We start from the raw sequence: 230,028 nt of genomic DNA on the forward strand, positions 1-230,028 counted from the left end.
TTCGACGCGCCCACGGGGCCGGGTGTCCGGCTGGACTCCGGTTACGTCTCCGGGCAGACGGTCCCGCAGGAGTTCGACTCCCTGATCGCCAAGCTCATCGTCACCGGCGCCACCCGCCGCCAGGCCGTCGAACGCTCCCGCCGCGCCCTGGCCGAATTCGTCATCGACGGAATGCCCACCGTCCTACCGTTCCACCGCGCCGTCCTGAACGACCCCGCGTTCGTCCCGGCCGACGACTCTCCCTTCACCGTCCACACCCGGTGGATCGAAACCGAGTACGACAACACCATCGAGCCGTTCGCGGGCCCGGCGGCCGAGGGCGCGGCGGCGGGCGAGCGCGAGCGCGTGACGGTCGAAGTCGGCGGCAAGCGCGTCGAGGTGGTCCTCCCGGCGGGCCTCGGCGCGTCGGCGGCGGCCGCCCCCGGCAAGGCCGCGCCCGCGCGGCGCGGCGCGGGGAAGAAGGCGGGCGGCGCGGCGGCGTCCGGCGACTCGCTCGTCAGCCCGATGCAGGGCACGATCGTCAAGCTCGTCGTTGAGGACGGCGCGACCGTCGCGGCCGGCGACACCATCGTCGTCCTCGAAGCGATGAAGATGGAGCAGCCGCTCACCGCCCACAAGGCCGGGACGGTCACCGGCCTGAGCGCCGAGGTCGGGCAGACGGTCTCGTCCGGCGCGGTGATCTGCGACATCAAGGAGTGATCCGGGCGGCGTCCGCCCGGCCGCCGGGCGGACGCCGCGGTGGAGTGCGGACCCGTTCTTGACCCGGGCCGGGAACGGACGGCGCGGCGCGTACGTCGTACTCCACAAGGAGGACCTTCACTCATGAGAATCGACCCTCGGCCCCGTCGCGCGGCCCGGCGCGGCGGGCTTCTCGCGGCCGTCCTCGGCGTCGCCGCCCTGCTGATCCTCGGTGCCGCGGGCCCGGCCGGCGCCGACACGGCGTCGCAGATCGCCCACGGGCTGATCAACGACCGCCTCTACGTCACCACCAACGTCGCGGGCTCGGTGTCGGCCGCCGACCAGGCGCGGATGCGCGCCGCGCTCAAGAAGGCCGACGACGCCGACATCCGCGCCGTCGTCGTGGCGAACACCGTCACGGGCGCGCAGGTCCGGCCGATGCTCGTCCAGGTCGGCAACAGCGTCGGCAAGGGCGAGACGTTCGTGGCCGTCTCGGCGGACGGCTCCGGGCTGTGGGCGGTCTCCAAGAAGCTCAAGGCGAAGGACATCAACCAGCTCCAGGCGCGCGGCACGCCCGGCGCGTCCGCCGCGGACCAGCTCATCGGCTTCACGGACCGGGCCGAGAAGAAGGCCGAGGACCAGTCGCGGTCCAGCGCGATCGGCGGGTTCGTGCTGCTGGGGCTGCTCGTCCTCGTGGTCGCGGGCGGGCTCGGGCTGTTCCTGGTGGCGCGCAGGCGCCGCCGCGAGCGGGAGGCCCGCGAGCTGGCCGAGCTGAAGGAGAGCGTCCAGGAGGACGTGACCCTCCTCGGCGAGGACATCGCCCGTCTCGACCTCAACCTCATCGACCAGCACCTCGACGCCGAGGCCCGTGCCGACTACGAGCGCGCGATGAACTCCTACGACGAGTCCAAGGCCGCGATCGACCGCGCCCAGCGCCCCGCCGACATGGCGCAGGTCGCGACGGCGCTGGAGGACGGCCGGTACTACATGACGGCGACGCGGGCGCGGCTGGCGGGCGAGCCCGTCCCCGAGCGGCGCGCGCCGTGCTTCTTCAACCCGCAGCACGGCCCGTCCGTGCAGGACGTCACGTGGGCCCCGCCCGGCGCGATGGCCCGGTCCGTCCCGGCGTGCGCGGCGGACGCGCAGCGGGTGCTGAGCGGCCAGGCCCCGGACATGCGGATGGTGCCCTACGGCGACGGCCGCCGCCCGTACTGGGAGGCCGGACCGGCGTACGCCCCCTACGCGGGCGGGTACTACGCCTCCTACGGCGGGATGGACCTGGTCAGCGGCATGCTGATCGGCACGATGCTCGGCTCGATGATGTCCGGCGGCTTCGGCGGCGGGTTCGGCGGCGGCGGCGGAGGCGGCGACTTCGGCGGCGGAGGCGACGGCGGCGGAGGCTGGGACTTCGGCGGCGGCGACTTCGGCGGCGGGGGCGACTTCGGCGGCGGCGGGGACTTCGGGGGCTTCTGACCCCGCGCTCGTCCGCGCCGGTCGACTGACGACGGCACCGGTGGTTCCCCTGGCGGGAACCCCGGTGCCGTTTCGTTTCCCGCGGTGTCAGGGACGAGCGGGTGCCGTTGTCGTGTCTTCTACCTGCGGTTCATCCACCTGCGGCGGGGCCGAGCGCTGGAAGCAGTGGCGCGATCCGCGGTCGGTCCGTGCCCGCCCTCGTCCGTGCGCGGCCGCGCGGTGGACGCGGAGCCGGGGCCGCGCGGGCCGTCCCGCGTGGCGGGCGGCCCGACCCTCCGCGGCGGGCGGCCGGTCCGGGGCGGGATCGGGCTGCGGCGGCGTGGGCGCCGACCCGGGGACGAGCGCCGATTCCAGGCGCTGCATGAGCATGAGCCCGGCGAACGCCACGGCGGGGATGAGGAATACGGCGACGATGATCGGTCGTCACCTCCGTCCTGAGAGCGGCCGTCCTGCGTGTCCGCTGCTCTGTACCTCGACCAACCCGAAAGAAACCCCACGAACACCCGAAATGTCCGATCCCCCCACGCACTCCCCAGCCACGCCCCCCACACTCACCGACAAAGAATCCCCGCCGCCCCCACCGACCCAGCGCCCCACCGACCCGCCGCCTCAAAATCCCCCAACGCCGCATCCACCCGGCCAGCTCCAGCTCTCACGCCCCTCCCGCTTAGCCTCGCCCAACCCGGACCCAGCACCACCCCGCTCACCCGGCCGCCTACGGCACCCCACTCCCCGCGTCGAGTTCACCCGACTCACTCCAGAACTCGCGCCCTTCCAGCATCACGCCCGCCCAGCACCGCACCTGCCCGACCGCCTTCGGAACTCGCGCCGTCCGTGCGGTGAATCCGCCCTCACGGGTTTAACGACCCCTCTCCGGGCACTCATCGGTCCACGACGACCGAGAGACGGCACGACATCCGGCCCGACGACGCACCGTCCCCCGGCACCGCGCCGCGACGCGGCGGCACCCGGCGCGCGGACGGACGTCGCCGAGGCCGAGGAGAGGCATCCTGATGACGACCGACCACCCGAACGGCCCCGGCGACGGACGGCCGACCGACCCGCGCCCCGCCGCCCCGCCCACACCCGCGCCCGCACCCGCGCCCGCGCCCGCCGAAGCGAACTCCCCCGAGGAACTGCGCGCCCACATCGAGCGGACGCGCGCCGAGCTCGGCGACACGGTCGAGGCCCTGGCTGCCAAGGCCGACGTGAAGGCTCGCACGAAGCAGAAGGCGGCCCAGACCCGCCAGAACGTCACCGCCCAGGCCCGCAAGCACGCGCAGCAGGCTCGGCACGCGACCGAGGAGATCCGCGAGGACGCCCGCGAAAAGGCCCAGGACCTGACCGAGAAGGCCGAGTCCAAGGCCCGGGATCTGGGTGAGAAGGCCCAGACCAAGGCCCGCGAACTGCGCGACAGTGCGAAGGGCGAGGCCAAGGAGCCGCGCGAGGGCGCGCAGGGAACATCCGCGGACATCCACGAGGACACCCAGGGCAAGGCGCGCGAGCTGCGCGACGGAGCCCAGGACAAGGCAGGCGAGCTCCGGGCGGCCACCCGCGAGAAGGCGGCCGGACTGCGGCAGGACGCCCAGGACAAGACCCGCGACCTGCGCGGCAAGACGAACGAGGCCCGAACCGCCGCCCAGGACAAGGCAGCCGAACTGCGCGAGGACATCCAGGACAAGGCGCGGGACCTCCGTAGCAAGGCGAACGACGTCCGAGCCGCCGCCCCCGGCAAGGTGACCGAACTGCGCGAGGGCGCGCGGGACAGGGCGCGGGACCTGCGCGGCAAGGCGAACGACGTCCGAACTGCCGCCCCGGGCAAGGCGGCCGAACTGCGCGAGGGCGCGCGGGACAGGGCGCGGGACCTGCGCAGCAAGGCGAACGACGTCGGAGCCGCCGCCCAGGACAAGGCGGCTGAACTGCGCGACGACGTGAGCGAGAAGGCGCGGGACCTGCGCGAGGGCGCGCGCGGGAAGGCGCTGGACGCGCGCGCCGCCGCGCGCGACCGTGCCGGGGACGCGCGGGCGCGGGCGCGCGACGTGCGGGACGGGGCCGGCGCGACGGCGCGGCGCGCGCAGGCGCAGGCCGGTGCTGCCGCCCGTCAGGTCGCGGCGGGGACGCGCCGCGTGGCCGGACCGGACGCCGATCCGGCAACCCGCCGCCGGACCGCCGCACTGGCGGGCGGAACCCTGCTCGTCGCCGGGACGGCCGCGGGCTACCTCCTGCGCCGCCGCGCGCGACGGGCACGGCCCTCGACCCCCTGGGAACGCGCCGCCGACACCGCGCGCCGCGGCGCCCGCCACGCCTACGAGCGCGCCGCAGATCTCAGCACGGACCTCCGCACGGGCGTCAGCAACGGCCTCGGCACGAACCTCAGCACGGATCTCAGTACGGGCCTCCGCACGGGCGTCGGCGCAGGCGTCGGCGCAAGCGTGGGCGCGGGCCTCGGCGGAGGCGCGGGCGCGAGCGTGGGCGCGGGCGTCGGCGGGGGCCTCGGCGCGGGTCTCGGCAGGGGCGTCGGCGCGGCGGCGAGCCGCAGCGGTGCGGCCGATCGGGCGCGAACGACGGCGGGCGTCGTGGCTCGGCGCTCCCGCCGCCTCGCCGACCGGGCCGCCGAGGCCCAACGCGGTGACACGGCGGACCGGGTCCGGCGGACGGCGGCGGCCCTGGCCGACGGCTCGCGCCGCGCCGCCGACCGCGCCTCCGATCTCGCCGCCGAGGCGGGCCGCAGCGCGGCCGCCCAGCGGGCACGGGACGGCGCGGTCGTCCTGGCCGAGCGCTCCCGCCGCCTCTCCGACCGGGTCGCCGAGGCCCCGGACACCCGCCCGCGCGCCCAGGGCGCGGCGGCGACCGCCGCGGTGCTGCTCGCGGTCGGCCGGCTGCGGCGCCGCGCCGCCCGCCGCCGCGCGTCGCACGTGGGAGGTCGGCGGTGAAGCTTCTCTACAAACCGCTGTCGCTGCTGTTCAGCGTGCTCGGCGGGCTGCTCGCGGGGATCGCGTTCAAGCAGGTGTGGCGGCTCGCGGCGGGCGAGGACGACGCCCCCGACGCCGACGACCCCGACCGGGGCTGGCGCGAGGTCCTGCTCGCCGCCGCCGTCCAAGGGGCCGTGTTCGCCCTGGTGAAAGCGGCCGTGCAGCGGACGAGCGCGCAAGCCGTCCGCCGGGCCACCGGCCGCTGGCCCGCCGACGACTGAACGCGCACCGCCGCTCACGCGACCGCACGACCTGTCGGCCAACACCCGCTTGAGTGCCTGCGCGCCGCCCCATCAGGCAGCGGCACACACGCGATGCACCGGGTCAACGACCAGCCAGCGGCTGACGGCTCGCCGTACCCGCCCGACCGGCGGACGCACGGGTCATCGACCGGAACGGCACACGCGCGACGCGCAGGATCGGCGGCTTGGCCCGCCGTACCCGCCCGACCGGCGGACAGGCAGACCCACGACGGACGGCGGTACGCGCGCGATGCACCAGGTCAACGACCGGCCGGTGACTGACGGCGCGCGGTGCCCGCTCGACCAGCGGACACGCGGGCCATCAGCGGCTGCAAGCGCGCAGCGCGCAGGGTCTGTGACCGGCCGGCGGCTGACGGTACCCCGTGTCCGCCCGGCAGCGGGCGCGCGGACCGTCGCCCGGGCAGCGGCACGCGCGGCGCACTGGTTCAACGCCCGGCTCCCGGCTGAGGGCGAGCCGCGTCTGTTCGACCGGCGAACGCGCGGGCCTTCAGCCCGGCGGCTGCAGGTGCGCGGAACGCCGCGTCGGCGACCGATCGGCAGCCGACAGCGCGCCGTATCCGCCCGACCGGCGGACGCGGACCGAAGCGACGACACCCGCGCGCCGCGCTGGGTCAACGACCGGCCGATGGTTGACGGCGCGCCGTGCTCGCCCGACCGGCGGACGCCCGCAGGAACCGAACTCGCGGTCCCACACGATCGACCCCACCGAGAGGATCGCCGTGAACATGACGGACATCTCGCAGACGTCGGGGACGATGCGGGTCCTCGGCCGCGGCAGCTACAGGCGCGCGAAGCTTCAGATCAGCGGCTGGTCAGCGGCTGACGGCGCGCCATATCCGCCCGCGCGGCGGACGGGCGGACCCACGACGGGCGGCGGCCCGCGCGCGAAGCGCGAAGTCGGCGACCGGCCGGTGGTTCGCGCGCCGTATCCGGCGGAAGTGCGGCCCATCGGCCGGGACAGCGGCAGCGCCAGAGGTGTGGAGCGCGCCGTGTCCGCGCCACCGGCGGTGTCTTGCGGCCGATCGCCCAGCGGCGGCCCGTCGAGGGGGTTCGATCGCCCGGCGGCGGCCCGCGAACGGGCAGCGCGCCGCCTCGGCTGAAGAACCCAAAGCCTGGAGGAGATCATGAAGCGAAATACCGATACGACCGCCAGAAAACAGCGGCGCGGGCGGTTCCCGCGTTGGCCGAGTCCGCGGCGGGGCCCCGACGCGCCCACCGAGATGCCGCCGCGCTCGTGGTGGGGCGCGTTGAAGCGCGTCGCCGGGGAGTTCCGGAACGACGAGCTGGGCGACCGTGCCGCCGCGCTCACCTACTACGGCGTCCTGTCGATCTTCCCGGCGATGCTGGTGGTGGTGTCGCTGGTGGGGCTCGGCGGCACGTCGCTCTCGCAGGACCTGATCACCAACGTCGGCGCGATGGCGCCGGGTTCGGTGAAGGACGTCCTGGTCGACGCCCTCACCGAGTTGCAGCGCGGGCGCGGCGGCGCGGGGGCCGTCGCGGTCGTGAGCCTGGCCGCCGCGGTGTGGTCGGCGTCGGGCTACGTGGCGGCGTTCATGCGGGCGAGCAACGCCGTCTACGACGTGCCCGAGGGCCGGCCGATCTGGAAGACGCTGCCGATCCGCATCGCGGTCACCGTCATCACGCTGGTGCTGCTGGCGGCGCTCGCCGTCGCGGTGGTCGTCTCCGGGCCGCTCGCGGAACGGGCTGGGGACCTCATCGGCCTGGGTTCGGCCGCCGTCACCGCGTGGAACATCGGCAAGTGGCCGGTGATGCTGGTCGTCGTCGGGTTCCTGTTCGCGCTGCTGTACTGGGCGTCGCCGAACGCCCGGCACGGGTTCCGGTGGGTGACGCCCGGCGGCGGGCTCGCGCTGGTCATGTGGCTCGCCGCGTCGGCCGGGTTCGCGTTCTACGTCGCGAACTTCGCCTCGTACAACAAGACGTACGGCAGCCTCGCCGGGGTCGTCGTGTTCCTGGTCTGGCTCTGGATCAGCAATCTCGCGCTGCTGCTGGGCGCGGAGCTGGACGCCGAGCTGGAGCGGGGCCGGTCGATGGCCGCCGGACGCCCGCGCGACCACGAGCCGTACGTCGAGCCCCGCGACACCCGCGCGATCGACGATCCCGAGCTGCGCGAGGAACTGCGAGCCGAGGAACGCGACGGCGAACGCGCCGCCTCACGGACCGAGCGCCCCTAGATCGGCCGACCCTCCGCGCCCCGCACGTTCGTCCGCCGCGACCGAACCACCAGATCGGCCCCCATGAGGACGAGCGCCACGAGCGACCCCACGAAGAACCCGCCCACGACGTCGGTGGCCCAGTGAACACCGAGGTACACACGGCTCGTCCCCACCAGCGCGACGAGCACCGCCGCGACCGTCCACACCCCCGCGACGGCCGCCGAGGAACGCAGGCGTCCGCACAACAAGTAGGCGACCACGAACAGCAGCGCCGCCGCCATCGTCGTGTGCCGGGACGGGAACGAGTACCCGGTCTCGTGGACGAGCCAGTACGTGCGCGGCGGCCGCACCCGATCGGCGAGGCTCTTGGCGACGCTCGCCGCGGCGACCGACAGCAGCCCAGCCGCGACGACGAGCGCGAGCGGCCGCCAGGACAGCGCCGCCCACGCCAGCAGCAGCGCGACGACGAGCGAGCCGATGATCAGCGGATACTCGGCGGCGGTCGTCACGCCTTTCATCAGCGGCGTGAAAGCGTCGTCCCGCCAGTCGTCGGTGAGCACGGGCCGGTCCAGCCGCCCCGCGCGGTGCGCGCCGATGAGGACCGCGTCGACGGCGAGCCCGACCAGGCAGACCAGCGACGCGACGGCCAGCAGCGGCCGCCAGTGCGCGAGCCGCGGCGGATCGTAGGACCACATGGGCGGGCCGCCTTTCGTGCGCGGGACGAGACTGCAATATCCCCGCGCGACCCGCTCCCGCAAACGCCCCCGATCAGTAGGCGTGCTCGGTCATCAACCGCCGCCCCGCCTCGGTGATGCTCCCCGACATCGACGGATACACCGCGAACGTGTGCGCGACCTGATCGACCGTGAGGTGCTGCTGAACCGCGATGGAGACGCCCAGGATCAGCTCGCTCGCCCGCGGCGCGACGATGACGCCGCCCAGCACGATCCCGGTGGACGGCCGGCAGAACAGCTTGACGAACCCGTCCTCGAACCCCTGCATCTTCGCGCGCGGGTTCGTGAACAGCGGCAGCATGACGGTGCGGGCGTTGACGTCCCCCGCGTCCACCATGTGCTGGGTCACGCCGACCGACGCGACCTCGGGGTCGGTGAAGATGTTCGACGCGACCCACCCGAGCTTCAGCGGCTGCACGGCCTCGCCGAGCGCGTGCCACATCGCGATGCGGCCCTGCATGCCCGCGACGGACGCGAGCATCAGCACGCCCGTGCAGTCCCCGGACGCGTAGATGTGCGGCACGCTCGTCCGGGAAACCTTGTCGACCTCGACGAACCCGTGCGCGCTCAGCTTGATCCCGGCCTTCTCCAGCCCGATCCCGCGCGTGTTCGGCACCATGCCGACCGTCATGAGGCAGTGCGAGCCCTCGACCTTGCGGCCGTCCTCCAGCGAGACGATGACGCCGTCGCCGGACCGCTCCACACCGGCCGCGCGCGACCGCGACATGACCTTCATCCCGCGCCGCAGGAACACCTCCTGCAGCACGGACGCGGCGTCGGCGTCCTCGGTCGGCAGGATGCGGTCGCGGGACGAGACGAGCGTCACCTTCGACCCGAGCGACAGGTACGCCCCGGCCAGCTCCGCGCCCGTCACACCGGACCCGACGACGATCAGTTCCTCGGGCAGTTCCGGCAGGTCGTAGAGCTGCCGCCAGTTCAGGATGCGCTCGCCGTCCGGCTCGGAGCCGGGCAGGACGCGCGGCGTCGCGCCGGTGGAGATCAGGATGATGTCGGCCTGGATGCGCCGGTCCCCGACGCCGACGACGTGCGGCTCGACCAGCCGCCCCTCGCCGCGGACGATCTTGACCTCTTCGTAGGCCAGCCGCTCGGCGATGTCGAAGGACTGGGCGCGGGCGAGGTCGCGGACGCGCTTGTTGACGGTGGCGAGGTCGGCCTCCAGCGCCCCGACGACCCCGTCCGGCCCGCCGTTGAACCGGAGCCCGAGCCGCGCGGACTCGCTCATGACCGCCATGCGGGTGGACGTCGCGATGAGCGTCTTGGACGGCACGCAGTCGGTGAGGACGCACGCCCCGCCGGGCCCGTCGCGCTCCACGACGGTCACGTCGGCGCCCAGTTGCGCCGCCACGAGGGCGGCCTCGTAGCCGCCGGGGCCTCCGCCGATGATCACGATGCGCGTCACCCTTCCATTGTGTCCCCTTCGCGGCAGTGATCCTGACCAGGGGCCGCCGCCGTCGGCCGCTAGGCTGGCGGTGTGGCTCTGTACGCGGCGTACGCCTCCAATCTCGATCCCGCCCAGATGGCGCTGCGAGCGCCGCACTCCCCGATCCGCGGCACCGGCTGGCTCACCGGCTGGCGGCTGACGTTCGGCGGTCAGGACGAGCGCGGCGAGGGCGCGCTGGCGACCGTCGTGGAGGACCCGAAGGACCGCACCGCGCACGTGTTCGTGGTGTTGTACGACGTCCCGTCGTTCGACGAGCAGGAGCTGGACGCCTGGGAGGGCGCGGCGCTCGGCGTCTACCGGAAGATCCGCGTCCGGGTGGACACCCTCGACGGGGACGTCCTGTGCTGGCTGTACGTCCTGGACGACTACGAGGGCGGCCTGCCCTCGGCCCGCTACCTGGGCGTTCTCGCGGACGCGGCGGAGAAGGCGGGCGCGCCCGCCGACTACGTCAAGGAGCTGCGCGAACGCCCGTGCTCCTCGGTCGGCTGACGGCCCGCCGCTAGTCTCTGCGGGGTGGACGACGCCTTCTCCCGAGCCGCCGCTGCGGCCGACGCGCTGCGCGACCGCGCCGGAACCGACGCGTTCGACGTCGCCGTGGTGCTCGGCTCCGGCTGGGTTCCCGCGGCGGACGCGCTCGGCGCCCCGGCCGCCGAGCTCTCCGTCACCGAACTGCCCGGTTTCGCGCCGCCCGCCGTGGCGGGGCACGCGGGCCGGGTCCGCGCCGTGGAGTGCGGCGGGCGGCGGGTCCTGGTGTTCCTCGGCCGGACGCACCTGTACGAGGGGCACGGGACGGACGCCGTCGTCCACGGCGTCCGGACGGCGCTGGCCGCCGGGGTCCGCACGGTCGTCCTGACGAACGCGGCGGGCGGCCTGCGCCCCGAGACGCAGCGCGTCGGCGAACCCGTCCTGATCTCCGACCACCTGAACCTCACCGGCGACCACCCGCTGACGGGCGCGGCGTTCACCGACATGACCGAGGCGTACTCCGCGCGGCTGCGCGCCCTCGCGCGCGCCGCCGAGCCGGCGCTGGCCGAGGGCGTCTACGCGGCGCTGCGCGGCCCGACGTACGAGACGCCCGCCGAGGTCCGGATGCTGCGGACGCTCGGCGCGGACCTCGTCGGCATGTCCACGGCGCTGGAGACGATCGCCGCCCGGCACGGCGTCCCCGACGCCCCGGACGGCGCGGAGGTCCTGGCGTTCTCGCTGGTGACGAACGTCGCGGCGGGCCTCGCGGACGCGCCGCTCGACCACGCGGACGTCCTCGCGGCGGGCCGCGCGGCGGCGGCGCGGATGGGCGCGCTGCTCGGCGAACTGATCCCCGCCCTGTGAGGCCCGACGACCCGCGCGCCTGGCTCGCGCAGGACCCCGACCCCGAGACGCGCGCCGAGCTGCGCGCCCTGCTGGACGCCGCCGACGCCGCCGCGCTCGCGGACCGGTTCGGAGCGCGGCTGGCGTTCGGCACCGCCGGGCTGCGCGGCGAGCTGGGCGCGGGGCCGAACCGGATGAACCGCGTCACGGTGCGGCGCGCGGCGGCGGGCCTGGCGGCGCGGCTCGCCGCCGAGCCGGGCGCGGCCGCGCGCGGCGTGGTGATCGGGTACGACGCGCGGCACAAGTCCGCGCGGTTCGCGCTGGACACCGCCGCCGTGCTGCGCGGCGCGGGGCTGCGCGCGCTGCTGCTGCCCCGGGCGCTGCCGACGCCGGTGCTGGCGTTCGCCGTCCGGTTCCTCGGCGCGGCGGCGGGCGTGATGGTGACGGCGAGCCACAATCCGCCGCGCGACAACGGCTACAAGGTCTACTGGGGCGACGGGGCGCAGATCGTCCCGCCGCTGGACGCGGAGATCGCCGGAGAGATCGACGCGCTGGCCGACGCGGGCAGCCGCGTGGACGAACTGCCGCTCGGGGACGACTGGGAGGTCGTGGGTGAGGACGTCGTCGAGGCTTACCTGGACGCGGTGACCGCCCTGCCGCTCGGGGACGCGCGCGACATCTCGGTCGTCTACACGCCGCTCCACGGCGTCGGCCGGGACACGTTGCTCGCCGCGTTCGCGCGCGCCGGGTTCCCGCCGCCCGCCGTCGTGCCCGCGCAGGCCGACCCGGACCCGGACTTCCCGACGGTCGCGTTCCCCAATCCCGAGGAGCCGGGCGCGCTCGACCTGGCGCTGGAGCTGGCCGACGCGCGCGGCGCGGACCTGGTGATCGCCAACGACCCGGACGCGGACCGCTGCGCCGTCGCCGTCCCCGACCCCGTCTCGGACGGCGGCGGCTGGCGGACGCTGACCGGCGACGAGGTCGGCGCGCTGCTCGCCGAACACGTCCTCGCGCACACGTCCGGCGACGACCGGCTGCTGGTGACGACAATCGTGTCCTCGTCGCTGCCGCGGTCGCTCGCCCGCGAGCACGGCGTGCGGTTCGCCGAGTCCCTCACCGGCTTCAAGTGGATCATGAAGGCGGGCCGGGGACGGCTCGTCCTCGGCTACGAGGAGGCGCTCGGCTACTGCCTCGGCGGCGCGGACGGGCCGCCGGTCCACGACAAGGACGGCATCGGCGCGGCCCTCGCCGTCGCCGCCCTCGCCGCCGAGGCGCGCCGCGCCGGCCGCACCCTGACGGACCTGCTCGACGACCAGGCGCGCCGCCACGGCCTCCACGCCACCGCACCGCTGACCCTCCGCGTCCCCGACCGCGCCCTGATCACCGATGCCCTCACCCGGCTCCGCACCTCCCCGCCCACCCGCCTCGGCACCCACACCGTCACAGCCGTGGACGACCTGTCAGCCCCCGCCGGCGACCTACCGCCCACGGACGGCCTGCGCCTGACCCTGACGGGCGACGCACGCATCGTGATCCGCCCCTCCGGCACCGAACCGAAGCTGAAGTGCTACCTGGAGATAGTCATCCCGGTAGACGACACCCCGCTCCCAACCCTCCGCCGAAACGCGCGAACGACCCTGACCGGCCTCGCCGCAGCCCTGAAAACCGCCCTCGATCTCCCCTGACTCACTCGGAGCACCGCCCGACACCGCAGCGCGGGGCGGGGCGGCGCGGGGCCGGGAGTCAGAGGGCAAGGACGATGATCAGGACAAGGAGCGGGACCGCGATGGACGCGGCCGTGAGCCAGGACCAGGTGACCGTCCCCGTCGTCGGGGCGTCGGCGGCGCGGGCCGTCTGGCCGGCGGCGCGGTCCGGTGCGCCGGAGCGGGCGCGGGGGCGGGCGCGGTCCGCGATCTCGTTGAGCTGCTGCGCGGTGAACGTCGCGGCGGTGCGCCCGCGCAGCCGCGCCGCGGCGATCTTCGCGGTGCCGCGCGCCTCGTCGCGCCGCGCGCGCCGCTCGACCTTCGCCTGCGCTCGCGGCGACGTCTGCTGCACCCAGGCGCGGGTGGCCGTCTCGCCGCCGCCCGGCCCCGCGAACCGCACGGTCACGGCCGTCCCGCCGGTGATCTCGCGCACCGACCGCCAGGGCGCGCGCGTGTCGCGCAGCGGGTTCCGCACGGTGACGCCCGCCTCGTCGGCGAGGATCGCGGGCCGCAGCCCGAGCGCGTACGCGACGCCGCAGCCGGTGAGCAGGACGAGCGCGTAGATCGCGCCGGTCCGGTCGAGCCGCGCCTCACCGGTGATCCCGACCGCGAGGTCGAACAGGTTGAGGACGGTGAACGCCACGAAGGCCCAGCCGATGATGCGGCCTGCGGCCGAGCGGACAGCGAGCTGCGGGGTCATGCCCCGATCATGCCAGGGGCCGCGCGCCGCGCCGCGCGACCTGCGCCGGAGAACTTTCTCCGAAGAATTTCGGCCGGGATGTCGATCGGGGCGGACGCCGGACGACGTGTGGACGAGAACCGAGAACAACGGAAGGAACACCGCCATGACCACCGCCACCGCCGCCCCCGCCGTCCGCAGCACCCGCCGCCGCGCCCTGTGGGTCTTCCAGATCCTCGCCGCCGTGTTCCTGCTCGTCGCGTCGGCCGCGCCGAAGTTCGCCGGGCAGAAGGACGCGGTCGACACGTTCAACGAGATCGGCTGGGGCCAGTGGTTCCGGTACGTGACGGGCGCGGTCGAGGCGGCGGGCGCGATCGGCCTGCTCGTCCCGCGGCTCGCGGGCGCGGCCGCGCTCGGCCTGATCGGGCTGATGGCGGGCGCGGTCGTCACGCAGCTCACCGTCCTGGAGCCGGCCTGGGCGCTGTTCCCCGCCGTGTTGGCGGTCGGGTTCGCGCTGGTCGCCCGCGACCGGCGCGCCGAGATCCGCGACCTGCTGCCGCGCCGCTGAACCCGGCCGGGCGTCAGGCCGGGTCGGCCGTCCCGACGTCCACGTGGTCGGACACGCCGACGAGGAGCACGCGGGCGGCGGCGTCCACCGGGCGCCACCGGTGGGGCACGCCGCCCGAGCAGTACAGGGTGTCGCCGGGGCCGAGCTCGTACTCGCGTCCGTCCGCCTCCGCGACGACGCCGCCGCTCACGACGTACAGGATTTCGTCGTTGCGGTGCGTGAACTCCCGGTCGAAGGGGTGCTCGCCGGTGAACTCCAGGGCGTGGAGCTGGTGGTCGCCGCGGACGAGCGGGCGCACGCCGTCGCGCAGGGCGCTCGGCCCGGCGGCGCGGACGACGTCCACGTGCCGCGCGCCGTCCGCCGCCGCGAGGAGCCGGACCGCGGTGGTGTCGAGGGCGTCGGCGATGCGCTGGAGGGACCGCATGCTGGGGCGCGCGCGGTCGTTCTCGACCTGGCTGAGGAAGGGCGCGGACAGCCCGGAGCGCCGCGCGACCTCGACGAGGGTGAGGTCCAGGGCGCGCCGCCGCCTGCGGATTCCCGCGCCGACGCGCGGCTCGTCCGCCTCGTCCATCGGTCCCGCCCTTCCGTTCGCCGCCACCCTACGGGCCGATTGCACATATTCCCGACTTATCAAGTAGTTTGTGTATGTCAAAAAAAGTTTGATCGAGGATGGTCATGGCCCCCGTCGACCAGAACACCCGGCGCCGCCGGGGAACCGGGCTCATCGCCCTGGACCCCGACCGCGCCTTCCCCGGCTACACGCTCTTCGCCCCGCTGACCGGCGGCGGCGAGGTCTACCTGATCGACCTGCACGGCGCCGTCGTCCACAGGTGGGACCTCGGGTTGCGTCCCGGACGGCACGCGCGCGTCCTCCCCAACGGCAACCTCGCCTACAACGGCACGCTGCCCGGCCAGCCGACGCTGTTCCCGATGTGGGACAAGTACCGCGGCGGCTCGATGGCCGAGTACACGCCGGACGGAACCGTCGTCCGCGAGCACGTCGACCCGCTCCAGCACCACGACGCCCACCACCTCGGCGACGGCGGCGTGATCTACGCCGCGCTGGAGCCGCTGACCGGCGCCGACGCCGCGTCCGTGCGCGGCGGCGTCCCCGGCTCCGAGGCCGGCGGGACGGTCTGGGCCGACACGATCCGGCAGATCGACGCCGCCGGGAACCTCGTCTGGTCCTGGCGCGCCGCCGAGCACCTGGACCGCGCCGAGTACGCGCTGCACCCCGCCTACGCGCGCGAGCACTGGCCGCTGATCAACAGCGTGTCCGTGCTGCGGGACGGGAACGTCCTCGCGAGCCTGCGCAGCGTCTCGGCGGTCGTGGTGATCAGCCGGGCGACGGGCGAAATCCTGTGGCGCACCGAGCCCGGCGCCGTCTCCCAGCAGCACTGCCCCACCGAACTGGACGACGGCGGCCTGCTCGTCTTCGACAACGGCGTGTTCCGGCCGCACTCGGATGTTCCGTACTCGCGCGTCATCGAAATCGACCGGGCCACCGGTGCGATCCGCTGGGAGTACCACGACCCGTCGCGGGAGGCGTTCTTCGCGCCGTTCATGGGCGCCGCGCAGCGGCTGCCGAACGGCAACACTCTCGTCACCGATTCGCCAGGCGGACGCATCTTCGAGGTGACGTCGGACGGGTACCTGTGCTGGGAGTACGTCGTCCCGCACTTCGGCGGCTACCGCGAACCCGAGGTCGGGAAGATCTTCCCCGCCGAAGGGAACGCGCTGTTCCGCGCGTACCGGTACTCGGCGGACGAACTCCCCTGGCTCGGTGCGTGACATGACGACCACGACCGACAGCTCGGACGAGCGCACGGGCGACGGCACGAGCGAGCGGGTCGCCCCGGCGCGGCTCCTCCCGCTGGCCGTCCAGCACGTCCTGGCGATGATCGCGACGCCGATCTCCGCCGCGTTCATGATCAGCGCGGGGCTCGGGCTGTCCACCGCGCGCACCGCGTCGCTGCTCAGCGCCACGCTCGTCCTGTGCGGCGTCGGCGCGCTGCTCCAGTCGTTCACCGTGCTGCGGATCGGCGCGAAACTGCCGTTCCTCATGCTGCCGGGCGGCGCGGCGCTGGCGATCTTCCTGCAGATCGCCAAGGACCACGGCGCGGCGACCGCGTCCGGGTCGGTGCTGCTCGCCGCATTGTTCCTGCTGCTCGTACTGCCCGCCTACCGGTGGATCGCGCCGTTCTTCCCGCCGCTCGTGCTCGGCGTCTCCGTGCTGGTGATCGGCGTGAACATGCTGAAGGTGACGGGCGGCCTCGTCACCGGGCAGTCGACCTCGCCCGACTATGCGAAGCCGTCCGCGACGGCGCTGGCGTGGATCACCGTGGGCTGCACGGCGCTGTTCTTCCTGCTGCTGCGCGGTGTGTGGCGGCAGATGTCGGTGCTGCTGGGCCTCGTCGCTGGGTGCGCCATCGCCGCGCTCACCGGGCTTGGCACGTTCCACAAGGCGGCGGGCGGCACCGTCGTCGCGACCCCGCACCCGTTCCCGTACGGCACGCCGCACCTCGACCTCGTCGCCGCGCTGCCCCTGCTGATCTTCGCGCTCGCGTCCCTCGCGGAGGCCACCGGGCAGACGGTCCTGAACAGCGAGGCCGTGGGCCGCGCGCCCGACCCCGGCCGGGACGTCCCGCGCGTCGCGCGCGCCGACGCCGTGGTCTCCCTCCTCGGCGGCGCGTTCGGGACGACGCTGCTCGTCACCAGCTCGGAGAACATCGGCATCGTCCAGCTCACCGGCGTCCGCAGCCGGTTCGTGACGGCGGCGGCGGGCGTCCTGCTGATCCTCGCCGGCCTGTTCGCGCCCGTCTCGCGGCTGCTCGCGGCGCTGCCCGCGCCCGTCGTCGGCGGCGCGGCCCTGGTCATCTACGCGGTCATCGCGGTGATGGGTGTGCAGATGCTCGGCCGGGTCGACCTCTCCGGCCAGACGAACAAGATCGTCCTGGCGCTCGCGCTGACGGCGGGGCTGCTGCCCGTCGTCACCCCGGACCTCCACCAGGGCCTCCCGCAGTGGGGCCGGACGGTCTTCGGCACGGGCGTCACGGCCGCCGTCATCGCGGCGGTGGTCCTCCACGCGGTCTTCAGCCGCGTCACCGCCCACCGCGACCGCGCGGCACCGACCTGACCCACCGGCGCCGATCCACCGCCCGCCCGCCGAACCACGAGTCCGTCCCACCGCCGAGCGGCCCGCCTCACCGCCGAGGCGGGCCGCGCCGCAACCGCGCACCGCAAGAGCCTCCGCCGCACGACCCGACGCCGCGCGGTCCGCGCACGGACGGTCGCCACCGGGCGGGCGGGGGTCGATGGGGCCGCGCAGGCGAGAATTCCGGTGCCCTGCGAGCGCTCGCGCACGGATAATCGCGCGGTGCTCGTCCCTCCGCCGCGCCGCGCGCTCATCGACCGCTTCTTCTCCGTCCCCCTCGACCACGACCGGCCCGACGGCCCCCGGCTGCGCGTGTACGCGCGCGAGGTGCGGGACGCCGACCACGGCCGGGACCTGCCCTGGCTGCTGTTCCTCGGCGGCGGCCCCGGGTCGCCCGCGCCCCGCCCGTCCGGCGGGGAGGGCTGGCTGGACCGGGCGCTGCGCGACTACCGCGTGCTGCTGCTCGACCAGCGCGGCACCGGCCGGTCCACGCCCGTCGACCGCCGCCTGGCGGCGCGGTTCCGGGACCCGGCCGCACTGGCGGACCACCTGGCGCACTTCCGCGCCGACGCGATCGTGCGGGACGCCGAACTGATCCGCCGGACGCTCCTCGGCGACCGGCCGTGGAGCGTCCTCGGCCAGAGCTTCGGGGGGCTCTGCACGGTGACGTACCTGTCGTTCGCGCCGCACGGGCTGGCCGAGGCGTACATCACCGGCGGCCTGCCCGGCCTCGACGCGGACGCGGACACGGTCTACCGCGCCCTCTATCCCCGCGTCGCCGCCGAGAACGCCGCGCACTACGCCCGTCACCCGGACGACGCCGACCGGGCCACCGAAGTCGCCCGCTTCCTGCGCACCCGCCCGGTGACCCTGCCGAGCGGGCGCCGGTTGACGGTCGAGGCGTTCCAGTCCCTCGGCAACATGCTCGGGGGCTCGGACGGGAGCACGCGCCTGCACTACCTTCTCGAAGACCCGTTCGCGGGCGGCGACGAACCGTCCGACGCCTTCCTGTCCGGCGTGGACCGCGCGCTCTCCGACATCGCCGGCGGACCGCTGTACTCGCTGCTGCACGAGGCGACGTACGCGCAGGGCGAGGGCGCGACCCGCTGGGCGGCGCACCGCGTCCGCACCGAGTTCCCCGCCTTCGGCGTCGCCGAGCCCCTCTTCTTCACCGGTGAGATGATCTACCCCTGGATGTTCGGCGCCGACCCGGCGCTGCGCCCCTTCCGCGAAGCCGCCCACCTCCTCGCCGGACGCCCGTCCTGGCCCGCGCTGTACGACGTCGCGCGGCTGCGCGCCAACACCGTCCCCGCGGCCGCCGCCGTCTACGAGGACGACATGTACCTCGACCGCGACCTGTCCCTCGCCACGGCGCGCACGATCGCGAACCTGGGCGTCTGGCGGACGGCCGAGTACCGGCACGACGGCCTCCGGATGAGCGACGGCGTCGTGCTGGATCGCCTCATGGAACGCGTACGCGGCTGACCTCCCCCGACCGGCTTCGCGGACGCCCCGGACGATCGACGGCACAACCCCGCCGAGTCCGGCGCGGTCCCGCCTCGGCCGGACGTCCGTCCGCTCCCGTACGAGCGGACGGAGCAGTCAGCGCCGCACTCGGACCGGCCCTCCCCGCGTACGCCCGACGCCGGTCTCGCCTCGCCGCCGCTCGGCCCGGCGTACGGCGCCAACGCGCTCACCGCGTCGGCCGCGACCGGCCGCGACCGGCCGTGACGTGCGCGGCGTCGAGTCGGGCACCGTCGTCCGCTTCGGCCGGGCGACGTCAGGTGATCCGGTCGATGACCAGCGGATTCTCCGGCACCGGTTCGTCGCCGATCGTGAAAGCGCCGGCCAGCGCCTCCAGCGCGCGGGGAAAACGGGACGTGTCGTCGGCGTGCAGCGTCAGCAGGGGCGTGCCCTCGCGCACCCGGTCCCCCGGTTTGGCGTGGCACAGGATGCCCGCGCCGAACGACACCGCGTCCTCCCGCCGCGCCCGCCCAGCCCCGAGCCGCCACGCCGCGACGCCCACCGCGTAGGCGTCCAGCCGTGTCAGCACCCCGGAGGACGGCGCGCGCAGCACGTGCTCCTCGCGCGCGACGGGCAGCGGCGCGTCCGGATTGCCGCCCTGCGCGACGATCATCCGCCGCCACACGTCCATCGCCGACCCGTTCGCCAGCGCGTCCGCCGGGTCCTTCCCGGACACGCCCGCCGCCGCCAGCATCTCCCGCGCCAGCGCGACGGTCAGCTCCACGACGTCCGCCGGACCGCCGCCCGCCAGCACTTCCACGGCCTCGGCGACCTCCACCGCGTTCCCGACCGCGTTCCCCAAGGGACGGTCCATCCGCGTCAGCAGCGCCACCGTCCGCACGCCGCGGTCCGCGCCGATCGCGACCATCGTCCCGGCCAGCTCCCGCGCCGCCGCCTCGGACTTCATGAACGCGCCCGAGCCGACCTTGACGTCCAGGACGAGCGCGCCCGTCCCCTCCGCGATCTTCTTCGACATGATCGACGACGCGATGAGCGGGATCGACTCGACCGTCCCCGTCACGTCCCGCAGCGCGTACAGCCGCCGGTCCGCCGGGGCGAGGCCGGAACCGGCCGCGCAGATCACCGCGCCGGTCCGCGCGAGGACGTCCAGCATCTCCGCCTCGCTCAGCGACGCCCGCCAGCCCGGAATCGACTCCAGCTTGTCGAGCGTCCCGCCGGTGTGCCCGAGCCCGCGCCCGGACAACTGCGGGACGGCCGCACCGCACGCCGCGACGAGCGGCGCGAGCGGCAGCGTGACCTTGTCCCCGACGCCGCCCGTCGAGTGCTTGTCCACGGTCGGCCGGTCCAGCGCGGACCAGTCCATCCGCGCCCCGGACCGGATCATCGCGTCCGTCCACCGCGCCACCTCGGCACGGTCCATCCCGTTCAGCAGGATCGCCATCGCCAGGGCCGCCATCTGCTCCTCGGCGACCGCGCCGCGCGTGTACGCGTCGACCACCCAGTCGATCTGCTCGGGGCGCAGCGCGGCCCCGTCCCGCTTGGCGCGGATGACGTCGACGGCGTCCACGGCGGTCCCTCTCAGGCTCGGTCGGTCAGGTCGCCCGCGCCGAACGCGTCCGGCAGCACCTCGGCCATCGACCGGACGCCACGGACGGTCTCCAGCAGCATCCCCGGCCCGCCGTGCTCCCACAAGACCTGGCGGCACCGCCCGCACGGCATCAGCGCCGCGCCGTGCCGGTCCACCACGACGACCGCGACGAGCCGGGGCCGCGCCGCCCGCGCCGCCCCCGCCGCACCGCCGTACAGCGCCGACACCAGCCCGCACTCCGCGCACAGCCCGAGCCCGTACGAGGCGTTCTCGACGTTGCAGCCGGTGACGACCCGCCCGTCGTCGGTGAGCGCCGCCGCCCCGACCGGGAAACCCGAGTACGGGGCGTAGGCGCGTTCCATCGCGGCCCGCGCGGCGGCGCGCAGCGCGGGCCAGTCGATCTGCGTCATGGGCTCAAGCGTGCCGCACCGGGGGGCGCACGCCGGCGGGGAGGGTCAGGCCAGCGCGGTGCCCTCGACGGGCTCGCCGTCGGCGGGCCGCCGCCCGTCCCACAGCGCCGTCAGCGCGGTCGCGGTCAGGACCCGCACGCCGACCGGGATGCAGCTCTCGTCCACGTCGAAGTCGCCGCGGTGCAGGTCGTAGTCCGCGGTGGAGCCCGGCGCGCGGACGCCGAGCCGCGCCAGCGCCCCCGGCACCGACTCCAGGTACCAGCCGAAGTCCTCGCCGCCGAGGCTCTGCGGCGTGGGCACCGCCCCGTCCTCGCCGAGGACGAGCGCCGCCGCGTCGCGGAACATCTGCACGCTCGCCGCCTCGTTGACGGTCGGCGGCACGCCCCGCACGTACTCCAGCGACGCCTCGACGTCGTAGGCCGCGGCGACCGACGCCAGCAGGGACCGCATCATCTCCGGCGCGCGGTGCCACGCCTCGTCGTCCAGGCAGCGGACGGTGCCCTCCGCGACGCCGTCGTCGGGGATCGCGTTCGCCACCGACCCCGCCGACACCCGCCCCCACACCAGCGACAGGCTGGACCGCGGATCGACCCGGCGCGACAGCGCGGCGGGCAGCTCGGTGACGATCTTGGCGAGGGCGTACACCAGGTCGGCGGTCAGGTGCGGGCGCGCGGTGTGCCCGCCCGGCCCCGTCACCCGGACGTACACCTTGTCGCACGCCGCCGTGATCGCCCCGGCGCGCAGCCCCAGCTCGCCCACCTCGATGCGCGGGTCGCAGTGCAGCGCGAACGCCCGGTCCACGCCCGCGACGCCGCCCGCCGCCAGGACGTCCAGCGCCCCGCCCGGCGACTCCTCGGCGGGCTGGAACAGCAGCCGCACCCGGCCGGGCAGCAGCCCCGCCGCCGCCTGCTGCGCCAGGAACAGGCCCGCGCCGAGCACCATCGCGGTGTGGACGTCGTGGCCGCACGCGTGCGCGACGCCCGGCACCGTCGACCGGTACGGGACGTGCGTCTTCTCGTCCTGGAGGGGCAGCGCGTCGATGTCGGCGCGCAGCGCGACGGTCGGCCCGTCCTCCGGCCCGACGTCGCAGATCACGCCCGTGCCCTTCGGCAGGACGCGCGGCGCGAGGCCCGCCGCCGCGAGCCGTTCGGCGATCCGCCGCGTCGTGCGGTGCTCCGCCCACCCCAGCTCGGGGTGCATGTGCAGGTCGCGGCGGAACGCGACCAGCTCGTCGGCGTGCCCGGCGAGGAACGCGTCGAGCTGCTGCTGCAGCGCCCCCGCCGTGCCCCCGGCGGGCGAGGATGCGAGGCCGGGCACCACGCCCGGCGCTGATTGCGTCATGTGCGCCCCCTGTGCGAGGGGCGGGCGCCGCGGCGCCGCGCCCCTGGTCGGTTCGGTGCTCGCTCCGGCCGGCCCGGACCCGGGCTCGGCCCGCGGGACTCCCCGGGCGGGCGCGCGCCCGCCGTCCCGCGACGGGCCGTGCGGCCCTTCACTTCCCGGCATGGACGGCCTCCCCGAAGGTGACGAACCGGTCCTCGGCGAGCTCGGTGACCGCCGCGTCCACCACGTCCTCCAGGGAGCCGCCCGCCGTGCGGACGGCCCGCTGCCGCTCGTAGGACGCCCCGAGGTCCAGGACCTCCCCGGCCACGGCCAGCTCCTCGGCGCAGCCCAGCCGCTCGGCGACGGGCTCCAGCTCGCGGATCAGCTCGTACAGCTCGTCGCGGAGCGGGGCGGTGTTCCCGCTGTCGTCGGTGATGACGACCGCGTCGAGCCCGTAGCGGGTGGCGCGCCACTTGTTGTCGCGCACGACCCACGCGGCCGGACGGGGCAGGGTGTACCCGCGGTCGATCTGCTGTTCGAACAGCGTCACGAGGCTCTGGCACAGCGCGGCCGCCATGCCCACCTCGCGCAGGGTGGGAATGCCGTCGAACATCCGGATCTCGACCGTGCCGAAATCGGGATGCGGGCGGATGTCCCACCATACCTCTTTGATGCTCCGGATGGTCCCCGCGCGCAGCAGGGTGGCCATGTACTCCTCGAACTCCGCCCAGTCCCCGAGGAGGTGGGGGGTGCCCGCCGTCGGGAGCTGCCCGAACACGATGGCGCGGCTGGACGCCAGCCCCGTGTCCGCGCCGCCCCAGTACGGGCTGGACGCCGTCAGCGCGAGGAAGTGCGGGAGGTACCCGGCCAGCGCGTTGACGATCGGGATCGCCTTGTCCGCGTCCGTCACGCCCACGTGGACGTGGACGCCGAACGTCTGGATGCGGCGCGCCAGCCACTGCATCTGCTCCACCAGGTCGGCGTAGCGCTGCATCGGCGCCATGACGGCGTCGCGCCAGTCGCTGATCGGGTGGGTGCCGGTGCAGGCCGGGGCGATCCCGCGCGCCGCCGCCGCGCCGCGCAGCGCGGCGAGCGTCTCGGCGAGGTCGCTCTTGGCCTCGCCGACGGTGTGGCAGATGCCGGTGACGATCTCGACCGTCGACTCCATCATCTCGTGCCGCGCCTTGGCCTGGTCGCCGCCCTCGCTCAGCGACGGCAGGTCGGCCAGCACCTCCCGGGCGTCCTGGCGCAGGTGCCTCGTCTTGGTGTCGACGAGCTGAAGCTCCCACTCCACGCCCAGCGTCGCGCCGCGTGAGGGGTTGAAGTCAATGGCCACGGAGACCTCCGTCCGCAATCCTCGCAGTTCGGCGTGCGGCACGTGGTGCTGTTCCGCCAGCGGGTGATGAAGGCTGCACAAACGCCGGTACAGGCACCTCCTCCGCGACCATTGTGACGCCAGGGGCCGGACGGGCCGCTGAATCCCCGTCGTTCCCCGCCCAATTGGCCCGTACGGAGGGTGACCGGACCAGGGGCGCCCACCGCTTTCGGCCATGCCTTCCCGATTCGTCACCACCCGAACGAACTAGCTCGATGGCCCGGCTTGATCATTGCTCGACCGGGACCGAGGGGATAGATCGGGTTTCCCCTTGATGGGTACGGTTCATTCGACACACCGCTGAAAGCTCGGGGAACGATGAACACACGGGTACTTCCGCGCCGCGCCGCCGCCGTCCCGGCGGCCGCCGCGCTCGTCCTCTGCGCTCTGCCGGGCGTCCCCGGCGCGGCGGCGGCCCCGCCCGAGCCGGTGGGCGGCCCGCGGCTCGCGGAGACCGGCACGATCGTGGACGCGCCCGCCGGGTTCCGCGCCCCGCCGAAGATCAAGGCGGCGTCGTGGGTGATCGCGGACGCCGACAACGGGCAGATCCTCGCCGCGAAGGACCCGCACGGCAAGTACCTCCCGGCGAGCACGCTGAAGACGCTGACCGCGCTGACGCTCATCCCGAAGCTGGACCCGAACCGGCTCGTCCGGCCGTCGCAGAAGGCGTGCGACGTCGAGGGCACCAAGGTCGGGATGACGCCGTCGATGCAGTACAAGGTCCACGACCTGTTCAACGCGCTGCTGATGATGTCGGCGAACGACGCGGCGGTCACGCTCGCGGAGGCCAACGGCGGCATGGCCCGCACCATCGCGGACATGAACGCCGAGGCGCGGCGCATCAACGCCCGCGACACGCTCGCCGCGTCGCCGAACGGGCTGGACGTCGACCTCGGGCTGAACGTCCACACGCAGCACACGTCGTCGTACGACCTCGCGCTGATCCTGCGCGAGGGCATGAAGAACCCGGACTACCGCGCGTACGTCCGGACGCTGACCGCGCACTTCCCCGCGCCGCCCACCAAGAAGCAGCGCAAGAAGGGCAAGAAGGTCGGCGGCTACCCGATCTACACGCACAACCGGATGCTGCCGGGGCAGCCGTACGCCTACCAGGGGATGCTGGGCGGCAAGAACGGCTACACGGTCGCGGCGGAGCAGACGTTCGTGGCCGAGGCGCGGCGGGGGAACCACACGATCCTCATCTCGCTGATGAAGGCCGACGCGCCGCCCTCCGAGTACGCGACGAAGCTCCTGAACTGGGGGTTCGGGGCGGTCGGGAAGGTGCGGCCGGTGGGGACGCTCGTCGCGCCGGGCGACGCGGCGACCAAGGCCGCGGCGGCGGGGCACGGGGCGAACCTGCCCGCGGCGTCCCTCGGCTCGGCGGAGACGGACCGGACGTGGTGGCTCGTCGGCGGCGGCGCGGTGGGCGTCGTCGCGGCGCTCGCGGTGCTGACGGCGGTGCTGCGGCGCCGCCGCCCGCTGCCGTCCCCCGCGCCGGTCGCCGCGGCCGCCCCGCCGGACCCGGACCGCATCCCGGACGAGACGCCGTAACGGGCCGCCGGGCACTGCGGACGCCCGAACCTGCCGGGCATCGGCGGCTCGGCCGGTGCGGCGACCGACGGGACCAGGCGCACGGTCAGCGGGGCCTGACGTCCAGGGCGCGGGCGAGGCCCGCCGTGCCCGCCTCGGTGACGTGGACGACGCGCGGCGACGTGCCCCGGCGCAGCCAGCCGAGGTCGAACAGCCGGTCCAGCAGCGCCGCGCCGAGCGCGCCGGACAGGTGGTGGCGGCGCTCGGTCCAGTCCACGCAGTACCGGACGAGCGGCCGCCGGGCCGGGAGCGCCGCCACGTCCACGCCGAACTCGGCGAACCAGGCGCGGCCCGCGTCGCTCACCCGGTAGTCGATGTCGCGGCCGTACGCGGACGGCCGGTCCAGCACGGCGAGCCCCGGCCGGTGGACGCCGTCGTGCCCGACGAGCAGCCCCCGCTGCAGCAGCGCCTGCATGACGTCCACGCCGAGCAGTCCCGCGAGGTGGTCGTAGCAGGTCCGAGAGCGGCTGAGCGCGCTCGCGCGGCTGCTCTGCTTCAGCGTCCGTCCCGGCACGGGCGGTGCGATGACGGCCAGCGCCTCCAGCGCCGCGCCGACCGCGGGCCCGGCGAGGCGGTGTTCGCGCCGCCGCCCGCGCCGCTCGGTCGTGACGAGTCCGGCGTCGGCGAGCCGCGTCAGATGCTCGCTCGCGGTCGGCAGCCCGATCCCCGCCGCGGCCGCCAGGTCGCTGGTGGACGCGCTGCGCCCGTCGCCGAGCGCGTTGAGCATGCGGGCGCGGGACGGCTCCGCGATCAGCGCGGCGGCCCGCGCGATGTCGGGTTCGGCGGCCCGGGCACCAGAAATAGTCACATTCTCGAAGGTACGACACGGACACTTCGCCCTCGACCGAAGTTTCCGGCGCGAGCCAGGGAGGACTGCTCCCGCCCCGTCGCCGTACCCGCAACGGCGGGTCAGGCCGCCAGACCGAGGGCCCGGAAGGTCACGCGCTGGTCGAACCAGAGCAGCGTCACGGTGGCGGCGGCCATCGCGGCGGCGAGCGCGAGGTGCTCGGCCGGCGTCGTCAGCGCCGCCCCGCACGCGCCGAGCACGACGTGCAGGCCGAGGCGCAGGCCGATCAGACCGAACGTGATCTTGCGGGTGCGGCTGTTCTTCAGCATCGCCCGGACGAGCTTGACCCGGCGGCGCAGCACCGTCAGCCCCACGACCGCGTTCACCGCCGCGAGCGCCGCGAGGACCACCCACGCCCGGTCCCACGCCTTCCACACGTCGAACGCCCCGGCCATCACGCCCTCGAACGCGAAGAACCACACCGGGAGCGGCCGGACGCCCCGCAGCTCCGCCGGGTCGATCTCCCGCGCGCCGCGCAGCCGGGCGATGATGCCGTTCATGTCCGCTCCAGGGGGTCGTGCCGTGCTGACCTCCTCATCCTCGCCGCGCGGCCGGCACCGGCGGCAGAGCCGGTCCTCACCGGTTCTGCTGGGACAAATGTCCCGGCGCGACGGCCTCCGGCGCGGCGTCCGCGCGGCGCACGGCCCGCCGCGTCGCCGTCCACGCCGCTGCGAGCAGCGCCCAGCGCGACGCGAGGTTGATCCAGACCATCAGCCCGACGAGCACCGCGAACGACGCGTAGACCGGGTTGTGCGTCGTCCGCGACAGCAGCGTCGTCGCGGCCTGCTTCAGGACCTCGAACCCGACCGCGCCGAGCAGCGCGCCCCGGCAGATCCGCCGCCACGGCGCGCGCGTCCCCGACAGCCGGGAGAACAGCACCAGGAAGATCAGCGCGTTGGACGCGACCGCGACGGCCAGCGACAGCCCGCGCAGCGCCCCGGCCGCGCCCGGCACGCCCGTCAGGCCGAACCAGCCGAGCGCCGCGTGGGTCGCGGTGCCCGCCAGCGCCGACACCGCCATGCCCGCGAGCAGCGTCGCGCCGAGGAACAGCAGCACCCCGCCGTCCACGGCCTTGCGGACGAAGAAGTTGCCGGGCGCGCTCGGGTCGTTGCCCCAGACGTCCCGCAGCGCCTCGCGCAGCGCGTCCACCCAGCCGAGACCGGTGAACAGCAGCGCGCCGAGCCCGACGAGCCCCACGGTCGCGCGGGACCGCGCGATCTCGTCCACCCGGAGTTCCGCGGACAGGCCCGGCAGGATCGAGTCGACCGCGTCTACGAACGCGCCGCGCGCCGCGTCGCTGACCCCGACCGCGTACCCGAGCAGCGCGTACGCCAGCGCGACGAGCGGGAAGAACGACAGGAACCCGTAGCAGGTGAGCGCGGCGGCGAGCCGGTCGCCGCGGCGGTCCTGGTAGCGCTCCAGCGCGCGCACCAGGTGGTCGACGCCGCCGGAGCGCTCCCGCGCCGCCGCGAGCAGCTCGCCCGCCCGGCGGCGCGGGACGTCGATCACCTTCGGCATGTACCGTGCGTACCCGCTCGCGCGCGGCCGATCACCGGCCGTCCGCGCCGAACACGAAGTCGCGCCGCCGCCGCCACACGCCGTCCGGGTCGTTCTCGTACAGCGCGAAGCCCCACGCCTCGAAGTCGGCGCGGAACCCGGCGAGCTCCTTGAACGCGCGGTCCATCGCGTCGTCGGGCAGGTTGTGGGCGATCGTCACGTGCGGGTGGTACGGGAACGGCGGCTCGCCCGCCAGCGGACCCGACATGACGCGCGCCTGGACGCGCTCGCAGCCGCCGATCCCCTCGGCGAGCGCCACGAACACGACCGGTGAGACGGGCCGGAACGTTCCCGTGCCGCGCAGCCGGATCCAGAACCGCCGCTCGGCCGCCGCGACGTCCCGCAGGTGCGCCACGACGGCCGCCAGGGCGTGCCGCGCCAGCCGGGTCGGCGGCACGAGCGTGATGTGCGTGGGGATCGCGCGGGCGTGGGGATCGCCGAGCGACTCGCGCATCCGCTGCAGCCGCGTCCCGAACGGGTCGGGGATCGGGATCGCGATGCCGATCGTGGCGCCCGGACCGGGAGGCGGCATCCCGGGCACCATCGTCTCGGCCGGGTCAGCGGCCACGTCCCACGAACCCCACCCGGTCGCGGACGGTCTCCATCGTGCGCGCCGCGACGGCCCCGGCGCGCTCGGCGCCGCGCGCGAGCAGCTTGTCCAGCTCGTCCTCGTCGGCGAGCAGCCGTTCGGTGCGCTCGCGGATGGGGGTGAGGGCGTCCACGACGATCGCGGCGAGGTCCTTCTTGAACTGGCCGTAGCCGCTGCCCGCGTACCGGGCCTCGATGTCGGCGAAGGACGTCCCGTCCAGCGCGGCGAAGATCCGCATCAGGTTGGTGACGCCCGCCTTCTCCGCCTCGTCGTAGCGGACCTCCGTGCCGGTGTCGGTGACCGCCCGCATGATCTTCTTGCGGAGCGGGCCGGGCTCCTCCAGCAGGTCGATGATGCCCTGCGGGGACGACGCCGACTTGCTCATCTTCACCGTCGGCTCCTGCAGGTCGGTGATCTTCGCCGACGTCTGCGGGATGTACGCCTCGGGGACCACGAACGTGTCGCCGAACCGGTGGTTGAACCGCTGCGCGAGCGTGCGGGTCAGCTCCAGGTGCTGGCGCTGGTCCTCGCCGACCGGCACCTGCAGCTCGCGGCCCGGCCCCGGCTCGGGCGTGTAGAGCAGGATGTCGGCGGCCATCAGCACCGGGTACGTGAACAGGCCGACCGTCGTCGCCGACGAGCCGTGCTTGGCGGACTTGTCCTTGAACTGCGTCATCCGGCCCGCCTCGCCGAACCCCGTCATGCAGCCCAGGATCCACGCCAGCTCGGCGTGCTCGGGGACGTGGCTCTGCACGAACAGCGTCGAGCGGTCCTGGTCGATGCCCATCGCCAGGAGCTGCGCGGCGGCGACCCGGGAGCGGCGGCGCAGCAGCGCCGGGTCGTGCTCGACGGTGATCGCGTGCAGGTCGACGACGCAGTAGAACGCCTCATGGCTGTCCTGGAGCGCCACCCACTGGCGCAGCGCGCCGAGGTAGTTCCCGAGGTGGAACGAGTCGGCGGTGGGCTGGATGCCGGAGAGCACGCGCGGAGCGGCGGAGACAGGCGCTTCGGACATTTGCACGGATTCGATTCTCTCAGGCCCGGCCGGGGACGGCACCGCCGGCGGCGAGACCGTCCGGTCTCCTGGCGGTGACACCACCACGGGCCGGGGCGGCGGTCGGGCGGGAGCGGACGCCGGACCGGCCGCGGCCGCCCCGGGGCGGATCTCCGGCGGCGCGGTGCCGCGCCCTGCGTCCCGCTCATCATATGTCGCGGCGGCGCGGCGCTCCGGCGCGGTGCTCGTCGGTAGCCTGAACCGCGTCGATCATCGTCGGGGAGGTCTCGCGTGAAGGTACTCGTCACCGGCGGCGCCGGTTACATCGGCGGCGTCGTCGCGGCCCGGCTGCTCGCGGCCGGGCACGAGGTCGTCGTGCTGGACGACCTGTCCACCGGGCACGCCGACGCCGTCCCGGCGGGTGCCTCGCTGGTGCGCGGCACGCTGCGGGACGCGTCCTGCGACGTGCTGTCGGGCGGCGGCTTCGACGCGGTGCTGCACTTCGCCGCCAAGTCGCTCGTCGGGGAGTCCGTCGCGAACCCCGCGCTGTACTGGGACAAGAACCTCGGCGAGACGCTGGCGCTGCTGGACGCGATGCGCCGCGCGGACGTCCGCCGGATCGTGTTCTCCTCCACCGCCGCCACGTACGGCGAGCCGGAGTCGACGCCGATCGAGGAGACGGCGCCGACCCGTCCGACCAACCCCTACGGCGCGTCCAAGCTCGCCATCGACACGACGCTCGCCGAGTACGCGCGGCTGCACGGCCTCGGCGGGGTCTCGCTGCGGTACTTCAACGTCGCGGGCGCGCTGCTCGACGGCGGCCTCGCCCTCGGCGAGCGGCACACCGTCGAGACCCATCTCATCCCCAACGTCCTGAAGATCGCCCTCGGCGACGGGGACGCCGTGCGGATGTTCGGCGACGACTACCCGACGCCCGACGGGACCTGCGTCCGCGACTACGTCCACGTCGTGGACCTCGCCGCCGCGCACCTGCTCGCCCTCGACGCGTGCGAGCCCGGCGTCCACGAGGTCTTCAACCTCGGCAGCGGGTCCGGCTACTCGGTGCGCGAGGTCGTGGACGTCTGCCGCGCCGTGACCGGGCGGCCGATCCCGGCGGAGGTCGACGCGCGGCGGCCCGGCGACCCGGCCGTCCTCATCGCGTCCTCCGACAAGATCCACCGGATGCTCGGCTGGAAGCCCGAGCGGGACCTGACGGCGATGGTCCGGGACGCCTGGACGTTCCTGTCGGCGGCGCGGTGACCGTCCCGCCCGCTCCGTCCGGCCGCTGGCGCGCGCCGGGCCGCGTCGTCCTGCTCGGCGAGGAGCACGACGCGACGGGCCTCGCGCTGGTCTGCGCGATCCCCGCCGGCGTCGAGATCACGGCGACCCGCGCGGCCTCACCGGACGAGATCCGCTTCTCGGACGAGCCACGCGCGACAGTGCGCACGGACGCGCGCGACACATCGGTACGTGCGAATGTGCGGGACAAGGCGGGACGCACGGACGCGCGCGAGAAAGTCGGTTTCTCGGGCGGAACGCCGTCAGCGGGCGGCGGGGCGGGGCGCGGCGGGTTCCGCGCCCGTGTGTTCGCCGCATTCCGCGGCTTCGGGCGGCGGACGCAGGCGCGCGTCGCGGGAACCGCGGACGGGCCGGTGCCAGACCGAACAGCGGCGGACGGGCCAGCCGCGGACGGAGCGGCGACGGACGGGCCGATGGCGGACGGAACCGCGACGGCCCGGCCGTGGACCATTCCGGCCGTGCTGGTCGCGCACCGGCTGCGGGAGCGCGGCGCGGGCGGCGTCGTGGCGACCGTCCGCACGGATCTGCCGCCGGACGCCGGGCTCGGCGCGCCCGCCGCGCTCGCCGCCGCGACCGCGCTCGCCCTGCGCGACCTGTACGGGCTCGGCCTCGACGCGACGGCGCTCGTGCCGTTCGCCGCCGAGCCGGGCCGTCCCGACGCGGCCGCGTCCCTGCTCGGCGTCGCCGGGCGCGCGCTGCTGGTGGACCGGCGCGGCGGCGGTGCCGGCAGCCTCCCGTTCGACCTGGCCTCGGCCGGGCTCACGCTGCTCGCCGTCGACACCCGCTCAGGCGCGGACGCCGCGCGCGCCGCCACCGCGACCCGGCCCGGGGAATGCGCGGCAGCGGCGGAACGACTCGGCGTCGCCGACCTGGGCGAGGTCCGCGACCTGGCCGATGCGCTGAAATCCCTGCGCGACCCGGTACTCCGCCGCCGCGTCCAACACGTAGTCACCGAACGCCACCGGATCGAGGCGGCGGCGGGCCTGCTCCGCGCGGGCGCGTTCGCCGAACTCGGCGCCGTGCTCAACGCCTCCCAGATGTCCCTACGCGACCAGTTCGAAACGTCCTGGCCGCAGGCCGACGCGACCGTGGACGCCGCCCTACGCGCGGGCGCCCGCGGCGCCCGCATCGCAGGCGGCCCCGGCGGCGCGGTGGTGATCCTCACCGCCACCGCCCGCGCACAACAGATCCGCGACGCCATAACCACCGCGTTCACCACGCGCGCCTGGCCCACCCCGACCTTCCACGACGCAACCCCCTCCGACGCCGCAACCCGACTCCTCTGACCGGCACCCGCCGCCAGATCGTGGGGTGGTCAGTCGAGGGATGAGCGGAGGTCGTTGCGGAGTTCGGTCGCCTGGGCGGCGGCCTGGTCCTCGCCCAGTTCGGTGAAGCCCGCGACGGCCGCGTCGGCGGCGGCCAGGGCGTCGGTGGTGCGGCCCAGGCCGGCGAGGACCCGCGCCGTGTCGTAGTCGATCAGTGCCGTCTCCCAGGTGAGGGCCTGGACGTTGTCCTGGGGCAGTTCGCCGAGCGCGGTGCGGGCGCGGGCCATGCCGGACAGCGCGTCGTCGCCCTCGCCGTCCCACCAGTGGCACATCGCGCCGCGCCGCAGCGTGCGCACCGCGCCGTACGGGTCGCCCGCGACGACGTAGGTGTCGGCCGCCGCCGCGAAGCGGCCCGCCGCGTCGCCGTCGCGGTCGAAGGAGGTCAGGACCTCCGCGGACTCCTCCAGGAAGTGCGCGGACGCGCGCGAGTCGCCGTGGGCGCGCGCGAGTTCGGCCAGGTTCGCGAACGCGTCCGCCGCCTCGACCTCGCCCAGTTCCCGGCGCGCGTGCGCGATGATCAGGCGGCAGCGGCGCTCCGCGCCCGCGTCCTCCTGCGCGACGACGTCGGCCAGCGCCTCTTCCGCCGCCTCGGCCGCCTCCAGATGGCGTTCCGCGCCGTAGTACGCGGCCGCCAGGCCGACGCGCGCGTACGTCGCCGACTCCCGCTCGCCCGCCGCCGTGAACCCGGCGACGGCCTCCGCGAGGTCCGGGACGGCGTCCGCCGCGCGGTCCAGTTCGAGCAGCAGGTCCCCGCGCTCGGCGTGCGCGGCGAGCCGCAGCATCGAGTGGTCGAAGTTCGCGACCGCCTCGTCCAGCGCGTCCAGCGCCTCGGCCCACCGCTCCGCGCGGCCGTCCTCGGACTGGTGCCCGAGGTGCCGCAGCAGCGAGCCGAGGTGCAGTCCGGCCTCCGCGCGCACGTCGGCGTCGCCGGCGTCGCGCGCGGCGGCGAGCGACGCCCGGAACGCCGCGACGGCCGCGTGCTCGTCCCCGGCCGCGCCGAACGCCCGGCCGCGCAGCAGTTCGACGCGCGCGGCGTCGTCCGCGTCGTCCGGCTTCGCGCCCGCCAGAACGGTGAGCGCCGCGCCCGGGTCCGCCGCCGCGAGGTGCGCCGCGGCGAGGCGCGCCCGCGCGGCGGTCCGCCGGTGGACGTCGCCGTCGTGCTCGTCGAAGTACGCGACGGCGCCCGCGAGCAGCGGGAACGCCTCGTCCAACCGGTCCGACGCCTGGTAGAGGCCGCCGAGACGGCTTTCGGCGGCGTGCCGGTTGTCCGCGTCGCCCGCCGCCTCGTACAGCTCGACCGCCCGCTGCCAGCACTCGATCGCCGCGGGCAGGTCGCCGGCCTCGATGGCGGCGAGCCCCCGGCCGTCCTCGCGGCGCGCCCGGTCGCGCGCGGACGGCTCGGCGTCCCCGAGCAGCGCGTCGTAGCGTTCCCACGCCGCCAGCGCCGCCGGGACGTTCCGCGCCTTCCACTCCGCGTCCGCGCGGTCCAGCGCCGCGCCGGGCTCGGTCACGTCCGCCAGGTCCGCGACCGGAACCGGCTTCGGTCGCGCCGCCCGCGGCCCGCCGCCGCTCGGCCCGGCGGGCACCGCCAGCAGCGGCAGCCGCTCCACGACGGGTTCCGCCGCGAGGACCCGCCGCACCCGGTCGCCCTGCTCGGACGTCCCATTGCGCTCGTCGAACAGCGCCGCGAGCCGCGTCGCCGTCGCGGCCAGCTCGTCGCGGACCTCCGCGACCGTCCGCTCCTCGCCCGTGCGGCGCGCGACCGTCCGGTCCCCGTGGCCCGCCGCCGCGACGCGGCCGAGCAGCAGCGCGGCCGCCGCCGCGAAGCGCAGCTCGGCGAGCGGGCTCGGCGCGCGGTCCAGCCAGTCCAGGTGCCGTTCGACGATCTCCAGCCCGCGCGCCTCGTTGCCGGTCAGCGCGCAGAACTCGACGTGCGCGCCGATCGGGCCGAGTTCGCTGAGCCGCGTCCGGAGCTGCCGGTACGCGCGCAGGTGCGCGGTGCGCGCCCCGTCCAGCCGCCCCGAGCGCAGGTAGACCGGCAGCAGCCGCGTCAGCGCGGACGCGGGCTGCTCGATGCACGACATGTCCGTTTCGAGGATCGTCCGCGCCTGCTCCAGCGCCTCCCCGTCCCGGCCCCGCCACTCCAGGAACGCCACCCGGTCGCTCAGGTCGCAGCCCTCGCAGTCCGACAGCGCGTCGCGCGGCGTCGAGACCCACGACCGGAACGAGTCGTCGGCCGCCGCGGCGTCCCCGATGTGCCGGAACATCGCCGTCCGCCACATGTGGACGGCCTGGAGGCTGTGCCCGCCCGCGACGTACCGCCGCTCCATGTCCTCCAGCACCGCCCACGCCTGCGCCAGCGGCACCTGCGGGAACAGGGTCATGGAGTACACCATCCCCTTGAACTCCCACAGCAGCTTGTGCTCGGCGCGGTCGCCCAGCGCGCCGGGGTCGCGGTCGAAGTCCGCGAGCGCGCGCGTGAACACGCCGAACGTCTTGATCGGCTCGCCGCCGAGCTGGTACGCCGACATCAGCTCGATCCGGACGCTGAACGCCAGCTCGGCGTCGCCCGTCTCGTCCGCGCGGCGCAGCGCCTCCTCGACCAGCATCGTGCGGGCCTCGCCGTAGGGCAGCGGCGACGCCCGCCGCATCAGGTCATAGACGTGTTCGACGGTCACGCGCCGGCCTCCCCGGAGTGGACGGCCCGCTCCAGCAGGCCGAGGAACGAACGGTTCATCGCGGCTGTGTCGGCCGCGCGCAGCGGATGGTGCCCGAGCAGCAGCGCCTGCCCGTACAGGCCCTGCACGGCCAGCTCGACGAGGCCGTCGTCGGCCGCCGCGGAGTCCGCGCCGACCAGCGCCATGACGCGCCGCGTCAGCGGATTGCGGTGGTTCAGCACGAGTTGCGGGCGGTCGGTGGCGACCGCGCCGCTCAGCGCGCCCAGCACGTCCGCCCACAGGCCGTCCGACGCGGCCCGCGCCTCCTCGAACTCGGCCCGGTGCAGCGCCGCGCGGCTCGACAGGTACAGCGCGGGCAGCGACGCGGGATCGAAGTCGCGGACGACGACCTCGCAGCCCAGCGCCTCCGTCGCCCGGCGCGCCCGCGCGAGGAACGGGCGCAGCGCCAGCTCGACGTCCGGGTCGGGCGCGCCGAGCCGCGCCGTCAGCTCCGCCGCGTCCAGCGGCGCGAGCGCCGCGCCCGGATCGACGCGCGGCAGCCGCTCCACGATCTCGACCTCGTGGACGTAACCGGCGTTGACCAGCCCGACGCCCTGCGCCGACGCCACCGCCGACAGCCGCCGGAACTCCTCCACGCTCGCCGCGTACCGGCCGTCCGGATGCGCGAGCCGGAACTCCGCGAGCGTCATCGGCCCCGCCGACGTCTCGAACTCCAGCCACCGGTCGACGACGCGCAGCATCTCGTCGTCGGAGACGGCCATCGCCTTCACGCCGGTGCGGTGCAGCCGCAGGAACGCGCGCAGCCGCGACGGGTCCGTCTCGGCGAGCCCGACGAGCCAGCCGCGCAGCCGGTCGCCGAGCGCGGTCCGCGCCGTCTCCAGCAGTTCGTCCTCGTACAGCGCCTCCCGCGACGCCGTGGGCCGCAGTTCCCCCGCGTCCACGACGCACCGCACGAAGAACGCCCACTCCGGCAGCAGCCCCTCGACGCTCTCCGCGAGCAGCATCCGCTTGAGGTAGACGCGGTGCGCGCGGCGGACGCCCGGCGAGACCGGCGTCGGCACGACGAACGCGACGCCCGTCAGCCCGGCTTCGGCGACGTCCAGGTCGATGACGTCGAACGGCTCGAACCCGAAGACCTCGCGGCAGTACGCGTCCAGCGCCCGGCGCCGCCGCGCGGGATCGGGGTGGTCGGCACGCCACGGCGGCCCGCCGCCGGTCACCGGCGTGCCGTCCACGGTGACGTCGATCGGCAGCAGCGACCCGTACGTCCGCGCCAGCTCCAGCACGGTCGCCGGGTCCAGCAGTTCCCCGGCCCCCGGCCGCGCGCGCAGCGTCACGGTCGTGCCCGGCTCCGCGCGCTCCGCGGGCTCGACCGCGTAGCTGCCCTCCGCCCGGCCCGTCCAGCGGACCGCCGCGCCGCCGCGCGCGGACCGGCTCACGACCTCGATCTCGTCCGCGACGAGGAACGCCGACAGCAGCCCGATCCCGAACTGGCCGAGGAAGTCGTGCCGGGCGAAGCCCAGTTCGTCGCGTTTGGATGACTTGCCGATGGTCGCGAGGAGCCGGTGGACCTCGTCCTCGGTCAGCCCGACGCCGTCGTCCTCGACCCGCAGCACGCCCGCGCCCGTCGTGATCCGCACGCGGCCGCCGTCCCCGCCGCGCGCGGTGATGGCGTCCACCGCGTTCTGCAGCAGCTCCCGCAGATACACGCGGGGACTGGAGTACAGATGCCGGCTCAGGAGGTCGACCACGCCCCGCAGATCGACCTGGAACGTCCGCTCCCCCACCCCGCTGGCCTCCTGATCAGCCGATTCCATGATCGGTGAGCCTAGCGAGCAGAACGGACGTTCCCGAGCTATTTATGGCATACGCCCAGGAAACACAAGAGCCCCCGGCCGGACGGCCGGGGGCTCCGCGCCACCAGGTCAGATCAGGCCGAGCTTGCGGACGGCGTCGCGCTCCTCCGCCAGCTCCGCGACCGACGCGTCGATGCGGCCGCGCGAGAACTCGTTGACGTCCAGGCCCTGGACGATCTCCCACTTCCCGTCCTTCGTGGTGACCGGGAACGAGGAGATCAGGCCCTCCGGCACGCCGTAGGAGCCGTCCGACACGACCGCCATCGACGTCCAGTCGCCGTCCGCGGTGCCGTTCACCCAGGTGTGGACGTGGTCGATCGCCGCCGACGCCGCCGACGCCGCCGAGGACGCGCCGCGCGCCTCGATGATCGCCGCGCCGCGCTTGGCGACGGTCGGGATGAAGTCGTTCTCCAGCCACTCCCGGTCGTTCACGGTCTCGGCGGCGTTCTTGCCCGCGATCTCCGCGTGGAAGATGTCCGGGTACTGGGTGGCGGAGTGGTTGCCCCAGATCGTCAGCCGCTTGATGTCGGAGACGGTGACGCCCGCCTTCTTCGCGAGCTGCGCGAGCGCGCGGTTGTGGTCGAGGCGGGTCATCGCGGTGAAGCGCTCGGCCGGGACGTCCGGCGCGTGCTGCTGCGCGATGAGCGCGTTGGTGTTGGCCGGGTTGCCGACCACGAGGACCTTGACGTCGTCGGCCGCGCCCGCGTTGATCGCCTCGCCCTGCGGCTTGAAGATGCCGCCGTTGGCCTCCAGCAGGTCGCCGCGCTCCATGCCCTTGGTGCGGGGCCGCGCGCCGACGAGCAGCGCCACGTTCGTCCCGGCGAACGCCTGCGCGGCGTCGTCGAAGATGTCGACGCCGGCGAGCAGCGGGAACGCGCAGTCGTCCAGCTCCATCGCGGTGCCCTCGGCGGCCTTGACGGCCTGCGGGATCTCCAGCAGGCGAAGCTTCACCGGTACGTCCGGGCCCAGCAGCGCGCCGGACGCGATGCGGAACAGCAGCGCGTAGCCGATCTGGCCCGCTGCGCCGGTGACGGTGACGTTGACTGGGGTGCGCGTCATGTCTTCTTCATCTCCTACGGGCGGCCAGGGCGGCCGTGCGGTTGTCGTGACCTTCCGACGGGGATCTCTCGCCGTCAAGATATTCCACCGGCCAGGCTATCGCGCGGCCGGAACGCGCCGCGCGGCAGGTCCGCGGCCCGGGAACGGCGAAGGCCGCCCCGGGATCACCGGGACGGCCTGGTCGCCTCGGACCCGCGCCCGGCTGGCGTGCGCCGGGCGGGGAGGCGGGGAACCCGCTAGCCGACCTTCTTCTGGAGGTTGGTGTCCAGCGCCTCCAGGAACTCCTGGGTGGTGAGCCACGGCTGGTCGCCCGGGACGAGCATGGCCAGGTCCTTGGTCATCTGGCCGCCCTCGACGGTCTCGACGCAGACCTGCTCGAGCTGCCGCGCGAAGCCCACCAGCTCGGGGGTGTTGTCGAGCTTGCCGCGGTGCTCCAGACCCCGCGTCCACGCGAAGATCGACGCGATCGGGTTCGTGGAGGTCGGCTTGCCCTGCTGGTGCTGCCGGTAGTGCCGCGTCACGGTGCCGTGCGCGGCCTCCGCCTCGACGGTCTTCCCGTCCGGCGTCATCAGCACCGACGTCATCAGGCCGAGGGAGCCGAAGCCCTGCGCGAGCGTGTCGGACTGGACGTCGCCGTCGTAGTTCTTGGCGGCCCAGACGAACCCGCCCTCCCACTTGAGCGCCGCGGCGACCATGTCGTCGATGAGCCGGTGCTCGTAGGTCAGGCCCTTGGCCTCGAAGTCCGCCTTGAACTCGGACTCGAAGATCTCCTGGAAGATGTCCTTGAATCGGCCGTCGTAGGCCTTCAGGATCGTGTTCTTCGTGGAGAGGTACAGCGGCATCTCGCGGTCGAGCGCGTACCGCATCGTCGTCCGCGCGAAGTCGCGGATCGAGTCGTCGAAGTTGTACATCCCCATCGCGACGCCGCCGCCGGGGAACTTGGCGACCTCCAGCTCGATCGGCTCGCCCTCGTCGTCGGGCTGGTAGCTGATCGTCACCGTGCCGGGGCCGGGGACCACGAAGTCGGTCGCGCGGTACTGGTCGCCGTGGGCGTGGCGGCCGATGATGATCGGCTTCGTCCAGCCCGGCACCAGCCGCGGGATGTTCGAGGCGATGATCGGCTCGCGGAAGACCACGCCGCCGAGGATGTTACGGATCGTCCCGTTGGGGGAACGCCACATCTTCTTGAGGCCGAACTCCTCCACCCGGGCCTCGTCGGGGGTGATCGTCGCGCACTTGACGCCGACGCCGTACTTCTTGATGGCGTTGGCGGCGTCCACCGTCACCTGGTCGTCCGTGGCGTCACGGTATTCGATCCCGAGGTCGTAGTACTTCAGGTCGACGTCCAGGTAGGGCAGGATCAACTGGTCCTTGATGAATTTCCAGATGATCCGGGTCATCTCGTCGCCGTCGAGTTCGACGACCGGGCCCGCTACCTTGATCTTGGGCATGTGTTGCTGTCCCTTTCCTACACCGGCCAGCAGTCCTTGTAAGACTCTGCTGAAGGCTATCCGGGGGCGGTCAAAGGTCTAGACCTCGGCCCCGGCGGTCTGGCTTTTCGGCTGTTCGGGCTAGGGGTGCGGGACGACCCAGGCGACCACGGCGATCGCGGTGGCGAAGCCCGCCATCGTCGCCACGTCGAGCCACTTCTTGCGCGTCTCCAGCATCCCCACCTGGCTGGGCGGCAGAACGAACCGCGCGAGTGCGCCGAACAGCACCGCGGCGGCCATGAGACCCGAACCCTTGCGGTAGTAGTCGAGCGCGCACAGCACCAGGCCGCCCGCGACGCCGCACAGGACGATCGCGTACGGGAGCTGGCCGAGCCAGTGCGGCGCGGCCCCGCCGCCGCGCGGCGCGCGGCGCCTGCGCCGGTGTACCTCGGTCGTCATGCCAGCGCTCCTCGGTCTCCGCGCGATCGTCCGGTCTAGTCCACCTCCCCACGTTAGTGGGAAACCCGGCCCGCGACGAACGACCGGACCGGACATTCGGGCACGCCGGGGCCGCAAGCAGCATTCGGCGCATGTCCGGACGGGTCGTACGGACGAGCCGGGACGAGGCGGACGAGCCGGGCGTCGACCTCGCGAAAAGCCGTACGCCCCGGGGCCTACTCACCAGTAGGAGGGTGTGGCCCCCACTCCCTCGGGTAACTCGCTGGACAGGGGTCGCTAACTAGCTGGGAGGACTGCCGTGGAGGGGCCGTTCATGCGGATCGAGGACAGCGGCATGGTGGTGCCGTTGCGCCCCGATGTCACGACGGTCGGCCGAGGGCGCGGAGTGGACATCCGCCTCGACGACCCGAGTGTTTCCCGATTGCACGCAGAGATCATTCGGCGCGGCCCGTACGTGTACGTCGTCGACATGGGGCTTTCCCGCAACGGAACCCGTGTCAACGGCCGGCCGATCGCCCGACGCGTCCTGGAGGACGGCGACGTCGTCAGCTTCGGCACGGCGCGCTGCCGGATGGGGGGAATCCCCCGGGAGGACGTCGATCCCGACGTCGAGCTGCGGCGCGCGGTCGCGCCGGAGCTGACGCGCCGCGAGGTGGACGTCCTCACGGCGCTCTGCCGGCCGGCGCTGTCGGACGAGGCGTTCGTGGCCCCGGCCACCGCCCGTCACATCGCCGAGGAACTCGTCGTCACCGAAGCCGCGGTCAAGCAGCACCTGCTGCGGCTGTACCAGAAGTTCCGCATTCCCGAGGGGGCGAACCGGCGCACCAGGCTGGCCAACGAGGTCATCGCGATGGGACTCGTCCGGCCGCTGCCGCCGGTCCACGTCCCGCAGCAGAACCGGCCGGTGGACGGGCAGGGGCCGGGCGGCGTGCGCCGTCCGGGGCCGCCCGGGTCCGCGCCGGGCCGGCCGAGCCACCTCGGCCCGGGGCGCCACACGGCGGGGGTGGGCCGCAGGGCGAGCTGACCCGCTGATCGAGGGGGGCGCGGTCCCTCCTGGGCGGCCGTCCGCGCAGGGCAGCGTGCGGGCGGTCGCCCGAACCCCGCCGTCCCCCACTACGGGTGACGGGACGGCGGACGGACGCCGACCGCGGCCGGGACGGGCCGCGCACCGGCGCTCAGAGAACTCCGCCGGCTGCCGCCGACCGGCGGTCCGCCGACACGACCGGCTCGCCCGCCCGGCGATCGGACACCCCCGCAGACGAGCTCCGGGCGTTACCGGCCAGCCCGCACGCTCGGCTGTCCGACGTCCGCCCGCAGACACGCCTGCCGGGTGCTGCCCCAGTCCAGGGTCAGCGGGCGGCGGCCTCGGCCGCCTCGACGACGTTCGCCAGCAGCATCGCGCGGGTCATCGGGCCGACGCCGCCCGGGTTCGGGGCGACCCAGCCCGCGACGTCGTACACGTCGGCCGCGACGTCGCCGGTGAGCTTGCCGTCCACGCGGGAGACGCCGACGTCCAGCACGGCCGCGCCCGGCTTCACCATGTCGGCCGTGATCAGGCCGGGCACGCCCGCCGCCGCGACCACGATGTCCGCCTTGCGGGTGTGCGCGGCGAGGTCGCGCGTGCCGGTGTGGCACAGCGTGACGGTCGCGTTCTCGTTGCGGCGCGTCAGCAGCAGCCCCAGCGAGCGGCCCACCGTGATGCCGCGCCCCACGACCGCGACCTCCGCGCCGCCGATCGGCACGTCGAAGCGGCGCAGCAGCTCCACGATGCCCTTCGGGGTGCAGGGCAGCGGCCCCGGCTGCATCAGCACGAGGCGGCCGAGGTTCGTCGGGTGCAGGCCGTCGGCGTCCTTGAGCGGGTCGATGCGCTCCAGCACGCGCTGCTCGTCCAGGCCCTTCGGCAGCGGGAGCTGCACGATGTAGCCGGTGCAGGCCGGGTCGGCGTTCAGCTCGTCGACGGCGCGCTCGACGTCCTCCTGCGCGGCGTCGGCGGGCAGGTCGCGGCGGATGCTCTCGATGCCGACCTCGGCGCAGTCGCGGTGCTTCATCGTGACGTAGGCGTGGCTGCCCGGGTCGTCGCCCACCAGGATCGTGCCGAGGCCCACGCCGACGCCGCGCTCGCGCAGCGCCGCGACGCGGGTGGTCAGGTCGGCGCGGATCGCCGCGGCCGTCGCCTTGCCGTCCAGGATCTGTGCGGTCATGTGCCGTCTCCGTGGTGATCTCGCCGGGCGCGCGCCCGTGCGTGGTCCCCGGTCACCCAGGCGCGCGGTGTCCGGACTGCTTCGCTCCCCGGTGGTCGAGCCCACCTTGACCGCGCCAGTCACGTGTTCTCCCATGCTAGCGGCCGGACGTGGTCGCCAGAAATCCGCGCATAGTGGCCCTACTGACCTATCCGGCGCGCTGCCTAACCTTCGAGGCATGACCGACGCATGGTTCGACCGCCCCGTCCTGACCGGCCGGTACGTCCGGCTGGAACCGCTCACGCCCGACCACGCCGAGGGGCTGTTCGAGGCGGGCGAGGAGGCGTCGATCTGGACGTGGCTCAGCATCCGGCCGCCCGCCGACGTCGCGGCGACCCGCGCGGTGATCGAGGCGGCCGTCGCCGACCCGCGCGACCGGCTGGCGTGGGCGCAGATCGACGCGGTGACGGGCGAGGTCGCGGGCACGACGTCCTACTACGAGATCAGCGCCAAGCACCGCGGCCTGTCCATCGGCTACACCTGGCTCGGCGCGCGCTGGCAGCGGACGGGCGTCAACACCGAGTCGAAGTTCCTGCTGCTGGAACGCGCCTTCGAGCGGCTCGGCGCGATGCGCGTCTCCTGGCACACCGACGTCCGCAACGCGCGCTCGCGCGCCGCGATCGAACGGCTGGGCGCGTCGTTCGAGGGAGTCCACCGGCGGCACCGCGTCCGCCCGGACGGGACGGTGCGCGACACCGCCGTCTACGCGCTGCTCGACGAGGAGTGGCCGACGGCCCGCGAAAACCTGCTCGCCCGGCTCCACTGAGCGTTCCTCACTGGACGGCCGCTGCCGGACGACCCGCGCTCAACGGCCGGTGCCGAGCAGCCCGCGCTGAGCAGCCGCGTTGGAGCCCGCGCTGGACGAACCGCGCTGAACGGCCCGCGCTGGACGGACCGCGCTGAGGGGCCTGCGCTAGACGGACCGCACCGAGCGGCCTGCGCTGGACGGTCCCAGGCGAACGATCAGCGCCGATCGGACCGTGCCTAGCAGCCCGCGCTGAACGAACGGCGTTGAACGAACTGCACCGAGCAGGCCGCGCTCAATGGCTCACGCTGAGCGGTCCTCGCCGGGCGGTCAGTCGCGTTCGCCGCGCACGTACGGCCCGGCGACGGTCGCGAGCCACGCGAGGACGAGCACCGCGCCGAGCCCGACGTCGAACCGAACGTCGCGCAGCAGACCGGCCGTCTCCACGCTCATGGCGAGGGCATGGCCGAGCAGCCAGTGCATGCGTTCCTCCGGGAGTCGCGGACGAGGTGGCGAACACCGAGGTTACCCGCGGGTAAACGGTAAAGACGCCCGGCCCCCGAGCGGGGGCCGGGCGTCACGACCGCACGTCAGTGGAAGAAGTGCCGCACGCCCGTGAAGTACAGGGTGATCCCCGCCTTCTCGGCCGCCTCGATCACCTCGGGGTCGTGGATGGACCCGCCCGGCTCGACGATCGCGCGGACGCCCGCCTCGGCGAGCGCCTCCAGCCCGTCGGGGAACGGGAAGAACGCGTCGGACGCGCCGACCGCCGCCGCGGCCCGCTCCGCGCCCGCCCGCTGCACGGCGAGCTTGGCGGAGTCCACCCGGTTGACCTGGCCCATCCCGACGCCGACGGTGGCGCCGTCCGCCGCGAGCAGGATCGCGTTGGACTTCACCGCGCGCACGGCCCGCCACGCGAACGCCAGGTCGCGCAGCGTCGCCTCGTCGGCGGGCGCCCCGACCTTCAGCTCCCAGGTCGCCGGGTCGTCGCCGCCCGCGTCCACGCGGTCCACGGTCTGGACGAGGACGCCGCCGTCGATCCGCCGGAACTCGGTCGCGTTCGACGGCCCGTCCGGGCAGCGCAGCAGCCGCAGGTTCTTCCAGCGGCCCCGCAGGATCTCCAGCGCGTCCGCGTCGAAGTCGGGGGCGACGATCACCTCGGTGAAGATCTCCTTCACCGACTCGGCGAACGCGGCCGTGACCGGCCGGTTCACCGCGATCACGCCGCCGTACGCCGACACCGGGTCGCACTCGTGCGCCTTGCGGTGCGCCTCGGCGACGTCCGCGCCGACCGCGATGCCGCACGGGTTGGCGTGCTTGATGATCGCGACGGCGGGCTCGGCGAAGTCGTAGGCGGCGCGGCGCGCGGCCTCGGCGTCCACGTAGTTGTTGTAGGACATCTCCTTGCCGTGGAGCTGCTCCGCGCCCGCGAGGCCGCCCGCGCGGCCGGTGTCGGTGAACAGCGCGGCCTTCTGGTGCGGGTTCTCGCCGTACCGCAGGACGTCCGACCGCTGCCACGTCGCGCCGAGGAAGTCGGGCCAGCCGGACTCCTCCGCCTGCTCGTCCTTGGCATACGTGTTCGCGAACCACGACGCGACCGCCACGTCGTACGACGCGGTGTGGCTGAACGCCAGCGCGGCCAGGCGGCGCCGCTGCTCCAGCGTGAACCCGCCCTGTTCCACGGCCGCGAGGACGTCCCCGTACGCGGCCGGGTCCACGACAACGGCGACGCTCGCGTGGTTCTTCGCGGCGGCGCGGACCATCGTCGGGCCGCCGATGTCGATCTGCTCGACGCACTCGTCCGGCCCCGCGCCCGAGTCGACCGTGTCGGCGAACGGGTACAGGTTCACGACCGCCAGGTCGAACGGCTCGACGTGCAGGTCGTCGAGCTGCTGGACGTGGTCGTCCTTGCGGCGGTCCGCCAGCAGGCCCGCGTGGACCTTCGGGTGCAGCGTCTTCACCCGCCCGTCGAGGCACTCGGGGAAGCCGGTGAGCTTCTCCACCTTCAGGACGGGCACTCCGGCGGCGGCGATCCGGCCCGCCGTCGAACCCGTGGAGACGATCTCCACCCCGGCGGCGTGCAGGCCGCGGGCCAGCTCCTCCAGCCCCGTCTTGTCGTAAACGCTGATCAGCGCGCGTTTGATCGCGACCCGGCTCACCGGCTCAGCTCCCCTTCTTCGGCGGATTCGTCAGCGGACGTGTTGCAGGTCCGGCACTTCATGGAGACCCGTCTGCCCTTCTCGGTCCAGCCGTCGCGGGCGAGCCGCCCGACGACGTCGACCAGGAGCCGGCGCTCCACCTGCTTGATGCGCTCGTGCAGGGAGTCCTCGTCGTCATGCCAGCCCACGGGCACGGCCTCCTGGGCGATGACGGGTCCGGTGTCCACGCCTTCGTCGACGAAGTGAACGGTACAGCCCGTCAGCTTCACCCCGTAGGCCAGGGCGTCGCGGACGGCGTGCGCGCCGGGGAAGGACGGCAGCAGCGCGGGGTGGGTGTTGACGATCCGGCCGCCGAAGCGTTCCAGGAACCGCGGACCGAGGATCTTCATGAACCCCGCGGACACCACCAGATCGGGGCGGTGCTCGGCGACGGCGTCGGCGAGCGCGGCGTCCCACGCGGCCCGGTCGGGGAAGTCGGGGACGGCGAGCGTGAAGGTGGGCAGCCCCGCGCGGGCGGCGCGGGCGGTGCCCTCGATCCCGGCGCGGTCCGCGCCCACGGCCACGACCTCGGCCCCGTAGTCTGTATCCGCGCACGCGTCGAGCAGTGCCTGGAGGTTGGTCCCCGCTCCGGAGACGAGGACGACGAGCCGGGCGGGCACGATGACTCCCTGCTGGACGTTCGAGGGTGTGGGATGCGGCGGCGCCCGCGCGTCGTCGCGCGGCCTGCCAGCACGCAGCCTATCCGCCCCGCCGCGCGGCCGCGGCGGCGCTCCCGGCCCTTCCCGGGCGCGGACGCCCATGTCTACTTCTGGAGGAATGACGGTGACTCAGCAGGCCGGACCGGACGGCGGCGTCCAGGCTCCCGGGGGCGGGGCGCCCCGCCCCGGCGGCGCGGGCCCGCGCGGGCCGGTGGCCAGGCGCGCGCTGTGGCTCGGGATCGGCTCGCTGGTCGCCGCGTTCCTGTTCCCGCCGTTCGCCCTCGTCCTCGGGATCGCGGCGATCGTCGTCGAGCGCAAGGCCCGGCGCGAGCCCGTACCGCCGGGCACCCCGCCCCGGAGCGGGCTGAGCGCCAGCATCGTCACCGGCGCCATCGCCATCGTGCTGGCCGTCGCGTCGATGAGCCTCGGCGCCTACCTGCGCACCGAGATCGCCGACTTCACCGAGTGCAAGTCCTCGGCCAACACGGTGTCGGACGAGGACGCCTGCACCGAGGCGTTCAACCGCGCCTTCGAGAAGAAGATGGGTTTCTCGCTGCTGCCCTGAGCGCGATGCCGTACGGGCCCGGCCCCCCTGCGCTCCTGAGCGTGGTGGCTGGTCGGGCCCGTCGCTTTGGCTGTGAGCGCATTCGCTGGGGGCCAGCCTGGCTTCTTGGTGCTCCTACCTCGCGGCCTGCTCAAGCTGATCGCGCTTCTGCCACGCGGGCCGGCCCGCCGCGCGGGTGCTTCCGCCGCGCGGGTGACCGGCTTTGCCTCTGACGCTTGCGGGCCCAACGCGCGGGTGACCGGCTTTGCCTCTGACGCTTGCGGGCCCAACGCGCGGGTGACCGGTTTCGCCTCTGATGCTTGCGGGCTCGACATGCGGGCGCTTCCGCCGCGCGGGTGACGGGCCTCGCCGCCCCGACGAGCACAGCCGGCACGGCCTGTTCGGCGGCTCGCCGCGAGTGCTGGCGTGCGCGGCTTACTCGGGCCGGTCGGGTTCGGCTCCGTCCTCGTCGCGCAGGACGTAGATCGCGCCGCCCCGGTTCTCGGTGCGGCCGTCGTCGCGGGGGCGCGGGACGTCCGGGTCGGGTGCTTCGTCGTGGTCGGCGGCGGATCGGCGGCGGCGGGCGGGCAGGACCGGCTCAGCGTCCTCGAACTCCAGCGCCGCGGGTGCCGCCGGGACGGGCTTGGCGCGCCGCGCGGGCGGTTCGGCGTCCGCGGGAACGGGCGCGGACATCGGCACGGGACGCCGCCCGCGCTCCGGCGCGTCGTCCGGCACGACGTCCCGCCCGGAATCGGCCGCGCGCCCAACGCGCTCAGAACCGGCCGAACGACCCGAGTTCTCGGCGTCCGCCGAACGCCGCCCGTCCTCGGACCCGGCCGCACGCCGTTCGCCCTCGGACGCCGCCGCACGCCGTCCGCTGCCAGACCCGGCCCTACGCTCGCCGTCCTCGGAGTCCGCCGCACGCCGCGCATCCTCGGCCGCGCGCCGCGCATCTTCGGCCGCGCGCCGCTTGCCCTCGGACGCCGCTGAACGCCGTCCGCCCTCGAACCCGGCCCCACGCCCGCCGTCCTCGGACGCCGCCGACCGCCGTCCGCCCTCGGGCTCGGCCGTGCGTCGCGTGCGCCCGGAAGCGGCCTTACGCCAGCCGCGCCTGCCTGTGGCGTCCGGCTCTGCCGACGTGTCCGGCCAGTCGGATGAATCGCCCCCGGGAAAAGCCCCGTGCTCAAGATCGAGCCGTCCGCCAGCCCCCGACCCACGCCGCCGACGCGCGGACCTGCCGGGCATGCCTTCTTCGTCGGCCTCGTCCGTGCCGCGCGCCCGCCGTCCGCCCACGAACCACGCGGCGACCGCCGCCGCGATCCCGACTTCCAGCGCGGCGAGCAGCCCCGCCTGCCACGGCGACGGCCCGACCGTCACCAGGCGGCCGCCGCCCATCGGCCCGCCCGAGAGGGCGGCGAGCAGCGCGAGCGCGCCGCCGGTCAGCGCGCCGGTCCCGAAACCCCACAGCGGCGCGGTCTCCGCCGCCGAGCCCGGCAGCGACCGCATCGTCAGGACGCCGCCGACCGCGCCCGCGACGAAGGGCGCGACGAGCGCGACGAACGACACCACCGGCGCCGGCCCCGGATCGGGCAGCGCCGCGAGCGGCGGGAACGCGGGCACGAGGTCCAGGAACACGCCGCTCGGCGACACGCTCGTGCCCGCCCCGACGGCGAAGCCCGCGCCGACCGCGTACGACGACCCCCAGATGATCGCGTTCGGCAGGAACACCAGCTCGACCAGGAGCAGCAGGACGCCGCCGACGATGCCGGGCGCGAGGTCCCGGTACGCGTGGTCGGCGTCGGGCAGGTGCAGCGCCAGCGACGCGCCGACGAGCAGCGCGCCCGCCGCGAGCAGCACGCCGAGCGCCCCGCACACGCCGACCACCAGCGCGCGGGGCCGCGCGGGCAGCAGCCGCAGGAGCGCGCCGAGCCCCGACCGCACACGCGGCCCGCGCGCCGCGACGACCGCCCGCGCCGCGCCGAGCCCGCCCGCGGCGAACGCGACGAGAAGGCACGCCAGCAGCGCCTGCCACGGCGACGGCCGCACGGCCTTCGTCGTCGCGACGAGCGCGAGCAGCCCGGCGAGCACCGCGTACGGGACGGCGAGCGCCACCGCGACGTCGACGACCGCGCGGCGCGGACGGCGCGGCGTCCCCGCGGACCTGATCATCCAGCCGCCGCACCGGTACAGCAGCGCGCCCGGCAGCACGAGGATGCCGATCGGCAGCAGCCCCACCCGCCCGTGCTCCAGCGAGAACCCGGCGTGGTGCGCGACGAGCCAGAACGTCACGGCGGTGCGGAACACGCCGGGCAGCCCGTGGCCGATGGCCGAGCGCGGCGCGGCGATCCACCCGATGAGGGTGACGGTGATGAGGACGGCGAGCCCGATGCCGACGCACCACACCGCGCCGACGATCCCGGTGACGAACAGCGGGCGCTGCGGCCCGCCCGCGCGCCGTACGGGCGGACCGGCGGAACCGGCGGCGGGCGCGGCGCCGTCCGCGCGCTCCTCGGCCGGCCGACGACGGTCCCCTGCCGGTCGATGTCCGTGCGTCGCGTCACTCACCCGCCCATGCTGGCACCGCCCGCCCCCACCCGTCCCCGCCCCGCCCGGCGTGTCGCCTTTGTCATCCCGCACGTCCGCACGCCGCGGCCCACGCCGCCCGGCCGGGTTCCCGGTCCGCTCGGGCACGCAGCGACCGATCCCAGCGTGTCCTCCACGGACATGCTCCGCGCAGGCACACGACGTCCCTGCTTCTGATGTCCATCCGGGCACGCAAGCGCCGAGCCTGTGTACGGCCACGTCCTCCGCAGCCGTACCCCGCCGGGTTCTCAGCTCCGTTCGGGCGCGCAGCGGCCTTTCTCCGCCTGCGGTACCGGACGGCCAATGCCGGTCGCGCCCCGGAACCGCGCGGTCCCCTTCTGCCGCGCAGTATCAAGCCCGGTGTGCGGACGCGTCCTGGACGGCCATGCCCCAGTGCGGCCACGCGCCGCCTGGCCCGCGCGGCCGCACAGTGTCCGGCCTGATGCGCACACCCGTGCGGGCGCGGAGCATCGCCCACCGCAGCCGCGCAAGAACGAAGGACGCCCGTGCCGCCTTCAAGCGGCACGGGCGTCCTTCGTGAACCCGATCGGAGCGCGATCAGAGCTTCTGCATGATCTCCCGCATGAGGACGGCGGTCTCGCTCGGGGTCTTCCCGACGCGGACGCCGACCTTCTCCAGGGCCTCCTTCTTGGCCTGGGCGGTCCCGGCGGAGCCGGACACGATGGCGCCGGCGTGGCCCATCGTCTTGCCCTCGGGGGCGGTGAACCCGGCGACGTAGCCGACGACCGGCTTGGTGACGTGCTCGGCGATGTAGGCCGCGGCCCGCTCCTCGGCGTCGCCGCCGATCTCGCCGATCATCACGATCGCGTCGGTCTCCGGGTCGTCCTGGAACGCCTGGAGCGCGTCGATGTGCGTCGTCCCGATGATCGGGTCGCCGCCGATGCCGACGCAGGTGGAGAAGCCGATGTCGCGCAGCTCGTACATCATCTGGTACGTCAGCGTGCCCGACTTGGAGACCAGGCCGATGCGGCCCGGCGTCGTGATGTCGGCGGGGATGATGCCCGCGTTCGACTTGCCGGGGGACGCGATGCCGGGGCAGTTCGGCCCGATGATGCGCGTCTTGTTGCCCTTGTCGACCGCGTACGCCCAGAAGTAGGCGGTGTCGTGGACCGGGATGCCCTCGGTGATCACGACGCACAGCGGGATCTCGGCCTCGATGGCCTCGACGACGGCGTCCTTGGTGAACTTCGGCGGGACGAAGACGACGGACACGTCCGCGCCCGTCTCGGCCATCGCCTCGGCGACGGTGCCGAACACCGGCAGCGAGGCGCCGTCGAAGTCGACGCTCTGCCCGGCCTTGCGGGCGTTCACGCCGCCGACGACCTGCGCGCCGGACGCCAGCATGCGGCGGGAGTGCTTCATGCCCTCCGAGCCGGTCATGCCCTGGACGATGATCTTGCTGTTCTCGGTGAGCCAGATGGCCATGTTCATGCACCTGCCGCGGCGAGTTCGGCGGCGCGCTCGGCCGCGTCGTCCATCGTGTCCACCTGCTCGACGCCGGGCAGCGCCGCGTCGGTGAGGATCTTGCGGCCCAGCTCGGCGTTGTTGCCGTCGAGCCGGACGGCCAGCGGCCGGTCGACGGTCTCGCCGCGCTCGGCCAGCAGCTTGTAGGCGCTGACGATGCCGTTGGCGACCGCGTCGCAGGCGGTGATGCCGCCGAAGACGTTGACGAACACCGACTTCACGTCCGGGTCCGACAGGACGATCTCCAGGCTGTCGGCCATCACCTCGGCGGACGCGCCGCCGCCGATGTCGAGGAAGTTCGCCGGCTTCTGGTCGCCGTGGCGCTCGCCCGCGTAGGACACGACGTCCAGCGTGGACATGACGAGCCCCGCGCCGTTGCCGATGATGCCGACGGAGCCGTCCAGCTTGACGTAGTTGAGGTCCTTGGCCTTGGCCTTGGCCTCCAGCGGGTCGGCGGACGCCTTGTCCTCCAGCTTGTCGTGCTCCTGCCGGAACGAGGCGTTGTCGTCGAGGGAGACCTTCCCGTCGAGGGCCTTCACCTGGCCGTCGGCGGTGAGGATCATCGGGTTGACCTCGACGAGCGTGGCGTCCTCGTCGGTGAACACGGCCCACAGCCGCTCGATGATCGCGGCGGCGCCGTCCAGCGCCTCCTCGGGCAGCCGGCCCTGCTCGGCGATGGACCGGGCGGCGGCCAGGTCGATGCCGTTCAGCGGGGAGACGGGCACGAGCGCGAGGCGGTCGTGCGGGACCTCCTCGATCTCCACGCCGCCCTCGACCGAGCAGATCGACAGGAAGGTGCGGTTCGCGCGGTCGAGGAGGAAGGAGAAGTAGTACTCCTGCGCGATGGCGCTGCCCTCTTCGACCAGGACCTTGTGGACCGTGTGGCCCTTGATGTCCATGCCGAGGATCTGGTCGGCGAGCGCTTCGGCCTCGTCGGCGCTGTCGGCGAGCTTCACGCCGCCGGCCTTGCCGCGGCCCCCGGTCTTCACCTGGGCCTTGACGACGACCTTCGAGCTACCCGCGGCGAACAGCTCCGCCGCGATGGCTCGGGCCTCCTGAGGTGTGTGGGCGACCTTGCCGGTAGGCACCGGTACCCCGTACTCGGCGAAGAGTTCCTTCGCCTGATGTTCAAACAGGTCCACGAGGCGTCCTTTTACGGATCGACAGCCAATGACCGCTTCGAGTGGGGTTCACGGACGCCCGTCCGGCCCGCCACCCTGCGGTCCGCTCCGTCGATGCAGCCTAGTCCTCTCGTTGTCATGGTCGTGCCGCCGGGTCCGGTCCGCGACGTCCAGAGCAAGTGCGCAGGTAGATCGCAAGGTGTACCCCTTGGGGGGAGTAATACCGGTACCCCGGAATGAGGCGATGTTCGCCGCGGTTTGTTCTACTTGATTACGACCCGTGGTGGACAGTTCAGCAGGAGGGACGTACCGGTGGCCCGTCCTACGGCCCGCGTCGCGGCGCGGCGCCCCGGGTGGCGGCGCGTCCGGCAGGTCGGGGCGCTGCTGCTGGTCGCGGCGTTCGTCGCGACGTGCGGGGCGCGGGTGTCGCCGGACGCGGGCCTGCCGCCGTGGGCCGGGCCGGGCCTGGTCGGCGGGGGCGGCTGGCCGTACGCGGGCGTGCCGCTGCCCGCCGGGGACGCGGAGGACGCGGCGTACGTGCCGGGCAGCTCGGTGGTGCGGCTCGCGGACGGCCGGATGCGGCTGGTCCCGTTCGGCGCGGAATCGGCGGTGACGCTGGAGGCGTCCGATCCGCGGGTGGCCGCGGCGGTGCTGTCGGACCGGGGCTGGCTCTCGTCTGGGACCGTTCCAGGCGTGCGCGTCCCGGCGGACGACATCGTCCGGCTCCGCGGCATGGCGTCCCGCGCGCTGCTGGACCTGCGGCTGCTGACCGGCCCGGACGGCGCCTCGCTCGCGTCCTGGTACGGCCCGTGGCGCTACTCGTGGCCGCGCGACTCGGCGTTCGCCGCCGCCGCGTTCACCGTCACCGGGCACACCGACGAGGCCGGGCGCATCCTGCGGTTCATGGCGCGCGTCCAGTCCGGCACCGGGCTGTGGGCCGCGCGGTACGAGCCGGACGGGACGCCCGTCACCGACGGACGCGCCCCGCAGCTCGACTCGGTCGGCTGGATGCTGTGGGCCGCCTGGCTGTTCCGCGCGGAGCGCCCGGCCGCCGCCGCGCGCGTCCCCGACCTGTGGACGATGGTCCGGCGCGGCGCGGACCACCTCGCCGCGTCCCTCCGCTCGGACGGGCTGCCGCCACCGTCGTCGGACTACTGGGAACGGTCCCCCGGCAGCGAGCAGGCCCCGGACGACCCGACGCTCGGCGTCGCCGGACCCGTGCTCGCGGGCCTGCGGTCGGCCGCCGCGTTCGCGGACGGGACCGGGCGCGCGGCCGAGGCGGCGCGCTGGCGCGCGGCGGCCGGCCGCGTCGAGAGCGCGGTGGCCGAGCGCTTCGCGCCGCTCGGCTACCCCAGGTCCCCGGTGGCGGGCGGCCTGATGGACACCTCGGTGACGTTCGTCTCACCGCCGTTCGCGCCCGCCGATCCCGGAGTCTCCTCGGCCGTCGCGGAGGCGGCCCGGCGGCAGGCGCTTCCGAACGGCGGGGTGCTGCCCGGCGAGAACTGGCAGGGCAACCGCACGGTCGCCTGGACGCCCGAAACGGCGCTCTTCGCGCTGAGCGACGCCGCGTCCGGCCGCACCGACTCCGCGCTGTCCCGGCTGAAGTGGCTCGCCGCCCACCGCACGTCCCTCGGTTCCCTACCGGAGAAGGTCGGCCCCGGCGGCGGCCAGGCCGCCGTCGCCCCGCTCGGCTGGACGGCGTCCCTGGCGGTTCTGACCCTGTCCTCGCTGGACCGGCCCCTGCCGATCCCGCGCTAGCCGAACTGCTCCCAGCCGAGTTTGAGGACGAGCGCCGTCACGACGCACAGCAGGACGCCGCGGACGAAGCCCGCGCCGCGGCTGATGGCCATGCGCGCGCCGAGCTGCGCGCCGACGATGTTGCAGGCGCCCATCCCGAGGCCGAGCGCCCACAGCACATGGCCCTGCGCGGTGAAGACGATCAGCGCGCCCAGGTTCGTCCCGGTGTTGATGATCTTGGCGTTGGCGCTGGCGTTGACGAAGTCGGTCCCAAGCAGCGTCGTGAAGGCCAGGACCAGGAACGTTCCCGTGCCCGGTCCGACGAGCCCGTCGTAGAAAGCGATCACGATGCCGGGGACCGCGATGGCGGCCAGGACGCGGCGGCGCGTCCGCTCGACGTCGCGGACGGTCCGGCCGAGATCGGGCCGCAGCACGACGATCGCGGCGACCGCGAGCAGGACGACCATGATGACGGGTTTCAGGACGTCCGCCTCAAGCGCGGCGGCGCACAGCGCGCCACCCGCCGCGCACCCCACCGCGAGCACGGCGGCGGGCCCGGCCACGCGCACGTCCGGCCGCGCACGCCGCAGATACGCGACGGCGGCGGACGACGTCCCGGCGATCGAACCGAGCTTGTTGGTGGCGAGCGCGGTGACCGGAGCACCGGGCCCGAGCAGCAGCAGGGCCGGGAGCTGAATGAGCCCGCCGCCCCCGACGACCGCGTCCACCCATCCGGCGGCAACGGCCGCGACGAGCAGCAGAACCAGATGCTCGACGGGCACGCGCAACTCCGGAAAAAGGCAGGGGGATCAGCAGAAACTCACCCTAACGCCCCCAAAGCAACCACCCACCGCACCCACACTCCACGAAGCCCGACCAACACCCCCACCACACTCCGCCCGCCCACACGAAACCCGACCGACCCGCTCCAGCGCGGATCAGTACGGCCGTAGGAGCCCCGGCGGCCTCGCAAGGCACTCAGGACCGTCGTCCCGCGCGCTTCCAGGCCACCCACGCGATGGCTAATCGGCACCAGCAGCGCTCACGCCGGGGGTTCGGGCCGCCCACGTAAGCCCGGTTTCTTCGTGTCATGGCGGGTTGGAGGACGTTCGTCGGATACCGCGTGCCCTACCCTTGATCGGGTCCAGCGGGGACGGACGGATGGAGACTCCGGCGATGAAGGCTCGCTCGTGGTGCGGCGACGGCTAGGCCAACTGGAGGCCGAGATCCTCGCCGCCCTCGCCGGCTCGGACGGCCCCCTCTCCCCCGGTGAGATCCGCGACCGGCTCGACGGCGATCCCGCGTACACGACCGTCAACACGGTGTTGTTCCGCCTGCACGACAAGGGCCTCGTCACGCGGGAGCGCGACGGCCGCCACTTCCGGTACCGCATCGTCGTGGACGAGTCGCGTCTCGTCGCGTCGCGGATGCACGACCACCTGCGCTACGCCAGCGATCCGTCGGGCGTCCTCGCGCAGTTCGTCCGTTCGCTGAGCAGCGAGGAGGAGGCGGCGCTGCGCTCCGTGCTCGGCGACGACTCCGCCGAGCAGTGAGCCCGTCCACGTTCGCGCCCGCCGCCGTCATGCTGGTCCTGGCGGTCGTGCTCGGCAGCGTCGTCACGCCGTTGCATCCGCGCTGGTCGGCGCGGCTGCTGGCGATCGTCGCGGCGGCGACCGCCGTCACGGTCCTCGGGACGGCCGTCTTCGCCGCAGTCGAACTCGGGCCGTGGGCGGCGGATCAGCCCGTCTCGGTTGCGGTGAGAAGCCTGGCGTTCGCACCCGCCGTCGCGGGGATCGTCCGCGCCGTCTTCCTCGCGGCCCGCTGGGCGCGGGAAGTCCGCGAGGCGCGCCGCACGGCGCGGCGGCTCGTGGCGACCGACGTCCCGCTGGCCGTCGCGGTGCCCGGCCGCGACGGCGGCGTCCTGGTGTCGAAGGGCCTGCTCGCCCTGCTGCGCCCCGCCGAGCTGCGGATCGTCTTCGAGCACGAGCGCTCCCACCTGCGGCACGGCCACCACCGCTACCTGGCGGCGGGCGCGATGGCCGCGGGGCTGCTGGGCCTGCGCCCGCTGGACCGGCGGCTGCGGTTCGCGGTCGAGCGGTGGGCCGACGAGGACGCGGCCGAGGCGGTCGGCGACCGCCGCCTCGCCGCGAGAACGATCGCGCGCGTCGCGCTGAACCACGCCGCGACCAGGCCGCTCGCCGCGTTCACCGGGTCCGGCGTGCCGGAGCGCGTCGCCGCGCTGCTCGCCGAACCGCCCGCGCAGAACCCGGTGACCGGCCTCGTCACCGTCGTCGGGACGGGCGCGACGACGACCGCCCTGGCGTCCTCGGCGTTCCAGCTCGACCAGGCGCTCGCCCTGCTGCTCGCCTGAACCGCCCCGCTACAGCTTCTCGAGCGGCGCGTAGCGCAGGATGAGGTGCTTGACGCCGTACTCGCCGCCGAAGTCGACGCTGGCGGCGGCCTTGTCGCCCGCGCCGTCCGTCGCGACGACCGTGCCGAGCCCGAACGCGTCGTGGGTGACCTTGTCCCCCGGTGACAGCGCGATGACCGGGCGGTTGCCCGACGACCGGACGCCCGGCCGCGCCGCCGCGACGCTGAGCGCGGACTGCCGCGTCGGCCCCTCCCGCTCCCAGTCGACCAGCCCCGCCGGGATCTCGCCGAGGAACCGCGACGGCGGGTTGACCTGCGGCGCGCCCCACGAGCTGCGCATCGTCGCCCGGCTCACGTACAGGCGCTGCCGCGCCCGGGTGATGCCGACGTAGGCGAGGCGGCGTTCCTCTTCGAGTTCCTTCGGATTGCTCATGGCGCGCAGGTGCGGGAAGACCCCGTCCTCCATGCCGGTGAGGAACACGACGGGGAACTCCAGCCCCTTCGCGGTGTGGAGCGTCATCAGCGTGACGACGCCCTGGTCGGTCTCGGCGGGCTGCTCGCCGGGCGGGACGGGCGCGTTCTTGGCCCCGCCGGGGATGGAGTCGGCGTCGGCGACGAGCGCGACCTGCTCCAGGAAGTCGACCAGGCGCCCGGCGGCGGACTCCCCGTCCAGCCGCTCCTCGTACTCGCGGGCCACCGACTCCAGTTCGCGCAGGTTCTCGATGCGGGTCTCGTCCTGCGGGTCCTTGGAGTTCTGCAACTCCTCCAGGTAGCCGGACCTGGTCAGCACGGCCTCGACGATCTCGCCCGGCGTCCGCTCCGGGACGAGCTCGCGCAGCCCGTCGACCAGCGCGACGAACTCGCGGACGGCGTTGACCGACCGCGTCGCCATGCCCGGCACGTCCTCGGGGACGCGCAGCGCCTGCCAGAACGAGATCCGCTCGCGCGAGGCGTGCGCCTCGACGCACGCCTCGGCGCGGTCGCCGATGCCGCGCTTGGGGACGTTGAGGATGCGGCGCAGGCTGACGGTGTCCTCGGGGTTGGCGAGGACGCGCAGGTAGGCCAGCAGGTCGCGGACCTCCTTGCGCTCGTAGAACCGCACCCCGCCGACGACCTTGTACGGCAGCCCGACCCGGATGAACACCTCTTCGAACACGCGCGACTGCGCGTTGGTGCGGTAGAACACCGCGACGTCGCCGGGCCGCGCGTCGCCCGCGTCGGTGAGCCGGTCGACCTGCTGCGCGACGTGCGCGGCCTCGTCGTGCTCGTTGTCGGCGACATAGCCGACGATCTTGGCGCCCGCGCCCTGGTCGGACCACAGCCGCTTGGGCTTGCGGTCGGCGTTGCGCTCGATGACGGCGTTCGCCGCCGACAGGATCGTCTGCGTGGAGCGGTAGTTCTGCTCCAGCAGGATCGTCTCGGCGTCGGTGTAGTCGCGCTCGAACTCCAGGATGTTGCGGATCGTCGCGCCCCGGAACGCGTAGATCGACTGGTCCGCGTCGCCGACGACGCACAGCTCGGCGGGGCCGATGCCCTCGACGGGCGCGGTCAGCTCGCGGACCAGCTCGTACTGCGCGTGGTTGGTGTCCTGGTACTCGTCGACGAGGACGTGCCGGAACCGCCGCCGGTAGTGCTCGGCCGCCTCGGGGAACACCTGGAGCAGGTTGACCGTCATCATGATCAGGTCGTCGAAGTCCATCGCGCCCGCCTGCTGGAGGCGCGCCTGGTACATCTCGTAGGCCCCGGCGAGCGTCTGCTCCATGTGGGTGGACGCGCGGGCCTTGAACGTCTCGTAGTCGATCAGCTCGTTCTTCAGGTTGGACACCTGCGCGCTGAACGACTTCGGCGGATACCGCTTCGGGTCGAGGTCGAGCTCGCGGCAGACCAGCGCCATGAGCCGCTGCGCGTCGGCCTGGTCGTAGATGGAGAAGCTCGTCGGGAAGCCGAGCCGCGCGGCCTCGCGGCGCAGGATGCGCACGCACGCCGAGTGGAACGTCATCACCCACATCGCGCGCGAGCGCGGGCCGACGAGGGCGTCGACGCGCTCCTTCATCTCGGCCGCGGCCTTGTTGGTGAAGGTGATCGCGAGGATCTGGCCGGGGTGGACGTCGCGCTCGGCGAGCAGGTACGCGATGCGGTGGGTGAGCACGCGCGTCTTGCCCGAGCCCGCGCCCGCGACGATGAGCAGGGGCGAGCCGGCGTGCTCGACGGCCGCGCGCTGCTGCGGGTTGAGGCCGTCCAGCAAGGGGTGAACTTCGGTCGTGGACATCGCAGGCGAGTCTACGGTCCGGGGCCGACGGTTTAGGTCCGGCGGCGGAACCCGGCGGCGTCTTCCGCCGGTTTGTCGGCGCCGCCTTCTACGCTGTCGGACGTGGCGAACGTACTGGACGACTCCGAGATCCGCCGGGTGCTGGTCGTGATGGCGCACCCCGACGACGTCGACTTCGGCTCGGCGGGCACCGTCGCGACCTGGACGGACGGCGGCCTGGAGGTCGTCTACCTGATGGTGACGGACGGCGACGCGGGCGGCTTCGACGACGGCGTGACGCGCGCGCGGATGGCGGCGCTGCGGCGCGCCGAGCAGGAGGCCGCGGCGGCGGTCGTCGGCGTGCGCGACGTCCGCTACCTCGGCTACCCGGACGGCCGGGTCGAGGCGACGCTCGACCTGCGCCGCGACATCGCGCGGGTGATCCGGCAGGTCCGCCCGGACCGCGTGCTCGCGCCGAGCCCCGACCGCGACTACGCGCGGATCTCCCCGAGCCACCCGGACCACCGCGCGGTGGGGTCGGCCGCGCTGGACGCCGTCTACCCGGACGCGCGCAACCCGTACGCGTTCCCCGAGCTGCTGGCCGACGAGGGGCTGGAGGCGTGGACGGTCCGGGAGGTGTGGCTGACGGGCGGCCCGAACGCCGACCACCACGTCGACGTGACCGACGTCTTCGACCGCAAGATCGAGGCGCTGCGCGCGCACGCGAGCCAGACGGCGCACCTGGGCGACGGCCTGCCGGAGATGATCAGCGGTTGGCTGGGGGCCAACGCCGGGCTGGCCGGGTTTCCCCCCGGGCGGCTCGCCGAAGCGTTCCAGGTGGTGCCGACGGCCTGACCCGCGCGCTGCATCCGTGGCTGCGAACCGCCGACCCGCTTGTGGGCGGCGGCGCGCCTGGTTAGCGTCGGCGTGATCCGCACCCCCTGGGAGACCCGATGACGCAGACGTTCGAGACCTCCGCCGTGTCCACCGCGCCCGCCGAAGTGATCTTCAAGCATCTGGCCGTCGCCGAGGCGTGGAACGCCTGGGGCCGGTTCCCGACGAAGGCGCGCCGGGAGCGGCCGGGCGACGGGACGCCGAACGGCGTCGGGGCGGTGCGCAAGATCTGGCCGGCGCGCGAGCGGGTGGTGGACTTCGACCCGCCGTCGCACTACGCGTACGTGGCGCTGGCGGGGCTGCCGCTGAAGAGCTACCGGTCGGACGTGTACCTGGAGCCGCGCGCGGGCAACACGCGGATTCGCTGGGCGGCGGAGTTCGAGCCGAAGGTCCCGGGCAGCGCGCCGGTCGCGCGGTTCCTCGTGGACCGGCTGCTGACGTCGTTCGTGCGGCGGCTCGCGCGGCACGTCGAGCACTGCCCGCAGGACTGCCCGGCCCGCCGCACCGACGCAATCTAGACCGATTAAGTAGGAATAGCCGGGCCGCGCACGGCGTTGGCGCGGCCATGAGCATTGGTGTGGCTTTGTATCCGCCCGTCACCGGCAACGCGGTGGACGGCATCGTCGAGCACGCCCGCGAGGCGGCGGACGCCGGGCTGGCCTCCGTCTGGTGGGGCCAGCGCTTCGACTACGACGCGATCGGGCTGGCCGCGGTGGTCGGCCGCGAGGTCCCGGCCGTCCGCGTGGGGACGTCCGCCGTCCCGATCTTCGAGCGGCACCCGATCCTGGTGAACGCGCAGGCCCAGACGGCGCAGGCCGCGACCGGCGGCCGGTTCCAGCTCGGCCTCGCGCTCGGCGCTCCCGGGCTCGTCGAGCCGGCGTTCGGGGTGAGGTACGAGCGCCCGGCGCTGCGGCTCCGCGAGTTCCTGACCGTCCTGCGCTCGCTGCGGGAGACCGGGGAGGCCGACTTCAAGGGCGAGACCCTGGTCGCCTCGACGCTCCGGCCGACGCGGCTGGCGGGGGCCGACCCGGCGCCGCCGCTGCTCGTCGCGGCGATGGGCCCGCACACGCTGCGCGTCGCCGGGGAACTGGCCGACGGGACGCTGCCGTTCCTCGCCGGGCCGCGCACGCTCGGGGAGCACATCGTCCCCGCGATCACGGCCGCCGCCGAGGCCGCGGGCCGCCCCGCGCCGCGCGTCGTCGCGTTCCTGCCCGGCGCGGTCGTCGCGGACGTCGCCGCGGCCCGCCGCGCCGCCGAGGAGGCGTTCGCGTTCTACGACCGGGTGCCGTCCTACCAGCGGACCGTCGCCCTGGAGGGGCGGGAGCGCGCGGCCGACCTGGTCGTCCTCGGCGACGAGGAGACCCTCGCCGCCGAGATCCGCCGCTACTTCGACGCCGGGGTCACCGAGGTCGTCGTGTCCCAGACCGACATCGCCGGGGACGAGTCGCGGCGGCGGACCTGGCGGCTGCTCGGCGAGCTGGCCGCCGAGCCGGCCACCACCGTCTGACCTCACCGGCGGCGGGTGGACCGGACGAGCAGCGCCCCGCCCAGCGCCACCGCGGCCGCCGTCAGCCCGTGGATTCCCAGGGCGGCGGCGGTCGAGCCGTGGTTGGTGAGGATGGTCAGGGCGTCGCCCGCCGGGATGACGGCCGTCGCGAGGAAGGTCCAGCCGAGCGCGCGGTGCTCGCCGCGGGCGAGCAGCGCGAAGGTGATGAGGCCGCTCGCCAGGTCGCGGACGCCCTTCAGCCGCAGGAACGCCTCGGCCTCGCCGTGCGGCCAGGCGGGCAGCCCGAACGACGGTGCGGTGGAGCCCGGTGCGATCAGGTAGCTGAGGCCGACGTAGCCGATGCCGAGCCCGGCGGCGACCGCGATGGCGGTGCCGACCCGCGACGGCGCGTCGCCGGTGCGGACGCGGCGCATCAGGTTCGCGTAGCGGCGCTGCCCGACCGTCTTCCAGATCAGCCGGACCGGGCCGGGCAGCCCGCCGAGCATCATCGCGCGCTCCTCCGGCGTCGCGTCCTCCAGGATCACGCCGAGGAAGGTGAGCGCCTGCATCTTGGTCGCGGTGGCGACGAAGTGCTCGCCCTGGGCGTCCCACTCGGCGGCGGTGAGGTGGCGTTCGGCGAGCGGGAGCAGGTTGGTCTCCTCGTCGTCGAGGTGCTCGATCAGGACGGTGCGGTGGTGCGCGAGGGCGGCGACGAGCGCGTCCCGGTCCGCGGCGGACGCGGACGCCCGCCACGCGGCGGACCGCTCGGCGACGGCCGCGAGCGACGCCTCGACGCGGGAGTGCTGCTCCTCCATCCGCAGGACGATCTCGGCGTCGAGGTCGACGCGGGCCAGCAGGAGCGGCCAGAGCAGCTCGTCCTCGCCGGTGTGGTGCATGTGGAGGCCGGCGCGGTAGTCGTCCATGAACGCGACGATCGCGCGGGCCCGGCGGACGTCGCCGGGGCGGACGGCGGCGACCAGTTCGCCGAGCAGCCGCGACTCGCGGCGGAACCCCTTGTGGATGATCACCATGCTGCGGGTGTCGGCGTGGTCGGCGCGGAGTTCGGTGGTGGTCATCGGTAATTCCCTTCGGCGGTGCCCGTCCGGTTCTCGTTCGGTGCGGCTTCAGCTTCGCCGGGGGCTCTTGGGGCCGACTTGGAATGCTCTTGGAACCCGGCGCGTTGAACGCGGCGATGATCGAGATCAGCGTTCTCGGCGCGTTCGCCGCAGAGGTCGGGGGCCGCGCCGCGCCGCTCGGCGGCCCGCGCCAGCGCGGCGTGCTGGCGCGGCTCGTCGCGGCGCGAGGCGCCGTCGTCCCGGTGGACCGGCTGATCGAGGACCTGTGGCGCGGCGAGCCGCCCGCGCGGGCGGTGGCGTCGCTGCAGGCGTACGTGTCGAACCTGCGGCGGCTGCTCGAACCGGACCGGCCGCCGCGTGCGCCCGCGACCCTGCTCGTCAGCGCGCCGCCCGGGTATGCGCTGCGGCTGCCCGCCGACGCGGTGGACGCGTGGCGGTTCGAGTCGCTGCTCGCGGCGGCCTCCGCGGAGTCCGACCCGGTGGCGGCGCGGCGGCTGCTGGACGCGGCGCTGGCCCTGTGGCGCGGCCCGGCCTTCGCGGAGGCCGCCGACGAGCCGTGGGCGGCGCCGGAGGTCGCGCGGCTCGCAGAACTGCGGTCGACGGCGCGCGAGCTGCGGGCCGACGCGGCGCTGCGGGCTGGCGCCGTGGCGGACGCGGTGACCGAGGCCGCGCGGCTCACCCGCGACGAGCCGCTGCGCGAGGAGGGCTGGCGGCTGCACGCGCTGGCGCTGTGGGCCGGGCGCCGCCAAGGCGACGCGCTCGCCGTCCTGCGCCGCGCCCGCGAGGTGCTGGCCGACGAACTGGGCCTCGACCCGGGACAGGCACTGACGGACTTGGAACGGGCCATCCTGTCGGCGGACGCGACCGCGCTGCCAACCCTGCGTCCTGAACCGCACCGAACGGGAACCGGCCTACCAGTGCCCTTCCGTACGGAATCTCCATCGACTCCCTCGGAACACGAACCGGTTCAGCCGGACGCGCAAGCCGAAGCGACCGCGTCCCACAACGAACCGCCCCGAACGATGGCGTCCGACCGCGAGCACTCCCGCGAACCCGGCCGGAACGAGCCGTCTCAGACGGCTAGCTCCCGCGCAGCCGAGGAAGATCGGCTTCGCGCGGCCACGTCCGAGCACGGGCCGCCCAGCGCCGGGGAACCGTTCGTCACGACCGGCCCGGATGCGGCTGGAGGGCGGCCGCCCCGGGCGGCTGCGCCCCGCACGTCCGGGCTTCCCGCGATCACTGGCGACGGACGGTCCCGCACCAATGACGCGACCAACCGCTCCCGGACCGAAGCGCATGCATCCAAGGGCGACCAGGTCCGCGCGGCGACGACCAACGCCGCCGTCAACGCGCCGACCCGCGCTACGCTCCCGCGCCGCACAGGCGAACCGGCGGACTCCGGCCTCGTGGGACGCGACGAAGAGCTGGCGGCGTTGCGTTCCGTCGCCGCCGAGGCGGCGAGCGGCGCACTGCGCGTCGCGCTCGTCAGCGGCGAGGCCGGACTCGGCAAGTCCTCCCTGCTCGACGCGCTGGCGACGGAACTGGCGGCCGACGGCTGGCTCGTCGCGTGGGGCCGCTGCCCGGAGGACTCCGGCGCGCCATCGGCGTGGGCGTGGACGGAAGCGCTCCGAACCGTCGCGGCCGACGCCCCGCCGCCCGAGGGCCCGGACGGAACCGCGCTCGGCCCGCTGCTGGCCGAATCCCCCGAGCCCGTCCGAACCGACCCGGCGGCGGGCCGCTTCCGGCTCCACCGCGCGGTGTGGCAGTGGCTGACGGACGCCGCGCGGGAACGTCCGGTCGCCGTGCTGCTGGACGACCTCCACTGGGCGGACGCCGCGACCCTCGCGCTGCTCGACGCGGCCGCGACCGCCCCGGACGCCCCCGTCCTCCTGGTCACGACGTTCCGCGCCGAGGAATCCGAACGCCTCACCGGAACCCTCGCCGCGCTGGCCCGCCGGTCACCGCTCCGGCTCCCGTTGCGCGGCCTTCCGGTGGACTCGGTCGCGCGGCTCGTCGCCGCACTGACCACGGCGGGTGGCGCAGCCCCGGCGGACGAGACGACGATCGCGGCTCTGGCCGACCGAACCGGCGGCAATCCGTTCTACGTGCGCGAAAGCGTCCGGCTGCTGAACTCCGAAGGCGCGCTCGTCGCGGTGTCGGAGGTCCCCGAGGGAGTCCGCGACGTGCTGCGGCGGCGGTTGGCGCGGCTGCCGGACGCGGCGGTGGCGGTGCTGCGGGTCGCGGCCCTGGCGGGCGGCGACGTCCGCGCGGATGTGGTGATCGAGGCCGCCGACGCGGACGAGGACGCGGTCCTCGACGCGCTCGACGCGGGGATCATCGCGGGCCTGCTCACCGAGTCCGGGCCGGGCCGGCTGCGCTTCGCGCACGCGCTCGTCCGGGACACGATGGCGGGCGACCTCGGCCCGCTGCGGCGCGGCCGAACGCACGCGCGCCTCGGCGCGGCGCTGGAACGGCTCGATCCCAACGACGCGCCCGCGCTCGCGCGCCACTTCCTCGCCGCCGGAACGGCCGCGACGGCGGCGAAGGCCGTCCAGTACGCGGTGCGAGCGGCGGAACTGGCGGAAGCCAGATACGCGCACGAGACAGCGGTGGAACTGCTCGACGCAGCGCTGGACGCCCACGCGCTCCGCTCCCCGGCCCCCGACGGAGACCTGGACGCCGACCGCGCCGACCTCCTCGGACGGCTGCTGCGGGCGCGGGTCCGCGCGGGCGACATCACCGGTGCGCGCGCGGCGCGGCAGCTCGCCGTGGACCTGGCCACGGCAGCGGACCGCGACGATCTCCTGATCGCCGCGTTCACCGCATGGACGGAACCGACCCCCTGGCAGACCCGCCCGTACGGAACGGTCGACGACCAGCTCATCAGCAGACTGCAACAGCTCCTGGCCCGCGACGACCTGACCGCTGAGACCCGCTGCCGCCTGCTGAACATGTACGCGGCGGAAGTCGCGGGCGCGCGCGACCCATCGGCCCGCGCCGCCGCGACGGAGGCCAGCGCGCTCGCGGCCGAGCTCGGCGACCCGTTGCTCCAGGCCCTGACGCTCGTAACCCTCTGCCGCGAACTGCACGGCAGCACCGAGATGCCGGACTTGTCGCGGAAGCTGGTCGCGCTCGGAGAAGAACACGACCTTCCGGTACCGCGCTGGATCGGGCTGCTCACCCTCGCGCAGGCGTCCGTGGCGAGCGGCCCGGCGGAACCGACGCGGCTGCTCACCGAGGCCGCGGAACTGGCCGAGCGCTACCGGATGCCGGACGCGGCGGCGACGACCGAATGCGCGCTGGCCGCGATGGACGCGGCGGAAGGCCGATTCGACGCCGCCGGCCACCGCTACGAGCGCGCCGTCGCCGCGATGGCCCGGCAGGGCTCCCTGCACGCCGAAGGCTTCCTGTACTTGGCCAGGGCCTCGCTGCTGGTCGCGCAAGGCCGGACCGCGGCTCTGGCGGACGACGCCGACGCCGTCTTCGCCCAGCTCGGACCGATTTCGGCCGACATCCTGGCCGCCGGGCTCGCCGCCGCCGGACGCGCGGACGACGCCGCGACGATGCTCGCCCACGCACCCCCGATCGCCCCCGATTTCTTCTTCACGCTGTTCACGACTTTCCGCGCGCTGACGGTCGTCGCCTTGGGCGACCGCGCGGCCGCCGCACCGCTCTACGACGCGCTGCTCCCGTACAAGGACGCCGCGCCCGCCGGGTTGGAGAGCCTGTCGATCGCACTGCGGCCGATCCCGCAGACGCTCGGCGAACTCGCGCGTCTGCTCGGCCGCGAGGACGAGGCCGCGCGCCACTTCGCCGCCGCGCGCGAGACCGGAGACCTCTGGGGAGCCGCGCACTGGATCGAGGAGGCCCGGTCAGCCGCCGGTGCGTGACCGGTCAGCGGTCCCGCCGAGAGTTCTCGGCATGGCGAACAACGAATTCCCTTCAATCCTCATCTCCGGCGCGAGCGTCGCCGGCCCGGCGCTCGCGTACTGGCTCGTCCGGTACGGCTTCCCCGTGACGATCGTCGAACGCAACGCCGGCGGGCCGCGCCCCGGCGGCCAGGCCATCGACGTGCGCGGACCGGCGCTGGAGGTCGCGGAGCGCATGGGCGTCCTCGCGGAGATCCGGGAGCGGGCCGTGCGGATGCGCGGCATGAGCATGGTGGACGCGGACGGCCGCGAGGTGTACCGCAGCGAGGAGCAGACCCTGACCGGCGGCGACCTGTCCTCGCCGGACGTGGAGATCCTCCGCGACGACCTCGCCGACACGATCATGCGGGCGGCCGGGAACGGCGTCGAGTACGTCTTCGGCGACTCGATCGCCTCGCTGGACGAGCACGACGGCGGCGTGGACGTCGTCTTCGAGAGCGGCGCGCGCCGCACGTTCGGCGTCGTCGTCGGAGCGGACGGCCTGCACTCCACGACGCGGCGGATCGCGTTCGGCCCCGAGGAGTCGTTCCTGAACCTCCTCGGCACCTACCTGGCGGTGTGGACGGCGCCGAACTTCCTCGGCCTGGACCGCTGGCAGGTCTTCCACCAGGTTCCCGACAGCGACTGGGGCGGCGGCGTGATGAGCGTCCGGGACAACACCGAGAGCCGCGTCTACCTCGGCTTCCAGCGCGAGACCCCGCTGCGGTACGACTTCCGGGACATCGCCGAGCAGAAGAAGATCATGGCCGACGAGTTCGCGGGCAAGGGCTGGGTCATCCCGCAGTTCCTCATGCACATGTGGAACGCCCCGGACTTCCACTTCGACGCGATGGCGCAGGTGCGGCTGGATCACTGGTCGCGCGGCCGCGTCGTCCTGCTCGGGGACGCCGGATACTGCGGGTCGCCGCTGTCGGGGCAGGGCACGAGCATGGCGCTGATCGGCGCGTACGTCCTGGCCGGCGAACTGCACCGCGCGGGCGGCGACCACGTGCGGGCGTTCGCCGAGTACGAGGCGAAGCTGCGCGACTTCGTCAAGGCGAACCAGGACCTCGCGTACATCAACAAGCGCCGGGTGGAAGCCGAGCTGGAAGGCCGCGAGGACCCGGACCTGCCCAACTTCACCGAGGTCGTGAACTCGTACACGGTCGAGGACTACTGACGGGCGTGGGCGACGCGACCGGCCCGCCGCCTACACGAGGCGGCGGGCGGCGGCCCACCGGGAGAGTTCGTGGCGGTTGGAGAGCTGGAGCTTGCGCAGGACGCTGGACACGTGCGTCTCGACGGTCTTCACCGAGATGAACAGCTCCCGTGCGATCTCCTTGTAGGCGTAGCCGCGCGCGATGAGCCGCAGCACCTCCCGCTCCCGCTGCGTGATCTGGTCCAGCTCGGGATCGGCGGGAGGGGCGTCGGTCGCGGCGAACGCGTCCAGGACGAACCCGGCGAGCCGGGGCGAGAAGACGGCGTCGCCGTCCGCGACGCGGGCGATGGCGTCGGTCAGCTCCGGCCCCGAGATCGTCTTGGTGACGTAGCCGCGCGCGCCGCCGCGCACGACGCCGATGACGTCTTCGGCGGCGTCTGACACCGACAGGGCGAGGAACCGGGAAGGGACCGTTCCGTGCAGCCGGCGCAGCACCTCGATACCGCCGCCTCCGGGCAGGTGGACGTCGAGCAGCACGACGTCGGGCGTCTCCGCCTTGATGACGGCGACGGCCTCGTCCACGTCGCCCGCCTCGCCGACGATCTCCACGTCGGAGCCCAGCTCCGCCCGCACGCCCGTGCGGAACATCTGGTGGTCATCGACCAGCACGACCCGATTCATGACTTCCTGATCTCCAACCTGACCTCGGTGCCCTCGCCGGGAGCGGTGCGGACCGAGGCGGTGCCGCCGTTGCGCTCCATACGTCCGATGATGGACCCCCGGACGCCCATCCTGTCGCCGGGGATGGCGTCGAGGTCGAACCCCTTCCCCCGATCGCGGACGAACACGCTGACCGCGTCGCCCTCGACCTCGGCGTACACCGACACGGGCGCGGCCCCGGAGTACTTCGCCGCGTTCACCATCGCCTCGCGCGCCGCCTGCAGCGCCGCCCCGAGCCGGTCGTCGAGCGCGGTGTCCCCGACGACGACGATCTCGATCGGCACGCCGTGCAGGTCCTCGACCTCGCCGGCCGTCTCCCTGATCGCCGCGGCGAACGTGCGGTCGGGGTCGGCCCGCGGCTGGTACAGCCAGCTCCGCAGCGTCCGTTCCTGCGAGCGCGCGAGCCGCTGCACCTCGCGCGGGTCGGACGCGTTCCGTTGAATCAGCGTCAGCGTGTGCAGCACCGAGTCGTGGATGTGGGCGGCGAGCTCGGCGCGCTCCTCGGAGCGGACGCGCTCCTGCCGCTCGGTGTCGAGGTCCTGCCAGAGCCGTACGACCCACGGCGTCGCGATCACGGTGACGCCGGTCAGGATGATCAGCGTCGCGATCACGACGTACCGGGCCTCGCCCGCGTCCACCTGCCGCGCCACGAACCCGGCGATGCCGCCGATCACCAGGAGCAGCCCGATGACGCTGCGCAGCCACATCCGCCGCAGCGGCATCATCCAGCGCTGCCGCTGCTCGCGGTCGGCCTGCTGCCACAGGATCGCCGCGCCGATGCCGCCCGCGAGGAACGGCCAGACCGCCGCCTGCGCGGCGTTCGCGCCCCACGTGAGGCTGGACAGCCCGACGGTGACCGCGCCGTACGCCAGGAGCTGCCCCCAGTCGCGGCCGCCGATACGCGTCGGGGCGTCGGTGTCACGCGGGACGAGCAGCCAGAAGGCGCCGTACGCGGCCAAGCCCAGCCCGCCGCCGACCGTCAGCAGCACGAACGCGACGCGGACGATGGCCACGTCCACGCCGAGGTGTTCGGCGAGACCGCGCGCCGCCCCGGCCAGCAGCCTGCCGTTGGCCCGTCTTCGCAGGCGGCGGCCGGTGACCGCGTCGCTCGTCTCCTCCATGACACCGATCGTCACACGTGCGCGCGGGCGAGCGCATCGGGGGACGCACCCCCGGTTCCCTGAGATCAGCCTCAGGGTCCGGTCAGGGGTGTGCCCGATACCGCCCGGCCGCGTCCGCCCGCCACGATGGACGCATGGCGGACGACCGGCGAACGGACGAGGAGAGGGAGCCCATGAACGCACCCGCGGGCGGGACGGCGGAGGCCGACCCGCAGCCGGCCCCGCGCGAGGGGCGGCTGACGCGCGTTCCGGAGGGGCGAATCCTCGCGGGCGTCTGCACCGGGCTGAGCGCCCGGACCGGCATCGACGCCGTCGTGTACCGGGTGGCGTTCGGGTTGCTGGTCGTCGCGCAGGGCCAGGGCATCCCGCTCTACATCGCGGCCTATCTCCTGATGGCGCCCTCGCCCGCAGAGGCGTCGCACGCCGAGCGGATCTTCAAGCGCCGGTTCGACGCGACCACGGTGCTCGCGCTCCTCGGCGCTTTCTGGTGCGCTGTCGTCGTCGCGGGGCTGGCCGGGTCGGGTTTCTCCGCGAACGCGGTCACGACGCTGACGATCTTCGGGTTGGCACTGCTCGTCGCGCACTCCCGGGGCGTGGACTTCGCGGCGCTGGCCCGGAGCATGCCCGAGCGGCTGCACGGCCAACCGCCGGAGCCCGCGACGGGTTCCCCGGTGTCGCTGGACAAGCAGCCCACGACGACGCGGGTTCCGGACGGGATGATCGACCTGGCCGAATACTCGTCGCGGAACGGATACCCCACCGAGCCGGAAGCGCCGGAAGCCCCGCCCGCGCCGGCGAAGCCGCCGAAGCCGAAGAAGGCGCGCAAGGCGTGGTCGCCGCTCTCCGTCGTCACTCTGTGGATCGCGTTCGCCGTCTGTGCCGCCGTCTACCCTTTCGCCGACGGCCTTCCGGACGAGCGCACGGTGCTCGTCGTCGGCGGGGCCGCGCTCGCCGTGGTCTCCGTGGGGCTGCTGGCGGGCGGCTGGATCAGGACACGGGGCCTCGTGCTGGCCGGGGCCCTGCTCACCCTCGCCCTCCTGACGGACACGGTGGTCATGAAGTCGCCCCACGGAATACGGATCGGTGACGTCGATTGGAGGCCCGCCACCGTGGCGAGCACGCAGCAGGGATACCACCTGACGGTCGGCACCGGCCGACTCGACCTCACGCGCCTGGCCGTCGGCAACGGCGAGCGCGTCCGGATCAAGGCGGACGTGGTCATGGGCGCGCTCAAGTTGACGGTGCCGCGCGGCGCGCGGGTGAACCTCACCGCGCGACTGCTGGTCGGCGACCTGACGGTCGACCGGCACACCCTCAACGGCCCGAAGATCGACCACACGCAGGTGCTCGAACCGGAGAGCCCGGTCGCCGATCCGCCGGTGATCGACCTGAACGTCCGGACCGGGCTCGGGGACGTGGAGGTGCGCCGTGGCTGACCAGAAGCGCCCCGCGCGCCGCTTCGACCCGAGCGCGGTACTGGCCGGACTGCTGTTCGGAGCCGCCGCCGCGTTCTTCCTGGTCCTTGGGACGACGGGCCGGTCCCCACTGGACGTCCGAGTGATCGTCGCCTCGGTGTTCGTCGGTCTCGGCCTGGTGGGAATCGCACGCGCGATCATCCACGTCCGCGACCGCTCACGCCCGTCCGATCAGAAGTCCGCAACCTGTGACCGCTCCCGCTGAGGATCACCCAAGCGGACATCCGCGTCAGTGGCCGCTCGCCCTGAAGACCGCCGGTCAGACACCCGCGTCCGCAGCCGCTCGCGCTGAGGCTCGTCCAAGCGGACATCCACGTCCGTGGCCGCTCGCCCTAAGGGTCGCCGGTCAGACGCCCGCGTCCGTGACCGTTCACGCTGAGGCTCGTCCAAGCGGACATCCGCCTTCCTGGCTACTCGGTCTGAGGGCCGCCGGTCAGACACCCGCGTCCGCAGCCTCTCGCGCTAAGGATCGTCCGGTCGGACGCCCGTATCCGCAACGGTCCCGCTGAGGGTCGCCCGGTCAGACGGCCGCGTAGGTGCCCGCTCGCGCGGACGGCTGGCCGGTCAGAGTGCGGTGGCGTGGAGGGTGACGGCGTAAGCGGGGGCCGGGTTGGCGACGACGCGGGCCGATCCGGCGGCGCGGACGCGGACGCCGCTCGGCCGGAGCGGGCGATCCGCGACGCCGTCGTCGGTGAGGGCCGTCTCGGTCAGCTCGCCCGCGACGAGCACGCAGACCTCCGTCCCGGCCGGTGCCTGCGGGTCGGAGCGGTGGCCGGGCGGGTGAACGGTGATCCAGGTCCGGACGCCGGCACGCTCGTCCAGCGGCACGGTGAGCGCGGCGGCGGGGTCGAAGCGGACGGTCGGCCACCAGGCGGCGGGGTCGGCGGCGAGCTCCAAGAGGCGGGCGGCGAGCACGCCGACCGTCGCGGGCCGGGGCGCGAGGACACGGCCGTGCGGGTCGTCCTGGCCGCGCATGATCAGGTCGGGAACCATCGGGGGTCCTTCGTGTACGGCCGCGCGGATGCGGCCGGAAGCCGGAAGAGAGGGCTGGGTCCGGGCGGCGAACGGCGCGCACCGGACGGGACGCTGCGGGGAATCGTCAGCGGCGACAACACGAAAGACACAGCGCGCTGGCCGCGCGGCGGAGAGCCACGGGGCTGTGGAGGGCGAGGCGCGCTGGCATGGGACCTAGGAGACACGCCGTTACCGAGGGTTGTCAAACCGATCTCCGGACGATGCCCGGTTATGACCGGTAAGTCGTTCGCCGTTCGTTCCCCGGAGGCGTCTGGCGGCGGGCCGGGGGACGGTCGTAGGGTCACGGGGCAAGCCCCCTGACGATAAGGACCGAAACGATGCAGCTCGACCACGAATTCACCGTTCCGATACCGGTGGATCGGGCCTGGTCGGTGCTCAGAGACGTTCCGGCGCTCGTTCCCAGCGTCCCCGGCGCGACGCTCGACTCCATCGACGGCGGCGCGTACGCCGGTCGGCTCCGGGTGAAGGCCGGGCCGATCACCGTCACTTTTCGCGGCACGATCCGCGTGGCGGTCGCCGACCCCGACGCGCGTACGTTCACGGTCGAGGCGGAGGGCCGGGAGGCGCGCGGCCCCGGCGCGGCGGCGGCGACGCTGCACGGCACCCTGGCCGAGGACGACGGCGCGACCCGGGTGAGCGTGCGGACCGACCTGCGTGTCACGGGCCGCCTCACCGAAGCGGGTTCCGACGCGCTCGCGGGTGTCGTCGCGCGCCTCATCGCGCGGTTCGCCAAGAACCTCACCGCCGACCTCGCGTCCCGTCCTGCCGACGACACCGGTGTTGTTCCCGATGCTGAACCCGAAACGGGTTCCGCGTTGGAGACCGGCCCCGCCCACGACGGCGTAACCGCGTCGGCTTCGGAGAGCACGCCGGGAATCCACGCCGTCCCAGAACCCGGCATCGCCGCCGAACCGAAGATCGTCCCGGAACCCGAGGGCACGGAGCCGCCGCCGATCCCCGAGATCCGCGTCCCCGTCGAGGAGATCACGCCGAAACCGATCAGCGACCCGTTCCCCGACCCGGCCGCCGACGTCGGAACGGTCACCCCGCTCATCCCGCGCCAGCGGTCCACCGGGCCGGACGACCTGCCCACCCTGCTGTCCACGGTGGTGCCGCTGCGACCGGCGACCCATCACGACGACGCGGCGTCCCTGCCCCTGCCGGAACCGACCGCGCCGTCGCTCACCCGCCGGGCCGCCCCCGCGCTCGCTGCCCTGCTCGCCCTTCTGGTGACGATCCGCCTGGTCCGACGCCACCGGTCCTGACCTGCCAGACGAATACGGACTGTTCGTCCGAATGTCCTAGGTTTCCAGCCGATCACCGCGCGAGTGGATGCCGGGCCGTTGGACCGACACGCCGCAGTCTGAGCTGCCGTCGGTCACCTGCCCGAACGCCCACGGTTCGGTGGATGTTCTGCGGCCTGACGTGCTGGACGAGCTTCCGGGCGAAGCTTGCGAGAACGGCGAGTCAGCCTCATGTGTGACGGCGAGCGTCGAACACCACGGCCACTGAGCTGCGGACCGGCGGCACCAGGCCGGTTGCATGTCGGTCGGACGACGGTGGCCGACCCTCCGGTCATTTAGGTCGATCTCTCCACGGCTGATGGCGACCCGCCAGCCTCCTGGATCCTGCCCGCGCCAATCGCGGGAAGCCGTGGTCTCGCTCCGGCGAACGACACGCCGACCGCCGATCCGCCGGACGCCATGCGTCGGGCAAGACCGCTCCACGATCCGCTCATGAGCGGCGGCGCAGGTCGCGCGCGGGAGCGGCATCGCGTCCGCTTGTCCCGTGCAGACGATCGACACCCGCGCGCCGGCGGACGGCCACTGGTGGAGCCGGGCGCGGCGGGCCGTTCTGACCCGTGAGCTGCGGCGTCTCGGTGAACCCGCGCACGCCCTGGACATCGGCGCGAGCGACGGCGCGTACTCCCGCGTCCTCATCGCGCAGGGCTGGGACGTCACCGCGGTGGACGCCGACCCGGCGGCCGTCGCGCGCTGCCGCGCCTCGGGCGTGGACGCCTACGAGGCCGACGCCCGCTGGCTGCCGCTGCCGTCCGGCTCGTTCGACCTCGCCGTCGCGTTCGGGACGTTCGCGCACGTGGACGACGACGGCCTCGCCGCGTGGGAGATGGCGCGCGTCCTGCGTCCGGGCGGCGTCGCGCTCGTGTCGGTCCCGTGCGACCTCGCGCTCTGGTCCGCGCACGACCTCACGCTCGGCCGCGTCCGCCGCTACACGCGCGACGCCCTGGCGCTGCTGGTCGCCGACGCCGGGCTCGTCCTCGACTTCGTCGTGAACCTGAACGTCCTGCTGCGCCCACTGGTCCGGCTGCGGCGGCACCGCGTCCACGGTTGGGAGACGCGATCCCGCCGCCCTTCGGTGAACCGCCTCCTGACGCTCACGCTCGCCGCCGAACGACGGCTTCCCCTCGGGACGTTGCCGGGAACGACTCTGGTCGCCCGCGCGCACCGGCCCGACTGACCGGGCCGACGCCAAAGCCGCCCCAAGATCACGTAGCGGCGGCGCGGCACCTGGGCACCGCGTCACGCGAGGTCACCAAAGTGGGCGACATGGACACCATCGAGATCCAGCGGCCCGTCCGCGCCACCGCCGAACACTGGTGGCACCGTGAACGGCGGATGCTGCTCGCCCGCACGGCCGAGCGTTTCGTCGCGCGACGCGCCCTGCACCTCGGCGGGGCCTGCGACGCCCGTGTCCTCGCTGACCGGGGATGGGACGTCGTGGCGATCGACTCATCGGGCACGCGTGTGGATACCGCGCGCTGCGCCGGACTCGACGCCCGCCTCGGCGACCCTTGCGCCCTCCCCCTCGATGACGAGGAGTTCCACTTCGTATCCGCGCTGGACATCCTTCCCACCAAGAACGACCGGGCGGCTATCTCCGAGATCGCGCGCGTCCTGCTCCCCGACGGGATCGCTTTCCTGACGGTCTCCACTCGCCACCACGACCGCCGCTCCATCACAGCACTCGCGCGGAGCGTGGGTCTTCGTGTGGAGCGCGTGCGCTACCGGAACGTTCTGCTGGGCGGTGCGCTCCGCCGTCGTCCCGGTCTCCTGACCAAAGCGCTCCCCACCCACATCAACCGGAGGATCGCGCACCTCAGCGCGCTTGAACGACGTCTCCCGCTCGGAGCCGTTCCCGGCGGCACACTCGTGGCGCTGGTCCGCAAGCCGCTCTGATCGTCCCGTCCGGCAACTCAGCAGAGCCGCCAGCTCCACCGAACGCGCAGGGGTCATCCAACGCACAGGCCGAACCGCCAACAAGCTGCAGAAACACAACCCGGCGTCCACGTCGGGACGGGAGGTTATCCACAGGGTTGACGCGTGGGTGCGGCAGGTCTTCGGGTCTGGGTCTACTCAAGGTCCCAGCCCGACGACCCGGAAGGGAACCACCGCTCATGCGTGGAGACAGCATCGAAGTCCTGGCCATCGGCGACGGCGGCCGCACCGAGCACTTCACCCTGCGAGCCGAGCGCATCGGCCGCCGCGTCGAGACCGTCACCCACGACGGCATCACCGAGATCAGGGAGGTCAACCGCAACGGTCTCGTCCTGCGCAGCGTCGAGTACCCCACCGCCCAGGTCCTCCGTCTGGTCCGCTACTCGCACCGGAACGGAACTCCCACACCCATCGACATCCGGCCCACCAACGCCGAGCCGAACCCCGCAGACCACGCGCCCGCGAAAATGGCCGCCGCCGTACCGATCGCCGCTGGCAGGAGGGCGATGAAGTCCGTGCCGACCGCGCACAGCCCCGCCGACTCGGCACCGACGAGGCCCAGGCTCATGAGTCTCGGTCCGCTCATGGGCACCGGGTGGAGCCCGTACCGCAACACCACCGTGCTCACGATGGACGGCACGAACGTCCCGCTGCCCCGGTCTGACGGCGAGAAGCCGAGCCGGAAACGCGGCGCCTCGAAAAACGGGCCGCAGGCCGACAGCGGTAAGCCGAAGCGGAAGCGCAAATGACGGTGCTTGATCAGCTCACAAATACAGCGGCGCAGGCCGACTGCAACGCCGATGCCGACGGAACATGCAACTACATGTTCGCGCCCGATCAATCAGCAGGAACTCGTGACCGAGACGATGGGACGTCGTGAACGCACGAAGGCCGCGACCCGCCAGGCAATCGCGGATGCGGCCTTCAGGCTCTTCACCGAGCGCGGCTACGACGTGGTTAATGTCCGGGACGAGGCCGACGTATCCGCAACGATGCTCTTCAAGCACTTTTCGAACGGCAAGGAAGCCCCGCTGTTCGACGAAAACGCCGATGTGGAGGCGAAGCTCGTCGGAGCCGTCCGGAATCGTCCCGCCGGACGGTCCGTCCTCAACCCGCTCCGCCTCCACATGCCGGATCCGCGCCGGGACGATCCCGACGCGGCCGCCGCACGGATCGTCACGCCGCTCGAAGACGGCTGGAGCGCGGCGGCCGCCGACCGCACCGGGGACCGCGTCAGGCCGGCAGGTCGAGGCCCACGCGGGTCGGCAGGACGCGCTCGAGGACGCGCGCCGCGGCGTTGCCGTCGTCGGCCGGGCAGAAGCGCGCGCGGAATCCCGCGTACGCCAGCGCGTGCCGGTTCGTGACGTCCTCAACGTCGCCCAGCGCCTCGATGACCTCGTCGCTGGTGCGCAGCAGCGGACCGGGCGCCATCGACTCGAAGTCGAAGTAGAAGCCGCGGACGTGGTCGCGATAACGCTCCAGGTCGTAGGTGAAGAAGAGCATCGGCTTGCCCGTCACCGCGAAATCGAACATCGACGAAGAGTAGTCCGTCACGAAGACATCGGTGATCAGGTACAGCTCCGCGATATCCGGGTAGTCCGACACGTCGATGACGAACGGGTTCTCCCCCGGCTTCGGCTTGTCCGTGACGAGATAATGCGTGCGCAGCAGGAGCACGTAATCGTCGCCGAGCGCCTTCGCGGCGCGCTCCAGATCGAGTTCGAGCTGGAACGCCCGCTTGCCCACCGCGAAGTGGAAGTCGTCCCGCCAGGTCGGCGCGTACATCACGACGCGCTTGCCGCGCGGGATTCCCAGGCGCTCGCGGACGCGCAGCCCGAGCGCGTGCCGCTCCGGCCTGTTGAGCAGGTCGTTGCGTGGATAGCCGGCGTCGAGGACCGGCCCGTCGTAGCGGAAAGCGCTCCGCAGGAACGGCACGACGTACGGGCTCTGCGCGAGCAGCAGATCCCACTGGGGGACGTCCTGGGTCATCCAGTCCGCGCCCTCGGTCCGCTTGTACGGCATTTCCCGCAGGTCGTAGCCGACTTTCTTCAGCGGCGTCCCGTGCCAGCACTGGACGTAGGTCTGGCCCTCACGCTTGTCGAACCATTCGGGCTGCCGCCAGTTGCCGACGATCAGCTTCGCGCGGGCCAGCGCCTCATAGTGCTCGCGGCTGCCGGCGAGAACCGTGCGCGCGCCGTCCGGCTGGGGGAACTGGCCGTCCGCGGTGACCCAGACGCAGTCCATCCCGGTGCCCGTCCGACGCAGTTCGTCGAAGACGCCGCGCGGGTTGTCGGAGCACTGGCGGCCGTTGAACGCGTCGAACACGGCCAGGTCCAGGAGCGGCCGGGTGCGGTAGCGCGGATAGTCGGCGGTGCGCAGCCGCGACTGCGCGTACCCGCCGCGTTCGGCGTGCGGCAGGCCTTGGCGGATGCGGAGCTGCAGCGCGTCGTCCTTGGCGGCGTGCGGTTCGACCTCGTGGAAGCCGACGATCCGGGGCGCGGGCAGGCCCGCCGCGGCGTCGCGCGCGACGGCGACCGGCAGTTCGGTATGCGCGGCCGGGCACACGACGTTCCACTTGCCCCGGCCGAGCGGCATCTCGACCCCGAAACGCGACATCCGCGACGGCGCGAAGACCGCCGTGAACGCATCGCCCTTCCACGAGACGGGAACCGAGTACTGCTGGCCGGAGCGTTCCCTGCGCAGTAAGAACTCGGTCGGCCGCGCCGCTCCGGCGCACGTGCCGGACAGCGTCAGCCGGTCGCTGGAGTCCCAGCGGACGCGGGTGACGACGGGCGCGGACGGCCGGACGACGACGCACAGGTCGCCGGTACGGGTCCGCGTGACGACGGCCTCGGCGCTCTCCCGCCCCGGCACGGGGTGGCAGGCGTCGGCGGCCCCGTCGGACGCGTCCACGTGCAGCGGCGACCCGTCCGCGAGCGCCAGCGTCCACGTCGCGCCGGGCGATCCGGCGGGCAGCACCCGGTCGGGCGCGAGGTCCCGGAGCGGCAGCCGCGCCCAGAACGAGACGCCGCCGCCGGGCAGCGCGCCGACCTCCAAGTTCGCCTTGAGCTTCGCGCCGGGGCCGGACCGGGCGACCAGCACGGCCCCCTCCGCGGGCGCGTGGGCGAGGACGCCCTCGATCTCCAGCGCGTCGGCGACGCGGCGGTGCGCGGTGACGAGCGCGCTCGGCCGCCGCACGCGGAGCCGGAAGCCGCCCGCCCCGATCGCCCAGACGCGTGATCCGTCCGGGAGGGCCGCCGGGACCGGCCAGCGGTGCCGCGCCGAGCGCGGTCCGGCGACGCCGACGCGGCGGCGCACGCCGCGCGCCGACACCTCCGCGACGAGCCGCCAGTCGATCTGGCGGCGCCGGCCGAGGACCTTGAGGTCGACGGGGTCGATCTCGGCGACGAAGCCCGTCCCGTCGCAGGAGACGGCCGACTGGCCGGACGCGGCGGTGACGTCGGGCCTGGTCACGCGGACGGCGTGAACGCGGCGCAGCCCGAGCTTGTCCTCGGCGAGCAGCCACAGCCGCAGCCGCATGTCGTCGGGCGCGGCCGCGCCCACACGCGCGACGTAGGCGTGCCCCTCGACGCGCAGCCGCCCGTCCGTCCACGCGACGGAGTCGACGCGGGCGACGGCCTTCATCTCGTCGGTGACGTCGTAGAGGTCGCACGGCAGGTCGCGGTCGGCGTCGTCGAAGAACGGGTACTCGGCGTACCACCGGGGGCGCAGGCCGCCGCGCCGCACGAAGGCCGCGCGCTTCGGGCCGCCGAGCCGGACGAACGCGAGGACGTCGAGGAGGTCGTCCAGCCGCTGGTGTTCGAGCAGGTGGAGCTGGAGCCGCAGCAGGGCGGGGAGCTTCGCGCGCACGCCCGGCCCGGCGCTGCGGACGGCCTCCGCGCCGAGCTCCATGAGGGCGGCGCGGTCCTCGTCGGCGGTGCGCGGCAGTCCTTCGAGCAGCACGCGGACGTCGACGTCGATCAGCGAGTGCTCGTCGAAGGCGGGCAGCAGCGCGGGCGCGCGCCGCGCGACGCGCTCGCGCAGGGCGAGGGCCACGCCGATGCGCTGCGCGTAGTTGTCCCGGTCGAAGCGGGCCTCGGTGATCGACCCGGTCCGCTTGCGCCACCGGTAGACGACGTCGTCGAGCACGTCCACCGAGGTCGCGGCGAGATGCGCGCCGAGCGCGACCGGGACGTCCTCGTAGAAGCCGTCCGGGAACTCGAAGTCGTGCTCGTTCCAGAACGAGCGGCGGAACATCTTGTTCCAGACGCAGCGGTCGCGGACCAGGAGGGGCCGGTCGGCGATGCGGACGCCCGCCGCGGGACGGCTGAAGACGCCGTCGTGCATCCACGACCGCCACGCGCGGTCGCCGTCGATCCGCTCCACGCCGCCGGTGGCGAGGTCGGAGCCGCTGCGCTCCAGCGAGCCGAGCATGCGGCGGTACGCCTGCGGGGGGACGACGTCGTCGGCGTCGGCGAACGCCAGGTAGCGGCCGGTGGCGCGGCGGACTCCGGCGTTGCGGGCCGGACCGGGGCCGCGGTGCTGCTCGTGGACGACCCGGAACCGGTCGTCGGCGCCGGCGAACGCCCGCGCGACCGCACCTGATCCGTCGGTGGACCCGTCGTCCACCACGATCACTTCGAGGTCGCGCAGGGTCTGGCCCGCGAGCGAGTCCAGGCACGCGGGGAGATGTTCCACGACGTTGTGCGCGGGCACGACGACGCTGAGTTTGGGGGACATGTCGCAACCTCCCGTCAGGCCGCCGTGGCGGGGGAACTCGGCGGCGCCCCCGATGCTAACGCGCGGTGATCTGACGGGTGCTGATTGCGATGAAATCGCGGTCGGCCCTGCGTTCGCCCACGTCCCGCCGCGGGTGTTCGCGCGGCGGGAGCGGACTCAGCGCTCGCCGAGGGCCCGGTCGAGGACGCGGTCGCCCGCGTGGCCGTCGTCGTGGGGGCAGTACTTCTCCCGGAACGCCGCATAGGCGACGGCGTAGCGGGCCGACACGTCCGGCAGTTCCCTCAGCGCCTGCAGGACCTCGTCGCTGGTACGCAGCAGCGGGCCGGGCGATTCCGCCTCGAAGTCGAAGTAGAATCCGCGGACGTGGTCGCGGTACCGGTCGAGGTCGTAGGTGTAGAAGAGCATCGGCTTGCCGGTGACCGCGAAGTCGAACATCGAGGACGAGTAATCCGTGATGAACACATCGGTCGTCAGATACAGCTCCGCGATATCCGGATAGTCCGAGACATCGATCACGAACGGGTTCTCGCCCTGCCGCGGCTTGTCCGTGACGAGGTAGTGCGTGCGCAGGAGCAGAACGTGGTCGTCGCCCAGCTCCGCACCGAGGCGGTCCAGATCGAGCTGCAGCTCGAAGGCCCGGGTACCGACCGCGAAATGGAAGTCGTCGCGCCAGGTCGGCGCGTACATGATGACCTTCTTGCCGGGCGGGATGCCGAGGCGGCGCCGAACGTCGATCTCCAGCGTGTGCCGTTCCGGCTGGTTGAGGAGGTCGTCGCGCGGATATCCCGTCTCGATGATCTCGCCCTCGTACCGGAAAGCGCTACGGAAGAGCGGCGTGGAGAACGCGTTCTGGGCGACGAGGAAGTTCCACTGCGGAACCTCCTTCTCCATCCACTGGACGCCCTCGGTGCGCTTATAGGGCATTTCCTTGAGGTCGTAGCCGATCTTCTTGAGCGGCGTCCCGTGCCAGCACTGGACGTAGATCTGGTCGGGGCGCTTCTCGAACCATTCGGGTTGCCGCCAGTTGCCGACGATCAGCTTCGCGCGGCCCAGCGCCTCATAGTGCTCGCGGCTACCCGACAGTACCGTCCGCGCGCCGTCGAGATGGGGGAACTGGCCGTCCCTCGTCACCCAGACGCATTCCATTTCCGGGTCGCGGCGGCGCAGCGCGTTGAAGACGCCGCGCGGGTTGTCCGACATCTGCCGCCCGTCGAACGCGTCGAACAGCGCGAGGTTCAGCAGGGGCTGCGTCCGGAACCGCGGATACTCGACGGTCTGGAGCATCCGCTGCGCGTAACCCCCGGCGTCCTCGGGACGGTGGGCCGCGCGGACGCGGAGCTGGAGTTCCTCGACGCGCGTCGAGTGGATCTCGATCGAGTGGAAGCCGCTGACGTGCGGCTCCGGGAGCGAACGCATGGCACGGCGCTCGACGAGCACCGGGATTTCGCGTTCGCCCGTACGCATCCGCACATTCCAATTGCCGCGGCCGAGCGCGGTGAGCAGCCCGAACTGCGGCATGCCGCGCGGGGAGAAGGCCGCGGTGAACCGGTCCCCATCCCAGTCGAGATCGACGAGGTGCTCCTGGCTCGACCGGTTCCGGCGCAGGACGATTGTCTGCGGCCGCCGCGCCTCGCCGCCGGCCCAGTCGCCGCCGAGCACGAGCCGGTCGTCGTCCTCCCACACGGCGCTGGTGACCATCGGCAGCGCGGGCCGGGAGTAGCCGGAGATGTGGTCGAATCGCGTGCGGCTGACCGCGAACTCGACGCCCTCACGGCCGGGGATCGTGTAGCGGGCGTCGGCGGCGTCCGGCCCGTCGTGCAGCAGCAGCTTGGTCCCGTCGCTCAGTTCGAGCGTCCAGGAGGCGCCGACGCCCGCCTCCCACGTCGGGAGCTGCGCGTCCACCGCATCGGGCGCGACCGCCTTCTCGCCGCCGAGTTCGGCGAGCGGCACGCGGGTGCGGAAGCGGAGACGTCCGCCGTCCTCCCCGCTGATCTCCAGGGGCGCCTTGATTTTCACGCCGTGACGCGGGAGCGCCGCGACGAACCTGGTCTTCGGGTCGGGCCGCTGCGCGAGCGTGCCGATGAACTCCAGGTCGTCGCCGACGCGGTGGTGCTCCAGGACGACCGCGCCGGGCACGCGGGCGCGCAGCCGCAGCCAGCGCGAGGCGATCACCTGGCAGTAGACGCCGTCGGCCAGCTCGCGCTGCAGCGGCCAGCGCTGCCTTGCCGAACGCGGGATGCCAAGGTTTCGCCGCCGTTTGACGCCCTGCGCGTTGATCTCGACGACGAGCCGCCAGTCGACGTCGCGGCGACGGCCCAGGACTTTCAGCGACGCGGGGTCCACTTCGGTGACGAACCCGGACCATTCACAGGAGACGGATGACTGCTTGGCGTTCGCGGTGACGTCGGGGCGGCGGACGCGCTCCACGGACAGCTTGCGAAAGCCGATCTTGTCGTCGGCGACGAGCCAGAGTCGGAGCTTCAGGTCGCTCTGCTCGGAGGCGTCGACGCCGCCGATGTACGCGTGGCCCTCGATGCGCAGCCGGTCCCCCGCCCACTCGAAGGAGTCCACGTGGGCGACGGCCTCCAGCTCGTCGGTGACGTCGTAGAGGTCGGCCGGGAAACCGGTGGCGGGGTCGTCGAAGTAGGGGTATTCCGCGAACCAGCGGGAGCGAAGGCCGCGCTTGACGTAGCGGACGGACTTCGGCCGCCCGAGCCGAATGAAGGCGAGGACTTCCAGCAGCTCGTCCAGCCGGCCGTGCTCCAGCATGTAGAGCTGGAGCCGCAGCAGCGCGGGCAGTCTGCGCCGGACGTCGGCCGAGGCGGTGCGGACGGCGCGGGCGCCGATCTCCATCAGCGCCGGGCGGTCCTCGTCGGAGGCGCGGGGCAGTCCTTCGAGCAGAACGCGGACGTCGACGTCGATCAGCGAGTGCTCGTCGAACGCGGCGACCACCTCGGGGCCGGCGGCGGCGATGCGCTCGCGCAGCGCGACGGAGACGTCCACGCGCTGGGCGAAGTTCTCGCGGTCGAACCGGGCGTCGGTGATCGAGCCGGAGCGCTTCCGCCAGTAGTAGACGACCTCGTCGATGACGTCGATGGCCGAGGCCGCGAGATGGGCGGCCATCGCGACCGGGACGTCCTCGTACAGGCCGTCGGGGAAGCTGAACCCGTTGGCGTCCCAGAACGACCGGCGGAAGACCTTGTTCCAGACGGTCCGGTCGCGGACCAGCAGCGGACGCTCGGAGATCCGCGTCTTCTTCGTCGTCTTCTTGAAGACGCCTTCGTGGATCCACGACTGCCAGCGGCGGTCCGCGTCGATGCGCTGGGCGTTGCCGCACGCCAGGTCGGACCCGCTGCGCTCGAGCGAGCCAACCAGCACCGCGTAGGCGTCGGGCGGGACGACGTCGTCGCCGTCCGCGAAGGCCAGGTACTCGCCGGTGGCGTATTGGATGCCGTGGTTGCGCGCCGCTCCCGGGCCGAGGTTCTCCTGCTGGACGACGCGGAACCGGGGGTCGCGCTCGGCGAACCGCTTGGCGATGACCGCCGTGCCGTCGAGCGAGCCGTCGTCCACCAGGATGATCTCCAGGTCGCGCAGCGTCTGCGCGGCCAGCGAGCCCAGGCAGTCGCTCAGATAGTCCTCCACGTTGTTCATGGGGACCACGACGCTGAGCTTGGCGGACATCTCAAACCCTCCAGAAGTCCATGACAGGGGGAAACCGGGAGCCTGGAACGTCGGGGAGGACCGCCCCGTGCGCCAGCATGGACACGTCGACGTGCCCTAAGTTCAGACGCGCCGCGATTGGCAGGAGATTACCCGACTTAGTACCAAAACACGCAGTTACCGACTATTGCGGTCGGTGAACCTCTGTCCAAGGCAGCGCATCGCGCGCGCCCGGTTCAGGCGGGGAGGCGGACCGCGGCGATCTCCTCGGCGACGGCCGTGCGGAGGGCCGCGGCGAGGGTCTCGAACTCCGCCGACCGCGGTGACGTCGCGCGGAAGCCGAGGCCGATCCGCCGGTAGGGGGCGGGGTCGGCGAAGCGGTGCGGAGTGAGGCCCGGCGCGGCGCGCGTCTCGACCGGGAGCGCCGTCTCCGGGACGAGCGTCACGCCGAAACCGCCCGAGACGAGCTGCACGAGCGTCGCGAGGCTCGTCGCGTACGTCGCGGCGGTGGCGCGCGCGCCCGCCTCGCGGCAGACGTCGAGCGCTTGGTCGCGCAGGCAGTGGCCCTCGTTGAGCAGGATGACGTCCAGGTCGGCGAGGGCCGTGCGCGGCAGCGCGCCGCCGGGAAGATCCGCGCCGGCGGGCGCGACGAGCACGAAGTCCTCGTCATAGAGCGTCAGTTCCGTCACGCCCGGCGCGTTCACCGGCAGCGCGAGCAGGATGACGTCGAGCCGCCCGGCGAGCAGTTCGGCGGTGATCTGCTCGGTCTGCTCCTCGTGGACCGTCAGTTCGAGGTCGGGGAACTCGGCCGCGAGGCGCGGGAGGACGATCGGCAGCAGGTAGGGCGCGACCGTCGGGATCACGCCGACGCGCAACGGGCCGACCAGCGGCCCGCGCACCGCGTTGACCTCCTCGACCAGCCGGTCCAGCTCGTCCATGATCGACTCGGCGCGGCGCGCGACGCGCTCCCCCGCCGGGGTCAGCAGGACGCGCCGCGTCGTGCGCTCGACCAGGCGCGTGTCGAGCGCCTCCTCCAGCGCCGCGACCGCGCCGGAGAGCGCGGGCTGGCTCATCCGCAGCGCGGCGGCGGCGTCGCGGAAGTGCAGGTGCTCGGCGAGGGCGAGGAACGCGCGGAGCTGCGCGATCGTGGGCCTGCTGATAAGGCGCTCCTATCGCGGTCACGTGGACGAATCGGATCTTCGTTCACGATACCCGCGCGCTCCCGCCCGGACCGGCAGCCGCGGCCGCGGCCCACCGGTCCGCTGGGCCGTCGGGCAGCCGGTCCGCAGGGCAGCCGGGCAGCCGGGTCGCCGGGCAGCCGGGTCACCGGGCCGCCAGCCCGGCGTCAGCGGTCCGCGAAACGCTCCGCCGCCTCGGCGAGGATCGTGGCGCGGTCGTTGAGGTGCGGATACGGCTCGGCGGGGACCGGCAGGCCGAAGAAGTCGCAGAGCGGCTCCCAGCCGTCGCCCGGCCGGTAGACGAGCAGCCGGTCGGCGGGAACCTCGGCGCGGACCTCCTCGCTGTTGCGCAGGTAGACGCCGATGGCGTGCGCCCGGTCCTCGAACCGACCGCCGAAGACGCCGTTCCAGACCGTCGCGTCGACCATCTCCCGGATCGCCCGCATGGCCGGATCGTCCATCGGCGCGCGCTGCCGCGAGAACGCGTAGATCGTGTTCAGCGTGCTCTCGTACCAGGCGTCGGGGTCCCGCTCGGTGAGGATGATCCGCGCGTCCGGGTACCGGGCCGCGAGCGCGCGCCAGTACCGGGCGGACGGCCAGTCGATCGCGGAGCGGTAGCCGCGCAGCAGTTCGCCCCAGTCGACGGGGGCGCCGTGCGCCGCCCGCCCCCACGCGCGGACCTGCTCGGGGACGTCGAGGACCTCCTTCATGTGGTGGCACGGCCCGAGGCCGAGCAGTTCGAGGGCGGCCTTGAGCGAGGAGGTGCCGGTCCTGCCGAACCCGGCCCCGATGGCGGTGAGCATGGTCGTGCCTCCGGTTCCCGGCCTCCCGGCGCGTGGGGGACGCGGCGGGGAGCCCGCGTGCGCTTGCGTCGACCCGCGACACATAACCACTTAATCCACCCATAGAAAAGGTGGCAACGGTTGCCTCGGAGCCACAGTCGATTAGCACATAATTCCTGTATGGAAAGTTCAGAGCGGGAAAAGTGCGCTTCGACTTTGGGCAAAGTCGCAGTTCAGCTGAACTACGGAACAGCGAGACCGTCGCCCCACCACATGCGAAGGGCTACTCCTACCCAGCGCCAGAAGAGAATGAATTGCGCACGCCTTGACCCAATAATCGACCAATTTGTTTCGTGGTGTCGCCATATGCCGCGGCCCGCCGGGGGCACCGCGACGGATCGGCCACCCGCACCGCCGAGAGCCCGCAAGCCACCACGTCTTGTTAAGTAAGGCAAGCCTAAGTTAGGTTCGCCTTACTTCGGTGGACGGCTCAGCGAGACCAGTGGCCCCGGGCCACGGAAGGGGCGGCCGTGAACGTCAGCGAGTTCGACGCGGTGGACAAGAGTTTCGGTGCGGTCCACGCGCTGTGGGGCCTGTCGCTGACCGTGCCGGAACGCGCGCTGGTCGGGCTGCTCGGCCCGAACGGAGCAGGCAAGACCACGGCGATCAACGTGCTGACCACGCTGGTCCGCCTGGACGGCGGGAGCGCGCGCGTCGCCGGGCACAACACGGTCGCCGACGCCGACCTCGTCCGGTCCTCGATCGGGTTGACCGGGCAGTTCGCCGCACTGGACGCCGGGCTCACCGCCCGCGAGAACCTCGTGCCGCTCGGGCGGCTGCTCAAGCTCGGAAAGCGGGCCGCGCGCGCCCGCGCGGACGAGCTGCTGGAGCGGTTCGGGCTGGCCGAGGCCGCCGACCGCACCGCCGGCGGGTTCTGCGGCGGGATGCGGCCGCGGTTGGACCTGGCCGTCTCGATGGTGTCGCGTCCGGTGGTGCTGTTCCTGGACGAGCCGACCACCAGCCTGGACCCCACCAGCCGCGTGCTGCTGTGGGACGTCGTCCGCGAGCTGCGCGCCGAGAGCGTCACGATCCTGCTGACGACCCAGTACCTCCAGGAAGCCGACGAGCTCGCGGACCGCGTCACCGTCATCGACCACGGCCGCGTCATCGCCGAAGGCACCGCCGCCGAACTCAAGGACAAGGTCGGCGGCTCGGTCTGCCGCCTGGCGCTGCCGCCCGGCGACGCCCGCGACCGCGCCGCCGCCGCGCTCGGCGCGCGCTTCGCGGTGACGGCCGTCGAGGGCGGGCTGACCGTGCCCGCGCGGGGCGGCGGCACGCTCGCGGAGATCGTCCGCGTGCTGGACGCCGCCGACGTGGCCGTGGACGACCTCGCGCTGCGCCGCCCGGCCCTCGACGACGTCTTCTTCGCGCTCACCGGCGCGGGCGCGGGCGGCGCGCGGGAGGGCGCATGACCGCCGCGACCGCGCCCCGCCCGTCCCCGGCGGCCGACGGCCTGCTGCTGGCGGGCCGCCAGCTCCGGCTGATGAGCCGCCGCCTGGCCGCGATCATCGGCCCGATCCTGACGCCATTGCTGTTCGCCGCGCTGTTCTTCGGCGTGTTCGGCGAGGTCATGAAGCGTGCGGGCGTCGACTACGCCCAATACCTGCTTCCCGCCGTGATCGTCCAGGCGATGTTCTTCAACGCGATGTCGGCGGCGGTCGGCGCGGCCGAGGACGCGGCGGGCGGCACGCTGGGCCGGCTGCGCGCCGCGCCCGTCGCGCGGTCGGCGCCGCTGCTCGGCTGGCTCGCGGCGGCGGACGGGCCGCTGAACACCCGCGTCCACCTTCCACGCAGACCTGCACGGCGGGATGGACGACCGGCTCCGCACCCTGCCGATGGCGGCGGGCGCGCCGCTGGTCGGGCGGTTGGCGGCCGAGGCGGTCCGGGGCGCGGTCACCGTGGCCGTCGTCGTCGCGGCGGGCCTCGCGCTCGGCTTCCGGTTCGACACCGGGCCGCTGGAGATCGCCGGGTTCCTGGTGCTGCCGGTGGCGTTCGGCGCGGCGCTCGGCTGCGTGATGATCGCCGTCGCGGTGCGGGCGGTGGCGGCCGAGACGTCGGCGTCCGCGCTGAACGCGCTGTTGGTCGCACTGTCGTTCTTCTCCACCGGGTTCGTCCCGCGCGAATCGCTCGCCGACCGGGTGCGGCCCGTCGCGGCCGTCAATCCCCTCTCGTCGGTCATCGAGGCGATGCGCGCCCTCGCGCACGGCGGCGCGCTCGCCGGGCCGCTGACGCGTTCGCTCGCCTGGACGATCGGGCTCGCCACTGTGTTCGGCTACCTCGCCGCGCGCGGCTATCGGCGGCGGAACCTGCGATGACCGGTCCCCTTCCCCAATCCATCACTCAAAGGAGATGACGCGGTGGCACGCCAGAACCTGACCGCACGACGGATCAAGCCCGAACGGTCCGAGTTGCTCACACTCGAAGTCCTGCGGCGCGAGCGGATCTCGCCGCACTTCTCCCGCGTCACGCTCGGCGGCGGCGACATCGACCGCTTCGTCCCACTGGGGTTCGACCAGTGGTTCCGGCTGTTCATCCCCGTGCCCGGCGGCTCGCTGGACCGGATCCCCGCCAAGCTCACCGCGCTCTCGTACATGAAGTACCTGACCATCGACAAGGAGACGCGGCCCGTCCTGCGCAACTACTCGGTGCGCGCGTTCCGGCCGGACGGGCCGCGCGGTCCCGAGCTGGACGTGGACTTCGTCCTGCACGGCTCGGCGGCGGACGGCACCGCCGGGCCCGCCGCCGCCTGGGCCGAGACGTGCGCCGAGGGGGACGCGGCCGCGATCCTGGACGAGGGCGCGGGGTACAACCCGCCGCCGTCGCTCGCGCGGACGATCCTCGTCGCGGACGAGAGCGGCCTGGCGGCGACCGCGGGCGTCCTCGCCTCGCTGCCGCCGGAGACGACGGGCCGCGCGATCATCGAGATCCCGTCCTCCGAGGACGAGCAGCGACTCGACCGCCCCGAGGGCGTCGAGGTCGAGTGGGTCGTGCGCACGGCCGACTCCGCGCCGGGCCAGGCCGCGCTGGCCTGCGCGCAGGCGCTCCCGATCCCGGACGAGCCGTTCTACGGCTGGGTCGTCGGGGAGCAGTCCCTTCCGACGTCGCTGCGCCGGCACTGGGTCAAGGCGGGCGTGCCCAAGGAGAACATCGCCTTCTGCGGCTACTGGCGCGCGGGCAAGGCGCACTGACCGGCCGGGTACGCGGGCGGCCCCACGCGAACGAGCCGGCGGCCCGGTGCTCGGATGGCCTCACGCGCACGTGTCAGCAGTCGGACGAGCGCGCCGTCAGGCGGAGTCCGGAACCAGCAGTGCCCGGCACAGCCGCCGGATCTCGCGGACCACGCGGTCGGGCGCGGTCCGCTCCCCCGAGTGGATGAGGTGATCGGCGGCGCCGTGGACGGCCGAGTACAGCACGATCGCGGTCGCGGCGGGATCGGGCAGCGCGAACGCGCCCGCCGCGACGCCCTCGTCGAGCAGCCGCGCGACGGCCGCGACGGGCAGGTGCTCCCCCGCGTCCTCGACGGGCGGCCGGTGCTGGAACACCACGTCGTGGAGCCGGTGGTCCTCGACGTAGTCGACGAGCGCCGAGGTCACCCACTCCTGGACACGCGCGAGGTGGTCGCCGGGCGCGGCGCGCGCGACGGCGGCGTCCTGCCGGACGAGGAACCCGGCGACGTAGCGGTCCCGCAGCCCCTCCAGCACCTCGTCCTTGGACTTGAAGTACAGGTAGAACGTGCCCTTGGACACGCCCGCGCGCGCCGTGACCTGGTCGACGGTGAGCGCGTCGACGCCGCGTTCGACCGCGATGGCCTCCGCCGCGTCCAGCAGGTCCGCCCGGCGTTCCTCGGTGGGCTTGGTTCGTGGCCGCACGCTCCCGGTCGCCCCCTTCCGCTCGGTGTGATCGTAGCGACCCCTTCCGCGCGGACGGCGGGTCGTGGTAGGCATCCTATTAATGACTGACGGTCAGTCATTAACTGAGGAGGCCTCATGCTGCTGTTCAACCGGAGCCTGCTCCGGCTCGCGGCGACCGCGCCCTGGCCGCTCGCCGCCGTCACCCTGCTCCGGCTGCTCATCACCGCGTCGCGCGTCGTCCAGGCGGTCGCGCTCGCCCACGTCGTCGCCGCGGCGGCGCGCGAGCGGGACCCCACCGAGGCGTTCGTCTGGCTCGGCGGCGCGCTGGCCGTCCGGGCGGCGTGCCTCTGGCTCGCGGAGGTCGCGGCGGCGCGGACGGCCGCCGCGGTCAAGGAACGCCTGCGCGTCCGGCTGTACGAGCGGCTGCTCGCGCTCGGCGTCGGCCACCTGCTGGTGGCGCGCGGCGGCGCGGTGCGCGCGGCGCTCGTGGAGGGGGTCGAGGCGATGGAGTCCTACTTCGGCCGGTACCTGCCCGCGCTCGTCAACGCGCTCGCCGGGCCGCTCGCCGTCCTCGCGCTGCTGCTGACGCTCGACCCGTGGCTCGCCGCGATCGTGCTGGCGGGCGCGCTCGTCGCCGTCGGCGGGAGCGGGCTCTGGCAGGCCGCGTTCGCCGAGAGCAGCGACGCGGTCTGGCGGACGATCGGCGAGACCGACGCCGAGTTCGTCGACACCGTCCAGGGCCTGCCGACGCTCAAGGCGTTCGACGCCGCCGCGCACCGCCGCGCCGCCGTCGCCGAACGCGCCGAGCGACTGCGCGGCACGGTCATGGCGCAGCTCCGCTACAGCCTCATGCAGCTCGGCGTGCAGAAGATCGGCACGCTCGGCGCGGGCGCGGCGGCGATCGTCTACGCGGCGGCGGCGTTCCCCGCCGGCGGCACGTCCGTCACGGCGCTGCTGACCGTCGTGTTCCTGGTGCCGGAGATGTTCCGTCCGCTGGACGACCTCGGCCGCCACGCGCACGACGGCATCGCGGCGGTCAGCGCCGCGCGCGGCGTCGAGGACCTGCTCGCCGCGCCCGTGCCCGTCCCGCCGCCGCCCGCCGGGTCGGCCGCGCGGCCCGCCGGGCCGTCCGTCGCGTTCGAGGACGTGACGTTCACCTACCCCGGCCAGGAGAGCCCCGCGCTCGACGGCGTCTCGCTCGCCGTGGCGCCCGGCGAGACCGTCGCGGTCGTGGGCGCGTCCGGCGCGGGCAAGAGCACGCTCGCCGCGCTGCTGCTCCGCTTCCTCGACCCTGACCAGGGCGCGGTGCGCGTCGGCGGCGCGGATCTCCGCCTCGTCCCGCCGGACGTCCTGCGCGAAACGGTCACGCTCGTCCCGCAGGACACGTACCTGTTCCACGGGACGATCGCGGAGAACATCGCGTTCGGCCGGCCCGACGCGACCCCGGCGCGGATCAGCGCGGCCGCCGCCGCGGCCGGGCTGGACGGCGTCGCGCTCGACGCGGAGGCCGGCGAGCGCGGCCTGCGGCTGTCGGGCGGGCAGCGGCAGCGCGTGGCCATCGCCCGCGCGCTGCTGCGGGACGCGCCCGTCCTCGTCCTGGACGAGGCGACCTCGGCCGTGGACGCCGCGACCGAGGCCGTCATCCAGCGGACGCTGCGCACCGGCGCGCGCGACCGCGCCACGGTGGTGATCGCCCACCGGCTGTCCACCGTCCGCGACGCCGACCGGATCGTCGTGCTCGACGGCGGCCGGATCGCCGAGACCGGCACGCACGAGGACCTGTCCCGCCGCGGCGGCGCGTACGCGCGCCTGCTCGCGGCCCAGGCCGAACTGACGGGAGCGAACCTGTGACGACCGAACCGGCCGCGGACCGCCCGCTGCGCGGCCTGCTGCCCTACCTGCTGGAGAGCCCGCGCGCGTTCGCGCTGGTCGTCGCGTCGGGCATCGCGTTCCCCGCACTCGCGATCACCACCGCGACGCTCGGCGCGTGGCTCGTCGGCTCCGCGCTCGCCGGGGACTCGGCGGGCGACCTCGCGCCGGGCGCGGTCGCGCTGTGCGCGGCCGCCGCGCTCACCGGCGTCGCCGCGTGGTGGCAGGCGTACATCAGCCACGACTGGGCGTTCCGCGTCCTCGCCGGACTGCGCGTCCGCCTGTACGACGGGCTGGAGCGGGCCGCGCCCGGCCGGATTCTCGGGCGGCGCACCGGTGACCTCACGGCGTCCGCGATGGCCGACGTCGAGAAGACCGAGATGTTCTTCGCCCACACGGCGGGCGACTACGTCGGCGCGGTGCTGGTGTCGCTGGCCTCGCTCGCGGTGATCGCGGTCCTGGACGTCCCGACGGCGCTGGTCGTCCTCGCGCTGATGGCGCTCGTCGCCGTCGTCCCGTTCGTCCTCGCGGGACGCGCGGGTGAGCAGGGCCGCGCGCTGCGCGCCGAACTGGGCGGCCTGAACGCCGAGGCGCTGGACGGCGTCCAGGGCCTGCGCGAACTGACCGTCTTCGGGCGCGGCGGCTGGTACCTCGACCGGTTGACGGCCCGCACCCGCCGCACGCACCGGCACGCCGCCGCCCACGCGCGCCGCGCCGGGGCCGAGCAGGCGGTCACCGACCTGCTGCTGTCGCTCGGCGTCGTCCTCCTGCCGCTGACGGCGGCGCGCGGCGGGCTGGACGTCCGCTGGCTCCCGCCGCTCATCGTGCTCGGCCTCGCCTCGCTCGGCCCGATCGCCGCCGTCTCCGCCACGGCGCGGACGCTCGGCGAGGTCCGCGCCGCCGCCGCGCGCGTCCTGGCGATCATCGGCTTCCCCGCGCACGTCGCCGACACCGGTACGCGGGCGCTCGACGGCACCGACGCCGAGGTGCGGTTCGAGGACGTCCGGTTCCGCTACGACCCGGCCGGGCCGGACGTCCTGGCCGGCGCGTCCTTCACCGTCCGGCCCGGTGAGACCGTCGCGCTCGTCGGCCGCTCCGGCGCGGGCAAGACGACCTGCGTCAACCTGCTGATGCGGTTCTGGGACGCCGAAGGCGGACGCGTCCTGGTCGGCGGCCGCGACGTGCGGACCGTGCCGGTCGCCGCGCTGCGCTCGGCGGTCACGCTCGTCCCCCAGGACGTGTACCTGTTCAACCTGTCGGTCCGGGAGAACATCCGCCTGGCCCGCCCGGACGCCACCGACGAGCAGGTCGAGGCGGCGGCGCGCCGCGCGGCCGCGCACGACTTCGTCGCCGCGCTCCCCGAGGGCTACGACACGCCGTGCGGGGAGCGCGGCGCGCGGCTGTCGGGCGGGCAGCGGCAGCGGATCGCCATCGCCCGCGCGCTGCTGCGCGAGACGCCGGTGATCGTCCTGGACGAGGCCGTCTCCAACCTCGACGCCGCGAACGAGCGCGCCGTGCAGCGCGCGGTCGACGAGGTCCGCGCCCACCACACGGTGATCACGATCGCGCACCGGCTCTCCACGATCCGCGCCGCCGACCGGGTGGTCGTCCTGGACGGCGGCCGGGTCGCGGCCACCGGCACGCACGACGAACTGCTCGCGCGCGACGCCGCGTACCGGGAGCTCGTCGCGGCGCAGGAAGGCCCGTGAGATACGTCCCCGATGATGTGTTCTGCGGTGGTTTGCGGCTACACTCCGGGGTCGCCGCATCCACCCGCCGCCAGCGTGACATCGGTCATACTCTGCGCCCGTCCGGGGTAGGTCCCCGGACAGGAGGCCCAGCGGGCAGGGACTCCGCCACCTTGATAGGGAAACCCTATCGGGATCATGTGGCGGATTGATTTCTCTTTTCAAAGCCCGTGCGGCACTCTTGCCACATCGGCCGCCACGGAGGTCCCGCCGGACCCGGCGGCCGCATCCGCCCCGCGTGTCCCGCGCGCCGCGGGGACCGCCACACTCGCAATCAAAGGAGCCTGCGTGCTTACTGTCGGTGACCAGTTCCCCGAGTACGAGCTGACGGCCTGCGTCTCCCTGGACCCGGACAACGCGTTCGAGACCATCAACCACAAGTCGCACCAGGGCAAGTGGCGCGTCGTCTTCTTCTGACCAAAGACTAGTTTGTAACACTCTTTTTGCTAGAGTCGGGGACATGTCCCCTCGCGACGCAGCGACCAGCGCGAACCCGCCTGTCGTCGGGCTTTACCTCCGCGTTTCGGAGGACAAGAGCCTCAAGGCCGGAGCCGCCTCGTGGCGCGAAGTCGGCGAGGAGGTCGCAGCCCAGCAGGACGAGCTGGAGGGGATGGCCGCCGGCCTCGGCTGGACGGTCGGCGCGATCTACAACGACAACAACACCCCGGCGACCGACCCGTTCATCGTCCGCAAAGACTTCGAGCAGAGCTTGCTCGACCTGGAGACCGGGACGATCCAAGGCCTTCTCTTCTACCACTCCGACCGCCTGGCCCGGCTGGAGTACGACGCCGCCCGCATCAACCGGCTGTACCAGATGAACGCCAAGCTGGTCGGGCTCTCGTTCAGCGGCGGAGTCGACCTCTCCCAGCCCGAAGGCCGCGCCATGTTCATGATGCAGGCGACGATGGGCGGGATGGAGGTCGCCAGCACCAAGCGGCGCACCACCCGCAAGAACAAGCGTCTCGCCGAGAAGGGCGTCATGCACGGCGCTCCGCGTCCGTTCGGATGGGCCGACGATCGGGAGACCATCCACCCGGTCGAGTCGAAAGATCTCGCGGACGCGACCCGCGCAGTCCCCGGCGGCAAGAAGATCGGGACCATTCGGAAAGAGTGGTTCGAGAAGGGCTACCAGAAGAAGCAGACGAAGAAGGGGTTGGAGAGGTACGGCGAGCGGGCCATGCCCCTGGACCACTCCACCGTGGAGGCGATCCTCGTCAACCCTCGCAACTGCGGCTACATGACCTACCTGCCCCAGTCCGAGCGGCGGGACAGTAAGAAGAAGCCGTGGATGCCGGACTACGTCGTCTACAAGGACGGCAAGCCCGTCATCGGCCCGTGGCAGCCGATCGTGACGCCCGACGAGTGGGCCGCCTGCGTCGAGGCGATCAAGACGCGCAAGGAAAGACGGAAGAAGGGCCTCAACAAGCCGCACGAGACGTCGGACAAGTACCTGCTGTCCGGCGTCGCCCGATGCGGGAAGTGCATGTTCCCGCTGACGGCGAACTGGTACAGCAAGCAGTCCCCCTCGTACGAGCGATACGGGTACCGGTATGCCTGCCTGAGCACGCTTGGGGGCTGCGGTGGCGTCACGCGCGTGGGACCGCCGATCGAGGAGCTTGTAGAGGCGGCGTTCCTTGAGGAGGTCCGCCGTTCCCTCGGCTCGGTCGCGAAGGACGACGAGGTCGATGAGACCGTCCATGACGAGCGGATCGCCGAGATCGAGCAGGAGATCGATGAGGTCAATGAGCGCCGCAAGTCTAAGCGCATCACCCTCACTCGGGCGCTCGATCTGATGGAGGAATTGGAGACGGAGCGAGCCGAACTGAGAGACGAACGCCAAAGGCTCATGGCATCGAAGCTCCAGCAAAAGACCGAGTACCCGACTCTTCTCAGAGAGTGGGAGAAATACTCGATCGCGGAAAAGAAGTACCGCCTGAAGCAGGACATCCGCGCCGTGATCGTTCATCCACAAGGCCGTGGTCGACGGCCATTTAATCCTGAACTCATCGAAATCGAGTGGTCCACATAGGCAATAACCAGAAAAGGCCGCTACTTCGAAGTAGCGGCCTTTTATCGTTCACGCGTTACGCAGCCCCCACAGCTTGAGTGTGCGCTTACGCCATTCTTCGTCTCGGACAGGAGCTTTTCCCAACTCACGTTCGAGCCACTCATCCCGGCTCATGACGACAGCCGGAACCTTCCGGACCCGTCTGCTTCCACGCCGCATACCGGTTGAAGCTTCGCCGTCCAAACATCACCTGCCTCCCTGTTTCTTTTGCCTAGGCGCCGCAGCGCCAGCTACTCCCACGCTCACAACTCCGATGATCCACACCCGGCTCCCGGCCCGCTCCGAAGGCCGGGCTACCGCCATGCCAACAGTACATATACATGAGCATACTTCATACATATCAGTATATGTCAACAGAAGGGGGCGAGAACGACCGGCCCCGCTTGGTCGACCATGCATGGACCCCGCGACAACATCCGAACCCGCAGCGGGACCGGCCAGATCGCCCGCGCACCCAGGCAGTCGCGCGACCCAGCGCGGCAGTCCGCCCATGGCCACGGACGACAGGCCCCAACAATGAAACAGCGAAGTCGCCCCGACCTCAGCCCCGCCAGGCCGGCTCGAACGTGCGCATAGTAGATCGCGACACCCGCCAGCAGTCCGGCTTCAACGATCACTCACCGGCCTCGCAATCCGTCCAGCGTGTTGGCGAGACTCGTGCCCAATACGTCGCGCTCAGCCGAGACGCCCGTACCAGCACGACCAGCAGACTCACGACCCCGCCCGCCGGTACATGCAGCGCCGCCCCATCGTTCACTGGCTTGGCCACGCGAGCAGGACACGTTCACCTCACTCGTTCGATCCGGTTCACCCATTGACCAGTCGTATACATGAGTATAAATTTGCGGCACATGTTCACACTGACGTATTCACGCCTCGGCGATGTCGCCGCAGGCGGGGCATGGCAGACGAACGCCTGCCTCGCGGCGGAGTCCGCAGCATCCGGGGCCGGGCGTCTAGGCGAAGGGAGCGGTTCTGATGGGTTCGCATGAGTCGCGGGGGTCTCGGATGGGTGGTCGCCAGCGGTCGTTGACGCACAAGGTGCTGGTCGGCGAGCGGGTGGTCGTGCATGAGGGGGCGCGGCGGTCGTTTCGGGTGGCGTGGCTGGTGGCCGGGCGGCGGCGGGGGCGTAGTTTCTCGTCGCTGGAGCAGGCGGTGGAGTTCCGCGAGTCGCTGCATGCGGCGGTCGCGGGCGGTGTTCCATTCGATGTCCGGAGCGGTCTGCCCGTCGTGGCGGCGCCGCACGGCGGGGCTCGGCGGCGGGGCCGGTCACGGGCGCGGGCTGGTGATGCGGATGAGTGATCCGGTGTTCGAAGCGATCCGGGACCGGCTCATGGAGTGCAGCGACGGCGAGGCGCTTCTGGCGGACGGCTTCGAGGCGGCGTTGATCGGGACGGCCGTGGGCTGGTTCGGCCGCAGTCACCGGACCGTGGCGCTGTACGACCTGGCCTTGTGCCTGCACGTCCTTGTCGAGCACGGGATGGACGAGGAGGAGGCCGATGAGTGGATCGGGTTCAACCTCACCGGCGCGTATGCGGGTCCGGGTACTCCGGTGTTCGCGATCGTGAAGCGGCAGCCGGTGATCGTCGAGGACTGAGGTCTGGTGTTCCAGGAGCCCGGTGCGCGTTCTGTGTGCCGGGCTCTCGGCGTTCTAGGGCCTCCGTTCGGGTGCCGGGTCTGGAGGGCGCTGGTCCCTGCCCGGCCGCGTTGAGGCTGCGGCTCGCTGGCCGTGCCCGACAACCGGCTCTCGCTTGCGCTCGCCCGACGGCGGCCAAGATCTTTTCCTCCTTCGTCGGAAAACAGTCTTGGCCGCCGCCGGGACCGCCGGTTGCGTTCCCGGCGGCGCGCGCCGCGGTCGCCTCGCTGCCGGGCAGGGACCATCCGCGTCCCCCGGTCGCCGCGACGCGGTGGCCGAGCCCGTCCGGCGTTCCGACCGCCTGGAGGGCACCTTGAGCGAGACCGACATCGACCCCGACGCTCCCGCCGACATCGACATCGACATCTGCACCAGCGCCGACGGCATCCTCGAAGACCAAGGCGGCATCGAGCCCGAGACCGATCACGAACCCGTCGCCGGTGAGTCCTGCAGCGCCGGTTCGACCGATGGGTCGCAGGGCGGGCCGGCGCTGTCGCCCGAGGAGCTGGCGCGCTTCACCGAGCGGCCGATGATTCCGGTGGCGTGGCTGGCCGCGCACCCGGGGAACGTGCGGGAGGACAAGCAGGCCGATCAGGCGTTCTGCCGGTCGGTGGCCAGCGCCGGAATCATCACGCCGCTGGAGATCGCTCCCGATCCGGACCGCGACGGGCTCCGCGTCGTGGACGGCAACATCCGCCTGGACGCGGCCATGAAGGTCGGGTTGCACGAGGTGCCGTACTTCTTCTCCGCGGACGCCGCCGATGACGAGGGCATGCAGTACCTGCACATGCTGATCACCTCCCGGTTCCGGCGGGATCTGTCGCAGAAGGAAGAGGCGCTGGCGCTGTTCCATGCGCACCAGCAGGGGCTGACGCGCACCGAGATCCGCAGGCGCACCGGCCTGGGGCGCGAGCAGGTCAAGGCGGGCATCCGCGTGGGCGGGCTGAACGGCACGGCCCTGCAGATCGCCGAGTCGCTGTCCTACGACACCGATCTGCAGGAACTGGCACTGCTGGCTCCCTACCAGGACGACCCCGAGGCGCTGGAGTACATCGCCGGAGCCTCGACCTACAGCCCGTTGAAGTACGTCATCCAGCGGCTGGAAGACAAGCGCAAGGCGGCCAAGCGCCGCGCCGAGCTGGTCGCCGAACTGGAAGCCGCCGGCCTCGCGCTCACCGACGAGCGGCCCGATGGCGCGGTGGCGCTCCACCGGCTGCTGGACGACGAGGGCGAGCAGGAGATGACGGTCGAGGCCCACGCCGACTGCCCCGGGCGCGGCGCGTGGCTCCCCGCCTGGTCGGGTGCCACGCCGAACCACTACTGCCTGGACCCCGAGCAGTACGGTCACCGCTTCGCCGACACCGGCACCACCACCCCGCCCGAACCGGCGGTCCTGCCCCGCGGCGGCAGCGCCCCGACCAAGGCCTCCACCGAGCGCGCGATCGTCATCGAGGGCAACGCGGCCTGGTCGGCGGCGGGCATGGTGCGGCGCGAGTGGCTGGCCGAATTCCTCAAGCGCAAGACCGCGCCCAGAGACGTCGCCGCGGTGATCTCCCGGTTCGTGACGACGCAGATCGTCACGATGCCCGAGGCCCTGCGCCGGGCACTCGGCTCGGCGAGCAGCACCGATCTGTTCCGCACGTTCGGCGACCCGGCTCCCGAGACGGTGGCCAAGTCCACGCTCCCCGGCCTGTGGATGCTGCTGCTGGTCCCGATCGCGACCGCCTACGAAAGGGAGATCACCGGCGACGGCGAGCGGCGCAACACCTGGCGCGACGACAAGTACAGCCCGATCGAACGCGAGGACGCCGGGGCCTGGCTGCGGTTCATCGCCGAGATCGGGGCCAAGCACGGCTACGAGCTGTCCCCGATCGAACGCGCCGTCGCCGACGGCGCGCCCTACCGCGGCGACAACCCCACCGACAACACCGCCGACGAACCCGCCACCGAAACCGACGACGACTGCGACGACGGCGCCGGAGTCGACGCCAGTACCGACGAGCCGACCGACGCCGACGCGCAGGCGCCCGACCCGAGCAGGTTCGACGACCTAGAGGAGCCCGATTCCGATGAGCAGACCGCTGAGGAAGCGCCGCAGGAACCGGCGAGCGAGGCCGACGCCGAGGAAGCCGCCCCTTGGCCGACGGGCGGCGACGCGCCGACCCCTCAGCCTTCCGCCACCGATGACGACCTGGTGATGCACGAGCCGACCGCGGCCGCCGCCTGACCGGACCACACCCCGGGGTTCATCGAGGGCGGCCGCACCAGGTGCGGCCGCCCTCGACACCCCAACCCCATAAAGGAGTTGCCCATGCCGAACTATCTCGTGCGCTGGGAGATCGACCAGGACGCACCGACTCCCCGCCAGGCTGCTCAAGCGGCTTGGCGGAACCGCAGCGCGCCCGGCTCCATCGCCAACGTGTTCACGGTGATCAACACCGACACCGAGGCCGCCACCCTGGTGGACCTGCACGAACCCGATGCGCCGCCCGGCGAGCGCACCGGTCCGCCGGTCTTCGGCTTCGCGCTCACGATGCTGGTCACCGGCACCGTGAGCGCTCCATCCGGTGAAGCGGCGCGCGCGCTGGTCGACGGTGCGGCGTTCGAGGTGACCGCGCTCGGCACCGCCGTCTGCGAGGGGCGCATCGCCGTCTCTTCCCAGACCATCCGGGGTTGCGAGGTCCAATGATGCGGTTCTACCTGGGAAGTCATCATTCCGACTGGTTGGCCCGGGTGCAGGTCCCGTTGTGCGTGTCCCACCATGCGCTCCTGCGGCGGGTGACGCTGCCGCGGCTGCGGCCGGGCGGCCGGTGGATGCTGGATTCCGGCGGCTTCACCGAGCTGTCGATGAACGGCCGGTGGACCTTCACCGCCCGCTCCTACGCCCGCGCCGCCCGCCGCTATCACGACGAGATCGGCCCGATGGACGCCTGCGGCCAGATGGACTTCATGTGCGAGGACGAAGTTCTCGCCGCGACGGGCCTGACGGTCAGCGACCATCAGCGGCTCACCATCGACAACTATCTGGAGCTGCTGAGTCTGGAGCCCGGCCTGCCCTGGGTTCCGACGCTGCAGGGCGCTCGGCCGTCGGACTACCTGCGGCATGCGCGCGCCTGGCGCGACGCCGGGATCGACCTGCGCGCGGTTCCGCTGGTCGGGCTCGGGTCGGTCTGCCGCCGCACCAAGATCACGGTGCCGATGCTGTTGATGATCGACCGGCTCGCCGACCAGGGCGTGCGGCTGCACGCCTTCGGTGTCAAGACCACCGGACTGCTGGCCTGCGCCGACAAGCTCGTCTCCAGCGACAGCCTGGCCTGGTCCCGCGCCGCCCGCTGGGACGGCCGCCGCCCCGGCGACCCGCTCTCCCACCACGGCAACTCCGTCCACGAGGCCCTGGCCTGGCGCAGCGCCCTGCTGGCCCGGATCGACCGCGCCCATCCCGGCATCGTCCAAGACCTAAACCTGGCCGCGTGACCCGCTAGGCAGCCCGAACCGCCGCTTCCCTCCCCGTGCTCCTGCCCGCTCTCGACCCGCTCTCGCACCCGCTTCCGCCTGGCGTCTCGCCGCTCCCGGCGAGACGCCTTTCCCTTTCCCGAAAGGAAGGCAGCCTGTGATCATCATCAGCCACACCCTGGAAACCGGCACCGTGGTGTACGGAACCGTTCCCGAGGACGCGGAACCGCTCCTGCGCACCGCGGGCCTCCGCCGCTCCGGCCGTCTCCCCGACCATCCCGCCTTCGGTCCGGCGTCCTGGTATCTGCGCTCCACCCGCCGCCGTCCCGCCCACCGGGTCGAGCTGGAGCGATGCGCCGCCGCGCTGCGCGCCGCCGGACACCCCGCCCGCCTGGACATCGACGACGTCACCCTCCCGACCACGACGTTCGCCGAGCTGGAACGGCAGCGCCACGAACGCGCCGCCGACCGCGCCGCCCGCCTCGCCGACCGCGCCGAGACCGCGACCGCCCGCGGCCAGGACCTGATCGACCAGGTCGCCCGCGAGCGGCACCGGATGCCGCCCGACCAGCCGCTGCTGGTCGACCACCCCTCCTACAACCGCGAGGTCCGCGCGCAAGAACGCCGACTGGCCAAGGAGAAGCGCGGCCGCCAGCGCCTGGAGCAGGGCCGGGAGCTGGCGCGACGATCCCGAGCCGCCGCCGGCTTCCCCTCCCATCGCACCAGCCTGCCCGCCGCCCTCGCGCGGCTGACGGAGTTGGGGGCCGACGTCCGCCGCCGCCACCGGTTCCTCGCCGGACGCGACGAGACCTGGCCGCTCACCGACGCCGCCGGCCTGTACGACCGGCTCGACGAACACCCCGACGGATCACGGGTCCTGTGGCTGGACTTCAGCGCCAACCGCGCCCGCGTCCACCTGACCGCCGACGCCCGCGAGCAGGCCGCCACCGAATCCCAGCTCGTCCTGCTAGACGAGGAGATCCGGTACTGGCAGACCCACGTCGCCCACCTGGAACGCGAGCAGCACGCCAAGGTCTGGGGGCCGGGCGACTTCACCGCCGGGGACTTCGTCCAGACCGGCGACCGCTTCCACGAGGTCGTCAGGGTCAACACCAAGACCCTCACCGTCGCCAACGCCCTGGACAACCACCTCCGCAGCATCGTCACCAAAGCCGACGCCCTCGACACCTTCGCCGCAACCCGCAAGGTCCGCACCGGACGCCTCCCCTACACCCGCGTCAACGGCCGACTCTCCCCCGCGAAGGCCCGCGACCGCTTCCCCGACGCCTTCCCACCCGACGCCCCCGACAAGACCACCGGAACCGCTCCCGAGACCGCGTCGGGGGCAGCGTTCTTCGCACGTGACGAGGACGCCGCATGACCAGCACCGGCACCACCTCAACCACCGAGGTCTGGCACGTGGTCCAGTGGTCGGGCGGGATCGGGTCCTGGGCCACCGCGCAGCGCGTCGCCGCCGCGCACGGCACCGACCGCATGATCCTGCTGTTCGCCGACGTCCTGGTCGAGCACCCCGACCTGTACCGCTTCAGCCGCCAGGCCGCCGCGCGACTCGGCCTCGGCGTCACCCGCGTCTGCGACGGCCGCACTCCGTTCGAGCTGTTCAGCGACGTCCGGTTCCTGGGCAACAACCGCATCGCCCCCTGCTCGCGCATCCTCAAACAGCTCCCCGCCCGGCGCTGGCTGGAGGCCGAGCTGCCGCCCGACCGCACGGTCCTGTACGTCGGCATCGACTCTTTCGAGAAGCACCGCGCACCCGCCATCGCCAAAGGCTGGCGTCCGTGGCGGGTGGAGTTCCCGCTGCTGCAGCGCCCGCACCTGACCAAAGACGACATGCTCGCCTGGGCGACCAGCCTCAGGCTGCGACCCCCCGCCCTGTACGTCCCGCCCTACAACCTGCGCCACAACAACTGCGGCGGGTTCTGCGTCCGCGCCGGCATCCGGCAGTGGACCCGCATGCTCACCGTCGACCCCGACGGGTTCGCCGAAGCCGAAGCCGCCGAAGCCCGGATGCGCGACCAGCTCGGTGACGTGGCGATCCTGCGCGACCGGCGCGACGGACGCTCCCGCCCGCTCCCGCTCGCCGAACTCCGCCACCGCACCACCGCGTAACCGCTCTCCCCGCACCCGGCACCCCGCTCTCCCCATCGAGAGCACCCCAGCCCGAAAATCCCGAACGAAGGAGGCTCGCCCTTGAACCACCAGACCCCATCAATCCGACGCGACCCAGGCGAGGACCCGCAACGAAACCCTGAAACGTCTACTCGGCCAAGCGCCGGGGACCGGCTGATCCGCTGGGGAGCGGCCGGAGCCGTCCTGTGCGTGACCGGCATCGCCGCCGTGATCAGCTACGGCCACGCCTACCAGCTCGTCACCCGCTACGGCGAGTCCGGCGCGATCGCCCGCGCGCTCCCCCTCACCGTCGACGGCCTGATCGCGACGTGCTCGCTGGTGATCCTGCACTACGCCCGCAACAACCGCCGGGCGCCCTGGCACGCCTGGGGCCTGCTGTTCACCGGCGTCATCGCCACCGTCGGCGCCAACGTCGCCCACGGCCTCGACCACGGAGCAGTCGGCGCCACCGTCGCGGGCTGGCCCGCCCTCGTCGCCGTCGGCAGCTTCGAACTCCTCATCCGCCTCATGCGCGACCAACCGAAACCACCCGCCCCTGCCGGGTTCGCCGAGGCCGAGGAGAACGTCCCCCAGCTCGACGACGCCGGGGAAACCCACGACACCACCGACGGGCACGACCCGGACGTCCTCGCCGCGATCGACCTCTACACCCCCGCCCTCCAAGCCGGGGAACTCCCGTCGATCCGCCGCATCAAACGCGACCTGCGCGTCGGCCACCCCAAAGCCGCCCGGATCCACCACGCGCTCCGCGAAGCGAACACCCCCACCGAAACCGGCGAACCACACCCCGGCCCCGCGCTCACCACCGTCAACCAAGGAGAAGACGCATGACGCATCCCCCGACGATCACCATTTCTGACCCGCTCGGCTGGATCCTCGACTGGGTCCATCTCGACGGCTTCGACGGCGACCTCACCTGCACCGAATGCGGCACCGACCTCCGCGCCGTCGAGACCGGCGACAGCCTCGGCTCCCTGACCCGCACCGCCATCGACCACGCCCGGACCTGCGTCCAGAGCCTCGGCGTGCCCTGGACCGAACGGACCACCGCCACCCCCGCGGAGCGTGACACCCAGTGAGCCCCGATCCCGACGAGGCCCGGCGCGGCAGCCGAGCCTCGTCCATCCCCGCCGCTCAGAACGCCGAACTCCACGCCCGCACGCCCGCACGCCCAACGCGGTTGCTCACCCGCTCCAACCGCCGACTCGCCCGCGAAGGGACCTGGACCTGGACCCTGCCCGCCCTGGCCGCGCGCCTGCCCGACGGCCGCACCGTCACGACCTGCCCGTCCGCCGGCGTCTGCGCCCAAGCGTGCTACGCCCGAGCCGGCGCCTACCGATTCCCCGCCGTCCGCGCCGCCCACATCCGCAACCTGGCATTCGTCCTCGACGACCCGGCGGGCTGGGAGACCGCGATGCGCAACGAACTTCGCCACCCGCGCTTTATCGGCGCCTACGTCCGCATCCACGACAGCGGGGACTTCTTCTCCGATGACTACCTCGCGGCATGGCTGCGGATCGTCAACGCCATCCCCGGAACTCATTTCTACTGCTACACGAAAGAAGTGCTCATGTTCCGCCGCCACGTCGAACCCGAGCCCCCCGCTAACCTCCGCTGGATCTACTCACTCGGAGGCAGACACGACCAACATATCGACCTAGGGCTCGACCGCACCGCAGACGTCTTCCCCACCGAGAACGCGATCACCGACGCGGGATGGAACTGGGACCACGACTCCGACCTGCGCGCCGCCTACGGCCCCACACCCATCGGCATGGCCGCACGCAACATCCCCCAAGCCAAACGCCGCCAAGGAAACAGGACTTTCGGAGAATGGCAACACGAGGCCCGGCAACGACGAAGCGCATGAACCGCAGAACTTTACTCCACCAATTGGACGAAAGAGATCTGATGCGAATTCCCGGCCGCTAATTTCGAGTTAGCCGCCGTCAATCCCGGCGCGGACCGGACCGCACTGCATCGAACACGCGTTCGGTAGCCTGTGCATGTGACGTTCGCTGACCCGCCGTTCGAGTGCCCGGCCGGGCACCGGCTTGGACCGCACCTTGTGATCGTCGGCTGGCACCCTTGCGTGTGCGCGTCCTGCGCGGAGCGACCGCGTGGGCTTCGTGGCCACCGGACGTACCAGTGTGTGCCCTGCGCCAGGCGGCGGCTGAGCACGGTCAGATACGACCCACCCTGCTCGGAACCATGGGCACCGAGCAGGGACTGATCTGCTGACGCCCGGCGCGGGCCGAGCCGTCAGATGATGGGTGGGCGGCCGAGGCGGGTCATGCGCCAGACGGTGCGCCAGCGCATGGGTCGGCCGGGGCGGGCAGGGGACGCGGCAGCCTTCGGCGAAGCCGGCGATCCATGCGCGAAGGCCCGTGAGGGGTGGGCGGCGGGCGATGGTGCCGACCGTCCAGATCCCGAGGTAGACGGGGATGAGCGGGGCGGGAAGGTTGCGGCGGGCGAGCCAGACGCGGTTGCGGGCGGTGGTGCGGTAGTAGACCGCGTGGCGCGCGGGGTCGGTGCGCGGGTGATGGAGCACGAACTCCGGCCGGTACTCGACGGTCCATCCGGCATCGAGGGCGCGCCAGGCGACATCGGTCCCCTCGTGGGAGAAGAAAACTGCGCGGGCCAGTCGCCGGTCTGGTCGGCGACGGCCATGCGGACGGCGTTTCCACCACCGACGAAGGTGGTGACGTGCCCGGCGCGCAGTGCGCCGCGCGCGCCCAGGCGGGGCACGTGGCGGCGCCGGGTCTCGCCGCGTTCGTCGGCGATGCGGAACGGCACGATGCCCAGGTCCGGTCGCTCGGCGAAGAGCCGGTACAGGCGGACGAAGGTGGTCGGGTCGGGGACGAGGCCGTCGTCGTCGAGGTAGACGGCCACATCGACGTCGGCCGGCCTGGCGGAGCGCGTCGAGCCCGGCGTTGCGGCCGCCCGAGACGCCGAGGTTGTCGGGAGTTTCAGGGTGTCGACACCGTCCGGCAGGTCGGGCAGCGGGGCTCCGTTGCCGACGACGACGATCCGCGCCGGGCCGCCGTCCTGGGCGAGCACGCTGTCGAGCAGCTTGACGAGTTCTGCCGGACGATTGCCCATGGTGAGGACGACGCCCCCGAGCGCCATGCCCGCGAGGTTACCGGCACCGCGACTTCCTATCCCGTTCACCGTGAAGCTTCGCCCGCTTCACCGGCCTGAACGAACGCCGAAGTCCGCGAAGCCCAGCCCCGTAGGCCGTGCGCGCCAACCGACCAGGACGAATGGCAGCTCCGAGCGGTAGCCGGGCGCGCGGTCGAGCGGCGTTCCCTCGAACGTCGCACCGCTGCGTGTTATCGAGCACATGGTCGACCGGGCTGCTTCGGTCGTCAGAGGCTGCACAGGAGCCGGTCGAGTGTTCCTTGGTGTTTCATCTGCAGTGCGGTCGCGTTCTCGGCGAGGTGTTGGGCGAGGTCGCGGCCGTCGTCGGTGAACTGGTGGATGGTGCGTTTGGGGGAGGCGAAGTGGTTGGGTGTGCAGTCTGCGTCGAAGACCCAGTCGGTGCGCAGATGTGCAGCCAGGGCGGTGGCGGCGTCCGAAGTCGGAATCGGGTCGGTGTGCCACTGGGGTCCGAACTCGGGGAAGACGATCGCGGTCTTCGGCGTGCCGGCGGGGTGGATGTCGAGGGTGACGGGGTTGGGTTGGCGGAAGGTCGAGTAGAGGAAGTCGACGCGGGTGGTGATGGCGTTGACCTGGTCGGTTGGCAGCGTCCGGTATGGGTCGAGGCGGGCGCGCAGGGATGGTTGCGTGCTTGTCCTGTTCGGTTCGGGCAGTGCCGCTTCGTAGTCGAGGCAGGTGCGGATCTTCAGCGGGATTCGGGTGGGCAGTGAGGTGATCGCGAGGTTGGGCCCGGCAGGATCGGCGTAGACGATCAAGTGGTCGTTGGAGATGAAGTGGAAGCCGTGGCGGAGCACGGCGTCGAGGGCGAGGGTCGTCTTTCCCGCGCCGGCGTCGCCGGCCAGGATGACGAGGAGACCGTCGCGGTGGACGGCGGCGGCGTGGAACATCGCGTAGCGGCGGCGGTCGAGCCAGTCGGTCATCGCATCCCGGACCGTCTTGCGGACGGCGGTCGCCAGACGCGCCGGTGCCGGGCAGACGACCCGGATGCCGGGCCGACCGGCCCCACCGGGCGCGACGTCGTAGGTGACGCCGTACCGGTCGGCGCGGCTCTCGTCGGGCGGGCGGCGGAGGCGCGCGTCGATGCGGTAGCCGCCGGGGCGGGTGGTGGTGCGGTAGTAGTCGGTGAGTTCGTCCAGGAGCGGCGGATGGTCGGTCCGGACGGTCACCGTGGTCACGGCCAGGTCGTAGGTCGCGGCGGCGATGGGGTGCGCGGCCGCTTGGACGTGCTCGGGCGAGCGCGAGTGTGGTTTCGGCGCCGGTCGGCCGATCATCAACGTTCGGCCCTCCTCGTCGGTGTCGTGGCGTGCTGCGGGGCGCACCGGGTGTTCTCTTCGGGGTCCGCGGAATTGCTGCGCCGTCGGGTGGTTCGCGGGAGACTCGGGGGATGGAGCGGGTGGATGTGGCGTACGCGTTGGTGACGCGTGAGGACAAGGTGCTGATGGTGCGCAACGCCGACACCTGGAGTCTGCCGGGCGGTCGCCGCGAGAGCGGGGAGACGTTCGCCGATGCGGCGGTGCGCGAGACGTTGGAGGAGACGGGGCTGAAGGTCCGCGCCGGTGGAGTGGTGAGCGTGTCGGAGCAGCACGGCGCGGTCCACGACCTGTTCATCGTGTTCGAGGGGAGCTGCGTCGACTCGGCCGCGGCTGCGCAGACGCCCGAGGACGATCCCGACGTCCGTGAGGTCGCATGGGTGCCGTTGGCCGAAGCGTCCTCGCTCATGCCCTGGTATCCGGGCGGGGTCGAGGCGATGCTGCGCCGCGGGCCCGCGGAGTACTTCGTGAGTTGAACGATCGCGCGGCTGCGGCGGGGCGAACGGCTTCCGGTTCATAGGACACGACGCGGCGGTGGGCGTTCAAGGAGTCCGTCGGGACCGTGGGCGAGGGCGCGCGCGCAGGTCGTTGCGGCCGCTGCGACGGCGTCCGCGGTGAGGTCGACGTGGTCGCGGACGTGGGCATGGGTGGCGTAGAAGATGCCGCGAAACAGGCAGGCACGGCGCACGACTTCCTGGATGAACAGCGCGCGCAGCTCGTGGTCGGTGATGTGTTCGTTGCCGCGCGCGTGCAGGCCGAGGAAGACCGGGTAGCCGGTCAACGTGAGGTGGTCTTGGACGTCGGCGGCGGTCAGGGCGTCGTCCAGTGTGTTACGCAGGGCGGTTCCGGTGGCGCGGGTGCGGAGCAGGGCCTGCTCGCGGCGCATGACGGTCAGGGTCGCCGTCATCGCGGCCAGGGACGCGGCTTCGCCTCCGTGGGTGCTCGACATCATCAGCAGGCCGGCGCGGCCGGGCTTGGGGGGGCGCGTTGTGTCGGCCTGTCGCATGAGGTCGGCGCGGCCGGTGAGCGCCGAGAGCGGCAGTCCGTTGGCGATACCTTTCCCCCAGATGGTGAGGTCGGGTGTGATGCCCGTCAGCGGGCGGGCGGCGGGGAACTCGTACTTCAAGCCGGTGACGGTCTCGTCGAAGATCAGCACGGTTCCGTGTGCGGTGCACAGGCGGCGGAGGTCGGCGAAGAACTCGGGTTCAGGGCGGACGAAGCGGACAGGTTCGCAGATGACGGCGGCCAGGTCGTCTCGGTGGTCGGTGAACAGGCGCGCGAGCGCGGCCCGGTCGTTGTAGGGAAAGCCGAGAGTGTGGGCTGCGGCGCCGGGCAGGGTGCCCGAGGCGGCGGCGGTGGTGGCGATGAACCAGTCGCCGGTGGAGAAGAACGGCTGGTCGGCGGCTCGGGCGATCGTGGTGCGGCCGGTCGCGTGCCGGGCGAGTTTGATCGCGCCGTCCACCGCGTCGGAGGCGTTCTTCCCGAACTTGACCATCTCGTCGCCGGTCGCGTCCAGGAACAGTCCGGCGGCGCGCAGTTCGGCGTGGGCGGGGAGTTGAAAGTTGGTCCCGCGTTCCAGGGCGCGGGTGACCGCGGCGGTGACGGCAGGGTGGGCGTGGCCGAGCGGCACCGAGGACAGGCCCGCGAACCAGTCGAGGTAGCGGACGCCGTCGAGATCCCAGACCCAGGCGCCGCGTCCGTGCGACAGCATGGCCGGGGCGGTCGACGGCCACTGAGCTGCGGTTTTGCTGTAGGCGTGAGCACCGCCGGGCACCAGGTCGCGCAGACGCTCGGCCGCGCGCTGCGAACGCGACCCCGCGCTCGGCTGGATCGGGTCGAGCGGCGCGTCGGCGCGGGCGGGCGAATCGGTCATCGGGATGCGTTCCTTTCGTCGGCAGTCGCGGAGCGTGCCCTTGCCGGTGGCGGTGTGAGGCTGGCGGACAAGCCGCCGTCGACGTAGAGCGTGTGGCCGGTGACGTAGGCAGCGTGGGGGCTGACCAGGTAGGCGATGGCGTCGGCGACGTCGGCGGGGGTGCCGGGCCGGGCGGCGGGAATCCGGGCGCTGAGCATCCGGCGCGGCCAGTGGGGATCGGCGGCGTTGGGGCCGGAGTCGATCGCGCCGGGCGCGACCGCGTTGACGCGGATGCCCGGTGCCAGGTGGCAGGCCAGGTACCGGGTGATCGCCGCGAGGGCGGCCTTGGAAGCGTGGTACGCCGCCGAGTCGGGGCCGATGAAACGCTCGGCGACGGATGTCACCACGACGACGCTCCGCAGCGAGCCGCGACGCGTTTCGTGCGGGGGGTCCTCGGAGACGAGGGACGGCTGCGTCGTGAGGCTAGCGGCTGCGCGGACGAGCAGAAGCGGCGCGGTGATCCCGGCGTGCAGGACGGTGTCGATCTGGGCGGCGGTCGCCTGCCACAGCGGGGTGGTGTCGATGATCGCGGCGCAGTGGACCAGGGCGTCCAGCCGCCCGAAGCGGGAGACGGCCGCGGCGACGACCGCCTCGACATCGTCGTCCTGGTCATCCGCAGCGCCGCCGTCGGTTCGCGCGGCGGCCTCGCGGACGTTGCGGGGTACGAGGTCGAGTCGGTAGAAGGTCAGACGGTCGCCGTTGGGGTCGAGGCGGCGTTGCAGTGCGGCGGCACGGTCGGCGTTGCGATGGTAGGTGGCCGCGATCCGGTAGCCGTCGAGGAGAAGGCGTTCGATGGCCGCGGCGCCGATGTCGCCGCTGCCGCCGGTAATCAGGGCGACGGGACGGTCGTCGGCGGGCTGGCTGGCGGAAGCGCTGCCGACCGTTGTCGGGGAAGGCGCTGCGGTACGCGCTGCGGGTTGCGAGGTCATGAGGGATCAGGCCAGGCGTCGATGCGGGCTTGGAAGGCGGCGAGCATGGCCGGGTCGGGCCATCTGCGACCGAAGTACGGGACTCCGGCCAGGTATTCGATGCCGCGGTAGAGGGAGAGGCGGGCGACGGTGTCGTCAGGGAGCCGACGGACCGCCTGGTAGCCCTCCAGGAACGGCGCTTGCAGGTCGGGGTGCCGCTCGAAGATCCACATTCCCGGTTTAACGAGGTCCCAGAGCGGGTCGTAGAAAGCCGCCGCCTCGAAGTCGATGATTCCGACCTCCTGGTGGGGGCCGCGGTCGATGAGGTTGGGCAGGTACAGGTCGCGGTGCGTCAGCGCCGGGCGGATGCCGTCGGGCAGACCGTCGATCAGGGTCTTGAGCCTGGCCGCCATGGCGTCCAGGCGTCGGTCGTCGAGGATCGAGGCGGTGCGATTGTCGTCGACGACCTTGGCCAGCCGCGAGCGGCACGCGGCCGTCCACGACGGGTAGCTGCGGTATCCGGCGGCGTCCTCGGCGAAGCGGGGCCCGGTGACGGTGTGCATTCCGGCGACTGCGCGTCCAATGCGCTCAGCCAGATCGGCGCGCTGGGCGGGATCGTCGGGCAGCACCGCCGCGGCATCGTGGCCGGTGAGCCAGGTCTGCACGTAGTAGGGCCTGCCGAGCGCGTTGCGCTCGGCGGCGTCGTCGGCGGCGACGACCTGCGGGACGGTGACGCCTCCGGCGGCCGCGAGTTGCTGGGCGGTGATCTGGCGGTGCATGTCGGCGGGGCTGACGCGGCGGATGCCGGTTTTGAGCAGGTAGTGGCCGGACGGTGAGGCGACCTTCCACGCAAGGTGGCCGAATCCGACGGTCAGGGCGTCGATTCGCTGTGCGTCCTCGCCCGTCGCGTCGCTGAACGCGGTGGCTGCGGCGTCGATGCTGATCTGCGGCGTGTTCTCGGGTGCGGACTGGGGCGGCGGGCCCAGGCGTGCGGGTGGGGTCATCGCGGGTCCTTGAACGGCGGGACGGTGTCGGCAGTGCCTGGTCCGTGCGGGGCGTCGAGCCCGTCGATGCGGCCGATCAGCGCTGCGGCGGTGGCGAGCACGTCGGATGCGGGCGCGCGGACCTGCAGCGCGGGAAGCGCGGCCAACGCATTCACGACGCGTTGGGCGCCGGACGTCGCGGTGGCGGGAGGAAGCGTGCCCGGGTGAGTCGCGGCTGCCGTCGGTGGTGGTGCTTCGGCTGGGATGAGGAAGAACGGGTCGAGCCAGCGTTCGATCGGGTCGGGGAGCTGCTGGAGGCCGCTGAGCCGTTCGACGACCTGCCGGGGCGTCAGAAGCTCGATGTCCCCTGCACGGTCGGGTCCGGTGAAGGAGGGAAAGATCAGGACGTTCGGGTGGGCGGCGGCGGCCAGGTCCGCCTCGGTGATCGCGGCGGCGGACTCGGGCCGCAGGTAGATGCTGCCGAGGGTGGCGGTCGAGGTCGAGCCCGCCGATCGCACGCGACGGCCGGCACCGCCCAAAGGGCCGATCATGTCGACGCGGACCTCGATGCCCCGGGGCCAGCCGCGGCAGATCACGCTGCCCGCCCCGCGTGTTGGGTCGAGCGCCGGTGCGCCGTGGTCTTGGCAGGCCGGTCGGCAGCCGGTGAGGTGAAACGTGCTGTCGTCATTGCTGATCAACGCCGCCCGCCGAGCGCATTGCCGGGCTAGGTCCAGCAGCGCCAGCAGCAAGCTGGTCTTTCCCGATCTGCTGGGACCGATCAGCGTGATGCATCGCCGACTCCCCGTGCGGACGGTGAACGCGAGCGCCGCCGCCGGGAGGAACACCGCTCCCGCCGCCTGCAATTGACGGCGCAGGAGCGCGCGGACCAGCCGCATCGCGGATCGCACGACCTGCTGATCGCCGGTGCCCGGGTGCTGCCGCAGCCACAGCATCCGGTCGGTCGGATGCACGTAGAGCACGCGTGGCACTTCACCGTCCTCGGGGACGGTCTCAGGCACCGGGAACCAATCATCGCAAGGAGCGCTTTCGGCGATGATCAACGTCCACTCAGGTCCATGCGAGACGTCATCGTCTTCAACCGAACCGGAGGGGACCAGGACACGGGAGTCGAAACCGGCGATGCCGGGGTCGACGGTAGCGGAGGTGCGAGGTGCTGGCGGCATGGTCACCCAGGGAGAGCAGTCCCTGGTCAGCGCGGCGGCGAGAGCCGGAGGCGCCATGACTCGCACGCCGATCACGCCGTTCTCCCTTCGATCCGGTCGGCATGCCGGGCCGTCGCCGCGTTGAGCAGTTCGCCGAGCAATCCGTTGAGCAGTTCGGCGCGCGCCGGATCGGTCAGCACAGCCAGTGCGGCGAGCGGGCGGTGGAGCGCTTGCATGATCGGACGGCCGGCACGGCGCAACGCGTGCAGGTGGCGGGGGTCGGGGAGCTGCGAGGCGACCATGCACGGCCACAGCGCGTGAAGCTCGGCGAGGCCGAGCGGCGCGGCCATGTTCCGGTAGGCCGCCAGAAGGGTCGCGAGCGCGTCCGGGCGGAGCCGGTAGTCCCCCGGCCCGTGACGGCCGAGCATCAGGCAGGCGTACGCCACGTCCCAGATCCGGGGGCGCCGGTCGACACCGTCCAGGTCCACGATCGCGGCCATCCGCGGGCCATGCACCAGCAGGTTCCCGCCGTGGAAGTCACCGTGGGTCCAGGCTTCGGGCAGCCGATCGCGGTCCACCGGCCGGTTCGCCAGGTACTCGCCGAGCGCCGCGACATGAGGCCGGTAGCGCGCCAGCACCGGCCGGTCGGCGATGCCTGTGAGATCGGTGACGGCGGCCCACATGCTGTCGGGGAAATCCAACCACGCGTTCCACGCCAGATCGCCGGGAACCGGCCGGATGTCCCCGGTGAGCGCGTGGCGGTGCAGGGCGGCGAGGGCGGTCCCGGCCGCCGACAAGTCCGATGGCTCGGCGGAGCAGGAGCGGCCGGCGACGAAGCCGGTCGCGGTCCACACCTGCCCGCCGACGGCGACGGCGCCGTGCCCGTCGAGGTCGCGTAGCACCGGGGCGAACGGCACGCCGACGCGGCGGGCGTCGTCGGCGAAGTCCGCCAGGAACCGCACACGGTCCAGCCGGGGGTCGCGGTGGTGGTTGCGCAGCACCCAGCGGCGCGGGTCGCGCACGTCTCCGACCACGGCCATGCCGTTCGCGGTGGCGCCTTGCGCCATCAGTTCACCGCGGGCGGCGGGCAACCCGAAGCATTCCCGCGCCACCCACAGCGCCGTTCGAACCCCCGGTGGACGACCCGATCTCCAGTTCATACCGCATCGTCCGTTTCAAGTCCGGTATCGACCGAGTGCAGCACGGCGGTCAGCGCGGCGGCGGCGCGGCGCAGCAGCTCGGCGGTCACGTCGCTTTCCATGTGCGGCTGCGGCGAGTCGCCGCGCAGCGACCCTCCAGTCGCCGTTCGGGCCGCCGACCGTGGAACCGCAGCGCACGGGACCTCGACCGACAACGCCGAGTGATACCCGACCGCGGCACAGGCGTGCAGCACACCGGCCCAGTCCGTCTGGCCGGTTCCCGGCAGGACGCGCCGAGGCGGGCCTTGCGCGGCGTCGAACACCACGTCGGCGACCTGCACCCATCCCACCGAGCCGACGGGCAGGGCACCGATCGCGGTCGCCGGGTCGTCGAAGACCACCGCGTAGGTCGCAGTGTCGACCAGCAGCTTCGGCGTCGCCGCAGGTTCGGCCGCCCGCCAGGATTCCCAGAGCCACCCGGCCCTGGCCAGGTGGAACGGGTCGTGGATCTCCACGTGCAGCGCGATCCCGTGTGCGGCGGCGGCGCGAGCCAACTCCAGCGCCCGCCTGGTCAAGGTGGCGGCGTCGAGCCCAGCCCCGGGCGAGGCGGGGCGGGGCACGAACACGGTCAACTCAGCCCGGTGGTGGCGATAGCGGGCGGCCAGCGCGCAGGTGGAGTTCCAGCGCCGCAGCGCCTGGGGCCACGCCGCCGCCGGTACGGTGAGGTCGGCGGGGACGCCCGTGCCGCAGGAGATGCGGGCGATCCGCACCCCGGCCGCATCAAGGAGATGCTGCAGCGGGCCGGTACCCAGCGTCCGTTCCGCAGCGGCCACGTGGTGGGCGGCCACCTCCAGCGCGGCGAAGCCGGCGGCTCCCGCCCCCCGCGCGAACGCCGGGAGCGGGACGTCGTAGCCCGCCGTTGCCTGGTCGACCGACCGTTCCCACCACGATCGCCCTACCGATGGACGGCACCGCCGCGCAGGGTCCGGATTGATGTTCGTCATCGAGACCTCGTCGTTGACGTCGTTGGAACCTGAGCGGATCAGTGCAGGGCGAACGCGCCGCTCAGCAGCCCGTCGAGCGTGTCGGGGATCATCTTGAGCCGGTCGGTGATCAGCGACCGCAGTTCGTCGGCGTCCGGGATCGCCCCTCGGCCAGGTTCGACGGTGACCAGGACCGCGTGCGGGTCGGTGATGAGCTGCCCGGTCTGGCCGATGATCACGACTTCCGCGCCCAGGCCGTAGCTTTCCGCAACCGCCTGCACGACCAGATCGGCGCCGATGCAGTACACCTTGCCCGTGTGATAGACGGGGTTCTTGCCGCTGATTCCCTCCATGGTGAAGGGCCGCCCGGCCGAGATCAGACCGCCGTACCGGTTCCCGCGCCCGACCAAACCCTCATCGCCCGTCTCGATCGACGAACCCGTCAGCGTCAGGTACAGCTCGGGCCGGTCGTAGTCGTCGCGCATGTTGAGGTGGATCAGCGTTTCGTGATCGGGCAGCAGCCGTGCCGCGTGCTCAGCGAGGCGGTCCCGCGCCCAGTCCAGATTCGCGCGATAGGCGTCCAGGTCGGGCACGTGCCGCGCGAGCTGGGGAACGCACGCGGTCACCTCGACGCGGCGCCCCGTTCTGCATGCCATCACCTTCACGTCACTGCCCAGCCACGGCGGCCGGGCGGCTCCGGCGAGCACCTTCTCGACGTCCAGCACGAACCGCTCGGTCGGGGTGAACGGGCCGTACGCCGCGCCGGAGGAGGTGTCGTTGCACGCCAGCCGTCGCAGCTCGGGCAGGTCGTCGATGCCGGCCGGGTTGAACCACCGCGAGCGCCGGTTGGAGGCGGTGTCCTTGGCGCCGATCCCGCCCGGGGAGTCCCCGGTGGAGACCTCGTAGATCAATCGCAGGTCCCGGTCGAGGTCGAGCATGGCGAAGCGGTCGGCGAAGAAGCTCCGGCATGCGTCGGTGAGCAGGTCACGCACCGGGATCGCCGTACCGGCGTAGGACGCCGACGCGCGGCCGTTCAGCAGCACCCGCACGGGAGACAGCAGCTCGCCAGAGCCGAAGTCGACACGGACCCGGCCCCCCAGAATCCCGACCTTGTCGAACTGGTGGTGCAGCACGGCGCCGAAGGCGTCGAGCGTGTAGCGCGCGTAGACGCGCGACAGGTGCTCGGCCAACGCGTCGGCCAGCGTGTCGGGATGGCCCTGGCCTTTCCGTTCGACGACCTCGAACGACTGGTCGGCGCGGCGCGCCGACGCCGGGGCGCAGACGATGTTCATGACGAACTCCCTTCAACGAAGCAGCGGTTCTTTCCGGTGGCAGACCGACCGGCGGGGAGGCGGCTCAGCGCGCGCGGGCGGGCGAGCCGGTGGCCGCGGTGGCGTGGCTCGCGCTCGTCCTGACGGAGGACAGGTTGGTGGCGAAGTCGCTGAGCAGATTCCACTGCGCGGCCAGGTCGTGCGGCGGGCCGTCACCGGCGGGGTCCTTGAAGAAGAACGCCAGTTCTTCCAGCGTTCCGCTGGCCCCGACGTCCAGTGCGCGAGCGGTGAGCCGGACCAGGTCCAGCACCAAGGGCGCGGCGAGCGCCGAGTCGACGCCCTCCCAGGTGAACTGCAGTCGGCCGCCGACTCCGAGGAAGCCGGCGAACGTCATCAGGTCCCAGGCGGTCTTGCGATCACCAAGCACGGGGAGGTTGTCGATGTGTACCTGACCGGGCGGGAGATAGCCCAGCGTGCCAGCCAGGACGTGCTGCTTGCTGGTCGACTTCGACTCCGCAGGCCCTGACTCCTGCAGTGTCGCGCCGTCTCCGCCGCCCAGCAGGTTCGTCCCCGACCATGACGTCACCCGCAGGTTCCGCCGGGCGAACATCGGCCCGAGAGCGCTCTTGACCAGCGTCTCGCCGGTCTTGCCGTCCCGGCCGCCCAACGGCACGCCGCGGCGGCGGGCCAGGGTCTCCACAGCGGGCAACGACGCGCCCGTCGATGGCGTGAAGTTGACGTACGCGCAGCCTTCCAGCACGGCGGCCAGCGCGAACAGCGTGCTGTCGGGAACCACCGGCTGATCCGCCCGCACCGCTGCCAGCAACGCCTCGGGCTCGGCATGGGCGGGGTGCGGCGCGACCGGCGCCTCCGTCGAGGCGAGGTTCACCACCACGATCCGGTCCACGCCCTCAACGTCCCTGAACTGGGCCAGGTCCTCGCGCACCTGCAGCACGCGCTGCTCAGCGGGCCCCGACGGCGCGGGACGGACCGCGCGTTCGACGCGGTTCAGCCCGGTCATGACGCGCTCCGCGAGCAGGGGCGCAGGGACCACCCCGCCGCGAACGAGGCGATCAGCGCGCTCGACCAGCGAAGTCGCCTCCACGTCGTGCCCGCCGAACACCAGATCGCGCATCTCCGGCAGGTCGGCGCCCGCGAACGGCGGGAGCGCGGTTACGCACCCGGTCATGTCCGCCAAGCTCGCGCCGAGGGCCAACGCGCCGACAACCGTCGTGACGGCCACCGATCCGCGCGCACCGATCACCCACACTCCGACCTTCCGCTGCTCGTCCCTCCCGTCTTCGAACGCGAACGGCTTCGCGGCGGATGGTGCTGGTTTCGATGACACGGCGGCTCCTGACGACGACACGGAAAACGGAATCTTCGAACGTCCTGACCGGTTCACGACCGGCGAGGTGTCGTTCCTGAGTGAACGCCGCAGCCGCTCACGGGAAAAGGGGGCCGCCCGGCCCGCGTCTTGAAAGTATTGAAAGTCGACGAAGGCCGACCGTGGAGGACCGCGATGGCATCGAACTCCCGCGCCCCCAACTCATCGCTGGCCCGGCTGCTCGACGAGGCCCGCTGGCGCAACGGCGACCTCGCCCGCGCCGTCAATCACCTCGGCCGGAACGCCGGGCTCGCGTTGAACTACGACGACTCCGCCGTCAGTCACTGGCTCGCCGGCACCATGCCGCGCCGCCGCGCACGGTCCCTGGTGTGCGAGGCTTTCTCCCGCCGCCTTCACCGTCCCATCACCCTCTACGAGGCCGGGCTCGAACCCGAAGAACGAGACGACCCCGCATTCACGGGACGTCTTCGGGAACCGGTGTGGGACGCGGATATCCTGACCGGACTCATCACCCTGGGGGGCGCGGACATGGACCCTTCCCGACGCGCGATACTCACCGCCGGCCTGTACTCGGCAGCCCTGGCCATCCCAGGCTGGAGCGACATCCAGGGCCGCTTCGCACTGGCGGCGACGAATTCGCAAACCACGATCGGCGCTACCGACGTCGACGCCGTCCGAATGATGACCGACCACCTGTCCAGCCTCGACGACCAGTTCGGCGGCCGAACCGTCCGGCCCATGGCCGCCGCGTTCCTCGTCAACACCATCGCCCCGCTGCTGCAAGCCAACGCGAGCGAAAGCGTCCGCCGCGACCTGCTGTCAGCCGCCGCCGATCACTGCTACCTGACCGGCTACATGGCGATGGACGAACGCGCCGACCAACTCGCTCAGCGGTATTACCTCAAAGCCCTTCAATTGGCGGCGGCGGCCGACGACCACCTCACGTACGCCACAACGTTGCGAGGCATGAGCGTGATGGCGGTAGACCTCGGCCATTCCACCGATGCTCTCGACCTGGCGGACGGCGCGTGGGGAGCCTCACCCGAAGCCGGCCCGCGCATGAAAGCCTTCCTCGCAGGACAACTCGCTCACGCACAGGCGGCCAACGGCCACCGTCGCCAGGCTTTGACGCACCTGCGTGAAGCCGAGACCGCCATGGAGAAAGCCGAATCCCAGACCAAGGCCCTCGGCAGCTACGATCCCGCATCAATGAATTACCACATCGCGCAAGTCCGCTACGCCATCGGCGAAAAAGCTGCATCCATCAGCGCGATGGAGCAAGCCGACCTCCTTCGCGACCATATCTACCGCCGCGCCCGCGTCCGACACCTCGGAGCCCTCGCCGAACGCAAACTCGAAATCGGGCACCTCGAAGCCGCATGCGCCGACTGGGAACGCATGCTGGACGATTATCCCCACGTGAGTTCCGGACGATGCGACGACCGCTTCAACAACATGAAGCAAGCTTTGGGGCATCACCGCAAGAACCCGAAAGCCCGCCAACTCCTTGAGCGCGCAACCACAATGACACGCCCCTAGAAGGATCGGCTTCTGCTGGTTCCTGCGGGCCCATAGGCCCCGTGGTCGATGGCGTAGCGGTCTCTACCGCAACCAAGCCTTGGATTCGCGCCAATCACCACCGGTCTCGAACCGCCACGCAACCGCCCGGCGGCTGTATGCCGGAAGTCCCACGGTTCTGCGGTGTCCCATGGCCGGATGCCCCATGGCCGGACCTCGTGCCGGTGCGGGTCTCGTCCTCCCGGTGGGTGGGTTGTGGCGCCGGCCTGGCGTTCCGTCAACCCGGGCTCTCGCTGCGCTCGCTCCGGGGCGGTTCAGAGATCCTTTTCCTCCTGCGTCGGAAAAGCATCTTGTCCCGCCCGGGCCGCCGGGTGTGACGGCCCGCGGGCGGCCGACGCCGCCGAGTTCTTCCACCGGGAGAACGGACCCTCCGTTCTTCCCCGGACCGGAAGGACCGTTCATGACCGCATCCGCCATCGCGTCCACGGCGCGGCACGCCGATCTCACCGACCTGGTGTCGGTGCTGCGCGACCAGCAGGGCCGCAAGCTCGACATCGTCGCCCCGGCGAGCACGCTGCACGCCGAGCACGGGCAGCTCGTGATCGCCGGGACCGAGCCGATCCTGACGCCCACGGGCGTCTCCACCAGCGACGGCCTCTACCAGCCGACGGCGGTGTTCGAGCAGGGCATCGCCGCCAAGCTGGGCATCAACGCCCCGTACCTGCGCAAGTGCCGGGCTGAAGCGCTGCCGCTGTGGGACGCCAACGTCAACGGCTGGCTGGAGCGCGCGAACCCCGGTCAGGCGTACCTGGTGCGGTGCCTGCGCGGCACCGGCCGGTCCCGCAGCGGCGCGGAGCCGACGTCCGGGATCGCGCGGGCGCTGCTGAGCGACAGCTACAAGACCATCGACCACCTGGACGTGCTGACCGCCGCGCTCGACGGCATCGACCGGGCCGGCGTGCCGATCCAGATCCAGGGCTGCGACCTGACCGACTCGCACATGTACGTGCGGATCTACTCCCCGGCCGTGCGGGTCATGGCGCCCGCACTGCTCCACGACTACGTCAGCCCGTTCTCCGGCGCGCGGGGCGCGGACAACCCCACCGTCTGGGGCGGGTTCGTGATCCGCAACTCCGAGGTCGGGGCCGGGGCGGCGACGATCACGCCGCGGCTGGTGGTGGAGATCTGCAACAACGGCTACACCATCACCGCCGACGCGCACCGCTCGGTCCACCTGGGCAAGCGGCTGGCCGAGGGCACCGTGGACTGGAGCGCGCAGACCTCTGCGGCGAACCTGGAGCTGATCACCTCCGAGACCCGCGACGCCGTCGCCCGGTTCCTGGACCCCGCCTACGTCCACCGCGTCGTCGCCGACATCCAGGCCAAGGCTGGCTTCCGGATCGAGGAGCCCGAGAAGACCATCAAGTCGGTCTCGACCCGGCTGCGGTTCACCGAGGACCAGCAGAACGCCGTCTTCGCCCACTTCATCCAGGGCGCCGACCTCACCGCGGGCGGCGTCATGCACGCCGTCACCGCGACCGCCCAGACCCTCCCCGACGCCGACGCCGCCCACGACATGGAGTCCCGCGCGCTCCAGGCCCTCCACCTGGCCGCCGCCCGCCCCTGACCTGCGGTTACCCCACGGGCTGTGGCTCGCCGATTGCTTCGCCTTCGCCCCGTCCGGCCGTGCGCCGGGCGGGGCCCTTGTTCTCCCCCACCACGAAAGGGATCGCCCATGACCCGACGCCACCTTCACCCCGTCCCCTCACCGCGTTCCGGGCAGGACCGGCCGCGCGCCGCCGTCGAACCGCCCGGCGAGGTCGGGGTCTCCGCCCGTCTCCTGGCCGACGCGCTGTCGCGGGCGCGTGCGGGGCGGGACGGCCTCACCGTGCAGCACCTCGAACGCCACGACGGCACCCGGCTCCTCTACCTGGACGGTGGCGACGTCGAAGCGTTCGTGTACCTCGGCACCAACGCCGACACCAACCCCCGCCCCGCGTCCGATTCCGCGCTCAGTCAGCCCGCTCCGAGAGCGGTCACCCAGAGCGGGCTGGCAGCCGCCGATCCGCTGGTCATCCAGCTCCATCCCCGCAGCGAAGCCGGACGTCGACGGCTGCAGGTCCTGGTCCACGACGTCCCCGCCCTGCTCGTGGCGCTGGATCCCAGCCAGTTCGTCTTCGAACTGGGCCCCGACAACAGCCCGCTCCCACGGGCTCGCTGCCGTCGCTGCCAAGCGCGCATCACCTTCTACGACGGCAGCGGCCTGGACACCGTCCTTGACGACCTCGCCGCGCACACCTGCCGACCCGACCGCAGCGCCACGGCGCGCCCGGCCGGTGAGGAGACGCAGTCGTGAGCCCGATCAGCGACGGCGAGCCGGGAGGGTGCCCGATGAGCGGGATGACCGATGCCGTCGCCTACCTGCTCGACGTCGCCGCCGAAACCGGCCTGACGGCCCACGATCTGGACGAGTTGGTCTGCGACGCCAAGTCCGCCGAGGCCGCCGCGGTCAACAACGACGGGATGCACGCCCAGCTCACCTACCTGGCGGCCGGTGGCGACGCCGGGGTGATCGCCGCGCAGTTGCGCAACCTCGCGCGGGAGGCAGGGCGATGACGTCCCGCTCCCGCCCCGCCCGCAGCGCCGCGACCCAACGCCTCACTCTGGCCGACCGGTTGGTCGCGACCGGCGTCGTCTCCGCCGACGACCGGGACGTCCTCGCGGTCCTGCTACCGGTTCGCGGGCAGCCGAGCCCGACGTTCCTGGCCCGGCTCGGCCTCACCAGTGCCCGCCCGCCGGGCCTCAGCCGCCAGGCCGGCGATGTGCTCGGCGGCATCGCCCGCAGTTCCCTCGGCTGGGCGCCCGTCGCCTACGCCGACCGCGCCTTCCTCCTCCGCCGAACCGGGCCGGTCACGTTCCTGGACGACGTCGACGACCTCCCGCGCGCCGTCGCCGCCCTCATCCGGCACTGGCGCACCGCCCCGCACTCCCACACCACCACCTATCCCCGAAAGGACCAACGCCCATGAACACCGAGATCACACTGGTCGGCAACCTCGTGGACGACCCCATCCTGCGGTTCACCTCCACCGGCAGGTCCGTGGCCAACTTCCGCGTCGCCTCCACCCCCCGCTACCCCGACCGGGCCACCGGCGAGTGGAAGGACGGCGCGACGCTCTTCCTCACCTGCAACGTGTGGGGAACGCAGGGCGAACACTGCGCCGAAAGCCTGCTGCGCGGCACGGAGGTGATCGTCCGCGGCCGGCTCAAGCAACGCTCCTACGAGACCCGCGAGGGCGAACGCCGCACCGTGTACGAGATCGAAGCCGACGTCGTCGGCCCGACCCTGCGCCGCGCCACCGCCACCATCACCAAGATCCAGCGCACCACCGCACCCGCACCCGGATCGCACGGTGCGCCCACCGGCCCCGACGGGTCCTTCGGCCAGCCCTCCCCCGCCGACACCGGCGCGCCCGCCGACCCGTGGGCATCCCCGGCCTCGCCGGGGTCGCCTGCCGGACCGTGGAACCCGGCCCACGCCCCCGTCCCGGCCGGTACCGCAACGAACACCGGATACGCGAACAACGGTGTCAAGCCGCCGTTCTGAACCATCCGCCAGACCGCAGACCGCAGCCGGACCTTCCCGGCTGCGGCCTGCGCCGCTTCCCGCGACCCAAGACGAAAGGTAGGTGACGTCGATGGGCGACGTCGTGCTGTCGCTCGGAATGGGCGTCGATTCCGTCGGGATCCTCACCCGTTTTCTTCTTGAGCCCGAAACACGCGGATTCGATCTGCGCGACCTCATCGTGATGACGGCGATGACCGGGGACGAATTCGCAGAGACCGGCGAGCATATGCAGCGGTACATGCTGCCGCTCATGCGCACCCACCGTGTGCGGTACGTGCAGTTGTCGCGCGGCGGTCCCCGGCGCGGCGACGGCTACGTCGTCCTGAACGATTCCGCACAACCCGCCCGCATGCATATGACCGGGCCATGGCGGCTGCAGGACGAACTCCTGCGAAACGGGACGGTTCCGCAGTTCGCCCGCAACCGGCGTACCTGCAGTGAAAAAAGCAAAGCTACCCCGCTGGACCAGTGGAAGCACGACCATCTCGGCGACCAGCCCTACCAGCATATCCTCGGCTTCTCCGCCGAAGAGGAAAAACGGATCGCACGCGACGCGACCTACACATCCCACAACCGGCAGGCACGGTTCCCCCTCGCACACGAGTGGGGCTGGACCCGCCAGGACACGCTCGGCTACCTCCACGAGGTATACGGCGGCGAATGGCCGCGCAGTTGCTGCGTCTACTGCCCCTTCGCGATATCCGACACCGAATACCTGGCCGAGCGATGGCGACGTGACCCCGACGCCGCCGTCCTCGCACTCGTCATGGAAAGACGGTCCGTGACCCTCAATCCCCGCTCCACCCTGTTCGCCCGCGGCAGCGCCTGGCAGTTCGCCCGCGACCATTCACTCCTGCAAGCCCTCGCGTGCGCGGACGAGATGCTGCGCGACGGCACGTGGGCGATCTACGACGTTCGCCGGATCTACCACGCCGCAACCGACAAGACAATCGGACAACCCATCACCAGCAAGAAAGGGAGCGCTTGGCGCAGCGTCACCACCCTCGCCGAAGGAACACAGAGCCGCATGATCCGCGAACTGCACCACCTAGCGCGCGCACATCGGGCCACGCCCCAAGTCGACGAGTTCAACATCCATCGCCTCATGATTCGATGCCCGACCACTCCCTACCCGACGACCGAACGTTTCCTCAGCGTCGGCCCCGCGGGGATCGACGACAAACGTCGCAAGAGTTTCGCGGGCACGTGGTCGAAGCTCGTCGATCAGACCCGGCTCGCGGCGTAACAATGAGACTTGGCAGCGAGCTTGGCGCCCGGCAGCGGTTTCGCATCCGTGTTTCGATCGGTGGCCCGGCCAAGAGGGGGAGGTCCGCTGCGGATGCGGCGACCTTCCGCGATCCGATAGCAAGCACCTCGGCCCCGACACGGCGGTCCACCCCGTAACGAACAGTCCCTACTTGACTGCGATGTGTGTCCGTTTCGGTGAGAGTTTCGGCAGGTCAGGAGACTTTTTACCGACCAATCTGACCGTTACCTTCCGTTACCGTCCACGGCAGGGCAGGGCATCTCCCCTGGTAGGCGGGATGTGCACTCGGTGACCGCTGCTACGCGACTGGTCGTTCCGTCCGAGATGTCCCGCTACTACCTGGTAACCAGGCGAATACGGAGCGCATGAATCGGTTCAAGATGTGAGACGATCAGCGGCGCGGCAGGTACCTCCCGCGATGCGGGGCGCGGAGGCGCCGACCAACTCTCCATGTTCACCGAGGAGGAACACACCATGACCGATCCCCACGCGGCGGCCACAAGCGCCGTCCGACGCGCCTCGCGCCCGCCCGCCTGGCACCGGTGTCCTGGCTCCCCGGCCTCTCGCATGGTGCGCTGAATCCAGCGGGAAAATCATGACCGACCGCACGTACGCCTTCATCGACGAGGCCGGGCAACGGTCTCGCTCTGCCAAGTCGAGCGACCACTTCGTCATGTCGGCTGCGATCATCGACGAGGAGCACCTTCCGGATGCGGCCTCTTTCTTGGACAAGCTCCGCGTCGACCTCGGTCGGCGGCCGACTGACCACCTCCACTGGAGGAACCTCAAAGGCCACCCGCTCAGGGTGCACGCCGTGCGAAGCATGGCTCAGCAGGAGTGGCTCACCGTCTCCAGCGTGGTGGTGTGCAAGAGGCACATCACGACTGGTACCGAAGAGATGGACGACGACCGGTCATACCTGCTCACGATGCGCTACCTCGTGGAACGTTTGTCGTGGCTCGCGCGTGACCGAAACCGGCAGTTGACCTACACGCTGGCGCACATCACCCGCTTCAAGCTGGAAACGCTTCGGGAGTACGAGCGGCTGCTCCGGGAGGCGCCCGACTGCCAGGTGGCGTAGCCGTGGCTCGATCCGCGTGGGGGGCGGATCGACCAGCCGAGGCGTGAGGAGCTGCTGCAACTGGCCGATCTGTCAGCGTCCGCGACGTTCGCGGCGTTCGAGCCTGACGAGTTTGGCAACACCGAGACCCGTTACCTCCGCGAGGTGGCGGGACGCCACTACCGTCGCAAGGACAATCTGACGTCCTACGGGCTGAAGATGCATCCCTGGCGGGAACCCACAAAGGCCGCCTACCCGTGGGTGGCGACCTTGTGAGCACGTCGACCGGCTGACGCCGCGTTCGCGGGTGCCCCTGTTTCCAGTGGCAGACGGCCGCCCGTGCGTAGTTATTTTCTACCAAGACCCTCTGACACTCAACCGTGGGGTTCGGTTCAGCGTACCGAGGCTTTACCATCCGGCGACCTGTTACACGGAAGCGTTTCGTTACTTCCGAGTTGCCTACGATCGCCTCCCTGGCACCGCTGTGAACGACAAAAGCGCCCCTGCGCTCCGCTCGGAGCGCAGGGGCGCTCACTGTTGCGGTCCAGGACTGCTGGCGGATGCCCGAGCCTCTGGGCGCCGTCCGCGATCCGCAGCGCCCGGTCGTCCGCAGTCCTGCTGGTTGGCGGCTTTGCCCGCAGGACCGCCGACGGCAAACGGTTGGACGCGGTCGGCGGCTGCGGCGCGGGCTGCATCAACGTCCGCGAGGGTGCACACCGGGCGGGCCGGGTCAAGGCACCCCGGAGGGGGCCCCGCCTTGACCCGGCCCGCCCGGCGCGCTGAGCGGTGCGCGTTGACGCAGCCCGCGCCCCGAAGGAGCCGCACATGAGCCGCACCCGTAAAGACCGTCCGCGCCGCCTGCGGGAACTCGACCCGCCGCCTGGCCGCGAGCGTCGTCTTCCGACGACGCCGCGCTGGTGGCGCCGCCACGTCTGGTACGCCCCGGACCGGCAGCGCGCCCGCGTCGCCTGCCGTGCCAGCGCGACCGAGTTCAACACCTGCGGCGATGTCGACACCGTCATCCCGGCCGAGCAGCACCGGCAGAACGCCAAGTTGCTGTGGTGAGCCGCCCCGCGGCCGGTTCCCGGCCGTGATTCCGCCCGGTGCCGGGCTCCCGCGCGGCACCGGGCGGTCTTCTCGCCGTCTCTCCGATTCCCCGTCCGCTGTCGAAGGACCCGTTCAAAGGACCGTTCCGTCATGCGCTTCTTCCCTGTCCGCCGTCCCGCCGACCCGTCCGTCCCTGAACTTCGCCGGGCCGCGCGGCTCCCGCTCGGCGACGCCGAACTGCGGGACCTGACACTCGCCGCCTTGGCCGCCGACGGCTACGACGAGGACGACTGCCCGTTCGCGATCGAGTACGTCCAAGACGTCGTCGCGTTCCACGGCGATGTCTGCAACGCCATCCCCGACGGGTACCGCCACGTCGTCCAGGACGTGGGCGTGTGGCCCATCGCCGACGAGTTCGACGCGCTGGTCACCCTGGATCTGCCCGGCGTGCCACGGCTGGCGTCCCTGACCGTTGACGCCAGGAACTTCACGAACCCCGAACCGGGAGGCACCGCGGCCAACGCCGCGTTCGCGCTGGACGAACTCCTCTACCAGGCCCGTTCCCTGACGGCGGAGTTCGAGACGGCGCTGCACGCCGCACCCGGCGCTCTCTGGCCGATGCGGCGCAGGCGACGCCGCGCGCGGCCGCTCCCCGCGCGGGCCGAGCACCGACGTCTCAGGAGGTGGGTCGCGTGAGCTTCAAGACCTGGCTCGTGTTCGAAGTCGCCTGCGACCGGTGCGCAAGCGTGCACGACAGCGCCTGCGACGCCTACTCCGAGGGCGACGCCGTCGCCGACGCCGAACGCGACGGCTGGGCCGCGATCGGCCTGGAGATCTACTGCCCCACCTGCAGCACGCCGTCCACCCCGATCACCGATCGGCGGTCCGCTGACGCCGGGCTGGGACGTCGGGCTGGGACGTCGGGACGACGACGCTGAACCCGGCCGAGCAGTGGACGCTGCTGCTGGAGGTCACCGAATCCCTGCCCGGCCACTGGACGCTCGCCAACGACCAGCACGGCCAGCCCGACCGCTGGGAACTGCACGAACACCGCGATCACGACCGCGACCCCCGCGTGCAGTTGCGGGTCCTGCTCGGAGACACCCGCGTCTCCGTGCGCGGCATCCACGAGCCCACCGGGCGGCGCCGCCCCTGGGAGTACGGGCTCGCCCAGCCGGTGATCCACTTCACGCTGCTCAAGACACCGAAACAGATGGCCGACCAGATCGTCCGGCGCCTCCTGCCGACCGTCCGCCAACACGCCGCCCGCCTAGCCGCCCTGAAATGGCGCGACACCGCACTGCGGACCCGCCGCAGACACACCCTTCACGCCGCGCGGCGAACGCTCGACGGCCCCCGAACAGCGGGCTGTCCTGGTCCGACCGCGACGAGCACGGCCGACCGCCCGCCTACGACACCGCCACCGCCCACGACCTGGAAGGAATCGGCACAGCCATCGCGTTCCGGCAGTCCGGCACCGACCACGACCTGGCCGAACTGACCATCTCCCGACTCACCCACGACGAACTGCTCACCCTCGTCCACACCCTCGCCGCACTGACCAACGAACGGAGAACCGCATGAACACCACACCGCCCGGCTCGCAACCCCGCGACGCCCGAGGCGCACCCGAGGCATGCACGCCCTGTCCGCCCGGTGAACCTTCGCCGGTGCTCCAGCCGATCCGTTGGACCCGGATCGGCGTCGCCACCGTCGAGACCTACGGCGGACAGGCGGTCCTCCAAGCCGCGTTCGACGCGACCAACATGAAGGGCTGACTTGTGGAGCCAGCGGTTTCCGCATAGCTGGCCGACATCACCGAGGCTCGCACCCGTTGCCGTACTGGATTGCGAGACGTGCGAAGGTGACTGGCCCACGTGGACGATCGCTCTGGGACGCGGCGGCCGGACCCGGACTCGATGGCCAGACCGTGTGTGCGTCCGCGTTCACCCCTGGTACGGCGCCTTTCGCCTTGGAGGAAACTGTTGACAACCCGAAACCTAAGTCCGCCCTGGCACTAGGCTGTGGTCCGTTAGCCGGTAGCTCGTCTGCTCCGAGCAGGGCCGACTGAATGCGAAACGGCCTCCGCCCCGATCACTTGATAGCCCAGGTTCGGGTGGAGGCCGTTCCGCGCATCAGGCCCTGGAGCCGCGCGTCCAGCGGAACCGGATACTCAGCCCTCCGGTCCGGCCAGACCCGATCACCAGCTGCCAGACAGCCCTACGCCGGTGGACGCACATCGGCGCCCTCCTTTCTCGTCCCAGCCGGGCGGTTGATGCGCCGCATGAATCCGGCCGGTGCTGTGCGGCGCTAGCGACCCGCGCAGCAGACGAGACGACAGGACGGTAGCGCGTCGAGAGCCTCCTGCATCGGCGTTCACGGCGTTCTGTGCATCGACGAAAACCCGATATCGCATTCGGGCAGGTCAACGGACGACATCTTCCCACTTTTCGCAGCGCGCGGCCGCCGACCTATCCCTCCACATCGTCACGGCTGTTGGGCGCTCACGATCTGTTCGCCCTCGCCGCTGGGCTCATCGGAGTGGGCGATGCAGTCGTCCAGCGCGACTCGGGCACCTGCAGCGTCGTAAGCATCCGCCCGGCGGTTACGACCCGCAGGCTGCGCATCAGCTCTTCCCATTCCACCATCGCCCGCCCGGCCCATGCAGCTCGCCCAGCCGCAGGTAAACCTCCTCGACTACCGGAACTCATGGAAGTCCACACCGTAGTGACCGTGCCGCTGGAGAACTGTTTCGTCCACAAACGTCGGCCCCCAGCATGCTTCCAGGAGCGCCGGAGGCAGTGGGCAAGCAACGCCCAGCCGACGGCTCGGGCAGCGCGTCCGGGAGCGCCGGGGTCGGCGGTTGAGCCTCGCAGGCACCGCCCGCCGCGCCAGGTCGTTCGTCCGCGCGCTCGTTCCTCGCGCTGCGGGCGCTCCACCTGGCGCTCACCGCGGTCGGCACCTGCGCGAGACGGCTCCCGCCGACCCCCGGGTCGGCGCCCCTCCCGACGCTCACCATCAGGAGCCGCCTTGCTCACCCCGACCGTCAAGCTCGTATTCGACCTGCCCGCCGTGCTGGAAGCCGCCGAGGACTCCGTCACCGCAGCCCGCCGCGTCACCCGATGGATTCAGCCGCACCCCATGCAGCCCGGCATGGACGTCGATGCGGGACCGTGCCTGCAGCTCGTCCGCGACAACGGCGTCTACCTGCTGTCCACCAACGCCAGCCCCGACCGCAAGCCGCCGGTCTACGCCGACGGCTTCGACCCGGCCGACGAGAGCTGGTCGCGGCGCTGGACCGAGACCGGACTCCCCGGAGGCGACTTCACCGAGTACCTCGAACTCCACGACTCCGGGCTCCTGGCGGAGATCCGCGCGCAACTCGCCGCCGGAGCCGACCTCATGGTGATCGCCCTCTCCGAACACAGCTACCGCATCACCTACGCCCAGCGCTGATCCCGCCCATCACGGCGTCCACCGATCCGCCGATGGACGTCCTCGACCTTTTCCTGAACGGAGCCGCCATGCACGACCTCGCACCCGACACCTGGACCAGCCTCTCCGGCGAGGTGTTCCTGGTCGCCGCCTCGACTGCGGCGATCTCGACCCTCGATCAGCTCGCCGTCCGGCTCGACGCGCTGGGCGCGGAAGGGCATCCGCTCGCGGGCGACGCGCTGGCCCTGCTGCGCGCCGGCCGCGTCGTCCTCCACCGCCTGCCCGCCGACCAAGCGGACCCCGGTCCTGCGCTTTCCACCTACGCCGACCCCCATCGCCTGCGCCGGGCCGCGATGGCGGCGCAGCACCACTACCTCCTGCACACCACCCCGGACTCCGACGACGTCGCCCCACGCGGAAGACGGCGTACAGCGCAGTGCGCGCGGCTGATCGCCCGCCTGCTGGCCGACGCCACCGGCGGCGTGCCGGCCGATCCCTGCGCCCGCGTCCTGGTCCCCGACCGGCCCGACCACGAGGCCGAAGACTTCACCACCGCCGACGACTGGATCTCGATCGTCCTCACCCGCGACCCGCACACCACCGGTTCGAAACCGACCATGAGCGCGCGAACCTGGGGCCTGGCCCGCTTCGGCCTGCCCGATCTTCGCACCACCGGATTCCGTTCGCGCGAGGCCAGCACCGCCGCCGACCTCCTGCGCGGCCTGGCGGCCAGGTCCCTGCACCGGTACTGGAGTTCACAGCCGGAGGCGACGCCACCTCCCGCTCCCGCCGAGCAGAGCTTCGACGTCACCTGGGTGGACCGCTTCTACGGCCGTCGCCCCACCCCTCCCTGGAACCTCGCACTCCAACAGAGCTCGGCTTTCGACGTTCCCGACGTCCTGGACGTCCGACCGCTCCGCAGTCCCCTGCACCTGCCCCTCACCGTGTGGTGGCGGCACGTCGCCGCCCCGATGCTCCGGCCGTACACCGACTCGCAGCTCAACACCCGCTGGTCGTTCGCCCCGCGCCCCTCAGATCAGCCCTCGGATCGGCCCTCGGACGGGCTTCGGCGAACGACGCCGACAGACAGCGCACCCCAGCTCACCGACAACCCCGGGGGCGACGACCGCCGGACGTGCTCGTGCGGGTACGCGTGGGCGAGCGAGCCCGGTCACGACGACGACGTCGAGTCGTACGCCGCGAGGAACGGCTCGTCCTGACGGTACGACGTGCGGTCGACCGCGTCCGCTCGTGCGCTCTGTCCGGCGACTGCCTGGAGGCCGCCGCCACTCGGCGGCCCACCCCGAACCGGCACTGCTGAGGCGACGGACCACTCGACGGACGGCAGCCGACCGGGTGGTCCGGCGTCGTGAGCCTCGCGAACGCCGCCCGCCCGCGGCCGGCGCCCGCCCGGTCCGGGCTCACGCCGACCACCCGGCCAGCGCGCGCCGCTGCCTATGCCAGGCAGGCGCGCGCAGCCGTGTCGGCTTCACGTCCGTCGCGATCCTCCAGGAGTCGCGATCCTTCAGGAAAGGAAGCACATGTCCCCGTCCTACGACCCCACCGAGAGCCCCGTCCCCGCCGAAGCCCTGTGCGACTTCTGCGCTGCGACCGAGCCCATCGTGCTCTTCCCGCAGAAGCACGGCTTCACCATGCTGATGCCCGACGGGACGCGGCACCGCTTCGAAGACCCGTGGACCGCCTGCGCGACGTGCGCGCCGCTGGTCGAGAACCGGCAACTGCACCTGCTGCTCGACCGCGCCATGAAGAAGCATCCGGCCTACTGGGACGCCAACCGCCAGCAACGCCGCTTCATCCGCGCGACGCTCAAGAAGATGTACCAGGCGATGTACGACAGCATCGTCGGCCGCCCCGAACCGCTCCCCGCGCCGCCACCGCGCCCCTTCCACGAGCTTCCGCCGAAGGAGTCTCCGCAGCCATCGGCCGACGATTGACCGGCGACGGCGCCGCGCTGCCCCTCACGGTTCGCAAGCCGCGAGGGACGGCGATCGCGGCCGTTCACCCGCCTGGTCGCTCGGGGGTACCCGGCCGTCCGCCGTCCGGTTCACGATCGCCGAGCGCGGTCCTGGCTGCGGGTGATCTTGCTACGGTTGCCGTCATGTCCTTCTCTCCGTCGCCGTCGTCGCCGTCGTCGCCGTCGTCGCCGTCGTCGCCGTCGTCGCCGTTGTCTCCGGTCGTTGTTCGCCGCGCTGTGGGTGAAGGTGGGTTCGTCGCTGGGGAGCCCGGCGTCGGTGTGGCCGTGGGCGGGTCGTGTCCGTTGTGCGGGGAGTACGTGCGGGCGACGCGGGCGGGTGCCGAGGTCGGGGTGGTGGTGATGGTGCCGTGCGGCTGCGCGGTGTGAACGGTCCCGGCAGCGGCCGGTTCGGCGAGGAACCGTCGTCCGTTCGGGTTTTCGCGTCGTCGAGCCGTCCCCGTCGTGGCGTCCGGTGGAGCGTCGGCCGCTCGACCTCTGAGTCGGGGCAGGCCGACCGCCGTCGGGCACCCGGGCGTTCCGGACGCGGTTCCCGTATCGGCTGACGCAGCTTGCGTTGGAGGAGGCGCCGTCCGGCACGGCGTTCGGATGGCGGCGAGCATCGACCGGTCGAACCGCGCCATCGACGCCGCTAACCGTTTCCGGGCACCGATCGACGGTCGGCGTCGGGCGATGGCCGGGGACGACCGGCGCGCGCGTGCCGGGCCGCAGGTGACGGTGGACGTTGTTGCGGTGCGCGGCGTGGACGCGTTCACCGGCGGGTGGGCGCGGCGTGGTGGTGACCGGTCGCCGTCGCCGGCGTTGAACGTTCGGGCGTTCGGCGTCGGGCACGTGGGGCGGCGCGGCGCGCTGCGGCTCTCGCGCATGTGATCCCCCGATGCGGAGCTGCCGGTGTGTTCCGTTGGTGTCGGCGGGTCTGTCCCCCCTGTGTCCCGGCTGCGCAGTCTGCGCCACGCTGGCCGCTCCCGCAACCGCCCTTTCGCTTCGCTCATCCCGGCCCGGCCACAGATCTTTTCCTCGTCCCTCGGAAAACATCTTGGCGGCCCGAGACCGGCCGGTTGCCGGCTCGGCGGGCGCGCGGCGCTGATCGCCTGCGTGCCGGGACGGGGCAGACAGCCCCAGGCCGCGACATCGCGGCCCACCCGCCCGGCAGCACCGGGAGGTTTCCCATGTTGACGTCGCAGTTCTCCACCCACATCGTCGGCCACATCGCCAAGCCCCCGCGCACGTTCGATCTGGACTCCGGCAACGGCGCCGAGCTGAGGATCACCGTGGTCCGCTCCTACCTGGACCGGTTCGACGTTCCGACGGTCCGCGAGTACACGCACAAGGCCGTCACCTACGACACCTCGATGGCCGACAAGATCAGCAACTTCGGGCCGGGTGACTTCGTCGAGATCCTCGCCGACCACGTCCACGTCGAGCGAGCGTGGAAGGGCCGGGACAAGGAGTGGCGCTCGGGCAGCGTGGTCTTCCGCATCGAGTCGATCCGCCGGCTCCGCGCCCGCGGGGACAGCACCGTCCCCGCCGACCAGGCGCCCGCCGACGACAGCCAGGTTCTGGACGGGGTCCGCGTCAGCGACGAGCGTCAGCCCGCCGAGGCCGGGGCGGCCTGACCTCCGGGGGTCCGGGACGGCCGGTCGGCCGTCCCGGACCCCCGGCTCCATCGGCCCTTCGCGGCCACGTCCGGCGCTGCGCGTGCGACGTGCCGCTCCCCTTCAGCTTCCAAGGACAGCCATGCACGAACGCCCCACCATCACCATCACCGGCCCGGCCGACGCCGTCGCCGCCGTCCCCTACGTACTCGGGTTCCATCCGTCCGACAGCCTGGTCGCCATCGGCACCCGCGCCGGCGGGCCGCTGTTCGCCCGCCTGGACGCACCGGACGCCGCCGACCGCGACGCGCGCAAGCGCTCCCTGCTCGACGTCCTGTCCCGCAACAACGTGCGCGTCGTGATCCTGCTCGGCTACGGAACCGACGACCTCTCCCCGACTCTCGCGATGCTCGCCGACGCGCTGGAGGGCGCCTTCGAAGTGCCTCACGTCCTGCGCGTCGAGGGCGATCGCTTCTGGCGCCTGGACCGCCAGGAGTCGCGGTGGTGCCCGCGCGACGGCGAGCCGTTCGACAGCGCAGCTACCGTCGTCGCCGCGCGAGCCACGTTCGCGGGCTTGGTCGCGCGGTCGAGCCGTGCTGAGTTGCTCGCCGACCTGGCGCCGGTCGGCGGTGAGGACCGCGACTGGATGCGGGCCGAGACCGAGCGCGCCGAGGCTAAGTTCCTGAGCCTTCCCCGCGCGGTGCTGGTCGAGCGGGGCTTGGACCTGGTGCGGAATCTCATCGAGGTCGATCGGCGGCTCACCGACCGGGAGGCCGCGCGCCTGACGGTCGCGCTGAGCGACCTGCGCATCCGCGACGACGCGCTCGTCAGGATCACGCACCTGGACCAGCGCCAGCAGGGCCGGCTCTGGCGGGATCTGACGCGCCGCGCCGAGCGCGCGTACGTGGCGGCGCCCGCCACGCTGTTGGCCTACCAGTCCTACATCAACGGCGACGGCGCGATGGTCAACGTCGCCCTGGACCGGGCTTTGGAGGCCTCGCCCGGCTACTTGCTCGCGCGACTCATCAGCCAGTGCGTGGCGCTTGGAATGCCGCCTGAGGCGGTCGCGCTGACCGGCCGCACCCCGGAATGGCTGGCCCGCGAGCTTGGTGAAACCCGCGACGAGTCGTAGCGGCTCGCGTCGGTGGCGGCCCGAGTGTCCAAGGGCCGCCACCGACACCGCGGCTCCCTCCCCAGCCGAGCAGGACGACGAGGCGCTGAACGGCGCGGTCGTCGCCTGCCCCCGAAAGCTCAGGGCACCAGCCCTGTCTTCCCCCACCGAAAGGCTCGCCATCAGGGGTTTGACCGTCCGCGATCAGATCGACTTGATCGCGCTCGCACCGTGCATCCTGGGTTATCACCCGAACGACGACGACTGCGTCGTCTTCCTCGGTCTCAGCGAAACCGAGGGCGCATCCATCGCGGTGCACGTCGGCAGCGGCAGCCTGCACCGCGCCCTCCCCCTGCTGCGGCGCGTCGTGCGGGAACGCACGTTCACGCTCACCGCACTGATCGCCTACGGGCCCGAGACCGTCGTCGGCCCGGTACTCCTGCAAATGCTCCACGCGTTCCACGACGACGCCGCGGATGTCGATCAGGCATTGCGGGTCGAGGGCCTGCGGGTCGAGGGCCGCCGCTGGTGGTGCGTGCTGCCCGGCTGCGACGCCCCGGACCACCCGCACCGCGCCGGCCGGATACTCGACCTGTCGTCGAGCCGAGTCGCGGCGGCGGCCGAGTCGGCGGGCCTGGTGGTCTACGCGTCTCGCGCGGACAAGGCGCGAGCCGAGGAGCCGATGACGAACGAACCGACGGTACTGCGGCTGCTCCGCAGGTTCTTGGCCCTCGCCACACGCGACCGCGACACGCGCTAGGAGAAGAGGTGGTGGGCGAAACGCCATTTCGCCCACCACTCACTCATTGGGGAAGACATCAGGTCCGTTGGGGGGCGGGCGGGACGGGTCATGGCGGGCTTTGCGCGGGTCGGGCTCCCGTGCGGTTCCTCCATGTGTCGCAGGGGAGCAGGCCCGTCCCCGCCGCGCAACCTGCCCGCCGCGATGTGATCACCGGACGCGCCTGCACGGCTCCGGAGTTCAAGATCTTTTCTCGTCCCTCGAAAACATCTTGAACTCCTGGCGTGGAAGTTGCGCGGCGGTGCCGGGCCCGCTTGGTCGCGGGCGTTGGAGGAACCGCACGGGAGCCCTCGGCTCCCTTCCGATTGGAGCCCGCCATGACCCGTCCCGCCCTCACGGTCCCGCGTACCGCCGCGCCCGCCTGGCTGCCGACCGACGCCGAGCTGGCCGCCTACGGCAGCCGCGCGTGCGCCGCATTCGGTGACCGGCACGACGACCTGCTCACCGACCCGGCGGCGGCCTGGGCGGAACTGGCCGAAGAACTCGCGGCCCGCTGACGCGGGCCGCCTACGTGGGGCGGGGACCACGGTCCCCGCCTCACGCGCGATGGCCACCTGCCGCCCGGCTCACGCTTGGTCGAGGTAGAGCGCGCTCGCCGCGTCGGCGGTTACCGCCGTCTCCCCGGTGGACCGGTCTCTGCGGTCGCCGCCAGGAACGCCATCACCTCCTTCCCGCTCGTCAATGTCCTGCGCGTTCGCGGGCTCGCCGTCACCGTCCCGGTTCGGGCGGTCGCGGCTGCGTTCCTCGCCAGCGACGTCGTTTCGTTCGTTGGCCATCGCGCGGACCTGGGGAACGGTGAGGCCGCACAGGTCGGCGATCTCGGCGTTGGACTGGCGCAGGCCGCGCAGCGCGCGGACCGCGCGGCGGCAGTCCTCGTCGGCGCCGCACGCCCTGTCTTCGGCTTCGGCCACAAGCCGATCCGCATGCCGCCTCGCGCGGGCGCGGATTTCGCCCGCCCTGCCCTGCGCCTCGTAGAAGTCGGCGAGTGCCGCTTCGATCTCCTTCTCGCGCCGCCGCCGTTCGGCGTCACGGGCGGCCTTGGCCTCGCGCGCCGCGCGGACCGCAGCGGCGCGGCGCGCCGTCGTTCGATGCCCTATGTCAGACCTCCCTCTCTGTAGGTTGACCGTGGTCTGCCCCACGACCAAACGCCGTGCGTACACACTGGCATACGTAGCATGTCTAGCATAAACTCATATATATGGACAGCGCGAAGGGGAACCCGGGGCCGCGCGGCTTCGCCGTACAGCGAGCCATGCACGCTTCCCATCGCACGCCGTCCCGCACTTCGCCCCCCTCTTCCAGCCTGCGATCGCAGCAGCTCGCCGCCCAGCAGCGAGCGCGCACGCTCGTCGCGTCCGTCCAGTCCCAGCTCGCCCAGTCAGCAACAAGACACCTCTTGCACTTCCAGCAGATTCCGGGCGGGGCGTCCGGAGCAGAGCCGTCCGACGGCATGCGCGGCGCGCCCGGGACGCAGGGCTCCGACAGCCGTACGCGGGCGGCGAACCGATCTCCGCTGCGGCCGTCGTCCAAGACCGAAGGCACCGTGCGCCGCCTGTTCGCGAGCGCCCGGAGCAGGACCGCCGACGTGTTCGACGACGCCGCGACGGCGGGGTGGTCGCGTTGATGACGATCCACAAATTGACCGCCGGGGACGGCTACACCTACCTGACGCGGCAGGTCGCGAACGCCGACGTGGACCCGGCGTGGGAGCGGGGACAGGCCGCCGCCGAGTACTACACCGCCCGGGGGAACCCGCCGGGTCGCTGGGTCGGCCGGGGCGCGCCGCTTCTCGGGCTGGAGGGCGAGGAAGTCACCGAGGACCAGATGAAGGCGCTCTACGGCGTCGGCATGCACCCCGACGCCGACCGGCTAGTCAGCGAATACCTCGACCAGCACCTTCGTGCGGGAATGACCGACAAGCAGGTGACGGCCGTCCAGGACCGCGCCGTCAAGGCGGCGACGCTCGGCCGGAAGTTCCCCGCCTACTCGCCGATCTCCCCGTTCGACAAGCGCGTGAAAGACCGGCTCGCGCAGATCGAGCGGGAGACCGGGCGCACTGCGACCGCCACCGACCGCAAGCGCGTCCTGGCCGAGGAATCCCGCCGGGCGCGGGCCGCGGTCAGCGGCTTCGACGTGGTCTTCGCGCCCGTGAAGTCGGCGGCGCTCCTGTGGGCGATGGACCCGCGTGCCGAGGTGCGGCGCGCGGTGCGGCAGGCGCACGAGGCTGCCCGCGACGCGGCGCTGGAGCTGCTGGAGGAACAAGCGGCACTTACGCGCACCGGTCAGGGCGGCGTCGCGCAGACCGAGACTCGCGGGCTGATCGCCGCGATGTTCGACCACTACGACAGCCGCAGCGGTGATCCCAATCTCCACACACATGTGGCGATCTCATCCAAGATCCAAGGCATCGACGGCGTCTGGCGAAGCTTGGACGCCCGCGCCCTTTACCGCATCGCGGTCGCCGCGAGCGAGTTCTACAACAGCGCGTTCGAGGTCGAACTACGGCAGCGTCTACCTGTCGTGTCATTCGCTGAGCGCACCGACACGGTCGGCGCCCGTGAGCCAATCCGGGAGATCGCCGGGGTGCCGGAGGAGTTCATCGAGAACTTCTCCGCCCGCCGCACCGACATCGAAGCCCGCTACGAGTACTTGCTGCGGCAGTACCGGCGCGAGCACGGCCGCGATCCGTCCCGGCAGGTCGCCCACGACCTCGCCCGCCGGGCCAACCTCGACACCCGCGACCCTAAGAAGGCCGCCCGTTCTCTGGACGAGATGCGCGCCGACTGGACCCAGCAGCTCATCGAGCACTTCGGGGCGGGCGCGGTCGGGCGCCTCATGGACGGCGTTCCCGATGAACACCGCGGCGCCCCCGACGTCACGCACGGCGACGGCGGAAGGGATTCTCCGACGCCCGCCCGGCAGGCCGACCTCGTCGAGTTGGCGAGGCGGGTCGTGGCGAACGTCGCGGAGATGCGCTCGACCTGGACGGTATGGAACCTGCGTGCTGAAGCAGAGCGGCTGACCCGCGCGGAGCTGCTGTTCTCGTCCCCCGAGGAGCACCGCGGCGTCGTCGCGCGGATCGTGGAGAGGGCGGTGTCGCCCGCGCTGTCGGTGCGCGTCGACGCTCCCGCCGTGCTGGACGAACCGACCGCGCTGCGTCGCAGCGACGGCGCCTCGGTGTTCACCGAGCACGCCTCGCTCGTCTACACCAGCCGCCAGATCCTCGACGCCGAGGACCGGCTGGTGCGGGCCGCCCGGACTCCGACCGCCGTCGCGCTCTCCGGTCAGGCGGTCGCGGCGGCGCTGACGGAGTTCGACGCTCTCATCGCCGACGCGGGTATGGCGCTTGACGCCGGGCAGCGCGCGCTGGTGACCGCGTTCGCGTGCGACGACCGCCTCGTCGTCGCCGGTCTCGGGCCCGCCGGTGCCGGGAAGACGACCGCGATGAAGGCGTACGCGCACGTCGCCGCGCGGTCCGGGCAGCGGATCGTCGCGCTCGCCACCTCCAGCGCCGCGGCCGACGTCCTCGGGCAGGAACTGGACCTCCGCGCCGACAACCTCCACAAGTTCCTGTTCGAGTACACCGACGGCCCGCACGCCGCGCTGCTGCGCGACGGCGGTGCCGGTGCTCACGCCGACATCCCGCCCCATAAGCGGCAGTTCGTGCTGCGCCCGGGTGACGTGGTCCTGGTCGACGAGGCCGGGATGGCGGGCACTCCGGCGCTGGACCGGCTCGTCGCCATCGCCGCGCAGCGGGGCGCGGTGGTGCGGCTGCTGGGCGACCACCGGCAGCTCGGCGCCGTCGAGTCCGGCGGCGCGCTGCGGCTCATCGCCACCGACGTCGGCGCCGCCGAACTCACCACGCTCTACCGGTTCGCTGACCCGGCCGAGGCTGAGGCGACCCTGCGGCTCCGCGTCGGGGACGCCTCCGGTCTCGACTTCTACCTGCGTAACAAGCGCGTGCAGTCCGGCTCCCGGCAGGCGATGATCGAAGAGGCCTACGCCGGGTGGAAGGCCGACATGCTCGCGGGCAAGACCACGCTGCTGGCGGCGTCCACGAGCGTGAACGTCGGCGAGCTGAACGCCCAAGCCCGCCGCGACCGCGTCGAGGCCGGCCAGGTCGAGCCAGACGGCGCGGCGCTGCACGACGGCAACACCGCCGGAGTCAGGGACTGGATCGTCACTCGTGCCAACGACCGCCGCCTGCGCACCCGCGGCACGGACTGGGTGAAGAACGGCGACGCCTGGATCGTCACGGCCCGCCACGACGACGGCTCTCTCACCGTCCGGCACCTCAACCACGGCGGCGCGGTGAGGCTGCCCGCCGCCTACGTCGGCGCCGACGTCGAGCTGATGTACGCCACCACAACGAACCGGGCCCAGGGCAGCACGGTCGACACCGCGCACCCGCTCGTCACCCCGGACATGACACGCGAGAACCTGTACGTCGTCGCGTCCCGCGCCCGCGAACGCACCGTGCTACACGTCGTGACGCACGAACTCCTCTCCTACGACCCCGACGACCGGCTCGACCGCGTCCGCCACGACGCCCGCCAGTACGCCGCCCGGGAGGTACTGGAGAACGTGCTGGCGCGCGAGGGCAACGAGCTGTCGGCGACCGAGAGCATCCGCGAGTCCACCGACCTTGCGGCGTCGCTCGCCACGCTCGCTCCGCGCCACCAGCACGTCGCGACCCTGCTGGCGACCGCCACCTACACCGGCCTGGCGCGCGAGGTTCTGCCGCGCCCGCTCGCCCGCGTCCTGACCGACTGCGACGGCTGGCCGCAGATCGTCACCGCGCTCGCCCGCGCCGAAACGCTCGGCTGGAACGCGCGCGACCTGCTGCTGGCCACCGCCCGCGACGGCGACCTGCTCACCGCCGACACGCCAGCCCGCTTGGTCGCTTGGCGGATCGGCCACCACACCGAACAACACCCCGCGCCCGGCCCGATCGCGCAGCCGACTCTCGCCGACGCCGCCCGCTACGCCGCCCTGCTGCACCCCGCCGCCGGGGACGGACGCGTCCTGGACCCCGCCGAAGCGCTACGCCGTCCGGTTTCCCGCACCGCCCGCCGCGCAGCGTCGACGTACGTCTCGATCGCGCGCGTTCAGGAGTACGCCGACGCAGTCGCCGCAGCTTTGTCGGTCCCGGTCACGCAGGTGACCGCGCACCGGACCTGGCCCCACCTGGCCGCCGCGTTGGCCGCCGCCGACCGCAACGGACGCGACGTACCCGGCTTCCTCGGGACCCTCACCGCGACCCTCACCGCGCGCTCCAGCGAACCGGCCATCCGGCCGACCGACATACTTCCCGCACTGTCGCGAACCGTCCGGCGGCTCGTCGCCGCAGACCCCGCCGCCGGCCCGATCACCCTGCCCGACCAGCTCCGGCACGCCGGTATCGCCGCCACCGCACTCGGCATCACCGAAGCCGAACGCCTGCGTGCCGACGCTTCCTGGCCCGCGCTGTCGGCGGCGCTACGCCGCGCCGCCGACCACGGACACGACCCGGCCGTCATGCTCCGGCGCGTCGCCGACGCGCGCGACTACAGCACCGCCGACAGCGGCAGCCGCGTGCTGGCATGGCGGCTCAACCGCTACGTCCAGACCCTGCCCGTCCAGGCGAACGTCCGTCGCGCCAACCAGGACTGGCGCCTGCTCGCCTGGACCCTCAAAGCCCTGGAAGAACGCGGTGTAGCGCCCGCGGATCTCGTGCGCGTCGGCGACGACCTGCACGACGTCCTCACCACCGCCCTCGAAACCGCCTCAGACCACAGCCGTCCGGCGAACGACGCACCGCTTTCCTGGCTCGCGTCGATCACCCCGCAGGACGACCACGACCCCACGCTCGTCGAATACCTGCACAACGCCGCCGACGCCATCGCCACCCGCGTCCGGCACGTCACCGACGACGCCCTGCGCAGCGCGCCCGCCTGGCTCGCCGCCCTAGGCCCCGCACCCGACGACCCGCTCACCCGCGCCGAGTGGAGCACCCACGTCTCCACCGTCGCGGCCTACCGCGACCAGCAGCGCGTCCCCACCAACGACCCACGCCGCGTCCTCGGCGCCTACATCGAAACCGGCCGACCCAACCACGACGCCTACTGGCACGCCGCCTCCGCCATCGCCGCCGCACGCCGCATCACCGGCCTCGACCCCGCCGTCGACCCGATCTCCCCCGCCCGCGCCCGGCTCATCGCCGATCACTACCTCGCCCTGCCCGACGAAGACCGCGCCGCCCTCTACGCCGCACTCGTCGAACGCCGCGGCGACCTGTGGTTCGGTGACCCGACCGCACTCGACGACCACGCAGTCACCCACCCCCTGCACGCCCGCGACCTCCACGACCTCATGATCCAGCGCGGACACCTGACCGCGCCCACCGCCGAGGAAACGACCACCGAACCATCCGCCGACCGCCGCCCCGCTTCTGTCGAGCCTCCCGTCGAGGCGGTCCGCGCCACCCACCGCGAAACCCAGGAGGACGCCGAGCGCGCCGCCCGCATCCAGGCCGCCCGCCGCGCCAACCAACGCGAACTCAACCGCAGCCAGCGCCGCGGCGCACCGCGACAACGCCGCCGCCAACCCGCCCGCACCACCGAGCAGCCTCCGCCGATCCATCAGCGCCCCGTCGAGCGGACCGAGGAACGGCGGCTGGAGATGTAGGCGGTTCTTCTAACATGGCTCCATGCACGTCGGTGACGATCGCCGACGTTCGCTGAGCGCCAGCGCTCGGTGAGCTAGTGCAGTATCAGGCAACGTTCGCCCTGTGTTCGATGTGAGATATGGTCCTCAGCCGTGGGCGAGTTGGTGCTGATCAGACACGGCGAGACCGCATGGAGCCGGACCGGCCAGCATGCTGGCCGAACCGACCTGCCGCTGACCGAGGCGGGGGAGGACTCGGCATGTGCGCTTGCACCTCGGGTGGCCGAACGGGAGTTCGTCGCCGTCTACAGCAGCCCGCTGACTCGCGCCGTGCGGACCGCCGAACTGGCGGGGCTGAGCGGTGCGGAGCCCGACACCGACCTGATCGAGTGGGACTACGGCCGCTATGAGGGGCTGACCGCCGAGCAAATCCAGGAACTCAAGCCCGGCTGGGATCTGTGGCGCGATGGCGTCGACACCGGCGAGGACCTCGGGCACGTGACAGTGCGGGTCGATGCTTTCCTCGGCCGGGTCCGGCCGCTGCTGGACAAGGGTGACGTGGCCGTCGTTGCCCACGGCCACCTGTCACGCATACTCACCGCGCGCTGGCTCGGGCTCGACGCGTCGGCCGCGCGGCAGTTCGGGCACCCGCATCCGGGGACGATCAACACGCTGGGTTACGAGCACAAGCTGCCAGTCGTGCTCGGGTGGAACGTGCCGTAATGGCGGCTGCCCATATCCCGTCCAAGGTGTAGCTACTGCCGTGCCATTAGGCGACGTTGGCCCTGTCGACGACGGAGCGTAGGCGCCGGTCGTCGGCGTGGCGATTTCGCCAGATGATGTAGCGGCGGATCATGCTTCCCTGCTTCTTGTGGGTGGCGTGGTCGGTGCCGTCGAGGGTGAAGTAGCGCAGGGCGGTGAAGTGGGCTTCTATGCGGTTGAGCCAGGAGCTGTTGGTAGGGGTGTAGGCAATCTCGACGTTGTTCGCCGCGGCCCGGGTGCCGACCCTCTGGCACCTCTTCGTGGTCAGGTGCGGGGAGAAGTTGTCACAGACGATCGCGATTCGCACCGTCGGCGGGTAGAGGGTTCGCAGGTAGCGGCAGAACTCCAGGAACTGAGTGCGCTTCTTGACCGGCTTGATGTGGCCGTAGAGCTTGTCCTTGGCCAGGTCCAGGGCGGCGAACAGGTGCCGTACTCCGCCGTAGCGGTTGTAGGTGGCCCGCCGCCTGCGGCGGGGTTCACGGTCGGGGTCCTTGTCTTTGCCGGAGCGTTCGGCCCACTGCCGACCAGGGTGGGGCATCAGGTTGAGCGGCCCGAACTCGTCCATACATAAGACGACTTCGGGCTCGCCCTCCTCGGGTATGACCTCGCCGTCGGCGATCGCGTAGAGGTGTTCGACGCGGGCCTTCTTGGCCGCGTAGTCGGGGTCGCGGGAGGTCTTCCAGGTCTTCAGCCGTTGATAAGGAGACGCCTTCCTCGCGGAGCAGGATGCGCAGGCCCTCGTGGCTAATGTCGTCGACCACCCCCTCAGCGACCAGGAAGTCCGCCAGCTTCGTCAGGCTCCAGGTCGAAAAGGGCAGGTCGTATGCGGTCGGCTTGGACTTCGCGAATTCATTGATCTCGCGCCGCTCGGGCAGCGTGAACGTCCTGGGCCGACCGCCGGAGTACTTCGGATACAGGGAGTCGAAGCCGTCGGTGTTGAAGTTGTGGATCACATCCCAGACCCGATCCGCGCTGGTGAACGTCACCTCGGCAATCTTCGCCACCGACATGCCCTGAGCGGACAGCAGGACCATCTGGGCCCGCCGCCAGGTCACCACCGACCCGGTTCCCCGGCGGATGATCCGCAGCAGCCGCCGGCCCTCGTCATCATCGATCCCGCGTACACGTACTCGTTCTGCCACCCGGACAGAGTGACGGCCACGCGCCGCCCGGCACAGCACCGGGACGGCGCGTCACATCACAACAGGGCAAACGTTGCCTGCTACGGCACTAGCTAGGGAGTGATGACCACCTGGTAGGCCTCGCCGTCGAGGATGCGTTCGGACTGGACGTCGCGGCCGACTTTGCCGCCCGCGCCTGTGTTCTCGTCCTTGGGGACGTGGGCCCTGATGCAGGGTGCGACCGGTTCGTTGCGGACGACCGTCACGCTCCACACGCCGCCCACGTTGCGGGGTGTGATCTCCGTGCACAGGGAGCCGAGCGTGCCGCCTTCCCGGGTCCTGGCGAAAGGGAACTCATCGCAGGAATCGTCCCGGACGGTCGGGTCCGCCGCGAAGGGCTTCGGAGGGGCCTCGCAGCTGTAGTAGCGCCTGCTGCGCTCTCTCGTGTCGTCGGCGTCGCGCGTGAGCGGCTTCGCCGCGGTGCCGAGCCTGCCGTTGGTCAGGTTGTTCTGCGCCCATTCGTAGGCGACGGCGGCGGCCCCGTAGGCGGATTTGCTGATGGTCACCTTGGCCAGGTCCTCGGTGACGATGCAGCCGGGGTACTCACCGACCTTCCCGTCGCAGCGCAGCGAGGGGCCTGCCCAGCTCTGGTGGCTGATGACGGGTTTTGCGTTGGTGCTCACCACTTCGCTCTGGTAGGAGATCTGTGTGCGCTGCGCGACCCCGCCGCCTCGCACGGTGGAGTCGTAGGACAGCGTCCCGGTGTCGTTCTCCTCGCCCGCGTGCAACTCTATGCTCCCGCCGCCCCAGGCGGGCGGCCCCGCGATGCACAAGGTGCAGTCCGATCTCAGCGTGAGTTTTACGGCCCCGATGGTGTCCGACATCGCGCCGGCGTAGACGGAGATGCTCTCCTGCCACTTCGTGCTGTTGTACTTCGGCTCGGATGCGGCCACGACGGTGAGCCCGGCGGTGCCGAGGACGTCGCCGGCGGCGTTGACGAGCGCGTACACGATGTTGTGCCGCACGCAGTAGGCGTGACGGGTGGAGACGACGTCCTGGGGTTTGTCGGAGGCGCACAGGGCTGCCGCGTCGCCCTGGGGGGCGGCGGTGACCCTGGTCGCGGTGACGTGGTTGCGGATGCGGGCGAGATCCCGGGCGGAGACGGGGCCATGTTCGATGCAGGTCCACGCCGCGCCCTGGCGCGCGGGCCCGGTGCCGGGGGCGGTCGCCGTGCACGTGCCGTGGCCCTTCGGAGCCGCCCGGCCGGCCGGTGAAGACGTGGCGGCGGCCGGCGAGGCGCCCAGGGCGAGAAGACCTGCGGCGAGGACGAGTGAGGCCACCGCGGCCGACAGCCGTCTGACGCGTTTCACAGGCGGCCCCTCTTTTCTTTTCCGTTTCATACAGACATGATCGTCTATAAGAGACGTTTGCACCACCGGCCCGGCCCACTCGGCCGGAAGAAGGGGGAACCACGACGATGCGCTCCATCAGTCCGGCCCACCGCACGGCCAGAGCACTCATGGTCGCCACCGCCTCGGCCGCCGGCGCGGTCACCGCCCTTGGCCTGGCCGTCTCACCGGCCACCGCCGCACCCGCCCCGCCTGCGGCCGCGCAGGCGGCCGCGCCCGGCCAGCCCTGTACCGTGGCCGATCTCGGCCAGCGCCACCCGATCATCAAGAGCACCGAGGTCGCCCCGACGATCACCCAATTCAAGGGCTGGTACGTCACCGAGGGCTCGACCGGCTACCAGTCCGTCACCACCAGCACCCAGACGACCATCTCGGTCTCCGTCGGCCTCAACGGCACCGTCCAGGGCGGCTTCTCCATCGAGACCCTCGGCACCGTCGGCGCGATGCTCGGCCTGGACGTGCAGGTCAACTACTCCTCCACCAGCAGCGAATCGAATACGGTGACGTGGAACTTCAACCGGCCCGGCTACTACGGCGTCTACAAGGGCACGAAGAAGGTCACCGGAACCTACGGAAGCCTCAACTGCAATCGCGTCCAGCAGGGCGACGGCAGCTGGGCGCTGAAGTGGGTCGAGGGACCCGACAGCGGCGGCTTCACCACCTACACCACCCTTGAGGAAGGCGCGGTGCGCTGCGAGGACAACGTGCCCGCCAACAGCATCATGGCCAAGGCGCAGGGCCTCCTGGACTGCACCAGCACCGCCGCGAAGACCGCGCACCCGGCGGGCGCGGTCGCGCCGACCGCGAAACAGATCCAGGACCGCCACGCGCAGCTCCGGGCGTTGGCCGGCGGCACGTCCACCGAACGGCCCAAGGCCACCGCGCGCAGCGCGCAAACCACCCTCGACTGCCAGGCCACGGCCTACAAGATCGCCGTACCCGGTAAGCCCCTGTCCTGGAGCGGGCCGCTCGCGAACGACGGCGTCCGCCTGCGGACCTCATCGATCTTCAGCGCCCACCTGGACAACTGGCGGCTGTGCAATGTGACCGAGCACGACGGGATCCTCGAGGCCACCTTGTGGAACTGGGGCAACGGCGGGTGCGCGACCATCGCCGCGCAGGACGCGGCCGCCGAACGGGCGGTCCTGACGACGGCCTCCTGCATCGAGGACGACCTCCAGCGGTTCTACATCTACCGCGACGTGCCCGGCTCCGACAAGATCGGCCTCCAGAACAAGTACACCGGCTCCATGCTGGGCCACGACCGGTACGCCGACGGGGAGTCCGTCCGCCAGTACTCCAGCGGCAGGCAGGACGGTACGGGGACGTACTCCATGATCGGAGTCTGACGGCCCCCACCCCACGAGCGGCCCCGCACGCGAACCCTGACCTGCCGGTTCCGGGCGGGGCCCGCCACGCCCCCATCTCGAGCCCGCTCCCCGGACCGGCTCTGCCTGATCAGGCGGCTTTGTCGAAGCCGGGGCGGCAGACGCGCAAGACTTCCTGCTCGCAGGGGCGGGGCGAACGCAGACGCACCACGGCGACCAGACCGGCTGCAGTCGGTGCTCACCGGCAACATGCGGGAGGTCGCCGTGTGCAAGCTGGAGGCGTTCGACCTCGACTCCAACCTCGATCTGGAGGTGGGCGCCTACGGTTTCGACGCCGCCGAGCGGCCGCCGCTGGTCGCCCTCGCGCGCGAGCGCGCGGCCCACAAGTACGCCCAGACGTTCGGCCCGGAGACGACCGTGCTGATCGGCGACACCCCGGCCGTCCTTCGCGCCGTCCTGAACGTCACGCGCTGACGCGCTCAACCAAGTCCCGCACCACCGGGGTGTCGATCGGACGGAGCTGGTCGACCAACGCGGAAAAGCGGGTCGACTCATCGCGACTTGGTCTCGTCAGCGGCGAGTGAATATGACCACGCGGACTATGGCGTTTACGCGCGGTCTTTCGTCTTGTGCAACAGGTCTCGGAATTCTTGGGTCCACTCGGCTTGGCGCTGGTCGCGGGGCAGTGCGTCCAGGCCGGAGGTGATGAGCGCGGCGGCGTCGGCGTTCGCGCCCACGTGGTGGAGGGTGAAGCCCATCACGGCGCGGAAGAAGGGCGGTGTGTACCAGTAGAGCGAGGGTGGCGGTTCGGTCATGTGGTCCACGCGGGATTCGGCGTCGTCGATCAGCGCGCGGGCCGTCTCGACGTCGCCGAGGGCCGCGTGGCCCTGCGCGGCTTGGAGCGTTGCGTAAATTCGCTGTGAGGGGTGCGCGCCGTGTGCGGCGAGGGCCCCCTGGGAGAGGCGCACCACGGCACGCATGTTGCCCTGGTGGCGCGCGACGTAGCCGCGGAACGACATCGCCGTCGCGGCGGTGGTCCCGTCCTGGAATTCGTCGGCTTGGTCTTCGGCACGTTCGAACAACGCCAGTGCGGCAGCGTGCCGGCCCTGGGCCGCATGGAGCCAGCCGGTGAAGACGGTCCATTCGGCGATCAGACGGCCGAGCCGATCGTGAGCCGGGCCCGTCCCGTACTTCAGCGCCTCGGTGACCGTCTCCAACTGCGCCGCGACGGGCTCGATCAGTGAGGCGGGACCGATCGCGTCCTCCAGACGCCGCTGGCCGGCGAGAACGTCGGCGAGGGCACCGAGCGCGCTTTGGTCGATGTGTGTGGGGTTGGCGAGGGCGTGGGCCGCGTGGTCGATGGTGTCGAGACCCGCAGCAGGCGGGTTGTCGCCGAAGAGTTCATGTTCCGGGCTGTCGAAGACACAGCTGAGGAGCCACCTGTAACGGCGGCCCGGGAGATGCTTCCCGGTTTCCCACTGCTTGATCGAGGTCGCCAGCGACGGAACGTGCGGCAGGCGATCACGGTCGGCCGGATCAGCGGCGGCACGAAGCCGTCGGGCCAGGTCGGTACGGGACCAATACGGCGAAGTCTCCCGTAGCGCACGCAACCGCGCACCGACCTCGGCCGCACTCCCGGCTGACATCGTCCTACACCTCTCCAAAGAACAAGGGCTACCACGCACTTACCCGGTTCTATGCCTGCTCCAGTTCTCGTCGCAGCGCGTCCCGGTATTCCCGCGTCCATTCCGCGCCCTGCTGATCCGGTGGCAGGGACTCCAGGCCAGCCTGGATATGCTCAGCCGCCGCCGCGTGCTCACCGAGTGCGCCCAGCGCCAACCCGATATTGATGTGGTGGAAGTCGGGCGTCAGCCAGTACGCCGTGTCCGGCGGCAGGGTCCGCGCCGCCACGTTCTCCAGCGCGTCCGCCTCGGCCAGCAACCGCCGCGCCGCCGCTGCGTCGCCTAGTAGCGCGAAGCCCTGCGCGGCTTGAACCGCGTCCCCGAGCCGTTGCGCGGGCGAAGCGCCGGGCGTGTGGTAAGCCGTGAGGAAGTGCCGAACGATGCCGCGCGGGTTGCCCTGCTGGCGGGCCAGGTAGCCCTTGAAGTTCGCGGCCTGCGCGGCGAGGACGCCGTGGCCTGCCTCGTCGGCGATGGTTTCGGCGTCAGTCAGCAGATGCGCGGCGGCATGGTCGACGCGGTGTTCGGCGAGCAGCCAGCCGTGGAACTGCACCCATTCGGCGGCCACGGGCGCGAGTAGATCCCGGCCGGTGCCGCGGGTCTGGCGATACAGGTTGACCACGGAGTCCGCTTGCGCGCGCGTCGAGGGAAGAACGGCAGCGGGCCCGAGCGTGTCGTCCAGTCTCCGCTGCTGCACGAGGATCGTGGCAAGCGATTCCACGACGACGCCGTCGAGCCGAGCAGGCCGAGTGAGCGCACTTCCGAGCCGGTCTTCGTCGTCGGGCGTCAACTCGACGCTCACGGCGAAGGGCGCCGCAGCGACGTGGAACAGTTCGCGCTCCGGGCTGTCGAAGACGCGGCTGAGGAGTCGGCGGTAGCGGTGGCCGGGCAGGTGTTTCCCGGTTTCCCATTGCTTGATGGAGGTGGCCAGGGAGGGCACGTGCGGGAGAAGGTCGCGTTCGGCGGGGTCGGCCGCGTCGCGGATCAAGCGGGCCAGGTCGGTGCGGGACCAGTACGGCGGTGCTTCCCGCAGCGCACGCAACCGCGCACCGACGTCCCCGGCGTTGTCGACCGGCATCTCCTACACCCCTCCGAAAGACGGGTTTCCACGCTCTTACTCGGTTCTTCCCCATCTTCCGTGATGCAGCGAGCTACGCGCGGTCCTTTGCGGCGCGCAGCACGTCTCTGAGCCACCTGGGAGCCCGGCGGGACGTCGGTGAACCGCGGACCCGGTTCTATGCCTGCTCCAGTTCTCGTCGCAGCGATGAGCTTTGCGGTCGGTCACGCTTTGGCCGGGGTGCGTGCCGCAGCGGCGGCGCTCAGCGGCAAGGCTGAGAGCCGTTGCTGGTGCTGTTCAGCGGTATCTCGTGGAGGGTTCGCCAGATGTAGGTGGTGTCGTCGCGGCGAAGTTCGACCAACGCGAGTGCGGACACCGTGATCGTGATGATCGGTTCGGTGCGGCGTGGGGCGACCAGGTCGATGACCGGGCGGACAGGTCTGCGTCGGTTGTTGTAAGTGATGCCGAGGTGCGGGCGGAACCGGGCGGTGGGCGGTCCCCCGGGGAGACCGGCCTTGTTGTTGAGGCGGGTCAGCGCGGCGTGCGTGGCGACCAGCGGCCGCCAGGGCGCGACGCTGAGCCGGATTGCGCCGCGCGAGCCGGTCAGCGGCCCGGCAGCCAGGGTGAACGGCGAGGAGGACTCGTGGGAGCCCTCGTTCGCAGCGGTCAGCTGCGCGAGGTGGGCCTGGGCTTGCGCGGCGAGGATGTCGATGCGGGCGGGCGAGACGTCGCGGACGTCGCCGATGCGCGTCATCGTGATGTGCAGCCCAGCAGCGGGAACCGGGTCCATGCCCAGCGGGGCGAGCGCCCGCTGGTGGTCGGCGGCCGCGCGCGTCAGTTCGCCGGACTGTGGAAGGACCATCCAGTAGTAGGCACGTCTGCCCGGGTACCAGCCTGGCCGATCCCAGTGGTCGCGCATCTCGTCCAGGGCGACGAACGCGCGCCAGTCATGGTCGGCGATGACGACAGGATCGTCCAGGTCGGCGGGCGGGTCGACGGGGAACGCCTTCGGATCGGGTCTCAGCACGAGAACCTCTTACCAGCTCGATACCGCCGAGGACGCTGCCGAGGCCGCGTTCCAGAGCCGGAAGTCGTCGACGTACGCGGCGGCCTCTTCCCGGTCCCGCCATGGCCCGATGCGATCGGCCAGCTCGCGGGCGCGCTGCGCAACCGAACGGATCGGCGCCGCCGCCGTCACGGCAAGGGCCGCGCGGCCGAGATCGGCGGCCTGCTCGACGTCCGGCTGCCGTGTCCGCAGCAACCCGGCGGCGACATCGAGTCGGACCAGCCCCTGCGTCCACGGGGAGGTGGACTGCTCGACGTCGTCCTGGATCATTTCGACGTCCGCCAGCGCGGCGTCGACGCGGTTCATCGACACCCGCGCGGTGACGGCGTTGGCCAGGGTCCGCACCAGGCTGTAGGGGCCGAGGGAGACGCATGAGGACACTCCGGTCGGGAGTTCGGCGTCGTGGCGGGACGTCAGCGCCATCGCCTGACCCAGCGCTCGCTCCGCTCCTTGCTGGGCGTGGCGGTCCATGCGAGCCAAAGCCCGGGCGCGGCCGTTGGCCAGCAGCCGGATCGCCTGCGGCGAGCGGGGGGCCAGCGCGATACCCGCCTCGGCAGCGGCGTCGGCGGCTGCGTAGTCGCCCCGGTAGTAGAGGTCGAAGGAGCGTGTGCCCGCGATCCACTGCTGCAGCGCGACATCCTGTACGTGTTCGGCGAGGGACTGGGCCTCCCGGCAGTAAGCGTCCGCGAGGTCGGGACGCGCGCAGTTCACCGACGCGTATCCCAGCAGCGCCGAGACCTGACCGGCTGTGCGGAACAACTCGCGGCGTTCACCGGGAAGTTGCTGTCCCTGAATGAGCGCGTGCAACGTCGATCGCAGGGCCGTCAGCTCCCCGGCCAAAGGCCTTGGTCCAAGGAGCTCATAGCGATCGACGATCCTGGTGATCGAATCCCGGATCGTCTCCAGCACCTGCGGATCGACGTTCGAGGACGTCAACGCGTGGGTTTGGAGCATGATCTGGACCGGATTCCCCAAGGCGACGACAACCGGCGGGTTCTCGGCCGACGCCCCGACGCTTCGGTGGTCGCCCTGCGCCTGACTCGCCGGTGACGCATACACCGGCGATGACCCGATCATTGCGGCCGGCCCATCCAGCGACCGGCCCATGCTCGGAAGCTGCTGAACGCCAGCGCCATCGTCGCCGAAGAGTTCGTGTTCCGGGCTGTCGAAGACACGGCTGAGGAGTCGGCGGTAGCGGTGGCCTGGCCGGTGTTTCCCTGTCTCCCACTGCTTGATCGAGGTCGCCAGCGACGGAACGTGCGGCAGGCGATCACGGTCGGCCGGATCAGCGGCGGCACGAAGCCGCCGAGCCAGGTCGGTACGGGACCAATACGGCGGCGCTTCCCGCAGCGCACGCAACCGCGCACCGACCTCGGCCGCACTCCCGGCTGACATCGTCCTACACCTCTCCGAAGGACACGGGCTTCCACGCTCTTACCCGGTTCTCCCCCATCTTTCCTCTGGTCGCGCCCGCACTGCACCGAATTCACTGAGCACCACGGAAACGGCATCGGACCGAACGATGACGACGTAGCCGAGAACGAGGTTCATCGACGGCCCGGAGCCGGGTTCACGCGTCCGGCTGCGGCGCGGCGCGTTCAGGCCCGCGTCGCAGCCGGGCGTCCAAGTCGTCGCTCGGAGCAGGATCAGAGGAGAGGTGAGGCGCGTGGGCAGCAGCGTGCAGCCGCCCCCGGAGAAGCCGGTAGCCAAAGATTCGGCGGGTTCCTCCGCCGGGCCGCCCAGGCCACACGACCCGTACGACGTTCCGCGCGGGTCGCGCGGCGAGAGCGGGTCTGCGCACGAAAGCAGGATGCCGTGAGTGAACCCCTGCTCGGCGGTCAGCAGCCGAGCGTGCCGGGCGTGTACGACTGCTTGCTCGGCGGCAAGGACCACTTCGCTGCCGACCGGGCGTTCGCCGAGGATCTCGTTCAGCGCGTCCCGCGCGTCGTGCAGATGGCGCAGGCCAACCGCACGTTCTTGCGACGGGCCGTACGCCATGCCGTGTCCTTGGGATTTCACCAGTTCCTCGATCTCGGGTCGGGGCTGCCCTCGGGGCAGAACGTGCACGAGATCGTCGGCGGCATGGTCGGCCAGCGAGAACGGGTCGGGGTCGTCTACGTGGACCGCGACCCGGTCGTCGCGGTCCACGGCCGTGCCTACCTGGAGACCTCCGAGTGGGTGCGGGTGGTCCAACGGGACTTCACCGATCCGGAGGCGGTGCTGGCCGATCACACGGTGCGCGGTGTCGTGGACTTCGACCAGCCGGTCGTCCTGGTGTTCGCATCGGTGCTGCACTTCGTCGGCGGGTGCGCCGCAGGACTGGTCCGCGCCTACCTTGAGGCATCGCGGGCCGGCGGCGCGGTCATCATCTCCCACGTCCAGCGCCCCGACACGGTCGACGACGACCACATCGGAGAACTGGAGTCCCGCTACCAGGAGGTGATGGGCACCGGGACGGCTCGCACGCGCACCGAGATCCTCGACCTGTTCAACTGTGCGCTCGGTACCCGCCTCGTCGAACCGGGACTCGTGAACGTCGAAGACTGGCGGCCCGACCGCACCGAGGACGGCGCGGGCGACAACCCGCTGCCGTTCCTGGCCGGGATGGGAATCTTCGGGCGGCGAGACGGGTGATGATGCGTCCGGCCTTCCGCTTCTCCCGCACTCCACCGCCGCGTCTCCCGCCGCCGCTCGGGGGCCTGCTCACCGCGCACGTGCTGGGCGACTACGTCCTCCAGCCGTCCTGGATGGCCGCCCGCAAAAGCTCGCGGTGGAGTATCGCCGCCCTGCATGGGGCCGTGTACGCGGCCGCGCACCTGGCGGTCACCCGCGATCCGGCGGCGCTGCTGCTCATCGGCGCGAGCCACATGGTGCTGGACCGGTTGCGGGCCGCCGAGCGGCTGGCGCGGATCCGCGATCGGTGCGGCCCGGACCATCTGTTGCCTTCTCCCGAGCGTGACCGGGACGCCCGGCCCGCCAACGGCGCGGCCGACGGGAAGCCGTGGCCGACCGCCGTGATCGACAACACCGCCCATCTGCTGTGCAACGCCGCCGCCGTGCGGCTGTGCCGACCAGGAACCCCATGACCACGACTCTCTCCCAGCGGCAGATCCTCCAGGCGTTGAACGCCCTCGCGCGTGAACTGGCCACGCGCGAACGCGTGTGGGTGCAGGAGGAGGTGGAAGCGCAGCAGGTCGTCATCGCCGGAGCTGGGCCGACCGGGGAGAAGCTGGACGGTGCGCAGATCCGCATCGAATGCCGGCCGTTCCCTCCGTTCCAGGACGCGCTGGTGTTCGTCGTCGTCGCCCCGGGGCAGGCGGCGGTGCCCGAGGAGCACCGCCGCGCCGACGGACTCTTGGGGAAGGCGGTCTTCGTCGAGGAGTGCGCCGACAAGGCCGTGGACCTGCTGCGCGCGCTCGTCGCTGCGCCGACGCGGCACGACCGCGCATGAACCGCCCGCGTCGACCGCGCCCGTCCGCGCAGACGGTGCTCGACTGGATCATCGAGCACCACGGCGAGCCGTGCGTCCGAACCCCCGACATCGCCACGGCGCTGTCCACCACGCCGAGGATCCTGCGTGAGGTCTGCGCGGACTGGTTCGGGCAGACCCCCTTCGGCCTGCTCACAGCGGTCCGGGTGCACCACGCGCACGTCGACCTTCTGAAGGCCGCGCCGGCCCACGGCCAGGTCACGGCGATCAGCCGCGCCCACGGATTCACCAGCCCCGACATGTTCGGCCACCACTACCTGCGGCAGTACGGCGCGCGACCGTCAGAAACGCTCCGGGACCGCCGCGTCCGGGTCAAGCCGTACTCCTGTGGCATCCGCACCACAGCGGACGCACGCCGGTACGTGCGAGCGTTGGGCACGGACGGGATTCGCGCGAGCGGCGCGGGGGTCACGGGCCTGCTGCTCGGCGAGGGCATGCTGCTCGGCGAATGGCCGCCGCCCGCGCTGCACCGGGGGCTGCCGCGCACCCGCTCGGGGACGTGGGAGATCACCAGGGAAATCGCCCGGGTCGTCCGCTGGTCCAGCAGCCGCCAGGTCCTGGCCGTCTCCTGCGAGGGCGGGCCGCCGCAGCCGCTCGGGATCGAGCCGTTCGCGCAGGGCGACACGTGGGACGACCTGATGACGGTCGCTTACGGCACGTTCGCGGTCCTTTCGCCGTGCTGCGTCGCACGGGCGATGTTCGTGTGACGACGGGCCTGGCCGCTGGTCATGGCGCGGGATGCGCAGGCGGTCCGGTTCGCAACTAGGCGGTCCGGCTGTCTTTCGGCTCGGGGCCGCCTCGGGGGCCGGTGCCAGGTGGTGGGTCGAAGGCCGTGCGCCGTTTGAGTTCTGACGCTCCGTCCGTTCCGAAGGATTTTCGTATGCTCTGGCAGATCGCCGCTGCTGCGCTCGCTCGCGACGTCACCGTCGCCGACGTCGGGTGGAGCCGCGCTGTGGAGACCACGCCCCGCCACGAGTTCGTGCCGCACTGGTGGACGCCCGGCGTGTGCCTGCTCCCGTCCCGCCTTCCTGGTGCCGCGACGCCGTGGCGCGCCGACAGCGAGCGGTCCTGGCGCTGGGTGCGCGGTGAGGCGGGCGCTGTCGGGCACGCGGTCGTCTACCACCCCGACCGGGGCCTGGTCGTCAGGGTCGGCGCCGACCACGCCGACCGTGCGCGCGCCACGCAGCGCGCGCTCGACCGCGCCGGGTTCGGCCGCGGCGGGGACGTCCTGGTCGAGGGCGCGGCCACTTGCACCGCGACCGCGCCGCGCACCCTGATCCGGTTGTTTCGCGCGGCGGGCGTCCACGACACGACGCGTGTGCTGGAGATCGGCACCGGCACCGGGTACGGGACGGCGTTGCTGGTCGCGCGGCTCGGTGACCGCTACGTCACCACGATCGACCAGGACTCTGACCTGCTGCGCGCTGCCCGGGACCGTCTCGCCCGGTTCGGGCGCCGGCCCGCCATGCACGTCGGCGACGCCACCACCGCGATTCCCGACGGCACCTACGACGCGATCGTCTCGACCGTCCCCGTCAACCCGGTCCCGGCCGTCTGGCTCGCCGCGTTGCAGCCCGGCGGACGTCTGGTCACCCCAGTGCTCAGCACCCACCTGGTGCTGACCGTCACCGCGCACGGCGACGGAACCGCGACCGGCTCCCTCGACGTCCTGACCGCAGGCGACCGGCAAGGGGTCGGCGCGTTCACCGACGTTCCGCCCCGGGCAGCGGCGACGGCCGCGGACCGCCGGCACTGCCAGGCCCTCATCGCCGACGGCGAGCACGTCGGGCTCAGCGACGTCCCCGCCCAGCCGCTCGCCGAGGACTCGCACCTGTTCTCCACGCTCGGTCTGGCGGTCCCCGGCGTGCGGGTTCATCACCATCGGCCCGGACCTGCCGCGCCACCCGCGGGAGTCGGCGCGACGACGTGCCTCACCCACCCCGACGGGTCCTGGGCCCGTGCCGCCAACACCCGCCAGGGGACCGAGGTCCATCAGCACGGGCCGCGCCGCCTTTGGCACCTGCTCGCCCACGCCCGCGCCGACCTCGACGCGACCGGCGGCGTCTGCCCCGCCCACGGCGCCACCGTCCGCGTCACCCCGGACGGAGCGCTCCACCTCGACCGGTTCGCCCGCACGCCCGCTTCGAACAGCGCGCGATGAATACAGCCGGGCGAACGGCCCGAGCACGCCGTCCCCGCCTTCCCTCGTGATGACCGATTGCAGGAGGTTCGTACCATTGCTCGCGCTCGATGAAGGCTCGTCCGGCGGCGAGAGGATGTCTGCGGCCGATCGGTGGGCGCACCAGCCCGCCGCCGTCCGCGCGATCACCGATGAACTCGGCGGCGGGGGTCGTGCGCTGCTGTGGTCGGCGTGCGGCACCGGCAAGTCCCGGATCGCCGCGACCGCCGCCCGCGACCTGGTGCCCGGCGGCCGCGTGCTCGTGCTGGTCCCGACGCTGGATCTGGCCTCGCAGATGGTCGCGGCGTTCCGCGGGGTCGGCGGCGCCGGCCGCCTGGTGGTCGTCTGCTCCGACACCGAGATCCTGTCGGCGGACGGGCTCGAGCTTCCCGGCACGGTGACCACGCGGCCCGACGTGCTCGCCGCCGCGACCGGCGGCGCCGGCCGGATCACCGTGGTGTGCACGTACCACAGCCTTCCGGTGCTGGTCGCCGCGCACGCCCGGCACGGGCTGCCCGGGTGGGAGCTGGTCGTCGCCGACGAGGCGCACCGCACCGCGGGCCGCGCGGGGCAGGCGTGGAGCGTCGTCCACGACGACGTCGCGGTTCCGGCGGCACGCCGGCTCTACATGACCGCGACTCCGCGCATCGCCGGGGACGCCGACGAGCGCGTGTCGATGGACGACGAGAAGGTCTTCGGCCGGGTGGTGTTCCGGCTGTCGACCGGCGAGGCCATCCGGCGGGGGCTCCTGGCGGACTTCCGGCTGCTGTGCCCGATCGTCGACTGGGACATGCTGAACCGCCTCGGCGTCGACCCGCGCGATGCCCTGCAGTCGCTGAGGGTGGGGCGGACCGCGCTGGCACCGCAGGTGCTGGCGCAGCAGGTCGCGGTCCTGCGCGCCGCCGCCGAGCACGATATCCGCGCCTTGTTGACCTTCCACAACCGCAACGCGGCGGCGCGCGGCTGGGCGCAGGCACTGCCGCAGACCTGGGAGCTGCTGCCGCCCGGCGAGCGGCCGGCGACCATCGCGGCCTGGCATGTCCACGGCGACCAGGACTCGGGGGTCCGCCGCGCGGTCCTGGACGGGCTGCGCGGCGGGTCCGGCGAGGGGCTGCGGGTCGTCAGCAACGCGCGGGTGCTGTCGGAGGGCGTCGACATTCCGAGCGTGGACGGCGTGGCGTTCGTCGACGCCCGCTCCTCGGTCGTCGACATCATCCAGATCATCGGCCGCGCGCTGCGGACCGGAGGCCGCGACGACAAGATCGCCAAGATCATCGTTCCGGTCCTCGTCGGCCCCGACGAGTCCCCCGAAGCGGTGCTGGACGGCTCGCGTTTCAAACAGCTCTGGCGGGTGCTGCTGGCGCTGCGCGCCTGCGACGACCGCGTCGAGGCGGCCCTGGACGCCGAACGGCAGCGGCTGGGGAGAGCGGAGGTCGACGGCGCGGACGCGACGGACACGAGCCTGGTTCCCGACTGGTTGACCGTGACCGGCCGCCGCGTGCCCGACGGCTTCGCACAAGCCATCTGGGTGCGGGCGGTGCGCACCACGACCCCCTCCTGGATGGAGTTCTACGGGGCCGCGCGCGCGTACCTGGACCAGCACGGGCACCTGGAGATCCCCAGCAGTTACCGCACCGCGTCCGGCCTGACGCTCGGCCGCTGGCTGCACCTGCAGCACAAGGACTTCGACGAGTTGAACCAGGAGCGAAAGCACCTGCTGCGCGCCCTCGGCCCGTGGGAGAGCGAGACCGACCGGCGCTGGCGCAAAGGCTGCCAAGCCGCGCGCGCCTGGGCGGAACACAGCCCCGCCGGCCTCCACAAGATCCCGCGCGACTGGACCCACGGCGAAGTCCGCCTGCACACCTGGATCGTCGACCAGCGCAAGGCGTTGACGCGCGGTCAGCTCGACCGGGAACGCAAGGAACGGTTGAACGAGGTGGACCCGACCTGGTTCCTGACGGTCGGGCAGATCCTGCTGCGCGCGGCCCGGGCCTTCGCCGCCGAGCACGGCCACCTGCTCCCCGACCGCGACTACGTCGCCCCCGACGGGTACCCGCTGGGCGAAGCCCTCCACGCCAAACGCGCCAGGAGCACCGCCGAGGGCGCGACCAGCGACGTCGCGGCGGCGCTGACCCGGATCGGGATGGTCTGGAACATCAAGGACGCCGCGCTCCTGCGCGGCGTCATCGCCGCGCGGCACCACTACCGCGCGCACCGCACGCTGGCGGTCCCTCCCGGCCACCTGTGCACACCCGACACCTGCGGAGACGACTACCCCCTCGGCGCCTACCTGGCGAAACGCAAACAATCAGTGCGGGACAAGGCCGCCAGCGCCACGCGGATCGCGGCGAAACTCGACGCGATCAGCACCTCCTGGCGGCCGGTCTCCGCCACCGCCCGGCGCGCCCGCAACCTCGAACTGGCCGCCGCCTACGCCAACAAACACGGCCACCTGCCCCGGCCTCGGGGATCACGGCTGCCCAGCCCACGACCCGAAGGCGAGGACTTCCGGCAATGGCTGAGCGCCGAGCGCGTCAAAGCACGCAAGGGAACCATCCGTCCCGACGTCTTCACCGCGCTCCAAGGCCTCGACCCGAGCTGGCTCTTCACCCCGGAAACGACGGCTGATTCATGAGCACCGGGCCTCGCCGGAGAACGACGTCGGGGTCGCGGAGCGTCCATGCCGACACCGTCGGGACCGTCGTGCAGGCCGGCGGCGACGTCCGCGTGGGCACCATGCACTTCCACGCCGCCGAACCGGCGCCGGTGCCGCGCCAACTCCCTTCCCCGCCGCGTGTGGTCGACAGGGACGAGGCCCGCGCGGCGCTGGCCACGGTCCTGGCCGCCACGCGCCACCCGGCGACCGCACCGACCGTGCTGATCAGCGGCGGCCCGGGGATCGGCAAAACGACCGTGGCGCTCGCCTGCGCATGGGACCACGCCGACTCCTACCCAGGCGGGGCCTTGTGGGCGGACCTTCGCGGGCACAGCCGCCTACCGGCCGCTCATCCCAGCGACGTCCTGGCCTTCCACCTGCGTGCCCTGGGCGTCCGCGAGACCCGGATCGGCAGATCGCTCGACGAGCGCGCCGCGCAGTACCGCACGCTCACCGCCGCCCGGCCCGTCCTGGTCGTGCTGGACGACGCCGCGTCCGCCGACCAGGTCGTCCCGCTGCTGCCCTCCCCGCCCGGCGCGGCCATCGTGACCAGCCGCTCGCGGCTGGACCGCCTGCTCGGCGCCGTCGGCGCCGAACTGGTCCTGCTGCCGCCGCTGGACACCGCCGCGGCGCTGGACCTGCTCGCCGACCGCATCGGCCGGCACCGGGTCGACGCCGACCGCACCGCCGCAGTTCGGATCGTGCGGCGCGTCGGGGGTGTGCCGCTCGCCCTGACCGCGATCGCCGCCGGCCTCGCCGCCCGTCCCCACCGCAGCCTGGCCGGCCTCACCCCACGGTCCACGCGACCGCCCCTGCCCGAGGAGGCCGGGATGGACGACGCCTTGGACCAGTCCTACGAGGTACTGCCACCCGCCGCGCAACGCCTGTACCGGCTCCTCGGCCTGTACCCCGGGCAGACGCTCGACGCCGCCGTCGCCGCAGCGCTCACCGGCGACCCGCTCGACACCGCCGCCGCCACCCTGGACGCCCTGACCGACGCGAACCTCCTTCAGGACCAGCCCGGCGAGCAGTACCGCCTCCCCTCCCCGGTCCGGGAGCACGCGGGCCGTCGCGCGGCCGAGGAATCGGCGGCGAACCGGTCGGCCGCGCTGAACCGTCTCGCGGCCTGGGCGGCGGCCGCCGCCCTGCACGCCAGTCGAACCGCCGCCCCGTACCGGCGCCTGCCCGCACCGACCGTTCCGCCCGACGTACCACCGCTCGACCAAGCCACGACGCCCGCCGCCGCGCTGGACTGGCTCGACACCCGGTCCCCCGACCTGCACGCCATCGCCCGCCAAGCCCACCAATCAGGCGACCACGTCCGCGCCCTCCAACTCGCCACCGCCGTGTGGCCCGCCGTCCAGCACCGCGCCGCCCGCACCGACCAAACCGACTTCGACCAGCTCGGGCTCACCGCGGCCCGCGCCCTGGGCGACCGCGCCGCCCAGGCCACGATGCTCAACCGGATCGGACGCGACCACCTGGAGCGCTACCGCGCGACCGGCCAGGCCACCGACCTGGACGAAGCACGCACCCAGTTCACAGAAGCCCTCACGGTGTGGGCCGCGCTCGGCGACGACCGCCGCGTCGCAGGCACCCGGCGACGTCTGGCCTGGACCGCACGGGAAGCCGGCGACCCAACCAGCGCCTACCAACTCCTGCGCCACGCCCTCCGCGACTACCAGCGCCTCGCCGACGACCGCCACACCGCACTCACTTCCAACGACCTCGCCGACCTCCACCTCGCCACAGGCAACAACATCGAGGCCGCCCGGGCCGCGGAACGCGCACACCTGCTGCTCAAACCGACCACCGACCGCTACGACCGGGCACGAGCACTGATCCTGCTCGCCCGCGCGATGCCCCCAGGGACACCCAACGCCCGCCAACTCGCCACAATGGCGCTCAACACCATGCACCAGATCGCAAGCGACACCGGACAAAGCGAAGCACTAAAGGCACTCGCCGAACTCGCCGACCATGACGGAAAACCGAACCTTGCAGCGAAACTGCGACACCGCGCCCGCACGCCGCAATAGGCTCACCTCCCTGGACCCGCCGAACGCGCGCGGAGCTGACATGGTCTCCACGCGCGCCGACGACCATCTCTTCGAGGAGTCACCGAGCCGGGCGACGGACCCGCGCCCACCGGGCCCCTGCAAGCCACTTAGAACGGATCGTAAGCGTCTTTCGCGCACTCCTCCGCGTCCTTGTTAGCTCGGGCTGCGTCTGCAGGGGACACGTTCTTCGGCGCGACGACCATGTCTCCGGGCTGCGGGTCGGGAACCGTCCACCCTCGGGACCTCATGCACTTTGCCGCCTTCACGAGGCTGGGGTTCACCGTTCCGCGGCGCGACGTCGTTGTCCGCGGCCTAGCGTCGCTCGAAGCCGCGGGCGTCGATGGCGACGTGGGAGAGGGAACCGTCGAAGAGGACGTCGGTGAGGCCGTCACGGCGGCTTCCTCGCTCTTCACCCCCATGCATGCTTGAAGCATGAATAGCAGCGCCATCACCGCAGCGAAACCTGAAACCTTCTTCATCATTGCACACCATTTCAAGACCGGCGACATACCACGCATATAAAAAGTCAGAACCGTCTATACGCTTCCCACCTCGCCTTCAATCCCCTTACGATCGAGTGCTGAAATCTTTTCCTGCTCCATCAGCCGACGCGAATCCCTCTCCAGCATCTCCGCCAGGAGCGGATCCGCACGGATCCATCCGCCTTCGTATGCGACCCACCAACCTTCCTCGTACTTGCGGATGAACGGAATGCTTCGAGCGAGGTCCTGCACCCGGCCTTCATCGACCGCCCTGGACATCTCAGCGTGGCTGATGATGGTGAGGCGATCGGAAGATTCAGAATCCACGGTCGCCCTCCTAGTGGCGCAGTTCCGGCCCATCGATGCCGAGGTTCCGGTCGGGCGGAGAGAGCAGCGGTGCCCGCATTTCTTGGGTTCGGCTGAGATTCGCCTGTTGGAAGTTGAGCGCCGGATCCGTACGCGTGATCTCAGTCGTCAACGTGGTCCGTATGTGATCGCTCATCATCTCGCGCCCGAGTTCCACCGCGATCCCCGCCTGAACCGGAATGCTCGCTAGTCTCGCTAGATGGCCGGGAGCGATCGTTGTGGGTTCGGTGGTGCGGTCAATGAAGTCGTTCGCCGCTCGGGTTCGCACGAGTTCCCATGCCACGGTCAGGTCGTTCACGGGTTCCCCGTATCGGTCGACCTCGATGATTGCATCGAAGATCTCGCGTCTTCCCGCGCTGAAGAGATTACGGTCCAGCCAGTCGACCTCTTGGACCTGCTCGGGGTGCTGGACTAGGTCGGCGAGAACGTAGTCCTCCCGGATCAGGCGCGTGTCCTGGTCGATCGCCCCATCGGCGAAGGTCGTGCGAAGCGCAGCCTCGAATCGGGAGTTGTGTGCGCTAAGGGCTTGCGAAAGGTCAAGCTTGTGCTGGGAGGTCGCGTCTCGCTCCGTACCAGCGGTCCGTGCGAGGCGTTCGGCGTGCCGCGCGAGGTCGGCGTACAGCGCCGCCTCCTGGAGCATCCGGCCGTAGGCCCCGATCGAAACGACATCCGGCGCGTTGAGCACCAATTCCGTCAGCCTCGTTTCGGTGATATGAGCGTGCCCAGAGCGGGTCACGATGCGTTCTGCCATCTCGATCCCGTAAACCCGCGAGCCATCGGAGCGCTCTGCCAGAAGCGCCTCGAAGATCAAGGCATGGTCTGGATCACCGAAGTCGCTCGCACGTAGGTATGGGACGTCCACGACGAGGCTCGGGTCGTGGATCAGCGCGCCGAGCAGTTGTTCTTCGACGCGGTGGAGGAGATCGGGCACGAGGCACCCCTGGACTAGTAGAGAGGGAAGTCGTCGAGACGCAGCGGTTGGATCGTCTGGGCTCGGTGCGCGATCTCCGGGGCGGTGAACGCGACGCCCTGGTGCAGCAGCGGACGTTCGCCACCGCCTTCCCTGCGCACTGGTCCGTCGACGTGGCGAAGGTGAAGCGCCAGGAGGTCGCGCGCAGTCTCAATGGACGACCCGCGCTCGATCGGCGTGGCCCCCAAGTGCGCGATGTAGGGGACCTGGTTGACAGAACTGAACTGCTCAATCAGCGACGGCACCATGGCGACGGTCTCGAAATTCCCGGCCCGCGCCATCTTGAGGTGCTGCTCGATCGGAAAGTTCGACTGGTGCGGCGGGCCGCAGTCGGAGATGTTCAGCAGGGTTTGATATATCTCCTGGCGGTTCGGGGAGAAGAATGCATCGGCGGGGAGCCAGTCAGCCAGGTCGGACACGAGACCGGGATCTTGGATCAGGTCGGCGAGTATCAATTCCTCCATGTACGCGCGCGGACTCAGCGGATGCGGCGCGACCTGAGCCCCCGGCGATAGGTGTTGTGTGATCTCCTGAGCCCAGCCGCGCATCATGTTGGTCATGTGCGCGGTGCGATCGCTTCCAGCTGCGAGGTAGGAGATTCGATTGGCCATCGAAACGAGTTCCCGATGGACGGAGTAGTCGATGAGCTGCTGGGCGTTCTCGACCGTCGCTGCGACGTTTTCACACGACAGCGCGAGGTTGATGATGCGGGTCTTCGCGCCTGGGAGGGTGCTTAGGTCCGCCATCGTCTCGGCTAGGCCAGTTCCGACAAGCCCGGGATTTTGTGCGCGTGCTCGCAGGAAACTCCGGTAGAGGAGGGCGTTCTCTTGGTCTGAGAAATGGTCGGCGTTCAATTCCGGCAGGTCGTAGGCCCTCGATGGTTCGTAGGCCAGCCCGCCTAGAACCTGCTCTTCGAGAATGTAGGACGTAGTTGCCATTGCTATCCCCGTTCGTACGATGCGGTGGTCTCGCGCGCTTGACGGCGTGCGACCGCAGCATCCGCGCGCGCCAATACCTCAGCGCGTTCGTTGCATTTCGCGGCCATGTCGGTGTCGGTCACACGCAGCCAGCCACCATTGGTAGAGACCCACCACGAACCGTCGTAGCGGACGATGTTGTGAACCGTCTGGCTGAGCGGCTGGACTCGGCCGACGAGCCGGTTCTGGCCCATCGTTGCGTTCGTCAGGAACACGTCGCTGTCGGGTCGCGAGGAAGTGCGTGAAGGTCGGAGAAGATGACTCGGTATTCCCGCGGTGTGGTCGGCCGCGGCCCAACGACGCTGCAATCGGTCGTTCGCCTGAGCTGGATCCGTGGCGCCTTGGTGTTCGGCGCGGCAACCTGCGGCATAGAACGTCAGGGCCGCGTGGATCGTCTGCCGCATCTCAGCGTGCCAGTATCGGGCCGCCTGCCCGGACGGCTGCGCCGATTCGTAGATCTCCTCGCGCCACGCTTTCAATGCGTAGAACTCTTCGATCAGTCCAGGATGCTCGGCCCAGCACGGTGGCAGCCGTTCTTCCATTCCCAGTTCGTATCGGTCGTGCAGCCATGTCACCCAGGCGACCAGATCTTTCCATGCCGCCTGTCGTTCCACCGAGTCCATAGCGTGCCACTCCGCGAAGTGGCGCGTTTTCGGCGCGGGCGCGGGTTCACATCTACGGCGGCGTAGGAAATTGAGGTCTACTGTGCTCCGTCGGCCCGCGCGTAGGCTCGTCCTCGGTTTCAACCGGGGAAGGGAATGTCCTTCAGATTCCGTCACGGGGCAGGTTCCCCTTTTGGAGAGGAGGTGCTTTCGGCGTCTGGAACACTATCCAAAGCGCGCATCAGCCGCGTTGTCTCCGTCATCGACCGTGCGTAATCAGCCGCATCGGGACTTTCGTAGTGGCGTTGCATGCGCGCGATGACCGGTGGTGTTGTTGCGTGAATGACTAGCGCCTCTCGGCGCCTATCGTCGAGGGTTCGGACCTGGTCCGGCCGCAGAGTTCTTCTGTCGGCCAAGCTTGATTGAACCGTGCGCCCCGAGCTTCCCCACTGGTGGCTGAGCTGCGTCTCGCGGTATTCGCCTGCGAGTTCGGACAACTTCCTGAGTTCGTCTCCGCTGAGGCCGCCGAGCGCGATCTTCACCGTAGACGCACCCCAGATCATCGCTGCACCGTCCTGTCCCCAGCGGAGGGTTGCCTGTGCCATTTCCTGGAGGACGGCGACGATGAAGATGCCAGTCCCGCCGGAATAGGACATCAGTGCGGGGAGATCGGGGAGCGGCGCGACGTTTGCTACTTCGTCGCAGAACATGGCGAGCGGCGGGTCGAGTCGTCCGGCCCTCGCCTTGTCGGCCAGTCGTTTCGCCTGCTCGGTGATCTCGTCGACGAAGCTGGCGATGAGCGGGGCGAGATCGCCGGCCTGCTTGTCGGAGACCAAAAGGTAGATCGTCCCTCGCTGCCTCAGAAATTCTTCGATGTCGAAGCTTTTTCCGGCCGGAGGTGAGAACGTGGCGCGAGCAGTTTCCGCAAGAAGCGGCGCGATCGCCGTTTGGACGGTGGTCCACAGGTTGGAGCGGGTTCCTTCCGGCGACCGGTAAGCAGCGTCGAGCATCGCCGCGACACCCGGTGCGGCGCGCGGATGATCCCTCAAAAGTTTCACCGGCTCGTCCACGCGCTCGTTGAGGGCCCACCGCAGGACGTCGTCCATGGGTCGGCCGTACAGTTCGGCGGCGTGCAGCCAGCCGGCCAGGAGGTTCGTCGCGGTCATCCCGAAGAAGGCCGCGTTGCCTGAGTCAGCCGTGCTGTTCTTGCCGACCGTCACCATGACGTCAGCCCTCGCGCGCGCTTTGTCGAACGCTTCGCACCCCGAGGTCGGCGACCAGCGCACCAGGTCCGGCCAGGCCGCCATTCCCGTCGGTGCCATCACCGCGACGGGTCGTCCCTCGGTCGCACGTAGGGCTGCCGTCGCCTGAAGGACGTCCGTGCGGACCGAGGTCACCAGAGCCGGACCGGGCCAGTGGTGCAGCCACGGGATGATCACCTGGCTGGTTTTGCCCTGGCGGGGTGCGGCCATCAGCAGGACGCTGTTCTCAGCGGAGATCGCGAGCGGCATGCCGGATGCGCGGCCGAGGCGCACGCCGACGTCCGTCACGGAGTAGGCGGTGTTCGCCAGGCTCGGGCGAAGGGTCATGCCCCGAGCGAGGACTGCCTTCTCCGACAGGGCGCGCGTGAGGTTGCGGCGCGAGGCGAACCCGCGGTGCGATCGCCCGGCGAGGTACCGGCGAATGCCGGCTGCTCCGCCCGCCGTGAACACGGCTGCGGTGATGATCGCGGCGGTCCACATTCCGACGGGGCCGGGGAGGGAGTCGCGCGCCGTCGAGGGCCATGCTTTCTTCGGGTCGGCCAGATGGTGCGGGAGGCGCGCCAGAACACCGAACGTCTGGCCCGGATTGACCGGCGGCCAGGACGCCGCGAACAGCGTGCCGGCGAGTTGCCCTGCCACCCACGTTCCGAGATTGGCGGTGAGCAGGACGGCCAGGACGCCGAGGACCGCAGCGTCGAGCGGGCCGTCCATGAAGCGGGTCTCGCTGTCGTGGCTTCTCATCAGAGCGCCATCCGCTCGTTGGTCCAGGTCAGCCGCTTCTCTTGGGGGGTGAGGACGACCTGGACGACGTGGCTGGCGCGTCGGCCGATCTTCCAGACCGCGCGGCCGAGCTGCTCTCCGCTCCAGGCGGCGATGTGGGCGCACTCGGTGTCGGTCAAGCCAATCACGTCCCGCGTCATCGCCAGCGGCGTGGTGTCCTGGCGCAGGCAGATTCGCACGTCGCACGAGGAGACGAGGTTGCGTGCGATGGCGACTTCCGCGGAGCCTTCGGGACCGACGGCTTCGAAATCCGCCAAGCGGTGCGTCGCGAGAACCTGGATCGTGCCCTGGGCTCGGGACAGGCGCAGGTCGGAGTCGAGCTTGCGCACCATCGCGGGTATCCGCATGGCCCGCCACAGCTCGTCGCGCACGACGAGCCGGACGGGTCCGTCCGCGTCGTCGATCGCCGCCTGCCCCCAACTGGAGACGCACGCGAGCGTCATCGCGACCGTTTCGTCGCCGCGGCCGTCGATCCTCGACAGATCGACGGTCTGCAGCGGGGCGTCGAAGTCCATCCGGACACTGGTCGGGCCGTCGAACAAACCGGAGAGGGAGCCGCGGACCATGTTGCCCAGCGCGTCCCCGGCCGGGCGGATCATTTCCCGCAGCGTCTCGATGTCGCAGCCCGCGACCCGCATCTCCATCGCCATGTCCGGAAGCGGGTCGCGCAGCAGTTCCCACACCTGCGGGATCGTCGGGTCCACCAGCGTGGTCGCGCCGTCGGCCTGCCCGGAGGCGTGCTGGATCGCCAGGCTCACCGCCGCCTCCTCGCTGGGCGTCAGGTCCCGGCCGAGCCGCATGGTGATCAGGGAGGACAGCAGGGTGATGCGGCGGCGGTGGATTTCCTCCAGCCGGGTCCGCAGCGCGTCGCGGCCTGCGGGCAGGTTGGCGCCGAGCGGACCGGCGTCCAGCGGGTTCAGGCGCGCGGTGAGTCCCGGGCCGATTTCGACGGGCTCGACGCCGAACGCGCGTGCGAGGCGGGCGTATTCGTTCTTGATGTCGCCGAGTACGAACGTTTTCACGCCGTAAGCGGCCAGCCGGAGGATCAGTGCTTTGATCGTGGCGGACTTGCCCGCGCCTGGAACGCCCGTGACGAGAAGGTTCGGGTTGGTGATCAGTCCGCGGTGGAGCCATTCGATGGGGTGGCAGGAGAACGCTCCGCCGGTGAGGCAGTCGACGCCGATGTAGGCCCCGGCCGGTGGCAGCGATCCCCCGTACAGCCAGGGGTAGAGTCCCTGCACCTGGCCGGTCGAGCCGCGGAAGACCGGGATCTGCGGACGGTAGGGCGCGCGCCCGCCGAACGGCGTGTTGTGTCCGCGCCGCGGGGGGACGTTTCGGTTCGCCCGGTCGTTCTCGGCGCGGTGGCGCGCGGTGCTGGAGTGCGCCGTCGGGGTTCCAAGGACTCGGGTCAGGTCGTAGGCGGGCAGGTCCACCCTTGTCCGTGTTCTCTTGAGTTTCACGGTCACCACCGTTTCCGCGGCAGGCCCATGCCGAGCGGGAGGGCGCCCAGCGCGAAGCCGATGTCCTGGGCCATCCATATCCGGCGGATCGAGATCCGGGCGGCTGCGGCGTCGGCTTCGAGGGCGGCGCACGCGTCGTCCAGCAGGTCGGGGTCGGTGACGGTGACGGTCACGTAGGCGGCGAAGCGGACGAGGCCGTGTCCGGCGGCCCGCTCGCGGTCTTGTGCGCGGGCGCGGTCGAGGGCGGCCTGCTCGTGTTCGGGGATCACCTGCCCGCTGCGTTGCCGCATGCGGATCGCCACGTCACGCGCGGTTCTCTCGCGCATGACCTCCTGCTCGGCACGCCGCGGGCCGAGCGGTTCGACGTAGAGGGAGAAGGCGCGCCGGTGCGCGCCCTCGCCCAGCAGCGGCGCCAGTGCGGTGGAGTAGATCTGGTTGCGCGGCCAGTCGTGGACGACGTAGGTGACGCTGTGCGCGCCGTCGTGCCGGTAGCTGCCGGGCAGCGCTTCGGCGGCGGCCGGGCCGGCGAGCGCGGGGTCGACGCCGGGCTCGCCTGGGGGCCGACCGCCTGACGCGGTCGTGGCCGTCGCGGTCGCGCGTTCGTCGGCGAGGGACCGGACCGAGTGCGGGTCGTAGGCGGTGCGCAGCGCTTCGGCCAGGTCGCGGGGCGACAGCCATCCCTCGACTTGGAGGTCCGCGCCGCGCATGGCGCTGGTCAGCGCGGTGAGCTGGCGGACCAGGACGGTCGCGGCGCCGCCCGTGCCGCCGCCCGCCGCCTTGATCTGTGCGGCGGCGCGCCGGTGGTCCAGCGTGAACGCCAGGACGCTTTCGCGGTGGGACGTCGCCAGGGTGGCGGTGGCCAGCAGCGCGTCGGTCACCTCGGTCGCGACCTCGGGAGCGTCGGTGTCGGCGTGCAGTTCGTGCCACCGCCGCAGGGCTGCGCCGGACTTGGGGACGAGCCGCTGCAAGGCCTGGACGCGGACGATCGCGTTGCCCTCGGTGCACAGGCCGCTCAGCAGTCCGCCCCACGCGGAAACGCGCAGGTCGCGGCGGGTGGAGTCGACGAGGCCGATCCCGGGCACGCGAACGCGGGCGACCGCGGTGTAGGTGCGGTCGAGGCGGTGGTGCGCGATGGCCAGGGCGCGGCCGTCGACACGCGACCGCGCCTGAAGGATCTCGATCGGGGCCAGGATGCCGGGGAGGTCCATCGGCGCCGGCTCATCCGGGGCGTCGGCCCGTGGGGCGAACGCGCCGGAGAGGAACTTGTGCCGGTCGCGGATCCGCAGCAACGCGTACGAGAGCGCCGAGGCCGCCCATTCGTCGAGCGTGCGGCCCGCGATCCGCGCGAGCGCCGCGATGAGCAGGAGCCCGGCGATCGGCCAGCACACCGCGCCCAGCCCGGCCCGGGAGACGGCGAGCGGCCAGGTGGCCGCCAGGACCGCGCCGCCCAGCAGCGCGGCCCGCCTCCCCGACAGACCGAAAATGAAGGCCACTTTCTCGCCTTGCCAGCCGAAGTAGGTCCGCGGCTCGTCCTTGGCTTCTTCGGTCATCGCTGGTCACCGTCCTGCGTCGGCGGGTCGGGCGGGGGGCTGTGATCGAACTCGGGTTCGGGGTCAGGGGGCGGCTCGGCGTCGGGGAAGGGCTCGGGGACCGGGGGTTCGACCTCGGGTTGACGGGCGTCGGGGTGGCGGATCGGCTCGGGACCGGGCGGGGAGCCGTGCTGGCGACCGTCGTGTCGACGGCCGTGCCCCGGCGGCCCGGCCGCGTAGCCGGCGGGGCGCCCGCCGAGCCCGGCGTGCCCGGCCATCTGGTCCATCCCGCCCGACAGCGCGTTGACCGCCTTCTGCGCGGTGTCGACGACCTTGCCGGCCGCCGCGAGGACCCCCGCGGTGCCCGCGCCCGCTGCCGCCGCACCGGCCTGACCGGCACCGCCGCCCTGCATCGTGCGCGCTTCGGCGTCCTGGGAGAACGTGTCGGGACGCGGGCCGCTCGGGGCGCCGTCGCCGCCGCCCGTCTTCCCGGCGGCGACGCCCAGCAGCGAGCCGAGCCCGGCGGTGCCGCCGACCTCCACCGACGCCCACGCGAAGAACCTCGCGATCGCGGGCCAAGCGAAGACCGCGAGGATGAGGACGAGCATCCCGGACAGGAGCGTCTGAATGTCGTCGGATTCTCCGGTCAGACTGAAACCGATGGCGAACACCAGAGCGATCACGGGTTTGAGGAAGATGAGTTGCGCCGTCGCCGTCACCATCTTCGTCCACCACGCGCGGGTGGATTCCGAAACCTGCCCCGCCGCCGCGATCGGCGACGTCGCGACCAAGACCGCGATCGCGGCGTTGCGCAGCAGGAGTTCGAACCACAGGATCAGCGCGAGGAGAATTCCGACGATCGCGAGGATGAGCAGAAGCGCCGGCGCTTGCGTGATCTGGCCGCTGTAGGTGACGACCTTGCCGAGCCGTGTGGACAGGGCTTTGGTCGACCCGAAGGAGCGCTTGATGATGTAGGCCGCGATCTCGTCGGAGGCGCGCAGCGCGGTGGTCGCGATGACCAGCGTGAGCATGAACGCCAGTGCCGCCTTCCCGACGCCCGTCAGCCCCTGCGCCATCGCGGACCCGTCGTGCGTGAGCACGGTGCGGATCACCTGCCCGAGCAGGAGGAACACCGCCACCGCCCCGGCGATCCCAAGGCACATCGCGTACACGCCCCGCACCGCGTCCGAGTCGAGGGTCACGGCGGGGAACGCCACGAAAGCCTTGGCCAGCCGCCCGAGGAGCATTTCGGCCGATGCGGAGAAGGCCTTCACCATCGAGTTGAACGCCCCGCCCGCGATGTTGCTGATCCCACCGCCGATCACGTCCCCGAAACATCCGGCGGGGTTGGATGGGCTGCACGTCATCTGAAATCTCCAAGGAACGTCGTCGAGGTCATTCCGACAGCGGTTTCCAGCCCAGGGCCGCAGCCTCATCGGATCCGGGGGCCGCCCGCAGGTCGGCGAAATCGTCGCTCAGAGTCGGGCGCGGCATCTTCCAGTCCCCGGCGACCCAGCGCATCTGCGCCGGGTAGACGCCGATCCGGGTATCGACATCGCCGTCCGGCAGGGTCGTCTGGTAATAGCCGAGGACCAGCACGGTCACCGAGTCGGCGGTGGCGTTCCGCACCTGGTAGGCCGCCGGAGTGAGGAGAACATCGGCACCGGTCGCTCCCTTGGCGGGGAGCCCCAGCGCTTTACGGGTCTGCGCCGGCCCTTCGGCCAGCTCGCGCGCCGCGTCGCGCCACGATGGGTCCGCTACCGCGCCGGCGATCTCCGCCGCGCGGCGGGCGTCGAGCGTCGAGGCGATCTGCGCCCAGTAGTGGACCGCCGCCGAGACCGCCCCGGCGAGCGAGTGTGGGTACCCAACCGGCACTCCATGCTCGGTCCGCGCGCCCTGCACGAGCCGAAACGGGCCGGCCGGTGCGGACTCGACGGGCGTTGGCTCCGCACGGCCGGGCGGCGCAGTCCGCGATCCCGAGGGCGCGGCCGCGTCCCGCGTCGCGAACACGGCCACCAGCGCCCCGCCGAGCAGAACCGCGACGAGCACCGCCAGCACGGCGAAGCGCCGGGCGGCGCGACCGCGCGACAGGAAGTCCTCGTCGCGCTGCGCGCTCACGCGGCGGCCCCGAAGACCTCGTTCACCATCGGGATCGCCAGCGCCACGACCACCGCTCCGCCGAGCGACCACAGCAGGGCCCTTTTCCCGCGGTCGGCGGCGTCGGGCCGGTGGGTGACCGTGCCGAACGCCATCAACCCGCCCGACGCGGCGGCGACGAGGCCGCAGGTGATCAGCGCGCCCCACTTGGTGTAGCTGAGCAGCAGGCTCACGCCTTTGCTTCTGTTGGTCGGGTCGATGGGCGCGGGGTTGTCGAGGACGTCGGCGGCCAGGACATGCAGCCGTGGACCCGCGTGGATGAGCAGGTCGTGCAACAGCAGCAACGACATCGCGATCAACTCCTCAGGCGAGTGATGTCTGCTGCAGCAACCGACGTTCACTCGTCGAACAAGACCAGGGCGGTTGCCACAGCAAACGGAATGAGGAGGTTTATAGGGCGCGAGAACCATGCGTGTCAACTTTGGCAAGCACGATGGGGGCCCGTGGCGCGCTTGATTCGCCACAGCAAGCGCGGCATCCTAGGAGTGCAGCAGTGTCGGTCCCGGACGAGGGAGTGCGAGTGCCAGACTCCGACGGCAGCGTCATCGCGCGTCGGCTCGATCACCTGTTCGCCACGGTGCATCCGAAGGACCGCCGACCGTACGCCCTCCGGGAGGCCGCGCGCCTGATCAACGAGCGTGCTGGCGAGAAGCTGGTTTCGGGCGCCTACCTGTCGCAACTGCGCAATGGCACCAGGGCGACGCCCAGCCACAAGATCCTCGTCGCGATCGCGGAGTTCTTCGGCGTCTCGGTGGAGTACTTCACCGACGACGCCGTGGCGCAGCGCACCGACGACCAGCTCGACCTGGTCGCGGCCCTGCGCGATGCCGAGGTGAAGACGATCGCGCTGCGCGCCTCCGGGCTCTCACGCGAAAGCCTGCGGGCGATCCTCGGCATGGTGGAGAACGCGCGCCGCCTCGAAGGCCTGCCCGAATCCGACGTTACCAAAGAGTAATAAACCGTCGCGAGGCCCTACGGCTACGCGGTTCCCACCGTTTACTCACCCCCTGACGTGAGCAAAGTCCTCTTTCGCGAAGCAGCGAAGATCATTTAATCTCCAGCAACCGGCGGCGGCGTCACCGCTTTTGCAGGAGGTTACGGGTGGACGATCTGAAGGCTCTCCGCGCGGCGTGCGAGGCGGTTCTGGAACGGCTGCCGACCCCCGGTCGGATCGACGACTACTGCCAGGCGATCTCGTCGATGCGGGGTCGGCCGCTGCTGGTGATGCCGATGATGATGCAGGCCCCGGCGAGCGGTACCTGCGCCTACGGAGCCTGGGTCGGCACATCGCATTTCGATCTGGTGGTCTTCGACGAGGCGGCGAGCCCCCTGCACCGCGACCAGATCGTGCTCCACGAGATCGCGCACATGGTCCTCGGGCACGGTGCTTCGGTGGACGAAGCCGTGAGCCCCGATTTCCTCGCCGATTTCCTGGTCGATACCGTGCCCGACCTGAGCGGGTCGCTGCTTCGCACAATGCTCCAGCGCCGCGCCTACGATTCACGAGCCGAGGCGGAAGCCGAGCTGCTCGGATCCCTCATTCTGGAACGCGCCAACCGGCCCGCGCGTAACGCCGACGCCACCCAGTGGGTCGGGCGGCTGGGAACCGCGCTGCAGCACCCGCGACACCGCCGCCGCGCCCGGCACCGCAGCCGTCGATGACGACCGCCGTCGTCGTCGTGCTGTGGATCGTCACCGCATGGCGCCTCCCCAGCATTCGCCAGGAACAGTGGACGCGGGGCCTGGGAACCACCTTCGCGTTCTTGGCGGTGGCGCTCACCGCCGCGCTGCCCGCGATCGACGCCCGCATCAGCGCCGCCACCGGCATCGTCGCCCTCGGCACGATGATCAAGCATCTGGCCGGGATCGCGGCGTGCTGGTCAGTGCTCGCCTGGATCACCAGCGTCCTGGACGCCGACACAGCTCGGCGGCGACGCGCCCAGGTCGCGTCCGCCATCGCGACGGGCGTCGTCACCACGGTGTTGTTCATCGCCAGCTCGCCGAAGCCGGGCCCGTTCGACGAGGTCATGGCGGGCGATCGCCTGGCCACCGCTCACGTGGCTGTCTTCGAGGTCTACCTGGGGCTGGCGATGGGCATGGCGACCGCGCTGTTCGTCGCGGCAGCCCGCCGGACCAGCGCCGCGATCCTGCGCACCGGCCTGGTCCTGCTCAGCCTGGGCACGACGCTCGGGATCGGCTACGCGGTGCTGCGGTGCGTCGTGCTGATCACCGCGATCGTCGACCGAACGGCACCCCCGACCACCGTCTCCCACATGGCGCCCGACGTCGAAGCCGCCGCGATCCTGCTGATCGTGGGCGGGACGACACTGCCCGCCGCGGCGACCGGGTTGGCGCACTGGAGGTACTACCGGGCGCTGTCCGCGCTGCGGCCCCTGTGGGACCGGCTCACCACCGCGGTCCCCGACGTCGTCCTCGGACGCCGGCCCGGCCGCGCCGCCGACGCGCTCCCTCAGGACGTGCGCGTTCGCTTGCTGCGGCGCGTCGTCGAAATCCACGACGCGCAGCTGTCCCTTCGCCGACACGTCACCGCCGAGCACATCGCGTGGGCCCGCGCGCAACTCGCCCAGCTCGGCGTCGCCGAGCCCGACCTGGACGCCGCGACCACGGCCGCCTGGCTCCACGCCGCCGCCGCTGCCCACCTCAGCGGCCTTCCCCAGCTCGTCGATGCCGTCGACGACCAGCCCGCAGGACACGACAACCTCGACCAAGAGGCCGAACGCCTTCTCGCCGTCGCCGCGATGACCCGCGTCCCCACCGTCGCCCAAGTCGCCGCATCCCTCTGCCAGCGCGTGGAAGAACACTCGAAGGAACACCGATGACCAGCACCGCCGCGCCGGGAACGCCCCGCATGACGAGCGCGCGAATCCTCACCGACTGGCTCCACCCCAAGACCTGGATCGTCGTGGTGGCGCTCGCGATCGGCTGGCACTCCGACCAGTGGTCCGGCGTGGCGTGGGGCGTGTTCGGCATCGTGTTCGCCGCCGTCATCCCGGTCGCGCTCATCACCCGCGGCGTCCGCAAAGGCCACTACGCCGACCACAACATCGGCGTGCGCACCCAGCGCATCGTCATCATGGCCCTGATCATCGCGTCCGTGTCCGTCGCCCTGGCGGGGATGACGCTCGGGCACGCCCCCCGCGCGATGCTCGCGCTCATGGCCGCGATGATCGTCACCCTAGTCGGGCTCCTGGCCGTGACGGCACGATGGAAGATCAGCGTCCACGGAGCGGTATCCGCCGGATCGGTGGCGATGCTCGCCCTGGCGTACGGGCCAGTCCTGCTCGCCGCCTTCGTCGTCGTCGCGGCCGTCGGCTGGTCCCGCGTCGAACTGCGCGACCACACGACCGCCCAGGTCCTCGCGGGCTCCGCGCTCGGCGCGGCGGCTTCAGCGATCAGCTACTCACTGATCAGCTAGCGCAACGCCTGCTTGCTATAGTTGACAGTCAGAACACGGAATCGCTACGGTCTCGCCGCAACAACGTTTGCTACAGCTTACGCCTTGGTGGCGCGGGAGGTCGTCGATGTCCGCACTCGAACCCGGAATCAGCGGATGAGCGGGAAGGCCGGGGTCGCCGCCGCAGTCGCCGCCGCACCCGTCGCACTCGTACTGGGCATGGGACTGGGCACCGCGTCGGGAACCTCGAATGAGACCGTCGATCCCGCCTGCCTCGGCACAACCGGCTCAGGCTGGAAAGCGGGACACGGTGAAGTCCTCGACGCCGCGCAGGCCCGGAACGCCGGGGTGATCTATCAGGTCTCCGTGCAGCTCAAGCTTCCCGCCCGCGCGGCCGTCATCGCGATCGCCACCTCGATGCAGGAGGACCGGCTGCGCAACTCCACCAAGCCGAGCAACCGCGACAGCCTCGGGCTGTTCCAGCAGCGACCGTCCCAGGGGTGGGGCACCCCCGAGCAGGTCACCGACCCGACCTACGCCTCGAAGGCGTTCTACGGCCGGCTGGTCAAGATCCCGAACTGGCAGACGATGCCCCTGACCCAGGCCGCGCAGGCGGTGCAGAAGTCCGGCCACCCCGACGCCTACGCCCAGTGGGAGCAGGTCGCCACCCGGCTCGTCACCGCCCTCCGCCAAAAGGCCGCGTCGTGCAGCCCGGCGTCCGGCAGCGAACTCGGCAAGGCGATCCTCGCCCAGGCCACCAAGTGGATCGGACTGCCCTACCAGTACGGCGGCGGCGACCAGCGCGGACCCAGCGCCGGCCAGAACTCCCTCGGCACCGGCGAGCGCGGCTTCGACTGCTCCGGGCTGACGGTCTACGCCGTCTACAAGGCCACCGGCGGGAAAGTCCTGCTCCCCCGAACCTCGCAACTGCAGTTCCAGGACCGGCGCTTCAAGCACATCCCCTACAACCAGCTCCAAGTCGGGGACCTGGTGTTCTGGCCCGGCTCCAACGGAACCGCCGCCGCGCCCGGACACGTCGGGATCTACGCAGGCAGCGGCCGCTTCTTCAACGCGCCCTCGACCGGCTCCAAGCTCCGGTTCGACTCCATGGCCCCCGGCACCAACCGGTACCGCACCTTCATCGCCGGTGTCCGCATCACCACCTGAGATATACTGGGGTGTACGCGAGCGCCGGAACGGCTACGTGGGCACTCTCCTCGGCCAAGCCTACGCGCGTCGGCGACCAGCCCGAGGGAGCACCCGATGACCGAAGACACCACCCCCGAACCCGCCGCCGACCCCGGCCTCCTCGCCCGCCGCCTGGAATACCTCTTTCAGACCAAGCGCGCGGACAGCGGCAAGCCCTACACCCACGTCCAGGTCGCGGACGCCATCAACGCCGCCGCCGGAGACAAGATCATCTCCCAGGCGTACATCAACCAGCTCCGGCGAGGCGTCAAAACGAACCCGACCCGCCGCCACTTGGCCGCCCTCGCGGACTTCTTCGGCGTCTCCGTCCTGTACTTCTTCGACGGCGACCCCGCGACCGACCACGAGGGCCCCCGCGACGAAGCAGAACTCGCCCTCCAGGACGAGGCCGTCAAGAACGTCGCGATGCGCGCCGCCGGCCTCTCCCCCGAAACCCTGCGCATGATCCAGGACATGATCGACCGCGCCCGCACCCTCGAAGGGCTTCAGGAATACCCCGGCCCCGAGGCCTCGTCCGACTCCGCCTGACCGCAGGCTCGCGGCCGACGCGACGACGCCTCATCCCCCGAGTGAGGAATCTGCGCCATGCCCGACCCCCGACATGAGGCCGCCGACGCCGACCGTGAGCCGGACGCCGGCTTCCACGACGCCCTCCCCGGACGAGTCCGCATCGCCGACCAGGTCGTGGACCTGGCGGCCGTGCGCACCAACCCCGGCAACTACGCCCGGCTCCTCGCACGGGCCCGCGCCGAAGTCGGCTATGCCTACTGCCTGTGCCGCAACCCGGAACTGAAACTCGTCATCCGGACTCGCTCCGAGCGCTACCACCTGGCCGGCTGGCCAGAAACAGGCGACCAGCACGCCGTCGGCTGCTTCTTCCACAAACCCGAAGGCTCCCTGTCCGGCCGATCGCTCTACACCGCCACAGCGATCACCGAGGACGCCAATGGCGTCACCATCCGCCTCACGCACCCGCTCGACACCGACCTACGGCAGCCACGCGGTGTTGCCCTTCCGCACGGCGGCGAGGCGGCGTCCGCCCAATCGACGGCCTTTCGAACCGTCGGGCTGCTCGGCCTGCTGCACTGGCTCTGGGAGCAGACCCAGCTGAACCAGTGGCATCCCCGGTGGCGCCGGACCTGGTACACCTGCCACGCTCGCCTCGCCCACATCGCCGCCGATTGCGCCGTCAACGGACTGGAGCTGACCGAGCGGCTGTACGTCGTTCCGCCATATCGGCCCGACACCGCACCCGCGGCAGCCCAGAGATTCCAACGCTTCTCCGAACAACTCGGAAGACGCGGCGAGGTCGAGCGCCGCGGATTGATCCTCGGCGAGATCAAGGAAACCGCGCCGACCCGCTATGGCACGCGTTACCGCTTGCGCCACCACCGCGGCGCTCTCTTCAGCACCGCGGCACTGACCGAACGCGTCACCCGCGCCTACCCCGCCGCCTTCTCCGCCATCGCCTCAGCGGCACCCGACACGATGCGCCGCATCGCGCTGTGCGTCGTCGAACGCACCGCCAAGGGCAACCTCACCATCACCGACATGGCCGTCATGCTCACTAACCGCGCCTACCTCCCGGCCGACAGCTCCCACGAGATCACCATGGCCGACCACCTCATCGACGCCGGCCGCGCCTTCACCAAACCAGTCCGCTACGACGCCAAAGACGACCAGGTCTTCCCCGACTGCGTCCTCACCGACACCTCACCCCACACCTACGTCGAGGTCTGGGGCGTCCGAGGACGCCCCAGCTACGAACGCCGCAAACACGCCAAACAGACCCACTACCGCGAACACCACATCAACGTCGTCGAATGGGACATCACACGACCCCTTCCCGACCTACGCCACCACCCGTCCACCTAACGGTCAGCACTTGCGCCCGCCGCACGAAGCCGCGTCCGACGGGCGAGCCGTGCGGGCGAGAACCTCGTCGTGGCAGTCTCGGACGGAGTCACCAGCTCGGCGCCATCCGGGGTCGGCAGTGCTACCGCGCACGTCACCGGGGCCGTACAGCACTGCTCCACGCATCGCACATCTCCTTGTCCGTCATCGAAGCATCCGCGGTCACGCTCCGCACCCCGGCCGGTCTTTCACGCCACTCTCGCGTTCAAACCCCCAGCCACGCGCTGGCCGAGGCCCCTACCCAGGGGATAGCGTCCCCTGTAGCAGGACATGGCCGGGGATCCACGATCTCACTCGCCCTTAACACTGTGGTGCCCCGACCCGAGAGTGGGACACAGGGCGCGTTCATCGAGGAGTTCCGACTTCCGACCGAGCAAGGAGTCTGGCCGATGCGCCGACACCAGATTCTGTGGGCGTCCCGCTGAACGTTCGCGGCGTAGCAGGCCGTTCAGTGCGACGGTGAAATGTTTGGGCGGTTTGCGGATACACTCCGGGGTCACCGCCTCCACCGGTCACCCGCGTGACATCGGTCATACTCTGCGCGCGCCGGGGGTAGGTCTCCGGACGAGAGGCGGCAGCGGGCAGGGACTCCGCCACCTTGATAGGGAAACCCTATCGGCATCATGTGGCAGATTGATTTCTCTTTTCAAAGCCCGTGCGGCACTCTAGCCACAACGGCCGCCACGAAAGTCCCACAGGACTCGGCGGTCACAATCACCCCGTGTGTCCCGCGCGCTGCGGGGACGCCCACACTCGCAACCAAAGGAGTCTGCGTGCTTACTGTCGGTGACCAGTTCCCCGAGTTCGAGCTCACCGCCTGCGTCTCGCTGGACCCGGACAACGCCTTCAAGACGATCAACCACAAGACCTATGAGGGTTGGAAAGTCGTCTTCTTCTGGCCCAAGGACTTCACGTTCGTCTGTCCGACCGAGATCGCCGAGTTCGGCCGGCTCAACGAGGAGTTCGCCGACCGCGACGCCCAGGTCCTCGGCGCGTCCGTCGACAACGAGTTCGTCCACTTCGCGTGGCGCAAGGACCACCCGGACCTGCGCGAGATCCCGTTCCCGATGCTGGCGGACCTCAACCGCGAGCTGACCTCCGCGCTCGGCATCCTCACCCCGGACGGCGTCGCGCAGCGCGCCACCTTCATCGTGGACCCGGACAACGAGATCCAGTTCACGATGGTGACCGCCGGCTCGGTCGGCCGGAACGTCAAGGAGGTCCTGCGGGTCCTCGACGCGCTCCAGTCCGACGAGCTGTGCCCCTGCAACTGGAACAAGGGCGAGGCGACCCTCGACGCGGGCAAGCTCCTCGCCGGAGCCTGATCCCCCGTTCCCGAACCCGCCGGCGGCCGGCCGCGACGCAGCGGCCGGCCGCCCCGCCGAAAGGACCCGATCATGAGCGTTGACGCGCTGAAGTCCGCCCTTCCCGACTACGCGAAGGACACCAAGCTGAACCTGGGCTCGGTGACCTCCACCTCGTCGCTGTCCGAGCAGCAGCTCTGGGGCACGGTGCTCGCGACGGCCCTCGCCAGCCGCAACGCCGTGGTCATCCGGGAGCTGGCCGAGGAGGCGGGCGACTACCTGTCCGCCGAGGCGTTCGAGGCGGCCAAGGGCGCCGCGTCGATCATGGCGATGAACAACATCTACTACCGCGCGACGCACCTGATCGGCGACGAGACCTACGCGACGCTGCCCGCCAAGCTCCGCATGTCGATCATCGGCAAGCCGGGCGTGGACAAGCTCGACTTCGAGCTGTGGTGCCTGGCGGTCTCCGCCGTCAACGGCTGCGGCCGGTGCCTGGAGTCGCACGAGAAGGTCCTGCGCGACGGCGGGCTGTCCCGCGAACTCGTCCAGGAGGCGCTGCGCGTCGCCGCGGTCGTCCACGCCGCCGCCGTGACCCTGGAGGGCGAGGCCGCCCTGGCCCCCGCCACCGTCTGACGGGACAACAGGTAAATTTTCCCCCAAAGCCCGGCCACTCGTGATCCTGGCCGGGCTTTGGGACGTCTCGAACAAGAGACCACAACATCGACATGTGGGATCGAGTTCGATTCATCCAGCGGGGGAGAACGTTTTCATGGCGGCAGAGACACCGCGCGCCGATGGAGTCGCGCGCGCACCGGGCGGGCCCGCGGGCCCGCACGCCGAAGCCACCGAGGTCTGGCCGCGAGACGGCGTCATCCGGATCGTCGGCGGCGTCCACGGGTTCGGCGCCCCCGCCGACGGCTGGACGCTGGAGAGCCGCGCGCGCGAGCGGCAGCGCGATCCGTCGCTCGGCGGCCGCGTCCGCAGCCGACTGCAGAACCGGCTCCGGGCCGTCCCCCGGGTCCTGGCCCACCCCGTGGACGTGGTGGACGGGCGGTTCGAGGCGGTCATCGACATCCGGCGCCTGACGCCGCCGCACCGCGGCATGACCGAGCACTGGGACCTCTTCCTCGTCCGCCGCGCGGGCGCCGAGCGCCGCACGCTGCGGGTCGGCCGGTGGCTCGACGAGATGCCCGGGAAGAAGTCCATCGTGACCTTCCCCGCCCAGTCACCGGACCGGCCGCCCGGAACGAGCGTCCGGCCCTACTTCACCAGCGCGGACGCGCTGGCCATCCGCGCGCGCAGGAAGTCGGACAAATGAAGATCACTTACGTTCTGACCTGGGCGTACGCGATGGGCGGCACGATCCGCACGGTGATCAGCCAGGCGAACGCGATGGCCCGCGCGGGTCACGACGTCGAGCTGGTGAGCGTGCTGCGGACCAATGACGATCCGCGCTTCCCGGTCGATCCGGCCGTGCGGATGATCTCGCTCATCGACCGGCGCGTGGACAAGGCCGACCCGAACGCCGGGCCCGGCACGGTGGTGCCGCCCGCCGAGCGCATCGCGAACGTCTTCACCGCCGACGTCGAGGCCGTCGTCGCCGAGTACTTCGGCGGGTTCCACGACCGCGTCCTCGTCACCACCCGGCCCGCGCTGAACCTGCTGTCCGCGCGGTTCGCGCCGCGCACCGCCGTCCGAGTCGCGCAGGAGCACGTGAACTTCGGGACGCACCGCGAGGAGCTGCGGAAGGTCCTCGCGGAGTGCTACACGCCGCTCGACGCGCTGGTCACGCTGACCGAGCGCGACCGGGAGGCGTACCGCGAGGTCTTCGGCGACGCGCTGCGCGTCGAGTGCATCCCCAACGCGCTGCACACGCTGGACGTGCGGCGCGCCGACCCGGACGCGCGGACGGTCGTCGCCGCAGGCCGCCTCGCCCGGCAAAAGGGCTACGACATGCTCATCCCGGCGTTCGCCAAGGTCGTGGAGAAGCACCCGGACTGGCGGCTGCGCATCTACGGCGGCGGCCAGGAGGAGGAGAAGCTGCGCCGCCGCGTGCTGCGCGACCACCTCTACAACCACGTCTTCCTCATGGGCGCGAGCAGCCGGCTCGGCGAGGAACTGCCCAAGGGCTCGATATACGCGCTCAGCTCGCGGTTCGAGGGCTTCCCGATGGTGCTCATGGAGGCGCTCAGCCACGGGCTCGCCCCGGTCGCGTTCGACTGCCCGTCCGGACCCCGCGAGATGCTGACCGACGGCGTGGACGGGCTGCTCGTCCCGCCCGCCGACGTCGACGCGTTCGCCGCCGCGCTGTGCCGCGTCATCGAGGACGGCGAGCTGCGCCGCTCCCTCGGCGAGAACGCCCTGAAGACGGCGCAGCGCTACGGCCCGGACTCCGTCCTCCCCCGGTGGGAGCGGCTGTTCGCCGAGCTCACCGGGGGGTGACGGTCACTCCCACTCGATGGTGCCCGGGGGCTTGCTGGTGATGTCGACCGCGACGCGGTTGACCTCGCGGACCTCGTTGGTGATGCGGGTCGAGATCCGCTGGAGGACGTCGTAGGGCAGCCGCGCCCAGTCGGCGGTCATCGCGTCCTCGCTGGTCACCGGGCGCAGGACGATCGGGTGGCCGTAGGTGCGGCCGTCGCCCTGCACGCCGACCGACCGGACGTCGGCCAGGAGCACGACGGGGAACTGCCAGATGTCGCGGTCGAGTCCGGCGCGGGTCAGCTCCTCGCGGGCGATGGCGTCGGCGTCGCGCAGGATCTCCAGCCGCTCGCGGTCCACCGCGCCGATGATGCGGATGCCGAGGCCGGGGCCGGGGAACGGCTGGCGCCAGACGATCTCGGCGGGCAGCCCGAGCTGCTCGCCGAGGGCGCGGACCTCGTCCTTGAACAGGGTCCGCAGCGGCTCGACGAGCTGGAACTGCAGGTCCTCGGGGAGGCCGCCGACGTTGTGGTGCGACTTGATGTTCGCCGCGCCGGTGCCGCCGCCGGACTCCACGACGTCGGGGTAGAGCGTTCCCTGCACCAGGAACTCGACGGGCTCGGGCGCGTCCTCCCCCACGATCTCGCGGGCGGCCTGCTCGAACACCCGGATGAACTCGCGGCCGATGATCTTCCGCTTGGCCTCGGGGTCGGTGACGCCGTCGAGCGCGGCGAGGAACCGCTCCTGCGCGTCCACGACGTGCAGGTTCACGCCCGTCGCGGCGACGAAGTCCTTCTCGACCTGCTCGGCCTCGCCCTTGCGCAGCAGGCCGTGGTCGACGAACACGCAGGTGAGCTGGTCGCCGATGGCGCGCTGGACGAGCGCCGCCGCGACCGCCGAGTCCACGCCGCCCGACAGGCCGCAGATCGCCCGCTTGGTGCCGATCTGCTCGCGGACCGCGTCGATGGACTCCTCGACGATGTTCACCATCGTCCAGTTCGGGCGGCAGCCCGCGCCCTCGTACAGGAACCGGCGCAGCACCGCCATGCCGTGCTCGGTGTGCAGCACCTCCGGGTGGAACTGGACGCCGAACATGCGGCGGGCCACGTCCTCCATGCCGGCGACCGGCGTCACGTCCGTGCTCGCCGTGACCGTGAAGCCCCGCGGCGCGGCGCTGACGAAGTCGCGGTGGGACATCCACACGGCCTGCTCGCCGGGCGTGCCCTCGAACAGCAGCCCCGGCTCGGTGACGGCGATCGTCGCGCCGCCGTACTCAGCGACGTCGGAGTTGGCGACGGTGCCGCCGAGCGCCTGCGCCATCACCTGGTGCCCGTAGCAGATCCCGAGCGTGGGGACGCCGAGGTCGAACAGGCCCTCGGGCGCGGCAGGGGCGCCCTCCTCGTACACCGACGCCGGACCGCCCGACAGGATGATCGCCTTCGGCTTCTTGGCGAGCATCTCGGCGGCGGGCATCGTGCAGGGGACGATCTCGCTGAACACCTGGCACTCGCGGACGCGCCGCGCGATGAGCTGTGCGTACTGCGCGCCGAAGTCGACGACGAGCACGGTGTCAAAGGTCTGGTCTACGGCCACCAGGGCGCCTTTCGGACGGGCATGACGGGAATTCGGCGGATACCCCAGTGTACGGGGCCGCTGCCTGCGCGGACGCGCGCGCTCCCGCGCGCCGGGGCGGCCGGGGACACGCCGGACACGCGGCGGGACGCGCCGAATGCGGGCGTGCGGGGGTTCCGCTCTGATACCTGTTGACAACAGTCCGTGTCCGCAGAGTCCTCCGCCGCGCCCGCACCACGGCCCGGCGCGCCCGCATCCGCCGCCGCACCTAGGAGCCCAGTGAAGCCCCTCGCCGCCGTCGCCGCCCTGCTCGCCGCCGCCCTACCCGCCGCCGCGTCGGTTCCGGACGCCGCACAACCCGCCACGGCCCGCGGCCCCGCGCAGGCCGGGGCCGCGCCGAGCGCGCCGCGCGGGGCCGGGGACACGGCCACGGTTCGGGGCGCACGAAACGTTTCGCCCGCCGCCGCGTCGGGCGCGGCGCCCGGGCGTGCGCGCGTCGGGGCGCGGGGCGCGGAGGCGTGTGCCGGGGCGGCGGCGCGGGTGCGGGCCGGGACGCCCGCCGGCGTGGAGCGGAACGAGCTGACGCCCGCCGAGGCCGCCGCCGCGGACCGCGACCTCGCGGAGATCACGCGGCGGCTCGGCCTCGACGGCGACCGGTCGGGCGCGCGCGTCCGCGCGACGCTGACGATCCCGGTGTACTTCCACGTCCTGCACGACGGCGCGCGCGGCAACGTCCCGACCGCGCAGATCAAGCGGCAGATCGCCACGATGAACGCCGCGTACGGGGGCCGCAAGGGCGGCGCGGACACCGGCGTCCGGTTCGCGCTGAAGAAGATCAGCAGGTCCGACAACGGCAACTGGTACGCGCAGCCGGAGGACTACGAGAAGGTCTACAAGCCCAAGCTGCGCATCGGCGGCGCGGGGACGCTCAACCTCTACACGGCCAAGACCGGCTCGGACCTGCTCGGCTTCTCGACGTTCCCCTGGAAGTACGCGGGCGCGCCGAAGCTCGACGGCGTCCTGGTGGACGTCGGCACGCTCCCCGGCGGCGACCTCGCGCCGTACAACCTCGGGTACAGCGCCGTCCACGAGACCGGGCACTGGCTGGGGCTGTTCCACACCTTCCAGGACGGCTGCGGCGGGAAGGGCGACCGGGTCGCGGACACGCCGCCGGAGGAGGAGGCGACGCACGGCTGCCCCGCCGACAAGGACACCTGCCCCGCCGACGGCCACGACCCCGTCCACAACTTCATGGACTACGCCGACGACGCCTGCATGCACGAGTTCACCGCCGGGCAGGGCGCGCGGATCAGGAAGGCGTGGGCGGCCTACCGCGCCCGGTAGGCGGCGCGGAGCCGCGCGGCGTCGTCCTCCGGCAGGTACTTGACGGCCTCGCGCAGCGTCACGCCGGACATCTCGGCCAGGTGCGCGCCGGTCCAGGCCGCCACCTGGGCGGAATCGCGCTTGGCCAGTTCGCGCAGCACCCAGCCGAGCGCCTTGCGGACGAAGAACTCGCGTTCGGCGACCAGCGCCGCGCCGTACCGTTCGAGGCGGGCCGTGTCGGGGCGGCCCGCCCGGATGCCGGGGAGCAGCGCGAGCAGCGACGTCCGGCGAATCCACAGGCAGGGATCGCCGACCCACGCGTCCAGCGTCCGCGCCGTCTCGGGGAACGCCAGGAGGAGCCCGCCGACGATCTTGTCGGCGAGCCCGTCCACGTCCACCCAGGACGGCGAGTCGCGAATCATGCCTTCGACGAACGGCAGGTCGGCCGGGGGTGAGGTCCCCGACGCGGGCGGTCGCGAGCCGGATCGGCGAAGGTCTCCAGTTCGGCGACGATCGCCGCGACGGCGTGCATGGGGGCCACCGTAGTCACGGCGGCCCCCCGCACCGTCAGGAGATGCCGACGATCGGCAGCCGCAGCGCCGCCGGGGCGTCCGCCGGGACCACCGGGTTCTTCGGCGCGACCGCCGCGAGCCGCCGGTAGTCCGCGCCGAGCGCGGGACGCTCGTCCGCCTCGCCCTTGTTCGGCCACAGCGACATCGCCCGCTCCGCCTGCGCGGTGATCGTCAGCGACGGGTTGACGCCGAGGTTCGCCGACACCGCCGACCCGTCCACGACGTGCAGCCCCTCGTGCCCGTACACGCGGTGGTACGGGTCGATGACGCCGTTCTCCGCCGAGTCGCCGATCGGGCAGCCGCCGAGGAAGTGCGCGGTCAGCGGGATGTCGAACAGGTCGCCCCAGCCGCCGCCGGCCATGCCGCCGGTGACGTCCGCGAGCATCTCGGCCGCGCGGTGGCCCTCGGGAATCCACGTCGGGTTCGGCTCGCCGTGGCCCTCGCGCGCGCGGACGTCCCAGCCGAACGGGCCGCGCTTGGGCTTGAGGGTGATCGAGTTGTCGCGGCTCTGCATGACGAGCGCGATGACGGTCCGCTCCGACCACGTCCGCACGTCGAAGAGCTGGACGAGGTCGGCGGGGCGCCGCGCGACCTCGCCCAGGAACTTCGCCCAGCGCGGCCGGTGCTTCTCACCGGGCCGGTCGCCGTCCACCAGCAGCGTCTGGAGCAGCGCCATGAGGTTCGAGCCCTTGCCGTACCGGACGGGCTCGATGTGCGTGTCCGGCGTCGGGTGGAACGAGGACGTGATCGCGACGCCGCGCGAGTAGTCCGGCCCGGGGACGCCGTTGCGGCGGCCCGCGCCGAGGATCGCCTCGGAGTTCGTGCGCGTCAGCTCGCCGAGGCGCGCCGACAGCCTCGGCAGCCGCCCGGTGCTCCGCAGCTTGTGCAGCAGCTTCTGAGTCCCGTACGTTCCGGCCGCGAACACGACCTGGTCGGTGGTGAAGCTCTTGCGGTTGCGGCCGAACGAGCCGGTGCGGACGATGTCGACCCGGTACCCGCCCCCGTCCAGCGGCGTCACCGCCGTGACGCGGCTCAGCGGCATGATGCGCGCGCCGGCCTTCTCCGCGAGGTACAGGTAGTTCTCGGTCAGCATGTTCTTCGCGCCGTGGCGGCAGCCGACCATGCACTCGCCGCACTCGGTGCAGCCCTTGCGGCGCGGCCCGACGCCGCCGAAGTACGGGTCGTCGCTCTCGACGCCCGGCCCGTCGCCGAAGTGGACGCCGACGGGCGTCCGCACGAACGTGTCGGCCTTGCCCATCCGCTCGGCGACGGTCCGCATCGCGACGTCCGCGTCGGTGATCGTCGGGTTCTGGACGACGCCGAGCATCCGCCGCGCCTGGTCGTAGTACGGCGCCAGCTCCGCCTTCCAGTCGGTGATGTGCGCCCACTGCCGGTCGTTGAAGAACGGGTCCGGCGGCACGTACAGCGTGTTGGCGTAGTTCAGCGACCCGCCGCCGACGCCCGCGCCCGCCAGCACCATGACCCGGCTGGTCTTCGCGCCCCGGATCAGATGGATGCGCTGCATGCCGGTCAGGCCGAGCGCGGGCGCCCACACGTACCGCGCGACGCGCCAGTTCGTCTTCGGCATCTCGGGGTAGCGCGCGCCGGGGCCGCCGCCGGGGTTGGTGTCGAAGCGGCGGCCCGCCTCGATCACGCCGACCTTGTAGCCCTTCTCCGTCAGCCGCAGCGCGGACACGCTGCCGCCGAACCCCGATCCGATGACCAGGACGTCGTAATCGTGTGCCATGTTTCCTTGTCCCAGCCCGTCCTACTTGATGTGCAGCTTCTTCATGATCCTGATGCCGCGCGCCATGAACGCGGCGAAGGAGTCGTAGGACATCGAGCCGGGCGGCTCCAGGTCCATGAAGTGCTGGCTGGCGACGGTCTGCACCTCGGTGAACTTCAGCAGGCCCTCCGCGCCGTGGCGGCGGCCGACGCCGGACTGCTTGAACCCGCCCATCGGCGCGTCGTAGGACGCGTAGGCCGCGCCGTAGCCGTCGTTGATGTTGACGGTCCCGGCCTGGAGGCGGGCGGCGAGGCGGCGGCCGCGCGCGACGTTCGTCGTCCACACCGAGGCGTTGAGGCCGTACTCGGTGTCGTTGGCGAGCGCGACGACCTCGTCCTCGTCGCGGAACTTGTAGACGGCGACGACGGGCCCGAACGTCTCGTTCGCGCACAGGTCCATGCTGCCGCTGACGTCCGCGAGGACGGTCGGCTCGTAGAACAGCGGGCCGACGTCCGGCCGGGCCTTGCCGCCGGCCAGGACGGTCGCGCCCTCCTTGACGGCCTGCTCGACGTGCGCGGTCACCGCGTCGAGCTGGCGCCTGGACGTCAGCGAGCCCATGTCGGCGGTGAAGTCGAGCCCGGTGCCGAGCTGCATCTTCCCGGCCAGCTCGGCGAAGCGCGGCACGAAGCGGTCGTAGATGTCCTCGTGGACGTACATCCGCTCGATCGAGATGCAGAGCTGGCCCGCGTTGGTGAAGCAGGCGCGCAGCGCGCCCTTGGCGGAGCGCTCGACGTCGGCGTCCGGCAGGACGATCATCGGGTTCTTGCCGCCGAGCTCCAGCGAGTAGTTGATCAGCCGGGGGGCGACCTTGGCGGCGATGGCCTTCCCGCCGCGCGTCGAGCCGGTGAACGAGACGTAGTCGGCGTTGTCGATCAGCGGGTCGCCGACGACGGACGGCTCGCCGAGGACGATCTGCCACAGGTCGCGCGGCAGGCCGAGGTCGACGAGCAGGTCCAGCACCCACAGGCTGGACAGGCACGTCTGGGTGTCGGGCTTGTGGACGACGGCGTTGCCCGCCATGAGCGCGGGGGCGATGTCGCTCGCGCCGAGCGCGAACGGGTAGTTCCACGGGGAGATCAGGCCGACGACGCCCTTGGGGTGCCGCAGCTCGCGGACGCGCGTGAGGCCGGGCATCATGCCCTGGCGGCGGCGCGGGCGCATCAGCTTGCCGACCCGGCGCGCGTAGTACAGCGAGCACAGGGCGACGTCGAGGAACTCTTCGAGCGCGTGGCGGCGCGCCTTGCCGGTTTCGAGCTGGATGACGTCCAGGATCTCGTCGCGGCGGGCGACCAGCGCGTCGGGCAGGCGCAGGAACGGCTTGGCGCGCTCGGCGGGGGACAGCGCGGCCCAGGACCGCTGGGCCTCGCGCGCCCGCGCGTACGCGGCGACGACGTCGTCCGCGCTGGAGACGGGCAGGGTGGCCAGGGGTTCACCGGTGAAGGGGGTGGGGATGGTCACGGTCTCGGCGCCGCCGGAGGCGACCCGCGAGGCCAGCCGCTCGACGACGTTCTGGGGGAGCCTGTGCTCTGTCACGCCTTTGGCGGGGACCGTCGAAGATGCCATGAAAGCAGGGTATGACCAGGTGCCCACTGCTCGCTACCCACAGGTAACGAGTTACTTTCCGTCCGTTCTCCGACTCTCTCCGTGCCGACAGTCCCCTCCGCTGGACTTTCCCATTACGGAACGTTCCACCTTGACCGGGTTGGGCAACCCACCGCTTGACCGACCCGTCAGGGTGTATCCCAAGATGCGGAGCTGAACGAGGCGCCCGCCGCGCCGCCCGCCGGACGCCTCCGCCGCGCCCGTCCGGCCGGGGCCGGTCCGGCGGCCGCCCGCGACGGAGGGGGACGCACACATGACCGACGCCCACGACGACCCGGCGCGGCCCGGCACACCCGACCCGGACCCCACCCCGAAACGCGGCCCGGCCCACCCCACCGGCCCCGCGGGCTCTACCGGCCCTGCGGGGCGGCCGGGCGCGCGCCCCGCGCCCGCCGGCGGGCAGGCCGGACGGACCGGCGGCCGAAGTGGGCAGGCGGGGAACGCCGGTGGGCAGGCCGGCGGCCGCGTCGCCGGACGGGCAGGGCAGGTTGACGGGCTGACCGGGCAAGGCGACGGGCGAACCGAGTGCGGGGGCGAGCAGGCTCAGCGGGGCGAGCGCGCGGGCGGGCAGAGTGAGCGCGCTGGCGGGCAGGCTGGGCAGGCCGGCGGGCGAACCGAGCGCGCAGGCAAGCATGCCCGGCGGGGCGAGCGCGCGGGCGAGCAGGCCGGGCGCGCGGGCGAGCAGGCCGGGCAGGCCGGGCGCACGGACGGGCCGGACGGGCCGGGCGGGCGCGCTGGCGGGCCGGGCGGGCGCGCTGGCGGGCCGGCCGGGCGCGCAGGCGAGCAGGGCGGGCGCGCAGGCGAGCAGGGCGGGCGCGCGGGTGGGCCGGCCGGGCGCGCTGGCGGGCCGGGCGGGCGCGCTGGCGCGCCGGGCGGGCGGACGGGGCGGGCGGGCGGACGGGGCGGACGGGGGATGGATGTCCGGCGGGAGCGGCGGGAGCGGACGCGGGCGGCGCTGCTCACCGCCGCGCGGCGGCTGTGGGCCGAGCGCGGCATCCACGGCGCGTCCCTAGACGACATCGCCGCGGCGGCCGGACTCACCAAGGGCGCGGTGTACTCCAACTTCACCGGCAAGACCGATCTCGTCCTCGCCCTGATGGAACGCTGCACGGCCGACCAGGCGGGTCCGCTCGCGGGCGGCCCGCAACCCGCGCGCGCCGCGGACGGCACCGCCGACGACGACCGCGTCCCCGCGATGCTGCTCGTGGAGTTCTGGCTGTACGGGATGCGCGACTACGCGGCGGGCTGGCGCGTCGCCGACTGGTGGGCCGAGCGCCGCGAGCGCCTGGCCGAAGGACTGGCCACCGAGGCCGGGGGCCACGGGGACGGAGACGACGCCGCCGCGACCCGCGCCGCCCTCGCGCTGGCCCTGGACATCGGCGTCTCGTTCCAGCACCTGCTGGACCCGGACCGCGTCCCGGCGAACCTGTACGCCGAGGGCCTCCGCCTCATGCTCGGCGACACGACCCCCTGACCACCCCCGCAGGGCCGCGCGCCACCGCGCGCGGTCCGCGGTGTCACTGCGCGTCGAGCAGCGGGATGTCGTCGGGGCCGCCGTCGGGCTGCTCGGTCGTCGGGGGCAGCGACGGGTCGGGCGCCGGGCGCTCGTCGGGCGGCGTGGCCTGCGCGCCGGCCCCGGAGCCGGGCACGTCGTTCTCGTCGTCGCCCGCGGTGTCGTCGGACACGATGGGCGGCGGCACGATCGTGCCGACCTCGAGAACGCCGCGCGCCTGCGCGTACACCTTCTCGAAGTTCGCGGCGTACGCGTTGTAGATCGCCGAGCCCTGCAGCGTCAGCATCGCCTCGTCGTTGTTGCGCAGCGCGTCGACCGTGTAGCTGTGGCTGCCCGTCAGGACGACGCTGGTCTTCTTGCCGCCGTAGATCCCGTCGATGAGCAGGTACTTGGAGTGCGCCGGGTGCGCGCTGCCGCCGGAGAAGTAGTGGACGGTCGGTCCGCCGTGGAGGCCGGGCACCTGCAGCGCCTTCGCGACGCTCTCGCCGATGCTGCCCGTCGCGATGCGGACGTCGCAGCCCGCCGCGTCCAGGGCCGACAGCTTCCGCGCGACGGCCGTCCGCGTGAACAGCCCGCTGGAGAGCCGGATCTTCGTCCCGCCGACGCAGCTCACACGGTTCAGCACGTCCACGATCGGGTCGCTGCCCGTCTTCGGGAAGAAGCTGACCGAGCGGGAGCCCGACGTGACCGTCCGCCAGTAGTTCGTGTTCGGCGTCTTCTTCGCCAGGTCGTAGAAGTACGAGCGGTAGGCGCCGTAGAGCTTCGCGTCCGTCATCGTGTACGCGTCGTTGAACTGGTTATACATGCCGCCGGTCGCGTTGCCGGACGTCTGCACGACCACGTTCTTCGAGTCGTAGGTCTTGGAGAACGCGTAGAACTTGTTGTGGTTCTTCGCCCACGTCTTGGACGACGCCCCGCGCGCGATGCAGCCCTCGTTTTTTGGGCACAGCGTGACCCACGACGACTTCGACGTGTTCGTGCCGAGCGCCTTCTTGAGCGTGGTGTACGTCTCGGGCTTCTTGCTGAGGGTGTCGGTGTCCAGGACGATCCGGACCTTCACCCCGCGCTGGTGGGCCTCGACGAGGTACCGCGCCATCGCGGTCGTCTGCAGCCGGAACAGCGCGACGTCGATCTCCGCGCCCTTCGGCGTGGCCCGGATCAGCTTCTTGATGTAGAGGTCCAGCTCCCCCGCCTGCTGGACGCCGCCGGTCGGCGTGTTGAACCGCGGCCCCTCCGCGACGTACGTCCGCGGCGTCTGCCACGGCGTCTGGGCCGGCTTGAGCCACTTCGGATTCGGCTTCGCCGCGAGCGCGGCCGACGCGCCGCCCGCGGCGGCGGTCTCCAGCGAAGCCACCGCGGCCGCGGTCAGCAGCCCTCCGACGACGAACGACAACGCACGCATGCGCGCCCTCACCCCATGAACAGTCAAGACCCCGTAAAGCCCCGCAGATTATCACCACGAGAGGCTTTGTTCATGATCTGTCACAGGTTGAGCAAAACCATCAACCACATCCGGACATGCCAGGAAAAACCGGCGGCACCACCGGTCACCAGCGGGTTCCGTCAGAGGGTGGGGACGATGTCCGGGGCGCCGCGGCGGTGCGCGTCCGCCTCCTGGTCGCCGTCCTGGGACTGCGAGGCGCGCTCGGCCTCGATCCGCTTGCGGTAGTACTCGATCTCGCGGTCCCGCTGCTCCTTGGACCAGCCGAGCACCGGCGCCACGAGGTCCGCCGCCTCCTCCGCGACGCCGACGCCGCGGTCCCACGTCTCGATCGAGATGCGCGTGCGCCGCGCCAGGACGTCGTTGAGGTGCCGCGCGCCCTCGTGCGACGCGGCGTAGACGATCTCGGCGCGCAGGTAGTCGTCCGCGCCGGTCAGCGGCTTGCCGAGGTCGGGCCGGTCCGCGATGAGGACGAGGAGGTCGTCCACGAGCGTCCCGTACCGGCCGAGCAGGTGCTCGATCCGCGCGACGTGCAGCCCGGAGCGCGCGGCGAGGCGGTGCCGGGCGTTCCACATCGCCTGGAAGCCCTCGCCGCCGACGAGCGCGACGCGGTCCGTGCAGGATTCGGCGACCTTGCCGTCCAGGCCGTGCGCGACGGCGTCGATCGCGTCCCGCGCCATGACCCGGTACGTCGTGTACTTGCCGCCCGCGACGAGCACGAGCCCCGGCACCGGGTGCGCGACGACGTGCTCGCGCGAGAGCTGGGACGTCTCGTCGCGCTCCCCGCGCAGCAGCGGCCGGAGCCCGGCGTAGACGCCCTCGACGTCGTCGTGCGTGAGCGGCGTGGTCAGCACCGAGTTGACGTGCTCCAGCACGTAGTCGATGTCGGCGCGGGACGCCGCCGGGTGCGCCAGGTCGAGGTCCCAGGCCGTGTCGGTCGTGCCGATGATCCAGTGCCGCCCCCACGGGATCACGAACAGCACGGACTTCTCCGTGCGCAGCAGAATCCCCGTCGCCGAGTGGATGCGGTCCTTCGGGACGACGAGGTGGATGCCCTTGGACGCCTTCACGTGGATCTGCCCGCGCCCGCCGACGAGTTCCTGGATCTCGTCCGTCCACACCCCGGTCGCGTTCACGACCTGCTGCGCGCGGACCTCGCTGACCGTGCCGCTCTCCAGGTCGCGCACGCGCAGCCCGGTGACGCGCTCGCCCTCGCGCAGGAACCCGACGCACTGCGTGCGGGACGCGATCTGCGCGCCGAACGCCGCCGCCGTCCGCAGCGCCGTCATGACGTAGCGCGCGTCGTCGACCTGCGCGTCCCAGAGCTGGATCGCGCCGGTGAACGAGTCCTTGCGCAGCGACGGCGCGAGCCGCAGCGCGCCGCGCCGGGAGAGGTGCCGGTGGTGCGGGACGCCGCGCGTGCTGCCCATCTGGAACGCCAGCGCGTCGTACAGCGCGACGCCCGCGCCGAAGTAGCCGCGCTCCCACACGCGGTGCGTCGTCGGCAGCAGGAACGGCACCGGCCGGACGAGGTGCGGCGCGATCCGCTGGAGCAGCAGCCCGCGCTCGGTCAGCGCCTCGCGCACCAGGTCGAAGTTGTACTGCTCCAGGTAGCGCAGCCCGCCGTGGATCAGCTTGGACGACCGCGACGACGTCCCCGACGCGAAGTCGCGCGCCTCCACGACCGCGACCGACAGGCCGCGCGTCGCCGCGTCCAGCGCGGCCCCCGCGCCGACGATGCCCGCGCCGACCACGACGACGTCGAACTCCTCGCCGCCGCCCATGCGGTCCAGCGCGGCCGCCCGCTCGGCCGGGCCGAGCCGCGAGCTGCCGAGGCCCGTCACCGGTGATCCCGTCACTGTTCCTCCCCGAGCGTCGCCTGCCCCGTTTCCTACCCAACAGTAAGGAGAGGTCCAACATCCCCTCGGGTGACGGCGTTCACGCACCCAGCCGCATGCGGACAATCCACCCCGCGCGACCGCGCGGGCACGCGATGATGTCAGCCCACCGGATTGCGGGAGGAACGGGATGGACGGCACGACGGCCTGGCGGGTCGCGGGATTCGAGGAGGTCCGCGAACTGGGCCGGGGCGCGCAGGGGCGCGTCGTGCTGGCCCGGCACGCCGAGAGCGGCACCCCGGTGGCGATCAAGTACCTGGACGGGACCGCCGACCTGGACCGGCTCCGCCGCGAGGCGCAGATGCTCGGCCGCGTCGACAGCCCGCACGTCACGCGGCTGTACCGGCTCGTGGAGGGCGAGCACGGCGCGGCGCTGGTCATGGAGGCCGTGAACGGGGCGTCGCTGAAGGCCGTCCTCGCCGAGCACGGCCGGCTGACGCCCGAGGCGGCGCTGACCGTCCTCAAAGGATCGCTGCTCGGGCTCGCCGCCGCGCACGAGGCCGGGGTCGTCCACCGCGACTACAAGCCCGCGAACGTCGTCGTGCCCGCCGACGGGCGCAGCAAGCTCATCGACTTCGGCATCGCGACGCCCGCCGGGGCGGCGTCCGGCGCGGGCACGCCGTTCTACATGGCGCCCGAGCAGTGGAACCGCGCCCCCGCGACGCCCGCGACGGACGTGTACGCCGCCGCCTGCGTCTTCTACGAGTGCGTGACCGGGCACCGGCCGTTCGAGGCGGACGGGCAGGCGGCGCTGATGGCGCTGCACGGCACCGCGCCCGTGCCGCTGGCGGACGTGCCCGAGCCGCTGCGGCCGCTGGTCGGACGCGGCATGGCCAAGGACGCGGCGTTGCGGCCGCCCGGCGCGGCGGCGTTCGCGGCCGAGCTGGACGACGTGGCGCGCCGCGCGTACGGCTCCGACTGGGAGCACCGGGGGCTGCGCGCGATGGCGACGGCCGTCGCGGCGCTCGCCGTGCTGTTCCCGCTGACCGCCGCGGGCCTCGCGGGCGCGGCCGGATTCGGCGCGGCGGGCGCGGCCGGTGCGGGCGCGGCCGGTGCAGGAGCCGCAGGCGCGGGAGCCGCAGGCGCAGGCGCCGCAGGCGCGGGAGCGGGCGCGGCAGGCGCAGGAGCAGGGGCGGCCGGCACGGGAGTTGCAGGCGCAGGCGCGGGCGCAGCAGGCGCGGGAGCCGGTACCGCCGGAGCCGGCGCGGCCGCGGGCGGCGCGGGCGCGGCCGGCGGTTCGGGCGCGGCGGGCGCGGGCCTGTTCCAGGCGGGCGCCGTCAAGGTCGCGGTAGCGGTCGTCGGCGCGGCGGCCGTCGCGGGCGGCGGCGTCGCCGCCTACCAGGCCACCCGCTCGGACTCCGCGCCGCCGCGCATCGCGCTGCAGAGCGCGACCCGCTCGCTGGTGGACGAGCAGACCGGCCTCGTCGTGGACAAGGCGCAGTACGTGACCGTCAGCGGCCTCAAGGACCCGGCGATCCAGCGCCGCGTCAACGACGCCCTGCGCCGCCCGATCGACGACGCGATCACGCGCTACCGCGAGCACGCCGCCCAGCAGGGCCCGGCCTTCATCGCCCAGCAGCGCAGCGCGCCCGTCGGCTCGCCGTCGCGCCTGACGCTGCACGTGAAGACCGAGGTCGGCCTAGCCGGCCCCCGGCTGCTCTCGGTCGGCCAGCAGGTGGACAACCCGGTGAACGCGGGCGGCGGCCGGGACCCCGAGATGGTCGTCGTCACGATCGACCTGACCACCGGGAAGTCCCTGGCCGCCACCGACATCATGCGCCCGGACGCGCTGACCCCGGCGGGCCTCACCCGCCTGTCCCCGCTCGTCCCGACGATCGCCCACAACAAGTACGCGCCGCAGGACCCGGAGTACTGCCGCCCGTCGCTCGTCCACGACTACGTGCGCGCCACCGAGTCCGCGCGCAGGGCGCTGCCGGTGCTGCTGACGCGCACGGGCGCGCGGTTCGGGTTCGCGTCGTGGTCGGAGTGCGCGTACGGCGGCTGGAGCGCCGCGGTCCCCTACGCGAAGATCGCGGAGTTCGTCCAGCCGTCCGTCGTCGACCTGGCGCGCGCGTGACCCGCCGTCAGCCGCCCGGGGCGACGACGACCTGCACGCGCTGGAACTCCTTCAGCTCCGTGTAGCCGGACGTCGCCATCGCGCGCCGCAGCGACCCGATCAGGTTCATCGACCCGTCCGCGACCCGCGACGGCCCGTACAGGATCTGCTCCATCGTCCCGATCGTGCCCAGCGCCAGCCGGGTGCCGCGCGGCACGTCCGGGTGGTGCGCCTCGCTGCCCCAGTGGTAGCCCTGGCCGGGCGCCTCGGTGGACCGCGCGAACGGCGAGCCGACCATCACCGCGTCCGACCCGCACGCGAACGCCTTGGCGATGTCGCCGCTGTTGGTCATGCCGCCGTCCGCGATGACGTGGACGTACCGGCCGCCGGACTCGTCCATGTAGTCGCGGCGCGCGGCGGCGACGTCCGCGACGGCCGTCGCCATCGGCACCGCGACGCCGAGGACGGTCCGCGTGGTGTGCCCCGACCCGCCGCCGAACCCGACGAGCACGCCCGCCGCGCCGGTGCGCATCAGGTGCAGCGCCGCCGTGTACGTCGAGCAGCCGCCGACGATCACCGGGACGTCGAGGTCGTAGATGAACTGCTTGAGGTTCAGCGGCTCCGCGCGCGACGACACGTGCTCGGCGGACACCGTCGTCCCCCGGATGACGAAGATGTCCGCCCCGGCGTCGATGACGGCCTTGTGGAACTGCGCGGTCCGCTGCGGCGACAGCGCCGCCGCGACCGTCACGCCCGCCGACCGGATCTCCTCGATGCGCCGCCCGATCAGCTCCTCGCGGATCGGGGAGGCGTAGATCTCCTGGAGCCGCCGCGTGGCGCGGTCGTCGTCCAGCGAGGCGATCTCCGCGAGCAGCGGCTCGGGGTCCTCGTACCGCGTCCACAGCCCTTCGAGGTCGAGGACGGCGAGCCCGCCGTGCCGCCCGACCGCGATGGCCGTCGCCGGGCTGACGACGCTGTCCATCGGCGCGACGACCAGCGGCATCTCGAACCGGTAGGCGTCGATCTGCCAGGCGACGCTGACCTCCTCGGGGTCGCGCGTGCGGCGCGACGGCACGATGCCGATGTCGTCGAACGCGTACGCCCGGCGCCCGCTCTTGCCGCGCCCGATCTCCACCTCAGCAGCCACTGCCCTGTTTCCCTCTCCCGCGTCGTGCAGGTCCGGCGGGAGTCATTCCCGCTCGAAAGCCCGTTCAGTGCCTTGGAACCGCAAGGCCCCGCGCAGCTTACGTCAGGTCAGCGGCCCTGGTAGTTGGGGGCCTCGACCGTCATCTGGATGTCGTGGGGGTGGCTCTCCTTGAGGCCCGCCGAGGTGATCTGCATGAGCTGGCCGCGCTGCTGGAGTTCGGGGATCGTGCGGGTGCCCGCGTACCACATCGACTGGTGGAGGCCGCCGACGAGCTGGTGCGCGACGTTGGACAGCGGGCCGCGGTAGGGCACCTGCCCCTCGACGCCCTCGGGGATCAGCTTCTCCTCGGCGTCCACCCCGGCCTGCGCGTAGCGGTCCTTGGAGTAGGACGAGCCGCCGCGCTCCCGGTTGCGCATCGCGCCGAGCGAGCCCATGCCGCGGTACGACTTGTACTGCTTGCCGTGGACGAAGATCAGCTCGCCGGGCGACTCCTCGACGCCCGCGAGCAGGCTGCCCAGCATGACGGTCTCCGCGCCCGCGACGATGGCCTTGGCGATGTCGCCGGAGTACTGCAGCCCGCCGTCGCCGATCACCGGGACGCCGCCCTCGCGGGCCGCCCGCGACGCCTCCATGATCGCGGTGATCTGCGGGACGCCGACGCCCGCGACGACGCGCGTGGTGCAGATCGAGCCGGGCCCGACGCCGACCTTCACCGCGTCCGCGCCCGCCTCGACCAGCGCCTTCGCGCCCGCGTACGTCGCGACGTTGCCGCCGACGACCTGCACGCGCGCGTTCGCCTTGATCGCGGCGATCGTGTCGGCGACGCCCTTGGAGTGGCCCTGCGCGACGTCCACGATGACGACGTCGGTGCCCGCCTCGATGAGCGCGTCCGCGCGCCGCAGCGCGTCCTCGCCGACGCCCACGGCCGCCGCGACGAGCAGCCGCCCGTCGGCGTCCTTGGTGGACAGCGGGTACTGCTCGCTCTTGGTGAAGTCCTTGACGGTGATCAGCCCGCGCAGCCGCCCCTCGGCGTCCACCAGCGGCAGCTTCTCGACCTTGTGCCCGGCCAGCAGCCGGAACGCGTCGTCGCGGGAGACGTCCACCGGCGCGGTGATCAGCGGCATCGGCGTCATGACCTCGCGCACCGGGCGGGCCAGGTCGGTCTCGAAGCGCATGTCGCGGTTGGTGACGATGCCGACGAGCACGCCGCGCACGTCCGTGACCGGGACGCCGGAGATGCGGTAGCGCGCGCACAGTTCCTCGACGTCGGCGAGGGTCGCGTCCGGCAGGCACGTCACCGGGTTGGTGATCATCCCGGCCTCGGACCGCTTCACGCGGTCGGCGTGCGCGGCCTGCTCCTCGATCGACATGTTGCGGTGCAGGACGCCGATGCCGCCCTGGCGGGCCATCGCGACGGCGGTGCGGGCCTCGGTGACGGTGTCCATCGCCGCGGACACCAGCGGGATGCGCAGCTCGACCTCGCGCGTGAGCCGCGTCGTGGTGTCGGCCTCGCCGGGCTGCAGGTCGGAGTAGCCCGGAAGCAGCAGGACGTCGTCGAACGTCAGACCCGGCGGCAGGATCTTCGTGGGCTCGGCTGCGGGGTTCATGGGCGACCTTCCCGTAGGTGGCGGTGGGCGGGTACGGCGGCGGACGGCGCGCGGGGCGGCTGCGGGCGGCGCCGGGCACCGCCGGGATCGGCTGCATCGCGCCAGGTCACGGCGGCCTACCTCACATCGTAGGACGTTCCCGGCGGCGCGGCCCCCGGTTCGGCGCGGCCCCCGAGTGGCCTTGGCGACACCGGCGGGGCCGCTTCCGGGGGTTGGTCGAGGCCAACGCGCCGCGGCCCGCCCGCATTCCCGCGCGCGGACGGCCTGCCCCGGCCACGCGCGATCGTCGGGGACGGGGAATGTTCGCGTCCGGAAACGCTCCGGGGGTGGCGACGGCCGGGGCGGGTCGGGTTAGCGTGGGACTGTGCATGACGACGCTCCGCCCGACCCGTTCGCGGGAGACCCGGAGGACCCGGCCGCCTCGCTCGGCGACCCCGGCGACGACGCCTCCCCGCTCAGCCTGACCGAGCGGGAGGACGTCCTGGCCGACCTCGCCGACCTGGAGGTCTTCCGCGCGCTGCTCGAACCGCTCGGCGTCCGGGGCCTCACCGTCGACTGCGGCGACTGCGGCCGCACGCACTACATCGACTGGGAGCTCCTGCACGGCAACCTGCGGCACCTGCTCGACGAGGGGCTGCCGCGCGTCCACGAACCCGCCCTGTCCCCGGACCCGGTGGACTACGTGAGCTGGGAGTACGCGCGCGGCTACGTCGACGGCGTCATCGACAGCGAGGAGGGGCGCGACACGCCCTGACCCGCGGGTCAGAAGCCGGGCAGCCCGAGCCCCCGCTCGACCTGCCGGCGGATGTCGTCGACCGTCCCGATCGGGTCGCGGACGATCGGCGGCGGCTGGACCTTCTGGCGGCGCTTGCGGGACGAGCCGCCGCCGGGGTTCAGCAGGTCGTTCAGCCCGTCGCGGATGCCGCCGATCGGGTCCTGCGCGGACCGGCGCCCGCTCGGGCGGCCGTCGTTCGGCGCGCGGCGCGGCGGCCGGGTCGTCTCCGGCGGCACCCCGAGCTTGATCACGCCGACGGACGTGTCGTCCGACGCGCGCGGGTCCCCGGCGGACGGCGGCGCGCCGCCCGCGATGATCGGCAAGAGCGAGCGGCAGGCGTCCAGCCCGCCGTGCGCGGCGGCGGCCGCGACGCCGGTGCTGGCCAGCATCCCGGCCGCGACGCCGAGCGCCACGATCGTGCTGGGGCCGCCGCGCCGCCGGCCGCGCCGGGGCGCGGGCGGGTCCACGACGGCGGGGTCGCGGGCGGGCTCGGCGGGCTCGGCGTCGGCGGGCGCGCCGGAGTCGGGGTCCGCGCCGCGGGCGGCGCCGAACGCGCGCGAGCCCTCGCCGGGCGCGCGGGACGGCCCGGCGGCCGCGGCGGCCGGATCGACGGCGGCCGGGTCGACGGCGGGGCGCGCGTCGGCGGGCCGCGGCGCGAAGCGCGGGCGCGCGGGCGAGACATCGGGCGCCGCGACGCCGAAGGGCGGCGTCGCGTCCGGGACGGCGTGCAGCGGCGGCTGCTCGTCCACGTCGGCGATGAGCGCGCCCAGCATCCGCACGGCGGGGTCGTTCAGCGTCTCCGCGCCGAACCCCTCAGAGTCGGCAGCGCGCCGTCCCCCGAGGGCGTCGAGCAGCGCGTCCGTGCGCGCCAGTTCCCCCGCCGCCACGCCCGGCAGCTTGATCACCGTGCCGCCCGCGCCGGTCGCTCGGGCACGGCGGCCGGCCGGCACGCCCAGGATTCCGGCCGCGGAACTCGAAGGCTCGGGCGGATCCGGGGCGCCAGGGCTCCGTCCCGTCAAGCGATCGACTCCTCTCTGGCCATCGCCCGCAGCCGGGCCAGGGCCCGATGCTGCGCCACCCGTACCGCTCCCGCGGACATGCCCAGCACATTACCGGTCTCCTCCGCCGACAATCCGGCGACCACGCGCAGCAGCACCAGCTCCCGCTGGTGCTCGGGGAGGCGCGTCAGCAGGTCCCGCGCGCGCTCCGCCTCGATGTAGCGGACCACCGTCTCCTCCGGGCCCGGCCGGTCGTCGGGGCCGTCGGGGAGGTCGGCGGTGGGCACGGCCGCGCGGACGGCGCTGCGCATGGCGTCGGCGATCTTGTGCGCGGCGATGCCGAAGACGAACGACGCGAACGGCCGTCCCATGTCGCGGTAGCGGGGCAGCGCCGACAGGACGGCGATGCAGACCTCCTGGGCCACGTCGTCGGCGATGTGGTACTGGCCGGAGACGCGGCCGAGCCGCGCGCGGCAGTAGCGGACGACCATCGGCCGGACATGGCCGATCAGCGCCTCGACGGCCCCCGTGTCGCCCTCGACCGCGAGCCTGGTGAGGGCGCGCACGTCAGACTCGTCGGCGCGGTGCTCGGCGGCCGCGCGCAGCAGCCTCACCCGTGCCGCGCCCCGGGGTGGCGGAGGTGCGGGCCCCCCCGAGGGGTCGGTGGCGCTCGTGGACGTGGTCCCGGCGATGGATCCCTCGGTCACACGAAGCATGATGCCCAGACGCGCTGGGCCTGTCTCCCCGCCTTCCGGCAACGGAATGGTCACAGTGCGCTCAAAAACGCAGAAAAACCACGCTTCGCATTCGACGCGGCGCACACGGTGCGGAACGGACCGCCCGAAACGGGACGGGGCTCCCACCCGAAAAGGGGGAGCCCCGTCGAAAATCGGCCGGATGCGGTCAGTGCCGGATCAGTGGCCGTGGCCGTGGCCGTGCCCGTGGCCGCCCGCGGCGGCCTCGTCGGCCTCCTCCGGCTTCTCGACCACGAGCGCCTCGGTGGTCAGCAGCATCCCGGCGATCGACGCGGCGTTGGTGACCGCGGAGCGCGTCACCTTCACCGGGTCGATGACGCCCTGCGCCACCAGGTCGCCGTACTCGCCGGTCGCGGCGTTGTAGCCGTGGCCGTCCGGCAGCTCGCGGACCTTGGAGACCACGACGTAGCCCTCCTGACCCGCGTTCTCCGAGATCCAGCGCAGCGGCTCGACCAGCGCGCGGCGGACCGCCTCGGCGCCGGTGGCCTCGTCGCCGGCCAGGCCGAGCGCGTCGAAGTCCGCCGTCGCGACGTGGACCAGCGCGGAGCCGCCGCCGGAGACGATGCCCTCCTCGATGGCCGCGCGGGTCGCCGAGATGGCGTCCTCCAGGCGGTGCTTCTTCTCCTTCAGCTCCACCTCGGTGGCCGCGCCGACGCGCAGCACGCAGACGCCGCCGGACAGCTTGGCGAGCCGCTCCTGCAGCTTCTCGCGGTCCCAGTCGGAGTCGCTGTTCTCGATCTCGACCTTGATCTGCGCGACCCGGCCGGAGATGTCGTCGGCCGAACCGGCGCCGTCGACGATCGTCGTGGCGTCCTTGGTGACCGTGACGCGGCGGGCGCGGCCGAGGTCGTCCAGCCCGATCGAGTCGAGCTTGAGGCCGATCTGCTCGGACACGACCTGGCCGCCGGTCAGGACGGCCATGTCGCCGAGCATCGCCTTGCGGCGGTCGCCGAAGCCGGGCGCCTTGACGGCGACGGAGGTGAACGTGCCGCGGATCTTGTTCGCCACGAGCAGCGCCAGGGCCTCGCCCTCGACGTCCTCGGCGACGACCAGCAGCGGCTTCTTGGTCTGGGCGACCTTCTCCGCGACCGGCAGGAACTCCTGCACGTTGGAGACCTTGCCGTCGACGATGAGCACGTAGGCGTCCTCCAGGACGGCCTCCATGCGCTCGGCGTCGGTCACCATCTGCGGCGACAGGTAGCCCTTGTCGAACTGCAGGCCCTCGGTGAACTCCAGCTCGAGGCCCATCGTGTGGGCCTCCTCCACCGTGATGACGCCGTCCTTGCCGACCTTGTCGAACGCCTCGGCGATCAGCTCGCCGATCTTGGCGTCCTGCGCGGAGATCGTCGCGACGCCCGCGATCTCGCTCTTCTCGCCGACCTCGCGGGCCGACTTCAGGAGCTGGTCGGAGACGTACTGCGCGGCCGCGTCGATGCCGCGCTTGAGGCTCAGCGGCGACGCGCCCGCGGCGACGTTGCGCAGGCCCTCGCGGACCAGCGCCTGCGCCAGGACGGTCGCGGTGGTGGTGCCGTCGCCCGCGATGTCGTTGGTCTTGGTCGCGACCTCCTTGGCGAGCTGGGCCCCGAGGTTCTCGTACGGGTCCTCCAGCTCCACCTCGCGCGCGATGGTGACGCCGTCGTTGGTGATGGTCGGCGCGCCGAACTTCTTGTCGATGACGACGTTGCGGCCGCGCGGGCCGATCGTCACCTTGACGGCGTCGGCGAGGGCGTTGACGCCGCGCTCCAGCGCGCGCCGCGCGTCCTCGTCGAACTCAAGGATCTTCGCCATGAGGGAAACTCCGCCTCTCCGTGATCGGTGCCGTCACGCCAGCCGCCCCGGGCGCGCCCCTGGCGGGACGGGTCCGGGGCGGCGGCGCGTCACGGCTCGGTGACTACTTCTCGATGACCGCGAGGACGTCGCGGGCGGAGAGGACGAGGTACTCCTCGCCGTTGTACTTCACCTCGGTGCCGCCGTACTTGCTGTAAAGCACGACCTCGCCGACCTTCACGTCGACCGGGACGCGCTCGCCCTTGTCGTCGACCCGGCCCGGGCCGACGGCGATGACGGTGCCCTCCTGGGGCTTCTCCTTGGCCGTGTCGGGAATGACCAGGCCCGACGCGGTGGTGGTCTCGGCTTCGAGCGGCTGGACGACGATGCGGTCCTCGAGCGGCTTCAGAACAACCTTGGTGGCGGTCGTCACGATCTGACCTCCCCTTTGCTTTGTGGCAGCACGCGCTGCGACCTGTGACAGAGAGGCGACCACGGACCGGCCTGCCGTCGCGGGTGTCAGACCGACCTTGTCGCTGTGCTTGGCACTCTACCGTGGAGAGTGCCAGTCATGGACACTATGGGGTCGTCCCGGACCCGTCAACATGGACACGGGGGTACGGGACGGCCCGCCGCGCGGCGCGTCCGGGCCGGTCAGCGGTGCGCCGCGCCCGGCCCGTGCCGCTACCGTCCACTCTATGGACCTGCAGGGTTTCCGCGCCCTTCGCACCGCCGCCGGGGACGCCGCGCTCGCCGCCGCGGCTGACTCGGACCTGTCCGAGTCCGGCCTCCTCGCGACGGCCGCGCGGCTGCGCGCGCGCTTCCCCGCCGATCTCGCCGCCGCCGCGCTGACGCAGGCGCGGCTGCGCGAGCGGGCCCGCGCGAAGTTCGGCGCGGACGCGGCGCGGATGTTCTTCACCCCGGCCGGGTTGGAGCAGTCCACCCGCGCGCCGGTCGCGGCGCACCGCGCGCGGCGGTTCGCGGAACTGCCGGGGCGGGTGCTCGAACTCGGCTGCGGGATCGGCGCGGACCTGCTCGCGCGAGCCCGCGCGGGAACGCCCGGCACCGGCGTGGAGCGCGACGAGCTGACGGCCGAGGTCGCCCGAGCGAACCTGGACGCGTTCGGCGTCGCGGACCTCGCGGACGTCGTCACGGGTGACGCGACGCACGCGGACCCGGCCGGGTACGGCGCGGTGTTCGCCGACCCCGGCCGCCGGACCGCGCGCGGCCGTGTGTTCGACCCGCGCTCCTACGAGCCGCCGCTGGACGTCGTCCTGGAGCTCGCGGGCCGCGTCCCGGCCGCGTGCGTGAAGGTCGCGCCGGGGATTCCGCACGACGCCGTCCCGGCCGGGGCGGAGGCCGAGTGGATCTCGGTGGGCGGCGACGTGAAGGAGGCCGCGCTGTGGCTCGGCGCGCTCGCCGGGCCGGTCGCGCGCCGCGCGACGCTGCTGACCGGCGACGGGCCGGGCGCGACGCTCGTCCCCGATCCGGGGCTCGGCGAGCCGGAGATCCGGGACTTCGGGCGGTACCTGTACGAGCCGGACGGCGCGGTGATCCGCGCGGGGCTCGTCGCGGAGGTCGCGGCGCTGCTCGGCGGCGGGCTGGTCGATCCGCGCATCGCCTACATCGCCGCCGACGAGCCGCGCGGGACGCCGTTCGCGGCGGGCTACGAGGTCGAGGACGTCCTCCCGTTCTCCCTCAAGCGGCTCCGCGCCGAGCTGCGGCGGCGCGGCGTCGGCGCGCTGACGGTCAAGAAGCGCGGCTCGGCGGTGGACGTGGACCGGCTCCGCCGCGACCTCGGCTTCGCGCGCGGCGGCGCGAAGGGCGGCGCGGCGGCCACCGTCGTCCTCACCCGGGTCGGGGACGCGCCGTTCGCCCTCATCGCCCGGCCGCTCCCCCGCCCGGCCGCAGGACCCGCCCGGACGCCCTGACCCGCACCCATCAAGCCCAAAGATCTTCGTCGCCGGGGAGTACGCCAAGCCGGACCGGGCGACGCGCCATGCCCGCGCAAACAGTTCCCGCATTCCGGTATCGCGACCGCCAGAAATGGCGATCGACCGGCCGCGGCGCGGGCCGGGGGGAATTCAAAGCGAATTCCATGCACGGGCCACGGAATCGGCGGCGGAACGTTCCGCGCGGCACTCAGGGAACGGCCCGGACGAATTCCCTTTCCGGCGTGAACGGGACGGCCCGGCCGGGCCGCCGCCGCGCCGCGGGACCGCCCCGCCGACCGGCAACTGCCGATGTCGCCGGACATGGCGGGCGCGCGGCGCGGTCCACACCGCCGCGAGCGCGCCGAACCACCGGCGACCGCCGCGAACCGGAGCCGTCCCGATCCACCGCCGATGCGGCCAGATTCCCGGCTCGTCGGCCTTTCCGCGCACTTGTTTCCGGCGCCGCCGACGCGGTCCGGCTCAAGATCCCGAAGCACTACAGTGAGCCGCCTCACGATTCATTGCCGGACGCCCTTTCACCGTCCCGGCGCACGAAGGAGCCTCGCGTGGAAACGAATCAGCACTTCCTGCGGACAGGGGGTCAGCCGGTCTCGGACCGGATGCGGGAGCTGCTCGCCCGTGCGGCGCAGGACCACGTCTACGAACAGCGCTCGCAGGGCCAGGTGCTGGACGAGGTCCGGCAGCGGCTCGAGGGGATGGAATGGCTGCTGCGGGAGGTGCGCGAGCGCGAGCTGACCGGGCTGACGGGGCAGCTCGACACCGTCCGGGGCCAGGTGGACACCGTCCGGGGGCAGGTGGCCGACCTGTCCGGCCGGACGCCGGACTGGGCGACGGGCCTCGCCGAGCACGTCACGTCGCACGTCGCGTCGATGGGCGAGCGGATGAAGCCGGTCGCGGAGCTGCCCGCGCTGTGGGCGGACGTCGGCGTGGTGGCCGAGCAGGTCGAGGACGGTCTCGGCCGCATCCAGACGGTGCTGGACGCGGCGCGGGAAATCAGCGAGGCGACCCGGCAGGCGTCGCAGCGCGTCACGGAGATGACCAAGCGCCTCGACAAGCTGCAGGGCAGCATGGAGGCCGCGTCGGTCCGGTTCAACCGGCTCGACAAGTCCCTCGCGGACCTGGGCCACCGCAACGACCGGCTGGAGCACTCGATCACCGGCGTCGCCACCCGCGTCGAGCGGTCGCTGGGCGACATGGCCGAGCGCGTCGAGCAGGGCCTCGACGCCGTGAACGGCCGCGTCGAGGGCGTCGGCGGGCGGCTGGACGGGCTCGACGGGCGGCTGAGCGGCCTCACCGGGAAGTTGGAGGGGATCGACGGCCGCTTCGAGCGCGTCGACGACCGGCTGGAGGACGTCGCCGTCCGCGTCGACCGGCTCCCGGCCGTGCTGGAGATCGCGGACCTGCGCCGGACGCTGGCCGAGCTGGCGGCCCGCCCGGTGCTCGACCACGACGACCGGTTCGACGCGCTGGAGGAGCACCTCGCGGAGGCCGTCAACCCGCTGCTGGACGAGCTGCGCGCCCGCCCGGACCGCGACGAGGTCGAGGCGGCGCTGGCCCGCGTCGCGGAGGCGGCGGGCGGCGACGCGGCCGAGTTCGCCCGCCGGTTCTCCGCCCTCCACGACGAGGTCCGCGCGGGCGTCGAGGGCCTCCAGGAGGAGGTCGGACGCCGGGTGGACGGCGCGCTCGGGGACTTCACCGCCCGCGTGGAGCTGGTGTCGCGGCGCGTCGAGTCCGTCCACGCGGACGTCGCCGAACGCGTCGAGCGGCAGGTCGGCAAGCAGGTCGAGAAGCAGGTCGAGGCGGTGCGCGACGAGGTGGCGCGGCAGGTCGGCGGCGTGCGCGAGGACGTCTCGCGGCGGCTCGGCGACGCCCAGCACGACCTGGCCCGGCAGGTCGGCGGCCTGGTCGAGACCGTGACGCGGCAGGTCGGCGGCGTCCAGGACGAGGTCGCCAAGCGCGTCGACGGCGTGCAGGACGAGGTCGCGCGGCGCACCGAGGCGGTCCAGGCGGAGGTCGGCCGCCGCTTCGGGGACGTGCAGGACGAGGTCGGCCGCCGCGTCGAGGCGATCCACGGCGACGTCGCCAAGCAGGTCACGGCCGTCCACGAGGACGTCCTGAAGCGCCTCTCGACGCTGGAGGAGACGATGCTCGCGCTGGCCGAGGCGCTGCTGCGCCCGCGCCGCGACGGCAAGGAGCCGTGACCCGCCGCCCGGTTCACCCCGGTTCCTCCGGATCACTGCCCGCTGGCCCGGACTTCGTGACTCATTCACCGTGATGACGTGCGACGTGTGACGTTCCGTCTTCGCAAAATCACTCCCCATGCCCGCCGGAATCCGTTTTGATGGATCTCGTGACCGACTCGGACGCGACCCGTCGCCCGCCCGGCCGGCGGACGCTGCGCTGGATCGAGGAGTGCTGCGGCCTGGGCTCCACGGTCCGGGGCATCCGCGCGCTGCCCGGCGGCGGCCACGCCAACCACGCGCTCGTCATCGAGAGCGGCTCCGGCGAGGTCGACAAGTACGTGCTGCGCCGCTGGGCGCCGCCCGCCGACGAGCGCGAGGCCCGGCTCGCGGCGGAGTACTCGCCCGAACGGGAGATCGCCGCGCTGACCCTGATGCGCGGCAACGAGGTCGCCGCGCCCGAACTCGTCGCGGCCGACCCGGCGGGCGTCTACGCCGAGGCGCCGTCGCTGCTGCTGCGCGAGCTGCCCGGCACCGCACTGCGCCCCACGCCGGGCGACCTGGCGGTCTTCCTGATCCAGGTGGCCGCCGCGCTGGTCCCGATCCACGCCGTGCGCGGCGCGGCGTCGATGCCGCCGTACATGCCGCTGGCCGGTCCGGAGCGGCCCGCGCCGCCGCGCTGCTCGGCCCGGCCGGACCTGTGGGAGCACGCGATGGACGTCGCGGCCGGGCCCGCGCCGACCGCGCCGCCGGTGTTCGTCCACCGTGACTACCAGCCCGACAACACGCTCTGGTCGTTCGGCGCGCTCAGCGGCGTCGTGGACTGGTCGGAGGCGTCCTGCGGCCCGGCCGCCGTGGACGTCGCGACGATGCGCGTCCACCTGGCGCTGCGCTACGGGCTGCCGGTCGCCGAACGGTTCCTGGCGGTGTACGACCAGGTGTCGGGCGGCTACGACCACGACCCGCTGTGGGACGTCCGCGCCGTGGTCGACCTGCTGCCGGAACGCAACGGCCGCGTGCTCGACGAGGCGCAGGCGCGGCTCCACGAGGACTTCCTCAGCGCGGCGCTCGCCGAACTCGGCACCGCCGCCACGGGCTGACGGAGCGGCCCCGGCCACGGCGCGCGTGCGTTGACCGCCGCCGGGGAATCCACGCCGACGGCGGAGCGCGAAGCGATGCCGCACTCGCCCAGGCGAGGCCGCTTACAGGGACACGACCTCGATCGGCAGGCTGGAGTCCGCCGGGAGGCTCAGCGCGGACGGCGCGATCCCCGCGCCGACCAGTTCCGCGCCGAGCGCCGCGACCATCGCGCCGTTGTCGGTGCAGAGCTTCGGACGCGGGATGCGCAGCCGCACCCCCGCCGCGTCGCAGCGCTCCTGCGCGAGCGCGCGCAGCCGCGAGTTCGCGGCGACGCCGCCGCCGATGACCAGGTCCCCGACGCCGTGGTCGCGGCAGACCGCCAGCGCCTTGCGCGTGAGGACGTCCACGACGGCCTCCTGGAACGACGCGGCGACGTCCGCGACGGGCACCGCCTCGCCCGCGCGCTGCCGCGCCTCGACCCAGCGGGCGACGGCCGTCTTCAGCCCGGAGAACGAGAAGTCGTAGGTGCCGTCCGCGTACTTGCCGCGCGGGAACGCGATGGCGGCGGGGTCGCCCGCGCGGGCGGCGCGGTCGATGTGCGGGCCGCCGGGGAACCCGAGGTCCAGGACGCGCGCGACCTTGTCGAACGCCTCGCCCGCCGCGTCGTCCACGGTCGCGCCGAGGGACTGGACGTCCGACGCCACGTCCGGCACGAGCAGCAGCGACGAGTGCCCGCCCGACACCAGCAGCGCCACGCACGGCTTGGGCAGCTTCCCGTGTTCGAGCTGGTCGACGGCGACGTGCGCGGCGAGGTGGTGGACGCCGTACAGCGGCCGGCCGAGCGACAGCGCGTACGCCTTCGCGGCGGCGACGCCGACCATGAGCGCGCCGGGCAGGCCGGGCCCGGCGGTGACGGCGAACGCGTCCACGTCGGCGAACGTCAGGCCCGCCTCGGCCAGCGCCCGCTCGACGGTCGGCGTCATCGCCTCCAGGTGCGCGCGGGACGCGACCTCCGGCACGACGCCCCCGAAGCGGGCGTGCTGCTCGACGCTGGACGCGATCGACTCGCCCAGCAGCGTCGTGCCCCGGACGATCCCGACGCCGGTCTCGTCGCAGGACGTCTCGATGCCGAGCACGATCGGCTCGGAGTCGATGATCATCAGCTCTCCCCCCGGGTGAAGCCGACCGGACCCCTGCGCTTCGGTCGGCGGCTCATCACGATCGCGTCCATGCCGGACGGCTGGTAGTAGCCCCGCCGCAGCCCGATCCGCTGGAACCCGAACCGCTCGTACAGCCGCTGCGCGGCGGCGTTGTCGGCGCGGACCTCCAGGAACACGGCCTCGCTGGCGCGCCGGTCGGCCTCGGCGAGCAGCTCGGTGAGCAGCGCCGCGCCGAGGCCCGCGCCGCGCTGGTCGGCGCGGACGCCGATGGTCTGCACGTCCGCCTGGCCGCCCGCCGCCGCCAGGCCCGCGTAGCCGACGATCTCGCCGCCGGCCTCCGCGACCACGTAGTGGCGGGTGCGCGGCTGGTCGGCCAGCTCGTCGCGCAGCATCTGCTCCGACCACGCGTCGTCGGGGAACAGCCGCTCCTCCAGCGCGTGGACGGCGGGCAGGTCCGCGAGCGTCATCGTCCGCAGCACGACGGGACCGCTCACGCGGGCGTCACCTTCTTGCGCGGGCCGGGCGCGGCGGCGTCCGGGCGGCGCAGGTACAGCGGCTCGGGCGGCAGCAGCTCGGGACCGGGGCGGCCGGACAGCCGCGCCACGACCAGGTCCGCGAGAGCTGTCGCGGACGGGCGCAGCGGGTCGGGGGCCGCGCCGGAGCCGCCGAGGACGTCCGAGTACAGCACCGCGCCCTCCCCGATGACGGGCAGGTCGCCGGACACGCCGTCCAGCACGTCGGCGGCCGGGCCGACCGCCGGGCCCGTGACGCGGACGCCCGCCGCGGCGTACCGCGCCCAGTAGACCTCCTTGCGGCGCGCGTCGGTCGCGACCGCGAACGGCTCGGTGCGGCCCGACGCCCACGCGATGGCGTCCAGCGTGCAGACGCCGTGGACGGGGATCTGCAGCGCCTCGCCCAGCGACCGCGCGGTGACCAGCCCGACGCGCAGCCCGGTGTAGGGGCCGGGGCCGACGCCGACCGCGATGGCCGACAGGTCGGCGGGCGCCGCGCCCGCCTCGGCCAGGACGCCCTCCACGGCGGGCGTCAGCAGCTCGGTGTGGCGGCGGGCGTCCACGGCGTCGGCGGACGCGCGGGCGCGGACCGTCTCGCCGGGAATCCACTCGTGGAGCGCTACGGTGACCGCCGCCGTCGCGGTGTCGAAAGCGAGAACCAGCACGGACGCAGCGTAGTCCAGGACGCGCGCGCCGCCGCCCGGCGTCAGCGCAGGCCCAGCTCCCCGAGCATCGCGCGCGCGGCCTCCTGCGCGCCGCCCATCGCCTGGTCCGCGCCGAGCGGCTTGCCGCCGTCGCCGCCGGTGTACCGGACGGTCACCAGGACGTTCCCGGCGCGGACGTTCGCGACGGCCGTGCCCGAACCGTCGCCGCCGTCCTGGCTGTAGACGATGTAGTTCTCCTCGCCGAGGCCGTCCACGCGCTTCTTGTCCTTGAACGTCTGGCCGCCGAGCAGCGACTTGCCGGACTCGTCGGCGGCGCGCTCGGACTCGAACGCCTTCGTCGCCGTCTGCGTCGCGGTGGCCGCGCCCGCGGCGTCCACGGCGCGCAGCTCGACGGCCAGCACGCGCTTGCGGGAGCCGGTGTACGCGCCCCAGACGCACTGGTTCTGCCGGTCGCTGGCCTGGTAGTTGTCGGCCGTGGTCCGGTCGGCGTGCGGGGCGAGCTTGTCGGCGGTCGCGGCGGGCAGCGTGGTGCAGGCGTCGGGGACCTCGGTCTGCTCTCCCGCCGCCATCGGGGTCTGGACGGCGACGTTGCCGCCCGTCGTCGCCTCCCCGCCGCCGTGCCCGCTGACGACGAGGTAGACGGCGAACGCGCCCGCCGTCACGCCCGCCAGCACCCCGGCGAGGACGAACGGGACCCGCCCGCCCCGCCCGCGCTCCCGCACGACCCGGTGGTTGCCGCTCGCGGACCGCCGCGCCCCCGAACTCCGCGAACTCCCGCCGCGCGAACCAGACGAACTCGCGCTGGGCGAACTCGCGCTGGGCGAACTCGCGCTGGGCGAACTCGCGCTCCGCGAGCCCGTACGCCGAGCGCCGGTGTCGTTCGAGTCCTGCCAGCGGTCGCCCGCCCTGGTACCCGTGGCCGGGGAACTCGTGTCCGGGAAGCCCGCGTCGGCTGAGCCCGTGCTCGGAGAGCCCGTGTTCGGGGAGCCCGTGCTCGGGGAGCCCGTGCTCGGGGAGCCCGTGCTCGGAGAACCCGTGGTTGGGAAACCCGCGCTTCGAGAGCCCGTGCCGTTCGCGCCGACGTCACGCGCGCCGACGCCTTCCCAGCGGGTTCCCGAGAAACGCGCGTTCCGTCCGGTGTCCGCGCCGCCCGGGCGCTCTTCGCCGGACGAGCCGCCGCGCGCCCGCGCCGAGTCGCGCACGGCGTCGGCGGGCGGCGTCCCGTACGGCCCGGTCTCGTACGGCCCGAAGGCACCGCCGCCGTACGGCCCGGACCCGGACGACCCACCGAACGCGCCCGAGTCGGACGGACCGCCGAACGCGCCGGAGTCAGAAGACCCGCCGCCGTACGCGCCCGAGCCGACGGGCCTGCCGTACGCCCCGGACCCGTACGCCCCGGACCCGGACAGCCCGCCCACGCCCGAGCCGGATGACCCGCCCACGCCCGAGTTGGTGGGGCCGCCGTACAGGCCAGAGTCTGCGGGGCTGTTGTAGGGGCCAGAGCGGGAGGTACCGCCGTACGCGCCGGAGTCCGCCGGGCTGCTGTAAGGGCCGGAGTTCCGCTGGCCGGAGCCGTACGCGCCCGAGCCGTACGCGCCGCCGCCGTACGCGCCGGAGTCCGCGGGGCCGCCGAACGCCCCGGAGTCGGTGGGGCTGCCGTACGCCCCAGAACCGGACGACCCGCCGAACGCGCCGGAGTCCGCGGGGCTGCTGTAGGGGCCCGAGCCGGAGGGACCGCCGAACGCGCCGGAGTCGGTCGGGCTGGGGTAGGGGCCGGAGTTCTGCTGGCCGGAGCCGTACGCGCCGCCGCCGTACGGGGTCGGTTCCTGCGAGCCGGTCGTGTAGGGGCCCGTGGCGTGGCCGCCCGTGGGCTGTTCGCCCGTGTTGAACGAGCCCGTGCTGAACGCGCCCGTGTCGAACGCCGCCGTGCCGGGCGCGCCCGTGCTGAACGCTTCCGTGCTGAACGCGCCCGTGCCGGGCTCCCCCGTACCGGGCGCGCCCGGGTCGGAAACGCCCGTGTCGGGCGCGCCCGCGGGGTGCCCGCTGTTCCACCAGGCAGCGCGGTAGCCCTCCGTGCCGCGGTCGTCGCCGCGCTGGCCGCCGTTCACCGGATCCCACTCCTACCAAGCGACAAATCTACTGATTTGCGAAGGTGAGCCTACGTTCCGGCAAAGGGTACGACATCCTCCCGCAAAGGTGTCACTTACCCCTTACGGAAAAATATGAAGAGGTTTCGCATCAGTGCAGATCATCGGGCATGTGCGCCCACCGCGCGCCCACCCCGGCGACCCGGACGACCCGCTCCTCGCCCGTTCCCTCGGGCCCCCGGGAAATGATCAATTCCAGCCGCTCGTCGGCCAGCCCCTCCGCGAGCCCCGCGCCCCATTCCACGATCGTCACGGCGTCGTCGAGGGACGCGTCCAGGTCGAGGTCGTCCAGCTCGGCGAAGCCGCCGAGGCGGTAGGCGTCCACGTGGACGAGCGCGGGCCCGTCCCCGAGCGGCGGATGCACGCGCGCGATGACGAACGTCGGCGAGGTGACCGGCCCCCGCACGTTCAGCCCCGCCCCGATGCCCTGCGTCAGGGTCGTCTTGCCCGCGCCGAGGTCGCCGGTGAGGACGAGCAGGTCGCCCGCCCGCAGCAGCCCCGCGAGCCGCTCGCCGAACGCCCGCATCTCCTCGGCGGTCGGCACCACGACCGCCACCGCGGCGGAAACCCCGTCGGAAACCCCGTCGTTCACGCGCTCTGCTCCCTCGGTTCGGACCGCACCCGGCCGGCCAGCCGCCGCACCGCCCCCGTCACCGCGCCGGGATGCTCCAGCGGCAGCACGTGCCCGGCGTCGGCGATCTCGACCAGTTCCCCGCCCAGCGCCGCCGCGACCGCGCGGCCGTGCTCCGGCGGGGTGAACCGGTCCCGCCCGGCGACCAGCACGATCGACGGGACGCGCGCCAGGACGGCCAGCGCGTCCGCCTTGTCGTGCCCGACGAGCGTCGGGTAGAACTCCGCGATCACGTCGATCGGCGTCGCGCGGATCATCTGCTCGGTGAAGTCCACGACGGACGGGCTGACGTACCGGTCGGCGAACGCCATCCTACGGGTGACGACGAACGCCAGATCGGCCCCCGCGCCGCGCACCCGGTCGACCAGGTCGGCGCGCCGCCCGAGGCCGCGCAGCGTCCCCGGCGCGATCGGCCGGATCAGCTTCGCCAGCACCAGCGGCAGCCCGAGCGTCATCTCGCTCAGGTCGCCCGCCGAGGTGTTGACCAGCACGGTCCCGACGACCCGCTCCCCGAACAGCTCGGGACGCGCCGCCGCCAGCGCCATGATCGTCATCCCGCCCATCGAGTGGCCGACGAGCAGGACGCGCCCGTCCGCCGGGACCGTCGCCGCGAGCACCGCCGCCAGGTCCGCCCCGGTCTGGTCGATGGTCGCCGACGCCGGGTCGCCGCGCCCGGACCGCCCGTGGCTGCGCTGGTCCCAGTAGACGTACCGGACGCCGTCCCCGAGCTGGCCCGGCAGGTCGCGCCGCTGGTAGTGCCAGGTGTGCAGGTTCAGGCAGTAGCCGTGGCAGAAGACGATCGTGAGCGGCGCGTCGTCCGGACCGTCGGCCTCGACGTGCAGCGGCAGCCCGTCCGACGCGAGGACGGGCACCGGCGTGCCGCGCCGCGCGCCGAACGCCTCCGCCGCGTCCGGGTCGGGCCGCAGCCGCATCCGCCCGACCGCCAGCCGCCGCAGCCCGACCGCCGCGCCGATCCCGGCCGCGCCCGCGCCCGCGACGGCCCCGGCGATCCCCGCCTTGCGCCGCCGGCTCGACGGGACGCGCGCCCGCTCAGACATCCGGCCCCCCGGTGTAGACGCGCGGCACCCGGCCGCCGATCCGCGTGACGATCTCGTAGGAGATGGTGCCGAGCGCGTCCGCCCAGTCCTGCGCGGTCGGCTCGCCCCGGTCCCCCGGCCCGAACAGGACGACCTCGTCGCCCGCCGCCATCGCGTCGTCGCCGAGGTCGATGACGAACTGGTCCATGCAGACGCGGCCCGCGATGCGGCGGCGGCGTCCGGCGGCGAACACCTCCAGCAGGTTCGACCCGTGCCGGGGCACGCCGTCGCCGTACCCGGCGGGCACGACCGCCAGCGTCGTCTCCCGCTCGGTGACGTAGGTGTGCCCGTAGGACACGCCCGCGCCCGCCGGGACGCGCTTGACCAGCGCCGCGTCCGCCGTCAGCGTCATCGCGGGCCGCAGCCCGAACCCGCCGCGCGCCGGGATCGGCGTCAGCCCGTACACCGCGATGCCGGGCCGGACGACGTCGAACCGCGCCTCCGGCAGCGTCAGCGCCGCCGCCGAGTTCGCCAGATGCTTCACCAGCCGCCGCCCCGCCGCCTTCTCCGCGTGCGCGGCCATCTCGGTGAACGCCGCGAGCTGCCGGACGATCGACGGATGGCCCGGCTCGTCCGCGCACGCGAAGTGCGACATGACGCCGACGACCTCCAGGACGCCCGCCGCCTCCGCCGCGAGCACCGCGTCGACCAGGCCCGCCCAGCCGCCGGGGCCGGTGCCGCCGCGCGTCATGCCGGTGTCGGCCTTGAGGTGGACGCGCGCGGGCCGCCCGGCGCGCGGCGCGGCGGCGGCCAGCTCGTCCAGCATCCACCGGTCGCCGACGACGAGGTCCACGCCGACCGAGACGGCCTCCGCGTACGGCTCGCCGGGCACGCTCAGCCCGGCCAGCACCGGCACGCCCGCCACCCCGGCCGCGCGCAGCGCCAGCCCCTCGGCGACCTTCGCGACGCCGAGCCACGTCGCGCCGCCCGCCAGCGCCGCGCGCGCCACCGGCACCAGGCCGTGCCCGTACGCCTCGGCCTTGATCATCGCCATGACCTCGGCGCCCGCCGCGCGCTCGCGCAGCAGCGCGACGTTGCCGCTGACGGCGTCGAGGTCGACGCGGGCCTGTGCAGGACTGCTCATAATCACCCAGTGTGCCGCTCGGTCCCCGGTGGGCGGTGCGCCGCCCGCCCCCGGGACGGTCAGTCGAGCGTGCGGAACGCGTCCGGCAGCGCCGCCAGGACGTCCTCCGCGCTGATCGGCGCCTCCGCCCCCGCGCGGCCCGCCGCGAGCCGCGCCGCGAGCCCGTGCAGGTACGCGCCCGCCGCCGCGGCCTCCAGCGCCGCCATCCCGCCCGCCAGCAGCGCGCCGATCAGCCCGGACAGGACGTCGCCCGTCCCGGCCGTCGCCAGCCACGGCGTGCCGGTCCGGTTGACGCGGACCGGCCGGTCGGTCTCGGCGACGAGCGTGGTGGAGCCCTTGAGCAGCACCGTCGCGCCCAGCTCGTCGGCGGCGCGGCGGGCGTGCTCCAGCCGCCGCGCCTCGATCGCGTCGCGCGGGACGCCGACCAGCCGGGACAGCTCGCCCGCGTGCGGGGTGAGGACGGTCGGCCGCTCGCGGCGCAGCAGCGCGCGGCGCAGCGCGTCCGAGCGGGACACGGCGTTGAGGCCGTCCGCGTCGACCAGGACCGGGACGTCCGCGCCGAGCACCGCGCCGACCAGCGACTCCGCGCGCTCGCCCGCGCCGAGGCCGGGCCCGACGACCCACGCCTGGACGCGGCCGACGCGCTCCAGCACGTCCGGCCCCGGCTCGATGATCGTCGTGACCGTCTCCGGCCGCGCCTGCCGGACGAGCTCCACGGCGTGCTCGTCGGACGCGAACCGCACCATCCCCGCGCCGCCCCGCACGCCGCCGCCCGCGCTCAGCACCGCCGCGCCCGGGTACGCCCCGCTGCCCGCGATGATCCCGACGACGCCGCGCCGGTACTTGTCGGACTCGGGGCCGGGCGCGGGCGGCCGGACGTCGTCGGGCCGCGCCGCGACGACGTCGGGGTCGGGCAGGTCCGCGCCGAGGCCGATGTCCACCAGCTCCACCACGCCGCACCGCGCCGCGCCCGGATCGACGAGCAGCCCCGGCTTGTGCGTCCCGAACGTGACGGTGACGTCCGCGTGGACGGTCTCGCCGCGCACCTCGCCGGTGCCCGCGTCCACGCCGCTCGGCACGTCGCACGCCACGACCGTGCCGGGCGCGCGCGACGCCAGCCGGGCCAGCGCCGCGTGCGGCTCGCGCAGCGCCCCGGACCCGCCGATGCCGGTGAGCCCGTCGATGATCAGTTCCGCCGCGTCGAGCTCCGCCGCGACGGCCGCGCCCGGCGGATCGCCGACCGGCGCCGTCCGGCCGCCGGCCGCGCGCAGCGCCGCGACGCCGCCCGCGTGCGCGGACCGCCCGGCGGTCAGCGCGACGACCCGCGCGCCGCGCCGCGCCAGCCGCGCGCCCGCGTACAGCGCGTCGCCGCCGTTGTCGCCGCCGCCGACCAGCAGCACGACCCGCGTCCCGTACACGCGCGGCAGCAGCCGCGCGCACACGGCGGCGAGCCCGGCCGCCGCGCGCTCCATCAGCGCGCCCTCCGGGAGCCGCGCCATCAGGGCGCGCTCCGCCGCGCGGACCTTGCCGACCTCGTGCGCGTACCGCATCGGACTACTCCGTCTCCGCTGGTTGTTCCCGCGCCTCGGCGATCACGACCGCCGTCGCGATGCCGCCGTCGTGGCTGAGCGAGACGTGCCAGTCCGTCACGCCGCGCTCGGCCGCCGCCGCCGCGACCGTCCCGGTGACGTGCAGGACGGGCCGCCCGCCCGGCCCGCGGCGGACCTCGGCGTCGGTCCAGCGCAGCCCGCCGGGCGCGCCGAGCGCCTTGGCCAAGGCCTCCTTGGCGGCGAACCGCGCGGCCAGCGACCGGCCGGGCAGTCCGCCCTCGGCCGCGGTGAACAGCCGCGCGCGCAGGCCGGGCGTCCGCTTCAGCGACGCCTCGAACCGCGCGATGTCCGCCACGTCGACGCCCACTCCCACGATCACATACCCAGGGTGCCACGGTGATCACCCGCGTCCCCGGGTTACCCGTGCGTCACAGGCGCTACGGGCCGCGTGCGGCCGGTCCCGGCGGTTCCCTGGCCGCCGCCGATCCCGTGCGCTACGGTCGAATTTCCCTGCAAATTTCAGTGTGCGGTACGGCTTCGTTCATCAATCGGCGCGAACGAGGCGAGTACGGCAGACTGCCCGTTGTGATCCCCCTCCCCGCAGAGGTCAGCCAGCGATGAGCGCGTCCCGCGGTCCCACCGTCCGCCAGCGGAGGCTGGGCATCGAGCTGCGCAGGCTCCGCGAGCTGAAGTCCATGACGGGCGACGAGGTCGCGTCCCGCCTCTCGTGGTCGACCGCGAAGGTGAGCCGGTTGGAGAACGCGCGCACCGGCGCCCGCGTCGGGGACGTCGCCGCGCTGCTGGAGCTGTACGGGGTCACCGGTACGCAGCTCAGCGAGCTGATGACCCTCGCGCAGGACGCCGCCGAGCGCGGCTGGTGGGAGGACTACCCCTCGATCGGCCCGGACTACGCGCAGCTCATCGCGCTGGAGGCGGACGCGGGCCGGGCCCGCTGCTGGGAGAACCTGGTCGTCCCGGGGCTGCTGCAGACCGAGGCGTACGCCCGCGCGGTGATCCGCGGCTGGGAGGTCGTCGCGACCGTCCCGCCGACCGAGCTGGAGCGGCTGACCAAGGTCCGGATGCTGCGCCAGCAGGTGCTGCGCGGCCCGCACCCGCTGGCGCTGGACGTCGTCCTGGACGAGTCGGTGCTGTGGCGGCGCATCAGCGATCCCGCCACGATGGCCGACCAGCTCACCGCGCTGCGCGGCGCCGCGCGCGAGCCGTGCGTCTCGGTGCGCATCCTGCCGCTCCGGCACGATCACCCGATCCTCGGCTCGTCCTTCACGCTGCTCGAATTCGCGGATCAGCATCTTGTCCCGTTTCCGGACGTTGTGCATACCGAAAGCCTCACTTTCAGCTATCTGACGAGTGAGGCCGAGACGCACCGCTACCGCCTCGCGCACGAGCGGATGAAGGCCGATTCACTGGATCACCACGCGTCGCTGGAGCTCCTGGCCGAAATGGCCGCGCGGTGGCGCGCCAAGGCGTGACGGACGCCCGCTGATACGGCCGTTCCGCAGCGGCGAACCAGCTCTCTCCTGATAAAGTCAGGGCACCAAACCCACCTTTTGGACCCCCTTTTTTGTGAGCTTCTTTCAGAATCGGGGTCTTTTGGCACGCGCCAAAAAGTGGGCAAATCGGCCGAACAACAACAGGGGTGACTTATGGCCAGAATCGAGATGGACACAGCGGCGTGGCGGAAGAGCACCCGGTGCGGCGGCAGCGCCACGTGCGTCGAGGTGGCCGCCCTCCCCGGGGGCCGGGTCGGGGCGCGCGACACCAAGCGCGGCCCGGCGGGCCCGGCGCTGGCCATCAGCCGTGACGGCTGGCGGACGTTCGTCCGGCAGACCCGCGGCGGGCTTTTCGATCTCGCGACCGGCGACTGACGCCGACGCGATCTCGCGGACGAACCGCCGTCCTCGCGGCGCGGGGACGGCAGTACACCACGCGCTCGCACCACGGAAGGGTTCCGGGCCGGGAGCAACAACCTAACCAGTACGCATCGGTAATTTGCCCCAAAACGGGTAGTACCCCTCCCGGCAATGACGCCGCCTTCTTTCGTCACGATTCGATGAGGGGGTGGGATGCGCGAAGAAAAGCCGTCCCCGGTCCGCTGGACGAAGAGCAGCCGCTGCGGAGCGAGCAACACCTGTGTCGCCGTCGCGCGACTGTCTTCTCACCAAACCGTCGGCATCCGGGACGACGCCGACCCCTCGGCTCCCCTTTTCCTCACGCCCGGTGAATGGCGTGACCTCGCCCGCCGGGTCCGGGCGGGCGAGTACGACCTGGACTCCTGACGCGCCGGTCCCGTCCCGGCGGCCGCGCCGCGCGGGACGGGACCGCCGCGTCACTCCACCGTGACCGACTTGGCCAGGTTGCGGGGCTGGTCCACGTCGTGGCCCTTCGCCGTCGCCAGCTCGCACGCGAACACCTGCAGCGGGACGGTCGTCACCAGCGGCTGCAGCAGCGTCGGCACCGCCGGGACGCTGATCAGCGTGTCCGCGTACGGCTCCACCGACGTGTCGCCCTCCTCGGCGATCACGATCGTGCGGGCCCCCCGCGCGCGGATCTCCTGGATGTTCGACACGATCTTGTCGTGCAGGATCTCCCGGGCGCGCGGCGGGACGACCACCACGACCGGCAGGTCCTGCTCGATCAGCGCGATCGGGCCGTGCTTCAGCTCGCCCGCCGCGAAACCCTCCGCGTGCATGTACGCCAGCTCCTTGAGCTTCAGCGCGCCCTCCATCGCCACTGGGAACCCGACGTGGCGGCCGAGGAACAGCACGCACCGCTCGTCCGCGAGGGAACGTGCCAGCGAGCGCACCGGCTCCATCGTCTCCAGCACCTTCTCGACCTTCGCCGGCATCTCCGCCAGCAGGCCGACCATGTCGGAGACCTCGTCGCCCCACTTGGTGCCGCGCACCTGCCCGAGGTACAGCGCCACCAGGTACACCGCGACGAGCTGCGTCAGGAACGCCTTCGTCGACGCGACCGCGATCTCCGGCCCGGCGTGCGTGTAGAGGACGCCGTCGCACTCGCGCGGCAGCGTCGAGCCGTTGACGTTGCAGATCCCGAGAACGCGCGCCCGCTGCTCGCGCGCGTGCCGCACCGCCATCAGCGTGTCCATCGTCTCGCCGGACTGCGAGATCGCGATCATCAGCGTCGACCGGCCCAGGATCGGGTCGCGGTAGCGGAACTCGTGCGCCAGCTCCACCTCGCACGGCAGACCCGCCCAGTGCTCGATGGCGTACTTGGCGATCAGGCCCGCGTGGTACGCCGTGCCGCACGCGACGATCACGACCTTGTCGATGTCGCGCAGCGCGTTGTCGGAGATGCGCATCTCGTCCAGCGACAGCCGGCCGTCCGCGCCGACCCTGCCGAGCAGCGTGTCGGCGACCGCGCGCGGCTGCTCGGCGATCTCCTTCAGCATGAAGTAGTCGTAGCCGCCCTTCTCGGCGGCCGACACGTCCCAGTCGACGTGGTACTCGGTCACCTCGGCCGGGGCGCCGTCGAAGTCGGTGACGGTCACGCCGTCCGCGCGCAGCTCCACCACCTGGTCCTGGCCCAGCTCGATCGCGTCCCGCGTGTGCGCGATGAACGCCGCGACGTCGCTGGCGAGGAAGTTCTCGCCCTGCCCGACGCCCACCACCAGCGGCGAGTTGCGGCGCGCGCCGACCACCACGTCCGGCTCGGCCGCGCTCATCGCCACCAGCGTGAACGCGCCCTCCAGCCGGCGGCACACCGCGCGCAGCGCGGCGGCCAGGCCCGCGCCGGACTTCAGCTCGTCCTCCAGCAGATGCGCGACGGCCTCGGTGTCGGTGTCGGACGCGAGCTTGTGCCCGGCCTCCTCCAGCTCCGCGCGCAGCTCCGCGAAGTTCTCGATGATCCCGTTGTGGATGACCGCGACGTTCCCGGTGCAGTCGGTGTGGGGGTGGGCGTTGTGGTCGGTCGGCGCGCCGTGCGTCGCCCACCGGGTGTGCCCCATCCCCACCGTCCCCGCCGGGGGCGGCTCCTCCTCGAGCGCGGCGCGCAGGTTGGCGAGCTTGCCCGCCCGCTTCGCCGTCGCCAGTCTCCCGTCCGCCGCCAGCGCGACTCCCGCCGAGTCGTATCCGCGGTATTCCAGCCGGGCCAGGCCCTCGACCACGACTTCGAGCGCCGACTGCCCACCGACGTAACCCACGATTCCGCACATGATGGCCAGCCTATGCGGTCCCCCGCGAGAACCCCACGCCCGACCCCACCCGTCCGATGACGTTCCCTGGCGCGATCGGGAATGCTTGCGCGCTTAGCAAAACCGCAGGTCAGCGCGGGTTTCTTCCGGACGATCGGGCGCTCGGCGATCCCATTTCCACGGAACTGGTCCAGACCACTCGGCCGTCAATTCGTTCGCCCAAGAATTCACCCGGCAACCGTGAAGCCGCCCTGAAATCGCCGCCCGGACGGCCGCCCCGCTCACGCCCCGGCCCTCCAGCGCGCGCCCGACCGCCCCGCCTGGACGATGCCCAGCTCGGCACGGACGGCGGCGGGATCGGTCAGCGCCAGGTCGACCAGCTCGTCCACCGGCCTCCCGGGCCACTCGACCCCCAGACCGTTCGCCCAGGAGGTCGCCCAGCGGCCGTTGCACCGGCCCACGATCTCCATCTGGATGGCGGCGCGCAGTGCTCCTTGGAGGCTCACGCCCTGGCGGGTCACCGCGCGTTGGAGCCATGAGCGCCGGGAGCGGCCCGCCCCAAGGTCGTCCAGGGCCGCGCCGAGGCCGCCGGGGAGCGCGCGGGCGGTGCGCGCCGTCGCCGGGATGAACACGTCCGACCAGACGCGGTCCCAGCTCACCGGCTTGAGCTTCGTCCATTCCTTGTCGATGAAGTGGTCGAGGTAGGGCTCCAGTTCCCGGTCGATCGCGGCGGGGTCGCGCAACAGCGACCGCGCGGGCTCGTCCGGCTCGTCATCCGGGAGTGGCGGGGTGGTCCAGCGGGCGCGCTGCCAGGGCTGCTGCTCGTCGAGGAGGACGTCGACGCGTACGCGCAGGGCCGCCTTGTCCGCAGCGAAGCCCGGATCGGCGGCCATCGCGGCCAGTCCGGCGAACAACGTGTCGGGACGGCGGCCCACTCGCCAGAGCGGGACGAGGAACATTCGGGCGAAGCGATCCTCGATGAACGAGGTGAGCACGAACTCCGCGATGTCCGCGCGGCGCGGCCCACCCGCGGCCCGATCCGCGTCGGTCTCATACCGCCTGGAGAAAGCCTCAGCGAGCCGCAGAGCCGGCCACTGGCACAGGCCGCACAGCCACCGCCGGACCAAGCCGCGCCGCGCCGCCGCACGCTTGTCGATCTCGTGCTCGAAGGCGTGGAGGTAACCGTACGCGCGGAAGCCGCGCTGGGCGAGGTGGGCCGTCTCGTGGGCCGCGAGCCGCACGAGCACCCCGCGATCGACCAGTTCGAGGATGCTCATGCCGATGCGGAGTATGTTCGTGCCGTCGCGCAGCCGGTGCGCCCAGATCTGTTCGTCCGGCGTCAGCTCGATCCGGTCCGGCGGGGCCAGCCCGCGGCGGGCGGCCGACGCGCGGACCGCCGCCCACAGCTCCGGCTCGTCGTCCGCCGTCACCGGCAGCCCGGCGGTCCCGAGCGGCACCCGCAACCGGCGGGCCAGCCCGATACCCCGCGGGACGACGCCGCCCAGCAGAATGCACGCGGCGATGGCCGCCAGGACGACGGCCAGGTAGCCGTGCGCCGACAGCGCCGTCCAGCCCAGCGCCGCGAAGCCCAGCAGCAGGACGAGGAAGACCAAGACATCGGGCAGCACCAACCCGACGTACACGAACACCGCGGCGGCGCGCGTCGACCAGGGACCGGGAAGCACCCGCCAATCCTGGCGGCCGCACCCACACCGCCGAGCCCCGAACCGATCACAACCTGATCTCCCCGCGCACAGACCGACGCTGCGCTGCCATACGGACGTGCTACTTCCCGGCCAACGGCGGCCGGGCCTAGGCGTCGATCTCTCCCCCGCGCGCAGTCCGACGCAGCCCATGCCACACGGATGGCCCGGCTTCCCGAACGGCCGACGACGGCCGGGGCTTGGGCGGCGGTCTGCGGGTCAGGGGCTTGGCGCGCGGGGCGGCGTCGGGTTGCCGGTCGGGTTGTGGGCGGGCGTCGGGGTGGATGCGGGGATCGCGGTCGCGGTGGTCGTGCTTGTCGCGGCGTTTCCGCGCCTGTGCGCGTCGGTCCGGGTGGAGGGCTGACCGCCGTGCGGGGCGGGTGCGGGAGCGGTCGCGCCCGCCCGGCGGGTCATTCCGCCCCGGCGATGGTCAGGGTGCGCAGCCGGGCCGCGCCCAGGAACGTCCCGCCGACCGCCGCGACGAGCAGCAGCGGGATCGCCGCGCCCAGGCTCACCGTCGAGTCCACCTGGTGCGCCGAGGTCAGCGCGTCCGCCACCGCCAGGGACCACTGCTGCACCGACACCGCGCCCGCGCCGGGCGCCAGCCCGCTGAACAGCGTCTCCCACACCAGCGCGTACAGCAGGCCGATCGTGACCGCGTTGCGGCTGGCGACGGCCAGCGCCGTGAAGATCGGCGTGTAGGCCGCCGCGCCGACGAGCAGCGCCGCGCCGAACGCCGGGGCGACGCCCGCCGTCGTGCCGCTCATGATCAGCCCCGCGAGCAGGCCGGGGACCACCGCGAAGGCGACCACCAGCGAGAACGCGACCGCGAGCTTGGTGACCAGCACCGACGTCCGCGAGATCGGCTTGGTGAGGACGTACATGATCTGCCCGTCGTCGATCTCCGGGCCGATCACCCCGGTGCCCGCGATCAGCGCGAGCAGCGGCAGCAGCGTGCTCACCGCGACCGCCAGCACGTTGGTCGTGGTGTCCAGGTCGGCGTTGCCGGTCACCCGCAGCACCGCCGCGAGGACGAGCAGCAGCAGCGGCAGGACGAACAGCAGCAGCGCCCGGCGCCGCCCCAGCATCGCCCGGTACGTGATCATCGCGATGGTCGAGTTCACCGGTCCACCAGGTAGGAGAAGACGCTTTCAAGGGACTCGTCGGACGGGGAGACCTCCCAGAGGCGGACCCCCGCGTCCCGCGCCAGGCGCGGCAGCAGCCAGGTGAAGCGGGCGAAGTCCACCGCCTCGACCTCCAGCCCGTCCGCGCCGAGCCGGACGCTGCGCGCCGACCCGTCGGCGATGATGGCCGCCGCGAGCACCCGGTCGTCGGCGGACCGCACCGTGAACAGGTGCGGCCGGTCGGTCATCAGCCGCCGGATCTCGCGGAAGTCGCCGGACGCCGCGTGCCGCCCGGCGATGATCACCTCGATGTGCCCGGCGAGCCGCTCGACCTCCTCCAGGATGTGCGAGGAGAACAGGATCGTGCGGCCCTCGGCGGCCATCTGCCGGATGACCTCCATGAGCTGGAGGCGCTGCCGCGGGTCCATGCCGTTGAACGGCTCGTCCAGCAGCAGGACGGCGGGGTCGTGGACGAGCGCGGACGCCATCTTGATCCGCTGCTTCATCCCCTTGGAGTACGTGCCGATCGTCCGGTCCGCGGCGGGCTGCATCTCGACGCGCGCCAGCGCCCGCTCGGCCGCAGCGCCCGGGTCGGCCAGCTTGTGCAGCTTCGCCATCGCCAGGACGAACTGCCGCCCGGTCAGGAAGTCGTACGCCGTCTCCGGCTCCGGGACGAGCCCGAGATGCCGGTAGACGTCCTGGTTCTTCCAGATCGGCGCGCCGTCCAGCACGGCCGTGCCGGAGGACGGCGCGAGGAACCCGCCCATCATGTGGATCAGCGTGGACTTCCCGGCGCCGTTGGGGCCGAGGAGCCCGGTCACGCCCGGCCCGATCGTCATCGTCACGCCGTTGACGGCGACGACGTTGCCGTACCAGCGCGACACGTCCGTCAGCTTCAGCTCGCTCACGACAGGCCCGCCTTCCGGAACCGGCGGTGCAGCACCAGCAGCCCGCCCGCGACGACCAGCGCGCACAGCACCAGCGCCAGCAGCCCGCCGCCCACGCCGGACGGGACGTCCGACGCGGTCGGCTCCGCGCCGAGCAGCCGCACCTGCACGATGTCGACCAGGTTGAACGGCGCGAAGAACCCCATCGCCTTCGCCGCCGCGAAGTTCGTCTGCGCCTCCGCGATGTTCTGCACGAGCGTGACGATCGCGCTCGTCAGCAGGAACACCGCGATGACCGCCGTGACGCCGAACCCGCGCCGGGGCGTGAGCGCCGCGACGCCCGTCCCGATCGCCGCGAGGACCAGCGCGTACAGGACGCACCCGACGAGCGCCGCGAGGAAGTGCAGCAGCTCGGTGCCCGGATGCGGCATCTTGGCGATCAGCCCGCCGACGTACAGGACGAGCACCGGCACGCCCGTCATCGCGAGCACCGCCGTCGCCATCGCGGCGAACTTCGCCAGGACGAACGGCAGCGGCGCGATCGGCCGCGAGAAGTACAGCGGCACGACGTGGAACCGCAGCTCCCGCGAGGCCAGCACCGGCGCCTGCGACGCCACGAAGATCGCCAGGATGACCTGGACGTTGAACGCGTACCCCGCGTACGGCCACAGCAGCTCGGACCGCTTGGTGATCAGCGCGGCCCCGACGTCCATCGCGGCCGGGGCGACCACCGCCGCCGCCAGCAGGAACGGCATGATCTTCGCGCGCGCCGGCCGGCCGAGCCCCCACGCCGCCCGCAGGTTGTGGACGTACAGGGACCGGACGAGGTACCCCGCGCCGAGCCGCGGCCCGTCGTAGTGGCGGTAGCCGATGTCGTGGATCGTGCTCGTGCTCGTGCTCACGCGGTGAACACCTCCTCGATGTGGTGGCGGCGCTGCTCCAGCCGGATCAGGCGCAGGCCGAGGTCCGCGACGCCGTCGCGGATCAGGTCGTAGGTCTCCTCGCCCGCGATGTCGATGACGAGGCCGCGCCCCTCGGGCCGCACCGCGACGCCGCGCGCGTGCAGGTGCTCGCCGAGCGCGTCCCGCCCGTCCTCGACCTCGACGGTCAGCGCGCCGCTCTTGGCGGTGAACGCCGCGACGGCCTGCGAGCGCAGCAGCTTGCCGCCGTCGATGATGACGACGTGGTCGCAGACCCGCTCCAGCTCGCCGAGCAGGTGCGAGGTGACCAGCACGCTGATCCCGAACTCCGCCCCGATGCGGCGGATCAGCGCGAGCATCTCGTCGCGCCCGGCCGGGTCGAGGCCGTTGGTCGGCTCGTCGAGGAACACCAGCTTCGGGTCGTGGACGAGCGCCTGCGCCAGCTTGACCTTCTGCTTCATGCCGGTCGAGTAGCCGCCCATCGGGCGGTAGCGCTCCTCGTACAGCCCGACGTGGCGCAGCACGTCGGCGGAGCGCTCGCGGGCCGCGCCCGGCGGCAGCCCGCACATCCGGGCCATGTGGACGACGAACTCGGTCGCGGACACGTCCGGCGGCAGGCAGTCGTACTCGGGCATGAACCCGACGCGTTCGCGGATGGCCGCTCCTTCGCGGGCGATGTCGAGGCCGAGGACGGACGCGCGGCCCGACGTGGGCGGCAGCAGTCCGAGCAGGATCTTGATGAGCGTGGACTTCCCGGCGCCGTTCGCGCCGACGAGTCCGACGACGCCCGCGTCGACGGAGACGTCGAGGTCGTCCAGGGCGGTCACCCGGGGGAACCGCATCGTCAGTCCCTGGGTGGCGATGATCGGCATGCGCCCGAACCTAACGGGTCCGGGCGGCGCGGCGCGTCACCCGTTCGGCCGAATCGGGCGGTCCGAAGGTCTGCCTCCCGGATGACCCGGGATGCGACTCCCGGCGCACTGGGCCATGATCGTGCCGCGAGGTCAGGGCAGGGTGTCCCGCGCGCCACGACGTCCGCCGGTCCCTCTTACCGTGCGTGAGCGCCGGGAACGGGTGTGGCCAGAACGAAGGTGGTGAGCATGGTGACGGAACCGCTGAAGCGGAACGCGGTCATCACGGTGATCGCGGTGGCGGCCCTCGCGGCGGGCTGCTCGAACGGGTCGGGCACCGGCGAGACGGCGGCGCGCGGCGGCACGCCGGCGAAGGCCGCGAACGAGTGGACGCCCCCGAAGGACCAGGTCGCGGAGGCCAGGACCAAACTCCGGTCCCTGCGGACGAAGGAGCAGGGGAACCACTCGGGGTACTCGCGGAGCAAGTTCGGCGTCCGCTGGAAGGACACCGACCACGACGGGTGCGACCAGCGCAACGACGTCCTCGCGCGCGACCTCACGAACATCAAGCGCGACGGCAAGTGCAAGGTCCTGTCGGGTCGGCTCAAGGACCCCTACAGCGGGCGGACGATCGAGTTCACCAAGGCCAAGGCCAGCGAGGTGCAGATCGACCACGTCTACCCGCTCGCGCTCGCGTGGCGCATGGGCGCGTCCGGCTGGCCCGCGAGCCGCCGCCAGGAGTTCGCGAACGACCTGAGCAACCTGCTCGCCGTCTGGGGCCCGCCGAACCGGGAGAAGAGCGACAAGGGGCCGTCCGAGTGGAAGCCGCAGCAGGCGTACCAGTGCGCGTACGGCGTGAAGTACGTGATGGTCGCGGACAAGTACGTCCTACCGGTGACCAAGGCGGACCACGACGCGCTTGAAGGGTTCCTCGGCCGCTGCTGATCCCGCGACCCTAGTCTGGGGATCATGAGCGAGCAGAACGAATCAGGCACGTCCGGCGAACCGGCGGAGGAGCGGCCGCGGGTCCGCACCGAGCGGGCCGTCGGCGCGCGCGCCCTCGGCGCGCAGGTGACCGGCGCGAGCGCGACGGGCGTCGCGCTCCGGCTCGGCAGCGGGCTCGGGTCCGTCGCGCTCGGCTCGCTGGTGGTCGGCGCGGTCGCGGTGGGCGCGCTCGCGATCGGCCGCCTCACGGTCAAGCGCGCGGTGATCGCCGCGCTGGAGGCGGGCACGGTCGACATCGAGCACCTGCGCATCGGCAAACTGGAGATCACGGACTGACGCGGCGACGGCCGACCGAGACGCGAGTGCGTGACCTGCCGGGCCGGGCGACGCCGAAGGCGAGCCCCGCCCGGCAGGTCGCGAAGCGACGCCGCACTCGCACGCAGGCCAGGTAAGCCGCGAGCCGCCAGGCGAGCGGCTTGGCTTGGGCTGCAATCAACCCAGAGCGCTGCGGACGACCTCCGCGAGGCGGTCCGCGACCGCCTTCGCCTCGTCGTGCGTCGGGGCCTCGACCATCACCCGCACCATCGGCTCGGTCCCGCTCGGCCGGATCAGCACGCGCCCGCCGTCGCCAAGCTCCGCCTCGGCGGCGGCGACGGCCGCGGCGACCTCCGGCGACGTCTTGGCGCGCGTCCGGTCCACGTCGCGGACGTTCACCAGCACCTGCGGCAGCCGCGTCATGACCTTGGCCAGCTCGTCCAGCGGCCGCCCGCTGCGCGCCACCGCCGACAGCAGGTGCAGCCCGGTGAGCACGCCGTCGCCGGTCGTCGCGTGGTCCAGCATGATCACGTGGCCGGACTGCTCCCCGCCGAAGACGTACCCGTGCTCCTTCATCGCCTCCAGCACGTACCGGTCCCCGACCGCGGTCTCGACGACCTTCAGCCCCGCGTCGCGCATCGCGTTCTTGAACCCGAGGTTCGACATCACCGTCGCGACGACGGTGTCGGCGGCGAGGCGGCCCGCCGCGCGCAGCTCCAGCGCGAGGATCGCCATGATCTGGTCGCCGTCGACGTCCTCGCCGGACGCGGTGACGGCCAGGCAGCGGTCGGCGTCGCCGTCGTGGGCGATGCCCGCGTCCGCGCCGTGCTCGCGGACGGCGGCGCGCAGCGCGTCCAGGTGCGTGGAGCCGCAGCCCTCGTTGATGTTGAGCCCGTCGGGGGCCGCGCCGATCGTCACGACGTCCGCGCCCGCGCGGCGCAGCACCTCCGGCGCGACCGTCGCGGCCGCGCCGTGCGCGCAGTCGACGACGACGCGCAGCCCGTCCAGCGAGACCGGCACCGTGGACAGCAGGTGCGCGACGTACTGTTCGACCGCTCCATACGCGTCCCGGACGCGGCCGACGCCCGCGCCGGTCGGCGGCTCCCACGCCCCGCCGACGACCGCCTCGATGCGGTCCTCCATCTCGTCGGCCAGCTTGTAGCCGCTGCGGTCGAAGAACTTGATGCCGTTGTCGGGCGCGGGGTTGTGCGACGCCGACAGCATGACGCCGAGGTCGGCGTCCAGGGCGCTGGTGAGGTGCGCGACGGCGGGCGTCGGCAGCACGCCGAGCCGCAGCACGTCCACCCCGGCCGAGGCGAGCCCGGCGACGACGGCCGCCTCCAGGAACTCGCCGGATGCGCGCGGGTCGCGGCCGACCACCGCCGTCGGCCGGTGCCCCTCGAACGCGCCCGCCTCGGCCAGGACCCGCGCCGCCGCGACGGACAGGTCCAGGGCCAGCGGCGCGGTCAGGTCGCGGTTGGCCAGCCCGCGCACGCCATCGGTCCCGAACAGACGACCCACGATTCAACTCCCGGAAAAGACGAAAAAAAACCGCGCGGGGCGGCCGGAGCACGGCTCCGGCCACCCCGCGCGATCAAATCCCACTGCGCAAGGGTAGTGGTTAGCGCTTGCTGTACTGCGGCGCCTTGCGGGCCTTCTTGAGACCGGCCTTCTTCCGCTCGGGAACGCGCGCGTCGCGGGTGAGGAAGCCCGCCTTCTTCAGCGCGGGGCGGTGCTCGATGTTGGCGAACTGCAGGGCGCGGGAGATGCCGAGGCGCAGCGCACCGGCCTGGCCGGTGGTGCCGCCGCCGGACACGCGCACGAGCACGTCGAACTGGTCTTCGAGGCCGAGCAGGACGAACGGCTCGTTCACGATCTGCTGGTGGACCTTGTTCGGGAAGTACTGGTCCAGCGTGCGGCCGTTGATCGTCCACTTGCCGGTGCCGGGCACGATCCGGACGCGGGCGATGGCCTGCTTGCGGCGGCCGGTGCCGGCGGCGGGGCCGGTGGCGACGGGCTGGCCGAGGAAGCCGGCGTCGGCGCCCTCGGGGGTCTCGGTGCTGTACTCCGACGGCGCGTCTTCGTACGAGTCGAACTCGGCGCCCTCGGCGGGCGTCTCGATGCCGGACTGCTCGGTCACGTTTCTCCTAGGGAAGTCTTCTGGCCAGGGCGGCGGACCCAGTCGGGTGCCCCGGCGGCCGCTGTTTCCTGTTGTGCTGCGGGGTGTTACTGCGAGATCTGCTTGATCTCGAACGGGACCGGCTTCTGCGCCTGGTGCGGGTGCTCCGGACCGGCGTAGACCTTGACCTTGCCGAACATCTGGCGGCCGAGGGTGTTCTTGGGCAGCATGCCCTTGATCGCCTTCTCGACGGCCTTGGCCGGGTTCTTCTCCAGCAGGTCGCCGTAGGAGATCGAGCGGAGGCCGCCCGGGTAGCCGGAGTGCCGGTAGGCGCGCTTCTGCTCGCGCTTGTTGCCCGACAGCGCGACCTTGTCCGCGTTGACGATGATGACGAAGTCACCGGTGTCGAGGTGCGGCGCGTAGATCGGCTTGTGCTTGCCGCGCAGGAGCTGCGCGGCCTGGCTCGCGAGCCGCCCGAGCACGACGTCGGTCGCGTCGATGACGTGCCACTGACGCTGCACGTCGGCGGGCTTAGGGGTGTACGTGCGCACGGTCGTAGACCTTCGTTTCCTTGTCGGCTTGCGTTCGATCCTCCGTCCACCCCGGGAATGACGGGTGGACGCCTTGCGGCGGCAGTGCCCGCCAGGCAGACCGGAAAAGAGTCCGACATGGCGCTCGCGGCGAGACGGTCCACGCCAGGATCGTGCGGTGTACCGGCACCGGCCGCGTTCGTACCCTACAGACGGGCCTCGACACATACCACGGCCTCCCAGGGTATCCGCCCCGGCCGGAGCCCGTCAAAGCGGGCGGGACGGGCCCGGCGCGCCGCCCGCCGCGGCCCCGGAACCGGCCGCCTTCCTGCACAGACTAATCCGACAGAAACCCTGACTTTTCAACTTCGCGCGCGGTAGAGTCCGCGCGACCGGTCCATCGTCGGCCCCGTCCGGCCCGCCCCCCGGGAGCCACCGCTGCCCTCCCCGCGCCAGCCGCGGCGTCCGCGCCGCCGCCGCGCCGGGATGATCGCGACGTCCGTCACCAGCGCGGGCCTCGCGCTCGCCCTCGGCGTCGCCCTCGACCGCGCCGTGCTGACCCCGCGCGGCGGGCCCGTGCCGGTCGCCGTCCTCGACCCGGGGCCCGAACCCGCCGCGGCCGACACCGTGCGGCCGGGCGGGCCCGACGCGGCGTCCTCCTCGCACGCGGCGCGGCGCGGGGCGTCCGCGCGGCCGTCCGTGACCTCGTCCGCCGGGACGGCCGACGAGCGGGCGACGCGGCCGAACGGCCCGCGCCGCACCCCGCGCGCGCCCGCCACCCCGGCCGCGCCGCGCGTCCCGGCGGCGGACGCCGAGGCCGCCGCGGTCGTCCTCACCAACCGGGAACGTGCCAAGGCGGGCTGCCCGGCGCTGCGCGTCGACCCGGCCCTGCGCCGCGCCGCCCGCGCCCACTCCGCCGACATGGCCGCGCACAACTACTTCGGCCACGACTCGCGCGACGGCGAGTCGCCGTGGCAGCGCATCCGCCGCGCGGGCAACGCCGCCCCCGGCGCGGAGAACATCGCCCGCGGCTTCCCCACCGCGCGGGCCGTCGTCGACGGCTGGATGCACAGTCCCGGGCACCGCGCGAACATCCTCAACTGCGGGCTGCGCAGCATCGGCGTGGGGATGGCGACGGGGCCCGGCGGGCCCTGGTGGACGCAGGATTTCGGCTGGTCATGAGGGGTGCGGGCGGCCGCGTCCCCCCGGTTCGGACCCGTCCGGCGGCACGCTTCGAGTAGGGTCACCGGCATGGGTTACCCGGGTGATCACGGCGCCGCCGACGACCGCGCTCCGGACCGCGCGACGCCCGCCGAGGCGTTCGGCGCCGGTCCGCGGCGGCCCCTCGCGGCGCCCCACGGCACCGGCGGCGAGGCGCCCGCGACCGACGATCCGTTCGGCGCGACGGCGCCGTTCGACGGGCGTCCGGCGAGCGGGCCGACGGCGTCCTTCGGCGCCCCCGCGGCGAGTCCGCCCACCACGAGCCCGCCTACCACGGGCACCCCGCTCGCGCCGCCGTTCGGTGCGCCGGGCGACGGGTTCGACGGCGGCTTCGACGAAGGGCTCGGGACGCCCGTCGCGGGCCAGGCGACGCGCACGCAGCGCGTCCCGTCCGGCGGCTTCACCGGCGGCGTCCCGGACGGTCCCGAGTCCGGCGGCCCGGCCGAGCCGCCCGCGTTCGGCGGCTTCGGGCACCCCGACGACGCGCCCGTGCCCGCCCCCGGCCGTCCGTCCGGGCGGGGCCGCACGCCGCTCGTCGTCGCCGGGTCGGCGGCGGCCGGGCTGGTCCTCGTCGCCGCCGGGTTCTTCGGCTCGTCCATGCTCAAGAGCGACGACGACAAGCCCGCGCCGCGCAAGGCCGCCGCGCAGACGGCCACGCGGCCGACCGCCAAGGTCACGCCGACCGTCCCGCCGCTGGAGCCGGTCAAGCTCCGGAGCCGCGCCACCGACCCCAAGCCGCTGACGCTGCGCGAGGCGTTCGGGAAGAAGTCGTTCACCGGCGGCGGCCAGAAGTACCTCCGGACGGCCGTCCGCTCGGGATCGTGCGCCGCCGGCGTCACGGGGGCGGCGTTCGTCGCGGCGCTGAAGAAGGCCGGGTGCAGCCAGGGCCTCCGCGCCACGTACGCGCGCAAGGACGGCAAGCTCATCGGGACCGTCGGCGTCCTCAACCTGCGCTCGGAGAAGGCCGCGCGGTACGCAGCCAAGGCCGCCGCCGCCAAGTCGGCGCATCTGACGGCGCTGCCCGGCACCGGCGTCACCGCCAAGAACGGCAAGGGCGAGGCGCTCGGCAGCGCGCAGGTCAAGGGGCACTACCTCGTCCTGACGTGGGTGCAGCGGCCGGACGGCAAGAAGATCGCCGCCGCGTACGACAAGGTCGTCGCGGCGTTCGGGCAGCAGGTCGTCAAGAGCGGCGGCCTCGGGTTCGCGCTCGCCTACCGGGAAACCGAAGGCAAACCCTTCAACGGTTGAGCATTGTGAATACCCTGTCTGGCTATGTCTGGATCTAACGACGGACGGGCCCCCGCCGCGGGCGACGGCGAGCAGGACTCGCCGGACCTGCGCGTCCGTGCGTTCGGCTTGCACAAGCCCTGGTGGGCCTCCGACGAGCCGGAGGCCGAGCCCGGCCAGGAGACCGCTCCCGCCCCACCCGAAACCGACGAAACCGACGACCTCGACCGGCCCGCCGCCGGAACCCGCCCCGGCGCGACCGGCCCGGGCGGCGAACCCGGCGGGGAAGCCCTGCCCGGCGCGACCGGCCCGGGCGGCGAACCCGGCGAGGAAGCCCTGCCCGACGCGTTCGCCACGGACGACGCCGAGGGCGGGTCCGGCAAGGCCGCGCTGCGCGACCGACCTGGCGCCGCCCAGGACGCGTTCAGCCGGGAAGCCGGTCGACCCGATGCCGCGGAGGACGCGTCCGGCGGGAAAACCGGCCGACCCGACGCGGCCGACGATGCGTCCGGCCGGAAGACCGGACGACCCGGCGCGGGCGGCGAGCCGGGCTCGGCCCCGTCCGACCGGCTCGTCGCGCGGGGCGCGGTGCCGCGTCCCACGCCGCCCGGCGACGACGAGCCGGACGCCGCCGACGACTCCGCGGCCCCCGTCCTCCAGCCCGACGCGATCATCCCGCCCGGCATCACGCCGCCCGCCTCGGGAACGCTCCCGCTCCCCGAGGCCGCCGCCAAGCCGCCCACCGCCTTCGGCGGCGCGGCCCGGTCGCGCCCGGCGCCCCTGCCGCCGGAGGACCTGGTCCCCGACGAGCGTGAATCCCCCCGGGGAACCGGATCACCGGGCGGCCGCCCCTTCGACGCCGACGACACCGCGGTGGACGGCCCGCCCATCAGCACGGACGACCTCGCGTCCTCCAACGCGGACGCGTCCTCACCGGGCAACGGG

At 72.7% G+C, this 230,028-nt stretch carries 203 protein-coding genes, 2 pseudogenes and 1 riboswitch (1 of these 206 only partly in view); of the genes and pseudogenes, 110 read left to right on the forward strand and 95 right to left on the reverse strand.

From position 1 onward, the window contains the following. From G339_RS0117510 to G339_RS34140, 5 genes are all read left to right on the forward strand, one after another. Positions 1–699, forward strand: a 699-nt coding sequence (locus G339_RS0117510; protein ID WP_019632377.1) for a biotin/lipoyl-containing protein, incomplete at its 5' end; no start/stop codon positions are given. Between the two features lie 123 nt (positions 700–822). Further along, positions 823–2,151 carry a hypothetical protein gene (locus G339_RS39455; RefSeq protein WP_019632378.1) on the forward strand — a complete coding sequence of 443 codons (1,329 nt, stop codon included), beginning with the start codon at positions 823–825 and terminating at the stop codon, positions 2,149–2,151. Between the two features lie 1,013 nt (positions 2,152–3,164). Beyond that, the gene (locus tag G339_RS0117520) at positions 3,165–5,084 is read left to right on the forward strand and encodes a hypothetical protein (protein WP_026341550.1); all 1,920 of its coding nucleotides are present in this window, start codon (positions 3,165–3,167) and stop codon (positions 5,082–5,084) included. Beyond that, entirely contained in the window at positions 5,081–5,344 is a 264-nt protein-coding gene (locus tag G339_RS0117525; RefSeq protein WP_019632379.1) for a DUF4235 domain-containing protein, read from the forward strand. The genes G339_RS0117520 and G339_RS0117525 overlap by 4 nt, the downstream gene beginning before the upstream one ends. A 1,262-nt stretch (positions 5,345–6,606) precedes the next feature. Next, complete coding sequence (locus G339_RS34140; protein WP_019632381.1) at positions 6,607–7,578, forward strand: YihY/virulence factor BrkB family protein; 972 nt, start codon at positions 6,607–6,609, stop codon at positions 7,576–7,578. On the opposite strand, the gene G339_RS36850 is transcribed toward G339_RS34140, so the two are convergent. Both G339_RS36850 and G339_RS0117545 read right to left on the reverse strand, forming a co-directional pair. Continuing rightward, on the reverse strand, positions 7,575–8,255 hold the full coding sequence (locus tag G339_RS36850) for a phosphatase PAP2 family protein (RefSeq protein WP_019632382.1): 681 nt from the start codon (positions 8,253–8,255) through the stop codon (positions 7,575–7,577). The two genes, G339_RS34140 and G339_RS36850, sit on opposite strands and share 4 nt — an antisense overlap. A 73-nt stretch (positions 8,256–8,328) precedes the next feature. After that, positions 8,329–9,714 (reverse strand): NAD(P)H-quinone dehydrogenase, encoded by a 1,386-nt coding sequence (locus G339_RS0117545; protein ID WP_019632383.1) that lies wholly within the window; start codon positions 9,712–9,714, stop codon positions 8,329–8,331. 72 nt (positions 9,715–9,786) lie between these two features. Between G339_RS0117545 and G339_RS0117550 the strand changes: the two genes are divergently transcribed. From G339_RS0117550 to G339_RS0117560, 3 genes are read left to right on the forward strand one after another with little or no spacing between them, the layout of a single operon-like run. Continuing rightward, positions 9,787–10,245 carry a gamma-glutamylcyclotransferase family protein gene (locus tag G339_RS0117550; protein WP_019632384.1) on the forward strand — a complete coding sequence of 153 codons (459 nt, stop codon included), beginning with the start codon at positions 9,787–9,789 and terminating at the stop codon, positions 10,243–10,245. Between the two features lie 24 nt (positions 10,246–10,269). Continuing rightward, the gene (locus G339_RS0117555) at positions 10,270–11,085 is read left to right on the forward strand and encodes a purine-nucleoside phosphorylase (RefSeq protein WP_019632385.1); all 816 of its coding nucleotides are present in this window, start codon (positions 10,270–10,272) and stop codon (positions 11,083–11,085) included. Continuing rightward, positions 11,082–12,749, forward strand: coding sequence for a phospho-sugar mutase (locus G339_RS0117560; protein ID WP_019632386.1), 1,668 nt, complete (start codon positions 11,082–11,084; stop codon positions 12,747–12,749). Before G339_RS0117555 ends, G339_RS0117560 begins: the two co-directional genes overlap by 4 nt. Positions 12,750–12,807: 58 nt before the next feature. On the opposite strand, the gene G339_RS0117565 is transcribed toward G339_RS0117560, so the two are convergent. Next, on the reverse strand, positions 12,808–13,467 hold the full coding sequence (locus tag G339_RS0117565; RefSeq protein ID WP_019632387.1) for a PH domain-containing protein: 660 nt from the start codon (positions 13,465–13,467) through the stop codon (positions 12,808–12,810). A gap of 145 nt (positions 13,468–13,612) precedes the next feature. Between G339_RS0117565 and G339_RS0117570 the strand changes: the two genes are divergently transcribed. After that, on the forward strand, positions 13,613–14,014 hold the full coding sequence (locus G339_RS0117570) for a DoxX family protein (RefSeq protein ID WP_019632388.1): 402 nt from the start codon (positions 13,613–13,615) through the stop codon (positions 14,012–14,014). Between the two features lie 13 nt (positions 14,015–14,027). Here G339_RS0117570 and G339_RS0117575 read toward each other — a convergent pair whose 3' ends face one another. Continuing rightward, positions 14,028–14,585: a helix-turn-helix domain-containing protein gene (locus G339_RS0117575; protein WP_019632389.1), complete on the reverse strand. Its 558-nt coding sequence runs from the start codon at positions 14,583–14,585 to the stop codon at positions 14,028–14,030. Between the two features lie 104 nt (positions 14,586–14,689). On the opposite strand from G339_RS0117575, the gene G339_RS0117580 reads away from it, so the two are divergent. The 3 genes from G339_RS0117580 to G339_RS0117590 all read left to right on the forward strand — a co-directional run bounded on the left by G339_RS0117580 (position 14,690) and on the right by G339_RS0117590 (position 18,653). Then, on the forward strand, positions 14,690–15,805 hold the full coding sequence (locus G339_RS0117580) for an aryl-sulfate sulfotransferase (RefSeq protein WP_019632390.1): 1,116 nt from the start codon (positions 14,690–14,692) through the stop codon (positions 15,803–15,805). A 1-nt stretch (position 15,806) separates the two neighbouring features. Next, a complete protein-coding gene (locus G339_RS36165; RefSeq protein WP_019632391.1) occupies positions 15,807–17,150 on the forward strand; it encodes a uracil-xanthine permease family protein in 1,344 nt (447 codons plus the stop codon). 240 nt (positions 17,151–17,390) lie between these two features. After that, positions 17,391–18,653, forward strand: a complete 1,263-nt coding sequence (locus tag G339_RS0117590) for an alpha/beta fold hydrolase (protein ID WP_019632392.1) — start codon at positions 17,391–17,393, stop codon at positions 18,651–18,653. A 295-nt stretch (positions 18,654–18,948) separates the two neighbouring features. Here G339_RS0117590 and G339_RS0117595 read toward each other — a convergent pair whose 3' ends face one another. From G339_RS0117595 to G339_RS0117610, 4 genes and pseudogenes are all read right to left on the reverse strand, one after another. Further along, positions 18,949–20,220 carry a thymidine phosphorylase gene (locus G339_RS0117595; protein ID WP_019632393.1) on the reverse strand — a complete coding sequence of 424 codons (1,272 nt, stop codon included), beginning with the start codon at positions 20,218–20,220 and terminating at the stop codon, positions 18,949–18,951. A gap of 11 nt (positions 20,221–20,231) precedes the next feature. Continuing rightward, entirely contained in the window at positions 20,232–20,651 is a 420-nt protein-coding gene (locus tag G339_RS0117600; protein ID WP_019632394.1) for a cytidine deaminase, read from the reverse strand. A gap of 45 nt (positions 20,652–20,696) precedes the next feature. Next, positions 20,697–21,992, reverse strand: a complete 1,296-nt coding sequence (locus tag G339_RS0117605) for an amidohydrolase (protein ID WP_084693298.1) — start codon at positions 21,990–21,992, stop codon at positions 20,697–20,699. A 117-nt stretch (positions 21,993–22,109) separates the two neighbouring features. After that, positions 22,110–23,307, reverse strand: a pseudogene (locus G339_RS0117610) (glutamate--cysteine ligase); the annotation flags it as partial. Positions 23,308–23,664: 357 nt separating this feature from the next. On the opposite strand from G339_RS0117610, the gene G339_RS0117615 reads away from it, so the two are divergent. Then, positions 23,665–24,897 carry a D-alanyl-D-alanine carboxypeptidase family protein gene (locus tag G339_RS0117615; protein WP_019632397.1) on the forward strand — a complete coding sequence of 411 codons (1,233 nt, stop codon included), beginning with the start codon at positions 23,665–23,667 and terminating at the stop codon, positions 24,895–24,897. 85 nt (positions 24,898–24,982) lie between these two features. On the opposite strand, the gene G339_RS0117620 is transcribed toward G339_RS0117615, so the two are convergent. From G339_RS0117620 to trpS, 5 genes are all read right to left on the reverse strand, one after another. Then, positions 24,983–25,744, reverse strand: a complete 762-nt coding sequence (locus G339_RS0117620) for an ArsR/SmtB family transcription factor (protein ID WP_019632398.1) — start codon at positions 25,742–25,744, stop codon at positions 24,983–24,985. A gap of 101 nt (positions 25,745–25,845) precedes the next feature. Further along, complete coding sequence (locus G339_RS0117625) at positions 25,846–26,283, reverse strand: hypothetical protein (protein ID WP_019632399.1); 438 nt, start codon at positions 26,281–26,283, stop codon at positions 25,846–25,848. A gap of 76 nt (positions 26,284–26,359) precedes the next feature. Next, positions 26,360–27,301, reverse strand: coding sequence for a YihY/virulence factor BrkB family protein (locus G339_RS0117630; RefSeq protein WP_019632400.1), 942 nt, complete (start codon positions 27,299–27,301; stop codon positions 26,360–26,362). A gap of 31 nt (positions 27,302–27,332) precedes the next feature. After that, positions 27,333–27,908, reverse strand: a complete 576-nt coding sequence (locus tag G339_RS0117635) for a 2'-5' RNA ligase family protein (RefSeq protein ID WP_019632401.1) — start codon at positions 27,906–27,908, stop codon at positions 27,333–27,335. Next, a complete protein-coding gene (gene trpS / locus G339_RS0117640; RefSeq protein WP_019632402.1) occupies positions 27,898–28,944 on the reverse strand; it encodes a tryptophan--tRNA ligase in 1,047 nt (348 codons plus the stop codon). The genes G339_RS0117635 and trpS overlap by 11 nt, the downstream gene beginning before the upstream one ends. A gap of 270 nt (positions 28,945–29,214) precedes the next feature. Between trpS and galE the strand changes: the two genes are divergently transcribed. Next, complete coding sequence (gene galE / locus G339_RS0117645) at positions 29,215–30,183, forward strand: UDP-glucose 4-epimerase GalE (protein WP_019632403.1); 969 nt, start codon at positions 29,215–29,217, stop codon at positions 30,181–30,183. 452 nt (positions 30,184–30,635) lie between these two features. Further along, positions 30,636–31,508, forward strand: a complete 873-nt coding sequence (locus G339_RS36855) for a GHMP family kinase ATP-binding protein (RefSeq protein ID WP_084693316.1) — start codon at positions 30,636–30,638, stop codon at positions 31,506–31,508. Positions 31,509–31,537: 29 nt separating this feature from the next. On the opposite strand, the gene G339_RS34155 is transcribed toward G339_RS36855, so the two are convergent. From G339_RS34155 to G339_RS0117675, 5 genes are all read right to left on the reverse strand, one after another. Next, on the reverse strand, positions 31,538–34,225 hold the full coding sequence (locus G339_RS34155; protein WP_019632405.1) for a hypothetical protein: 2,688 nt from the start codon (positions 34,223–34,225) through the stop codon (positions 31,538–31,540). Then, positions 34,222–36,042: an HSP90 family protein gene (locus G339_RS0117660; RefSeq protein WP_051107879.1), complete on the reverse strand. Its 1,821-nt coding sequence runs from the start codon at positions 36,040–36,042 to the stop codon at positions 34,222–34,224. Before G339_RS0117660 ends, G339_RS34155 begins: the two co-directional genes overlap by 4 nt. Before the next feature lie 108 nt (positions 36,043–36,150). Continuing rightward, complete coding sequence (locus tag G339_RS0117665; protein ID WP_019632407.1) at positions 36,151–37,140, reverse strand: malate dehydrogenase; 990 nt, start codon at positions 37,138–37,140, stop codon at positions 36,151–36,153. Positions 37,141–37,376: 236 nt separating this feature from the next. Then, positions 37,377–38,591, reverse strand: coding sequence for an NADP-dependent isocitrate dehydrogenase (locus G339_RS0117670; protein WP_019632408.1), 1,215 nt, complete (start codon positions 38,589–38,591; stop codon positions 37,377–37,379). Positions 38,592–38,711: 120 nt separating this feature from the next. Then, complete coding sequence (locus G339_RS0117675) at positions 38,712–39,029, reverse strand: DUF3017 domain-containing protein (protein WP_019632409.1); 318 nt, start codon at positions 39,027–39,029, stop codon at positions 38,712–38,714. 298 nt (positions 39,030–39,327) lie between these two features. On the opposite strand from G339_RS0117675, the gene G339_RS0117680 reads away from it, so the two are divergent. After that, a complete protein-coding gene (locus G339_RS0117680; RefSeq protein WP_019632410.1) occupies positions 39,328–40,053 on the forward strand; it encodes an FHA domain-containing protein in 726 nt (241 codons plus the stop codon). 325 nt (positions 40,054–40,378) lie between these two features. Here G339_RS0117680 and G339_RS0117685 read toward each other — a convergent pair whose 3' ends face one another. Further along, positions 40,379–41,230 (reverse strand): bifunctional methylenetetrahydrofolate dehydrogenase/methenyltetrahydrofolate cyclohydrolase, encoded by an 852-nt coding sequence (locus G339_RS0117685; RefSeq protein ID WP_019632411.1) that lies wholly within the window; start codon positions 41,228–41,230, stop codon positions 40,379–40,381. Between the two features lie 47 nt (positions 41,231–41,277). Beyond that, a riboswitch (ZMP/ZTP riboswitch) is annotated at positions 41,278–41,359 on the reverse strand. 88 nt (positions 41,360–41,447) lie between these two features. Between G339_RS0117685 and G339_RS0117690 the strand changes: the two genes are divergently transcribed. Next, complete coding sequence (locus G339_RS0117690; RefSeq protein WP_019632412.1) at positions 41,448–42,035, forward strand: GNAT family N-acetyltransferase; 588 nt, start codon at positions 41,448–41,450, stop codon at positions 42,033–42,035. Positions 42,036–42,344: 309 nt separating this feature from the next. Here G339_RS0117690 and G339_RS38925 read toward each other — a convergent pair whose 3' ends face one another. The 3 genes from G339_RS38925 to purN form a co-directional block, all read right to left on the reverse strand. Further along, positions 42,345–42,497 (reverse strand): hypothetical protein, encoded by a 153-nt coding sequence (locus G339_RS38925; RefSeq protein WP_019632413.1) that lies wholly within the window; start codon positions 42,495–42,497, stop codon positions 42,345–42,347. 107 nt (positions 42,498–42,604) lie between these two features. Further along, positions 42,605–44,173, reverse strand: coding sequence for a bifunctional phosphoribosylaminoimidazolecarboxamide formyltransferase/IMP cyclohydrolase (gene purH, locus G339_RS0117700; RefSeq protein ID WP_019632414.1), 1,569 nt, complete (start codon positions 44,171–44,173; stop codon positions 42,605–42,607). Beyond that, complete coding sequence (gene purN, locus G339_RS0117705; RefSeq protein ID WP_019632415.1) at positions 44,170–44,832, reverse strand: phosphoribosylglycinamide formyltransferase; 663 nt, start codon at positions 44,830–44,832, stop codon at positions 44,170–44,172. The genes purH and purN overlap by 4 nt, the downstream gene beginning before the upstream one ends. Before the next feature lie 163 nt (positions 44,833–44,995). On the opposite strand from purN, the gene G339_RS0117710 reads away from it, so the two are divergent. Next, a complete protein-coding gene (locus G339_RS0117710; RefSeq protein WP_157407832.1) occupies positions 44,996–45,436 on the forward strand; it encodes a hypothetical protein in 441 nt (146 codons plus the stop codon). Between the two features lie 414 nt (positions 45,437–45,850). Here the strand turns inward: G339_RS0117710 and G339_RS39880 are convergent, their stop codons facing one another. The 3 genes from G339_RS39880 to sucC all read right to left on the reverse strand — a co-directional run bounded on the left by G339_RS39880 (position 45,851) and on the right by sucC (position 50,625). Next, on the reverse strand, positions 45,851–47,980 hold the full coding sequence (locus G339_RS39880; RefSeq protein WP_019632417.1) for a cell division protein PerM: 2,130 nt from the start codon (positions 47,978–47,980) through the stop codon (positions 45,851–45,853). Between the two features lie 576 nt (positions 47,981–48,556). Then, a complete protein-coding gene (sucD, locus tag G339_RS0117720; protein ID WP_026341554.1) occupies positions 48,557–49,444 on the reverse strand; it encodes a succinate--CoA ligase subunit alpha in 888 nt (295 codons plus the stop codon). A gap of 2 nt (positions 49,445–49,446) precedes the next feature. Then, complete coding sequence (gene sucC, locus G339_RS0117725) at positions 49,447–50,625, reverse strand: ADP-forming succinate--CoA ligase subunit beta (protein ID WP_026341555.1); 1,179 nt, start codon at positions 50,623–50,625, stop codon at positions 49,447–49,449. Positions 50,626–50,916: 291 nt separating this feature from the next. Here sucC and G339_RS0117730 point away from each other — a divergent pair, with 291 nt between their 5' ends. Further along, entirely contained in the window at positions 50,917–52,362 is a 1,446-nt protein-coding gene (locus tag G339_RS0117730; RefSeq protein WP_019632420.1) for a glycoside hydrolase family 15 protein, read from the forward strand. On the opposite strand, the gene G339_RS0117735 is transcribed toward G339_RS0117730, so the two are convergent. Further along, entirely contained in the window at positions 52,359–53,123 is a 765-nt protein-coding gene (locus G339_RS0117735) for a sulfite exporter TauE/SafE family protein (protein ID WP_157407834.1), read from the reverse strand. The two genes, G339_RS0117730 and G339_RS0117735, sit on opposite strands and share 4 nt — an antisense overlap. A 408-nt stretch (positions 53,124–53,531) precedes the next feature. On the opposite strand from G339_RS0117735, the gene G339_RS0117740 reads away from it, so the two are divergent. Both G339_RS0117740 and G339_RS0117745 read left to right on the forward strand, forming a co-directional pair. Then, a complete protein-coding gene (locus tag G339_RS0117740) occupies positions 53,532–53,894 on the forward strand; it encodes a BlaI/MecI/CopY family transcriptional regulator (RefSeq protein ID WP_019632422.1) in 363 nt (120 codons plus the stop codon). Next, positions 53,891–54,712: a M56 family metallopeptidase gene (locus G339_RS0117745; RefSeq protein WP_019632423.1), complete on the forward strand. Its 822-nt coding sequence runs from the start codon at positions 53,891–53,893 to the stop codon at positions 54,710–54,712. Before G339_RS0117740 ends, G339_RS0117745 begins: the two co-directional genes overlap by 4 nt. Before the next feature lie 9 nt (positions 54,713–54,721). On the opposite strand, the gene pcrA is transcribed toward G339_RS0117745, so the two are convergent. Beyond that, a complete protein-coding gene (gene pcrA / locus G339_RS0117750) occupies positions 54,722–56,980 on the reverse strand; it encodes a DNA helicase PcrA (protein ID WP_157407836.1) in 2,259 nt (752 codons plus the stop codon). A gap of 150 nt (positions 56,981–57,130) precedes the next feature. Here pcrA and G339_RS0117755 point away from each other — a divergent pair, with 150 nt between their 5' ends. From G339_RS0117755 to G339_RS0117765, 3 genes are all read left to right on the forward strand, one after another. After that, on the forward strand, positions 57,131–57,814 hold the full coding sequence (locus tag G339_RS0117755; protein ID WP_051107886.1) for a PIG-L deacetylase family protein: 684 nt from the start codon (positions 57,131–57,133) through the stop codon (positions 57,812–57,814). A 98-nt stretch (positions 57,815–57,912) separates the two neighbouring features. Further along, on the forward strand, positions 57,913–58,371 hold the full coding sequence (locus G339_RS0117760) for an SRPBCC family protein (RefSeq protein ID WP_019632426.1): 459 nt from the start codon (positions 57,913–57,915) through the stop codon (positions 58,369–58,371). 47 nt (positions 58,372–58,418) lie between these two features. Beyond that, positions 58,419–59,360, forward strand: a complete 942-nt coding sequence (locus G339_RS0117765) for a TIGR03564 family F420-dependent LLM class oxidoreductase (protein ID WP_026341557.1) — start codon at positions 58,419–58,421, stop codon at positions 59,358–59,360. A 2-nt stretch (positions 59,361–59,362) separates the two neighbouring features. Here the strand turns inward: G339_RS0117765 and G339_RS0117770 are convergent, their stop codons facing one another. Then, a complete protein-coding gene (locus tag G339_RS0117770; protein WP_019632428.1) occupies positions 59,363–60,415 on the reverse strand; it encodes a DUF4267 domain-containing protein in 1,053 nt (350 codons plus the stop codon). Positions 60,416–60,498: 83 nt separating this feature from the next. Here G339_RS0117770 and G339_RS0117775 point away from each other — a divergent pair, with 83 nt between their 5' ends. Together G339_RS0117775 and G339_RS0117780 are read left to right on the forward strand one after the other, a co-directional pair. Then, complete coding sequence (locus G339_RS0117775) at positions 60,499–64,305, forward strand: ATP-binding protein (protein ID WP_019632429.1); 3,807 nt, start codon at positions 60,499–60,501, stop codon at positions 64,303–64,305. A gap of 31 nt (positions 64,306–64,336) precedes the next feature. Beyond that, positions 64,337–65,503, forward strand: coding sequence for an FAD-dependent monooxygenase (locus tag G339_RS0117780; protein ID WP_019632430.1), 1,167 nt, complete (start codon positions 64,337–64,339; stop codon positions 65,501–65,503). A 30-nt stretch (positions 65,504–65,533) separates the two neighbouring features. Here the strand turns inward: G339_RS0117780 and G339_RS0117785 are convergent, their stop codons facing one another. After that, the gene (locus G339_RS0117785) at positions 65,534–66,163 is read right to left on the reverse strand and encodes a response regulator (RefSeq protein ID WP_019632431.1); all 630 of its coding nucleotides are present in this window, start codon (positions 66,161–66,163) and stop codon (positions 65,534–65,536) included. Further along, positions 66,160–67,323, reverse strand: coding sequence for a PspC domain-containing protein (locus tag G339_RS0117790; RefSeq protein WP_019632432.1), 1,164 nt, complete (start codon positions 67,321–67,323; stop codon positions 66,160–66,162). The genes G339_RS0117785 and G339_RS0117790 overlap by 4 nt, the downstream gene beginning before the upstream one ends. 173 nt (positions 67,324–67,496) lie before the next feature. On the opposite strand from G339_RS0117790, the gene G339_RS0117795 reads away from it, so the two are divergent. Both G339_RS0117795 and G339_RS34165 read left to right on the forward strand, forming a co-directional pair. Beyond that, on the forward strand, positions 67,497–68,759 hold the full coding sequence (locus G339_RS0117795; RefSeq protein WP_169514759.1) for a PspC domain-containing protein: 1,263 nt from the start codon (positions 67,497–67,499) through the stop codon (positions 68,757–68,759). Further along, the gene (locus G339_RS34165) at positions 68,752–69,003 is read left to right on the forward strand and encodes a hypothetical protein (RefSeq protein WP_019632434.1); all 252 of its coding nucleotides are present in this window, start codon (positions 68,752–68,754) and stop codon (positions 69,001–69,003) included. Before G339_RS0117795 ends, G339_RS34165 begins: the two co-directional genes overlap by 8 nt. 359 nt (positions 69,004–69,362) lie before the next feature. On the opposite strand, the gene G339_RS0117805 is transcribed toward G339_RS34165, so the two are convergent. Continuing rightward, complete coding sequence (locus G339_RS0117805; RefSeq protein WP_019632435.1) at positions 69,363–69,791, reverse strand: hypothetical protein; 429 nt, start codon at positions 69,789–69,791, stop codon at positions 69,363–69,365. Positions 69,792–70,150: 359 nt separating this feature from the next. Here G339_RS0117805 and G339_RS36860 point away from each other — a divergent pair, with 359 nt between their 5' ends. The 5 genes and pseudogenes from G339_RS36860 to G339_RS40470 form a co-directional block, all read left to right on the forward strand. After that, positions 70,151–71,098 carry an SRPBCC family protein gene (locus tag G339_RS36860; protein ID WP_019632436.1) on the forward strand — a complete coding sequence of 316 codons (948 nt, stop codon included), beginning with the start codon at positions 70,151–70,153 and terminating at the stop codon, positions 71,096–71,098. Positions 71,099–71,621: 523 nt separating this feature from the next. Then, positions 71,622–72,311 (forward strand): class I SAM-dependent methyltransferase, encoded by a 690-nt coding sequence (locus G339_RS0117815; RefSeq protein ID WP_019632437.1) that lies wholly within the window; start codon positions 71,622–71,624, stop codon positions 72,309–72,311. An 89-nt stretch (positions 72,312–72,400) separates the two neighbouring features. Beyond that, a complete protein-coding gene (locus G339_RS0117820; RefSeq protein WP_157407838.1) occupies positions 72,401–73,030 on the forward strand; it encodes a class I SAM-dependent methyltransferase in 630 nt (209 codons plus the stop codon). Positions 73,031–73,248: 218 nt separating this feature from the next. Further along, on the forward strand, positions 73,249–73,818 hold the full coding sequence (locus G339_RS38935) for a hypothetical protein (protein ID WP_157407839.1): 570 nt from the start codon (positions 73,249–73,251) through the stop codon (positions 73,816–73,818). Between the two features lie 117 nt (positions 73,819–73,935). After that, positions 73,936–74,040, forward strand: a pseudogene (locus tag G339_RS40470) (TetR/AcrR family transcriptional regulator); the annotation flags it as partial. Between the two features lie 262 nt (positions 74,041–74,302). Here G339_RS40470 and G339_RS0117835 read toward each other — a convergent pair. From G339_RS0117835 to G339_RS0117850, 4 genes are all read right to left on the reverse strand, one after another. Continuing rightward, entirely contained in the window at positions 74,303–77,809 is a 3,507-nt protein-coding gene (locus tag G339_RS0117835; protein ID WP_019632441.1) for a bifunctional glycosyltransferase/CDP-glycerol:glycerophosphate glycerophosphotransferase, read from the reverse strand. A gap of 156 nt (positions 77,810–77,965) precedes the next feature. Continuing rightward, positions 77,966–81,490, reverse strand: a complete 3,525-nt coding sequence (locus tag G339_RS0117840; RefSeq protein WP_019632442.1) for a bifunctional glycosyltransferase/CDP-glycerol:glycerophosphate glycerophosphotransferase — start codon at positions 81,488–81,490, stop codon at positions 77,966–77,968. Between the two features lie 215 nt (positions 81,491–81,705). After that, the gene (locus G339_RS0117845) at positions 81,706–82,629 is read right to left on the reverse strand and encodes a LysR substrate-binding domain-containing protein (protein WP_026341559.1); all 924 of its coding nucleotides are present in this window, start codon (positions 82,627–82,629) and stop codon (positions 81,706–81,708) included. Between the two features lie 185 nt (positions 82,630–82,814). Beyond that, positions 82,815–83,450, reverse strand: a complete 636-nt coding sequence (locus G339_RS0117850; RefSeq protein WP_019632444.1) for a sulfotransferase family protein — start codon at positions 83,448–83,450, stop codon at positions 82,815–82,817. Positions 83,451–83,959: 509 nt separating this feature from the next. On the opposite strand from G339_RS0117850, the gene G339_RS0117855 reads away from it, so the two are divergent. Then, positions 83,960–84,901, forward strand: a complete 942-nt coding sequence (locus G339_RS0117855; protein ID WP_019632445.1) for an ATP-binding cassette domain-containing protein — start codon at positions 83,960–83,962, stop codon at positions 84,899–84,901. Between the two features lie 178 nt (positions 84,902–85,079). On the opposite strand, the gene G339_RS38940 is transcribed toward G339_RS0117855, so the two are convergent. Continuing rightward, positions 85,080–85,262 (reverse strand): hypothetical protein, encoded by a 183-nt coding sequence (locus tag G339_RS38940; protein ID WP_019632447.1) that lies wholly within the window; start codon positions 85,260–85,262, stop codon positions 85,080–85,082. A gap of 35 nt (positions 85,263–85,297) precedes the next feature. Here G339_RS38940 and G339_RS34175 point away from each other — a divergent pair, with 35 nt between their 5' ends. Together G339_RS34175 and G339_RS0117875 are read left to right on the forward strand one after the other, a co-directional pair. Then, the gene (locus G339_RS34175) at positions 85,298–85,804 is read left to right on the forward strand and encodes an ABC transporter permease (RefSeq protein ID WP_019632448.1); all 507 of its coding nucleotides are present in this window, start codon (positions 85,298–85,300) and stop codon (positions 85,802–85,804) included. 42 nt (positions 85,805–85,846) lie between these two features. Beyond that, positions 85,847–86,677 carry a siderophore-interacting protein gene (locus G339_RS0117875; protein WP_019632449.1) on the forward strand — a complete coding sequence of 277 codons (831 nt, stop codon included), beginning with the start codon at positions 85,847–85,849 and terminating at the stop codon, positions 86,675–86,677. Between the two features lie 96 nt (positions 86,678–86,773). Here the strand turns inward: G339_RS0117875 and G339_RS34180 are convergent, their stop codons facing one another. Further along, on the reverse strand, positions 86,774–87,358 hold the full coding sequence (locus tag G339_RS34180) for a TetR/AcrR family transcriptional regulator (RefSeq protein ID WP_019632450.1): 585 nt from the start codon (positions 87,356–87,358) through the stop codon (positions 86,774–86,776). A 117-nt stretch (positions 87,359–87,475) separates the two neighbouring features. On the opposite strand from G339_RS34180, the gene G339_RS0117885 reads away from it, so the two are divergent. The 13 genes from G339_RS0117885 (at position 87,476) to G339_RS0117950 (ending at position 102,135) form a co-directional block, all read left to right on the forward strand. Beyond that, the gene (locus G339_RS0117885; protein ID WP_019632451.1) at positions 87,476–89,191 is read left to right on the forward strand and encodes an ABC transporter ATP-binding protein; all 1,716 of its coding nucleotides are present in this window, start codon (positions 87,476–87,478) and stop codon (positions 89,189–89,191) included. After that, complete coding sequence (locus G339_RS34185) at positions 89,188–90,918, forward strand: ABC transporter ATP-binding protein (protein ID WP_019632452.1); 1,731 nt, start codon at positions 89,188–89,190, stop codon at positions 90,916–90,918. Before G339_RS0117885 ends, G339_RS34185 begins: the two co-directional genes overlap by 4 nt. Positions 90,919–91,245: 327 nt before the next feature. Continuing rightward, entirely contained in the window at positions 91,246–91,374 is a 129-nt protein-coding gene (locus G339_RS40890; RefSeq protein WP_019632453.1) for a thioredoxin domain-containing protein, read from the forward strand. 43 nt (positions 91,375–91,417) lie between these two features. Next, positions 91,418–92,986 (forward strand): recombinase family protein, encoded by a 1,569-nt coding sequence (locus G339_RS0117900; protein WP_019632454.1) that lies wholly within the window; start codon positions 91,418–91,420, stop codon positions 92,984–92,986. Positions 92,987–94,202: 1,216 nt separating this feature from the next. After that, positions 94,203–94,622 carry a hypothetical protein gene (locus tag G339_RS0117910; protein ID WP_240489844.1) on the forward strand — a complete coding sequence of 140 codons (420 nt, stop codon included), beginning with the start codon at positions 94,203–94,205 and terminating at the stop codon, positions 94,620–94,622. A gap of 352 nt (positions 94,623–94,974) precedes the next feature. Continuing rightward, positions 94,975–96,888: a ParB/RepB/Spo0J family partition protein gene (locus G339_RS0117915; protein ID WP_157407840.1), complete on the forward strand. Its 1,914-nt coding sequence runs from the start codon at positions 94,975–94,977 to the stop codon at positions 96,886–96,888. Between the two features lie 84 nt (positions 96,889–96,972). Then, complete coding sequence (locus G339_RS0117920) at positions 96,973–97,350, forward strand: hypothetical protein (protein WP_157407841.1); 378 nt, start codon at positions 96,973–96,975, stop codon at positions 97,348–97,350. Continuing rightward, a complete protein-coding gene (locus tag G339_RS34190) occupies positions 97,350–98,135 on the forward strand; it encodes a deazapurine DNA modification protein DpdA family protein (RefSeq protein WP_033323474.1) in 786 nt (261 codons plus the stop codon). Before G339_RS0117920 ends, G339_RS34190 begins: the two co-directional genes overlap by 1 nt. A 136-nt stretch (positions 98,136–98,271) precedes the next feature. Next, positions 98,272–99,495 carry a DUF3560 domain-containing protein gene (locus G339_RS0117930; RefSeq protein WP_019632460.1) on the forward strand — a complete coding sequence of 408 codons (1,224 nt, stop codon included), beginning with the start codon at positions 98,272–98,274 and terminating at the stop codon, positions 99,493–99,495. Further along, positions 99,492–100,244, forward strand: coding sequence for an adenine nucleotide alpha hydrolase family protein (locus G339_RS0117935; protein WP_019632461.1), 753 nt, complete (start codon positions 99,492–99,494; stop codon positions 100,242–100,244). The genes G339_RS0117930 and G339_RS0117935 overlap by 4 nt, the downstream gene beginning before the upstream one ends. An 81-nt stretch (positions 100,245–100,325) precedes the next feature. After that, entirely contained in the window at positions 100,326–101,096 is a 771-nt protein-coding gene (locus G339_RS36865; RefSeq protein WP_276203770.1) for a DUF2637 domain-containing protein, read from the forward strand. Next, positions 101,093–101,344, forward strand: a complete 252-nt coding sequence (locus G339_RS0117945) for a hypothetical protein (protein ID WP_019632462.1) — start codon at positions 101,093–101,095, stop codon at positions 101,342–101,344. Before G339_RS36865 ends, G339_RS0117945 begins: the two co-directional genes overlap by 4 nt. Before the next feature lie 44 nt (positions 101,345–101,388). Further along, on the forward strand, positions 101,389–102,135 hold the full coding sequence (locus G339_RS0117950) for a GP88 family protein (protein WP_051107887.1): 747 nt from the start codon (positions 101,389–101,391) through the stop codon (positions 102,133–102,135). Positions 102,136–102,527: 392 nt separating this feature from the next. Here the strand turns inward: G339_RS0117950 and G339_RS37920 are convergent, their stop codons facing one another. Then, entirely contained in the window at positions 102,528–103,394 is an 867-nt protein-coding gene (locus G339_RS37920) for a glycosyltransferase family 2 protein (RefSeq protein WP_240489845.1), read from the reverse strand. Positions 103,395–103,633: 239 nt separating this feature from the next. Beyond that, complete coding sequence (locus tag G339_RS0117960) at positions 103,634–104,695, reverse strand: phosphoenolpyruvate carboxykinase (ATP) (RefSeq protein WP_019632465.1); 1,062 nt, start codon at positions 104,693–104,695, stop codon at positions 103,634–103,636. A 113-nt stretch (positions 104,696–104,808) separates the two neighbouring features. Between G339_RS0117960 and G339_RS0117965 the strand changes: the two genes are divergently transcribed. Further along, a complete protein-coding gene (locus G339_RS0117965) occupies positions 104,809–105,210 on the forward strand; it encodes an NUDIX hydrolase (protein ID WP_019632466.1) in 402 nt (133 codons plus the stop codon). 38 nt (positions 105,211–105,248) lie between these two features. Here G339_RS0117965 and G339_RS34200 read toward each other — a convergent pair whose 3' ends face one another. The 8 genes from G339_RS34200 to G339_RS0118005 all read right to left on the reverse strand — a co-directional run bounded on the left by G339_RS34200 (position 105,249) and on the right by G339_RS0118005 (position 114,363). Then, positions 105,249–106,607, reverse strand: a complete 1,359-nt coding sequence (locus G339_RS34200; protein WP_019632467.1) for an aminotransferase class III-fold pyridoxal phosphate-dependent enzyme — start codon at positions 106,605–106,607, stop codon at positions 105,249–105,251. Further along, on the reverse strand, positions 106,604–107,575 hold the full coding sequence (locus G339_RS36870) for an SDR family NAD(P)-dependent oxidoreductase (protein WP_019632468.1): 972 nt from the start codon (positions 107,573–107,575) through the stop codon (positions 106,604–106,606). The genes G339_RS34200 and G339_RS36870 overlap by 4 nt, the downstream gene beginning before the upstream one ends. Continuing rightward, positions 107,572–108,558, reverse strand: a complete 987-nt coding sequence (locus tag G339_RS0117980) for a phosphotransferase family protein (RefSeq protein ID WP_019632469.1) — start codon at positions 108,556–108,558, stop codon at positions 107,572–107,574. The genes G339_RS36870 and G339_RS0117980 overlap by 4 nt, the downstream gene beginning before the upstream one ends. Continuing rightward, a complete protein-coding gene (locus G339_RS0117985) occupies positions 108,555–109,796 on the reverse strand; it encodes a hypothetical protein (RefSeq protein ID WP_019632470.1) in 1,242 nt (413 codons plus the stop codon). The genes G339_RS0117980 and G339_RS0117985 overlap by 4 nt, the downstream gene beginning before the upstream one ends. Then, the gene (locus G339_RS34210) at positions 109,793–110,740 is read right to left on the reverse strand and encodes a phosphotransferase enzyme family protein (protein WP_169514760.1); all 948 of its coding nucleotides are present in this window, start codon (positions 110,738–110,740) and stop codon (positions 109,793–109,795) included. The genes G339_RS0117985 and G339_RS34210 overlap by 4 nt, the downstream gene beginning before the upstream one ends. Before the next feature lie 116 nt (positions 110,741–110,856). Then, positions 110,857–111,843 carry a sugar phosphate isomerase/epimerase family protein gene (locus tag G339_RS0117995; RefSeq protein ID WP_019632472.1) on the reverse strand — a complete coding sequence of 329 codons (987 nt, stop codon included), beginning with the start codon at positions 111,841–111,843 and terminating at the stop codon, positions 110,857–110,859. Positions 111,844–111,881: 38 nt separating this feature from the next. Beyond that, positions 111,882–113,114 carry a methionine adenosyltransferase gene (locus G339_RS34215; protein WP_019632473.1) on the reverse strand — a complete coding sequence of 411 codons (1,233 nt, stop codon included), beginning with the start codon at positions 113,112–113,114 and terminating at the stop codon, positions 111,882–111,884. A gap of 64 nt (positions 113,115–113,178) precedes the next feature. Continuing rightward, a complete protein-coding gene (locus G339_RS0118005) occupies positions 113,179–114,363 on the reverse strand; it encodes an inositol-3-phosphate synthase (protein ID WP_019632474.1) in 1,185 nt (394 codons plus the stop codon). On the opposite strand from G339_RS0118005, the gene G339_RS39465 reads away from it, so the two are divergent. From G339_RS39465 to G339_RS0118115, 21 genes are all read left to right on the forward strand, one after another. Next, on the forward strand, positions 114,281–114,574 hold the full coding sequence (locus tag G339_RS39465; RefSeq protein ID WP_169514758.1) for a hypothetical protein: 294 nt from the start codon (positions 114,281–114,283) through the stop codon (positions 114,572–114,574). The two genes, G339_RS0118005 and G339_RS39465, sit on opposite strands and share 83 nt — an antisense overlap. Positions 114,575–114,615: 41 nt before the next feature. Beyond that, on the forward strand, positions 114,616–115,980 hold the full coding sequence (locus tag G339_RS0118010) for an NsdA family TPR-like regulatory protein (RefSeq protein WP_019632475.1): 1,365 nt from the start codon (positions 114,616–114,618) through the stop codon (positions 115,978–115,980). Positions 115,981–116,419: 439 nt separating this feature from the next. Continuing rightward, the gene (locus G339_RS0118015) at positions 116,420–117,586 is read left to right on the forward strand and encodes a hypothetical protein (protein ID WP_019632476.1); all 1,167 of its coding nucleotides are present in this window, start codon (positions 116,420–116,422) and stop codon (positions 117,584–117,586) included. Between the two features lie 108 nt (positions 117,587–117,694). Continuing rightward, a complete protein-coding gene (locus tag G339_RS0118020) occupies positions 117,695–118,315 on the forward strand; it encodes a hypothetical protein (RefSeq protein ID WP_019632477.1) in 621 nt (206 codons plus the stop codon). Continuing rightward, complete coding sequence (locus G339_RS0118025) at positions 118,312–118,575, forward strand: hypothetical protein (RefSeq protein WP_157407843.1); 264 nt, start codon at positions 118,312–118,314, stop codon at positions 118,573–118,575. Before G339_RS0118020 ends, G339_RS0118025 begins: the two co-directional genes overlap by 4 nt. Further along, positions 118,572–118,988: a hypothetical protein gene (locus tag G339_RS0118030; RefSeq protein WP_019632479.1), complete on the forward strand. Its 417-nt coding sequence runs from the start codon at positions 118,572–118,574 to the stop codon at positions 118,986–118,988. Before G339_RS0118025 ends, G339_RS0118030 begins: the two co-directional genes overlap by 4 nt. Beyond that, a complete protein-coding gene (locus G339_RS37925; protein ID WP_019632480.1) occupies positions 118,985–119,566 on the forward strand; it encodes a single-stranded DNA-binding protein in 582 nt (193 codons plus the stop codon). The genes G339_RS0118030 and G339_RS37925 overlap by 4 nt, the downstream gene beginning before the upstream one ends. A gap of 91 nt (positions 119,567–119,657) precedes the next feature. Next, entirely contained in the window at positions 119,658–120,833 is a 1,176-nt protein-coding gene (locus G339_RS0118040) for a hypothetical protein (protein ID WP_033323558.1), read from the forward strand. A gap of 616 nt (positions 120,834–121,449) precedes the next feature. Further along, positions 121,450–121,935: a DUF3800 domain-containing protein gene (locus G339_RS0118045; RefSeq protein WP_019632482.1), complete on the forward strand. Its 486-nt coding sequence runs from the start codon at positions 121,450–121,452 to the stop codon at positions 121,933–121,935. 804 nt (positions 121,936–122,739) lie between these two features. Next, positions 122,740–122,979, forward strand: a complete 240-nt coding sequence (locus tag G339_RS0118050; RefSeq protein ID WP_019632483.1) for a hypothetical protein — start codon at positions 122,740–122,742, stop codon at positions 122,977–122,979. Positions 122,980–123,111: 132 nt separating this feature from the next. After that, entirely contained in the window at positions 123,112–123,657 is a 546-nt protein-coding gene (locus tag G339_RS0118055; RefSeq protein ID WP_019632484.1) for a hypothetical protein, read from the forward strand. Further along, positions 123,654–123,899 (forward strand): hypothetical protein, encoded by a 246-nt coding sequence (locus tag G339_RS38945; RefSeq protein WP_157407844.1) that lies wholly within the window; start codon positions 123,654–123,656, stop codon positions 123,897–123,899. The genes G339_RS0118055 and G339_RS38945 overlap by 4 nt, the downstream gene beginning before the upstream one ends. A gap of 346 nt (positions 123,900–124,245) precedes the next feature. Next, complete coding sequence (locus tag G339_RS0118065; protein WP_019632486.1) at positions 124,246–124,545, forward strand: hypothetical protein; 300 nt, start codon at positions 124,246–124,248, stop codon at positions 124,543–124,545. A 1,446-nt stretch (positions 124,546–125,991) separates the two neighbouring features. Then, complete coding sequence (locus G339_RS39470; RefSeq protein WP_019632488.1) at positions 125,992–126,417, forward strand: DUF3085 domain-containing protein; 426 nt, start codon at positions 125,992–125,994, stop codon at positions 126,415–126,417. 68 nt (positions 126,418–126,485) lie between these two features. After that, positions 126,486–127,616, forward strand: coding sequence for a hypothetical protein (locus tag G339_RS0118080; RefSeq protein WP_157407846.1), 1,131 nt, complete (start codon positions 126,486–126,488; stop codon positions 127,614–127,616). A gap of 321 nt (positions 127,617–127,937) precedes the next feature. Continuing rightward, the gene (locus tag G339_RS0118085; protein WP_019632490.1) at positions 127,938–128,351 is read left to right on the forward strand and encodes a hypothetical protein; all 414 of its coding nucleotides are present in this window, start codon (positions 127,938–127,940) and stop codon (positions 128,349–128,351) included. A gap of 710 nt (positions 128,352–129,061) precedes the next feature. Further along, positions 129,062–129,259, forward strand: coding sequence for a hypothetical protein (locus G339_RS0118095; RefSeq protein WP_157407848.1), 198 nt, complete (start codon positions 129,062–129,064; stop codon positions 129,257–129,259). A gap of 299 nt (positions 129,260–129,558) precedes the next feature. Then, positions 129,559–130,005 (forward strand): hypothetical protein, encoded by a 447-nt coding sequence (locus G339_RS0118100; RefSeq protein WP_019632493.1) that lies wholly within the window; start codon positions 129,559–129,561, stop codon positions 130,003–130,005. 121 nt (positions 130,006–130,126) lie between these two features. Next, positions 130,127–131,116 (forward strand): DUF4192 domain-containing protein, encoded by a 990-nt coding sequence (locus G339_RS34225; RefSeq protein WP_019632494.1) that lies wholly within the window; start codon positions 130,127–130,129, stop codon positions 131,114–131,116. 169 nt (positions 131,117–131,285) lie between these two features. Further along, entirely contained in the window at positions 131,286–131,855 is a 570-nt protein-coding gene (locus tag G339_RS0118110) for a DUF4192 family protein (protein WP_019632495.1), read from the forward strand. Positions 131,856–132,211: 356 nt separating this feature from the next. Next, positions 132,212–132,391 carry a hypothetical protein gene (locus G339_RS0118115; protein ID WP_157407850.1) on the forward strand — a complete coding sequence of 60 codons (180 nt, stop codon included), beginning with the start codon at positions 132,212–132,214 and terminating at the stop codon, positions 132,389–132,391. 69 nt (positions 132,392–132,460) lie between these two features. On the opposite strand, the gene G339_RS34230 is transcribed toward G339_RS0118115, so the two are convergent. After that, a complete protein-coding gene (locus G339_RS34230; RefSeq protein ID WP_019632497.1) occupies positions 132,461–133,033 on the reverse strand; it encodes a hypothetical protein in 573 nt (190 codons plus the stop codon). Between the two features lie 59 nt (positions 133,034–133,092). On the opposite strand from G339_RS34230, the gene G339_RS38955 reads away from it, so the two are divergent. From G339_RS38955 to G339_RS0118140, 3 genes are all read left to right on the forward strand, one after another. Continuing rightward, on the forward strand, positions 133,093–133,518 hold the full coding sequence (locus G339_RS38955) for a hypothetical protein (protein WP_157407852.1): 426 nt from the start codon (positions 133,093–133,095) through the stop codon (positions 133,516–133,518). After that, positions 133,518–138,560 (forward strand): MobF family relaxase, encoded by a 5,043-nt coding sequence (gene mobF, locus G339_RS34240; RefSeq protein WP_019632499.1) that lies wholly within the window; start codon positions 133,518–133,520, stop codon positions 138,558–138,560. The genes G339_RS38955 and mobF overlap by 1 nt, the downstream gene beginning before the upstream one ends. A 132-nt stretch (positions 138,561–138,692) precedes the next feature. Further along, positions 138,693–139,262, forward strand: a complete 570-nt coding sequence (locus tag G339_RS0118140) for a histidine phosphatase family protein (RefSeq protein WP_026341562.1) — start codon at positions 138,693–138,695, stop codon at positions 139,260–139,262. Between the two features lie 46 nt (positions 139,263–139,308). Here G339_RS0118140 and G339_RS0118145 read toward each other — a convergent pair whose 3' ends face one another. The 3 genes from G339_RS0118145 to G339_RS0118155 form a co-directional block, all read right to left on the reverse strand. After that, the gene (locus G339_RS0118145; protein ID WP_019632501.1) at positions 139,309–139,866 is read right to left on the reverse strand and encodes a transposase; all 558 of its coding nucleotides are present in this window, start codon (positions 139,864–139,866) and stop codon (positions 139,309–139,311) included. Next, positions 139,778–140,335: a helix-turn-helix domain-containing protein gene (locus G339_RS41110; protein WP_420804499.1), complete on the reverse strand. Its 558-nt coding sequence runs from the start codon at positions 140,333–140,335 to the stop codon at positions 139,778–139,780. The genes G339_RS0118145 and G339_RS41110 overlap by 89 nt, the downstream gene beginning before the upstream one ends. A gap of 200 nt (positions 140,336–140,535) precedes the next feature. Continuing rightward, a complete protein-coding gene (locus G339_RS0118155; protein ID WP_019632503.1) occupies positions 140,536–141,792 on the reverse strand; it encodes a NucA/NucB deoxyribonuclease domain-containing protein in 1,257 nt (418 codons plus the stop codon). Positions 141,793–141,899: 107 nt separating this feature from the next. On the opposite strand from G339_RS0118155, the gene G339_RS0118160 reads away from it, so the two are divergent. Together G339_RS0118160 and G339_RS0118165 are read left to right on the forward strand one after the other, a co-directional pair. Continuing rightward, positions 141,900–143,180, forward strand: a complete 1,281-nt coding sequence (locus tag G339_RS0118160) for a hypothetical protein (protein ID WP_033323485.1) — start codon at positions 141,900–141,902, stop codon at positions 143,178–143,180. Positions 143,181–143,393: 213 nt separating this feature from the next. After that, entirely contained in the window at positions 143,394–143,633 is a 240-nt protein-coding gene (locus tag G339_RS0118165; protein ID WP_019632505.1) for an HAD family hydrolase, read from the forward strand. 134 nt (positions 143,634–143,767) lie between these two features. Here the strand turns inward: G339_RS0118165 and G339_RS0118170 are convergent, their stop codons facing one another. From G339_RS0118170 to G339_RS39895, 4 genes are all read right to left on the reverse strand, one after another. After that, positions 143,768–144,805, reverse strand: a complete 1,038-nt coding sequence (locus G339_RS0118170) for an NsdA family TPR-like regulatory protein (protein ID WP_019632506.1) — start codon at positions 144,803–144,805, stop codon at positions 143,768–143,770. 49 nt (positions 144,806–144,854) lie between these two features. Further along, entirely contained in the window at positions 144,855–145,916 is a 1,062-nt protein-coding gene (locus G339_RS34250; protein WP_019632507.1) for an NsdA family TPR-like regulatory protein, read from the reverse strand. Between the two features lie 241 nt (positions 145,917–146,157). Then, a complete protein-coding gene (locus G339_RS0118180; protein ID WP_019632508.1) occupies positions 146,158–146,922 on the reverse strand; it encodes a 2'-5' RNA ligase family protein in 765 nt (254 codons plus the stop codon). A gap of 9 nt (positions 146,923–146,931) precedes the next feature. Next, positions 146,932–148,356, reverse strand: a complete 1,425-nt coding sequence (locus G339_RS39895; protein ID WP_205625577.1) for an NsdA family TPR-like regulatory protein — start codon at positions 148,354–148,356, stop codon at positions 146,932–146,934. A gap of 465 nt (positions 148,357–148,821) precedes the next feature. On the opposite strand from G339_RS39895, the gene G339_RS37935 reads away from it, so the two are divergent. From G339_RS37935 to G339_RS34280, 8 genes are all read left to right on the forward strand, one after another. Next, positions 148,822–149,595, forward strand: coding sequence for an SAM-dependent methyltransferase (locus G339_RS37935; protein ID WP_240489855.1), 774 nt, complete (start codon positions 148,822–148,824; stop codon positions 149,593–149,595). Next, positions 149,595–150,047: a DUF3307 domain-containing protein gene (locus G339_RS36885; RefSeq protein WP_019632512.1), complete on the forward strand. Its 453-nt coding sequence runs from the start codon at positions 149,595–149,597 to the stop codon at positions 150,045–150,047. The genes G339_RS37935 and G339_RS36885 overlap by 1 nt, the downstream gene beginning before the upstream one ends. Continuing rightward, positions 150,044–150,412 (forward strand): hypothetical protein, encoded by a 369-nt coding sequence (locus G339_RS39475; RefSeq protein WP_019632513.1) that lies wholly within the window; start codon positions 150,044–150,046, stop codon positions 150,410–150,412. Before G339_RS36885 ends, G339_RS39475 begins: the two co-directional genes overlap by 4 nt. Continuing rightward, positions 150,409–151,158, forward strand: coding sequence for a helix-turn-helix domain-containing protein (locus G339_RS0118205; protein WP_169514762.1), 750 nt, complete (start codon positions 150,409–150,411; stop codon positions 151,156–151,158). Before G339_RS39475 ends, G339_RS0118205 begins: the two co-directional genes overlap by 4 nt. Before the next feature lie 173 nt (positions 151,159–151,331). Beyond that, a complete protein-coding gene (locus G339_RS34270; protein ID WP_019632515.1) occupies positions 151,332–152,612 on the forward strand; it encodes a methyltransferase domain-containing protein in 1,281 nt (426 codons plus the stop codon). A gap of 115 nt (positions 152,613–152,727) precedes the next feature. Beyond that, a complete protein-coding gene (locus G339_RS34275) occupies positions 152,728–155,265 on the forward strand; it encodes a DEAD/DEAH box helicase (RefSeq protein WP_169514763.1) in 2,538 nt (845 codons plus the stop codon). After that, on the forward strand, positions 155,262–157,325 hold the full coding sequence (locus tag G339_RS0118220) for a tetratricopeptide repeat protein (RefSeq protein WP_019632517.1): 2,064 nt from the start codon (positions 155,262–155,264) through the stop codon (positions 157,323–157,325). Before G339_RS34275 ends, G339_RS0118220 begins: the two co-directional genes overlap by 4 nt. Positions 157,326–157,592: 267 nt before the next feature. After that, positions 157,593–157,775, forward strand: a complete 183-nt coding sequence (locus G339_RS34280) for a hypothetical protein (protein ID WP_019632518.1) — start codon at positions 157,593–157,595, stop codon at positions 157,773–157,775. A gap of 107 nt (positions 157,776–157,882) precedes the next feature. Here the strand turns inward: G339_RS34280 and G339_RS0118230 are convergent, their stop codons facing one another. From G339_RS0118230 to G339_RS0118270, 10 genes are all read right to left on the reverse strand, one after another. Further along, positions 157,883–158,155, reverse strand: a complete 273-nt coding sequence (locus G339_RS0118230) for a hypothetical protein (RefSeq protein ID WP_019632519.1) — start codon at positions 158,153–158,155, stop codon at positions 157,883–157,885. A 10-nt stretch (positions 158,156–158,165) separates the two neighbouring features. Then, positions 158,166–159,125 carry a DnaB-like helicase N-terminal domain-containing protein gene (locus G339_RS0118235; RefSeq protein WP_019632520.1) on the reverse strand — a complete coding sequence of 320 codons (960 nt, stop codon included), beginning with the start codon at positions 159,123–159,125 and terminating at the stop codon, positions 158,166–158,168. Positions 159,126–159,139: 14 nt separating this feature from the next. Beyond that, on the reverse strand, positions 159,140–160,102 hold the full coding sequence (locus tag G339_RS0118240; RefSeq protein ID WP_019632521.1) for a DnaB-like helicase N-terminal domain-containing protein: 963 nt from the start codon (positions 160,100–160,102) through the stop codon (positions 159,140–159,142). A 2-nt stretch (positions 160,103–160,104) separates the two neighbouring features. Then, positions 160,105–160,764 carry a hypothetical protein gene (locus tag G339_RS38965; protein ID WP_157407855.1) on the reverse strand — a complete coding sequence of 220 codons (660 nt, stop codon included), beginning with the start codon at positions 160,762–160,764 and terminating at the stop codon, positions 160,105–160,107. Positions 160,765–160,916: 152 nt separating this feature from the next. Continuing rightward, positions 160,917–162,746, reverse strand: coding sequence for a type IV secretory system conjugative DNA transfer family protein (locus G339_RS34285; RefSeq protein ID WP_019632522.1), 1,830 nt, complete (start codon positions 162,744–162,746; stop codon positions 160,917–160,919). After that, on the reverse strand, positions 162,746–164,218 hold the full coding sequence (locus tag G339_RS0118250) for a VirB4 family type IV secretion system protein (RefSeq protein ID WP_019632523.1): 1,473 nt from the start codon (positions 164,216–164,218) through the stop codon (positions 162,746–162,748). The genes G339_RS34285 and G339_RS0118250 overlap by 1 nt, the downstream gene beginning before the upstream one ends. Before the next feature lie 29 nt (positions 164,219–164,247). Next, a complete protein-coding gene (locus G339_RS0118255; protein ID WP_019632524.1) occupies positions 164,248–165,795 on the reverse strand; it encodes an SCO6880 family protein in 1,548 nt (515 codons plus the stop codon). After that, the gene (locus G339_RS0118260) at positions 165,792–167,141 is read right to left on the reverse strand and encodes a TrbL/VirB6 family protein (protein WP_157407857.1); all 1,350 of its coding nucleotides are present in this window, start codon (positions 167,139–167,141) and stop codon (positions 165,792–165,794) included. Before G339_RS0118260 ends, G339_RS0118255 begins: the two co-directional genes overlap by 4 nt. A 28-nt stretch (positions 167,142–167,169) precedes the next feature. Next, the gene (locus G339_RS0118265) at positions 167,170–167,892 is read right to left on the reverse strand and encodes a DUF8175 domain-containg protein (protein ID WP_019632526.1); all 723 of its coding nucleotides are present in this window, start codon (positions 167,890–167,892) and stop codon (positions 167,170–167,172) included. Continuing rightward, positions 167,889–168,221 carry a hypothetical protein gene (locus G339_RS0118270; protein ID WP_033323573.1) on the reverse strand — a complete coding sequence of 111 codons (333 nt, stop codon included), beginning with the start codon at positions 168,219–168,221 and terminating at the stop codon, positions 167,889–167,891. The genes G339_RS0118265 and G339_RS0118270 overlap by 4 nt, the downstream gene beginning before the upstream one ends. Before the next feature lie 230 nt (positions 168,222–168,451). Here G339_RS0118270 and G339_RS0118275 point away from each other — a divergent pair, with 230 nt between their 5' ends. The 11 genes from G339_RS0118275 to G339_RS0118325 all read left to right on the forward strand — a co-directional run bounded on the left by G339_RS0118275 (position 168,452) and on the right by G339_RS0118325 (position 178,218). Continuing rightward, entirely contained in the window at positions 168,452–168,886 is a 435-nt protein-coding gene (locus G339_RS0118275) for a helix-turn-helix domain-containing protein (protein ID WP_019632528.1), read from the forward strand. A 146-nt stretch (positions 168,887–169,032) separates the two neighbouring features. Beyond that, on the forward strand, positions 169,033–169,593 hold the full coding sequence (locus G339_RS0118280; protein ID WP_019632529.1) for a M48 family metalloprotease: 561 nt from the start codon (positions 169,033–169,035) through the stop codon (positions 169,591–169,593). Next, positions 169,590–170,771 carry an MAB_1171c family putative transporter gene (locus G339_RS36890; protein WP_019632530.1) on the forward strand — a complete coding sequence of 394 codons (1,182 nt, stop codon included), beginning with the start codon at positions 169,590–169,592 and terminating at the stop codon, positions 170,769–170,771. Before G339_RS0118280 ends, G339_RS36890 begins: the two co-directional genes overlap by 4 nt. Then, complete coding sequence (locus G339_RS0118290; protein ID WP_019632531.1) at positions 170,768–171,367, forward strand: hypothetical protein; 600 nt, start codon at positions 170,768–170,770, stop codon at positions 171,365–171,367. Before G339_RS36890 ends, G339_RS0118290 begins: the two co-directional genes overlap by 4 nt. Positions 171,368–171,712: 345 nt before the next feature. Further along, complete coding sequence (locus tag G339_RS34295) at positions 171,713–172,513, forward strand: C40 family peptidase (protein ID WP_169514764.1); 801 nt, start codon at positions 171,713–171,715, stop codon at positions 172,511–172,513. 96 nt (positions 172,514–172,609) lie between these two features. Continuing rightward, the gene (locus G339_RS0118300) at positions 172,610–173,083 is read left to right on the forward strand and encodes a helix-turn-helix domain-containing protein (RefSeq protein ID WP_019632533.1); all 474 of its coding nucleotides are present in this window, start codon (positions 172,610–172,612) and stop codon (positions 173,081–173,083) included. 57 nt (positions 173,084–173,140) lie between these two features. Then, positions 173,141–174,430: a DUF1173 family protein gene (locus G339_RS0118305; protein ID WP_019632534.1), complete on the forward strand. Its 1,290-nt coding sequence runs from the start codon at positions 173,141–173,143 to the stop codon at positions 174,428–174,430. A gap of 812 nt (positions 174,431–175,242) precedes the next feature. Beyond that, a complete protein-coding gene (locus tag G339_RS0118310) occupies positions 175,243–175,794 on the forward strand; it encodes a peroxiredoxin (RefSeq protein WP_019632535.1) in 552 nt (183 codons plus the stop codon). A gap of 72 nt (positions 175,795–175,866) precedes the next feature. Continuing rightward, positions 175,867–176,409, forward strand: coding sequence for an alkylhydroperoxidase, AhpD family (gene ahpD, locus G339_RS0118315; RefSeq protein ID WP_019632536.1), 543 nt, complete (start codon positions 175,867–175,869; stop codon positions 176,407–176,409). A 136-nt stretch (positions 176,410–176,545) separates the two neighbouring features. After that, positions 176,546–177,094 carry a hypothetical protein gene (locus G339_RS34305; protein ID WP_019632537.1) on the forward strand — a complete coding sequence of 183 codons (549 nt, stop codon included), beginning with the start codon at positions 176,546–176,548 and terminating at the stop codon, positions 177,092–177,094. Further along, a complete protein-coding gene (locus G339_RS0118325) occupies positions 177,091–178,218 on the forward strand; it encodes a glycosyltransferase family 4 protein (RefSeq protein ID WP_019632538.1) in 1,128 nt (375 codons plus the stop codon). Before G339_RS34305 ends, G339_RS0118325 begins: the two co-directional genes overlap by 4 nt. 3 nt (positions 178,219–178,221) lie before the next feature. On the opposite strand, the gene guaA is transcribed toward G339_RS0118325, so the two are convergent. Then, a complete protein-coding gene (gene guaA / locus G339_RS0118330) occupies positions 178,222–179,793 on the reverse strand; it encodes a glutamine-hydrolyzing GMP synthase (RefSeq protein ID WP_026341564.1) in 1,572 nt (523 codons plus the stop codon). 255 nt (positions 179,794–180,048) lie between these two features. On the opposite strand from guaA, the gene G339_RS0118335 reads away from it, so the two are divergent. Next, a complete protein-coding gene (locus tag G339_RS0118335) occupies positions 180,049–181,113 on the forward strand; it encodes a zinc metalloprotease (RefSeq protein ID WP_019632540.1) in 1,065 nt (354 codons plus the stop codon). Here the strand turns inward: G339_RS0118335 and G339_RS34310 are convergent. The 3 genes from G339_RS34310 to G339_RS0118350 all read right to left on the reverse strand — a co-directional run bounded on the left by G339_RS34310 (position 181,098) and on the right by G339_RS0118350 (position 185,013). Next, positions 181,098–181,532, reverse strand: a complete 435-nt coding sequence (locus tag G339_RS34310; RefSeq protein ID WP_276203772.1) for a DNA alkylation repair protein — start codon at positions 181,530–181,532, stop codon at positions 181,098–181,100. The genes G339_RS0118335 and G339_RS34310 overlap by 16 nt on opposite strands. 127 nt (positions 181,533–181,659) lie before the next feature. After that, positions 181,660–183,411, reverse strand: a complete 1,752-nt coding sequence (locus tag G339_RS0118345; protein WP_019632542.1) for a GMC oxidoreductase — start codon at positions 183,409–183,411, stop codon at positions 181,660–181,662. 21 nt (positions 183,412–183,432) lie between these two features. Beyond that, positions 183,433–185,013, reverse strand: a complete 1,581-nt coding sequence (locus G339_RS0118350) for a succinic semialdehyde dehydrogenase (protein ID WP_051107882.1) — start codon at positions 185,011–185,013, stop codon at positions 183,433–183,435. Between the two features lie 952 nt (positions 185,014–185,965). Here G339_RS0118350 and G339_RS0118355 point away from each other — a divergent pair. After that, positions 185,966–186,526, forward strand: a complete 561-nt coding sequence (locus G339_RS0118355) for a TetR/AcrR family transcriptional regulator (protein ID WP_019632544.1) — start codon at positions 185,966–185,968, stop codon at positions 186,524–186,526. 43 nt (positions 186,527–186,569) lie between these two features. Here the strand turns inward: G339_RS0118355 and G339_RS0118360 are convergent, their stop codons facing one another. After that, complete coding sequence (locus tag G339_RS0118360; RefSeq protein ID WP_019632545.1) at positions 186,570–187,967, reverse strand: phospholipase D-like domain-containing protein; 1,398 nt, start codon at positions 187,965–187,967, stop codon at positions 186,570–186,572. A gap of 161 nt (positions 187,968–188,128) precedes the next feature. Then, entirely contained in the window at positions 188,129–189,790 is a 1,662-nt protein-coding gene (locus G339_RS0118365) for a glycerol-3-phosphate dehydrogenase/oxidase (RefSeq protein WP_051107888.1), read from the reverse strand. A gap of 244 nt (positions 189,791–190,034) precedes the next feature. Between G339_RS0118365 and G339_RS36175 the strand changes: the two genes are divergently transcribed. Further along, the gene (locus tag G339_RS36175; RefSeq protein ID WP_051107883.1) at positions 190,035–191,981 is read left to right on the forward strand and encodes a serine/threonine-protein kinase; all 1,947 of its coding nucleotides are present in this window, start codon (positions 190,035–190,037) and stop codon (positions 191,979–191,981) included. 7 nt (positions 191,982–191,988) lie between these two features. Here the strand turns inward: G339_RS36175 and G339_RS0118375 are convergent, their stop codons facing one another. Both G339_RS0118375 and guaB read right to left on the reverse strand, forming a co-directional pair. Beyond that, on the reverse strand, positions 191,989–193,095 hold the full coding sequence (locus G339_RS0118375) for a GuaB3 family IMP dehydrogenase-related protein (protein ID WP_019632547.1): 1,107 nt from the start codon (positions 193,093–193,095) through the stop codon (positions 191,989–191,991). Between the two features lie 119 nt (positions 193,096–193,214). After that, positions 193,215–194,714, reverse strand: coding sequence for an IMP dehydrogenase (gene guaB / locus G339_RS0118380; protein ID WP_019632548.1), 1,500 nt, complete (start codon positions 194,712–194,714; stop codon positions 193,215–193,217). A 364-nt stretch (positions 194,715–195,078) separates the two neighbouring features. Between guaB and G339_RS0118385 the strand changes: the two genes are divergently transcribed. After that, positions 195,079–195,468 carry a DUF5319 domain-containing protein gene (locus G339_RS0118385; protein ID WP_019632549.1) on the forward strand — a complete coding sequence of 130 codons (390 nt, stop codon included), beginning with the start codon at positions 195,079–195,081 and terminating at the stop codon, positions 195,466–195,468. A gap of 8 nt (positions 195,469–195,476) precedes the next feature. Here the strand turns inward: G339_RS0118385 and G339_RS0118390 are convergent, their stop codons facing one another. The 4 genes from G339_RS0118390 to groES form a co-directional block, all read right to left on the reverse strand. Next, a complete protein-coding gene (locus tag G339_RS0118390) occupies positions 195,477–196,394 on the reverse strand; it encodes a hypothetical protein (RefSeq protein WP_033323495.1) in 918 nt (305 codons plus the stop codon). 110 nt (positions 196,395–196,504) lie between these two features. After that, positions 196,505–197,101 (reverse strand): sigma-70 family RNA polymerase sigma factor, encoded by a 597-nt coding sequence (locus G339_RS0118395; RefSeq protein WP_019632550.1) that lies wholly within the window; start codon positions 197,099–197,101, stop codon positions 196,505–196,507. 300 nt (positions 197,102–197,401) lie between these two features. Beyond that, positions 197,402–199,030, reverse strand: coding sequence for a chaperonin GroEL (gene groL, locus G339_RS0118400; RefSeq protein WP_019632551.1), 1,629 nt, complete (start codon positions 199,028–199,030; stop codon positions 197,402–197,404). Between the two features lie 103 nt (positions 199,031–199,133). After that, positions 199,134–199,442 carry a co-chaperone GroES gene (groES, locus tag G339_RS0118405; RefSeq protein WP_019632552.1) on the reverse strand — a complete coding sequence of 103 codons (309 nt, stop codon included), beginning with the start codon at positions 199,440–199,442 and terminating at the stop codon, positions 199,134–199,136. Between the two features lie 265 nt (positions 199,443–199,707). On the opposite strand from groES, the gene G339_RS0118410 reads away from it, so the two are divergent. The 3 genes from G339_RS0118410 (at position 199,708) to G339_RS0118420 (ending at position 204,244) form a co-directional block, all read left to right on the forward strand. Further along, positions 199,708–200,940 (forward strand): THUMP-like domain-containing protein, encoded by a 1,233-nt coding sequence (locus tag G339_RS0118410; protein ID WP_019632553.1) that lies wholly within the window; start codon positions 199,708–199,710, stop codon positions 200,938–200,940. A gap of 569 nt (positions 200,941–201,509) precedes the next feature. Continuing rightward, positions 201,510–203,165, forward strand: a complete 1,656-nt coding sequence (locus tag G339_RS0118415) for an apolipoprotein A1/A4/E domain-containing protein (protein ID WP_033323498.1) — start codon at positions 201,510–201,512, stop codon at positions 203,163–203,165. A 140-nt stretch (positions 203,166–203,305) separates the two neighbouring features. Further along, positions 203,306–204,244 carry a phosphotransferase family protein gene (locus tag G339_RS0118420; protein ID WP_026341567.1) on the forward strand — a complete coding sequence of 313 codons (939 nt, stop codon included), beginning with the start codon at positions 203,306–203,308 and terminating at the stop codon, positions 204,242–204,244. Positions 204,245–204,346: 102 nt separating this feature from the next. Here the strand turns inward: G339_RS0118420 and tsaD are convergent, their stop codons facing one another. The 9 genes from tsaD to G339_RS0118465 form a co-directional block, all read right to left on the reverse strand. Next, the gene (tsaD, locus tag G339_RS0118425; protein WP_019632556.1) at positions 204,347–205,384 is read right to left on the reverse strand and encodes a tRNA (adenosine(37)-N6)-threonylcarbamoyltransferase complex transferase subunit TsaD; all 1,038 of its coding nucleotides are present in this window, start codon (positions 205,382–205,384) and stop codon (positions 204,347–204,349) included. Then, positions 205,384–205,851: a ribosomal protein S18-alanine N-acetyltransferase gene (gene rimI / locus G339_RS0118430; protein ID WP_033323584.1), complete on the reverse strand. Its 468-nt coding sequence runs from the start codon at positions 205,849–205,851 to the stop codon at positions 205,384–205,386. The genes tsaD and rimI overlap by 1 nt, the downstream gene beginning before the upstream one ends. A 23-nt stretch (positions 205,852–205,874) precedes the next feature. After that, on the reverse strand, positions 205,875–206,561 hold the full coding sequence (gene tsaB / locus G339_RS0118435) for a tRNA (adenosine(37)-N6)-threonylcarbamoyltransferase complex dimerization subunit type 1 TsaB (RefSeq protein ID WP_019632558.1): 687 nt from the start codon (positions 206,559–206,561) through the stop codon (positions 205,875–205,877). Positions 206,562–206,602: 41 nt separating this feature from the next. After that, complete coding sequence (locus G339_RS40480) at positions 206,603–208,669, reverse strand: hypothetical protein (RefSeq protein WP_026341568.1); 2,067 nt, start codon at positions 208,667–208,669, stop codon at positions 206,603–206,605. 130 nt (positions 208,670–208,799) lie between these two features. Further along, the gene (tsaE, locus tag G339_RS0118445) at positions 208,800–209,300 is read right to left on the reverse strand and encodes a tRNA (adenosine(37)-N6)-threonylcarbamoyltransferase complex ATPase subunit type 1 TsaE (RefSeq protein WP_276203771.1); all 501 of its coding nucleotides are present in this window, start codon (positions 209,298–209,300) and stop codon (positions 208,800–208,802) included. Further along, positions 209,297–210,397, reverse strand: a complete 1,101-nt coding sequence (locus G339_RS0118450) for an alpha/beta fold hydrolase (RefSeq protein WP_019632560.1) — start codon at positions 210,395–210,397, stop codon at positions 209,297–209,299. Before G339_RS0118450 ends, tsaE begins: the two co-directional genes overlap by 4 nt. After that, entirely contained in the window at positions 210,390–211,520 is a 1,131-nt protein-coding gene (gene alr, locus G339_RS0118455; RefSeq protein WP_019632561.1) for an alanine racemase, read from the reverse strand. The genes G339_RS0118450 and alr overlap by 8 nt, the downstream gene beginning before the upstream one ends. A 59-nt stretch (positions 211,521–211,579) precedes the next feature. Next, entirely contained in the window at positions 211,580–213,070 is a 1,491-nt protein-coding gene (locus G339_RS0118460; protein ID WP_019632562.1) for a bifunctional ADP-dependent NAD(P)H-hydrate dehydratase/NAD(P)H-hydrate epimerase, read from the reverse strand. A gap of 4 nt (positions 213,071–213,074) precedes the next feature. After that, positions 213,075–213,449: a holo-ACP synthase gene (locus G339_RS0118465; protein WP_026341569.1), complete on the reverse strand. Its 375-nt coding sequence runs from the start codon at positions 213,447–213,449 to the stop codon at positions 213,075–213,077. A gap of 238 nt (positions 213,450–213,687) precedes the next feature. On the opposite strand from G339_RS0118465, the gene G339_RS0118470 reads away from it, so the two are divergent. From G339_RS0118470 to G339_RS37945, 3 genes are all read left to right on the forward strand, one after another. Next, a complete protein-coding gene (locus G339_RS0118470) occupies positions 213,688–214,560 on the forward strand; it encodes a helix-turn-helix domain-containing protein (RefSeq protein ID WP_019632564.1) in 873 nt (290 codons plus the stop codon). A gap of 174 nt (positions 214,561–214,734) precedes the next feature. Continuing rightward, positions 214,735–214,956 carry a DUF397 domain-containing protein gene (locus G339_RS0118475; RefSeq protein WP_019632565.1) on the forward strand — a complete coding sequence of 74 codons (222 nt, stop codon included), beginning with the start codon at positions 214,735–214,737 and terminating at the stop codon, positions 214,954–214,956. A 198-nt stretch (positions 214,957–215,154) separates the two neighbouring features. Further along, positions 215,155–215,367, forward strand: coding sequence for a DUF397 domain-containing protein (locus G339_RS37945; protein WP_084693309.1), 213 nt, complete (start codon positions 215,155–215,157; stop codon positions 215,365–215,367). Positions 215,368–215,417: 50 nt separating this feature from the next. On the opposite strand, the gene glmS is transcribed toward G339_RS37945, so the two are convergent. The 6 genes from glmS to G339_RS34325 all read right to left on the reverse strand — a co-directional run bounded on the left by glmS (position 215,418) and on the right by G339_RS34325 (position 222,747). Further along, positions 215,418–217,262 (reverse strand): glutamine--fructose-6-phosphate transaminase (isomerizing), encoded by a 1,845-nt coding sequence (gene glmS, locus G339_RS0118480; RefSeq protein ID WP_019632566.1) that lies wholly within the window; start codon positions 217,260–217,262, stop codon positions 215,418–215,420. Between the two features lie 260 nt (positions 217,263–217,522). Further along, positions 217,523–218,926 (reverse strand): M48 family metalloprotease, encoded by a 1,404-nt coding sequence (locus tag G339_RS0118485; RefSeq protein ID WP_026341570.1) that lies wholly within the window; start codon positions 218,924–218,926, stop codon positions 217,523–217,525. Positions 218,927–219,354: 428 nt separating this feature from the next. Then, on the reverse strand, positions 219,355–220,068 hold the full coding sequence (locus tag G339_RS0118495) for an ABC transporter permease (RefSeq protein WP_019632569.1): 714 nt from the start codon (positions 220,066–220,068) through the stop codon (positions 219,355–219,357). Next, positions 220,065–220,976: an ABC transporter ATP-binding protein gene (locus tag G339_RS0118500; RefSeq protein ID WP_019632570.1), complete on the reverse strand. Its 912-nt coding sequence runs from the start codon at positions 220,974–220,976 to the stop codon at positions 220,065–220,067. The genes G339_RS0118495 and G339_RS0118500 overlap by 4 nt, the downstream gene beginning before the upstream one ends. Beyond that, positions 220,973–221,857 carry an ABC transporter permease gene (locus G339_RS0118505; RefSeq protein ID WP_019632571.1) on the reverse strand — a complete coding sequence of 295 codons (885 nt, stop codon included), beginning with the start codon at positions 221,855–221,857 and terminating at the stop codon, positions 220,973–220,975. Before G339_RS0118505 ends, G339_RS0118500 begins: the two co-directional genes overlap by 4 nt. After that, positions 221,854–222,747 carry an ABC transporter ATP-binding protein gene (locus tag G339_RS34325; protein ID WP_019632572.1) on the reverse strand — a complete coding sequence of 298 codons (894 nt, stop codon included), beginning with the start codon at positions 222,745–222,747 and terminating at the stop codon, positions 221,854–221,856. Before G339_RS34325 ends, G339_RS0118505 begins: the two co-directional genes overlap by 4 nt. 228 nt (positions 222,748–222,975) lie before the next feature. Between G339_RS34325 and G339_RS0118515 the strand changes: the two genes are divergently transcribed. Continuing rightward, positions 222,976–223,671: an HNH endonuclease family protein gene (locus G339_RS0118515; protein WP_019632573.1), complete on the forward strand. Its 696-nt coding sequence runs from the start codon at positions 222,976–222,978 to the stop codon at positions 223,669–223,671. Positions 223,672–223,695: 24 nt separating this feature from the next. Then, complete coding sequence (locus tag G339_RS0118520; RefSeq protein ID WP_019632574.1) at positions 223,696–224,007, forward strand: hypothetical protein; 312 nt, start codon at positions 223,696–223,698, stop codon at positions 224,005–224,007. 156 nt (positions 224,008–224,163) lie between these two features. Here the strand turns inward: G339_RS0118520 and glmM are convergent, their stop codons facing one another. From glmM to rplM, 3 genes are all read right to left on the reverse strand, one after another. Further along, positions 224,164–225,507, reverse strand: a complete 1,344-nt coding sequence (glmM, locus tag G339_RS0118525) for a phosphoglucosamine mutase (protein ID WP_026341571.1) — start codon at positions 225,505–225,507, stop codon at positions 224,164–224,166. 100 nt (positions 225,508–225,607) lie between these two features. Beyond that, positions 225,608–226,126, reverse strand: a complete 519-nt coding sequence (gene rpsI / locus G339_RS0118530; RefSeq protein WP_019632576.1) for a 30S ribosomal protein S9 — start codon at positions 226,124–226,126, stop codon at positions 225,608–225,610. Between the two features lie 86 nt (positions 226,127–226,212). Continuing rightward, positions 226,213–226,656 carry a 50S ribosomal protein L13 gene (gene rplM / locus G339_RS0118535; RefSeq protein WP_019632577.1) on the reverse strand — a complete coding sequence of 148 codons (444 nt, stop codon included), beginning with the start codon at positions 226,654–226,656 and terminating at the stop codon, positions 226,213–226,215. Positions 226,657–227,121: 465 nt separating this feature from the next. On the opposite strand from rplM, the gene G339_RS36895 reads away from it, so the two are divergent. The 3 genes from G339_RS36895 to G339_RS0118550 all read left to right on the forward strand — a co-directional run. Next, positions 227,122–227,817, forward strand: a complete 696-nt coding sequence (locus G339_RS36895; RefSeq protein WP_019632578.1) for a CAP domain-containing protein — start codon at positions 227,122–227,124, stop codon at positions 227,815–227,817. A 69-nt stretch (positions 227,818–227,886) separates the two neighbouring features. Further along, positions 227,887–229,104, forward strand: coding sequence for a hypothetical protein (locus G339_RS0118545; RefSeq protein ID WP_019632579.1), 1,218 nt, complete (start codon positions 227,887–227,889; stop codon positions 229,102–229,104). Between the two features lie 24 nt (positions 229,105–229,128). Beyond that, a protein-coding gene (locus G339_RS0118550; protein ID WP_026341572.1) for a hypothetical protein crosses the window boundary here: on the forward strand, positions 229,129–230,028 show its beginning. It continues 1,209 nt past the right edge of the window; 900 of the gene's 2,109 nt are visible here — the first part of the coding sequence; the start codon lies at positions 229,129–229,131; the stop codon falls past the right edge of the window.

The organism is Actinomadura atramentaria DSM 43919, assembly GCF_000381885.1.
GTDB classification, from domain to species: domain Bacteria; phylum Actinomycetota; class Actinomycetes; order Streptosporangiales; family Streptosporangiaceae; genus Spirillospora; species Spirillospora atramentaria.

What these genes read in the sequence shown, in the direction of transcription:
- G339_RS39455 (WP_019632378.1), top strand. Translation starts at nt 823, where the DNA reads ATGAGAATCGACCCTCGGCCCCGTCGCGCGGCCCGGCGCGGCGGGCTT.
- G339_RS0117520 (WP_026341550.1), top strand. Translation starts at nt 3,165, where the DNA reads ATGACGACCGACCACCCGAACGGCCCCGGCGACGGACGGCCGACCGAC.
- G339_RS34140 (WP_019632381.1), top strand. Translation starts at nt 6,607, where the DNA reads ATGCCGCCGCGCTCGTGGTGGGGCGCGTTGAAGCGCGTCGCCGGGGAG.
- G339_RS36850 (WP_019632382.1), bottom strand. Translation starts at nt 8,255, where the DNA reads ATGTGGTCCTACGATCCGCCGCGGCTCGCGCACTGGCGGCCGCTGCTG.
- G339_RS0117565 (WP_019632387.1), bottom strand. Translation starts at nt 13,467, where the DNA reads ATGACCCCGCAGCTCGCTGTCCGCTCGGCCGCAGGCCGCATCATCGGC.
- G339_RS0117570 (WP_019632388.1), top strand. Translation starts at nt 13,613, where the DNA reads ATGACCACCGCCACCGCCGCCCCCGCCGTCCGCAGCACCCGCCGCCGC.
- G339_RS0117575 (WP_019632389.1), bottom strand. Translation starts at nt 14,585, where the DNA reads ATGGACGAGGCGGACGAGCCGCGCGTCGGCGCGGGAATCCGCAGGCGG.
- G339_RS0117580 (WP_019632390.1), top strand. Translation starts at nt 14,690, where the DNA reads ATGGCCCCCGTCGACCAGAACACCCGGCGCCGCCGGGGAACCGGGCTC.
- G339_RS36165 (WP_019632391.1), top strand. Translation starts at nt 15,807, where the DNA reads ATGACGACCACGACCGACAGCTCGGACGAGCGCACGGGCGACGGCACG.
- G339_RS0117600 (WP_019632394.1), bottom strand. Translation starts at nt 20,651, where the DNA reads ATGACGCAGATCGACTGGCCCGCGCTGCGCGCCGCCGCGCGGGCCGCG.
- G339_RS0117605 (WP_084693298.1), bottom strand. Translation starts at nt 21,992, where the DNA reads ATGACGCAATCAGCGCCGGGCGTGGTGCCCGGCCTCGCATCCTCGCCC.
- G339_RS0117615 (WP_019632397.1), top strand. Translation starts at nt 23,665, where the DNA reads ATGAACACACGGGTACTTCCGCGCCGCGCCGCCGCCGTCCCGGCGGCC.
- G339_RS0117625 (WP_019632399.1), bottom strand. Translation starts at nt 26,283, where the DNA reads ATGAACGGCATCATCGCCCGGCTGCGCGGCGCGCGGGAGATCGACCCG.
- G339_RS0117630 (WP_019632400.1), bottom strand. Translation starts at nt 27,301, where the DNA reads ATGCCGAAGGTGATCGACGTCCCGCGCCGCCGGGCGGGCGAGCTGCTC.
- trpS (WP_019632402.1), bottom strand. Translation starts at nt 28,944, where the DNA reads ATGTCCGAAGCGCCTGTCTCCGCCGCTCCGCGCGTGCTCTCCGGCATC.
- G339_RS36855 (WP_084693316.1), top strand. Translation starts at nt 30,636, where the DNA reads ATGGCGGACGGAACCGCGACGGCCCGGCCGTGGACCATTCCGGCCGTG.
- G339_RS0117660 (WP_051107879.1), bottom strand. Translation starts at nt 36,042, where the DNA reads ATGGAATCGGCTGATCAGGAGGCCAGCGGGGTGGGGGAGCGGACGTTC.
- G339_RS0117665 (WP_019632407.1), bottom strand. Translation starts at nt 37,140, where the DNA reads ATGACGCGCACCCCAGTCAACGTCACCGTCACCGGCGCAGCGGGCCAG.
- G339_RS0117670 (WP_019632408.1), bottom strand. Translation starts at nt 38,591, where the DNA reads ATGCCCAAGATCAAGGTAGCGGGCCCGGTCGTCGAACTCGACGGCGAC.
- G339_RS0117675 (WP_019632409.1), bottom strand. Translation starts at nt 39,029, where the DNA reads ATGACGACCGAGGTACACCGGCGCAGGCGCCGCGCGCCGCGCGGCGGC.
- G339_RS0117685 (WP_019632411.1), bottom strand. Translation starts at nt 41,230, where the DNA reads ATGACCGCACAGATCCTGGACGGCAAGGCGACGGCCGCGGCGATCCGC.
- G339_RS0117690 (WP_019632412.1), top strand. Translation starts at nt 41,448, where the DNA reads ATGACCGACGCATGGTTCGACCGCCCCGTCCTGACCGGCCGGTACGTC.
- G339_RS38925 (WP_019632413.1), bottom strand. Translation starts at nt 42,497, where the DNA reads ATGCACTGGCTGCTCGGCCATGCCCTCGCCATGAGCGTGGAGACGGCC.
- sucD (WP_026341554.1), bottom strand. Translation starts at nt 49,444, where the DNA reads ATGGCCATCTGGCTCACCGAGAACAGCAAGATCATCGTCCAGGGCATG.
- pcrA (WP_157407836.1), bottom strand. Translation starts at nt 56,980, where the DNA reads ATGTCCACGACCGAAGTTCACCCCTTGCTGGACGGCCTCAACCCGCAG.
- G339_RS0117755 (WP_051107886.1), top strand. Translation starts at nt 57,131, where the DNA reads ATGGCGCACCCCGACGACGTCGACTTCGGCTCGGCGGGCACCGTCGCG.
- G339_RS0117760 (WP_019632426.1), top strand. Translation starts at nt 57,913, where the DNA reads ATGACGCAGACGTTCGAGACCTCCGCCGTGTCCACCGCGCCCGCCGAA.
- G339_RS0117765 (WP_026341557.1), top strand. Translation starts at nt 58,419, where the DNA reads ATGAGCATTGGTGTGGCTTTGTATCCGCCCGTCACCGGCAACGCGGTG.
- G339_RS0117770 (WP_019632428.1), bottom strand. Translation starts at nt 60,415, where the DNA reads ATGACCACCACCGAACTCCGCGCCGACCACGCCGACACCCGCAGCATG.
- G339_RS0117775 (WP_019632429.1), top strand. Translation starts at nt 60,499, where the DNA reads ATGCTCTTGGAACCCGGCGCGTTGAACGCGGCGATGATCGAGATCAGC.
- G339_RS0117780 (WP_019632430.1), top strand. Translation starts at nt 64,337, where the DNA reads ATGGCGAACAACGAATTCCCTTCAATCCTCATCTCCGGCGCGAGCGTC.
- G339_RS0117785 (WP_019632431.1), bottom strand. Translation starts at nt 66,163, where the DNA reads ATGAATCGGGTCGTGCTGGTCGATGACCACCAGATGTTCCGCACGGGC.
- G339_RS0117790 (WP_019632432.1), bottom strand. Translation starts at nt 67,323, where the DNA reads ATGGAGGAGACGAGCGACGCGGTCACCGGCCGCCGCCTGCGAAGACGG.
- G339_RS0117795 (WP_169514759.1), top strand. Translation starts at nt 67,497, where the DNA reads ATGAACGCACCCGCGGGCGGGACGGCGGAGGCCGACCCGCAGCCGGCC.
- G339_RS0117805 (WP_019632435.1), bottom strand. Translation starts at nt 69,791, where the DNA reads ATGGTTCCCGACCTGATCATGCGCGGCCAGGACGACCCGCACGGCCGT.
- G339_RS36860 (WP_019632436.1), top strand. Translation starts at nt 70,151, where the DNA reads ATGCAGCTCGACCACGAATTCACCGTTCCGATACCGGTGGATCGGGCC.
- G339_RS0117820 (WP_157407838.1), top strand. Translation starts at nt 72,401, where the DNA reads ATGGACACCATCGAGATCCAGCGGCCCGTCCGCGCCACCGCCGAACAC.
- G339_RS38935 (WP_157407839.1), top strand. Translation starts at nt 73,249, where the DNA reads ATGCGTGGAGACAGCATCGAAGTCCTGGCCATCGGCGACGGCGGCCGC.
- G339_RS0117835 (WP_019632441.1), bottom strand. Translation starts at nt 77,809, where the DNA reads ATGTCCCCCAAACTCAGCGTCGTCGTGCCCGCGCACAACGTCGTGGAA.
- G339_RS0117840 (WP_019632442.1), bottom strand. Translation starts at nt 81,490, where the DNA reads ATGTCCGCCAAGCTCAGCGTCGTGGTCCCCATGAACAACGTGGAGGAC.
- G339_RS0117850 (WP_019632444.1), bottom strand. Translation starts at nt 83,450, where the DNA reads ATGCTCACCGCCATCGGGGCCGGGTTCGGCAGGACCGGCACCTCCTCG.
- G339_RS34175 (WP_019632448.1), top strand. Translation starts at nt 85,298, where the DNA reads ATGGACGACCGGCTCCGCACCCTGCCGATGGCGGCGGGCGCGCCGCTG.
- G339_RS0117885 (WP_019632451.1), top strand. Translation starts at nt 87,476, where the DNA reads ATGCTGCTGTTCAACCGGAGCCTGCTCCGGCTCGCGGCGACCGCGCCC.
- G339_RS0117900 (WP_019632454.1), top strand. Translation starts at nt 91,418, where the DNA reads ATGTCCCCTCGCGACGCAGCGACCAGCGCGAACCCGCCTGTCGTCGGG.
- G339_RS0117910 (WP_240489844.1), top strand. Translation starts at nt 94,203, where the DNA reads ATGCGGCGGTCGCGGGCGGTGTTCCATTCGATGTCCGGAGCGGTCTGC.
- G339_RS0117920 (WP_157407841.1), top strand. Translation starts at nt 96,973, where the DNA reads ATGCCGAACTATCTCGTGCGCTGGGAGATCGACCAGGACGCACCGACT.
- G339_RS34190 (WP_033323474.1), top strand. Translation starts at nt 97,350, where the DNA reads ATGCGGTTCTACCTGGGAAGTCATCATTCCGACTGGTTGGCCCGGGTG.
- G339_RS0117935 (WP_019632461.1), top strand. Translation starts at nt 99,492, where the DNA reads ATGACCAGCACCGGCACCACCTCAACCACCGAGGTCTGGCACGTGGTC.
- G339_RS0117945 (WP_019632462.1), top strand. Translation starts at nt 101,093, where the DNA reads ATGACGCATCCCCCGACGATCACCATTTCTGACCCGCTCGGCTGGATC.
- G339_RS37920 (WP_240489845.1), bottom strand. Translation starts at nt 103,394, where the DNA reads ATGGCGCTCGGGGGCGTCGTCCTCACCATGGGCAATCGTCCGGCAGAA.
- G339_RS0117960 (WP_019632465.1), bottom strand. Translation starts at nt 104,695, where the DNA reads ATGATCGGCCGACCGGCGCCGAAACCACACTCGCGCTCGCCCGAGCAC.
- G339_RS0117965 (WP_019632466.1), top strand. Translation starts at nt 104,809, where the DNA reads ATGGAGCGGGTGGATGTGGCGTACGCGTTGGTGACGCGTGAGGACAAG.
- G339_RS34200 (WP_019632467.1), bottom strand. Translation starts at nt 106,607, where the DNA reads ATGACCGATTCGCCCGCCCGCGCCGACGCGCCGCTCGACCCGATCCAG.
- G339_RS36870 (WP_019632468.1), bottom strand. Translation starts at nt 107,575, where the DNA reads ATGACCTCGCAACCCGCAGCGCGTACCGCAGCGCCTTCCCCGACAACG.
- G339_RS0117980 (WP_019632469.1), bottom strand. Translation starts at nt 108,558, where the DNA reads ATGACCCCACCCGCACGCCTGGGCCCGCCGCCCCAGTCCGCACCCGAG.
- G339_RS34210 (WP_169514760.1), bottom strand. Translation starts at nt 110,740, where the DNA reads ATGGCCGTGGTCGGAGACGTGCGCGACCCGCGCCGCTGGGTGCTGCGC.
- G339_RS0117995 (WP_019632472.1), bottom strand. Translation starts at nt 111,843, where the DNA reads ATGACGAACATCAATCCGGACCCTGCGCGGCGGTGCCGTCCATCGGTA.
- G339_RS34215 (WP_019632473.1), bottom strand. Translation starts at nt 113,114, where the DNA reads ATGAACATCGTCTGCGCCCCGGCGTCGGCGCGCCGCGCCGACCAGTCG.
- G339_RS39465 (WP_169514758.1), top strand. Translation starts at nt 114,281, where the DNA reads ATGTCCGCCAAGCTCGCGCCGAGGGCCAACGCGCCGACAACCGTCGTG.
- G339_RS0118010 (WP_019632475.1), top strand. Translation starts at nt 114,616, where the DNA reads ATGGCATCGAACTCCCGCGCCCCCAACTCATCGCTGGCCCGGCTGCTC.
- G339_RS0118015 (WP_019632476.1), top strand. Translation starts at nt 116,420, where the DNA reads ATGACCGCATCCGCCATCGCGTCCACGGCGCGGCACGCCGATCTCACC.
- G339_RS0118020 (WP_019632477.1), top strand. Translation starts at nt 117,695, where the DNA reads ATGACCCGACGCCACCTTCACCCCGTCCCCTCACCGCGTTCCGGGCAG.
- G339_RS0118030 (WP_019632479.1), top strand. Translation starts at nt 118,572, where the DNA reads ATGACGTCCCGCTCCCGCCCCGCCCGCAGCGCCGCGACCCAACGCCTC.
- G339_RS37925 (WP_019632480.1), top strand. Translation starts at nt 118,985, where the DNA reads ATGAACACCGAGATCACACTGGTCGGCAACCTCGTGGACGACCCCATC.
- G339_RS0118040 (WP_033323558.1), top strand. Translation starts at nt 119,658, where the DNA reads ATGGGCGACGTCGTGCTGTCGCTCGGAATGGGCGTCGATTCCGTCGGG.
- G339_RS0118045 (WP_019632482.1), top strand. Translation starts at nt 121,450, where the DNA reads ATGACCGACCGCACGTACGCCTTCATCGACGAGGCCGGGCAACGGTCT.
- G339_RS0118050 (WP_019632483.1), top strand. Translation starts at nt 122,740, where the DNA reads ATGAGCCGCACCCGTAAAGACCGTCCGCGCCGCCTGCGGGAACTCGAC.
- G339_RS0118055 (WP_019632484.1), top strand. Translation starts at nt 123,112, where the DNA reads ATGCGCTTCTTCCCTGTCCGCCGTCCCGCCGACCCGTCCGTCCCTGAA.
- G339_RS0118065 (WP_019632486.1), top strand. Translation starts at nt 124,246, where the DNA reads ATGGCGCGACACCGCACTGCGGACCCGCCGCAGACACACCCTTCACGC.
- G339_RS0118080 (WP_157407846.1), top strand. Translation starts at nt 126,486, where the DNA reads ATGCACGACCTCGCACCCGACACCTGGACCAGCCTCTCCGGCGAGGTG.
- G339_RS0118085 (WP_019632490.1), top strand. Translation starts at nt 127,938, where the DNA reads ATGTCCCCGTCCTACGACCCCACCGAGAGCCCCGTCCCCGCCGAAGCC.
- G339_RS0118095 (WP_157407848.1), top strand. Translation starts at nt 129,062, where the DNA reads ATGGCCGGGGACGACCGGCGCGCGCGTGCCGGGCCGCAGGTGACGGTG.
- G339_RS0118100 (WP_019632493.1), top strand. Translation starts at nt 129,559, where the DNA reads ATGTTGACGTCGCAGTTCTCCACCCACATCGTCGGCCACATCGCCAAG.
- G339_RS34225 (WP_019632494.1), top strand. Translation starts at nt 130,127, where the DNA reads ATGCACGAACGCCCCACCATCACCATCACCGGCCCGGCCGACGCCGTC.
- G339_RS0118115 (WP_157407850.1), top strand. Translation starts at nt 132,212, where the DNA reads ATGACCCGTCCCGCCCTCACGGTCCCGCGTACCGCCGCGCCCGCCTGG.
- G339_RS38955 (WP_157407852.1), top strand. Translation starts at nt 133,093, where the DNA reads ATGGACAGCGCGAAGGGGAACCCGGGGCCGCGCGGCTTCGCCGTACAG.
- mobF (WP_019632499.1), top strand. Translation starts at nt 133,518, where the DNA reads ATGACGATCCACAAATTGACCGCCGGGGACGGCTACACCTACCTGACG.
- G339_RS0118145 (WP_019632501.1), bottom strand. Translation starts at nt 139,866, where the DNA reads ATGGACGAGTTCGGGCCGCTCAACCTGATGCCCCACCCTGGTCGGCAG.
- G339_RS41110 (WP_420804499.1), bottom strand. Translation starts at nt 140,335, where the DNA reads ATGGTCCTGCTGTCCGCTCAGGGCATGTCGGTGGCGAAGATTGCCGAG.
- G339_RS0118160 (WP_033323485.1), top strand. Translation starts at nt 141,900, where the DNA reads ATGCGCTCCATCAGTCCGGCCCACCGCACGGCCAGAGCACTCATGGTC.
- G339_RS0118170 (WP_019632506.1), bottom strand. Translation starts at nt 144,805, where the DNA reads ATGTCAGCCGGGAGTGCGGCCGAGGTCGGTGCGCGGTTGCGTGCGCTA.
- G339_RS34250 (WP_019632507.1), bottom strand. Translation starts at nt 145,916, where the DNA reads ATGCCGGTCGACAACGCCGGGGACGTCGGTGCGCGGTTGCGTGCGCTG.
- G339_RS39895 (WP_205625577.1), bottom strand. Translation starts at nt 148,356, where the DNA reads ATGTCAGCCGGGAGTGCGGCCGAGGTCGGTGCGCGGTTGCGTGCGCTG.
- G339_RS36885 (WP_019632512.1), top strand. Translation starts at nt 149,595, where the DNA reads ATGATGCGTCCGGCCTTCCGCTTCTCCCGCACTCCACCGCCGCGTCTC.
- G339_RS39475 (WP_019632513.1), top strand. Translation starts at nt 150,044, where the DNA reads ATGACCACGACTCTCTCCCAGCGGCAGATCCTCCAGGCGTTGAACGCC.
- G339_RS0118205 (WP_169514762.1), top strand. Translation starts at nt 150,409, where the DNA reads ATGAACCGCCCGCGTCGACCGCGCCCGTCCGCGCAGACGGTGCTCGAC.
- G339_RS34270 (WP_019632515.1), top strand. Translation starts at nt 151,332, where the DNA reads ATGCTCTGGCAGATCGCCGCTGCTGCGCTCGCTCGCGACGTCACCGTC.
- G339_RS34275 (WP_169514763.1), top strand. Translation starts at nt 152,728, where the DNA reads ATGTCTGCGGCCGATCGGTGGGCGCACCAGCCCGCCGCCGTCCGCGCG.
- G339_RS0118220 (WP_019632517.1), top strand. Translation starts at nt 155,262, where the DNA reads ATGAGCACCGGGCCTCGCCGGAGAACGACGTCGGGGTCGCGGAGCGTC.
- G339_RS34280 (WP_019632518.1), top strand. Translation starts at nt 157,593, where the DNA reads ATGCACTTTGCCGCCTTCACGAGGCTGGGGTTCACCGTTCCGCGGCGC.
- G339_RS0118240 (WP_019632521.1), bottom strand. Translation starts at nt 160,102, where the DNA reads ATGGCAACTACGTCCTACATTCTCGAAGAGCAGGTTCTAGGCGGGCTG.
- G339_RS38965 (WP_157407855.1), bottom strand. Translation starts at nt 160,764, where the DNA reads ATGGACTCGGTGGAACGACAGGCGGCATGGAAAGATCTGGTCGCCTGG.
- G339_RS34285 (WP_019632522.1), bottom strand. Translation starts at nt 162,746, where the DNA reads ATGAGAAGCCACGACAGCGAGACCCGCTTCATGGACGGCCCGCTCGAC.
- G339_RS0118255 (WP_019632524.1), bottom strand. Translation starts at nt 165,795, where the DNA reads ATGACCGAAGAAGCCAAGGACGAGCCGCGGACCTACTTCGGCTGGCAA.
- G339_RS0118260 (WP_157407857.1), bottom strand. Translation starts at nt 167,141, where the DNA reads ATGACGTGCAGCCCATCCAACCCCGCCGGATGTTTCGGGGACGTGATC.
- G339_RS0118270 (WP_033323573.1), bottom strand. Translation starts at nt 168,221, where the DNA reads ATGTCGTTGCTGCTGTTGCACGACCTGCTCATCCACGCGGGTCCACGG.
- G339_RS36890 (WP_019632530.1), top strand. Translation starts at nt 169,590, where the DNA reads ATGACGACCGCCGTCGTCGTCGTGCTGTGGATCGTCACCGCATGGCGC.
- G339_RS0118290 (WP_019632531.1), top strand. Translation starts at nt 170,768, where the DNA reads ATGACCAGCACCGCCGCGCCGGGAACGCCCCGCATGACGAGCGCGCGA.
- G339_RS0118300 (WP_019632533.1), top strand. Translation starts at nt 172,610, where the DNA reads ATGACCGAAGACACCACCCCCGAACCCGCCGCCGACCCCGGCCTCCTC.
- G339_RS0118305 (WP_019632534.1), top strand. Translation starts at nt 173,141, where the DNA reads ATGCCCGACCCCCGACATGAGGCCGCCGACGCCGACCGTGAGCCGGAC.
- ahpD (WP_019632536.1), top strand. Translation starts at nt 175,867, where the DNA reads ATGAGCGTTGACGCGCTGAAGTCCGCCCTTCCCGACTACGCGAAGGAC.
- G339_RS34305 (WP_019632537.1), top strand. Translation starts at nt 176,546, where the DNA reads ATGGCGGCAGAGACACCGCGCGCCGATGGAGTCGCGCGCGCACCGGGC.
- G339_RS0118325 (WP_019632538.1), top strand. Translation starts at nt 177,091, where the DNA reads ATGAAGATCACTTACGTTCTGACCTGGGCGTACGCGATGGGCGGCACG.
- G339_RS0118345 (WP_019632542.1), bottom strand. Translation starts at nt 183,411, where the DNA reads ATGGCACACGATTACGACGTCCTGGTCATCGGATCGGGGTTCGGCGGC.
- G339_RS0118350 (WP_051107882.1), bottom strand. Translation starts at nt 185,013, where the DNA reads ATGGCATCTTCGACGGTCCCCGCCAAAGGCGTGACAGAGCACAGGCTC.
- G339_RS0118355 (WP_019632544.1), top strand. Translation starts at nt 185,966, where the DNA reads ATGGATGTCCGGCGGGAGCGGCGGGAGCGGACGCGGGCGGCGCTGCTC.
- G339_RS0118360 (WP_019632545.1), bottom strand. Translation starts at nt 187,967, where the DNA reads ATGCGTGCGTTGTCGTTCGTCGTCGGAGGGCTGCTGACCGCGGCCGCG.
- G339_RS0118365 (WP_051107888.1), bottom strand. Translation starts at nt 189,790, where the DNA reads ATGGGCGGCGGCGAGGAGTTCGACGTCGTCGTGGTCGGCGCGGGCATC.
- G339_RS36175 (WP_051107883.1), top strand. Translation starts at nt 190,035, where the DNA reads ATGGACGGCACGACGGCCTGGCGGGTCGCGGGATTCGAGGAGGTCCGC.
- guaB (WP_019632548.1), bottom strand. Translation starts at nt 194,714, where the DNA reads ATGAACCCCGCAGCCGAGCCCACGAAGATCCTGCCGCCGGGTCTGACG.
- groL (WP_019632551.1), bottom strand. Translation starts at nt 199,030, where the DNA reads ATGGCGAAGATCCTTGAGTTCGACGAGGACGCGCGGCGCGCGCTGGAG.
- G339_RS0118410 (WP_019632553.1), top strand. Translation starts at nt 199,708, where the DNA reads ATGGACCTGCAGGGTTTCCGCGCCCTTCGCACCGCCGCCGGGGACGCC.
- G339_RS0118420 (WP_026341567.1), top strand. Translation starts at nt 203,306, where the DNA reads ATGGATCTCGTGACCGACTCGGACGCGACCCGTCGCCCGCCCGGCCGG.
- tsaD (WP_019632556.1), bottom strand. Translation starts at nt 205,384, where the DNA reads ATGATCATCGACTCCGAGCCGATCGTGCTCGGCATCGAGACGTCCTGC.
- rimI (WP_033323584.1), bottom strand. Translation starts at nt 205,851, where the DNA reads ATGACGCTCGCGGACCTGCCCGCCGTCCACGCGCTGGAGGAGCGGCTG.
- G339_RS0118450 (WP_019632560.1), bottom strand. Translation starts at nt 210,397, where the DNA reads ATGTCTGAGCGGGCGCGCGTCCCGTCGAGCCGGCGGCGCAAGGCGGGG.
- alr (WP_019632561.1), bottom strand. Translation starts at nt 211,520, where the DNA reads ATGAGCAGTCCTGCACAGGCCCGCGTCGACCTCGACGCCGTCAGCGGC.
- G339_RS0118460 (WP_019632562.1), bottom strand. Translation starts at nt 213,070, where the DNA reads ATGCGGTACGCGCACGAGGTCGGCAAGGTCCGCGCGGCGGAGCGCGCC.
- G339_RS0118470 (WP_019632564.1), top strand. Translation starts at nt 213,688, where the DNA reads ATGAGCGCGTCCCGCGGTCCCACCGTCCGCCAGCGGAGGCTGGGCATC.
- G339_RS0118475 (WP_019632565.1), top strand. Translation starts at nt 214,735, where the DNA reads ATGGCCAGAATCGAGATGGACACAGCGGCGTGGCGGAAGAGCACCCGG.
- G339_RS37945 (WP_084693309.1), top strand. Translation starts at nt 215,155, where the DNA reads ATGCGCGAAGAAAAGCCGTCCCCGGTCCGCTGGACGAAGAGCAGCCGC.
- glmS (WP_019632566.1), bottom strand. Translation starts at nt 217,262, where the DNA reads ATGTGCGGAATCGTGGGTTACGTCGGTGGGCAGTCGGCGCTCGAAGTC.
- G339_RS34325 (WP_019632572.1), bottom strand. Translation starts at nt 222,747, where the DNA reads ATGCCGATCATCGCCACCCAGGGACTGACGATGCGGTTCCCCCGGGTG.
- G339_RS0118515 (WP_019632573.1), top strand. Translation starts at nt 222,976, where the DNA reads ATGGTGACGGAACCGCTGAAGCGGAACGCGGTCATCACGGTGATCGCG.
- G339_RS0118520 (WP_019632574.1), top strand. Translation starts at nt 223,696, where the DNA reads ATGAGCGAGCAGAACGAATCAGGCACGTCCGGCGAACCGGCGGAGGAG.
- G339_RS36895 (WP_019632578.1), top strand. Translation starts at nt 227,122, where the DNA reads ATGATCGCGACGTCCGTCACCAGCGCGGGCCTCGCGCTCGCCCTCGGC.
- G339_RS0118545 (WP_019632579.1), top strand. Translation starts at nt 227,887, where the DNA reads ATGGGTTACCCGGGTGATCACGGCGCCGCCGACGACCGCGCTCCGGAC.